The organism is Zooshikella sp. RANM57 (assembly GCF_050749885.1).
In the GTDB taxonomy this organism is placed as follows: Bacteria; Pseudomonadota; Gammaproteobacteria; order Pseudomonadales; family Zooshikellaceae; genus Zooshikella.
This window is the reverse complement of the sequence record NZ_JBOIUB010000006.1, coordinates 1-230,686: the sequence shown is the minus strand read 5'-3', so window position 1 is coordinate 230,686 and position 230,686 is coordinate 1. Positions and strand designations below refer to the sequence as shown.

Genomic DNA, 230,686 nt, shown 5'->3' with positions numbered 1-230,686 from the left:
TATAACGAGTTGGCGGATGCCATTGAGCAAGAAAAACGTTTTAAGCATGATAGAAGTAAGCGCCAGGAGCTTGGCTTTGAAGTCAACCCAATTGATGAGCACTTATTGTCCGCCCTTCAAGTTGGTTTGCCTGACTGTGCTGGAGTTGCACTTGGTGTAGATCGTTTATTGATGTTACTGGCGGGTACACATTCGATAGCGGATGTGCTTTCTTTCGATTTTGCCCATAGCTAAGAAAACAGAATAAACAAAGTAATATTTGAACTTGGCTAGCATGCTCTGCCATAACACTACTCAAGTTTTAGTGTTGTGGCAGAGCATGCTAGCCAAGTACTGTTCATGTAAGAGAAGGGGGCTATTAGCTGTCTGAATTCCCTTCTCGTATGGCAATCGTTTCACCCATCACTACAGGACAGCCTGCACTTAGCTCTGGTAACCAATGAGCTGCTTGCTCGGGTAATAGTACAATAGCGGTTGAACCTAGCTTAAAGCGTCCAAGCTCATCACCTTTTTCCAGTTGAATGGGCTGGTTGGCGGCCTGGGTGTAGTTTTTTCGTTGAAGTGTTCGTCTCGCTGGGGTTACCAGTCCAGCCCAGACAGTTTCTATACTAGCAACGATCATGGCACCAACTAACACGACAATCATGGGGCCAAAATCGGTTTTAAAGACACAAACTACGCGCTCATTTTTGGAAAATAAATTCGGTAATTCCTCTGTTGTTGCATCGTTAACAGAGAATAAATGCCCTGGAACATAAATCATTTGTTCCAGCTCTCCTGCATAAGGCATATGAACGCGGTGGTAATCCCGAGGAGAAAGATAAATAGTCGCAAAGTGCCCATTATTAAACTGCTGAGCGAGCTCATAGTCACCACCAATCAGCTCACAGAGACTAAAATGATGGCCTTTAGCCTGAAACACCTGACCATGTTCAATGTTGCCAAATTGACTGATTTTGCCATCAGCAGGTGAGACTAAGTGATTGGTATTTTCTGCAATGGGACGAGCCCCTTCCTTTAAAGCTCGGGTAAAAAAATCATTGAAGTGAACATAATCCTTAGGATCAGGATGTGCTGCTTCTGCCATATTGACGTCGTATTTTTTGATAAACCATTTTATAAAAGCCTGATTAAATCGTTGGGAAGGGCTTTCTGCTACCCAATAAGCAGCACGGGATAACAGGTGTTGTGGACATAAGCGTTGTAAAGCAACAAATAGTTTACTATTCACACGATCACTCTCAAAAAACAGTCTAAAACGAAAATAATCAGGATCTTTACCACGAGTGTGGGCTATTGTTCGATGGGGGTGTTTGGATCATTACCCCATTCAGACCAGGAGCCATCATAAGCTTTAAGCTGTTGATAACCTAGTACTTTGGCAACTAAATAGGTAAAACCTGACCGGTGATGTGATTGGCAGTGCGTGATTACATTTTTGTCACGTGTTATGCCCAAGTTGTTTAGGATTTTGCTGGCATCTTCCCGAATTCTTAGCTGCCTGTTTGGATCCATCAATGCGGTCCACTCTAAGTTAATGGCTCCAGGCATATGACCACTACGCAAAGCCAGCTGTTGTTCACCGCGAAATTCTGCGGGAGAACGAGCATCCCAAATCGCCGTATTCTGTTGTTCTAAGTGTGATAGCACATACGCTTTATCGGCACGTGGTTCTGAGTGAAGTGTTAATTGAGGTGCAGTTGGTTGAGGTTGTGAAGGCTCTGTTGATAGGGTTCTTCCTTCAGCTGTCCATGCGATACGGCCCCCATTGAGATAAGAGCTATGAACATGGCCTATACAGTCTAATGTCCAGATAAAACGACCTGCCCAGCCACCACCTTCATCATCATATGCAACGATGTGCTTGTCAGGTTGATAACCAATTTCTGCAAGAATAGCCTCAAGCTTTTTGATATCTGGTAACTTCCCTTTCGCAGGCTCTTCACCACTTTGCAGGGCTGATCCTGGTAAGTGGACTGCACCTGGAATATGCCCTTGTTGATAGTTTTCTGTTGAGGATAAGTCAACAATCAATAAATTAGGGGCTGAAAGCAGTGGCTCAAGCTCCTCTGGCTCAAGTAGTAAAGGGAGATGGCGAAGGGGATTTGTATCAGATAATTGGTTATTTTGTGTGTTACTCATTAGAGACCCATTCTCACACTGGCAAGGTACGTACGTGTTTAGGCTTATTTAGTCATTTTTAAATAGCAACCATGCCATGCAACCGTTGTGCTGGCAACTTTTGGTGACTTTTATATGCGTTTGATTTGGTTTTTTTAACGGGCTTGGCTTCGACCCCGGGTTAAATGTTTTAAAACTCTGGCTGCACCTTTGCAAACTGAGTTGAAATACTTCAGGTCGTTAGTGGTAAGTTCAGTTTGTGAAATACCCAAGTCTGCATAAATCATGGCAATAGGTCGTTTATTGGTGTGTAAAGTGGCCAGTAGAAACATCTGAGTATTGACATGTTGTTTTAACTTGCTTGGGAGTTTAAACCAAATATTGTTGGCTTCTTTTGCATTGACCCATAAAACCTGCTCTTTATTGAGTAGTTGGGTCATGGGGGATTCTGGGGGAAGCTCAAGTAAAAACTTAAGTGGAATATTGTTACTCATGGATATATGAGAAACCAATTTATCTCGCTGCTTATTGGGTAATGCAATAACCACACGCTCAAATCCTAAAGCAACATGTAATACATTAGCGGTTTCTTCCAATAACTGACCCAGGCTTTTATAGAGTTCAGGGTAGCGAGAGAAACGCCCTAGACTCACTTTTACGCTATCGAGATCAATTTTACGTTTAATTTGTGGTGGTTTAGTTGTTGGTGCTTGTTTTACAGACGTTGTGTTTTTTTCTGGCGTCTTACTTGTCTCTGTTGTCGACTGAGAAGCTGGTGGAGACTGCGGCGGTTTTTGGCGTTCACCATCGCTGTTTGGGCGCGCTTTGCCTTGTTGGCTTTTTGTTGTTTGGGTAGGAAGAATGGTTGATTTAGCATTAGCAGTTTGCTGTTTTTCTGTGGGTTGAGCGGTCTTACTCTTCCATAAACCAAATTCATCATCTGCAATTTGAGGTTGCTTGCCAGAAGTGATCTTGCCTTCCTGTTGTACTGATTGGGGGGCCTTTTTCTTAGGGGGAACAGTGGATTGTTTTACACTGTCGCTAGTCTTTGGCGAGGAATCATGCTCTTTTGTTTCGGGGTCAGTCGTTAATACCGAGGAAAAATCTGCTTCAGCAAAAAATATGGTAGCGAGAGGCGCTGGTTTCATCACAGGTAACAGCTGATTGGAAGCACTTAAGGCCTGTTGAAAAGCATCATGTTGTGCCTGAGGGAGAGGTTTATTGGCATAGAAAGCGAGTAGCCTAAGAATACGATTTGTATGTCGGCTTTGCCAAGAAAAGCTGGTTTCCCAACTCAGTTGGTTACAAAGTAATACAGGAAGAGCAGGGCTTGCAAAGGCAATTCTGAGCGAAGGGACATTTTCAAGTTCTTGCCGAAAAGCATCTGCCCGCTGCTGCATTTCGGGTGGCAGTTGCTTGACTCGGGCAAGTTTGGCCCAGAGTGTTGGAGAGGCAGCTAACAAGGGGGAGAGCTGAGACATGGGTAATACGGGTAGCTTCCACTCATTGCTCATGACTAGTTGCAAGATGTCGACAGTACAGCCGAGAACATCACGCTCAGCTTCCTGTCGTTGTTGGTGGTTGAGCCTTACTTGTCGTTCAATTGTGAGCATTATTTCAGGAGCCCACAGCCATAATCCCCAGTAGGTACTGTGAAAAAATAATGCTAACCAAAAAACTTCGTCTGTTTGCTTCTGTTGAACACGAAGCTGGTGCCAGTAACTTGCCTGAAAAGCAGCATGCATACTGCAGGTAATCATGCGGCAGTAAAAACGGTGGTTAACATGATTAGAGTTAAGTGTTAAGGCTGGCATGTTATTTATGAGCGCGGTGAGTTTCTTGACTCCCAGCAAACTCAAGGCTTGCTCAAGATGACGTACAGGGTCTGTTCCTTTTTTTATTTCCCGATTAACTTGTGTGAAAACATGCCAGCAGGCAATAGGACAGCGGCGAAAATGATGGGCGATATCATTGAGTGCAATGCTGGGCTGCTGAATGAACTCAAGTAAATTGGCTTTAATTTGAGCATCAACAGGAAATGGTTCTTTTGTCAGCAGGTTCTGCCAATGTTGAATCCCTTTTGTGGGAGAAGCACTATCCATAAGAAATTTGTCGAATATCAGTTGATGACCTTTACTAGAAAAGAGAACAAGTAATCCAGTTTGTGCCGACAGGTGTTCTCTCATCTGCAAGTATAGCCACAGGATATCGATATATGTTTACAGGCTGGACTTCATAATAATGAAGTTAATGCAAGGGAAGCTCTCGCCAACCAGGCAGGCGATACACAATGTTTAAAATACTAGGCTTTATCATTGTCTTGGGCAGTGTGCTTGGGGGGTATGTCTTATCCCATGGCGAGCTCATGGCATTGTGGCAGCCTTATGAGCTTCTCATTATTGCAGGTGCATCAATTGGTTCTTTCTTTATTGCTAACCCACCCTCCGTATTCACTGCTGTGCTTCGGTCATTTCCCAGCTTGTTATTTGGTAGTCGCTTTAACCAGGCTTACTTTATGGATCTTCTGGGCTTATTGTTTGAGCTGCTTAATAAAAGTCGGCGTGATGGCATGATGGCGATTGAGAGTGATTTAGATGATCCTGCTGGGAGTGCTATTTTTACACGTTACCCTGCTATTTTAAGAGAAGCACATTTAACTGAATTTATTGCAGATTATTTGCGCTTAATGTCTTCAGGCAATATGGCACCTCATGAGCTGGAAAGCCTCTTTGATATGGAGATTGAAACCCGTGCTGAAGAGCTGGGTCGTCCAGGGGTTGCCATGAATAAGGTTGCAGATGCATTGCCAGGTTTTGGTATTGTTGCTGCGGTAATGGGTATCGTGATCACTATGAAAGGGCTAGGTGGTCCTCCTGAAGTGTTGGGTATGCATGTTGCTGCTGCTCTAGTGGGTACGTTTCTGGGGATTTTATTGGCTTATGGTTTTGTTGGGCCTATGGCTCATGCGCTTGAGCATATCAGTCAGGAAGAGGTTAATGCCTACGAGTGTGTAAAAGCCTGTTTGGTTGCATCACTGGGTGGCATGCCGCCCGCACTAGCTGTTGAGTTTGGACGTAAAGCCCTTTATGCACATAGCCGGCCCAGCTTTATGGAACTGGAACAGCATGTTCGCTCCCGCTAAGCAATGTTAAAGGGAGGAATACAATTATGAAACGCGAAGAGTCCATTATCGTTAAGCGGGTTCGAGAGAGTCGTCATGCACATCATGGAGGCTCCTGGAAAATTGCTTTTGCTGACTTCGCAACCGCCATGATGGCTTTCTTCTTAGTGCTATGGTTGTTGGAAAACACAACGGAGGAGCAAAAGATTGAAATTGCGGGTTACTTTCAGGACCCTGTTGCCTGGAGTGAGCGCGCAAGTCCTTATGTGGTTGACTTGGGGGGATCGCCAACCATGGTAGTTGATCAGGGAATGGGCTCACCTATTCAAGACCAAGACCAAACAAGTCGCTTATCAGCAGAGCAAGTCACGACTTTAGCAGAAGAAATTGAAAAGCAGCGTCTGGAAGCGCTCCTTCAGGAGTTGCAGGCACGTGTTGAAGATAATGAAGTGTTAAGGCGTTTTAAAGATAATCTGATTATGGATATAACACCGGAAGGGTTACGTATTCAGGTTGTGGATGATGATAAAAGCTCCATGTTTGATAGTGGTTATTCGCAGCTTAAGTATTATTTTGAGGACGTACTTTTGGAGCTGGCACCGCTGATTAAATCTGTGCCTAACAAAATCAGTATTTCTGGTCATACGGATGCAACGCCTTACAGTAAAAAGGAAGATTTTGGCAACTGGGAACTATCGGCTGCACGAGCAAACAGTGCGCGAAGAACATTAGTTTATGGCGGTATTCCTGAGGAGCAGGTGGCTCAGATAGTAGGGCTTGGTGACTCTAACCTGTTTGACCCTGAGCATCCTTATAATCCTGTTAATCGGCGGATTGATATTTTGATTATGAGTAAGCAAACAGAAACAAAAGTAGAGCGGATGACACAAGCATCACCCAGCCCTCAAAAGCCGCTCTTTGATCAACGTGGAAAGTCAAATATAGATGATGTCCGCCAACGTGCGAGAGCAAACCAGCCAGATGCTGAATCACTCAAGCAGTAGGATGATGAGTTTTGTAGCTAATTAGTTTCCGAGAAGCTTTTAACGATGTGTTCAAAACTGGCGAGCCGGGTAGGACTGATTAAGCCATCAGCCTGGGCTTGTAAAAAAGCACAGCCAGGCTCTTGTTCATGTTGGCAGTCCCTAAATTTACAGTGACCAATCAAAGGTCTTAATTCTCGAAACCCTTCTGCTAGTTCCATTTTGGACATTGGCCATAAGGCAAACTCTCTAATACCGGGAGAATCAATCAGTTTTCCTCCCGTTGGAAAATGAAATAGCTTAGCTGAAGTGGTGGTGTGTGTGCCTTTTCCTGTTTGTTTGGAAAGCTCACCAACACGGGCATCAACATCTGGTAGTAAAGCATTGACTAAGGATGATTTACCTACGCCAGACTGGCCAACAAAGACACTGGTGTGTTGATCAAGTAGCGTTTGTAAGTCATCAAGGCCATGTTCCTGATGCGTTGAGGCCTGAAGGACTCGATAGCCTAACTGTTGATAAGTGGACAGTAACTGTGAAAACGACTCACTGTTCTTGTCATTAAGCAGGTCGGTTTTATTTAGCAGTAATACAGGCTCTATATCTTCTATCTCAGCTGCGACCAGATAACGGTCAATCAGATTAGCGTGAGGTTCAGGAATAGGTGCGATGACAATGACAATAAAGTCGATGTTGGCTGCGACGGGTTTTAGTTGCTGCCGGCTATCTGGGCGGGATAGTAAATTGTGTCGATCTAGACCTGCGACGACAACACCAGAGTTGTCAGCACCTGCTCGCCAAACAACAAAGTCACCAGTGACTAAGGCAGGTAAGTTGGCGCGAAGGTGGCAGCGATACTCATTACCAGGTTGATCAAGTGGTTCAACAGCCAACTGAGTTCCATAGTGGGCAATGATCAAGCCTTGCTGCTCTGGCCCAAGTTCGCCTGATGCTAAGTCTTGCTGGAACTTTTCTTGCTGCTGGTTTGCGCGCTTTGCACGCTCATCTTGAATTTTTTTAATGCGCCAGGATTGGCGGCGGTTAAGGCGACGTTTGGCCATAGGTGGACGGCTTTCTCTCCATAGGCGTTTGCTTTAGCTAATAGTTGCGCATTATCATGAACCGTGGAGTATAGTTCAACTTTATGGGCATTTATATTTAAGCCCAGTGCGATTTATACTGAAGAGAAGTGTTCTTGTTGAAAAAGCTGTAAGCAGACTGCTATGAACTCAGTCATCAGCATGATCAATGGTTATTAAGGTAGGTTAATGGCTAAAGCAGATAATCTCATTTGGATTGATATGGAAATGACGGGGCTGGACCCAGACCTGCATCGTGTCATTGAAATTGCAACGGTAGTGACTGATGACCAGTTAAACGTAATTGCAGAAGGTCCAGTGCTGGTCGTTCATCAACCAGATGATCATCTTAGCTTAATGGATGATTGGTGTGTTCAGCAGCATGGTAGTTCTGGGCTAACCGCAAAAGTTCGCAAGAGTTTGATAACAGAGAAGCAAGCAGAAGCTGAAACGATTGCATTTCTTTCTCAGTATGTAGAGCCTGGCCAATCACCGATGTGTGGTAATACCATTGGTCAGGATCGGCGCTTCCTGTACCGTTATATGCCTGACCTTGAGCGCTTCTTTCACTACCGAAGCATTGATGTAAGTACCTTAAAAGAGCTGGCTCGTCGCTGGAATCCTGCATTGCTTAGTGGTATCAATAAAACGGCCAGTCATCAGGCGTTGGCTGATATTTATGAGTCTATTGATGAGTTACGTTACTATCGAGAGCATTTCATTCAGCCGCCTTTATCAGCTTCACCTGCCAAAACGAAGAAAGCAAAAACAGAATAACATTGAGTCTAAGTTGAGCGTAGGGGGGCTATAGCAAGCCTTTAGATACAGTCTAGCGCTCTTCTTCTTTAGCTGCGTGCTGTTCAAGCGCCCAGGATATATGCTCTTGAACCATTTCATTGGGAAAGTCCAGCCTGCTTTTTAGGGCTGCTATAACCTTTGCTGTTGATGGGGCATTACCTAGGCCCACTGCTAGGTTACGAAGCCATCCTGCATATCCCGTACGTCGTATTGGTGATCCCTCGGTGTAGGTGAGGAACTGTTTCTCTGTCCATAAAAACAAGGTAATAAGTTCACTACAATCAAGCTTGTGCCGTGGTAGAAAGTCGGTTTCTTGCGTTGGTTTGGCAAACTTATTCCAAGGGCATACCAACTGGCAGTCATCACAGCCAAAAACACGGTTGCCAATTTTAGAGCGGAGGGCTTTGGGTATGGCTCCCTTCAACTCTATGGTCAAATACGAAATACATTTACGGGCATCTAACTGGTAAGGACTGACGAATGCATCAGTGGGGCAAATATCCAGGCAGGCCTGGCAGCTTCCACAGTGCTTGGTGGCTTGTGGAGGGTCGGAAGGCAGAGGGAGATTGGTATATAGCTCTCCTAAAAAGAACCACGAACCGGCTTTGCTGTTGAGGACCAATGTGTTTTTTCCAATCCAGCCTAATCCAGCATTTTCTGCAATTGCTTTTTCCAGTACTGGCGCTGAGTCAACAAATGCTCGATAGCCAAAGCTCCCAACTGCGTCTGTTATTTTATTCGCAAGTTTAGCTAGGCGTTTGCGAATGACTTTATGGTAGTCACGGCCTAGGGCATAGCGTGAAATATAAGCTTGAGAAGAATTTTGCAGAACTTTAACAGCTTGGGTATCTCCAGGTAAGTAATCCATTCTGACGGAAATGATGCTGATTGTGCCAGGTACTAATTCATCAGGGCGACTGCGTTTATTGCCGTGGTCTGCCAGGTAGCTCATTTCACCATGGAAGCCATTTGCTAGCCATTTTTTCAAGTAAACTTCATGCTCACTCAGGTCAATACCTGTAATTCCTACATCCTGAAAGCCAAGCTCTCTTGCCCACTGTTTAATCTGCCCAGCCAGCAAGACAAAGTCAGTTTGTTGGGAGGCTGTGTTTGTCATGCTTTCTCACTACTATGTTTTTAGAGGCTGTCGCAAAACTACTGTGCTCCTGACCTTTTGCAACAGCCTCTTTAGCGGGTATAGGGCTTCAGACTGGCAGAAGCGAGTAAATCCTGATTATGAATTTCTTGAGACTCGTAAGATAGGGTGGGACCTATGGCAAACGGCAGTATAACTATCCATTAATGACCACTTGTATAGTGAAAGTGAATATTTACTTATCTGGGGAACCCACATCTTAAGCGAGTGTCAACGTTTTAAGTGCTAGATAAAGACTACAGTCAACGTATAATTGAAACAGTGCTTTCTAGCTACGCTTGGGGGATGCAAACGTATGAACCATAGTTTACCACAGCCACTTTTTACCGCAGAACAGGTTAGAAAATTAGATCATGCGGCCATTACTGGGCAAGGCATTGCTGGCTTTGAGCTAATGATGCGTGCAGGTAAAGCAGCGTATCGCGCTATGATTGCACACTGGCACCTAAGGTCACAGCAGCAACGCTTAATCTCTCAACAACCAGCCTGCAAAATCCAGGTTTTTTGTGGGGGTGGAAATAATGGTGGTGATGGCTATATTGTCGCAGGGCTTGCAGCACAGGCAGGCTTTACTGCAGAAGTCGTCATGGTAGCTCCGAAGGCGAGCTTGAAAGGAGATGCACTTTTAGCCTATGAGTGGTGCCAACAGTTTGACGTTATTTTGACGCCATATGAAGTAGAAACCAAAGTCGATGGTGATATTTTGGTTGATGCGTTGCTTGGAACGGGGTTGTCTGGCGTTGTTCGAGATCCCTATTTAGCAATTATTGAGCATATTAATGCAGTAAACAGACCTGTTTTAGCGATAGATATTCCCTCTGGGTTATGTGCTGATACAGGTTCAGTGCTAGGTGCAGCCATAAAAGCGAGCCTAACAGTCAGTTTTATTGGTATGAAACGAGGGTTACTAACAGGAGTAGCCCCTGATTACTGTGGTGAGCTGATATATGCCAGCTTGAATGTACCTGATCCTGTGTTTGACTGCGTGCCTACGAAAGTTTGGCAGCTGAGTGATCAAACGATAGGTCCTGTGTTATTACCACGTTCTCGGTGTGCTCACAAAGGACTCTTTGGACACTTACTTATTATTGGTGGTGGAGCAGGAATGGCAGGTGCTGTCACCATGGCTGCTGAAGCTGCACTAAGTATGGGGGTTGGGCTGGTTACCGTTGCAACCTTGGCTCATCATGCTGCAGCTATTCAGGCAAGAACCCCTGAGGTAATGGTACATGCTATCGATGACCCTCTACACCTTGAAGCATTATTGGTAGATAAAACGGCGATCGTAATAGGCCCTGGTCTTGGTAAAGATGAGTGGGGCATGGCTGTGCTCAAAACTGCACTTCAAGTTAAGGAGCCCTTATTAGTTGATGCTGATGGCCTTAACCTAATGGCTCAACAGCGTGATACTTTATGCTGTAACAGTAAGCAGCTGCTACTAACACCTCATCCAGGTGAGGCCAGTAGGTTGCTGGGAGAAAGTACACAGTCTGTGCAGCAGGATCGTTTTGCCGCAATTGAGCGTCTTTGTAAGACCTTTCACGCCTCAGTTGTGCTAAAAGGGGCGGGTAGTTTAGTGAGTGATGGTGAGCAGGTATGGGTTTGTCCAGAGGGGAATCCAGGTATGGCCTCTGGTGGTATGGGGGATGTGCTCAGTGGTATGTTAGGTGCTTTTTTAGCTATGGGGCTACCACCTTGTGAAGCAGCAAAACTGGGTGTGTGGTTACATGCAACGGCTGCTGATGTGATTGCTGCTGAGTTTGGAGAGTGGGGGCTTAGAGCGACAGAGCTTATACCTGAAGCTCGCCATCTTTTGAATCAATTAGTCACGGGAAGTGAGGAGCAATGACTTCTGGGCAGACTATTCTGTTAGTAGATGAAGCCGCAACCGTTGCCTTTGGACAGCAGCTCGCCAAAGCAAGTGGTGGCAAGGGTGTTATTTATCTTTATGGGGATTTGGGGGCGGGTAAGACCACGTTATGTAGGGGTGTTTTACAGCAAATGGGGCATGATGGTGCGGTAAAAAGCCCAACATATACTTTAGTAGAACCATATAACTTGGTATCTGGACAGGTTGTTTATCATTTTGACCTTTATCGTTTGGGTGATCCTGAAGAGTTAGAGCTTTTAGGGGGGCGTGAATACTTTAACCAGTCCGCCTTATGCATGATTGAGTGGCCTGAACGCGGGGCTGGTTTTTTGCCCGCTGCAGACCTTAAGCTCACCTTACAGTATCAGCAAGGGGCTCGAACAGTTGAAGTTCTCCCTGCTAGTCAGCATGGTCAAGATATTGCTGCAAAGCTTGTTCATGATAGAAAAGTAAACCATTAGGGGTTCCTGTCATTATGATCAACAGGTTAGTCATGATGTTGGCCTGCGTGAGCTTGTGGCTGGTAAATGTTACTCAGGCCGCTGATATCAAAGGGGTTAGGCTGTGGCGTGCGCCTGATAATACGCGCTTGGTTTTTGATTTATCAGGTCCCATTGACCATAAGATTTTTCAGCTAGAAAACCCTGACCGTCTGGTTATTGACATTAAGCAGGCTGATTTAAAATCAGCATTCAGCGAATTGACGCTCAGCAACACACCCATTAATAAAGTTCGTCATGGCAAGCGTAATGGCCGTGATTTAAGGGTGGTATTGGATTTAAAAACGGCTGTCAGACCACGGAGCTTTGTACTTAAGCCTAATGAGACCTATGGTGATCGACTGGTTATTGATTTGTATGATCGTAATGTCAAACCAGTGGTTAAGTCAGCGCCTCAAGTAGCAATAACATCTTCTGGGCGAGTGGGACGCGACATCGTTATTGCGGTAGATGCAGGACATGGTGGTGATGATCCTGGCGCTATTGGTTATCGTGGTGTTCGTGAGAAAGATGTCGTTCTGCAGATCGCGCGGCGCTTACATCAACTTTTTAGTCGGGAGCCTGGGTTTAAATCATTTCTTATTCGAGAGGGTGATTACTATGTGGGATTACGGCAGCGCACGGTAATTGCTCGTCAACGGCGTGCTGATTTATTTGTGTCAATTCATGCGGATGCCTTTAAGAATCGACGGGCAAATGGTGCTTCTGTCTTTGCACTTTCACAGCGTGGTGCAACCTCTGAGACCGCTCGCTGGCTTGCCAGTCGGGAGAACAGTTCTGACTTAATTGGTGGTGTGGGTAATGTCAGTCTAAGTGATAAAGATGCAACTTTAGCGGGGGTTCTGTTGGACTTATCCATGACAGCAACCCTGACTTCCAGCTTAGAAGCAGGTGGGCAGGTTCTGCGTAACATGGGTCAGATCAGTCGTCTGCACAAACGGCATGTTGAGCAGGCTGGGTTTATGGTGTTGAAATCCCCTGATATTCCATCCATTTTGGTTGAGACGGGGTTCATTACCAACCCGACTGATGGTCAAAAACTGGCAACACGCTCTCATCAAGAAAATTTGGCTCAGGCAGTTTTTAAAGGACTTAAAAGTTATTTTTACCAAGTGCCTCCTGCAAATACCTATGTTGCTCAGCTTAAGCATCGTGGGCCTGTAAATGGTCCAACCCGTTATGTTATCAAGCGAGGCGATACACTATCTGAGATTGCCAGTCGGCATAATGTATCAGTGAGTAGCTTGCGTGCCAGAAATAACCTAAAAGCGGATAGGATTCGTGTAGGACAGATATTACAAATTCCTAACTAAAGCGAACTGGAATAATGTGATTTAAGGTGTTTCAGCGGGTAAAACTGGACAGAGTGCTTTTCACTTTGTCCATTACCCGTTAACCTAAGCGCCCTCCAAACTGAGCTTATACTCCAACTAATATAAAGATGACGCAATAATCATGAAGCGTATAAGTCTGCTAAGTCCACGCTTAGCGAACCAGATTGCTGCAGGTGAAGTCGTTGAGCGTCCTGCTTCGGTAGTTAAAGAACTGGTTGAAAACAGTATTGATGCGGGCGCTACTCGGGTTGATATCGATGTAGAGAGCGGTGGTGTCAAGCTTATCAAGATTCGTGATAATGGTGGGGGTATTTTAAAAGATGACCTTGCCTTAGCACTCAGCCGACATGCGACCAGTAAAATTACTGAACTCGAAGATTTAGAAGCGGTAGCCAGCTTAGGTTTTCGGGGGGAGGCGTTGGCCAGTATCAGCTCGGTGTCTCGATTATTGCTGACCTCTAATACGGAAGGGCAAGAAGAAGCATGGTGTGTGCGAGTTGAAGGGCGCGATATGGAACCCGTTTTATCGCCAGCATCTCATCCCACAGGTACAACGATTGAGGTGCGAGATTTATTTTATAACACACCTGCTCGCCGTAAATTTTTACGAACTGAAAAAACTGAGTTTGGCCATTTAGAAGAAGTGATTAAACGCATAGCGTTAAGTCATTTTGATATTAACTTTCAATTGCGTCATAACCAGCGAGTGATTCATCAACTTCGTGCTGCCCATAGTGCTTTGGAGAAGGACCGGCGGGTGGCTACGGTTTGTGGTCCAGCCTTTCTTGAACAGGCTGTGTGCATAGATGCCCAAGTAGGTGATATGCGTTTGTGGGGTTGGGTTGGGCTGCCAACATTTTCCCGAAGCCAGGCTGATCTTCAATATTTCTTTGTGAATGGCCGAGTCATTCGTGACAAGCTGGTTAGTCATGCCGTTCGCCAAGCTTACCGTGATGTGCTTTATAACGGTCGGCATCCTGCATTTGTACTTTATTTAGAGCTTGATCCTGCCGGGGTGGATGTCAATGTGCATCCAACTAAGCATGAAGTACGCTTTCGTGATAGTCGTGCTGTACATAACTTTCTGTTTAGTCAATTGCATCATGCCTTAGCTGAAGTGAGTCCTGAGCATCACTTAATATCGCAAAATTTAGCTGAAAAAAATCAACAAACTCAGGCCGTGGATAATAGTACTTCTGGTGTGTTTACGGGGCAGCAGGCGATAGACTGGTCTCAAAATCGCGAACACTCAAATGGGGCTGTATCAGATAAGACTGAAAAGCCTTCCATTTTCCACACTGAACATACTCCAGTGCAGTATGCTTCAACACCTACCAAGCACTCATCAGGTTTAGCTTCTAAGCGCTGGGAGCAAGATGCTTCACCTTCTACCCAGCAGGTTAGTGAGCAAATAGCAGGTTGGCAGCGCTTGGATAACAGTGCTGAGGAGGTTTGGCATGAGCTACAGAATAAAGAAGTAGCTCATGGAGAAATTCCACCACTAGGATTTGCCACTGCACAGCTGAAAGGCGTGTATATCCTGGCTGAAAATGAGCATGGTCTGGTATTGGTTGATATGCATGCAGCCCATGAGCGAATCACCTATGAGCGAATGAAGCAGGCGTACACGGGTGAAGGTATCAAGACCCAACCTTTACTGGTCCCTGAATCTATAGCTATCAGCCAGCGCGAGGCGGACTGTGCAGAAGAGCATAAAGCACTCTTTAACGCCCTGGGTTTTCAGGTGGCTAGAATGGGACCAGAAACACTCGTGATTCGGGAAATACCCGCTATTTTAGGTAAACAAAATGTAAAACCATTGGTTACAGCTGTGCTAAGTGACCTACTGGAGTATGGTACTAGTGACCGGATTCAAGCGCATACCAATGAAATACTTGCCACCATGGCTTGTCATGGTTCAGTGAGAGCTAATCGGAAACTGACCGTTGCAGAGATGAATGCATTACTTCGAGATATGGAGAGAACCGAACGGAGTGGGCAGTGTAATCATGGCCGTCCTACCTGGACACAGTTGACGATGGCAGAACTAGATAAGTTATTTCTACGAGGTCGTTAAATGAGTAGTAAGCAGCGACCACTGGCTATTTGCCTGACGGGACCTACCGCATCAGGTAAAACTGATTTAGCACTTTGTTTGGCTGAGCACTTCCCCTGTGAGTTGATCAGTGTGGATTCAGCAATGGTGTATCGCGGTATGGATATTGGTACTGCAAAGCCAGATTCCGTAACATTAGCAAAATATCCACACCACCTGGTTGATATTTTAGATCCTACTGAACCTTATTCTGCTGCAGACTTTGCAGAGGATGCATTACAGTTGATGGCAGAGGTAAGCAAAAATGGAAAAATACCACTCTTAGTGGGTGGAACTATGTTATATTACAAAGTTCTGTTTGAGGGTATTGCGACTGAATTGCCATCTGCGGATGAATCCATCCGAGCGCAAATTTTAAGTGATGCAGCAAAATTAGGTTGGCCTGCATTGCATCAGCGACTGGCTTCATTTGATCCTGAGTCAGCGCAGCGAATTCACCCAAATGACCCTCAGCGCATGCAACGTGCGCTTGAAGTGTATCTGCTGACGGGCAAAACACTCACTCAGTATCACCTTGAGCAACAAGAAGCTCACGACTTTCCTTATCGTACACTGAAGTTGGCCATTGCACCTGTTGAGCGTGCAGTGTTGCACCAGCGCATAGCTGATCGTTTTCAGCAGATGTTAACGCTAGGTTTTATTGATGAAGTGGCGGCATTAAAACAGCGCGCTGATTTATCAAAAAAGCTCCCAAGTATGCGTGCTGTTGGTTACAGGCAGGTATGGGATTACTTGGATGGGGAACTGAGTTACGAGGAAATGATCGAAAAGGGAGTGATTGCAACCCGACAACTGGCAAAACGTCAATTTACCTGGTTAAGGCGCTGGGAAAATTTGACCTGGTTGGACTCTTTGGCAACAGATGCGGAATATACGGCCTTGAAAATAGTAGAGCAGGAACTTATATAGGGTTTGGCTCACAAATTTCAGCTATCATGTGGCTGATTTTGGCTGTGCACACTATGGTTTTAATGGTACATGCTGGCTTTCAGTATGATCACCATTTTGCCGCTGTAGATTGATTACTGTGTTGACCTCATCTTACTGCTAATCAAACTGACTTGGCGGATTCTTTGTAGTAAGCACTTTTTTTATTTTTTTTTTTGAACGATAAAGGAGTACAACAATGTCAAAAGGGCACTCTTTACAAGACCCTTACTTAAACCTGCTTAGAAAAGAGCGTATCCCGGTTTCTATCTATTTAGTCAACGGTATCAAGCTACAGGGCCAAGTTGAGTCATTCGACCAATTTGTCATCCTATTGAAAAATACAGTTAGTCAAATGGTATATAAACACGCGATATCAACAGTAGTGCCCAGTCGTCCAGTGCGGATGCCTATGCAGAATACTGAGCAGGGTGAAGCTACAAGCTAGTTAATTAGCAGGAGATTCGCATTGTTTTTTGAACGCCATCAAGGTGGCGAACATGCCGTATTAGTTCATCCTGAGCTGATTGACGATAAAGAACGGGAAGATCCCCGCGAGTTTGAAGAACTGGTTGGTTCTGCGGGGGCTAACCCCGTCGCCTTTATCACCTCTACAAGCCCGCAACCTCATCCCAAGTTCTTTATCGGTAAAGGCAAAGTTGAAGAAGTTCGCCAAGCTGTCAAACAACTGAAAGCTGAAATTGTTATTTTCAATCATAGTCTGTCTCCAACACAAGAACGCAACCTCGAAAGAGAGCTCGAGTGCCGTGTGGTAGATCGGACGGGATTAATACTGGATATCTTTGCTCAACGCGCCCGCACCCATGAAGGTAAGCTGCAAGTTGAACTGGCCCAGTTACAGCACTTAAGTACTCGTCTGGTGCGTGGATGGACTCACTTGGAACGCCAGAAGGGGGGGATTGGTCTTCGAGGTCCTGGGGAAACGCAGCTGGAAACAGACCGGCGCTTGCTACGTGAACGGATCAAAACAATCCAAAAACGCTTGGAAAAAGTTCGCAAGCAGCGTGATCAGAGTCGTCGTTCCAGAAAGCGTGCTGATTTACCTCTAGTTTCTCTGGTGGGTTATACCAATGCAGGGAAGTCAACGTTATTCAATACACTGACTACAGCAGAAGTGTATGCGGCTGATCAGTTATTTGCTACGTTGGACCCAACACTGCGTCGTATTGAAGTGCAGGATATCGGTTCTATCATTGTTGCAGATACGGTAGGGTTTATAAGACACTTGCCTCATAAGCTGGTACAGGCATTTCGGGCAACCCTTGAAGAAACTGTGGCAGCGGATTTGCTTATTCACGTTGTAGACTGTTATGACAGTGAGCGTGATGGCAATATTGAGCAAGTCAATGATGTTTTACTAGAGATTGGGGCTGAAAAAGTACCCAGACTATTGGTGTATAACAAGATTGACCTTCTTACAGATCGAACGCCACAGATTGACTACGATGAAGAAGGTAAGCCTTGGCGGGTATGGGTTTCTGCACTTAGCGGTGAAGGTATTGCGCTTATTAAAAAAGCTATTTCTGAGCGGCTGGGCGAAAGCGTTGTGGAAACTACACTACAATTAAAACCTTCTCAAGGACGGTTAAGGGCTGAGCTATTTCGTCTTGGTGCTGTGCTTGAAGAAAGTAGTGAAGATCATGGGGGGTGGTTGATACGTGTGCGTATGCAGCAACATGATTTGCAACGCCTGGCCAAGCGTGAAGGTGAGTTGCAGACGTTGTAGAGACGAATAACCTTGGAAAGTAAAGTTGCACCTCTGCGCTAAGGTTCCTACAATTTCAAAACAAATCATTATTAAAGCGAGTTGTGTAATAACATTTGTTTGTTACACAGCGTTTTTACTGATTATCTAATCATCACGGGTGTAACGGAGAAGTCTATGGCCTGGAATGAACCGGGTGGAAATGACAAGCATCAAGACCCTTGGGGGGGTGGTAATAAGGGTAATAATCAGGGGCCTCCTGATCTTGATGAGGTGCTTCGCAAATTTCAGCAAAAGCTGAGTGGGCTATTTGGTGGAAAAGGGGGGGGCTCTACGTCTGGACGGCGGGGGTCTGGCTCCGGTGGCATGTTCTCTCTTATTGTTATCATTGCAGCTGTTCTTTATGTGTGGAATGCGGTGTATACCGTAGACGAAAAAGAACAAGCTGTCGTGCTTCGTCTGGGAAAATATCATGACACTGTAGGTCCAGGCTTACATATGTATTTTCCTCCTTTTGAGAAAAAGTTTCAGGAGCGAGTGACGGAGTTTCGTACCTATAACTTACGCCAACAAATGTTGACAGAGGATGAAAATATCGTCGAAGTAGCGATGTCTGTACAGTACAACGTAGGCAACCTTAAAGACTTCGTGCTGCAAGTTGAGGATCCTATCAGCAGTTTGGAGCATGCGACTCAAAGTGCTCTACGACATGTGGTGGGTGGTTCTGAAATGCATGCGGTGCTTACCGAAGGACGTGAAGCGCTGGCAGATGAAGTGAAAGATCGCTTACAGTCTTATATTAATCTGTATAAAGCGGGTATTCATATTGGGCGAATCAACGTTGAGGCAGCTCAGCCCCCACGAGAAGTGCAGGCCTCATTTGATGATGTTATTCGAGCTCGTGAAGATAAAGAGCGCGTGCAGAATAAAGCGCAAGCGTATAGTAATGCCATCATTCCAGAAGCACGAGGTGAGGCTCAGCGTAAGCTAGAAGAGGCAGGAGGTTATCGTCAGGAGGTGATAGCTAAAGCTGAAGGTGAGGCTGATCGTTTCTCCAGACTTTATGCTGAATATCAAAAAGCACCAGAAGTCACTCGTGAGCGTTTATACCTGGATGCATTGCAAGAAGTGCTGGCGACAACCAATAAAGTATTGGTTGACGTAAAAGGTGGAAATAATGTGATGTACTTGCCTTTAGAAAAACTCACGGGAAGTAGTACAAGTGCTAGTTCATCAGCGTCTTCAACAGGTTTAACACAGCAAGAGATGAATAGCATCGCTAATCGTGTAGCAGATGAGCTTCGTAAGCGAACTCCCACAAGCACTAGAACAGGGAGGACTGTACGATGACACCTAAATCATTATTAGGTTTGATTCTTACTTTTATTGTTGTCCTGGTCGGTTGGGATAGCTTTTATATCGTGACGCAAATTGAGCGGGCTGTGGTGTTACGCTTTGGACAGCTTGTGGCGCCAGATGTACAACCAGGGTTGCATATCAAGGCACCCATCATTGATAAGGTCATCAAATTTGATGGTCGTTTGTTGACACTGGATGCACCACCAGAGCGCTTTCTGACTCAAGAAAAAAAGGCACTTATCGTAGACTCATACGTTAAATGGCGTATTAAGGATGTGGGTAAATTCTACCGTTCTACTGCAGGAAGCGTATTACAGGCAAACCGTTTGCTATCTCAACGTGTTGAGTCTGGGTTACGGAACCGTGTGGGAAGACTCTCTCTACAAGAGGTTGTTTCCGGTAAGCGGGATGAGTTAATGGAAGAATTGACTAAAGTGCTTAACAAGTTTACTGAGGAAAACTACGGTATTCGTGTTAATGACTTACGCGTTAAACGGATTGATCTACCTCCCCAGGTAAGTGATTCAGTTTTTGAGCGGATGGCTACAGAGCGTGAGAAAGAAGCTCAGGAATTGCGCTCACAAGGTAATGAGCAAGCGGAAATTACTCGCGCTACAGCTGATCGTGAGCGTCGTGTATTGCTAGCAGAAGCCTATAGAGAAGCTGAGAAAATTCGAGGTGAAGGTGACGCCAAAGCCGCGGCAATATATGCCAATGCATATAATCAGGATCCAGAGTTTTATGCCTTTTACCGTAGCTTGCATGCTTACAAAGAAAGCTTTAAAGAAAATAATGGCATGATGATATTGGAGCCTGATAGTGACTTTTTCAAATACCTGAAAAACTCTGAAAGACAGTCTGATAAGCCAGTCAGTAGTAATGAATAAAGGAATCTATTAAACAACTTCTGTACTCCATAAAAATCGTGTTATGATTGTTCAAACCGGGTCCATTACCCGGTTTTTTGTTGCCTGATACTTGGAGATTTTTGTTTATCAATTAGCTTGGACGCAGCATCGATGGACTTTTGGCGTGAATTACTTGTTGCTTTTTGTTTAATGTTGGTGATTGAAGGCATTATTCCCTTTTTGTACCCCCATCGGTGGCGTGAGTTAGTGGCAATGTTGGCGCAGATTGATGATAAAACATTGCGCATTATTGGCTTGGTAAGCATGTTAACGGGTACAGCATTGCTTTATGTAATTCATTAGATTTGATCAATTAGCTGATTGCGAGTAAGACCATGACTGTTGCTGATCGTTGGCTACTACCGGATGGTATTGATGAGGTGCTGCCTCCTGATGCTATGCAGGTGGAAGGGCTACGCCGCCTTCTTTTGGACTTATACCATAGCTGGGGATATGACTTAGTTATTCCACCCCATATTGAGTATTTAGACTCGCTACTCACAGAAAGTAATCATGATCTTGAGTTGCAGATGTTTAAGATAATAGATCAGCTAACGGGACGCATGATGGCTTTGCGTGCTGATACGACACCCTCTGTGGCTAGGATTGACGCTCATAAGCTAGGAAAAGAAGGGCCTGTAAGGCTATGTTATTGTGGAAGTGTTTTTCATACTAAGCCATGTTCACTGGCAGCTTCACGTAGTCCTATTCAAGTAGGTGCCGAGTTATACGGACATGCGGGGATCGCCAGTGATCTTGAAGTGATAAACCTGATGCTGGCAACATTAGCACTGGTTGGCTTAGACGACGTTTGTGTTGGAATGGGACATGCTGGAATTTGGAAAGGTATTTTAGCCAATGCAAACCTTAGTAAAACAGACCAAGAAGAGTTGCATTTGTTAATGCAGCGAAAAGCACTTCCAGAATTACATGACTTTATCCAGCAGAAGATTTCAGATGTAACGTTAGCATCTATGCTGCAGATGTTACCGACACTTTGTGGTGACATTGATGTACTTCAGCAAGCAAAGTCCAGTCTGGCACCCGCTGGAGAGCAAGTTTTAAATGCACTGACACAACTTGAAGAGATTGCTTCGGGTATTCAACAGGTTAATCCTAAGGTGACACTGTACTTTGACCTGAGTGAACAGCGAGGCTTTGATTACCATACAGGGGTTCTTTTTGCAGCCTATACTCCTGGGCAAGGGCAAGCGGTTGCTCAAGGTGGTCGTTATGATGGTGTTGGTGCTTGCTATGGTCGTTCCCGGCCTGCAACCGGTTTTAGTACAGATTTAAAGGTTTTATTAAACCTGCTGACTGCAGAAGTGATTCAAACTGAAAAAAGTATATGGGCTCCTGTAGACGTTGACCGCGTAGTAGTCGATGAGCTTCGTCAACGAGGAGAGCGTGTTATTTGTGCACTACCTGATGCACAGACGTGTCCAGAGTCGTTGGGCTGTGATCGACAGTTGGTCCATACTGATGGGCAATGGCAGGTGTTACCGCTGTAAGGCAGTACAGCAGCACAAAGTTTTGTTTATTCCTAGAAACTTTAGAGAAATTGTCATGGGTAAAAATGTTGTTGTATTGGGCACCCAATGGGGTGATGAAGGTAAAGGTAAAATTGTAGATCTTTTGACTGAAGAGGTATCTGCAGTTGCCCGTTATCAAGGTGGACATAATGCTGGTCATACGCTGGTCATCGATGGACAAAAAACGGTATTGCACCTGATTCCTTCAGGTATTTTGCGTGATGGTGTGATGTGTTACATCGGTAATGGTGTTGTGTTATCACCAGAAGCATTGCTGAAAGAGTTGAAGGAACTTGAAGATAAAGGCGTTCCGGCCCGGGATAGGTTGCGGTTAAGTCCGTCTTGTCCACTCATTCTGCCATTCCATACTGCACTGGACCAGGCGCGTGAACAGGCCCGAGGCAACAACAAGATAGGCACAACTGGTCGTGGTATTGGTCCCGCATATGAAGATAAGGTTTCTCGTCGGGGACTGCGTTTGGGTGACCTGCTCAACCATAACCGTTTTGCCGATAAACTGCAGGAAGTGATGGAGTATCATAACTTTGTTTTGCAACATTACTACAAAGCTGATGCTTTAGACTTTCGTGAGGTGTTGGATGATACCTTGGCGATGGGTGATGCCATGCAGCCAATGATTGAAGACGTTACAGCAACTTTGCATCAGTATCGTCAGCAAGGTAAAAACATTCTGTTTGAAGGTGCACAAGGTGCGCTATTGGATATTGATCATGGCACATACCCATTTGTAACCTCTTCAAATACAACTGCTGGTGGGGTTGCCACAGGCAGTGGGTTTGGTCCTTTGTATCTGGATTATGTGTTAGGTATTACCAAAGCCTATACCACCCGAGTTGGTTCTGGACCATTCCCAACTGAGTTGAGCTGTGAAACAGGTCGTCACTTAGCCACTAAGGGTAATGAATTTGGTGCGACGACAGGGCGTCCTCGTCGTTGTGGGTGGTTTGATGCTGTGGCACTTCGTTATGCAGTTGATGTCAATAGTATTTCAGGACTATGCCTGACCAAGCTGGATGTGTTAGATGGTCTGGAAACCATTAAAATTTGTACGAGTTATCAAAGTGAACAGCAACAGATAAATGGCTGTCCGTTTGATGCAGATGTTTACGCATCTGTAGCGCCAGTTTATGAAGAGTTACCTGGCTGGCAAGAGTCAACAGTAGGTGCTAAGCGGTTGGAGGACTTACCTCAAAATGCACGTAATTACATCAAACGCTTAGAGGAAGTGGTAGGTGCTCCGATTGATATTATTTCAACAGGGCCAGATCGTAATGAAACGATTATTCTGCGTAGCCCTTTTGCCTAATATTAAACAAGTACTTTACTTATTTTGAATTAGGTTACTGAAAATCGCTATGCTGCTTCTTCCCTCCAAACTGCTCAGAGTAGTTAAACTCTGAAGCATCCTGAACCAAAGGTATTTTTTAATACCTTTGGTTTGGCTACCTGCAAAATGATTGACTCTTCCTTTTATACGACACACACTTCATCTGTGAGATGGAGAGATATGTTAACCATTAGCTGTGTAATATATACATGCATAAAAGAAAGGTAGTGTTTCATTTAGGAATACATCATTAATAACCTTTATTTTTGGGTATATCAGTTAATAAATAAGTAGAAATTCATTGAAAAGAAAAGAAAATTTGAAAAGAAATTCCAAAATGTCTGGTTGGTGGAAAAACGCTGATCCTCAGGCTGCCGAAGAGGCAAAAAAATACGAAAATCCTATTCCTAGCCGACAGCTGATTATGCAGTTACTAGAAGAGCGTGGTACTCCAGCCACGTTGTCGGCACTCTGTCGTGTACTTGAAATTGATAACGACGACAGTCGTGAAGCGCTTCGCCGCCGTTTGCGTGCAATGGAGCGTGATGGACAGTTATTGTCTACGCGTAAAGGTGCTTATGGCTTACTGTCTAAGATGGATTTAGTCAAAGGGCGGGTGATTGGGCATCGTGATGGCTATGGTTTTGTAGCCCCTGATGATGGTTCTGATGATCTCTATGTCTCTGGTACAGAAATGAGACAGCTCATGGATGGCGACATAGTGGTGGTCAGAGAGGCGGGTGTTGATCGTCGTGGCCGTCGTGAAGCTGCACTTGTAGAAATTCTGGAAAGAAAAAATCAACAATTAGTGGGGCGTTTTTACAAGAAGGGAAATACCCAGTTTGTTACCCCAGAGAATAAACGTATTGATAAAGATATTCAGGTTGAGCCAGGCCCCATTCAGCCTAGTCAAGGTCAGTATGTTGTTGTCGAAATCACTCAGCAGCCTACCCGACGTCTGTTGCCGCAGGGAATTATTAAAGAGGTGCTAGGTGATCATATGGCACCAGGCATGGAAGTAGATGTGGCAACTCGGGTTCATGAGCTACCTCATGAATGGCCTGAGGCCGTTACTGATGACGTTGCAGTTTATACAACGGAAGTTGAAGAAGCCGATAAGCTCAATCGAGTTGATTTGCGAACTCTGCCGTTTGTCACAATTGATGGTGAGGATGCTAAAGACTTTGATGATGCCGTTTTCTGTGCGCCGAAAAAAGGTGGGGGTTGGCGTTTATATGTTGCTATTGCTGATGTATCCCACTATGTGAAAAAAGACTCTGCGCTGGACAGGGAGGCGCTTAATCGGGGTAATTCTGTTTACTTCCCTGGTTATGTTATTCCGATGTTGCCTGAAATATTGTCCAATGGATTGTGTTCGCTGAACCCTCATGTTGATCGTTTAGCGATGGTTTGTGAGATGACAATCAGTGCTCAAGGCCGATTGAGTGGTTATACGTTTTTTGAGGGGATAATTCATTCTCATGCCAGGTTAACGTATACCCAGGTTGGTAAGCTGTTTGAGGGCTCGACAGAAAAAAATGAGCCTGTTGATAGTGTATTGAATGAAGTTTCCCCCCATTTGCAAAATCTGTATGCAATGTACTTAGCACTGAGAGCGGCTAGGGAAACGCGTGGGGCCATTGACTTTGAAACGACTGAAACGCAAATCGTTTTTGGTGAAGGTAGAAAGATTGAGCGAATTGTTCCTGTCGTTCGCAATGATGCTCATAAAGTCATTGAAGAGTGTATGCTTTGTGCCAATGTGGCAACAGCACGCTTTTTAGAAAAGCATGAACTGCCAGCACTTTATCGAATTCATGAGGGACCAAAGTCTGATAAATTATTGAATTTGCAGCAGTTCTTGGGTGAGCTTGGGCTGACGATACCCATGTCTGATAAGCTGAAACCTGCCAGCTTCCAAAAAGTACTAGCGCAAATCGAGGGACGACCTGATGCACACTTGATTCAAACCATGCTGTTACGTTCGATGAGTCAAGCTGTTTATTCACCAAACAATGTTGGGCACTTTGGGCTGGCCTATCTTGCTTATACGCATTTCACTTCACCCATTCGTCGTTATCCTGATTTGCTGGTTCATCGTGCCATTCGTGCTGTGATTCATAGCAATTTAGCTTCTAACAGTGTGAAGTGTGTTACTCAAGGTGAACCTACACAGATTTCAAGATCTTATCCATATGAAATCGGTGATATGCAGGTTCTGGGTGAGCACTGTTCCATGACAGAGCGCAGAGCTGATGATGCGACACGGGATGCTACAGACTGGCTGAAGTGTGAGTATATGCAAGCCCACCTTGGCCAAACCTTTTCGGGGGTTGTTAGTGCAGTTACCGCTTTCGGCTTGTTTGTTGAATTGAATGATATCTATATTGAGGGATTAGTTCATATCACCGCGTTGCCGGAAGACTATTACCACTATGATGTTGTGCACCAAGTGTTAGTGGGGGAGCGTACCGGACGACGTTTTAGGTTGGGGGATACGCTTGAGGTACAGGTAGTTAAGGTCAATTTAGATGAGAAGAAAATTGACTTTGAATTAACGTCTAGTCCTATCAATAGCAAGAAAGGACAGCGTACCAGTAGCAAGCAAAAAAAGAAGCCAAGCAACAACAGAAAAAAGCGTGGAAATAAGCAAGGTGATGCATCAGTAAAGCGTTTTGAGGATAGCGCGAGTAAAAAAAAGAAAAATAAACCCAAAAAGAATAAGAATAAAGGAAAACGCAAAACTAATGTGAGCTCATCAACCTCAAACGTTGTAACAGAAACATCAAAAGCACCGCGTAAGCGTCGTGTAAAAAAAACAAAGTGACAGATTTTAAATGAGTAATACTGACATAGTTTATGGGATTCATGCGGTACTCGCACAGCTTAATCAAAGACCGGATGATGTTATTGAAATTCTTCTTCAGCAAGGGAGAGAAGGGGAACAAATCAATAAAATACGCACTTTTGCTGAAAAACAGCATATCACGTGCTCAGTGGTTTCTAGAAAAGTCCTAGATCAGCACGCAAAAACGCATCAGGGCGTTGTTATTAAAGTAAGAGCTTCCCGAGGTAAGACAGAAGAAGAGCTAGTGCATTTATTGGATACACTTGAAGAGCCTCCTTTCGTGTTAGTGCTGGATAGCGTGACAGATCCTCATAACCTGGGTGCTTGTTTACGTTCTGCTGATGCCGCAGGAGTTCATGCGGTGATTGCCCCAAAAGATAAAGCAGTGGGTCTTACTCCTGTAGCGAGGAAGGTTGCCTCTGGTGCTGCGGAAAGCGTCGCGTTTTTTTCAGTGACCAATTTAGCGCGTACATTGCGGATGCTTCAGGATCGAGGTATTTGGATTACAGGTATGGCTGGTGAGGCGACACAAGACCTGTATACAACAGATTTAACAGGACCAACAGCATTGGTTTTAGGTGCGGAAGGTAAAGGGTTGCGCAGACTGACAAGAGAGCTATGTGACCAGCTCACAAAGATACCGATGGCTGGATTGGTCAGCAGTTTGAACGTGTCTGTCGCGACAGGTATTTGTCTTTTTGAAGCTGTTCGTCAAAGGAAAGTAAAAGGCTGTTAGTGTAATGAATAACAAAGGTATTATTTTGGATGCAAAAAGCCTTGGCAGTGATATTAATCTGTCGTCTTTTCAAGAAATAATGCCTTTTCAGATATTTGGTGCGACCCGTGGTGATCAAGTTGCAACACGGATTGAGTCGTGTAGTGTGGTTTTTACGAATAAAGTTGTTATTAATGAAGCGCTCATACAGAAAAATCCTCAGCTGCGTTACATTGGTATATTAGCGACAGGTACCAACAATGTTGATTTAATTGCAGCAAAAAAACAGGGAATTACGGTTACCCATATAACCCGTTATGGCACTGATAGTGTTGCGCAGCATACATGGGGGTTGATTCTCTCCTTGGTGACACAGCAATATCGTTATCAACAAGCAGTCAAACAAGGACGGTGGTCCGTAAGTCCATTTTTTTGTTTGCTCGACTTTCCTATTATCGAGCTGGCGTCTAAAAAGCTAGTTATTGTTGGTTATGGTGAGTTAGGTAAGCGAGTCGCTAAAATTGGTGAGTCTTTTGGAATGGAAGTCTTGCTTGCTCAGGTGCCTGGTTCGCCACAACAAGATAGCAAGAGCCGATTACCTTTAGCTGAAGCCTTTGCTCAAGCCGATATTGTGTCCTTACATTGTCCGTTGACAGAGCAAACTAAACACTTAATTAATGATGAAACCTTGAGCTGGTTATATCCTCATGCTTATTTAATTAATACGGCTCGTGGCGACTTAATTGATGAGGTTGCTCTGTTACAAGCCCTAATGAGCAATCGATTAGCGGGTGCTGGTCTTGATGTACTCTCAGTTGAGCCTCCTGCTGCTGATCATCCCTTGATTGTTGCTGAGTTACCTAATCTTTTGATAACCCCCCATTGTGCCTGGGGGAGCCAGCAAGCAAGACAACGATTAGTGGATCAGGCGAAAAAGCACTTGCTAAACTTTCTTGCAAATAAGCCTTCAGGCGTTGTGTGTTAATACAATAAACTGGCTGGCGAGGTTTAGTAGTTGGGTGGTAATTCTGGAGGCGTTATAACTTGAATCTCATCTCCCTCCTCTTCATTTTGCCAGCACAGTAATGGAATACTGATGTAGTCTATATAGTTTGTATATCGTTCTGCATTGTTTTTGTGCTCTTCGATTAAGATCGCATTACGCTCTCTTTTAGCAAAAATCCTGCATTTGGAACTATCAGGTTTTGCTGTTTTTTTACTATTTATTTTTTGTGAGAAAGCTTTCAAGGGTAGCTGCTCTGATGGTGTTTTTTCTTGAACCAGTGATTGCAGCTCAAAGTCATCCAGTTCTAGTAAATCTTTGGCAAATGGTTTTAAGCTGAAAAAGCAGCAAATGACAATTAAAATATGTGTTACAGATTTGCTGTATTTTTTTCGATTAGGTATTTGGGGTTTCATCTTTAGATAAAAAATTTAGCAATTGTTCATTATTGAGATTTCAAACGATTTATCCTTTGTCTATATAGTAAGTTGTTAACTGTCTCAATTAAATATCGTGTTACACTTATACAAAGCATGATGGTTAAGTGTTAACAACATGTGTCTATAAGCGACACTTTCCTTTCAATGTTTATCCCCTTTACTTATCTCTTCGTGTTCAGCTGTGCACATAGCACAGTGTCATTGGGACGTTAATGTTGATGTTAGGGTACACTCATTTTGGCATGCTGTGAGTGGAAAGCTCGTAGTGTGTATAAGCGTCTTATTACAAGGGCAGCGACCTCTGATCTACGGTTGTTGCAAGTTGTCATAGACTTAACTAGAATGCCCGGTTCCTTACAAAGGTCATTTTTTTTGACTCCTTGCTTTACTAGCACCTACATGGGTGGTGGAAGGCTACTAAACCGAAAGGAGAGTTTATGCGTCATTACGAAATCGTATTTCTCGTTCACCCTGACCAAAGTGAACAGGTTGGTGCGATGATTGAGCGTTATACCAGCTTGGTTACTGAAGGCAATGGTAAGGTCCATCGCCTGGAAGATTGGGGCCGCCGTCAACTGGCTTACCCTATCCAGAAAGTGCATAAAGCACACTACGTGTTAATGAATGTAGAGTGCAGCAATGAGATCTTAGACGAGCTGACTAACTCATTCCGTTTCAATGATGCTGTGATTCGTAACATGGTGATTCGTCGTAACGAAGTAGTTTCTGAGCCTTCAATCATGAAGTCAGAAGAAGGTCGTAACGAGCGCCGTGAAGACTCAGCGAAAAAAGAAACATCTGATCAAGATAATGTTGAGTCAGATGACGAAAGCTTAGCTGAAGAGTAATCACTAATTCATTGAAGGAGAATATCAATGGCACGTTTTTTTCGTCGTAGAAAATTCTGCCGCTTTACTGCTGAAGGCGTAAAAGAGATTGATTACAAAGATATCAATACGCTGAAAGCTTATGTTTCTGAAACAGGCAAGATTGTTCCTAGCCGCATTACCGGAACTAAAGCAAAATATCAACGTCAGTTAGCAACAGCTGTTAAGCGTGCTCGTTACATTGCTCTGTTGCCATACACTGATCGTCACTAATGTGATAGAGCGCTTGATAAAGGGAACATAATGCGTGCTTTAGCTGAATTCATTATGCGAGGGCCCAAGCAGGCAGCATTGTTTGCTACACTGACTGCGATTGCTCCGTTAACGTCCTGGCTAAGCGCGGCAACTTTGGGCTTGGTGGTATTACGCCAAGGGTTTACCAAAGCGATTCAGGTGATTATTTGGCCCCTGTTACCAGCATTGTATTTTGCTACTCAGGGGCAGCTAGATGTGATTACCACGTTGCTATGTACAGTAGCACTGGCTCATTTCCTCAGAAAGAGTGTTTCATGGGCTATGACTTTAGGTCTAAGTGTATTGTTGGGCGTCTTGGTTGTTTTTAGCATCAAGCTTATAACACCTAATTTATTGGCAACAATTGTTGAACAGTTCAATACTGTTTGGACTCAGTCAGCAATGTATAAGCAACTCAGTGATGATGCACTCAGTTTGCAAACTCAGATTAATGACTTGTTGCCACATATTGTGGTGGGGTTGTTAGCATTTGGCAGTATGATGCTGTGTATAGTGTCTTTGATTGTTGCGCGTTGGTGGCAATCGATACTATTCGTACCAGGTGGTTTTCGTGAAGAATTTCATGCTTTGCGTTTACCTAGCTGGTTAAGCAGTGGCTTAATGGCATTTATTATTTTTGGAATTGAAATTGATAAATCCTTAGCTGCGTTTGTGCTTTTAGCATCGCTCCCATTGTTTTTTGCTGGCATTGCGCTTGTGCATGGCAGTCTTGCTAAGAAGCAAATGAGTAAGCAGTGGCTTATTCTTTTTTACTTGGCGCAATTGTTGTTTTTACAGGTTATGTACCCTTTATTAGTCATCATGGCCTTTTTGGATAGCTTGCTGAACTTTCGAGGTAGGCTACAACAAAAGCCTCCTGTTTAGTGATATCCAAATTGTGTTAATGGGTAAGACAGTTAAAGGTAATTAAGCGATGGATGTTATTCTTTTAGAAAAAATTGCTAACCTGGGTAACCTGGGTGACAAAGTTGCAGTTAAATCTGGCTATGGGCGCAACTTCCTAATCCCATTCAATAAAGCCGTTCCTGCTACAAAAGATAATTTGGCTGAGTTTGAAGCGCGTCGTGCTGAGCTCGAAAAAGCAGCCCAAGATAAATTGAAAGTAGCTGAAGAGCGTGCTACTGCGATTGCTGATATCGAACTGACATTGACTGCAAAAGCGGGTGATGAAGGTAAGTTGTTTGGCTCTATCGGTACACGTGACCTGGCTGATGCACTGAGTGCTGCTGGGGTTGATATTGCTAAGAGCGAAATTCGCCTGCCATCAGGCCCAATTCGTCAAGTAGGTGAATACGATATTAGTCTTCAGCTACACACTGATGTAGTTACCACGTTGAAGGTTTACGTCGAAGCCGAATAAGCCTGTTATGACTGGTTGGAACAAGCCCGCGACCATTTTTATGCTCGCGGGTTTGTTTTATCTACCCAATTTTTAGGTAGACTATGCCTTAACTGAAGTGGATATATCCTTCACTCGAAGGGTAGTTTTTTTGACAATTATTCTGGTAATACAACGAGAGTCCTATGCAGAGCGAAGCGCCGATAGTAATGTCAGAGCAGGATATTATGGATTCGGTAAAAGCCCCACCCCACTCACTGGAGGCTGAGCAGTCTGTATTAGGTGCATTATTACTGGATAATACAACTTGGGATGTAGTAGCGGATAAAGTTGTTGCTGATGACTTTTATAACCCTGCCCATCGCTTAATTTATACCGCAATCGAACAGTTAGCCTCAGCGACAAAGCCTTTTGACCCACTCACCATTGCCGAAAAGCTTGATACGTGGGCAGAGCTGGAAGATGCTGGTGGGATAGCTTATTTAGCTGAGCTTGCCAAAAATACACCCAGTATAGCCAATGTGCGTGAGTATGCGGAGATTGTCTATGAGAGGTCCATTCTTAGAAAATTAATCTCAGTTAGTAATCGAATCGTTGATAGTGCCTTTAATCCTGAAGGACGAAGTTGTTCAGAGATTTTAGATGCGGCTGAGCGCGAAGTTTTCCAGATTGCTGAATCACGTCCTAAATCAGGTGGTCCTGTAGGGATGAAGGAGCTTCTCAATAAAGCGATTGACCGTATTGATGAGTTATTTAATGCGGGAGACACCATTACTGGAACTACGACGGGCTTTAAGGATTTAGATGAGATGACCTCAGGCTTACAGCCTTCAGATATGGTGATTGTGGCTGGTCGTCCATCAATGGGGAAAACCACCTTTGCCATGAACCTGGTTGAAAATGCCATGCTGAATACGGATAAGGCTATTCTAGTGTTCAGTTTGGAAATGCCTGGTGAGCAATTAATGATGCGGATGCTGTCTTCATTAGGTCGAATTGATCAGACAAAGGTAAGAACTGGTAAGCTCGATGAAGAAGACTGGCCGAAGTTGACTGCTGCTGTGAACATGATCAGTGATAAAAAGTTGTTTGTGGATGATACCGCAGGACTGAGTCCCACTGAGATGCGCTCACGGACACGGCGAATTGCCAGGGAGCATGGTGAGATCGGTTTAATCATGATTGACTATTTGCAGCTTATGCAAATTCCTGGTGGTGGGGAAAGTCGAACAAATGAAATTTCGGAAATTTCTCGTTCATTAAAAGCGCTGGCAAAAGAGTTTAATGTGCCTGTTGTGGCGTTATCACAGCTAAACCGGAGTCTTGAACAACGACCGAATAAGCGCCCTGTTAACTCTGACTTGCGGGAATCAGGAGCGATTGAGCAGGATGCTGACGTTATCATGTTTATTTATCGTGATGAAGTTTATAACCCTGATACTGAATTTAAAGGTGTTGCTGAGGTTATTATTGGTAAGCAGCGTAATGGTCCGATAGGTTCTGTTAAGTTGGCCTTTTTGGGTAAATTCACTCGTTTTGAAAACCTGGCACCTGAAGCCTATCAAGGTTATACGATGGAATAATTGAGTAAGGTGTATTGCCTTGATTAAGGTTCCATTTTGCTTTATACGATGTTGTCAGAACCCAAATTTAGTTTATAAAAAAAAGGTCTAATATAAGTTTGTTTTAACACTAAAGTTGTTCAACTCTTCAACTATAGTTGTAAGTATCAGTAGCCAGTGAATGAAGGTGTGATGTCTTATGGACGTCGTAGCCGTGACACCAAATAACGTTATTCATGCCACTTTGCAGGCAGAAGTTGCAGAGCAAAGATCGCCTGCAATTCGGGTGCAAGGCCCGTCTTCATCAGATATTGATGTCAATATCAGTCAGCAAGCAAGAGATGTGGCAGCAGGACGTTTTTCAGCGGCCGATCCTACAGCGTCAGCTAACACTTTTATCACACCTTCATCATTACAGACTGAATCTCGGGTTGCAGTCAGACCAGCAGTGCAAACTGATAGTGTTCGGAATAATGTAGCGCCTAGCGACAATGTGTCTCGTGAAAGTAACCCTGCTTCTGTGGGGCTAGAAACTACCGACGTTTCTGCGGACTCGACTGCAACCCGGATACCCTTAGTGCGTAATGTCAACCAGTTAAATGATAATCCACAAGTTGACCTGGCTACTGAGCTTAACAATCAACCTGTCGTGGTTAATGCACCAACACCAGAGACTGATGAGGCTGTTGATTTAGTTGCAGATAGAGCAGTCACTCAACCACCGTCAGATAACTTGAATAATATTCAACAGCAACCAACAGTTAGTAATGAAGTTAATACCAATCAGCCTGAAGATAACTTCAGTGAAGTGGACATTGCTCCAGCACAACCGAACGTTCAGCCTAATCAAAATATCCAGCCTACCGATGTTGTGACCGTAAATACAGCTGCGCTAGAAAGTAGCGAACCTGCAAATACTAATGCTGAAGGTGCTATACAGACGTATCGTCAAGTGGCGCTTACGCAGGACGAACGAGTTTCAATAGAGTCATTTTCTGTTTAGTGTTTAATGAGATCACGTGTTGATAGTGACGTTGAGTTAGTGTTCAGCTGTTGTATGAAGCCATGTTTGGATAATATCTTTTAAATCTTGTAATTCAATGGGCTTCATTAGCTGACCATTCATGCCTGCTTGCCGCAAACTTTGTTTTTGATCTGATAAGTTGTGTGCAGTGACGGCAATGACAGGCACAATACTGTGGCCATGTTTTTGCTCCCATTCACGAATACGTTCTGTTGCTTCAAAACCATCCATAATGGGCATTTCACAATCCATAAGAATCAGTTGATAGTCATGTCCCTTTGCGGCTTCAACTGCATCACTGCCGTTGTAGACAATATCTGGTTCGAATCCCAGTTTAGCAAGCATACCGCGAATAACTTTCGCACTTGTGGGGTTGTCTTCCGCAACCAGAATGCTGCCTTTTGCAACAGTGGGTTGTAGCGAATTGATTGACTGTAGAGAAGCAGGAGTAGGTTGATATTCGGCTTGTTTGCTTTGAAACCGGGTAAGCTCCTCTTTAAGGGTTGTTTTTAGTGTGTAATGAGTAACAGGCTTTGTCAAAATACGCTTAATACCTGCGTTACGTGCATCAACACTATTTGGGGCAAAACTCACTCCTGTCAGCATGATGATCAAAACATCGTCACTGATAGCGCTATCTTCTTTAATCTTTGCTGACAGCTGCATGCCATTCATGACAGGCATGTTTTGGTCCAAGATAACGAGATCAAAATGCTGGTTTAGATGGGCTTTAGTGCGAAGAATGGCGAGTGCTTCTTTACCATTTTGTGCACCCGTTACATCCATGCCTAGTGCAAGACACTGTTGAGTCAGTACCTTGCGGCAGGTTTCGTTATCATCAACGACTAATACGCGAATCCCCTGAAAGTCAAAATCTTCTTCTTCATCCTGGGTGCTAATGTCAGGTAATTTGAGGGGCAATGTAAACCAGAAAACACTGCCTTCTCCGACTTCACTCTCAATGCCAAATTGACCTCCCATCAATGTAAGTAAATGTCTGGAAAGTACTAACCCTAAGTCAATTGATGAGTTTCGTTGAGCATTTAGCACAATATTCTGGATATCTGCACTCAAAAGTAACTGGCATTCATCTTCTTCTATTCCTGCACTTGAGTCTTTGACTATAAAGCGTAACTGACTGCTGTGGTCTGTTTTTTCAATGGTTGCACTGAGCAAAACTTCTCCAGTATCCGTTCGTTTGAACGCATAACTTAGCAGTGAAAGAATAATCTGTTGAAGTCGTGAGGGGTCTCCTGTAAGTATGCGAGGCACTTCAGGGTGAAGATAGCTGATTAATTCGATCTGTCGTTGTTCTGCGGAAAGTTTGTACATTTCAAGGCAGGTTTCAACCAGTGCATTGATATCGAATGGAACCTCTTCCAGCTCTAACTGGTTTGACTCTAGTTTGCTGATATCTTGTATTTGATTCAGTAAATTGACCAAATCATTCCCTGCATGATGAATCGTTTGAATGTAGTCGCGTTGTTTAGGGGTTAGCGATGTATCAAGCAGCAGCTCACTCATGCCTAAAATGCCATTCATAGGACTGCGAAGTTGATGGCTGAGGTGTGCTAAGAACTCACGCTTGTGTAAAGGCTGTTCTTGAGTGGGTGTTGTTTTTTGTTGGCTCAACAGCAGTGCTCGTTGATGGTGAAACTGTTGGGCAACGGCATACGATATGCCAATCAAGCTCAGGCTGGCAATGGTAAGGAGTAGCCAGTTGGCTTGGTAAGGTTGTAAGTGGATAAAGTCGAGAGCGATTAGAAGACTAAGAAGAAGAGCAATAATGAGGGGACACAGACCAACTAAAAGTGTTTGAGCATAGCGAGTGCCTCGTCGGAAGAAAATAAGTGTACAGCTAAATACCGCAGTACCTATGAAAACTAAAATAACGTGTGTGGCTAATGGTGGAAATTGGTGGCCGACAATGAGTGCAAGAACAGCTGCAGTAGAGGCCATAAGAGCGCTAATAGCAAAAAAACGATGGAGGAGGTGAGAGTAGTTTTCTACGGCAAAATAACGTTTAACGAGTAAGCACATCATGGCCGTACCCGTGAGTAAAATAAATTGACCAAGTTGATCCTCAATATCGACCAATCCTGGTAGCAGCTTAATCAACTGACCTTGCCAAATAAGCTGATAGGTTAATGAGCAGAAAAGTAGAATAACTAAATAAAGGTAATTTCGCTCTCGCCAATGAAAAAAGGCAACCAAGTTATACAGGGCGATGCCGAAGAACAGCCCAAATAATGCTCCATTTACCCATTGAGTTAGGGTAACAGACTCTATCACTTGGTCGGCAGAAACCAAGTAGAGAGAAAAGTTCATGGCATCTTTAGAGCTGAGTTTTAAAAAGAACTGTTGTGGAGAGTCTTCATTAAGCTGAACAGGGAACAAAAAACTATCATGAGTAACAGGACGGCTACTTACAGGTCGGTCGGTACCCGTATAAACAGAAGAAATTTGTCCTTTATATACAGTAAAGAAATCAATCTGGCTAATATCACCAAAAAGCTGAAGATAGACTTGTTGGCTTTTTTGAGGAGCCTGGTCAACTTGAATTTTTAGCCAGTAAGTAGAAGGTGACTCTCCTAGCTGAAATACATCACTCCGTATGGGTGAAAAGCGGAGTTCATAACTATCTGAAAGTACTTCGTTAATAGTCAGAGTACGAGTCTTATCTTCCAGTACCTCAGTATGATTGGCTAAGTTAATGCGAAAACTTTGTACAGAAAGATTAACAGATGCTTGAGCGCTGGTATTAACTAACCAGAATAAGAGCGTTATGAGGCAGAGAACATGCCATTGAACTGGTGCACTGACTACTGACCTTTGCACAAGAGATATCCCTTCAACGTGAAGACATCATTATAACCAATTGTTATGCACTGTTAATAATGGGGACCTTGATCAGCGCACCTTTCTTGGTGATAGATTGTATTTATCCTAGCGTATCTTGACTACTTAAGCTGTAGTGTAATGTCTGCATTTATTAACAGTGAATTGCTTTATTCTTATTGTGTTAAGTAAAACTGTTTTAATTATCTTTACCAGCTTTAATGACCAGCACCAGCAACCCACTAGAGAATTAGCAGGGTGCTGGTTTTTATTAGGCTCGTTATTATAGTACTTTTTTCTAAGCACTACTTCTAATAACCAATTTTTCGAGCACTTTAGTGTTATTCCTTGTGATTAGTCGTTCTTTTCCCTTGAGATAGCACGATGTCCTATATCTGTTCGATAATAAATATCAGACCAGTGAATATGGTTAACAGCAATATAGGCTGCTGACTGTGCGGCAGTGACAGTATCACCTAAGGCTGTTACACATAGCACACGACCACCGTTAGTTACGACAGACTGGTTTTTTGTCTTGGTGCCAGCATGAAACACTTTTACATCCGTACTGGAGTGTAGCGCTGGTGTCTCTAACCCAGAAATGATATCGCCTTTACGGTATTCAAGAGGATAGCCTCCAGCGCTGAGCACGACACCTATTGCCGCGCGTGGGTCCCACTCAATACTACAGGTGTTGAGTTCACTACTGAGTGCTTTCAGACAAAGTTGTGCTAAATCAGACTGTAAACGCATCATAATAGGCTGAGTTTCTGGATCACCAAAACGGCAATTAAACTCAAGCACTTTTGGAGTACCATCAGCAGTTATCATAACTCCAGCATACAAGAAGCCTGTGTAGGGTATCCCCTCTGCTTTCATGCCTGCCACAGTGGGCAGCATGACTTCATCCATAATACGTTGATAGATAGAGGGGGTGACTACTGGTGCTGGAGAGTAGGCACCCATGCCGCCAGTATTAGGACCTTTATCACCATTATCACGGGCTTTATGATCCTGAGAGGTGGCCATAGGTAAAATATGTTCACCATCAACCATCACGATGAAGCTGGCTTCCTCTCCTGTTAAAAACTCTTCTATAACAACGCGATGACCTGCATCACCAAATACATTTCCTGCCAGCATATCTTCCACTGCAGCAATGGCTTCAGTTTCGGTTTCGGCTAAAACAACACCTTTCCCTGCAGCAAGGCCATCCGCTTTTACAACGATAGGTGCACCATGCTGCTTTATGTAGTTAATCGCAGGTGGAATGTCTGAAAAACTCTGGTAATGGGCGGTGGGGATTTTATGGCGTGCTAAAAAATCTTTCGCAAATGTTTTTGAACCTTCAAGCTGTGCTGCTGCTTGGACTGGACCAAAACACTTTAAACTAGCAGCCTGGAAAGCATCAACAATACCTGCGACTAAAGGCGCTTCTGGTCCAACAATGGTCAGGTCAATGGCTTCAGTTTCTGCAAACGATACCAAGCCATTTATATCTAAAGGATCAAGCGGGATATTCTTGGTTTTTGATTCTAAATGGGTTCCTGCATTGCCTGGAGCAACGAAAACCTGACTAATGTGGCTAGACTGTGCTACTTTCCAGGCCAAGGCGTGTTCGCGACCACCGTTTCCAACAATTAAAACTTTCATTAAACCGGCCCTTTTATGGTTCGTTGGTTACTCTATTTTGGTGTGCGTTAGTGTCAGTGACGAAAATGTCTGATACCTGTAAATACCATGGCAATACCTGCCTCATTGGCTGCAGCGATCACTTCTGCATCACGCATAGAACCTCCAGGTTGGATAACCGCTGTGATTCCAGCAGCAGCGGCTGCATCAATACCATCTCTAAATGGAAAGAATGCATCTGAAGCCATAACAGAGCCTGTTACTACAAGGTTTTCATCAGCCGCTTTGATGCCTGCAATTTTAGCACTGTAGACACGGCTCATTTGTCCTGCACCAATACCAATCGTTTGCTGGTCTTGAACATAAACGATGGCATTAGATTTCACATATTTCACCACTTGCCATGCAAAGAGCAGGTCTTGCATTTCTTGTGGGGTTGGTTGGCGGTCAGTTACGCAGGTTATGCTGGGTTGTGCTATCACACTAAGATCGGCATCTTGTACCAAAAGACCACCTTCAACACGCTGATAATGCAAGTAGGGAGAAGGGGTAGAGGACCACATACCACAACTGAGGGCACGAATATTTGGTTTTTTACTTAAAGCTTCTGTTGCTGTCTGGGTAAATGAAGGCGCAATAATAACTTCGACAAACTGTTGAGCCAGAATAGCATCAATGACATTCTGATCTACTTCGTGGTTGAAGGCGATGATGCCACCAAATGCAGAGGTTGGGTCAGTGGCATAAGCACGCTGATAAGCATTCAACAATGTATCCGCAATAGCCACCCCACAAGGATTAGCATGTTTGACAATGACGCATGCAGGCTCCTGAAAGCCTTTTACACAAGCGAGAGCGGCATCCGCATCTGCAATATTATTATAGGAAAGTGCCTTACCTTGAAGCTGTGAAGCTGTTGCCAGTGATGGTTCAGGTGTTGTACTACAGTTGCTTACTTCTTTATAAAAAGCGGCTTTTTGATGAGGGTTTTCTCCATAACGTAAGTCAAAGTTTTTTGAAAAAGTTATACTCAAACTGTCAGGAAATTTATCACTAATTTGTTGTGTTTTATTAGGCGTTGTTATGGCATCACTTAAATAGTTTGCTATAGCCTGGTCATAGGTCGATGTGTGTTGAAATGCGTGTAAAGCCAGCGTTTGGCGCATTGTATATGGAATGCCTTGCTGATCATCCAAGGCTTCAATAATAGATGAATAAGCCTCTGGGTTGACAACTACCGTGACATCTTGATGATTTTTGGCCGCTGCACGCACCATTGTTGGGCCACCAATATCAATGTTTTCAATGGCTGTTTGATAGTCACAATCTGGCTGGGCAATCGTTTTCTGGAAGGGATACAGGTTGACAACCACTAAGTCGATGGCGGTTATAGCATGTTGGTTCATGGTTTCATCATCAACACCACGGCGAGCGAGAATACCACCATGTATTTTGGGATGTAATGTTTTAACCCGGCCATTCATTATTTCTGGAAATCCAGTGTAATCAGCCACTTCCTGAACTTGAATCCCCTGTTCTTGCAACAAGCGAAAAGTGCCTCCTGTTGATAGGATGTGAACACCTCGCTGTTGAAGTTGTTGAGCAAACTCTACGATACCTGTTTTATCCGATACACTAATCAGTGCACACTGAACTGGCTTGGATTGGAGATTATTTGCCATAGCAAGCGCCCTAAATTGGTTTTCAATCAATGACCACAAATGAATTCATTCAGCAAGCTTAGGCTATTTATTAAACGCTGATGGACGTTAGATAAACCAAACTGTTGAATGAGGGTGCATAATACTGGCTGCTTCTTAATATTATTTACGGAAACAAAAAAGGCGGATTGTTATCCGCCTTTTGTCGTTAGCTGTTATCACAGCAGTCCATACTGTTTTAACTTTTTACGAAGTGTCCCTCGGTTTAGACCCAAAATAGCAGATGCTTTGGTTTGGTTACCTTTTACGTGGGCCATGACCACTTCCAGTAGCGGTGCTTCAACTTCTGATAACACCATCTGATATACATCAGTTACGTCCTGGCCGTCCAGATGGGAAAAATAATTAGCCAGGGATTTTTCCACGCTATCCCGCAGTGTCTGCGACTGTTGCTCAACCGGACTGGTTAAATGCTGGCGCAGAAGCGTGTTATCAGTCGCGGAATTGTGTTCTTTCATTATAATTTCAGATGCAGTCATGCCGCAATGTCCTCTCCATTAAGTAAACGTTCAAAGTACTCCTGAACGCTTGCGCGCTGAGCGGCTGTGGTTTCCAGCTGGTTAAAATGCTGGCGGAACTTATTGCCACTTGCATGCGCCCTCAGATACCAACCTACATGCTTGCGTGCAATACGTATGCCCATATAGTCGCCATAGAACGTATATAGGTGGTTCAGATGATTAAGCAATATTGCTGCAACGTCATGTAGACTCGGCGGTGCTAAGAGTGAGCCTGTTTGCAGGTAATGAGAAATTTCCTGGAAAATCCAGGGTCGTCCTTGAGCTGCACGACCAATCATTACTGCATCAGCTCCGGTATACTCTAGTACGGCTTTTGCTTTTTCCGGTGAGCAAATGTCACCGTTGGCAAACACAGGAATACTTACAGACTGTTTGATGGTCGCGATGGTATCGTATTCTGCTTCACCTTTGTAGCCACAAGCTTTTGTTCGACCATGAATGGCCAAAGCTTGAACTCCACAATCTTCAGCGATTTTGGCAATTGTTACCCCATTACGATGCTCTGGACTCCAGCCAGTTCGAATTTTTAATGTAACAGGCACATCAACTGACTTGACGACAGCAGTAAGAATATCGCGAACTAATACTTCATCCTTTAGTAATGCTGATCCGGCCGCTTTATTACAGACTTTTTTGGCTGGACACCCCATGTTGATATCAATGATTTGAGCACCGGTATCCTGATTAAGTCGGGCTGCGTTAGCCATCATTTCAGGATCACCTCCGGCAATTTGAACTGCTCGGGGTTCAGCTTCCCCTTGATGATCAAGTCGTAGCCTGGATTTTCGACTGTTCCATAGTTGTGTGTTAGCTGTCACCATTTCAGAGACGACAAGCCCTGCCCCTAATTGCTTGCATAATTGGCGAAAGGGTCGATCAGTTACTCCTGCCATTGGGGCAAGAATAACAGGTACGGATATTTTATAAGAACCAATTTGAAACACGGGCCTTACCAATCTCAACAATGGGTGAAACTGGTGAATACACTTCACATGGTCGAGAAACTAGATTTGGTTAAAGTTTCGACAACTACAGTTGCTGTTCAGGATACCACCGATAACGTGGGGGGTCGCTATCATACTCTGTTGTGTTTTTCTTATAAAGCAAAATTCACTAAAAAACTGGTTAAATTGAGAGCACTTGTGCAACAGCCTGGACTTATTGATATGGATTAATATCAAGAGAATTCAGGGTTATTTACGCTGTAAAAACGTCATATGGTAGTTAACAGCATTAGGACCTGGGTCCACAATTTCAAAAGATAAGTGAATAGGCACACGTGCGGGCATTTCTTTTGACCCAGCTAACTCTCCTGCAAGATAGTCTACAGGTTTAAACCCTCGAGATGCGATGACATTGTCATTAATATCAGAGAAGGTGAGCTTAATTGTGGGGAAAGGCTGGGCAAAGTTTGCCTGATTGAAAATGATAGCGTCAATTAATAATGCATTTGGGTAACGTGGGTGGCTTCTAACTAAAAGCTCGTTACCTTTAATTTTATTAATATCTATTCGAGTGGGTAGCTGACATCCCACATATTGGCAGGCTTTAGCATAATAAGGTCGGTAGCTTTCATCCTGTGCCAGCGTATCAAATTTAAACCAGCCATACTGCACGATAAGTCCTGCAACCAAAATTAAATTCGCAATGGTCCAGGCTGAGATCTTCCACCAGTTACGCTTTTCAGGCAGTACAAGTTCTAAAGGATCTGATGCTAGTTCATTCAGTAGAAAAGAGTTTTCTGCGTCTGTTTCTGTCGCTGTAGGTTGCTCAATATCCTCAATAACAGGCTCGTCTTCTTCCTCGGGCAATAATGTCTTTGGACGTTTTACTGGCTTGCCATGTTTAGGTTTTGCTGGTTGTTGTTCTGTAGAGTGTTCAGCTTTCTCTTTTGGCTCAGCAGTAGGTAATGATGTAATGGGTTGAGTGCTAGTGTACTCAGTATCATCAGGTTTGCTCTCAGCCTGGGGAGAGAGTGTTTTGCTGAAGGTGTTAACCCATTTAATCGTTGGAGCAGAAGCTGTTTGATCTTCAGGTTGAGTAGTACTGGCGTCTGAGTCAACCTGCTCCTGTTGCCTTGTATCAGGTACATTAAGTACTTCGGCTGAGTTTGGTTTGGGATTGGCTATATTTGCTGGAGCTTCACTCGTCGCTGTTGTTGTAGAAATTGTATCTGCTGAGATAGATGATATTTGAGGGTTGCTAGGCTCAGCCTCTGCTTGCTTTTGTCCTTCACTGGTTGATGATGCTGGTAAAGGCTTAACTGTTTCAGGCTTAGTTTCAGTTGTTAGTTCTGTGCTAGAGGCTAACACTGGCTTAGGCGATATTTTTTCGCTTTGATCTTCTTGCTGGGTTGGCTGAAAAGACGACTGAAATTTAGCTGTTGATGTAATAGCCGATGCTTGTGGTGAATCATTATTCGTCGCATCAGCGGGTTGTACTATTTGTTTAGGTGAGAACGAAGGGCGAGTATTATTTTTTTCTTGAGACTTTTTAACACGCGCTTCTTCTAGCTCTTCTTCTTGCTCCAATTCAGCTAATAAAGCAAGGGCCCAAGACTCATCTACTTCATGGAATGAGTCTTCACCTAAGGTTGGTGAAGTAGGGGTATCAGGAGGAGAAGCCTCTCCAGTTTGTTCAGTTGCAGGTTCTTCCAACTCTAATAAATCATCTTCAACATCAAAGGCGCGTTGTAAGCCCTGATCAAATCGAGTATTAGGAGCGGAAGACTTTTCTGAATACCCTGCAAGTGTCGTCTGATTGTCTGGAATAAGGTAGTTAGTGGCTAAAAATACATGCATGCAAGAGCCGCAGCGTACTGAGCCATTCGCAGCATTCAGTTGACTTTTTGTAAGGCGGAAAGAGGTTCCGCACTGGGGACAGCGGGTTACCCAAGTACTCACCATAGATGCATGTAGCCCTAACCACAGATCGTCGAAATTTAAAAAATGTCTTGCTTAAAGGAGTAAAAAAATATAATTCAGCCACGGTATACTTTAAGTTAGATGTTTTTAAAGCTCTGTGGAACCTGCTTATTTAACAGTCTAACAAGATTATACCTATTAACGTGTGGCAGCTTTTCGTCCAGCCAGACAAACCCAACCTTCCTGGGTTTTGAAATACTCCAGCGTAAACCAAGGCGCATAGGCTGCAATAACTTGATCCGCTTGTTCCATTAAAATACCAGATAACGCAATTAAACCATTGGTTTTGACAAGTGGTGCAAGTTTTGGTGCCAAATCAATTAATGGTTTTGCTAAAATATTAGCCACTAATACATCGGTTGTCGTATTAGGAAAGTCATTTGGAAGATAAATGTGTAGCTGCTCAGGGTTGATATTATTACGTTGAGCGTTATCTGCCGTGGCTTGCAATGCCTGTGGATCATTATCAACTGCAATGGCTTGCTTTGCTCCAAGCAATAATGATGCGATAGCTAAAATTCCGGAGCCACAGCCATAATCGATGACATCTAACTGGCTAAGGTTTTGTGAGTCTAACCAGGATAAGCACATTGCTGTTGTTGGGTGTGTCCCCGTACCAAATGCGAGACCTGGATCAAGCCGGAGATTGACGGCATCTGGTTGTGGAGGCTCTAGCCAACTGGGACAAATCCATAAACGCTGACCAAACTGCATGGGGTGATATTGTCCCATCCATTCTCTTTCCCAATCCTTATCTTCAACAATTTCTACTCGGTGTTGGGGCATGGGTTCAGGAGAAAAGAAATTTTCTAAACTAGCTGTTACGAGTTCCATTGGCGTATTTGCTGTAAAAAGACCAATAAGAACTGTTTTTTCCCATAAAGGCGTAGTGCCTAGTTCAGGCTCATACACAGGTTGGTCATGGGCATCTTCATAAGTGACTGAACAAGCACCAAGTGCCAGTAATTGGTCTTCAAGTTCGTCAACCATTTTCGGGTTAACTTCTAGCTTTATTTGAACCCAAGACATACGAGCAACCTTTAATTTGTGATTTTGCCGGGCAGGGTAAGGATAATTTTATGGTAAGTAAAGAGGAAGGAACAACAGGCTGATAGCCTGCCATTCCAGTTTTAACTATCTACCCTTTTCTTTGTGTTGAGGGGGTAGATTTATCCATTTAACGGGATAGCTTTTGCTCAAGGTAGTGAATATTGACACCACCAGCAGCAAAGTTGCTATCGCGCAATAGCTCCATATGTAAGGGGGTGTTGGTACGTATGCCATGAACCACCAGTTCATCTAATGCATTTCGCATTCTCTTGATGGCTTCTTCACGATCTCCACCATAAGCAATAAGCTTGGCAATCAGTGAGTCGTAATAAGGGGGTACCGTGTAACCAGTGTAAAGATGTGAATCAACCCGAATTCCATAGCCGCCAGGTGCATGAAAATGCTTCACGGGACCTGGTGAAGGCATAAATGTTTTTGGATCTTCAGCATTAATGCGACATTCAATAGCATGGCCACTAATGGTGATATCCTCCTGACGAAAGGATAGAGGCTCTCCACTGGCGATTTTGAGCTGTTCTTTAACAATATCAACGCCAGTGACAATCTCTGAAACGGGATGCTCTACCTGAACTCGCGTATTCATTTCAATAAAGTAGAAGCTTCCATCCTGGTAGAGAAACTCAAAGGTGCCTGCACCACGATAGCCAATATCAACACAGGCTTTTACACAGCGCATAGCAATATCGTTACGTAAATCGTCAGGAATACCTGGCGCTGGAGCTTCCTCAATTACTTTTTGATGGCGTCGCTGTAGTGAGCAGTCTCTATCTCCCAGATGTATAGCGTTGCCTTGGCCATCGGCTAATACCTGGATTTCAACATGGCGTGGTCTTTCTAAGTACTTTTCTAAGTACACCATGCCATTGCCAAAAGCAGCCAGTGCTTCAGACTGAGTCACACTGACAGCATTCAGTAAGTGGGCTTCACTGTGGACCACGCGCATACCACGGCCACCACCACCACCCGAGGCTTTAACAATAACAGGATAGCCAATTTCACGGGCGATCTGCACAGTACGTTCTTTGTCTTCTGTGAGTGGACCATTTGAGCCGGGAACAGTCGGTACACCGGCTTTTTGCATCGCTTGAATAGCTGATACTTTGTCACCCATTAAACGAATGACATCAGCCGTAGGGCCAATAAACTTAAAGCCACTCTTCTCAACTTGTTCGGCAAAATCTGCATTTTCTGCCAAAAATCCATAGCCAGGGTGAATGGCAACTGCATCAGTAACCTCTGCGGCACTGATGATAGCGGGGATGTTCAAGTAGCTATCGGTGGGGTTATTGGGGCCGATACATACTGTTTCATCAGCTAGTCGAACATGCATTAAGGATTCGTCGGCCTTTGAGTGAACTGCGACGGTTTTAATGCCGAGTTCTTTACAGGCGCGCAGAATCCGTAGTGCAATTTCACCACGGTTGGCAATCAGCACTTTTTCCAACATGATGTTGATCCTGCGTTGTTAGTTGTGTTGAAAGCATTAAGCGCTTAGACGATTGTCACCAGAGGTTGATCAAATTCAACAGGCTGGCCATTTTCAACCAAAATAGCTTCAACGGTACCAGTCTTATCGGCCTCTATTTGGTTCATCATTTTCATAGCTTCAACAATACACAACACATCACCTACTTTGACATGCTGACCAACCTCTACAAAAGCTGGGGAGCTTGGTGATGGTGCACGATAAAATGTACCAACCATGGGAGAGTGAACGGTATGGCCATTGAACACTGGTTTCTCAGGCTTGTCTTCAGCAGGTTTAGCTTCTGCTGCAGGCATAGCCCCAGTAGAGGCAGTTGTCATTGGCATTGTTGGCTGTAAGTGTGCTGCTGCATAAGCAGGTGCTACAGGTATTGGGTTAGAATGACGGCTAATCCGTACAGACTCTTCACCCTCTTTTATTTCCAGTTCGTCGATACCGGATTCTTCCAGCAACTCAATGAGTTTTTTGACTTTTCTAATATCCATAGTTTGTGCTCTCTTCAAGCTAGCAATTTAGTCTAGTGCAAGGTTTTCTATGTGGCGTATAGCAGCAAGCAACGCCAGCTCATAACCTTGTGCACCTAATCCACATATCACCCCTTTCGCAACGTCAGAAAAGTAAGACTGTTGTCGAAAATGCTCTCTTTGGTAAACATTGGATAGGTGAATTTCTATAAATGGAATACTGACCCCTAATAATGCATCGCGTAATGCCACACTCGTATGCGTAAATGCCGCAGGATTAATGATGATGAAATGAATACCTTCATTAGCGGCATCATGAATACGGTCAATCAACTCATACTCTGCATTACTTTGCATTGCCTGTAGGTGGTGGCCATGCTCCAAAGCAAGTGTTGTTAATGTCTGGTTTATATCGTCAAGTGTCGTTGACCCATAAATTGTGGGTTCTCTTTTACCCAGCAAATTAAGGTTAGGTCCATGGAGAACAAGAATGGTTGCCATAGAGAGAGCCCCCAAATTATCTTGGTTGTCCCCAGAAGAAGTAAACTGAGGGGTTTAGAATTTTTACTTTTGCGTGAGTGTGTAAGCCCTCGAAAGCAGACTAGTATCGTTAGCCAGCATTCTTGATCTATAGTTACACAAGAACGTGTCATTACATGTTTAGTGACAGTTGATGTTTAACTGTTCAGACTTACAACGAACGTGTTGACGATAATGATAAGGCGCAGATTCTGCCTGAAAGAAAAAGAACTGTCCAGTTATCGTCTGTTACTGCACGTTACCGCCATGATGAATGCCAGTTTATATATTTTCCTGCAAGATAGTTAATAAATAACTACACGTTAGCCGCTGTTGTTTACTTTCTGCAGAACTTAACCTGAATTGTCGTCAATTGAGCATTGAATTTAGACGATCTTCTAAAGATTGGGCTGTAATGTCACCTTGTAAGCGAAGAGCGGAGAGTTCATTACCCTGTTGATCAAAAAAAAGCAGGGCTGGAGGACCAAACAGACCGTATTGTTTTAATAGTGAGCTATGGTCTGCTGTGTTGTCAGTAATATCAGCTTTGACCAGCATAAATTGGTTTAGTAAAGCGTTTACTTCTGGTTTGGTTAACACATCTCGTTCAATAACTTTACAGGAAATACACCAGTCGGCGTAGATATCGACTAAAATCGGTTTCTTTTGGATGCTGGCCTGAGTAATGGCGTTAGTGAGCTGTTGGGTTGATGTTACGGTTGTAAAATTTGTGCGTTGATTAGCTAGCTTTTTGGATGCAGTTGCTAGAGGCCTTAGGGGATCATGGTTGCCTTGAGCTGCTCCAATAATCAGTGTTGATCCATAAATGAGTAAGATAATGCCTAATCCTTGGTATAAGGCACTCCACTGGGTTTTAGCTGTAAAGTTGAGGGCGCCAAGGTAAATAGCACAGCAGATTAATAAAGCTGCCCACAACATGAGTGTGAGTGGGCCAGGGATTAATCTTTCGATGAGCCATATGGCGACACCCAGCAATAGCACACCAAAAACAGACTTAACCGCATTCATCCAGTTACCTGCTTTGGGTAATAATTTGGCACCTCCTGCGCCAATAAGCAGTAGAGGGATACCCATGCCTATGCTTAAACTGAATAAGCTGATGGCGCCTAAAGTGGCATCACCCGTTTGTGAGATAAATAACAATATGCCTATGAGGGGCGCTGAGACGCAAGGGGATACCAGTAAGCTTGAGAATATCCCCATAACACCTGCGCTGAGATAGCTACCTCCCTGCTGTTTACTCATAACTCGATCAAGTCTATCTCTTACAATCTGAGGTAACTGGAGTTCATAAAAGCCAAACATAGCCAGTGCGAGGAAAACGAACAACAGGGCAAAAGGAATGAGTAGCCAGGGTGACTGAAACTGCGCTTGTAGGTTGTAGTCTGCACCCAGTGAACCCATAAGAGAGCCAACAACCGTGTAAGTCACGGCCATACCAAGTACAAAACATACACTTAGGGTAATGGATTTGCGTTGAGATAGCTGACCACGCTGATGTTCACCAACAATAATGCTTGAAAGTATAGGCATCATAGGAAAAACACAGGGGGTGAAGCTAAGACCCAAACCTGCGACAGCAAACATGAGGATAATCCACAACCAATTACCAGAACTTAATAGTTCAGTGTATTTCGATTCAAGAGTTGTACTGGTAACAATGGGAGTTGCAGAAGCAGGGATGATACGGGGGCTGGGTATCGTTTGGGAGGATGCTGTATTTGTTTGGGGCTGACCTGTTGAGGTAGAGACTGAGGGATTGCCCGTTGGCGGTTGAGGGGTTAGTGCCAAGTTTTCAGTATGGGGAGGGTAGCACAGTCCTTTTTGGGCGCATCCTTGAAATGTAGCAGCTAAAGAAAGTAAGTCTGTTTGCTGGTTCAAGGGAAGCTTGATAGTGACATCATGCTCAAAAATTTCTACTTCTTTTTGTTGGAAAGGGTCAAACTTAACCTTTCCTGTTGGCATAATCGGAGCCGTATAACTAATGTCTTCGTCTTGAATCGTAAAGCGAAATCTACCTTTGTAAAGGTAATGTTCTGGAGTGACCTTAAACGTTAAATAAGCTGTTTGGCCATCAACATAGCCCTGAATTTGAAACGCTTCCTCAACAGGAAGAAACTCACTGTCTTCGGTTGTATTAAATGAACTGCTAGAAGGTGAGCGGTCAAATAAGCCTTCACTGTGTGTTAGAGGACTCAAAAATCCTAATAAGAGTAGTAAAAAAGTAAGTTGCAGGAAGGGAGGGCTTTTTTTCATTGGTTATTGGGTTCCGTCACCATAAATGTTTGAGGTTTTGACTTTCGGCCTTTTGCTGAGTTCCTGATGCCATATAGATTAACATAAACGCGTATGTAAATGCTTTACAGTATTGGTGGGATGCTAATGAGTTAATGACTCGTTATTATGATTACAGACCGTGAGTCAGCCAAAAAACTTGCAGGCTACTATGAGGCTGAAGCCATAGGTTTGTTTGATGGTGATCCTTTCTCTTCAGGAGGTGTATACACACGGACACAATTTCGACCAGCATGTTTAGCGTCATAAAGTGCTTGGTCTGCTTGGGAGGATAGCATTTCACTATTATCTTCAGTGAGCATTGCGACACCACAGCTAAATGTAACTTGTAGGTCTTCAGGGTGGGCAGGTTGGCGTAGTTGAGCAAAGTGTGCGCGAATATCATCCAGCAGTGCTGTAGCATTTTCTTGTTGGGTATTGGGTAAAATCACAGCAAACTCTTCACCACCATAACGTCCTACCGTATCTGTTTTTCGCAAGCGTTGCTTAAGAAATAACGCTAAGCTTTTGATCACTCGGTCGCCCATGGGATGACCAAAGGTGTCATTCACACTCTTGAAGTGGTCAATGTCAATCATGGCAAAGGCCAGTGGTGTTTGGTTTTCTTCTGAGCGAAGAATTTCATTTTGTAACTGTTGCAATGTGTAAGTGTGATTATATAGGCCGGTTAAACTATCGCGTATCATTCTTGAAAGTAACGCCCTGGCTCGCTCTCCACGATTTCTAACAGTAGATATTAAGTGATGTGGCTTTATTGGTTTAGTTAAAAAGTCATCTCCACCTTCACTCATGGCAATAAGTTGTTTGTCTACATCCGCTTCTGCGGAAAGATAAATAATGGGAATGCTGACGTACTTTTCTTGCTGGCGGATGACTTTCGCTAACTCCATGCCATTACACTCAGGCATATACATATCAAGAATCATTAAGTCAGCATCAAACTTTTCTAAGGCATCAAGGACCTCAAGCGGTTTAGTGATGACCTCTGTGATAATGCCTGCCTTGTTCAATGTGTTTTGCGTGAAATAAGCTTGTGCTTTTGAATCATCAACAATAAGGACGCGATAGGGGTCTTGTACGACAACACGGGTTAATTGCTCAATACGGTCAATAATATGGCCTATTTCAAGTCCTCGGGTATAGAACTCACAACCAAAAGCACGAGTTGCTTCTAATCGCGTTCGAATGTCATCAATATCGTGACTGTAAAACAATACGGGAAAAGGGGTATCACGTTCAGCCTGAATCTTTTTAATCAAGTCAATACCTGCATGACGCTGACGGCCAAAGTCGACATCCATGACAATAACTGCTGGGTGCCGAGCATGATATGCGTTCAAAAAGTCTCTAGGAGCAAAAAAAGCTTTGGCTCGAATACCAAAGTAATCCATTTGCTTCAATAGTTTTCCTGCAAGACTAGGGTGGTTCAGACCAATATAAACAGGCTTTGTTGACGGGATTGATGTAGGTTTGGCGTTAGAGTCGCCTTTACGAAGGGCTGTATGACTTAATGTTGAGATTAGGTTATTGAGTTTACGAATTGTATCACTGTTGGGGATACTGTTACTGTCAAAATTTTGTAGAATGTCTGAGATCTGTTCTGCGATGTGAGCATGCTTCTCTTGATCAAATCGCTTGGCATACTTTAGAAGTTTTTCGTTTGCTCGATTAAATTCCTCTAACCACTGTTTAGTCCAGTGGTCGACATTTATCCGGTGCCAACATTCAATAACTTGGCGTGCTCTGTTGGTAACGCGTTGAGCAAAATGATCCTTTAGTCGAGCAGTAGACTTTTGTATTGATTCTTTAGAAATTTGCTCGGTCATGATACAACGGACAGCCCATATTAAATGACATCATTTGATCACCATGTGCGAGTTTAGCTTAACAAGCGAGTGAAGCTTTTTACTGCTTTGTCTTGATAGTTATAGGTTATAAGATGGATTGACTCAACTGGTCGCACATGCATTATGTTACTCTAACCTCAATTACTGCCCAAAAGCCACTGTTATGATAAAAGGCGTGTTAATGGAGAAAATTCATAAACATCGTTATGTGATCCATATTTTGGTGGGACTGTTTCTAGCTTGGGGTATAGCAGGTTGTCACCACCAGACACTTCCCGCTAATGATTCACAATCTGTTCAGGAAATGGTTCAGAATGATATTCAACACAAACGTATGCAGTCCCGTATAGCTTGGTTATTGCTGGAGGCTGAAGATGCTTTTAAAGAACGGAGACTGACAACCCCAAAAACAGACAATGCTTTAAATTACTACCAAGAGGTTCTTACACAGCAACCGGACAATATTGAAGCACAACTTGGAATAGAGCGCATTGTAAAACGTTACAAAAATATGATTCGTTATGCAGTAGAGAAAAAGAGGCTTGCGAAAGCACAAATTTTATTATTAAGGGCGCAGTCAGTTGATGAAAATCATAAATCACTGCAGAACCTTGAAAATGAAATTATGTCACTGCAGTCAAAAGAAAAATTGCAGTTTTTCCTGGATACTGATCTGCTACAGGCCCGCTCACCCGTTATTGTTCATCACTTGGAGTCTATAAGAAAATATCTTGCAAACAATGTACAAGAGGTACTTTTGGTAAGCCCCACTGATGCCGATAGTCAGTGGATTCTCAAGCAGTTAGCAATTAATGCAGATGAGCAGCAATTTATTGTACAACAGCAGGCGGGTAAACGATCTAAAGTTCAGATTAAACTGTCTTCCAGTGATGATTAGTAAAGTAAATTGAACGCAGTATAATTCTGAAAACCTATTACTAAATTAGAGAGTGATTATGGTACTTGACAGCATAAAGGATGCATTTTTCACTGCTTGTGAAAAGCTGAGGTTATTTGGCAAAGGACGCTTAGGTAAAATCGTTGCGATTATTGGTGTAGTGCTAGTCTTGCCTATTTTGATTTTGGGTTTTATCTGGAACTCTGAGCCAGATTTATTTGATGTTGATATTGCTGCAAAAAACTATGCAGAACAACAAGGTAATCAAGTTGTTACTGGGTATGTCACAACCTATACCCTTAAACATGTTATTGAAACCCTTTTAAATAAACCAGGAGGCTTTCTGTCAAATGACGTGATGCCTCCTAGTGTGATGATGGATAACATGCCAAGCTGGGAATTTGGTGTGTTAGTACAAGTTCGTGATTTATCTAGAGCTATGCGTAAATCATTCAGTCGTTCTCAATCGCAGTCTGTTGAAGACAAGGACCTGGCCATTGCTGAGCCTCAATTTTCATTTGATCATCGTAGCTTTATGCTGCCATCTTCAGAAAAGGAATATAAAAAAGGACTTAAAAAGCTTGATGCTTATCTTCAGCGGTTGGCAGATTCAAAAGACCAGAATGCACAGTTTTATGCGCGAGCAGATAACTTGAGAGACTGGTTAGCTGATGTGGAGACACGTTTAGGAAGCTTATCTCAAAGACTGAGTGCAAGTGTTGGTAAGGATAGACTGAATACTGACTTAGAAGGAGAGCCAGGAGCAAAGCAATCAACATACAAAAAAGAGCTGCTGGAGGTGAAAACACCTTGGCTTGAAATTGATAATGTATTTTTTGAAGCCAGAGGCACAGCTTGGGCTTTAATACACTTTTTACGTGCAATTGAAACAGATTTTGCAGATATTTTAGAAAAGAAAAAGGCTGTTATTAGCCTGAGGCAGATTATTCGTGAACTAGAAGCAACACAAGAAGTTATTTGGAGTCCTGTAATTTTAAATGGTAGTGGTTTTGGCTTTTTAGCCAATCACTCACTAGTGATGGCATCCTATATTTCCCGTGCGAATGCTGCTTTAATTCAGCTTAGTAGCTTGCTGCAAAAGGGCTAATATTTAGCTTCTTACTCCCCCAGGTTAGATGTAAATCACGCATCTAACCTCACTTTCTCTCTATTTATAGGTCTGATTTTAACTGATCAGGTCAGTTTATTTAAAGATTCATATACCCTTCACAAATAACCCTCGTACAAGTTTTGCTGCAGCTGACTTGCTCTGATGCTTCACCATTTAGCGGTTCTGATAATCTTTAAAAACAACTATCATTGCTACATCAGACTAGTCCCACTTAAAATCTTCGTTATGGGTATATTGAAACTTGTATATTAATGTGTTGTCTGTTTAAAACACAATACAGATTAGTTTCAGTACTTTAATATACATACTGAGCAACGATGATAACTAGTCATTGGAATACTTTTATACTTACTAAGTCTTGGTATTATTTTTTAACTTCTTTCAGGCTTGAAAACACATGCTTAAACACTACACATATACATGGCTTACAATAAGTTTGCTAGCAAGTTTTCCTGTAATTAATACAGTAGCTGAAGAAATCGAGCCTCCACCTATTATGAAATCATGCACTGGAAATAAATGGTGTAATATTGAGGTTAAGGCAAAAGATTGGCCTGTACGAGACAAAAAAATAGAACAAAACAATGAAGGTCCTGAAAAAATTGATATGGAGTTATTTTCGCTAAAAATTCCTAAAGATTATATTAAGAAACACTATGATAAGTCGCTTCAGCAGTTTGAGATTAAATATCCAGACTATACTTTACTGCTGATAAGGGAACAGGCCGGAGCATATAGTACAAAGCAATCATTGATACCTGATGATGTAATTAAACGTGGTTCCAAGTATCACCCAATCAGGCAGTATGAGATAGCTTTTACAGAAAAAGAACCTGATCAAGAACCAAATGATAAATATGAAAAACTTTTATATCGACTGGCTTTTTTTACAAAATCTCTGGGTTTGAAGGATGCTGTGATTTACAGAAGAGGAGATATTAATGCTTATCAACGGCGATATGATATGGATAGTCAACTTGATGAAATTAATGTCTACGTAACACGTGCCGATCGACCAAAAGAAAAGTTAGTTATTGCATTAATTAATGGGGACGAGAAAGGTCTTCAGAATATTTTAGCAACAATTGAAAAAAGTAATGATCAAGCAAAGGCAGAAAGTGAAAGTCAATAGGCTAACCTCTACTTTATACTGACTTATCCATAGTCACTTTGCTTGATACACTTCGAGGATGGGGTAACAATGATAATATAACCTGTCCTCAATCAGGAATAAGTAAATGTGATGGCGTTCAAGTTATTTTTTTGTATTTATATCCCTCAACACCGTTTTACTCGATGTAACGCTAATTGAGTTCATTTTTCCCTATAACAAATAGTTAAATTGTGAAGTATTGCCTCTTCAGTTGTCCGTTTTAAGGTAGTCTTACCGCTTATTTTGGTTATTTTAACATTACACTGACCTAGTTGAAGAAGGGTAGGCTTCTAATAAGTGGGAGCTGAATGGCAAATCTTATAGGGGTGTCGCTTCATCCTGAAGTGTTTACAGATGTTTATGTCTTCACAATGGATATGCGCGGTATTTGGTGAGGAACAAATTTTTAGGATATGAGCATCCAGCTGATGCATTGTCATGGTTTGGACGTTATTGAGCTTCTCATTTCAGGAAATCCTTGATCAAGATTCGTCAAGAAGACATTACATCAATGTAAAACGAAAAATGTAGTTGCTGTAGCTTTGGAAATAGTAGTTTTTAAGAACATCTACTAGGGGATAGAGAGTTTACTTTAGAACCACTAACTAACTTGGTTAGAACATCATTTTAATGGACTATTAGCAGGCAGTATGAGAATTTTTTCATGTTAAAGTTGACGATTAAAAAAGGCCATGCCATTTGTATTGGCGATGATATAAGGATTGAGTTTGAGCCTGAATACTATAAAAATAAGGTTCATGTGAAGACAAAAATTTTTGCTCCGGATGAGGTTCCAGTAAAACGGCTGGAAATTTATGAAGGGAAAGAAGAAATTGAAAAGGATATCAAGGATTATTTCCGTCGAGTTAAGTCCTACAAGCATAAAAAAGTAGAAGCTCCCCGTAATAACAATACTGCGCCAACAAGGCAAACAGTACGTCATCCTTATATGTTACATCAGCAGTCAAATTATAATAATTATTATGATAAAACTGAATATAACTATGATAAGGTTGAAAAAAATATCTCTCAACCAAGAATAATTGTAAAGAAGAAACGTATGCTAAATGCATCCGAAAATGATAATAATACATTATAACGCAGTATTGTTTTTATAAAGGTTTTGCGGTAAGTGAATAATAGATTTGATAGGGTATAAATAATATACGGATGTAATTTTTTATACCCTAAACTTCCTATATTTTAACTGTATTGACTTTAATATTTGATTAGTTTTATACAACTCTCCTCATCCAAATTCTTGGTTACTTTTAAATGAGTGTAATATTACTTATGACTCTACAGAAAGGTGAAGCATTGTTGTGATATTTTGCCAAGAATGCTGTTTACTCAGTGTTCTTAAGCTTACGGGTCTTTCAATTTGTGTGTTGACTTTTAAGATACCGGTTGTTTCAACAAAATTACTAAAAGCATCTAACCATTCTTGGGCTACAGTCTTAGAGAGCCCTTGTCTTTGTAGATCTTGTAACCACTGATTATTTTGAACTTCGTTAACCAGTGATGTAGGTTCAGTATCTGGAGTAGACTGCAAGGTAAGTTTATGCCATTCCTTAATACGAGATAACAAACCACGATCTTCGAATTGTAAATCAATATGCTGAACTCGTAGGCTACCTAATCGCTGGTTGGTTAAGTCATAAGGTAATGATGTATTTCCAGATAAAATTGATACCCCTATTTGCTGAAGTTCTTTTCTAGCGAGGCGAAGCCTGTCGAATGTTGTATCTGAGATTAATGAACCAAGGGAATCAATTTGTAATTGTGAATGAATTTCAACGCTATCAAGTTCAGGAGTGTATTCCCAGTCAATAGCTAAGTTCATGGGCTGATGTTGGTAACCCATTGCAATGAGTACTCTTAGTGTGGGGCGAGCAGGGTGATCGGGAGGAATTAAAAGGTTTAAATGATTAATGAAATCTACATTATAACCTTCAATTGTTAGTGTACCTGTATACCAGTCTTCTGGCTCTTGAATTGTCACTAATGTGGTTGAAACTGATTCAACATTAATCGTGAGAGGTTTCCCTTTAACCTCGTATGTAATTGTTGGGTTAAGAAGGGTCATTGATTGAGTAAGTGGATTGTAGAACGCATGATCATATTGAAAATCATCAAGTAATTGAAGTTTTTCAAGCTGAGCTATCAAGCGTTTCTCTGCACTAAGTTGAAGATAGAACCAGCCACCAATGATGAGGCTCAGGGTTACAATAGCAATAACTGTAACTTTTAAAAAGCGATTCATTACAGCTCCTATTACTGCCACTCGTCAATGTTATAGCGTTTTAAAACTAGCTGAGTCACGTCATTAAATTCGGCACATTTTTCCTGTTTACATGCAGCAACTTTTTTTACTTCTAGTTGTGGAATCAGAAAGTGGTTACTCGCTTTTATTTTTGAGTTGCCAGTAACTTGTGCCCATAATAAGTACCAGCCTGGTTTAGTTAGTGCTGGATGGTTAGTTATGTGCATTAAATAAGGCCAATCTGTAGTTGATTTATTAGTATCAGTGCTGTCGATATGAACTAGATTGAAGACAGGAATAGGTTTTTTCTCTAATAAAGATGTTGCGGCAGCCTCTAAGGGGTTACCTAATTGATCCGCTTTAGGAAATAGATAAGTGAGTTTGGTTGCAAAATCCGCATTGCGTAACATTTGAGTATCTTGTCGAATTAATGAAGAAATTGCACCTTCCTGCGGTGTAGGTAGTGGCTTACGTTCGGAGCTATCCGATGAGATCAGTTTTTCAGAAAAATTTTCTTCAAGCCAATTATCCCTATCTTTAGTTGCCGTCACTTGAAAGATAATGTGTTCATTATTTTCAAGTGGGAAGGTGAGCTTATTAACGGCCAGTAGGTTAAACGAAGTTACATTACTTGTTATTTTGCGGAGTAAGGCTTCAGCTACATTAAATAAGCCTTGGCGTTGGGTAGAACTCTCACCCATTTCTGGGCTGGATACAACAATAACTTTTCGTTGGTTGAAGTGCCATACTCCGTTATTCATAGTAAGTAAGCCAATAAAATGTGCTTTAAGTTTAGGCGCATTACCAAGGTAAAAGGAGAGATACTGTTGTTGTTGAAGCTGAAAGCGGTGTAAAAAAATGGAATGAGCTAGGTTGAGCTGGGGATCAATAGGAAATCCATGAGCAAATTTACCGTTTAACCGGTTTAAAATATAGCCATCAGTTTGATGAGTAGTTACTTTTCCCAATCCATAAACAAACCGTTTGCTGTCACAGCTTAAACCAGTGTATTCAATGTAAAGAAGTCTGGGGTCTTTCCCTGTGGGGATCTGTGGGATCCGAATTTTACAGCGTTGATCTTTAGTGCTTATTTCATAGTCTTTTACACCAAAGTAGGATAATGCTTCTTGGTATTTTGGCGGTTCCCATAGGCTGTTTTCTGAACTGGATTGTTCCGATGATGCCTGATCTACGACTTCGTGGCTTGGAGAAGTTTCTTGAATTGGCTGGGTATTCATTTCAAGTTGCCAATTCTTGCTACGTGAGGCTAATCCTGTAAAAGCTACAACACCATTGTGCTTTTTGGCTGTGATGATGACGGTATTCACTGCAGGACAAAATGTAGGGTCATTTTCTTCTTTTTTAGTATTTAGCAAAATACCTAAACGTTGAGATAGCTGCTGAACTTTAGTAGTGTTGGAAAAACTCTTAGCTGACTCGCCTTGTAGGAGAATATTAACTTGTTCACCGCACCATACTGCATTGTCTTCTGCAGTGGCATATATCCTGAGCTGCATTGTTTTTGAATGAGCGATTAGTTGTTTTTGATTTGCTAGCGCAGCACTAAAATTCAAACTAATGAGGCTGATAAGAGTTAGCTTTGCAAGAAGACCCATAAATGGATGACCTTTATCACATCTTTGATATGAGGGGTTTACTGTGATGGATATGTCCCGTTTGGGATAGCGTGTATTTCTATATGACCTCATTATGACATGCCAACTTTTTTGGGTTTCCACTTTGTACTTCATGCCAAATTATTTTAGGTTTAGATGTGACATTAGGATTCATGGGAGTTGACTTAATTATTCACGAACTTCATGTGGCATGTTAATGGAAATGAATCCTTAAACGCGATGAGGTTATTGTAGATAGAGTTATTTTAACTGTTCTAAAGCATAGTATGAAACTTGATGTATATAAATGTGAAGCTTTGCCCACCCCTTTGTCTCTAAGTTAGAGTCTTCAATATTATCGACAACTCTAATTGCTATAGATAAATCAACACACCAACGCTTAAAATGGTTTGCTATCAGTCAGTGTATATTAATAGCAATTAACTATTACTTAGAGTGGTTACTTCTTGTAAGTAAACAGCAACAAAATATAATACTGAATATGTATAACAATGAAAATTTTATTCTTTTTGGGTATATTTGTTCAATAAATGGATGAATGAGCTATCTTCTATCATCATTTCGGTTGCTTTAAGTAATAAGTTCGTCAACGTGATGTTATGTTTGCTAAATGCACAATGTAAAGAATATTCCTTATCTATCAGAGAAGAGAGTTTTAATCCTTCGGCATCACCTGTTCGAACTCGGTGATAAAAAGAGTATTCGTTGTCAATTAGGGTATAAACGCGTTGCATCTGTAGTAATTTGTATAGGCTAGATGTTTTTTGCTTATTAATTCTACTAGCAATACCTGTGTCAAATAGCTTTGTGAGCATCGGGCTATAATGATAACCTAAGTGAGTTCCAATAAATCTACTTTTAAGATCATCATAGCTTTTTAAATCAGGTGTATTATTTGAGATGATGAAGAACTCTTTACGTTTTAGTACTTCTGGTCCCCACAAAAGCTTATCAGGATGATATGACCATTTAGGATTATGAAAGCATAACATCTGGATACTGCCTTTAACTAACATTTCATCAGTACGTTTTGTTGGTAATTGAGTAAAGACTGGGACTAAACCTGCTTTTTGGGCAATATTTTTAGATATGTCAAATACAATACCACCAATTAACTTGCCTTTTTCTGCAAGATGAAAAGGTGGGCCATGAATAACATAGCCAATATTTACAATAGTACTTTTGGCTTGTGCAATATTAGCTAGTAAGAAAAAGCACAGAGTGACAGTTTTCATGAGATAGTATTAATTGTAGAAAAACTATGTCATAGCTTAGTTATCAATATAACCACGATACTACACTCAGTATATATCAATGGTAGTGGAGATAATTAAATATTCGATTATTTAATTATACATAACAATTAAAAGTAACCTTTTTTAAGCTTTTAGTTCGAGTGATTTTTTTACTTGTTCAGTGAGCTCGACTGTGTATCCAACTTTTTTCAGAACAAAATAAATTTTTTTGAAATCCATGATCATACCAATTTCAAGAAGTCTGGCGGGGTCTACCCAGATATATTTGTCGCTTTCATTTTGTTTTAAGGTGATTTTTTGTTGATCGTCCTTTAGTGTGCATTTAAAGTAATAATGGCCTTTTATATTAGCGATTAAATCGCGAATAGTAATATCTAGCCCAGTTTCTTCCTTGGTTTCTCTAATACATGCTTGCTCAGCTGTTTCGCTCGGTTTTATTCCTCCACCAGGAAAACACCATTGATGCGATCTTGAAGATTTAGATGATCTATGAATGAAAAGAAGTTGACTCTTTTTGTTGCTGATAATTGACCATGAAGGCATGTTGTTACCAAATGATGAATAAGCGACCCACAATATCTTAGAGAGTTAAGAGTATTGTGGTAAAGAAGAATTGAACAACACGGTTCAAAAGTTTAAAACGAATGTTTAATATTGGCCTTGTTTACTCTAGTTTAAGCATTTGCTTTTATGTTGCTAAGGGAGTGGTAAGTAAATATACCTATATTGGAAGATGGAGAAGAGCGTAGACAATAAACGCTAAGAAGGGGATAGGGGCAACCAGAATGGAACTGTTGCCCTATGTTTTTGTGCTTACTTGCTTGTAGTTACGTTTTGCGAGTTGTTGATATGGGGTAGTTTAGGAGCTAGACCCGGTTTTGAATAAGAAGTATCCAAGTCCTAATTCAATATAAGCAGAGAACCTCCAAATGATTTCTGGAAGTTGAATACCAATACTTTCTCCCCATACATCAAACCCAGAGTAACTACCCACTAAGTCCACCAATCCAAATAGAATCAGAATTATTCCAATAAATTTCATACTTCTTTTCCTTACTTCTTAAGTGAATAAAGACTTTTTGAATTAATAAATTGAAAGTCGCAGAGTATATAATGGTTATTAAATGTTATTTTGATGTAACTCATCATGTAGTACAAACAGGTAATTATGCCTATATTTTAATAGCCCCACAAAAATTTTGTAATAAAGTTATTCATTTTGCCAATAGTTGATCGGTTTTGTAGGTGTTTATACGTAACTTCCTTTTGATTTTTTACACTGTAAAGCATGATCCGTAAACGCCATTATCTGTTAAATAATCAAAAAGTCATTGCTTTTTTAGATGGGTTTTTATTAATAAAATTTAGAACTATTGAATTCAAATTTTTATTAATATACCTGTGCTGAAGGATGTATCATTATTTTTTTGAGTTTTGAAGATTGGTTAGATGGTTGGTTGTATTTTATACAAAAATATATAATTATTGATTGGTAATAATTATTAAAAAAGAATTTGATTTTAAATTGAAAAGTACTCTTTCGTATGTTGGTGATTTAGCACTGCTCAAGCTATTATTTGTTAAGATAATAGCTCAATTAAGTTTCAATAATTGTTTAGCTGTAAATGAATAAACCAAGTTTACCATTGATATTCCACTTAGGGTTAGCCTAGAAAGAACATTCAATTGATAGCTTGATTTAGTATATAAAGTGATTTTGCCATCCCATACAGAGGGCATTCGCGTTATAATAGTGTCATATAACATATGAAGACAGAGTTATTCATGAATACAGAACAAACATTATATGCACGTAGTGAATCTAAATGTGAGCTTTGTGGCGCTTCAGAGGATTTAGCTGTTTACGAAGTGCCACCGAACTCCACTCACAGTCCTGAAGACACGTTACTTGCGTGTCGTACTTGCACGGATCAGTTGGAAGACCCTGAAAAAATTAATGTGCATCACTGGCATTGCCTTAATGAGAGTATGTGGAGCCAAGTACCCGCTGTCCAGGTTGTGGCATGGAGAATGTTAACACGTTTAAGTGGCGAAGGTTGGCCTCAGGACTTATTGGATATGTTGTACCTGGATGATGAAACCCTGGCTTGGGCAAAGCAGACGGGAGAAGGCGCATTCTCAGAAGAGGCTGTGAAGCACATAGATAGTAATGGTGCACTATTAGAAGCGGGAGACAATGTTACCTTAGTGAAAGATTTGAATGTGAAAGGAGCTAATTTTACCGCTAAGCGTGGAACTGTTGTACGAGGAATTTCTTTGGTTGCAGATAACCCAGAACATATTGAAGGCCGAGTGAATGGGCAGCAAATAGTAATTCTGACAAAATTCGTTAAAAAATCTAATCCAAAATAATATATTGTTTAAACCATCTCTAAACTGAGATGGTTTACTATTTATACGTTTAGGCATTCAGTAAGTACAAATCTTGGAATTTTTGAAGCAAGTGAAATGCATCCTTGCCCATAATAAAATTTGAAACGCTTGGCATAAAAAATTTAAACTCTGTTTAGCTGACAGTTAATTTAGTTGATGCTTTTCTATAGAATAAATTAATTTGGCTATAATTTGAAAAGTGTAGCGACATATTGCGACAATAAAATGCTTTAAATAGTCTGTATATTTATTTATAGTGAGTTATAAGACATTCATAGTAAGTCATTAAATTGATAATTGCTATGTAAGTCAAGTTTTATGCAATAAATGCTTTATGACTGATATTGGATCCTAATACATAAAGCATACTGACGAATAGAGTTATTAGTAATACGTTGGTATCGATTTATTGAGTATTCTCAATTTCCTTGCTCGTAATTGTGGCCTATCTCCATCTTTTGGTTTTCCCCTGCAGGTGGAGATAGATTTTTTTATGCCATTCTTGAAGAATTAGGCATAGATTATCTTACCCATCTACCTAATTCAAATCCTAAACCTTGGCTTTACTTACATTAAGCTATATTCATAGACTTTAGTTTTATACTGAAAGTATCACCTGACTAATTAAATCTCAAAAAATGATTGCTATAAATTATAGTTATAAATATTATTTTTGGCGGCTGAATTCCTAATTAATATTTTTTATTATCGCTAACGCTAAAATAATGTCAAAACTTATGTTTAAAAATGTTTATCAGAATATACTGAAGAATTATGAGTGCATAATCAGTATTTAGCAGGATGAGATGAATAAGTAATTTAGTCCGTTAAAAAAGGTGAATATTTAGGAAAACGCAGTTTTAGATAATAAATTCATATTGTTACTAGGTCTCAGGGATAGATGTAGCATCTTCCCTACAGTTGATGCTTTATAAGTCATTGGTTGCATTATATACAATATCACCCATATTGAGTACTAATAATCGTTTTTAAAGATAATAAATCAATTTCATGGTATGTTAGTGCAAGATTTACTTAGTGCAACTCAACTATATTATTAAAATGATGAATGAAATGATGTTATTAACATATGCTAGCTTAGCTATGGCTTTAACCTTAGGCGTACTTGCCGCTGATACTCGTATACATATAGTGCGTGAGTTAGTATTAGGATTTTCTGTTTTATCAGTCCTCTTATTTACCTGCAGTGATCGGCTGTCATTAATTATATCAATACTGTTAATAGTGTTGTTAGTAACATGCTATTTGTTAAAATTCACCAAACAAAAATGGCTTTATTTATCTTTGTTTGTTATATGTTGTTTGTTTTCTTTTTTGTTAGCAATACATTCTATCCCTGGCATTGAAAATGTACAGTTGTATAACAATGTTACAGTATCTGAAGGGGCTCCAGCATTTAATCTAAATGCCAATTTTGATAAAGGCATTGCTGGTATTGTATTGTTACTCTTGATAACGTCACGTTCATCTGGACTTATTAAATATGTGAAAAACTGGTTGTTAATTCCTATTGTATGGCTTGTTCTTTTTTTTATTGCTTGGTTGACAGGATTGGGTTGGGAGCCAAAGTGGCCTGAATTTACCTTAGTGTTTTTTCTAGTAAATCTTTTCTTTACATGTATTGCTGAAGAAGCCTTCTTTCGAGGCTTCATTCAACAACGTTTGCAGCATGTAATGATTCACTTTAAGCATGGACAAGCATTAGCTTTATGTTTGACCAGTCTATTATTTGGACTCGTACATTTTTCTGGAGGTATTCCATTTGTAGTACTAGCTACATTAGCGGGGTTTGGTTATGGGGTGATTTATAATCAAACAGGAAAACTTTCTGCTGCAATTTTGGTTCATTTTGGTCTAAATGCACTGCACTTTACCTTGCTAACATATCCAGTACCATTATAAATATTAGGAGTCAGTCGTTAGATACTTATAGTTATTATCAGGATTAGTAGACATTTAATTAATTATTTTTTGTCCGCTAACCCATGTTCGGTTGATCATTGGGTGCTCTTCATGGGTAGGACCCCAATCGCTTTCTGGGTGATAGGCGATTACATCCATACTCTGATCGTTTGTTTTGAAGTTATGTAAAGCACCAGGGGGAATCATAAATATCATACCCTCATGTAATTTGATGGTATCATTTCCAGTACAGCATATACCATTTCCTCTTGCAATGATTCCTGCGCGCATGCTGGGGTGAGTATGTGGAGTCTGATTTATATGAGGGGGAAAATGCAAGAGATTTAGGCAAGGGTCACCTGCTAATGGAGGACAACAAAGTAATGTATCAGTGCAACCATCTATGTAACGGAGTCGGCCAGCGTGTTCAATAGGGCCTCCCATTATGTGTATTCCTTGATAGCCGAGACGCTGACATATGACAACGCTAGTAAATGGTTGTAGTATCAATTGACAACCTGTGGGTATGTGAAACCATTGTTCTCGCCTTACTTGCCAGTTTACCATGTTATCCTGAATGGATAACTGACCAGCATACACATATCCAAAACAAGCACCAGCATTATCAATGTGCACTATGGTAGGTTGGTTTTGATCAAAAGTTTGATAACCAAATAATCGAGTGGGAAAATTACTCTGACTATCATCAAACAATAATCCGGAATAGTTATTCCATATCATTAAATCTTCCATATTTTACCATTTATACTCTGTTTTGTCGGTTTCACTGTGAACTATCTTCAAATAAAAGTGATTGTATCCATTTTAAATAGAGTGTTTTTCAATGACTAATCTACGCCAAATCTCAAAAGTTAAAAGCATCCAAAGTTTAATGCCAAACCGACTATTATGTTCACCTGTATTGTAATTTATTAACTGTTTAAGTCGTTCATAATTGAATATGCCTGATTGAGTTACTTCCTTTTTAGAAAAAATATGTTTTATATAGCGCTTCATTTCACCTTGGCACCAAAACTGGACAGGTACACGCATACCACTTTTAGCTCGATTAATCACTATAGCGGGTAGTTGCGACTGATAGGCTTGCTTAATCACTAATTTTTCATCACCATGATTAATTTTTTGATTACCAGGTAATCTAAAGCTAAAACGTACAATACGTTCATCAAAGAGAGGAGATAGAGCATTTAATTTATGAGCTTGCAGCATCCGTTCAACTTTAGGCAAAATTAAATGTGCACCTTTTAAACGAATATTCATAGCCATTAGTTTATTAAGTAAAGTATCAGGCATTTGGGTATTGAAGAAAGGGGATAGTATGCCAACCAGGTCTGTATCATGAGAGAAAGAATGCTTTACATCTGGTGTTAAAAGTTTATCCAATTCATCATATGCGCGCTGAAAAGATTTTAGGTAATTTATTTCTCGCATTTGTTTATCTGGACCAGCAAAATCAGTTCCATACCAGTGACTTAGTAACATACCGTAATTTTTGGGGCCACCGAAACATGGGTCTCCGCCTTCGCCATTAAAAATCCATTGGCTGTAATTGCTAGCATATTGGGCCAATTCAAAATTGGGCACTGTTATTGGGTCACCAATCGGGTCGTCTAATAACCAGATAATATTGCTTAATCGTTGTAAAAAATGCTTAGGCTTAATATGTACTTCATGATGTTGGGTATTATGCTGTTTTGCTACAGCTCTGGCATAGTCTAATTCGTTTGGGTATTTTTTACCAAAGTGGATTGAAAATGTGTTCAGGTTTTTTGGTTTTAGACGTGCTAACTCCACTGTCACCACACTTGAGTCCAAGCCTCCAGATAAAAAGATACCTAAATCATTTGTGTTTGGCAGTCTATCCCCTACAGCAGATGTTAATAAACGTTTAAACTGAAGGGCTGATTTGTCTACAGTTTGTGACTGAAAAATAGGCTTGACTGACGCTTGTTCAAAAAGAAAGTAGCGTTTCAATGCATACTCATTATTTTTCCAGGTAAGATAGTGTCCAGCAGGTAATTCATATAATCCTTTCAGCATAGTATTGCAGCCCGGTACAAAACTGAAGCTAAGATACTGTGCTAATGCAGCGTAATTCAACTGTGGTGAAAAATGAGGTAATTGATGTATAGCTTTAGGCTCGACTGCAAAGAACAGGGTTTGTTCTACTTGGCCAAAATATAGTGTTTTTTGACCAGATCCATCTCTTATTAAATAGCCTGTATTTGACAACCTGTCATATAAAGCAATGGTGAATGCGCCTTCAAGGTTGCATAATGCGTTTATTCCATTTTGAACATAATTCACTATTATATCTTGCGGCTTTGTATTATATGTTTCACCAGTAAAAAAACCATTGATCACTAAAACTAAGTTGTCCTTACGCCATACACCGGCGTGATAGTTATGATTAGCCTGGTCAGGCACTGTAGCAACGATTGCTGTAAACTCACTTGTTGACACCTGCTGAGGACTGTTAGTAAATCGATATTCAAGCTGGTAAAGCATTTGCTGAATGATTTCGCCGGGTTGGCAACCAAAATAGCCAATAAGTCCGCTCATGTTTTTATTTTTTATCCAAAGTCATCTGCTAAAGAGAAGGATACATATGAAGAGGCTGCAGTGGCTGCACCCAGTAGCAGCATATCTTGTAAATGGGATTTATCTTTACTCATTAACTGTGTAGAAAGAGGGTAAGGTAGCATGTCTACTGCACACTTTGTTATTCTCATACGTCTATGTAACGGCTTAGCTTGCTTGATTTGTGCTTCGTAATAACCGATATCGAATACTTGTTTAGGGTTTAACTTAACGTTGAAGCTTTTTTCAATGGACAGAATCATTTTGACTTTGGTTTGACTCGTCGAATGTAATAAAAGAATAGGTATATTTTCTGTTTGCTCAAGTAATGTTTTAAACTGATTTTTTAAGTAGAGTGGATAACCATCTTTTGAAACAATTAAACCTTTGGATCGCATATGCTCATCATTTAATATTAAGCAATCGACAAATAAAGGATCATCAACAACAATGATACGATCAGCGCCATAGGCAAATATATCACTTTCCTGACATTTAGCTGGAGGGTTTTTAAGTTTAGGCTGACTAATTAAGTAGTCATTGTTTCTACCGGCATCCATCCACCGTTTGTAGTAATCTGAAAAATTATCTATACTCATCGGTTTGTTAGCATTCATTACCAGGATTATTACAATGCCAGTTACAATAAGCGCGATTATGAGTCCAAAAAATGATAAAGTACTAATTAAAATTGTTGAAAGAATAATGCAAAAAATGACAGCAATAATTAAAGGTGCGTATAATGATTTCGCAGAGGCTTTTAGAAATACACTGTAAAGCATGTTTTTAGTAAAGTAACGTGTGTTAAGTGCACTGGCCTTTAACTCTAGTTTTTTCATTTTATTATCATTAAAAGGCTCAGATTTAGCGTTGAATATAAATCTATAACCACATGAGCATTGAGTATTATAGCCCTTCAGAAAACCGTTACATGATGGACAGATCATTGTAATACATCCTTGCAGACCTTACTTAAAATAAAGTATTTACAGTTTAGCAGTAGTTAAGCTGTAAGCTACTTGGTATATATCACCATAAGTTTATCTTGCGCTGATTGGGGTGCCCATACTTCCCCTGGTCGCCCTAAGATTTGTCTCACCTGTCCATTTGGACTAGGAATAGTAATGCGAGCAAAGGTTTCTGTATTTGGGTCAAAACGTACAATAGCATTAGCCGCAAAATCGCTCAGCCATACAATATCCTGGTCATCTACATAAACGGCATAAGCCTTGGGATTATTTCCAGGGAGTGTCCATTCACGCCATTGTTTGGTTGTTGTGTCATAAACTCCAACTTTACCGGCAATCCATTCACTTACCCAAATCCGGTTTTTAGAATCAGACCATACTCGTCTGGCACCTTGTTTTGGCGTGGGTGGATCAATAGGCTTGGCAGTGCCTGATTCAATATTGATATGTGCAATATGATTACCTGCAAGCGAAGCATAATAGACTTCACCGGAAGGGGTAGTATGAATGCCATATGGACCGCTTCCTCTTGGCGCTGGAAAAACGTTTACGGCTTTTGTTGTAGGATTAACGTTGCCGTATACCCCGGATTGACCGGTAAACCATAAAATTCCCTCATTATCAAAGGTTGCAGTGTTTAAATTGGTGTAACCTGTATTTTTGGCTAAAGGGAAGTGTTTTATTGTTTTAGTTTTAGGATCAACCCGGATAATGGCATTAAGACCGCCATCAGTTACCCAAGGTGCTCCATCTGGGCCTACAATAACGCCATGGGGAGCAGAGCCTTTTCCTAAAGGAATATGCACTGTCTGTCCAGTATTCGGGTTAAGATAACCCAATGCACCTTTACGTTGAGCAGTATACCAAATGCCGCCATCTACAGCGGGAGCTACATCATGAGGGCGAGAGCCAGAAGGTACTGGGTACTCTTTTACGGTAAAATCTGCATACGATAAGGAAATGGATGTACAAATTATGAATTGTAAACAAAAGGTGACAAGTTTTAAGTTATTCCAAGAAATTATTCTTGCTGTTTGTTTTGAAAAAAGTAACAGTAACGTTTTAGTGTGCCCCTTCATGCCTTTATCTCCTTACCATCATATAAATTCTATTGTAGCGTTTGATGCTAACAATGCAGGGCAATAATTGAGATAATACAACGTTATCTATTTAAATATTCATAAAGCTTCAGCAGTATTTTATGTCGATTAAAAAAGAGTCACTGTTTAATCAATCTTATAAGATTTTTACTTAAGAATTAAATTTAAGGGTACCTTTAAAAATACACAAAATCACTATTTATAGAGGTACCCTTAAGGTTAGTTTATGAGGTTATTTCAGAAAATATACCATTGACAAGTTTTAATAGGTCATTAGGGTTTAATTCGATTTCTAAACCTCTTCGGCCTCCACTCACATAAATAGTAGAATGATCTTTTGCTGAAGAATCGATAATGGTTCTTAATCTTTTCTTTTGTCCAAGAGGACTCACACCACCTAAGATATAGCCTGTTGAGCGTTCTACATCAGCTTTTTCAGCCATAGAAGCTTTTTTTCCACCTGCAGCTTTTGCTATGAGTTTCATATTGAGCATTGAAGATACAGGGATAACACCGACAACAAGTTCTTTGCTATCAAGATTGACAACTAATGTTTTAAAAACTCTTTCAGCGGGTATACCCATTTTTTCGGCAGCTTCCATCCCATAGGATGTGCTTGATGTATCATGAATATACTCGTGCACTTTGTGAGGAACTTTTTTCTTAATTGCTAAGTTGATACCAGGTGTCATTTGAACTCCACATATTACTCATTGATGAAAACGACTTTTATTTCAGGGTATATAGTCTTTAAGCAAAATTAAGAGTTATTTTTTTCTCGTGCAATAATATTATTTTTTTCTTTCTTTTCTTGGCTTTTGATTATCACATTAGGATGCAACTCACTCAGTAAAATAGATTGCCCGGACTGAATAACAATACGTGCATGGTGACGGGTTAATTCTCTCGGCTCTTTTAACCCACAAGAATGGGCAATGATACCCACATAATGAACCATGTTATGTGCATAATTTTTAACACGTTCAGCTTTGTCAGGAACCACCAAGCCTTTTTGAAGCTTGGGGTCATGAGTAGTAATGCCCGTAGGGCAGGTGTTTTTATTGCAGCGCAGTGCTTGAATACAGCCTAGTGCAAACATAAATCCTCGGGCAGATGTAACAAAATCTGCACCAAGACAGATGGCCCAGGCGACATCTGCCGCATTAATTAATTTACCAGAGGCTATGACTTTAATTCGTTCTCGCAGGCCATATTTATTTAATTTATCAACCACTAAAGGCAAGCTTTCAGCAAGTGGCAGACCTACATAATCCATTAAACTCATGGGGGCCGCACCTGTGCCTCCTTCCGCACCATCAATGGTGATAAAGTCTGGTGCATACTCTTCCCCTCGGCGTTGGATAGCATGGAAGAGATCATCCAACCATTCACTGTCACCAATTACTGTTTTAAAGCCGACAGGTTTACCTGTGATGCGACGAACACGGTTTATCATATCAAGTAGATCTTGGACGGATCTAATTTCTGGGTGACCATTGGGGCTGATAGAGGCTTGCCCTTCTGGAATACCTCGGATCTTTGAGATTTCTGCTGTGACTTTTTCAGCCGGTAGAATACCTCCTTTACCGGGTTTTGCCCCTTGGCTGAGTTTTATTTCAAACATCTTTACTTGTGGATAATCAGCGATTATTTTTAACTTGCTGTCGTCCAATAAGCCGTCACTGTCTCGAACACCATATTTGGCTGTGCCTATTTGAAAGACCAGATCACATCCACCTTGCAAATGGTATTCTGATAAACCACCTTCTCCAGTATTCATCCAAATACCGGCTTTAGCCGCACCTGTGGATAATGCTTGTATTGCGGGTGTGGATAAAGCACCGTAGCTCATCCCTGATATATTAAATAATGAAGCGGTTGCATAAGGCTCATGACAATAAGGTCCAATGGTGATACGTCTTGGCTCCACCGCATCCTCAGTAAGCGTGGGGAAAACACAGTTCATGAACATCACAGTGCCAGGCACATTTAAAGGACGAGTGGAACCAAAAGCGACGGTTGAATCAACATTTTTTGCAGTGCGATAGACCCAGCTTCGTTGTGCGCGGTTAAATGGCAGTTCTTCACGGTCCATGGCAAAGAAGTACTGTCGAAAAAACTCTCCTAAATGTTCAAATGTGTAGCGAAATCGGCCAATAATGGGATAATTACGGCGAATAGCGTGTTTTGTTTGGGTAATATCAATACAATAAAGAAAGATAAGGTAGATCACAAACAATACAAGTGCGATGAGTATCAACCCAATGAAACTATCAGCCGCAATGACTAAAAAGCGAACAGCAAGATCCAGCTCCATTGTGATTATCCTTAATAGCGTCAAGTAAGAGGTTATAGGTTGTATGTCAAAACGTCGAAATACCAGTAATGGCTCTGATAATCGATCTGAAAACAGTCGTTTGGTTTATACCACAGATGGTGGACGAATTGATCCTGAGAAAAATAACAATGAGCCTGTATCAACGTACACAGATGGTGTAGTACGTGTGCGCAGAGAGGTCAAAGGTCGTGGTGGTAAAACCGTCACAACGGTCACAGGACTTCCACAAACCGGCAACGACTTAAAAGCCTATGCAAAACAGTTAAAGCAGTATTGTGGAACGGGCGGTGCGGTGAAGCAAGGAATTGTTGAGATTCAGGGCGACCACGTTGAAAAGCTGCTACAACGGTTGACTAAAGATGGCTATCAAGCAAAACAAGCAGGGGGCTAGCAATTAGTTAAGTTGGGTAAGTGCTACCAATAAGTTCTTCTAAAGCCTAGCCAACCCCACGAAACATGCCGTAAATCCATCCCTGTAAGCTTGACTGCCGCGTCTTGCGGCAGACAGTTCGATAGTGATGGCTGGCTTTGTTGGTTTGAGGCTGTTTTTGAAAAATTACCTAGAGGTAGCTCTTTATTGTTAATTAACGAAGATGATTAATTATTGAGCTAAAACAGGTAGTTCTTTCATCAGTACTATTGTTGTTATGCTACTATTACGTAAGGAGAAAAAATTTCATTCTTTCATAAAGTTGCTCGCATTTATTTTGGGAGTGCAACAAAAATGAAACTAAGGATTAGCCGAGTTAAACTCAAGAATTTTAAAGCATTTGAAGAAATAACAATTAAGAATAATCATGATTTTAATATTATTATTGGTGAAAATAGTGTAGGTAAATCAACTATTTTTGAAGCGCTTCATCTTTGGGAAAAGTGTTATCAGACGTACATTCAAACATCAAGAAAAGGATTTTATAAGACCTCTGGTAGTAGGTATGTAAACTATCAGGAGCTAGATTTTTTACGTATTACTGGGGATAATGATCTTTTTTTTAACCCTAAATCTGGAGCAGAAATAACTGTTTCTCTAACGAATCATGATGATGAAGTCACTTGGGATTTGGGTTTTAAAGTTTCTAAGCCTACTTCAATAGAAAATGCATTTTATAGAGTTCAAATTATTGATAATGATCAGTTTTTCTCATTTGCAAGCGAATTTTGTAAAAATAATGGTGAATTTCTCGATGAAGCTGTTTTTATATATCAAACAAGGCCTGTTTCTGGAGTTCATCAGTTTGAGCCATACTTTAACGAAGCTCAAATAAAAAAAAGAATTCAGAAAGGTCTCTCACATGAAGTGTTGCGAAATAAAATAATTTCTAAAAGGGATTCAATAGTTGAGTTGGCAAAAAGTATCTCTGAAATACTGGAAAAGAATGTCGAGTTCAGATTGCCTGAAAAGGGTAAAGAAAAAAAAGATGAATATATTAATCTGACAGTTTCAATTAACGGTTCAGGATTTTATGACTTGCACTTACAGGGCAGTGGTTTTTTACAAATAACAGAAATTTTAGCAACAATTGAGTTCATAGATGCCCCACTTAAGCTTTTACTTGTTGATGAACCTGACTCTCACATACACAGTAAGCTACAGCAAAACCTAATAACACACCTTAGAAATATTGAACATAATCAGTTTTTTGTTATTAGTCATAATGATCAGTTTGTGAGCTGTGCTGGTGAAAATGAGGTATTCTATTTATGTGATGAGTATAAAAGGACAAAGGAATTAAGCCCACTTCCATCAAAGAGTTTTGATGAGATTAAAAAAGCACTGGGAGGAGTGATTTTATCTTTAGAAAATCTAAATAAAGCTAAAAATATAGTGTTTGTTGAGGGTCATGATGATGCATGTTATCTAGAGCGCTTGGCAAAAAAGGTTGCTTATGTTAAAGGGGGAGAGAGAAATATTTCAGAATTTAAATTCTTTCCTCTTAGAGGTAAAGATAATATTCTTAATAAGATAGAGTATAACAAAAGAACACTGTCTGAACTTTTTTCGGGAAAAAGGTGGGTGGTAATATTTGATAGAGATTTTTCGACTGAAGCTGTAAATAGAGAGTTAAAAGAATGTATGGAAAGAAAAATGGGTGTGGATTCGCTTGCAATAAGTCATGATGGATACTGTATTGAGTCTGTTGTTTTCTCTAATATTGATATTTTACGTCGTATTTTAAATGGTTTTGTTTGTGATGAAGTTAAGGTAGATAGTTTTCTTTGTGAATTTGTTCAATCGATTGAGGAGGACTTGTCGAATGTATCATCAGATTTATATCAAAGCTTAAAGTTATCTTTTAATGGACAGAAAAGAAATAGGCCTGAAATTGGAGAGATTGATTTTGATGATTTTGTAAAAGATTGTCTCGTTGGTGGGATAAAAATTCAAAGACTTATGAATAAAGATCTTATCATGAAGTTTGTATTAGATCTTGAAGACTCCATTAAGCGTTCATTGTTTTTGAGGTCGAGTAATGATAAGGATGAAATTTGTTCGGTATTTTTGCTTAAATATATTGAAGCTATTAGTTGTAATGAAGATATTTTTCCAAGCTTTCTAGACCTTCTTTCTAGTACAAACTTAATTTTCAATAAAGGTTTTTCACCTAACGGTTATGAGTCTGAATTTTCTGGTGATATAAGTGAATCAAGGGCTTCAGTATGTCCCTTATAGATTTAAAATAATTTATAATAAATACAAAAAAGTATACAGTACTGAATTGTTTTGTAAATAAACAAATATGTCAAATTAGAGATGTAATGGTATTTGAATATTTTCGACTAAAATAATGGCTTAAACTATCACTAGTAAAATCAATAAAAACTTGAATTTTCCTCAGGGTAGGAAGAGATACTCCCAAATTTTTGATCAAAATCAACCTAGTGGGCTTACCTGATGCTTAAGTGATTAGTGTGCAAAAAAACTGCTAAAGGTAACAATTTCAGAATAATCCTCATGTTGCTCAGCTCTCTTTTCAAAAATCCTTCAATTGAATGATACTTATTGACTTGGCTCGTTGAGGGCTATTTATTCCATATCCTTCACAAGGCCTATACCTGGCCTGCAATGGGTACCGCACTTCATAAATAACCCTCGACTGTCTTATTTATCGCTGAGGCGTCATCCTATTTGTTTGACTTATTAATTAAATACAGTATATGGATAAGTATGAAGCTGGGTGCAAACGGTTTGATTCATGCAGAACCGTCTGCCGCAAGGAAGCGGCAGCTGAGCCCCCAGGGAAGGGTTTACGGCATGTTCGAAATGGATTAAGTCGTTTGGTATAAGAGTTGATTTAATCTTTTTAATAAGAAATAAAAAGTGTTTGAAGTAATACTATGATTAGTCAACAATATATGCACGATGGTTTCAATCTTAGCTTTCGCTGAATAAAAACCGTTTCAGCAAGCGAAGTAAAATTGTTTAAATAAACCAGATAGTTACCTGTGAGAAAATTCATCTGAAAAGAAAATTTTGCGGTTTTGTATTTACACTCAACTCAAGGTGTTAGCACGGTTATCGTTACTTTATCTACGTGACCTAAGATGTCGGTGACCGCAACCTGATATTCTCCAGGGCGGGGTAGGGTATACACCAAACTTTGACCTGGGTGACTGCTACCAATATTGCGTCCATTGAGATACCAGGCCAACTGACCATAGCCCCCTTGTGTTTGTAGGCTGACAATGTATTTACCTTCCGTTTTTGCCTGAGGTTTTATCAGCATTTCGTCTTGTAATGAGCTAATTCTTAACGCTTGATGACCCAAGTGTTGTGCTGGCAAACAGCCGGCAGCAAAAGGTGGAAGTAAATCTTGGCGCTGCCAACGTTTGGGTAACCAAGGTTCCAACACTTGAGGCCAAAGTGCTACATGATGTGTTTCTGTTGTCTCCTTGTTGCAGGATAAACTGACACGGAGACCATGCTTATTGATATGAATAGGTGCAGGGTTGACCAATTGCTGGCCCTGAACGGTCGGAAATAAGGTGGGTGGTGTATGTTGTTGGATTGTCCAGGCTGTATGTTGCTGGTGACAGTTACCCTGTTGGTTTTCCTGTCTTGATTTGGCTGTTCCTAATGGCCAACAAATGATTTGTTGTGCTACTCCTGGTGGTGGATTAGAAAACCCTGATTGTTTTGGTAAGGCACTGCTAATTGCACGTAATAACGGCCAGGCTGTCACTAAACCATATTCACCAGGAGAAGGCGTGCCATCCGGCCGGCCTACCCAGACACCAATGGTGTAATCAGGCATCACACCCACTGCCCAGGCATCCCGAAAACCATAGCTGGTGCCTGTTTTCCAGGCCAGTGGTACTGACTGGGTATGTGCTGCAAGTGCTTGGTTATCACTCCGGGTTAATATCTGTCGAATAATCCAAGCGGCTTGTGGAGATAATAAGTAGCGTTCTTTCAGTGGTGCATCAGGGCTGAATCGTAACTCACCTGCCAAACCATTACGGGCTAGACTGGTGTAAGCACTCACTAAGTCTTCAAGTCTTGTTCCTACACCACCTAGAATCATTGATAGGTTAGCTTTACCGCCATGAGGAAGCTGTAGCAGCATACCGGCATTACGTAATCGATCAGCAAAAGGTTTAGGGCCAACCGCTTTTAGCAGTTGAACCGCAGGTACATTCAGTGAGCGTTGCAGTGCCTCACTAGCAGATACTGGCCCATAAAAACCACCACTAAAATTGCTGGGCTGATAGTCACCCTCATGAAGCGGCGCATCACTTAACAACGATGCAGAATGAATTAAACCCTGCTCCAAAGCCATACCATAAAGAAAAGGTTTGAGGGTTGATCCTGGCGAGCGAGTCGCCGTTACCATATCGACATGACCAAAACGTTGTCGGTTACCAAAGTCAACGGTCCCCTGATAAGCCATAACCGCTAAATCTTTGTTGCGCACAACCAGAGCTGCAACGGATGCACCTTCTTGCAATCGGTGTTGGTAATGGCTAATCAGCGTTGAGACTTGTAACTGGGTTTGTGGATTAACTGTACTATGAATGGGTTCAAGCAAAGTATCTAACTGTGTTGATAATGATTGACTTGAAGGCGAGGGGGCTACATTCGGGGTTTGGTTTAAATGGCTTTGTTTGGGTAGGTTGAAACTTTTCTGACTTTGCTGGTGTAGCCTGCGTGCTAGAAGAGGCGCGTGTTGAGGTGCTTCTAGCCTTAGTGCTATCACATTTTCTTCTAAAGCTGCCTTAATTGTTTCTGTAGGCCAAACATTAAAGGCTGCCAACCGGTGGAGTACTTTATTCCGTGCGTTGGCTGCTTGTTCTGGGTGACGATCAGGGCGTAAACGGCTGGGGGCTTGAGGCAGTACGGCTAATAAGGCCGCTTCACTGTGACTTAAAAAGCGGGCTGATTTGCCTAAGTAAGTGAAACTTGCGGCTTGTACGCCTTCAATCGGTCCACCAAAAGGTGCCAGGTTGATATAAAGCGTCAGAATTTCGTGCTTACTGAAATGCCATTCAAGCTGCATTGCACGAAACATCTGCCTGAGTTTGCCTGATAAAGTTCGTGGGTGTGAGTCGAGCAGGTGTGCAACCTGCATGGTGATGGTTGAGCCACCAGAGACAATATGACCATAGCGAATGTTTTGCCAGGTAGCACGCAACAAAGCAATAGGGTTGATGCCAGGGTGCTTATAAAACCAGCGATCTTCATAGTTGAGTAAGGCATCGATATATAGCGGAGAAACTTGATCTAACTGAACAGGATAGCGCCATACCCCATTATGGTCAGCAAAGCTCCGTAAGGGGGTGCCATCATTGGCGACGACGGTGCTGGCAAATAGGGATGCATTGGGTAAAGGTAAAGGCCACTGTTTATCAGCAGCCCAAAATCCTAAGGGGATTGTGAAAAAAACTGCTACGCAGCAGCATAACAAGCGCCTGTAGCGTAGCAGGTACTTCTTTAGCCGCTTGCTCATCGTTAATAGCGGCTTCGTGTAGCAGGTATTGCCCAGTGTTTACTAGGGATTATCAGTATTAACATGAGACTTCACGGTAAGCTCATCAATGGTTTCACCAATACTGAAGTATTCTGGTTGATACATGGCTTCAGTAAATGCGGGGGGAACTTTATAAGTACCTGGTGTAACAGCTCTAGCCAAGAAAAACAGTTCATATTGGCTGTTGGTATAAGGCATGTTCAGTGCTGCAACATAGCGATCTCCTCGGTACTCCTGATGGCTTAGTTCGGTGTTACGTTGTAAGCGGCTGATGGGCGTGCCTTTAATCATGAGTTGCTCAGCACTGGCACTGGTTGCCAGGTTCTGATTTTCTAACTCAAGACCCGCAGGCAACAAGTTGACGACCAGCACATTACTTAGCGGTTTTTCAGTCTTCAATTGGAGGCGAACAATCACGATATCTCCTGTTTTTAATGAAGAGAGTGTCATTGGTTTGCCATCAAAGCTGTAAAACTGTCGTTGAATAGAAAGCAAGTTACTCACTGGTTTGGGTGGTTGTGAAGGGTAACCTGTGAGATCAAGGGTTGCAAAAAGGCCTCGCTCATCCTGGGTGGTGATGGTTAATCCCTCTTTGAGTTGCTCATAGCCGTAGGCTTGTTGCAGGTTGACGAGGTTTTTCAAAGGTGTGGTTTCTTGGTCCAAGGTGAGTTCTGCGGACCAGGTTTCACCGTGATTGCGTAAACTGACCCCAGCTAGGAATAAGGCATTACGCTCCTGGGTACTGAAGTATTGTTTGTTCTTCAAACTTTCATGCAGGAGCACCGCCAATTCACGGACCAGCGCAGAATATTGCTTGGTTGATTCTAACCAGTGTATGGCCAGGCTCAAATCACGGGTACGACTACCATAACTGTGATAGTAGTTTTCATCTAAACGCAGTTGTTGTACACCTTTATCTATTGCTTTTTTAGCCTGGTTGCTGTCACCCATTTTATCCAGTGCCAGCCCTAGCTGAATCCACGCTAGCCCAGCATCCGTGGTATCTTGATAGCGACGCGAGTATGTGCGCAGTGTACCCAGTGGTGCTTGTCTAAGCTGAGCCAGTACCCAGGCACTGTAAGCACGAGTAGCAAAGGTAGAAGCAGGGTAGTTATTGCCTGGCAGGTTTTGGGTTTGTACATAGTGCTTCAGTCGCTCAAGGGCATTGTCCAGGGCTTGCTTAGGCACTGCATAACCTGCTAGCTGAGCTTGCAGTAAAAAGTCAGTGACATAAGCGGTTAGCCAAGGCTCTTCAGGACTGGTATTGGACCACAGGCCAAAGCTGCCATCTCCTCGTTGCATACCCAGGACTCGATCAATTCCTTTTTGAATGGCCGTTTTACGCTCTTGCTGACTAGAGCCTTCAATACCCAGTTGCTGCAGAACTTTATCGCTGGCCTGAAACTGTGGATATACACCACTGGTCGTTTGCTCCAGGCAACCATATGGATAGGCTTTCAGGGCAGAAAAATGAGCAGCGACATTAATGGCGGGATAACTGCTCATAGAAAGTTGCGCCAACACAGTTGTTGGATACAAAGCTCGAACAGCAGCGCCATCAAACGTTAACGATTTGTTGGGTAACACTTGCTGCTGAATACGCTGCAGATGGGCAGGGTAAGCAGGACGTATTCCCAATTGCCAATTGCGTTGTAGTGTAATGGGCTCATCCTGATTGGCGACTTTGATGTTCGCTACATTCAGTTGAATGTCGGCTGTACCAAATAACGTGCCTGCTTTTACGGGGATACGTAAGGTTTGTTTTTCCCCTTTTACTAGGGATAGTGTTTCAGGAAGAGTGTCTTTAACGACTGACAAACCATTAGTAGTGGTCAGCTGAAGCGCCACTTCTTGGTTTTGCTCACTGAGGTTGTGAATATCCAATGCCAATGTTGATTCGTCATTGTTCGCCAGGAATCGGGGCATGGCTAATTGGGTGACGACTGGGGCAGCTACTGTTACGGGTTGCTCATTATGACCATACTGATGATCGTTAAAGGCAACGGCCATCAATCTGACCTGTCCATTAAACTCGGGGATAGCAAAATTAACTTCTGCTTCACCTTGTTCGTTCACCGTTACAGGGCCAGAAAACAGAGAAATAATTTGCACATCGCTGGCAGGCTGCTGTCCTCCTCGGGTGAGATCAGCATCGCCCCCAAACATGAGTTCAGCAATACCGCCACTCTCTGGCTGAATAATCTTCTGGTAGAGGTCGTATTGATTCACTTCATAACGACGTTGCCCAAAGAACCATTGGTTCGGATTGGGTGTTTCGTAACGGGTAATGTTCAATACGCCCACATCAACAGCCGCGACAGTAACCTGAGTAGGCTGGTCACTGTTAATGCCAGTGAGTTTCAATTTGGCTTTTAGCTCACTATTGGGAATGATCTTATCAGGGGCTTCAATTGCAATATCCAACTCACGCTGGCTGCGGTCTAATGGCAAGTGTTGAACACCCACTGCACGACGGATAAGTTGATGCTCTTTGCCTGGTTGGATAACCACTGCACTGACATACAGATTATGCTGTTTCCAATCTTCGCTGACGGGGATGGTAAATGTTTTACCTTCAGCAGGTACTTCAATGCTATCCCACCAAAGTGGCTGGTCGCCTTCAACCAGCAGATAGCCTTGACCCGCAAAGGGTGAGTTCACTGTGACTTGGATGTTATCCCCAGCCAGATAAGCTTTTTTGTCTAACGTTAATTGGATTTGGTCAGGACGGCTGTCACTGTCAGGTGTTTGTTGCCAGCCGGCATAAAAACGATAGCTGGAAACTTGTTGGTTGCTGGGGTCTGTCACTTCCAACCGGTAATAACCATATTTTACTGGCACTTGCAGTTTTGCTGGACCTTCTGCAGATAGCTGTAAAGGTTGCTCATAGGTAGCGTACTCAGTAACGGTATAGGAGCTATCCCAGCCTGATGACTCAGAATAGTGCCAGTTGTAATGGCGTTCTTCACGAATGAGTTTGGCCTGTACGCTGGGTGTTGTCTGGAGTTCACCTTGCTGATTGGTTTTGAGTACCTCAAAGCTGACTAAACTGTCGCTATCACTATTATCATCTTTGAATAAAGGACGAATACCGACCAGTGTTTTATGTGGAAACACATGATAAGTACGATTTCGAGTAACTGGACGACCGCCGCTTTCCAGCAAGCTGGCAGACACGGTTATTGCTAATGGGGATTTTGCTTCCTTCCATTCATTATTGATATCAATGTGTCCTTTGCCATCAGCGTCCAGCTTGAGAGAACTTAGTTCTTGCCGCTGGTTGAACGCATCATAGCCGGTAATGCCGAAGTGGTAATCAGACCACTGGCTGATAGGGTGATTGGTACTACGTACCCACAACTTTGGCTGTACTTCATTACCTGCGGCAGGTGCGCCATAGAGATAATCACCTTCAACAGGAACGGCAAGTACTTCTTCTGCCGTCAGTGGTGTGGGTTGCTGGCTGGGGGCACTTAAGTCCAGCTTCATTCGTTCAGGTAAAAAGTCCTCCACCAAAAAGTCGTACTGGAATACCACATCGTTGGGGGTGGTGACTTTTAACTGCCAGCGACCTGTGGGGGCATTGGCGGGAATAGCATAGGCATGTTGAAAGTAATTTTGCTGTTCAGCACGCCAGGTAAAGCTACTTAACACTTTACCGTCGGGGCGAATAATGTCTGCTTGTAGTGGAAAACCTTTAACCGCTTGTCCATCAGTTCCACGTAGTAATGCACTAAAATCAATTTGCTCGCCAGGCCGGTATAAGTCACGAGGGGTATAGATAAAAACTTCATGTTGCTGTTGCTGTCGTTTGCCTAATTTGAAGTTGGCTAAATCCAGTGCGGGGGTGAATAGGGGGACAACTGAAGTATGCTGCTCATGTTCAGCAATTAATAAATACGCATTTTTAATGGGTTTAGCAAAGCTGACATGGCCTTTGTCATCTGTTTTCTGCTGATCACTGATGCGAACACCCTGTTTGTTGAGCAGGTAAACATTGGCATTTGCCTTTGATTGGCTGGTTTGCAGGCTATTAACCCAAACATCTAAGCGGTCACTGTAGCTGCGTGCATGAACACCCAGATCGCTGATGGTGAAGTAGGTGGCTGGGTATTGATATTGATAGTCACCTTTAGCCCGCATAACGGCCAGGTAAATACCTGGTTGTGTTAAAGGCGACAGGTTTTGTACAGGAATATGACTAATGGCTCGGGTATTGTCTTTGGTTTTTAAGTCAAAGCGACCACTATGTGCTAATTCAAGAAAAGGCTTTAGCTTTTCCAGGTAATAAATTTCGATGCTGGCACGTTGTTTATATTGCTTAAAAAAATCAGCTAAGTGATCAGCTTTAACCCGGAAAAAATCAATATCCACTTCAGGGACATTCACTGACATAACCGGTAAGCCTTTTTTAACAGGGGCTGGTAGCAGTGAGCCACTACTGGCAAAACCAACAACTGGGACCATGGCGGGAGCTGTAATTTCATGCCGGCTGGTTTTATCCAGGGTTTTACCTGTAACAGATGTGAGTGTTTTATCGACAAACACAGAGTATTTCTGTTCAGGCTGTAACCCTAAAAACAACAGTGTGTTTGGGTTTTTATCAAGAATCCACTCACCTTTAACTTCGTTACCTTTACTGTCTTCAATCGTCAGGTGCTGACTGTTGTTTTCTTTGGGGTCCAATGGCTGGCTAAGAATAACCTTGGCCGCAAGTCCATCTTTATGAGTGATACTACTGACGTTGAGTACCTGAAAATATAAAGGAATATCTTGTGCTTGCTGGGGAGTAGTTTTATCCGTTGTTGTTTGTGCGGTAGCTGCGGCTTTTTCGGCAGAGGGTTTAGATGACTCATCATCAGAGCAGGAAATAAGAGTGAGGCAGCAGCAAACCAATAAGACAGGTCGTAACCAAGCCATAGTTCTTCCCTAGTGTTTGTCATTGGATGGGATAAATTGTATGCGCCTAGAAACGCTTAAGCTTTTAAAATTCAGCTTTCTAAATCTTATACCCATTACGGAGGATATAGGGTGCGAATCTGAACCAGAGCGCAATTTTTAGCACTTGTTTTCTGGTAGACCGAGTATAGTGCGGAAGTATATATTATTTTAAAAAGAGGGTTTGTTATTTTTATGTATACCCTTCAGTAAGGGTATACATAAACTATTCACAATCAGTATAAAAGGGCTGAGCTTATACTCAATGCGAAGGGTATGATTATTTTTTGTAAGCAGCAATTGAGTCAACAATAGCCTTTTTAGCCGCTTCACTACCTTCCCAGTTATCAATTTTCACCCATTTGCCTTCTTCCAGATCTTTGTAGTTTTCAAAGAAGTGCTCAATTTGCTTAATCAGCAGGGCTGGAAGGTCAGTGTATTCTTTAACGTGTTGATAAAGAGGGGTCAGCTTGTCATGAGGAACAGCAACCAGCTTAGCGTCTTCACCACTTTCGTCTTTCATGTTGAGTACACCAACGGGACGGCAGCGGATTACAGAACCAATAGTTACAGGATAAGGTGTAACCACTAAGACATCTAATGGGTCTCCGTCATCTGCCAATGTTTGTGGGATGTAACCGTAGTTGGCTGGATAGAACATGGGCGTTGCCATAAAACGATCGACAAATACCTGATTACTGTCTTTGTCGATTTCATACTTCACTGGCGCACTGCTGTTAGCGGGAATTTCAATGGCAACGTAGATGTCATTTGGTGTGTCTTTGCCAGGAGGAATAGTATCGTAACTCATATGTTGCTTCCTAAAGTAGACAGTAATTTAATGTTAGGCGGTGAGTACTCATGCTGCTTGGCTGAGCCTTAAGCCGCTTATTGCGGTTAAACCTGGGCGCAGATTATAGTGGCTCATGTTCTTAAGTGCCAATCTTTGCGTGGAATGTGTTTACAAGCGTGAGCAGTGAGAGGAAGCGACTTGCTATCCAGGATGTAGAAAAATCTTAGTGCGAGGAACTAGCCTGTAGATTGCAAGGCAGTATTGGAGAGAAATACGTGAAAAAACAGAGCGTTCTTATTGATTGCAGGAGCGCTGTAGCGCTTCCTGCATTATGCTGAGCAACTAGCCGTTTTGTTCTATGAGGTTACTTTCTGCATTGTTGGCAGCGATGGGAATTTGTTTTGCTTTCATCGCTTCTGGAATCTCTCGGACGAGTTCTACATGTAACAGTCCATTCTCTAATGAGGCATTGACGACCTGAATATGGTCTGCCAATTGGAAGCGACGTTCAAAGCTACGACCAGCAATACCCTGATGAAGAAATTGACGTTGCTCTTTTTCTTCAGCCTTTTTACCCGTGATCAGTAAGGTGTTTTGTTCGCTGACAATAGACAATTCTTGTTGCGTAAAACCCGCTACTGCCATAGTGATGCGATAACGATCTTCACCAAGCAGTTCAATATTATAAGGGGGATAGCTTGGCTGACCTTGCTCAACACGAGTGGCTGAGTCTAGTAAGTTAAAAATATGGTCAAAACCGATAGCTGAGCGATATAAAGGTGTGAAATCAAATTTATGCATGATACATATCCTTTTATTTAAGCAATATGATGTAACCTTTACTTGGGTAAATATTCCAAGAACAGGGCGTTCGGCTCATCTCATGATCAAGCCTGATTAAATAACTTTCATGACTTATTTCTGCTGTCACTGAAAGTACACGTAATTCTCTATGAGCAATTACGCTAATCTTAAAGTGGGGGTGATATATTCATTTTCAAGTTTACGATGAAAAAAAATGAGCATTTCTTTTAGACGGGTTGTTACTGACAGCTATGAATACACTAGGGCTATGGTGGATGAGGTCAAGGTTACTAAAGCTAATGAGCCTGAGTTTGATATTAAACACTAGTATGGTCTTTCAGGCTAAGGGAGAACAACAAAAAGGGCCATTAACGATAGGTACCTTGGAATACCCTCCTTATCATTATATGAATAGTGAGGGGAATATTGATGGTATTACTGTTAGCCTGGTTAACCATATTTTTAGCTCAATACAGCAACCTATCGTTATAAGAGTTATGCCTTGGTCTCGTATTTTAAAGTCGTTGAAGGAAGGTAAATTGGATGGTGCATTCCAAGTGCTTTATAAAGAAGAACGTACGGCTTATTTAGATTACTCACAAGAAGTGCTTATGCAGGAAGTCGTGACTTTATTTATTAGACAAGGCCACAAGATTAACTACAGTGGTGACTTATCTTCATTAGCAAATTATCGACTAGGGGTGCGGCAGGATTTTAGCTATGGTCCAGTATTTGATCATTTAGTTGCTGAAGGAGTATTTACTAAATTAATAAGTAAAACGAGACCGCGTGACTTAATACTCTTATTGGAGCGAGGCGGTATTGATGTCTTAGTAGGAGACTTATTTAGTACGCCTTACCTGTATCGAAAAATCTTAATTGAGTTCCCTCTACAGCCTATTGAGCGAATACAACCTGATGTGCAAGTTACACCAAGCTTTATGGTGTTTTCAAAAACAAGAAAATTGACAAAAATTCGTGATCAATTTGATATCACATTGCGAAAAATGAAAAAAGAAGGTCAGTACCAAGCATATATTGAAAAATGGGATACTCAAAAAATAAGTAATAATTAATTTCGGGGGCATGCTGTTGAGAGCCATTTTTGCCAGATAGCTTCATATTTATTAATCCACCGCTGTGCAGCCTGTTTATATGTGAGCTTATCTTTATCTGACCATTCTGTGAGTTCCTCAATCATCGGATTATTAAAGTTAAGTTGTTGAAGTATCTTAAAGGCACACTCACTTATGTTTGGCAGTCCAGCCCAAGCGGCTTTTTTAAGCCATCCCTGTAAAGGATAATCACAGTCATGGCTATAATAAGGGTTTATTCCCCATTTAGGATTTGTTGTACATTCTGGGGCATATTTAGGAAATGTTATAAATTCTCCTTTGTAGTATTTTGTTACCCAGTTGGGGGTCCAATTAATAATAACGACAGGACGTTTTTGTGCATAAAAACGTTCAAGTATACGCCAGAGCTCATCACTATGATATACCTTTAAGAGATTGAAATTAAGCCCCAAAGCTCTTATTCTGGATGCATCATCTCCCCAGGGACCACGAATAAAGGTTCCTTTTTCAGACACACTATCAACAGAAAAAATAGTTGAGCACTTTTTTAGTGCTTTCCAATCAGGTAAACCAGGACAAAGTGATTTTACATAGACTGGGTACCACCAGCCCTCGCGTGTAATAGCATCATGATTGCCAACATCGATTATCTTGCCTTGTTTTAGAAGTTTATTGAAATCATGCTCCATACTGCCTTGCCAGACTTCTACTTGAACATGTGTATTGCCTCTTGCAAGATGATACCACTGTGTGTCAGAAGGAACGTCGGTAAATGTATAAGGGATAGATTTTTTCTTTAGTAATTTGGCGTAAATATTAGAGATGATAATTTGACTGCTCCATTCATTCAACATAATTGATACAGATTTATTATTGGCATAAGCAGGACTCACTAACATAAAAGAGAGTAGGAGTGAGGTAACACAAGCTAAACTAGGATTAAGAGATTTCATGGCAGCCAGTGATCATGAGAGCTTGTTTTATTATAGAGCAGATTAAGCTACTAATTAGTTAATATAGGAAGATATATAGGTAATCGTAAAGCGATAAGGATATATATGATTTACGGTGGTTAATAATGGAAGTAGTGTTCTAGGGTTCAAATAGCGTATTGGCATTGATTAAAAGTGTTGTTAATGAATAGTAATAAAAAGTTATTGTATGGTTTGATTTTTCTCACAGTTAACCTATGTGCAAGTGAGGATAAAAGTAAAATTGGCCCTGTCAAAGTGATACTGAATGACTGGACCAGTCAGTTAGTACAATCATACATTACAGGTAAATTACTGTCTCAGTTTGGGTATACGGTAAAGTATATAAAACTACCGACTGCAGCCCAATGGTATAAAATAAGTCGAGGATTAGTTCATGTCCAGATGGAAGTATGGCAAGGGACTATGGAAAAGCAGTATCTCCATTTATTACAACATAATAAGATAATTGATGCTGGTAACCATGAGGCTAGTACAAGAGAAGATTGGTGGTATCCTGATTATGTCGAAAAATTGTGCCCTGGGCTTCCTGATTGGAAAGCACTAAAAAAATGTAGTCATATTTTTGCAAAAAGTGCAGATAGTTTACGGGGTATTTATCTTGGTGGACCTTGGGAAAAGCCTGATGCTGCAAGAATAAGAGCTTTGGGGCTTAACTTTGATATTATACGGGCAAAGCATGGTGATGAACTAGGTGATAAGCTTAAGCAGGCTTATGAAGAACGTAGGCCAATACTACTATTCAACTGGACGCCAAACTGGGTAGAAATAAAGTATAAAGGGAAATTTATTGAGTTTCCTGAACATCACCCTGAGTGCGAAAGTGATCCACTCTGGGGGGTTAACATGTACTTTACTTATGATTGTGGTAATCCAAAGAATGGATGGCTAAAAAAAATCGCTTGGAAAGGATTAAAGGCATATCCGTGTGCTTTAAATATGATTAAGAATATCTCGTTTAATAATACTGAAATAGCTACATTTAGTTATTGGGTCGATATTGATGGAATGCGCTATGAAGCTGCTGCAGATAAATGGTTAACAGAGAATAAGCAAATATGGAAGACTTGGATTGATAGGTCATGTTTTGATGAATAAAAAATTTTTTTTAATCATGTTGTTGGTAGTAAGTCTGTCAACGGTGCATGCAAATAATGACCCCATAAAAATCATTACGAATGATTGGACGACACAAATTGTATTATCCATAATAACTGGAGAATTATTAGAAAATCGGGGATATCAGGTTGAGTATGTTAATATGCCCACAAGTGCTCAGTGGTATAAGATTGGCAATGGGACTGTGCATGTCCAAATGGAAGTATGGCAAGGCACTATGGAGGAAGAATATTTATATTTAATGGAAAGTCATAGCATTCTTGATTTGGGTAATCATCAAGCAACAACGCGTGAAGACTGGTGGTATCCTGAGTATGTAGAAAAGTTTTGTCCAGGGCTTCCTGACTGGCACGCGTTAAAAAAATGTGCTCATATTTTTGCCAAAGGTAATGACGAGCAAAGAGGGCTTTATTTGGGGGGACCCTGGGAAAAACCGGACTCAGATAGAATTATAGCGTTGGGCTTAAATTTTAATCTTGTCAGAGTCAGCCATGGAGATGAATTATGGGTTGAATTGGAAAATGCCTATCAGAATGAAAAGCCTATAGTGTTATTTAATTGGACGCCAAACTGGGTAGAGTTAAAATATAAGGGAAAATTTGTTGAGTTTCCTGAATATGATACAAAGTGCGAAATAGATCCAGCCTGGGGAGTAAACCCCTATTCAACATATGACTGTGGAAATCCAAAAAATGGCTGGCTAAAAAAAATTGTTTGGGTTGGACTTAAAAATAAACTCCCTTGTGCAGTTCAATTGATTGAACGTATTGAGCTAACAGGGCAGCAGTTTTCAACACTTTCATATTGGGTTGATGTTGAAAAATTAACACACCAACAGGCCGCTGAACGTTGGTTTAAAGAAAACGAACCACTTTGGCGGGAGTGGTTAAGGTTTTCTTGTAAAGATTAAGCTAGTTAGGGCCTGTTAACACTATTTGAATCACCACTGCCGTAGACTATTTTTTCGCTTAGCAAGGCACAAGGAATGCCGTGTAGTCATTCTACATAAATGACGTGTAACACCGCTAGGAGGAAAAATAATCACGGCCCGAAGGGTGATGACGGTAAAAGCACTACTCGTTGTTGCTCATTGTTTATTTAGAACAACTAAACTTCACACTTCGCGCCTAGATTAGTGCTTTTACCGTCATAACAGTGATATTCAAATAGTGTTAACAGGCCCTAGTATTAATAAACATTTAGTCTTGTTTTATATGATGTATTCTGGCCCTCAGGTATATTTAGTGTATTGTGCGTTCTTTGCTCGTTATCTTCTAAATCAGAGAGTAACGCAGAAAAACGTTTTCGAATTAATATTGAGGGGCGATCCGATTCCATATGACATTGTTCGTGAATATTTAATGGAACATCAGGTGCTACGGTTTCTAAAATTTCCTGATCTTCATAGCTAATTGTCATTCCAAGTTGAATGACATCACTGGCTTTAACATTTTCTTCTGTATCATTGCGCATGACTAAATTAATCCACTGTAAGCTTGAGTCTGTCATGGGAGTAAATGATATCAGTGTTACATTTTTAAGATTATTAGGTAGCGTTAAAGTCATTTTTACCAGAAAAGGCATATACCAATGAAAGTCGCGTTTTAGTACCATTTCATCATCATCAATATTCCATGCTTTATATTGTAAATTATTACCATAATTATACATATCTGATTTAAAATGCATGCCGTAGGGAGTGCTCTCTAATAGAGTTGGTGATATAGGCACAGGGTTTACCTTATCACCCAAGCATTGGTGAACAAAATGGTGATGTGCGGTGTCAAAAATATTCTCTAAAGCAACCAATGCACTGCATTGCCACGTACGATTTTCTAAATGAATAACTCTGTACTCATCTGATTCAAACTCTGGTACCTCTGGAATAGGCATCAGAGGGTCTTCAAGTGCCACCCAAGCATAGTCATATCGTTGTTGGCATTTAAATGTTTTTAAACAATAGGTAGCAGGAATAGGTCTTTCAGGATGTTGAGGAATCTTAATGCATTGCCCAGTATTGGCAAAAGCCCAGCCATGATAGGGACAGTGAATAGCACCATCAATAACTTTACCTTTGGTTAACTTTGCCCAACGATGGCAACAACGATTTTCCGCCGCAGCAGGTTGATTGTTTTGATCTAACCAAAGTACGATAGACTGATTTAATAATGTAAATTCGACAGGTCCATCTTTTAGCTTGTTAATAGGACAGACAGGATAAAAAAAATGCCTAAGTGCAGGCTGTGATGCAACAAGCATGGATACCTCCTTGATTTATAATGGTCCTTGGATTGCCATACTTTTTTAAAGTAAATGAATATTGTAAGCTTTCCAAAATTTTCTTAATTTACGTATTGTCCCATTGTCTCTCATGTTATTAATTTCAGTATTAATGATATCAAGTAAGGTATTATTTTCTTGTGAGACTGCAAAACCTACTTTTTCCTGACACGGTTGAATGTCGATTATATCGAACTCAACATATTGACGAGCAATATAACCATTGCAAGGTTCTCCACGAGAAAAAGCATCAATTTCATGGTTGCGAAGCGCTCTTAAAACATCCTCAGCACGCTGATAAGGTATAATCTGTGAACTTTTAGAGGCATGTTCTCGTATATAAGTTTCACCCATCGTATTTCCAACCACACCAATTTTTTTATGGGCTAAATCTTGTAATGTATGAAAATAATGTGAGTCACTTGTACGAATAAGTAAGGACTGACCAAACTCAAAAATAGGGCGCGAAAACGCTGCGCCTTCTGCAGCACGTTCAGGAAGTATAGTAAGAACAGCCGATGCTATATCACATTCCCCTTGTTTGGGGCGTAACCAAATATGGTCAAATGGAAAAGTGATAAACTCTATTGCAAGCCTCATATGTTCGGCGATGAACCTAAGAATGTCTATTTCAAAACCTTTCCAGTTTCCCTCATTATCCTGATACGACATTGGTTTAACTTGTTCTAGTGTGCCTACTGTGAGCACACCTGGTGTTATCAGTTTCAATGATGAGTTCGTGGTTTGCATGGCATTCAATCCTTTTTTTTCCACACAGTCATTTCGGCTAACGTATGTTGATATTTACGCTTTGTCTCACGAATAACAAAAGGAATATCAATAGGTTTTTGTAGTAGCTCAAACTCAGGCGTTAAGTGGTCTTGTAAGCTATCTAATGTTGTATATGATTCTCCGGTATTAGCTTTAAAACCACCTAACCAATACTCACGCTTTGTAAACTCAGTAAGCCAGGTATAAGGTGATGTAATCACCAACAGCCCTCCTGGACAAATTCGGTCTTTAATCAACTTTAAGAATTTGGCGGGTTCATATAGCCGATCTATTAAGTTTCCAGCAAAAACAAGGTCATAATTGGTAAATTTAGCGTTGAGATTACAGGCATCACCTTGTAAAAAAGTCACTCGATCTTTGATGTTGTGATAGTTATACCCTTCAAGACGTATTTCTTTATAGGTAACGAGTTCGCCTTCTTCTTGAAGGGTATATCGTTGACATCCACGTTTTTGTAGATTGGTTGGTGCTTGTATTATTCGTGCTGAAAAATCAACAGCATCCACGTGGTTAAAGATTTTTGCCAGCTCAAAACTCGCACGACCGGCTGCACAACCAATATCTAGAGCGCGCCGGGTTGGCAAACCTTCCATAAGTTTATTGCAGTATTGTGCACAGGTGACAGGAAAATTTGGCACATTAAAATAGGACTCTCCATAATGGAATTCGATATATTGAGAAACGATTGTATCTGTTTCATAAACATTTAAACTAGGTTTTGGCATTGGGGCTGCCTCTACGTAACGGAGACCTGCATGCTGAAAAAAATGACGCCGAAATGCGTAACGCGAGTCTTTGATGGCATAATTACCCGTTGAAATCCAACAACCCCCTTTAAATATAAAATGCTTACCATCAAATGTTGGAGTGGAAAAATCGTCGTAAGCTGGATGTACCGTGAAACCCTCATAGCAATCAATGGGGGTTTCTGTCCATTGCCAGACATTACCAATTATGTCATAGAAACCATTAGCAAAGGCATGGCGGTTTACAGGACAAGCTGACATTTCATATTCTAAATTAATGTTGCCTGGTGCGTAATCCCAGTATGGCTGATCTGTATCTACTAGTTTTCGTAGGGTATACCATTCGGCTTCGGTGGGTAGACGTATATTTTTTTCTAAGACAGTAGATTTCCAGTTACAGAAGGCTTTTGCTTCATAATGATTCACATCAACAGGCCAATCCCAAGGCATGTCGATAATTTCGAGCATGGTCCGATACTTAAAGTAATTACCCACCTTAAGCCAGTAAGTGGGGAGTTTGTGTTCACGTGATTGAACCCATTGCCAACCTTCTTTATCCCAAAACTGTTCTTGGCTATATCCATTTTCATTAACAAAATCAAGAAACTCTTTATTTGAAACAAGGTACTTACTGGCGTTAAAGTCTTCTACTTGGGTAGTATATACCCCATACTCGTTATCCCAGCCATAGAGTGGATTATTTTTTGACTTACCCAAGGTGATAGGACCACCTTTAACAGGGAGTAACTCATTGGTCGGAGGAATATTACTGGTTAAACAGATGTTGCTCCATACAGGGTGAGGTTTTACACATTGGATAGGTAGCTCTCTAATAAGTACTGATGTTGTTTCTAAATGGATACGTTCATGTTCTATACCCATTAAGATAATCCACATAGGATCTTGCCAATTGATCGGTAACGAAAAATCTGTTGACCGAATAAATTGATCAACGAGTGTACGTGTTTTTTCTCTATAATCATGTACTTGGCTAGGCGTTGGCCAATCATAATGATCATCGTGAAGGTCATCCCACGACATTTCATCAACACCTATAGCCAACATTGACTCTAGCTTGGGATCAATTCGAGTTGAAACTAATCCTGCCACATTGAGTTTATTGATAAAGAATACTGCTGTATGCCCATAATAGAATATTAATGGGTGGCGAAGAGGGTTAGGCCGCATGTAGAATACATTTTCGTTTATTAAGCACTCAAAAATACTTTCATAAAGAGAAAATGTTTTATGGAAATAGTTTAATAATTCTTTTCTTTTTTCTGAAAGGTTTGTTCCATTTAGACTAATTGTTCTTGTGGCAATAAAAGTGTCTTGCACATCAGCCTTTTCTAAAATTTGTGTTGAAAGCATAACCTAGTCCCTTAGAGTATGGTTTCTCAGTTAGAGATAAGCATATTCAAATAATGCATATTTGAAAATTAATATGCTTCAAGATGTAGTCTATCTGTTAGTTAGGGTAAGCAGAATAATTAAATCTAGATAAAAAATAAAATGACGATTCAGTAAGGAAATATACAAGTTTTTATACTGAATTGGTAAACTATGTTTAGAATATTAATGAGTAATATAGATAGAAAAGGCGTGTAATCAACATATAATAAAGCTATAACTTTAGGAATTGATTAGCCCAAAGGATCTTGCATAAAGTTGATAAACAATAATGAAAAGTATACGTATAAAACTAACGTTCATATTGCTAAGTGTAGCACTTATTCCTCTAATGGTGTTATCGCTGGTATTAGGTTCAGAGAGTTATAAAACTGCACGAAAAACCATGGAAGAACAAGCCCGTGATCAACTTATTTCTGTAAGAACAATTAAAAAACAGCAAATAGAGAGCTATTTTAATACCATTCGGAATCAGGTTTTAAGTTTCTCAAATGATCGTATGATCATTAATGCAATGAGTGATTTTAACAAAGCGTTTAAGACTTATAGAAGTGAAGCTGAAATAATTGATGTAAATACTCTAAGAGAGTCCTTAAGCCACTATTATACAGGAGATTATAATAATGAGTATGGAAATAGAAATAATGGAGAAAAGGCAAATGTTAACCCGTTGTTGAATAATTTAGATGAGGACTCAATTGCCCTGCAACATGCATTTATTCAATCAAACCCTAATCCATTGGGTGAAAAAGATAAGTTGGTAGAGTTGGAAAATAATACCACATATGCAAAAATTCACGCAAAGTTTCATCCTCATATAAGAGATTTTTTACAACGATTCGAATATTATGACATATTTTTGGTCGACTATGAAACTGGGGACATTGTATATACCGTGTTTAAAGAGTTGGATTTTTCTACCTCTCTCAAAAGTGGACCTTATGCAAACTCAGGTATTGGTGAAGCGTTTAAGCAGGTCGTTAATGCAGCTCAAGGAACTGTCTATTTGACTGATTTTGCAAGTTATACACCTTCTTATGAAGATCCCGCCTCTTTTATTGCAACACCAATATTTGATGAAAACCAAAGAATTGGTGTTTTGATTTTTCAAATGCCGATTGATCGAATCAATACGATTATGACGTATAATCAGCAATGGGTAGAAGCCGGGTTAGGTACTTCTGGGGAAACGTATTTGGTAGGCCCTGATTATACCATGCGCAGTTTGAGTCGTTTTTTGCTTGAAGATCAATCGGGTTATGAAGCAGCATTGGCATCAGTTGGTATAAAACAATCGCTTATTAATACTATTTTATCGAAGAAGACGACGATTGGTTTACAACCTGTGAAAACCAAAGGAACTCATGCAGCGATTGCGGGCGAAACAGCATTTCAGGTTTTTCCAGATTATCGCAATGTTAACGTATTGTCAGCTTATGCTCCCCTGGATATAGCAGGATTGAATTGGGCCATAATGAGTGAAATTGACGAGGATGAAGCATTTGCTCCTGCTGATGAGTTGCGGTCATTTATTTTGAAAGTAAGCATTATATGCATGCTGGCTTTTGCCATACTGGCTTATTTATTCAGTATGTTTGTTTCAAAGTTATTTACTAAGCCAATAACAAAACTTGAAGAATCAATATTGACTATTCAGCAAAGCTCTGATCTTAGTAAAACTATTGAGCTTGATGTCCAGGATGAGGTGGGCAGAATAGCTAATGCTGTTAATGGTATGTTGGAGAAATTCAACCACACTGTACGGCAAATTATGGAGACAGTCGTTGAATTAAAAGACTCTGCAAAACAAATGGCACAGTTAAGTGCAAGTACAGCGGAAGGCGTAATGTTACAGCAAACCGAGTCTCAGCAAGTTGCAACAGCATCTACGGAAATGAATGCAACAGCTCAATCAGTGGCTCAAAATGCGGGTTCTGCAGCAGAGTCTACAGAACGTGCGAATAAGCTCTGTGGTGACGGTATTCAGGCCGCTCATGAGACATCACATTCATCTGAAGCGCTTGTTAAAGAAGTGGCGGAAACTGAACATACGATGAATAACGTTGCCACAGATAGTGAAAAGGTTGGCGCGGTATTAGACGTTATTCGTAGTATTGCTGAGCAAACGAACTTATTGGCATTAAATGCTGCGATAGAAGCAGCACGTGCTGGAGAGCAAGGAAGAGGTTTTGCAGTGGTTGCTGATGAGGTAAGAACCTTAGCTCAACGTACCCAGGATGCGACACTTGAAATTCAACAAATGATTCAAAGCCTACAGACTGGGTCTCAGGAAGCTGTCTCTTTAATGAAGCGTTCTGCTGAAAGAGTTGGTGGCAATAAAGAACAAGTTAATCGCCTAAATGATGCTCTTTCTCAAATAAGTGAAGCAGTATCAGAAATAAATGAAATGAATACACACATTGCAGCTGCAGCAGAACAACAGCAAATAGCGTCAGATAGTATAAATGGAAGCATTGTTAAAATTAGTGATATTTCGAAAAGTACCGCTGCTGAAGCTAATAAGAACTTAGAAACAGGAAAAAACGTTGAAAGTTTAGCTGATAAGTTGGAGCGGTTAGTAAAAGAATTTAAAGTATAGCTATAAGAACTTGCTAAAATAATTATTATAGATTGCAATGGACTACTGCTTGTCAAAAGAATACTCTTTGGCTTCTGTTAAACGTTAAGACCCAGTTTAGAATGCAGAATTTTAAGCATTCGAAGATTCCTAATATATAGTACTTCCGTATTGTGTGCGTGTTTAGTCATTAACGTTAGTATATACTCACGGGTATTGCGATGAATATCAATAACTATCCTAATGATAAAGGCCGTTTTTGATAAAAGTTTGTTTTTGGGGGCCCAGCCAGCAGGCTGTTTATACAGTGATTGAACTTGTCTTTTGAAAACTCGGTAAAGCAAAAAAGGAAATGGGAAATCTAGGAATATAATTGTATCAGCAGCTATAATTCGTGACTCAATGGTGCTGTCATAACCAACGCCTTCAATAATCCACTGCTCATTTGATATAAGCTTGTCATGTGTTTCTGTAAACTTCGTTTCAGATACAGCCTGCCAGTTAGAGGTCCATATATACTGATCCAAATGATATATTGGTAAGTCCAGTTTGGCTTTTAGTGAAAGTGCTAAAGTAGACTTTCCTGATCCTCCGTTGCCAATGATAACAATTTTTTTCATATCTTTTTATGCCTTTTTTGTATAATTTTTATACTGTTAAGTGCGTATTATTTTGCATTAGTATGTATCAGGAATGAAGTAATAATCAACATTTAGTACATTGGTAGTTACAAAATATGACTTCTTAATATTAAAATATCACTTCACTAATAAATAGTAATATATTTTCTATTGATGTGTAAAATGTTAAGCATCTCTTTATTAAAATACTTAATACTTTATTAAAGTGTAAATTTTTCTGCTTTTTAGTTAAATTGACTAGGTTAAATTTGTTGTGCAAGATAAATTCAGCTTTGAGTGATTAGTTTTAACTTGAAGTGTTATATTTATATAAAGAGTAATACAACATAATAGTCAAAAAGGATTTTAAATGTTAAAAAGAATGCTATTAATTTTTTTTATGAATATATTTGTTATATCAACTACTATGGCATCAAGTGAAGTTGATAATACTTCTGTGGATAAAACTTGCCAGGGAAACTGGAAGTTATCCTGCAGAACATTGAGTACTTGTAATTATACTACGAGCACTCAGGAAGGGTATGTATCAAAAAATAATTGTGAGGTTCACTATGGACAAAATTTATCAATAGGTTGTTCTGATCCAGGCTATAGAGCTGTAACTATTGGACGAGCAGGAATAGATCTTTATGTTGAGTGGTATTTTGGTGATACTGAATTAGGGCGTTGTCCAACAACAGCTATTTTTCATAGGCCAGGTCAAAAACCCATGGTGTATTCTGTAGGAATTGAATCACATTAACATGATAGATCCTTGATTATCTAATATCAATACAGTAGTCAACTTTGTGGCAGGCCTTAAATTGATAAGGCCTGTTACACTACAAATATTTTATTACTGTTAAAACGTTCTTAGTCTACAGTTCCAAAGTAACGATCCCCAAAATCACCAATTCCAGGTACCATAAAAGCATTTTCATTCAGTTTTTCTTCAATAGATGATGTAACGATTTTAATTTTTGGATATTTGCTGCAAACAGCATGTATACCTTCAGGAACAGTGATAAAATTTATAAAAATAATTTTATCTTCTTGTACGCCTTTATCTAGTAATAGCTGAATAGCTGCTTTTGCACTTCCTCCTGTTGCTAGCATTGGCTCAAGCATGAGAATGTGTCGTTTGTGAATATCTTCAGGTAAATTTGAATAATAATAATGTGGTAGCTTTGTTATCTTGTCCCGTTGTATAAGTATTTTACCAATGCGAATTGATGGACAAACTGCTCGTAGTTCAGCTTCCATGCTTTCGCCAGCTCTTATAATTGGAACACCACATAGTTTTGACGAAAAACGTAAGCCATTATAGGTGTTACCTACAGGTGTTTCTACATCAAGAGGCTCAAAAGGTAATAGGTTAAGTCCTGCCTCAATTAATAAACGAATAATCCGACTTGAGTAAAAAACAAAATCTTCACGTGCAACATGGCGATTTCTAATTATTGTATGCAATGCCCGTAACTGATTGGTCTGAGGCAGAATATACACATTTTTATTTATATAGCTCTCTATGTCATATGTTATTGAGTTTGACATTTTATATACCTAACTGCTTTTTATTCGGTAGGGGGCGTTTCAAAAGAAGGTGGAAGTTCTGGAGTTGTGGTAAATTGACCTGCTGCAGCACGATAAATAGACAGTCCTTCAGTTCTTTTCCACATTAATTGAAGAACATAAACAAGTTTAGGATTGTGTTCTTCTTCCTCTTCTACGGAACGTGCTATCGTTTGTTCCCAAACTTGTTTCAATGCTAAATTATCAACATCGTCTTTAATTTTATTGAATGTATGATGCAGGGATTCAAGTTTTGCTTGTTTTGGAAAGTCTGCACGGGAAAATAAAATACACAGTAATCCAACCCAATAGCACTTAATAACATCTTTGGTTTGGTTTGCAGGTAAATGCTGTGCAATTTTCTCCATCGCATGTAGTGAAGTGATAAGATGAAGTAAAACAAAATCACCAGGTTTTGCTAAGTATAAAAGAGAAACAGTGTAATACAGTTGATTCCATATCGCTGAAGAGTCTTCGCATTCAAGCCAGGCAGGAAGATCGTAAATTAATGGGTGGCCTACTTTAAGAAGTTTTGCAATACGATACTGAAGGCCTGATCTAATAAGTTCTGGATGTATACCTGCTACTTTGTCTGACTCTGTGTCTGAAACAAGTGTTTCTACCCAGTCAGACAGCTTTACATAATGATTATTCCAGTAATTTGTAATTCGGGATAAAGAATCGAACGGCATTTCGTTAATATATTGATCACGATTGATGGCAGCTCGCTGGGGGTTACATGAAACATAGGTGTATGCCATATAAGCTAAACCCTCAATAGCCATCCACCGACTCCCTATATCAAGTGCCCAGCCGAGATGAATAGTTGCATGAGTGAAAGCTCCAGCCCAACCAGGAAGAAGCTTCGGCATATAATTTTTAAGAACGGTGTCTAGACCTAACTTTTTTACTTGTTGATCAAAAAACTCGCAGTAAGCGGAAAAGCTCGTTCGTTGTCCTAGGAAATCTTCCCAGTTGTCTTCAGTTATCACATACGTTGATGGCCTGGCTGCTTCAAGACCAAAACCGTAGGTTGTCAATTTAGCATAATTTTCGTAATAATCTTTTATTTTTTGAGCAGGAATATTCATCCCTGCAAGGGCGACAACAGCATGTTTGACATGATTTGTAAGATGTCCATTAAATTCTATATGGTAAGCTTTGTCATTTAAAAGGGCGTTTATAATTGATCTATCGTCAGTCATTGATTACTTCCTTATTTTTAGGTGTGCTGGGTAATCTAGATATATAGATCCCTAATAACACAACGATGACACCTAAACAGCGTAATAAACTAGGTATGGAGCCAGTATTCTGCCAGTCAATAAATACTGCTGAAATCATTTGTCCGCTAATAACAAGGATTGCTGCATTCATTGCACCTAAACGAGGAAAAACATAGCTACTGACAGCTACAAACAAAGCACCAAAGAATCCCCCGAGATAAGCTGAAAAAGGAATTTCTGATGGATTATCTACTTGCCATTGTCCCATTATTAATAAAATGAGTGTAAGAAATAAGAAACCAATAATATGATTCCAAAGGGAGGCTTTAAATGGACCAATTTTAGCACTTAATTGACCATTAATGGCTCGGCTAGATCCAATTAGCATTCCGTTTAAAAGTGCTAAAAATATAAATAGAATCAATCTGTTTTACCTCCCAAAGATAATCATTGCACTTCCGGCAAGAACACATGTGACAACTAGAAAATCCTTTAAAACAATACGGCGTTTTAACACGAGAAAAAGCCCAAAATGGTCTGAAATCATACCGAAGATAACTTGACCAACAAGCATTAATGCAATAGCTTCTGATAATGAAAGACTACCATTGATAGCAATTGCAGCTAGAACTACAGTGAAGGCGCCAGGAATACCGCCTAAGTAAAACCAAAGAGGTAGCTTGGAAGTGTTTCTCACATTGCTTTTAATTTGCTTTCGGCTTAAAAGCATCATTGTTAGAAAAACAAGTGTGAGTGCAACAATTGCTCCCATACCATGTGCTACCCAAGAAGCAATATAAGGTGTAGTATGTTTTGCAAGGAGGCTATTATATTCAATCATCAGCGCAAGTAGAACGCCTCCAGCAATAGCTAATAACCAATCTTTTAAACGATCAATCACAGTATTACGGCCTCGATTTGTTTAAGTTGAAATGCCTCAGTAATGGCGTTAACGACATCTGCAAAAGAATCCGCTATCCAAGTAGGATTAGATGTTTTAAGTAGTGATAAATTGTGAATTCCGTATGTTACTGCTATAGACCTCATACCTGCAGAATTAGCCATTTGAAGATCATGTGTCGTGTCTCCTACCATAATGGAATTGTCTACAGGTGTATTGCCTAGTTTTTTTAAGGTTAAATAGCCAGATTCTGGATCTGGTTTGGGACGACTTACTTGGTCAGCTCCAACGACAACACTAAAGTAATCACGTAGTCCAGCTGCTTTCAATAATAAGTCAGCACTGGTATAGAACTTACTTGTTGCTATAGCCAGCGCTAGCCCCTGATCACTAAGAATATTTAAACCAGTTTCAACGCCAGGAAATACGAGTGTTTTAGCTTTAGGTAAGATAATTTCTCTAAAGAGAAGCTGGTATTGCTTTATACTCTGTATAACAAGCTCATTGTCCAGAGGTACATTTAGCAAATGACTAAAGGCTTTTTCTAAGGGTAATCCAATGGTTGCTCGAATATCCTCAGCTTTTTGAGCCGTTTGGCCCATAGTTAAAAAGGTTTGAGTAAATGTTTCAATAATAGCTCGAGGCGTATCAATTAGAGTACCATCTAAGTCAAAGATAACAGCATTTTTTATCATGGTATTTTATCGTAATATTGTCATTTATTATATTGTTTAGCTGGCTGTTTGTGCTGCAATATCTTGACGATGCAGACTATGAGCTGCAGCAAGACGTCCAGCAACACCGGCTGTATTAATAAGTGCAGCCATATTAGCTTTAGCAGACTTCCCACTAGTGACATTATCCACTGCATGCATAATATATTTTGTTAAAGCATTTCCACTAATACCGTCTTTTTCTGCGCTAAAGATGGCTTGATTGATAGCAGTATTAACTTCCTGACTATCAATGGCATCTTCCTTTTTCGTGGGACTGGTGACAAGTATTGAGCTGTGATTGCCAAGCGCCCAGTGTAGCTCAATTGCACGTGCAATATCTGTTTCATCATCTAAGCGATGTGGACTACGAATTCCACTTGTACGACAGTAGAATGCAGGAAAGTCATCGAATTGATAAGATATTATCGGCACGCAATGAGTTTCTAAAAACTCCATTGTTAGGTTGAGGTCTAGAATATTCTTAGCTCCAGCACAAATCACAGCAACTTTTGAACGAGTGAACTGTATTAAGTCTGAAGAAATATCCATCGTTTTTTCTGCGCCTCGATGTACGCCTCCTATGCCTGCAGATGCAAAAAAAGGTATTCCTGCAATTTCAGCTGCCACTAATGAGGATGCAACCGTAGTCGCACCCATTCCTTTTTGAGCTAAAATAATGGGTAGATCTCGACTACTCACTTTAGGAATTTTTGCTGTTGAGGCAAAACGCTCCATATTTGTATCAGTCATCCCTATAAGAATACGTCCGGCATCAATACCAATAGTTGCTGGTATTGATCCCCCAGTTCTTACCGCGGCTTCAACCTTTTTGGCAGTGGATATATTATCTGGATAGGCTAAACCATGGGTTATTACATTTGACTCCAATGCTACAACGGGTTTTTGCGTATTAAGTGCATCCGCTACTTCATCACTATAAACTAAAGTGATGCCTTTATAGTTCTTAATCATAGTAATTCCTAATATGAACAATTAATAATTTGGCTTTTTGCAAAGTAAATTTTTCTTTTGTTCAATCTCAGGAATATATACCTGTTCATTCCAAACTTCTTGCTGAGTAGGTTCTAGTGCTATTGAAATAACTCCAGCATCACAGTTAAATGTTTTTTGAATTGTATTTGAAATCTCTGCAACAAGTTCATCTATTTGAGATTGATTCAGTTGCGCTGGAAAATACTTAATATTTACATGTGGCATAGGATCCGCCTGTTTAGTTTTCGTTTATGGTTAATCTGTGCTTAATTGCACTTACTAATTCGTGAAGCTCTGGCTCTTTAAGTAAAGCATAATGATCTGCTTCAAGATTAACGATTGTTGGTGGTTTTAAAGAATAGTCATTACTATTCTCAATAAAGGAATAATCATCTCCACTTGCTTTAAAAATAGTTAATGGAGCTTTAATTTGACGTTCGATTAATTCATTAAATGTATACTTGAAATCATATGTTAGACGAACAATTTCAGTTATTCGTTTTATTAACTCTGGGTCAAGATGCTTATATTTCGAACTAATATAGGAAATAAAACTCTCCTCGTTGTTAGCAATTTTTAAGCATTCTTCTAACATAGGTCCACTAATGCTTTGTGAGAAAACAGAGAATAAAATAGTTACAAATGTTCTATTATTATATATTGAATGATCACGGATTATGGGCTGTTCATAATGAGCAGACTGAGCAGTTACATTGTCGGTGTTATGTGCTCGAATCTTTGGAGAACCAGGCGCAATTAGGAAAAGGTTTTCAACACACTCTCCACTTTTTTCTAATTGGTAGGCTACCTCAAAGGCAACACGTGAACCAAATGAATATCCCCAAAGTGTATATGGTCCAGATGGTTGTATTTGTCTAATTGACTTTATGTCTTCTGCAGCCATTTCTTTTATGGTAGAGAAAGGAATTTCTCCAGTGTTGATTCCATATGCCTGTACGCCATAAAAAGGACGTTTGATTTTTATTTGATTGGCTAAAGGTCTTAGACTCATGGGATACCCCCCTAGACCTGGCCAGCAGAATATTGGATTGTGCTCCCCTTCATTTGATAAACATGCAAAACGAGAAATCGGCTGCTTATTTTCGCATTGTATATGTTTAGCTAGCTTTTCTACGGTTGGTGCTTCAAATAAAATTTGCAGGGGAAGTGTGCAATTAAGCGCTTTGTTGATCTTATTTATTATTTGTACACCAATTAGTGAATTACCCCCAGATTCAAAAAAATCGTCTTCTATTGAAACGGTATCCCAGCGCAGCGCTTTTTTCCAAATAAGCGCAATGGCCTCTTCAGTCACTGTTCTTGGATGGATAACAGGACGTTCAAGTGATTCAATGTTAACCTGCTTGGATGCCTTAAGGGTCTTATAGTCGATTTTTCCATTAGCTGTTTGTGGAAGGGTATCCATGATGATGATTCTGTTTGGCATCATGTAATCAGGGAGGCATTTAGCTAAGTCATCTTTAAGTATTTCTGATGGTCCCATAGTATGAATAGCATCTTCTTTCATACCTTCGCTACTCCGCTGTTCAGTACTGATGCGTCCACCTAAAAAGAAATATGATGGCCCTGATTCTTCTCCAAAATTATTAAGAATTGTTGTTATACGTTTGGCTGCGGGTAAATCATTACCTGTTTTAGAGCTATAACCTGAAGACATAAAACCGAGGTATTGGTCGTTCATTTGAAGTTGCTGTAGTTTTCGTCCTAACTGGATATAACTTTTCCAGTCAGAATTTTCTCGACAAACTAGACAAATACCAAAGCTGGCTCTTTCATAGACTTGTTGATTTATAGCGATCACATGTTTTTTTTGAATTATATCATCAGTAATTTTTTCAAGATAAGCTTGTTCTAAATGATCTCGTTTATAATGGTAAAGCCCTGCAGATAGGCCTGTAACTTTATCTCCGTGAGCTTGAACAAAAATGTCTAACTTATCTGTTTGATATGTGTTTGTACTTGGAGTGATTTCAAATGATCCAAGGTAGTAATCTTCAGGAGCAGCCTCTAAGTTGTCTTTGACTGTGGGTGTATATGTACCATGATCCATTCTGAAATGATAGTTAGGGAGAATGGCATCGAATAAACCCAGCATATGACCTGTTTCCATTTCTAACACTTCTAAAATATTATTTTTATAAACAGGTTCAATAGCGTTTCTTTTTCCAATAAAGTGAACTTTAATATGAGAATTTATAGCGTTATTTACTTCTTTAATAAGTATTAACTGGTGATGTAGGGGATGATAATAGTAATAACCAGATTTCAATTTACCAATACAATGTAGTTCTAAGTACAATTGTGTTGCATATAATGCACCTGGAGAGGCATAAGCATATTTGGGTAATAGGCGCTCACTGCTATGATATTGTCCGAAATTTCTTAGTATTTCACCTAACTCATTAAATGTTAAAGAACTAATATTGCGTTTATAAGTTTCAAGCTCATCTGTAGATTTATCGAGCAGTTGCATTATATCTGTTTTACTTACACGTCCACCTTCAAAAAATCGGTATGTTTTTCTTGAAAATGCTAAATGACGCTGAGACTGTGTGGCATGCTTACCTGAGAGTTCTATAATTTCCTTATCTGTTAATTCTTGTTGAGTTTTACATCCTGGGTTAGAAAGTTGAGCTTTAACCTGTAGTTTGTTCTTTTTAGATAAATGGTGTACACCGTGATTGCCTTGATCCATTAATGCTGCTTCGCGAGCATTTAGCTCTATGCAAGCAATAAGGTTTTGAAAACCAGTCCGAGAATCGTTTTTTAAGAAAACGGCAGCATTTTGAACCCAGGAATGTGTTTCAATAGCAAGCTTAATTTCGTCAAGTTCAACTCGAAATCCTCTTAGTTTAACTTGATTATCAACACGGCCTACAAACTGAACAGAGCCATCAGTATTCCAATAGGCTAAATCTCCAGTTCGGTATAATGTACTATGATGGTCATTTTTACAAAATGGGTTGTCGATGAATTTTTCAGCAGTTAAGTCAGGACGATGGAGATATCCTCGTGCGAGTTGGTCACCACTAATAAATAACTCTCCTGTTTCTCCTTCTGTAACAGGTAACAGTTGGTTATTTAGAATATAAAATTCAGTATTATAAACAGGTTTTCCAATAGGAATGGCCTTCGAACCATCAAATTCTATGCTATCTCTTAATGATTCTGCGTTTACATTGTATGCAGAGGCATTAATTGTGCACTCGGTAGGGCCGTATAAGTTAATTAATCTACTGTGGGGCAGTATTTGACTACATTCCAATGCTAACTTTCTTGAAAGGGCTTCACCACCACTAAAAATTTGTTTGAGTGAATGGCATTCTTGGCAGTCATCACTATTTAACAATGCTTGAAGCAATGTTGGTACGCATTGTAGCGTTGTTACGTTATGCTGAATAATCAACCTGATGAGTTGTTCAGGATCGCGGTAGACGCCTGGATTGCCCATGACAACACGACTCCCGCAACATGGAGCTAAAATTTCCCATTGAGCTGCATCAAAACTCATGGGTGTTTTTTGAAGAACAATACTATTTTGATTAAGTGTATAAGTATGACGTATCCACAACATTTGGTTTACGATGCTGTGATGTTCAATCATTACCCCTTTGGGTTTACCAGTACTACCAGATGTATAAATAATGTATGCTAAATTATGTGGACGTAAATAGACACATCGGTTGTATATATTTGTTATTCGATATGCATCGGTAAATGTGATTGCATCTTCAAGGGTTACAATGTGTATGTCTGGTGGTGTTATTTTCAGTAAGCTATCTTTAAGCTTTTCTTGAGTGAAAATAACTTTAAGGCAAGCATCTTCTATCATGTACCGTAGACGGTCTACAGGGTACTCAGGCGATAGTGGTAAATAAGCACTACCGGAAAATAAAATACCCCATGCACCAATCATTAGATCGAATGAAGGTTCTACAAAAAGACCAATACATTCATCAACCATGACACCGGTATGTTGTAAATAAACCGCTAAATTGGAACTTTTTTCTGCTAGTTCTCGATAACTTAAACTTTTATCTTCACATACTACTGCTATGTCATCAGGGTATGCTAATACCTGTTCCATAAGGAGGTCAGGTAGACATTTTACATTTGTCTTAGAGGTAAAGGGTGAAAATTTGATATCCTTAAAGCTATTTTCTTTTTTTAAATTCATTTTGGTATAAGTATTAATAAGGTTAAATGTTGAGTGTTATATTCACACTTACTAAGTAGTTGTTTTGTAGTTAAACTCATATTAACGATTCCTTTCGTATTGTCCTTGTAAAAACAAGATGTCCTTATTGGTAAGATGCAAAATAAATACTACTAAAAAAATAAAAGCTTATTATTTGTATTAAGCTGTATTAGTGTGATTATCACATTTATATGGTTAACTTTGCGTGTATAAAATTAAATAACCGACAAACGGTAAAAAATAGCTTTATTTTCTGTTTAAAGCTGTAGCTAATAATATATTTGCTGACGTTACTAGCGTTGATAACTAATATTCTATTCCCAACATTGAAATTGTTTTATGAAATAGATATCAATATCTGAAGTATATGATAATAATGTATTTTTTCTAAACGTCATACTAATTAGACACTTCTTGTTTATAGAAAATACGTTAAGCTACTTTTTGGTGCTTATCGTTTCATTTCCGTCAAGTTACTTAATATCAGTCCTTGTTTATACTACAAATTAACGGTTATTAGAAACGTACTACGTGATGCTACAGTTTTACATTACTCTCTAGCGAAAGCTTAAATAATACTAGTGTGAAACCTTTTACGGTGCTTATCCTCAATGCAAATGATAGCGTTGATATATTAACTAAAAACCCTTGGTTACTTAGGTATTGTTGATTGCTAGTCTTCCTTACAAAACTGGCCAATAATACCCACTTAAGTATTTAATGTTTTAGTTGAATCTAATATTGATCCATTATAAAGGACTTTCTAGGAATTGATACCATACATTTTCGCGAATGTTCAAATGTGAAAGCCCTGAAGCACAGATTTTAAAAATAGTATCACAACAACTGTTTTATATGCAAGCAACAGAATTGAGTTGATTTAATTTTCTTTGTATATATAAATTTAGAAGATTTGATAAGTTTTTCGAATAGATAAGCTGAAAGCTGCTATTATCTCTGATAACTAATTTACTTATTTAATGCGCTATGCAAGTAATAAAAAGAGCCAGATAATCTATACATACAGGTATAGACTAAAGTCTAATTTACATTTTAGCTTTGATTGGGTATGGAGAATAATTTTATGATCTGAACTTTTTACTTTCTATTAATAAAATTCCATAGAAATAAAGTAAAAGAATCTTGTTAACTAACTGGCTGTGTACAAGCTGGTTTACTTATCGCTTATTAAATTATAATACACATAGAAGTTCATTGGCATAATATTAGCTGGAAAGTTAACCAAGCTTAGCGTCTTATTGATTGTTAATTTGAAATTCTAAATAATTGATTTTCATGTATTGGTTACAACAAATGCGAGTTATCAATAGCTATAAATGATGATGCCGCATTCATGAGAGAGCGAGCGGTAAGCTGTGGAACACCAAAGATTTCTACTGGGACATGGAAATCCTTTTTGACTTTGTTGACGAGCAAATCAAAATCCCCATCACCAGTAGCAAGTACTACAACATCAGACCTTGAAGCATACTCCATAACGTCAAGTGTGATGCCTACATCCCAATCTCCTTTTGCTGAACCATCACTTCTTTGAATAAAAGGCTTTAGCTTTACTTCAAAACCAATCGCTTTGAGAATGTTTTGAAACTGCTTTTGCTTCTCATCACCTCGATCAATGGCATAGGCGATTGCTTTGACTACTTGTCTATGTGCTGTTGCTGATGCCCAAAACTGGTTATAGTCAAAGTTTCTGTTATAGGCTTGCTTGGTTGTGTAGTATATATTTTGTACATCTACAAAGATTGAAACTTTTTCCATAAGTGTGGTGATTTTCCATACAACGGGTGAAATAAGTGGCTACATTTATTGTAGTTTTTTTTTATGAAAAAACAATGATATCCGTAATATGTTCAAATGAGTTTAGCAAGAGAAACATACGCCTTAGCGAATCATTTTTATACAGCTAGCCGCTCAAAGTGAGGGTTATCGATGTTTTTAGCCCCAGTCACTTATTAATATGCGCGCTTGGGGCATCATTACTTGATAGCTCTGTTAGCCATTTTAAGAGCTGATGTGGCTATAATATATACTCTTCGAAAGGATCTATATTTTTTTTACTGAGCTTGGTACTTAACAACTTGTCCATTAGCTAAAGTAGCCAACATTGATTGGGCTGGAAGATTAATTTTGTTGTGTGACCATGCTTTGTTGGCGAAGTTCACCCATACTTCACTGTTATCGTCGTATTGAATATAGTGAATGGTTCTTTCATTATTTAAAAAAGCAAACCGTTTAATAGCTTGAGTCGCCAACTGTTGGTGTAAAGGAGAGAAGATCTGATCAAACTTTTTGATAATAGGTAATCGCTTATTAAGTACCTCATAGTTAATGTGATAAAGTGGTGGGACTGCGTATAATAGTGAAAATAGCTCACGTTGTGGACGCAAAGAAGGAAACTTAAAATTATCATAGCACCAGTGATGAGAGGTGATGACTGCATCGTGAAAGACGGTCTGGTACAACGGCACTTTAAATTTTGGGTCAAAAACAGTGGTTCTATAGTTTGGTAATATATCTGCCGGTTTAAAGAAGAGGCTGGGTTCGTTATCAGGCCACCAGTTTCCTAAATAGTAGCTTGATTGTTTATCTTTAAACATGGATTGGTTTCCCCAACCAAAAACAGGCGTTTGTAATCCATGGGCAAAGATGATACCGCGCTGAGTGACAGCATTACCATCCTCGGAACCTAGCGGTAAACGAAAGTGATTACTGAACCATTGTAAACGGGCTTCTCTCGATAATGCCATTAGCTTTTCTGTCATGGTATGTTCTGGGTGATAATCTTCAAACACCATACCCGTAGCATCGACATCAAGAAAATAACTATTAAATTTTGCAAACTTAAGGATTTGCTTGACTCGTGTTTGGTAGTAGTCTGTTAAGCATGAAGGGTTTGTATAGCGACCTCTTTGTTTAAAGCCGGTTTTCCATTTATTATTAGCAAGCATGATGCCGCATTTCTTAAATATTTCATCGCCCATTTCTGATGACATCCAGCTACCATCAGATTCACTACCAGGAAGTGCTGTATTATATGAATCATACGCACCCACCAGATAACCGAGTTCTTTAGCTTTTTGTACAGCTTCTGGGTGGTAAAATCCTTCTCGCCAATCGTCAAGACCAAGCCAGGCTCTTTTTATGCCAGCCTTTTGAAGCTGAGTCAGTAGTCGAGAGGATAGACCATCACCCCAGTCTTTTTTATCATTCAAAAAAGGTCCAATTTTTTCATTTATTAGTGCGATAGTTGCATTAGCATGCCTAACCTGTGAGTTAATTTTATTGTCAGACTGTGGAGTGGAAGCTAGAAAGGCATTATTCAGTGTATGAATAAGCCATTTCTTTTCCCATAGAGGTAGGTTTTGTTTAGCGTTTTTTAATGCTGAACGTTGCTCTTTGGACTGTAGTGTGTTTATAAAAGCTTTACCTGCTCCACTTTTTAGCCAAGAAATCAATCCAGGCCAATTTTTAATATCATAATGGGAAAATAAAGGCATACCCCAAACATAAAAGTGACTGGCACCAATAATTTTATCACCATAATTAACATTTTTTAGTCGATGCGTTAGATTAACAAACTGCTTTTTTTTCTTCAGATATGAACGATAGAGTGTTGCACCTGAAATTATATTTTTTTGAGTATCCAAATTAATGGTGACATCAACAGGTTCGTGTAAATTTAACGCGGTGAACTTATGTGTTGCAGTTAAAGCAAGGTTCTTACCCTGGTGGCTGAATGTAATTTGATTGTTAAAGGGATTATTGAGTACCCAGTTCATCTGTAAATTATTGAATTGTTGACTCCATAATGGCAGCTTTAGGTCTTGAGTGGTGTTAACTGTTTGCAGTTCCTCAACTAGGTATTTTTGCCAGGTTGTATTATTAAGAGGGATATAGCTTCCTTCTCCTAGAGGCAGAATTAATGCATTCACATTAGTTTGAGGTTGTTGTAGCCAGGTTAATGATTGTGGTTGATCACTATGTACTGTGAATTGGAGATTGCTACCATTAAGCTGTGCCAGGAAGGTTAACTTTTGTTTTGGCCACCGCCATGCAAGTTGGTTAGTTGTTTGTTGTTTGATAGTCACCGATTGAGGTGAAATGGTTTTACTCTCGTTTAACGTTCCTCCATTGGAGAGTATGAGTGATTTCATATGGTAGGTTGCAACCATGGCAAGGGTAGAGGGTTCAATATCGACTTGCCATTGGGGGCTTTCCAAGGTTACTGCGTAACTGTTGCTACATGCTGATACCCATATTACATTAAATAAGATTTGCAGTTTTTTACGCATGTTATCTCCAGTAAAATACTTAGCTGGAGAATTAAAGCAAATCGGCTAGAGAGAATTGTCAAGATTGTGTCAAAATTACTAAGAATATTAACAATCGCCATACGTTTAAAGCATCTACTTGAAAAGGTTCGAGTTAACGTTCTTTCACTTCAGTTGCTGTTATCTTTTATTTTGTCCCTCATGTGTATTCTGGTAGGAGAGGCATTGAGTTTGCCAGTCAACGCATTTAATGATACAACTCAGCAACTGTATAGCGAGCTCAATACTAAAGTCCCATCCCATGTCGTTGCCATTGATATGTTGCAGCAATTTGATTATTCGCAACTTAACCCAGTTACAATGCATCCTCAAACGCATTTATATGAGTTGGTTGATTTACAGGCACTATATCGATTCTATCAATTGTGTGCTCAGCCACCTGAGCTGGCAATGGATAATCCTTTGGCTAAAACTAAATCGTTTATTACTGCAATGTGTTTGCAGCAGGGTCTACCGATAAGCTGGTTTGCTTCTGGTACGTTTATTCATCCAGGCGGTGGTAGTTTTGCGTTAAGATATGCAAAAGTACACCCTGAACAGTTTAACCAGTTAAAACCGTATATGCATATTCGAGAGCTCGACAATGACTACTTTACGAATGATCTTAATGATAACCAGCTTCAGGCTTTAACGCGCTCAGCACAGTGGATTCTGGGAAAACAGTTTTTATGGGTAAAATTTCCCAATGAGTATCGTCTTTACCAACATCCTCAATGGCAACCATTGGTTGATGCTCTAAATTTTGAAATACACTCAATTGAGCAACAAAAAAAGTGTAGTTTTATAGAAGGAAGTATCTGTTGGCTAGAAAAGCCACGAAATGGAATGTGGCTATATGGTGGGTTAACAATTTTAGGGTTATTGCTTTTAGGCTATATTGGTTTGGTTGTTATTACTCGGCACAAATACTATAAAGAACGACAATTTATTGTGCAGATGCTTGCTCATGAATTACGTACACCTATTACTCGTTTAGCAGGTACAGTAGAAATATTTCGAACACATTTTGATGAACTGCCAGATAATTTGCACCATGCTTTTATTCGACTCTGTAAAGACGCATTACATTTGCGTCACTTAGCTGATGCCAGTAAACAATACTTACAATTAGATTATGGCGCAAATTTACGGAAACAATATATTGAGTCATGGCATGAACTCATACAGAATGTTGTAAGTGAGTATGATGTTGATCTGGAACTGAAGGATGATAAACCAGTAAACATTAATATTTATTGGTTTACGTTAAGTCTTAAAAATTTGGTGAGTAATGCCGTTAAGCATGGTATAGGACAGGTATTAATTAAATCTTATTGTACAGAGAAAATATTAGTGGTTAAGGTGCAAGACCAAGGTAACTTAGACTCACGAAAATTGTCTCAGTTTATTAAACCATTCAATAGTCAACATGGCGTTGGGCTTGGGTTACATCTGGTTAATCAAGTTGCGCAAAAAACAGGTGGAAAATTACGTTTACAAGGACCACCAACAACATTTGTTTTAGAGGTATCCATTAATGAGTGAGACATTACTCATCGTTGAAGATGATATTGACTTGGCAAATGGTTTAATCACTTTTTTGCAGTCTCAAGGATACGCTTGTATATTTTGTAATTATCTTGATAAGGTAGATGAACTATGGAAAAAGGCTGACTTAGTTATTCTTGATCGTCAATTCTATGATATAGATACCATTAATCTATTAGCTGATTGGTTGGCGATTAAAGCAATTCCCGTGTTGATTCTAACAGCAAAAGTGGATATCAATGAGCGTGTTGCAGGGTTAGATGCCGGAGCAAGAGATTATATTACTAAGCCTTTTTCCTATAATGAATTGTTGGCACGCATCAGAGCAAACTTACGGCCTTTAAATCAGCTTGAGTGGTGTTACCAGTCTCTCAAGCTACTCCCTACACAACGTAAAGTATTCTGGAATGAAACACCACTCGTGTTGACTAAAACAGAGTTTGATTTGTTAGCCTTATTCGTGAGGGCTCCTGGAAGGGTTTATACTCGGGATGAGTTACTTAATGAAGTATGGGGTTATCAGCACTATCCCACTACGCGCACTGTAGATACACACATATTACAATTGCGAAAAAAAATTCCAGAGATAACCATTGAGTCTGTTAGAGGCGTAGGTTACCGGTTATGCACGTAAGATGTAAACGAGTTGGTATTGTTGGTTTACTTTTAAGTCATAGTGTAGTTGCTGGTTGGTTTAATCAACAGACCCCCCTTACCAAAGCTCACGAAAGTATTCTACAAGGTGATATGCCATCTTTTTGGCAAACAATGCATGATGTGTGGAACAATGAAACATTAGAGCAGTCTGAAAACTGGTTCAATTTACTGCCTGTAATGTATCAACGTCAATGTGGTCGAGATTTACCCAATAAACTACCTTTATGGCTTGAGTCTCTGGATATTCGTATTATTCAGCGAGATGAACCGTTACGGCGATATTATCGTTGGGAAATTGAAGGGTATACTAAGCAGTATATAAACTATGTAGAAATAAAAGGAAAAAATGTTCAGTTAAAGCTGGATAATCAAGTGAGACAACAGAAGCAAAGCTTTTATGGTGAATCAGAGGAGCAAGTAAAATCAATTGATGGCGGCGTTTATCAAATAACCGTTACTACAACAGCTAAAGCGCATTGGAAAGGAACTATCCTACTAGCACCATTACATAATATTCAATGGATTACTTGGCAAGGGAATAATTGGCAGTTAACTGAAGGTGTGAATAGCAATAAAGAATCTTTGATGTGTCCTCCACAGGAAATTAAAGCAGTGATGATGAAGCCTGCAAGTTATGAAGTTGTATGGCATCATCGTGCTAATGTAAACAAACGTTACTCCTTGCCTGAGTTACAGCCGGGACCTTATTGGTATTCAGTATCTCTTATTAATCATCGTTTTCAAGGTAATATTCATCTAGAAATACAACATCGAATACTGAAACGCTTCAATTAATTTTCGCAAATTTACTACTTTATAAAGAGAGTCAAAAAAACTGCCCCATTTATTTTAAACTGAGACAGTTATCTTTTTGTTTATTTGAGTAATTTAACGCATGATGGTTGACTAAGAGTCTTTGTAATGTAGTCTTGTAAATAGGTAAATTGTTTCAAATGTTCTGCTCCATGAGGTAAACGATGTAAGTAATCTAAGATAGGAGTAATAAGTGCGTCAACGATTGTAAAAATACGTTGTTCAAAGGTTTTACCGGTTTTTAGTTCATTGTTGAGTTTTGTGAGTGTATTAAGAAGTAAAGGTTCAGCAGCTTTGACTTTATCCATTCTTACCTGACCATTTTCTCCTTTTGGGAAGGCAAACTCTAAAAAATAGTTATGAATAAGAGGCAGGATAAATTCCCCTGCTAATAAACTACACCATTGATCATGCAATGCACGCTCATATGTATTCTCTGGTTGCATAGGTGGATGAGGAAAAACTTGATCAAGATATCGACAAATAGCAACTGTTTCACACAGCATAAAATCATTATGAAATAAAATAGGCACCTTACCTGCTGGATGTAGTTTTAAGTGTTGCTCACTTTTAAAGGGTACATCTTCACCCTTAATCGTTAGGCCAGCGGTATAATTGAGTCCTTTTTCTTCACACACTAATATAACGGTCTTAACAAATGGGCTAAAGAGTGGGCCGTAAATATGGAGTGACTCATTATTCATTGAAAAAGTACCTCTAGTCATTATTTCTTAGGATATGTTATTGACTGAATACTCTTTGCTAATCAAAATATGATCAAGAACATATTTTGATATTTTATGTTTTGCGGGTGTAATCAAAGATGGAAGTATAAGTATTAAGCATTTATTAGCAAAGTATGATTTAACTATTTAAATAGCAGAAAGGGAGTAGGCAATGGGTTGGAGCAAAGAACATAAACCACAGGTCCGCGATCAAATTCTAGAAAGTGCAGCTCAGCTTTTTATGAATCGCGGTTTTGATAATGTAAGTATTGATGAAGTAATGCAAAATGCAGGATTAACAAGAGGTGCATTTTATGCTCACTTTAAATCCAAATCTGAAGTTTATGCTGAGTCGATTCGAGATGCCGCATTAAAAAGTATTCATGCTCAGGAAGATGCGCCTCCTGTTAGCGAAAGAATAGTCAAATATTTAAGTTTGGAGCACAGGAAAGGAGAGTCAATGGCATGCCCTTTAGCATTTTTAGTTTCAGATGTAAGCCAGCAAAATAATACCGTAAGAGATGTTTATACTAAAGTGTTTAAAGGCTTTGTAAAAAAATTGACTGAGTCATCAAAAGAACATATATCCGATCAAGAGGCTTTGAAGTCTGCCGTGCTAATGGTGGGTGGAATGGCGGTTGCCCGTGCACTTAATGATGAGATCTTGGCTGAACAGCTATTAACTGCATGTAAACAGGCCATTGATTTATAAATAGCCCAAAATATGAAAAGTAATTTAGAGCAAGAGGTTAAAACAGCTGAGTGCTGCTGTGGTGCATGTACAGTAAGTGTTCAGGGAAATCCTGTTATGAAACAAAATGTGCTTGGCTAACACTACCAAGCAATTGGAAAACATCATTAGTTGAAGACAGGTAACGTAGGTTTAATCTACGAGTAAATGCTGTTCTAGCGTTTCAGATATTGGGTAGCTACGCTCCTCAGGTAGTTTGTGTTTGGCTTCTATTAGTTGATTCATACTGATTAACTGATGAATTTCAGTGGCAAGTTCGGTGACGTCTGTGATGGACTGAATCCATTCGTTAACATATAACTGCACAGCTTCCTTAGTTAAACCAATTTGAATGGCTCTATACGCTTGTGGCTGCAAATGCAGATCTCGTTCAGGGTCCCACTGAATTCGAACTGGGGTTGCATCTTTGAGCTTTAACCATTCGTTTTTATCTGCGTACTCTTTGGCTTGGTCACTTAACAGGCTGTGAGTAAGTGCCCATTCAAAACCTTCTCGTGTAATATCAATGGCAAGAATACGATTTTGCCCGCTATCTTTTTGACCCCATCCAGACCGATACATCATCCAAAGGAATGAAGGTTTAATCCAGGTCATTCGCTCCATTTTGAATGGAGGAGATACAAACGTACCGTGAGCAATTGCAGCATTGGCAATAGCATGGTTATAAGCCTGGTAAACCCGAATTGTTTTGTCATTATAAAGTGCCCGAATTTGTCGAGTTGGAATATCTGCCATTTATTCTCCAATATGTAGCTATTAATATTATTTGTGAAGGGTATAGTATTGACATTTAAATATATCTGCAATAGAGTTTGCGCTCCTTTAATCAATGCTTCTGGACATCGGCCCCCAGAAGGTTTACTGATTTGGCCGTTGTAAATGTTTATATGTCAACATTGTAAATCGCAAGTTTCTGCCAAAGAACCATCCTACCTGTTTACTTTTAAAACCAGAGATAAGCTTTATCCTGCCAGAGCTTTAGCCAATAAGTATCGGCAAGAACATAAAATACTGATGATCCTGGTGGTGTAGGCGTTGAAACTGCTGAAGAAAAACTGGTTTGTAAGCTGTGTTATCACGCATTAAAGCAGTTAGAATCATCTAATGGCCGCTGAGTGCTAAAAACAGCTAGACTTCTACCTGCTATTAGTTATCTTTGTAGTTAACAGTTTTCCGGCTATCTATTAGTTAAAATAAGGTAGGTAGCCAAGGTAATTGTATATAAAAATGATTAAATGACGCGTATATATGCTAGGGCCTGTTAACACTATTTGAATATCACTGTTATGAAGGTAAAAGCGCTAATCTAGGCGCGAAGCGTGAAGTTTAGTTGTTCTAAATGAACAATGAGCAACAACGAGTAGTGTTTTTATCATCATAACCCTTTGGGCCGTGATTATTTTTCCACCTAGCGGTGTTACAAGTCATTTATGTAGAATGACTACACGGCATTCCTTGTGCCTTGCTAGGCGAAAAAATAGTCTACGGCAGTGGTGATTCAAATAGTGTTAACAGACCCTAGAAAATAAATTATGAAAGTAGTTATTATTGGTAATAGTGGCAGCGGTAAAACTTGGCTTGCAAATGAGATAAGTCAAAGTTTGTCTATACCGAAAGTGTCGCTGGATGACTTGTTTTGGCAACAAGGTGGGTATGCTCAAAAGCGGGATGTTCAGGAAATAAATTACTTAATAAATGAAAGTAAAAAAGAGCCCGCATGGATTGTAGAAGGGGTTTTTGGGGAGCTTGCAAAAGAATATTTAAATATTGCTGATTGTCTGGTTTGGCTCGACTTTGGATGGCATATTTGTAAACAGCGTATTCTTAACAGGGTAGGAGAAAATACTAAAGAGCCTAACGGTAAGCAAACAAAACAATCATTAAATGCTTTATTACAATGGGCTGAACAGTATTATGAAAGGCAAGACTTACGTTCATATTATGGTCATAAAAAGACTTTTGAGTTCTTTAGTCGAAGTAAGACTCATATTCAGTCTGAAAATGAGATTTATAAGCTGATTGATAAGTTAGTGAAAAAATAACTATTTGAGATTGATTGAAGATAATTAGTAAGAACTGCTACTGTAAATATGTGCTTTATACTGCTTAATAGGTATATAATATTTTTGCAGAATAATGTGTCAAAATACTTTTCATTAATAATTCGATCTTAACTCATTAAACTGTTTTATTCAAAAAGTGCTCTTCGCTTCAGGCCTTTCCTATTTTGGCTTTTTTCTTGCCTTATACAGTGTGTTTTTAAATTAAAGGATTATGAATTTTTGTTTCAAGGAGGATTAGCCTTAATACACTGGAGATTAGCAATGACAAAAATATTAAGTGTAATAATCATAACTTTATTTGCAATAATCACGTCACAAAGCCAAGCGGGTTTAATCTATGGTATCCAACTAAATAATCCAAATTTGGTACTTGTGGATACAATGACGGGTTTTATTAGTAATGTAGGTCTATTACCTGCAGGAGCTAATGTCCTTGATCCTGTACAAGGCTTAACGGGCATGGCAAATGGTACGCTACTTTACACCGATGGTAATACATTACCCGGTGTGCATATGCTCAACCCAAGTAATGCAGGATTAATAATGACCTATGCGCTACCTGGTGTTGGGAATCGTGGTGGATTAACTTTTGATACACCAAGTAACTCGTTATTCTCGGTCAATAATGGTGGACCAATAGTTCAACAGTCTGGATTGGGAGGAGTGGTGAATACAGGATTTATACCTACAATTGGGCCATTTTTCCCTGGAGGAATGGGGGGCGATGATTTGGGAAGACATTTTGCGCAAGGACGTAATACAATCGTTGGAGGTAACTTTATTAATGAATTTAACCCTGTTACAGGCGCAGTGTTAAATACACTTCCACTTCCTAATAATGCTGATATATCAGGTATTGCTTTTGATGGTACTTTTTTGTATGTATCAGAGTTATCGACAAATATATTGTATACCTTGGATCCGAATACTGGCGTGGTATTTCACTTTGTACCTTATACAGGAGGAGTGTTAACTGCTTTAGCATTTACGACCGTTCCAGAGCCTTCATCCTTAGCGCTCTTTAGTTTAGTTTGCTTGGGACTGTTGATAATACGAAGAAAAAATCTTATATGAGAATCATGCAATGGCTAGCCTTGCTATTTTAGGCTAGCGCTAAGCGTGGCATTATTCGTTGACAGGATATGAGCTGATAAAAGTAAGATGGAATACACTATCGTCTATGGTGATATTTTTAATATTAGTAATATAGATCCTGAACAATTCTATCCTGTCCAGGATCAGTCTTAACAGGTTTATTCCATATAAGCCTTAATCGCTAAATAAATAGCGTTATCGATTTGTGCGAGGATTTGCTGTGAAGTTACATTTTCTGGTACATCCATAGGCGTATGAAAAAGGGGGCCTGTACCAACAAAAGACAGTAATGGGGCATTTGATTCTTTGGACCATATTCCAGCTTCTCCATTCCAAGCGGAAGGGTTGAGTACAGCTGGTAGGTCTGCAGTAGCAAGTGCAGGCTTCATAAGATCGAATTTATCTTCATTCATACGGACATACAAAGAACGACCAGAGTCTACTATTTCACTGGCATCATTCACACCAGGAGCCAATTTAAATTCACCACTTTTAGGATCCTTAACCCCTAAGGCAACATTTGCACCCAAGTGAATTATGATTTCTGGATCTATATCATTTTGTTTGGCAAACGCCTCTACGCCGATATAATTCAAGATTTCATGTCCTGGAGAGCCTACAACCATCACTGGATACTCTTTGCTTAAACGTTGTGCCAAGCTAAAGGCTACGGCAATCCCCGTAGCGCGCTCTGCAGCACAGTTAAACCAGCCACTCAAAGGTGTTGCAAGGAGAATTGGTTTTTGATTATGACCTTTTTTACCAAAATAGCCGACGATATTTTCACTGCTGCACGCATGCATTCTAGCATTATAATGAACTTTTAAAGTAGATCCTTGTGCAGCTTTCAGTGGCTGATAATACTCTTTTTGTACAAGTGCTACGGGTAAGCCACTCCCCAACTCTGGAGCCCGATTAGGGCTGGCGATTTGATTTACTTTATTATCTACGGCCACAATTAATAACTCACTTCCCACAGCCTTGGCTGATAGAATTGCATCTTCGAGTATAGGGTTAGTACTGTCGCCTTTTAGTACTGGGACTTGTACCACATGTGGGGTCTGTGTAGTAATTTCACCTATCGCTTCATAATATAACGGTAGGGAAGGAATCTCCTTTCCATTCAGCAATACCTTTGATTTACCCTCAAAGCGTTGAAATTCAAAAGTTTGTAACTCAGTTTCAGCTCCTAGCGCTTTAAGCTTTTCATCAAACCAATTTATGGTTTCTTTATCAACCTTAGTGCCAACGCGATGAATTCCCATATCACTGTAATTTTTTACAAGCTCATATAGTGTTTCTCTGATATCAACAGACGATTTTGTCATTCTTACTTTCCTGTAAACTTATTTCCTGATTATGTATTGATTTCGATAAAGCAACTGCAAGCTTGAGTTAACTAATTTAAAGCTAGAGTAAACTTTAACAGCCATATTTTATTTGATTGTAGGGTTTTGGCCTAGACCTAATTATATGCTACAGGTAGGATATAGTATATAAGCTTATAATGAAGGGTTTGCAGTGGAGCTAGTTTGATTTGTTAAGAATAGCGCGAATAAAAATAATTCGTGAAAGCTATAAAACAAAGTGAAATGTGATTCCGTTAATCAAAACGGTTGTAGTAGAATTGTCAATAATTCGTGTGAGTCGCCATAAAATTGTAGTATGGATATTTAGTCTGTAGTAACTTAATAGAAACTTTTATTTATTATTTGGAGAGCTTTACTTTAACATGCAAGTTTATGCACCAATTGACTACGAAGGGCGAGATTTACGAGTTGGAGACTGGGTGAGAGTTATTGCTGCTCCTCTTTCAATAAAAGGTATGCCTGCCGAATCACTAGAAGCGTTTTCAAAAGCTATAGGCCATACATTTCAAATAGAAGAGTTTGATGAGTCAGGGTGTTTATATCTTGATATGTACCCAAAAGTTAGTGGCGATTCAATCTTTATTGAACCTTACTGTGTGAGTAGGTTTAGACGTTACAAAAAACTCAGTAAATCCTTTCTAAAAAAACAAGCTGAATTAAATGCTACTCGAGAGCCATCCTTTGAAATGAAATTTGAGATTGTCGCTCACCATAATGTAGATTTGGAGACGCTAGGTCTTAAACTTATTAGTAGTGATGGTTTGACAGGAGGTTTTGCTGTTTGGCCTGAACAGCATCGAATAAGTGGATCTGTTAGTATTGAGAGTAAAAATAAAAATGCGGTAGCAATACTTGAAAAGATAAAGGTAGATATGAAAAACAATCACGAAATTGCGTCAATATTTGTTTCGGACATACAGCTAAATGATAAGTCTTAATTGGTGATATGAATTCCTTGTACCTCATAAGTCTTTCATGTGGATAAGTCTGTCTTTTAAGAGAAATTATTAATAAAAGGTATACTTAGAGGAGTCCTTAGAGCTTTAGTTGTACTTAATTACAATAATAGGGAGAAGAAATGACTGATATTGTCGTTAAACGAGGCTGGGATATTGTTCAAGCTAAAAAAATTGCAATGCTTTATGATGAGGCATTTGGTTTTAAATTCTCTGGAGCCACTGCAAATAAAGAATCACGTATTCGTATTTTGTCAAAAAGCTTTATTCCTGACTTTTCATATGTAGCGGTTATTGATCATGAAATTGTTGGCCTGGCTGGCTTTCAGACATACTATGGCGCTCTTACTGGAGGGATGAACTTAAATGTTTTAATTGATGAGCTTGGGTTGGCGAGAGGTGCTTGGGCTGCCATTGTACTCAGTTTATTTGAGCGAAAGCCAAAAGCACAAGAGCTTGTTATGGATGGCATTGTGGTCGATAGTCAGTTTCGCGGAAAAGGCATTGGGTCTATGCTATTGGATAAAATAGTTTATCATGCCCATCAAAACGGATATAACTCCGTGAGGTTAGATGTAATAGATAGTAATCCTAAAGCGAAGAACCTCTATGAGTCTAAAGGTTTTGTGTCTACTCACTCAGAACGTTTTCCTTATTTAGAGTGGCTGATAGGTTTTACTGGTGCAACGACAATGGTTAAAGAGGTGGCTTAGACATGCTTAGGCCAAGTAGTTTTTCAACTAGAAGTTCAGCGTGCGACTTATTGCCCAAGCGTTGTTTTTTCCTGTGTTGCTATCCAAAAAGTGAACAAAATGATTAAAGAGTATCTAAATATATGCATTTTCATAGTAGTTGTCTATCTACTGCTTGCTTTAGCGCTATTTTTGTTTCAACGAAATTTTCTCTACTACCCTGAAAGCTTTAAACCATCAGGAAAGTTATTAGCTGAGAATAATTTAAAATTCTGGCCATCTTCAAAAAACTATCGTGGTTTTATAGCAAAAGGGGGATCGGAAAATACAAAAGGTACAGTTATCGTCTTTCACGGGAATGCTGGAACAGCTTATCATCGTATTTTTTACATAAATGCTTTATCACAATACGGCTTTAGAGTTATTTTAGCTGAATATCCTGGATACGGTGGTCGTGAAGGTCAACCAAGTGAATCCGTTTTAGTGAATGATGCTTTAGAAACGATCAAACTGGCATACCAGACCTATGGTGAGCCTTTATATCTTTGGGGAGAGTCATTGGGTAGTGGTGTTGTTTCGGGAGCAATTGCTAAAGTTGATGTTCCGATTAATGGTTTAACACTGTTTACCCCTTGGGATTCACTACCTAATCTAGCTCAGACCCACTATTGGTATCTACCAGCTCGCTGGTTAGTGTTAGACCAGTTTAATAGTGTTGAAAATCTTCGACAATTTAAGGGTAAAGTTGCTGTTATTCTTGCTGAGAGGGATGAAGTTATCCCTGTAAAGCATGGGAAAGAATTATACAAATCCATCAATACACGTAAGAAAGTTTGGTCATTTGAAGATGCGGGACATAATTCAGTACCGATTGCAGCAAGAGAATTATGGTGGAAAGAAGTAAGCGATTTTCTTACTCAATAAGTTAACTTTTTTGTAGAAGCCTTCTTTCTTAGTTCAGCGTTGTTTATCAAGATAATTGTCGCCTATCTGACCTACACGACCACGAAGCATGTATTGTAAATGAGTGTGGTGTAATGTACTAATTTGTAATAAGAGCTATGAAATTAATGGAAAAAAATAATGATAAAGGATCTTCTGGGTTTGTATTCTGGATCAACTATTGACTTGTCTAATCGTATAAAAGTTTTTTTCTAGCTATTTAGAATGATATTTAGTAATTGCTAGTTTACCGGAGAAATTATGACAGATTGGAAGAAAAAGTTTATGGATGAAACAGTTGAAGAATTTGGGTATATGCCTGCCCCTTGGGTATATCAACCGAATTGTCACCCATATTCAATTGGCTGGCGAATGGGGAGAGGTGAGTCATATATGATGTATATTTTCGATTGGTTGTCATCACAGAGTTGGAGTACCAGAGAAACTGCAGAGTACTTTATAAAACAAAATCCTCCAGCAGCTTGGCTATTATGGATATATGAAGTTTTATTTCCTGTTGAAGAGAGCGATTACGATAAGCCAGAAGAAGATAGAATTGAATCTTATAGGCAAAAATTAGAAGATCTTGGGTTTAAAAATATTTCAAATTTTAGTGAAGATTTCAATAGCAATAAATGGCAGTGAAAACTAATCAGGTAAGAGCGAGCTAGTATCTAGTCAATAAGAGTGGCGTGCATTAACAGTTATGCGCAATAAGTAAAGGTAATGTATAGATATGCTAAGCACAAAATTATTTGACAGCCTAGAAGTAGACAAAAACAATAATCTTAAAGTGCTCTTTGACTCATTTGATGATTACTATGATCCTTATTTTATATTAATAAGTTATATTGAAAGTACTGATTTGGTTTTTAATTTATGTTCGTCGTGGATTCGAAAGAATGAAGATGATCTTTATGGTTGTGATTGGTTTGATGTTAAAGAAAATTTAATGTTTATTTGTATAAGTTGTGAAAGGGATAAGGTAAATGAATTTGTCTATGAATTAATAAATGGCATGAAATCAATCACTCATATTTCTGTTTTTCGGCATAATTGTATAGGCAAGCCAACAGAAACATTTAAGTGGACAACTCAGCTACTAGAGGAAACGGCTCAAGACTCTACCAATAAATCAGCTGTCGGAATTAATGATTTTACTGATCGTGAAAATTGGCCAGGTATTGAACGTTACTGTGAATAGAGCATAGCAAAGTATTCTGTGGGAAGTTTAGTCACTAATAAATATATAATCATCTGAGTAGAGAGCGAAGCCTTTGGTTCAGTGTAGGGGAAATGGCTCGGTTGATAACCTGGACCAAATTGGTCGGAGTCTGGAAAAAGGCATTGTTCAGGATGCGGCAGCAAAATTACTTAAGCCAATTCGGGAATGAGGAATATATTGCTATACACCAGATCATGCTAAAACGAAAACGTATAAGTCACGTGTGGCCGATCGACTGTCCGCTATGTTGGTGAAACAATTGGGCAATACATACCTTAAAAGTCGTATTCAGTGTATACGGCTAGTGACGTTGCGTATTATTGCCATTGAGGAACGGAAACAACAGCAATGGACCGATGAGTCTTATTCTGATGGCCAATTGTATGGCCCAATGCAGGAAGTGTTGAATGGGTATTGTGGCAGGACGTTGGGAAGTGTCTCTAGGTTACTGAATGTACCACTAACAAATTGGCGATAGGCTTCTCTAGTTTTGGATGGAAAAGCTTAGGTGAGACTGTGAACATACTAAAATTTTTAATCTTGTTAATTACAGGGCTAGGTCTGTTTATGAATGGCGTAGCCGCAGAAGAAGTTAAGATAGATGACAATCTCACAATATTTTACGAACAAGCAGGACGCGGTGATACAACGATTATTTTTATTCCAGGCTGGATGATGTCAACAGAGGTTTTCGAACATCAACTTGCCCACTTCAAAAATTCGACAAAGTATCGAGCGCTGACATATGACCCAAGGGGGCAGGGCAAATCATCAAAGCCAGTTGAGGGGCACAGCTATCAACAACATGCTCGGGATTTGGCCAAACTGATTGAAAAACTGGACTTAAACAATGTGATTCTAGCGGGTTGGTCATATGGGGTAACAGAACAGTTGGCGTATTTGAATCAGTTTGGCAGTGAAAAAATCAAAGCTATGATCATGATCGATACCGGGCCAGACATAACAGGGGCAACACGCGATGAGTGGGTATGGTACCTCAACGATGACGCTGACGGCTATTCACGATCGTTCACGGAAGGCGTCATTGAAGACCGCAATAATGTGATTACAGAATTTGCCAAATGGATGCTTGAAAATCCGACAGCGAAGAATGTTGCCTGGGTATCGAAAATCGCCAATCAAACGTCAAGCAGTGTCGCTGCAATTACAAATGCCACAGGGTTTTACCTCGATTACAGTGAGGACCTTATCGCATTAGAGGGTAAAATGCCTTTGTTGTATGTTGTGAGAAATGAAATGAAGGAGGTGGCAGATAAGTGGATTAAAGCTAACACGCCATCAGCTACTACTGTCTATATGGGCAAACACATGATGTTTTGGGAGAGACCTAAGGAATTTAATAAGGTCGTTGATGAATTCCTTGCAAGCGTTGAAGGTAAGTGACATTTCAAGAGCGTTTGCTCTTAAAAGTTGAATTTAGAGCAATTACCTAGTTGGGTAAGTGTTACCTAGCCCGCTTTTCACATCTGTTATGAGTAAAAAATCAAAAAAATGACCAATTTGTATTGTTTTTAATTAAAAGTGGTTACAACTGCCGTGTATTTATCGCCAGAATTTTCAGAGTGCTTATGGTCTGTTGTATGGGTTGATGTAGGAAGTGTGGAGTGGATATTGCGGTAGAGTGACTGGGCTGTTGGAAGAGTCAGCGGACAGCCTCATTGAAGTGACATGATATATTACGTCAGAATGACGTTCAGTAATAGTTAGTTAAGGGAAATTATGTCTTATCAACAGCTAGATATGATCGCTGATTCTTACATTCCTATTTTGCTTTTGATCTCCCTTATAGGGTTTATAAAGAGCTCTTTTTACAATGGATTCTTAAAAACAAGTTATGAAGCTTTACCATTTTTAATAGGAATCATATTTATTTACTCTTTAATGTTCGTTGATATTAAATTAGAAATATGGCCTATGCTTTCACTGGACTACAGCACTCACACAGCATTGGCTTTGGTATTTGTCTGTGGAATATCATTTTGGGGTAAAAGGCAGCTTATTGGTGTCGTTATCTCTATGGTTCTTTACTGCCTGCTTATGATGTATCAAAATTACCACACGCTATTAGACATACTTACTACAAGTGTCGCAGTATTGCCAGCACTAGTCTGGTTAAATGTGAAACTTAAGCGTACTACAATTAGCTAATCGGATAAGAGCTGGTATCTAGCCAGCTCTCCCCACACTACCCTGCATGCGGGTCTTTTAAAAATCCTATCTTGTAACAGATCGTAGCCTTGTGATGTCTATTCCTTAGCCCGTCATGGCTTTCGCCTACAATAGTGACCAGTTATTGATTGTAAGGCGAAGTCATGAAATTGGGTGCCAATCGCAGTGTATTTTTATTGGAGATCACCGGATGCCATGCAGAATTGCTGGTAACGGAGATCAATGGTGTTGAAGGGATCTCAGACCCGTACAGTATTGAGCTTAGCTTGGTCAGTCGTCATCCTGAGTTGGGTAATTTAAACCTTATTCGTAAGCCTGCTTGTATCACCATTCGGGGCGAAGATGAGGACCGGGTTATCCATGGGCTAGTGGCTTCTTTGGTTGAGGCAAGTCCAGGTAATCGTTATACCGAATATGCCGTTAAAATCGTGCCTAAGTTGTGGTTTTTGCAATACCGTGAAGAATGTCGCACTTATCAAAAGCTCACGGTGCCGGAAATCGTTGAGCAGGTGCTGGTTCGTGCTGAATTTCAAAAAGGCATCGACTTTGAGTTTCGCTTAACTGAAGACTATGAAAAAGAGACGTATATCGTCCAGTTTAATGAATCTGATCTCAACTTTATTTCCCGCCTACTGGAAAAAGAAGGTATTTTTTATTACTTCGAACATACCGCTGACAGTCATAAATTGATCTTTGTAGACCGTAATGAAAGCCTGGAACCCATTGTGGGTGACACGCTGGCCTTTCACATGAAAACCGGCATGGTACCTGATGAAGACTGTTTGGATTCGTTAAAACAGAGTGTGAGCCGTACCATTGGTAAGGTAGTCATGCGGGACTACAATTTTCACAAACCCAGTTTAAATCTGGAAGTGGAACATACCTTAGGTGACGTCAACGCTGTAGAGAATATTTACCCTGGTGGCTATAAAACTATTGAAGCCGGTCAGCGTTATGCGCGGATTCGGTGTGAAATGCATCAGGCTAAAAAGGAAATTACCATAGCTGGTGGTACTTACCGAACGATGATTCCTGGGTATACCGCTGCAATCACTGATCATCCTGTCAAAGTCATTAATAAAGCGTATATCATCACCCAAGTTATCCATGAAGGACGACAACCACAAGGTTCGGATGAATATGCTGTGGGCGAGGGGGCTTATTATCGTTCACGTGGCGTCTTCATCCCCAAAATCACCGTGTACCGTCCTCAGCAACGACATAAAGCACCTAAAATGCCGGGTAAACAAACTGCCGTTGTGACCGGGCCTGAAGGTGAAGAGATTTATACTGATGAATATGGTCGGGTAAAGGTTCAGTTTAAATGGGATCGCGAAGGGAAACTGGATGAAAACTCCTCGCGCTGGGTACGTGTCATGCAAACCTGGGCTGGGCCGCAATGGGGCAGTATGGTGATTCCGCGAATCGGGCAGGAAGTGACCATCGACTATTTAAATGGTGATGTGAACCACCCTGTGGTAACGGGTGTTGTTTATCATGGCAAACATCAAACGCCGTATAAATTACCTGATCATAAAACTCGCTCGGGTTTTAAAACAAATTCAACTCCAGGTGGTGGAGGTTTTAATGAATTTACGTTCGAGGATAAAAAAGACCAAGAAGTAATTATGGTCACGGCGGAAAAAGACCTGGATGTTCGCATCAAAAATGATCGGCGTGAGCATATTGTGGGCGATAATACGGTTACCATTTACCAACATGACTTCAAACATATAAAGCAAGACCAACACATTAAAGTTGATCAAAACCATGAGCGGGCAGTGAAAGGGGATTATCACGAAACCGTACTGGATACCCGTCATTTAAATGTTGATGGTGAGCACCGGATTGAAGCCAAAGATATGAACTTTAAATCCGGTGATAAAGTAGTCTTGGAATCGGATACGGAAATTACCTTTGTGGCCGGAGGTAGCTCTATTACGATTACTCAGGAAGGTGTGTTTATTGATGGCAAGACCATAAATGTACAAGGTCCATCAGGACAACCGCTACCTGTTAATATCATTACCCCTGAACGTCCTGGTCTGGCTGAAGAAGGCAGATGATGGGAATCCTTTGCGGAAGGAACCTTTAAGGAAAAAATCTAAAAGGCCAAAAGATTCAAGTTCTCCATCTCCTACTATTCCGGTTAACAGCTTCGCGGGGCAGAAGAATTTGTCAGAAAATGAGCCATTAGAGCTGACAAAAATAGATGTTAATTATGCAATTAAAATTCACTTAACTGCGCCAAAGGAAAGCTATCCTGATGAATTAAAAGAGAAAAAGCCAACTACAAGAAAATCACCTTATAGTAATCACTTGTTACAGGGTAAGGTTGTAGTTGAGTATCATCTGGACTTTGAAGGTAAAAAGAATTCAGATATAGACCGGCTTACTGCTGATGGTGCTTTTACATTTTGGAATGATAGCGAGATTACAATTCCGCTCACAAAAGAAAAATATGACACGCTTAAAAATGTATTTATTTGGGGCCAAGAGTATGCGGCAGCATCATTTAGAACAAATGATGTAGCGGTTGGAAGGCTTTCCATTCCTAGAAGCTCAATGCATGAGATGACTATCAACGACCGTGGTCGAAATTTTCTCATACTCGAGGCTGATGCCGAGTGTTTAGAGTCAGTTGTTGATTATATAGTAAGAGAGGTTGCGGCAAATAGAAATGATCCCGTAATTCAAGAAATAAGAGATGACTTAAGAAAAGGGAATGTGGGAGGTGCGCAGTACTCATGGGCAAGAAAAGTACATAAAGATGAAGGAGTTATCTTGCCTACTTACGAGTTATTTTTTTGGGGTGGTGGAGAGTGGGATCATAAACCTCGGATCAGAAATGTATGGGGAGCAACCAATCGTTTAGGAAACTCGAAAGATGTTTACTATTATGATATGTGGTCAAATTTCCACTATGGGTTTGTTGGCAAAATAGCTGGTTTTGATAGGGATATGCTGATTTCTGGTGGGCAGATTGCCCAGTTTTTTGATGGAGCTGATTTTGATGCAGTGGATGATGTATTAACTCAAGAAGGAGTGGATTTGCAATCATTCAGCAGAGATGATCTATTAGAAGTACTATCAAGAAATAAAAAACACTTTGTATATGAATTTAGAAAGAAAATATGGGAAAATCTAGATGAGCAAAAGAAGTATGTATTAAGCCAGTACCCAAAAAGGCGAATTAGTATTCCTAGCGAAGTTTTTGAAAAAAATAAGGGTAATTAGATAAAATGGTAAAAAAACTCTACATTTGGTTTGTTTTAGCGATGTTAGTACATTTATTAACCGCTATAGACTTTCTTGATGAATATAGATTAGAATTTTTGTGCATTGCTTTTTTCTTATTTTTAAGCCTTTTTTGTGTGGTATTGATTTGTCTCGTTCGTAATAGGAAAGAAAGAAATATAGTTTTAAAACTTTTACCATTGTTGTTTATTGTGCTTTTTGTTGTGGGTTCATTCATTTTCGCTGGAGCGGCAATGCTAGGGTTCATACCTTTGCATCACTAGTTTTTATGTGTAGCTCTATTAATACTGTATTCATTTATGCGAATTAATAAATGTGCTCTTTTGGTTCTTCTCTTAGTTGTCAGTTCTATATTGGGCTTTTTTAAGTGGGCTGAAAGAGGGCTATCTGATCCTCGCTATGAGTATGAAAGCCCTAATGGAAAATTTAAAGTTGTTGTATATCAGCTATCAACATTGACTGAACCATATGAGTTGTTTGGTAAGCTATATGAAAATGAAACAGGAAAGTTTATTGCGGAAAGTCAGTCTGTTCCCACTGAACGCTTGTATTGGGATATTGGTGGAGATGACGAGGTTCATATTGGGGTAGAGAAAATTTTTGACCTTAAGGATTATGATGTTGAACACAAGAGCTTTATTAAGTAACTACATGACTAATAACTTAAAAAACCATTCCCAACAAATTGATAAATAATATTGCTACCTTTATTGGCGGATTACAAGCTTTAACGGGTAGCTACAAAATTCATAAACAACCTTTCACAAAAGATACAAAAGTATTTGTTAGTGACATAAAGTTATATGATACTTTTGGAGCTGGTTTTAACGATGGTAGTGAGGTAGATAAGTCAAAATGGTCTGAAAGATTAGTATCAATGTTTATATTACAGCACTTTAGAAATGCAAATAATGTTTATTTATACCAACCTTATGTTGTGGTGGTTGAAGTTGAATAGAATACTTACATTTGTTCTAATAATTGCCATTATAATATCCATTACTATAAGTGTTATTCATTTTGGACTATCAGATCAGTTAAACTGTATAACGTTATCAGAGATATACAAAAAAAGAGAGTGCATTCCACAGTATGGATTTGATATGGAATTTATATTAGGTGGTTTAGGTTTTAATTTAGGCTTTCTATTTTGTTTGATAATATATGTTTTAAGTATTTTTAATAAAAAAATAGAATATAATATTGTTGTGAAAATGGTTGTAGTGGTTACATACTTTCCATTGTTCTTTTTGTCGCTTTACTATGGGGGGATTGTTGCTACAAATGCAGTGAATAAACTTGAAGGGGCTTTACATGGAATTCTACATTGGGATTTACATTATTATGCAGCTCTAAGTTACATATATGTCGTTATTCCAACAGTGCTGTTTTGCTTTGTAAACAATTTTTCAATTTTGAGAAATACACCTTTTAGGAAGCTTGCGAGTTAACTTATTTTGTATAAATATATAAAAAGTTTATTGGGTTTATATATATCTATTGGCTTAATAATAAGTATAATGTGGCTATATATCCTTGGAGTAGATCTTTGTCTTGAGGATAATGAGTGTGTTTCTGCCTATAGTTTAAAAGATGTAACAAATGATGGACTAGTTTTCTCTATGATATTAAACATCCCTTTTTTAATATCATTCATTTGTTATATTATTTTTCAGTATTACAGTAAGTTAATTAACAATATTTTTATAAAAATCATAATATTTCTTGCAACGGTTACTCTTTTGATTGCCGCAGATTTTGGTATCAAGATAGGAGTGCATGATGTTTTTTCAACGAGTCTGGCGGGAAGTAGTAGTTATTTTGAAGGTGATATGTATAAATACACTTCTCTTTGTTATATGTTTATTAGCGTGCCCAGTATCTTAGCTTGTTTAATGAGTAACATATATATAATTCTTCCTCCAAGTCTGAGAGAAAAAGTTAAAGTATGGTGAAGAAGCTTTATGTTTGGTTATTTAGTGCATTAATGGTACATTTATTGCCAATTATAGACGTGTTTAATAGATATATTATAGAGGTATTTATTGTTGCTTGCATTTTGTTTCTATGTCTCTTTTTTACAACAATTGCATGCATTTACCGTAATAGGGGAGAGTATGTCATAGCTTTAAAGCTTGTCCCATTATTACTGGTCACTATTTTTATGTTGTGTTGTTATCTTCTGGGAGTATTAATGGTATTTAGGTTAATACCCTTGCACCATTAGCAGCTAATTGTAAGTCTATAAGTGTTGTGACTTTTTATGCGAATTAATAAACGTACTCTTTTGATTCTTCTCTTAGTTGTCAGTTTTACTGTGGTCTTTTTTAAGTGGGCTGAGAGAGGGTTAGCATACTCTGAATACGAAAGAAAAAGTCCTAATGGAAAATTTATTGTTGCTATATATACTCCTTGGACAATAGTAGAGCCTAATGATATTTTTGCCAAACTGTATGATAATGAAACAGGAAAGCTAATAGCAGAAAGTAAAAGGGTGTTCCCTGAGCGCTTGTATTGGGATATTGGTGGAGATGATGAGGTTTATATTGGGGTAGAAAAAATTTTTGACCTTAAGGATTATGATACAGAATACAAAAGCTTTATTAAGTAGTTACTAGATCAGTAAATCATAGAACACAACCACGAGTCCCGCAAGAAGGAATTAGTAGAAATAATGGATAGAACAGAGAATTTTTTTAACATATGTGTTAAAAAAATCAATATCTTAATACCAGAACAGTTTAATGATGAGCGTGATAAAAAATGAATAGAATAGTAGTTTTGGTTTTTATGTATTTATTGCTGATAGTTTTTTTTGTTTTTCCAAATATACGAAGACTACAATCTTTGATGCAATATGAAGATGAGCTTTATTATGCTCAGGCAGGTCTGATTTTTATTCTTATGATTGTAAGTATTATTTATGCTAAAAAGAACTGGGGTGATAAAAAGCTTGTTTTATGTGTTTTTCCATTGGTGGTTTACTCTATATTTACTTCTTTTTCATTTGTTATATTTAATTTGGCTATTTTGGGTGTTATTCCGCTGAGGTGACAGTGGATTAGTCTTTATGGTAATTGTCAAGAAGATTAAAGCATTTATAAGAAACCCATTGTTTATTATTGTTGTGGTACTTTTTATATTTATACAATGGGCTGGAAAAGGTTTAGCCTTTCATCATTCTGTGGTGGTTAGTCCTAATCAAGTTTACATATTGGAGATATATTCTCCGTGGTTACCATTTCGGGGTTCTCAGGATGATACATATATTAAGCTTTATAATAATTTAACTAAAGAGTATATAGCAGACTCGAATATAATATACTTTTACCAAGGTCCTAGGGAATGGGATAAAGATTACATAAGCTCAAGATTTCCAAAAGGCTCTGGCTTTAATTTAAAATGCTATCGAATAATGCTGTTAGACCCTGAGGCAAACTGTTTTATAACAAATTATAAGTATAGTTATTTTTTTGATACGTTAGATTTGCGAGGGGATTCAATTGACGAAATACTTTTAAAACATGAATATAGAAAAACTGAAGGTGAAAATGAGTAAGTTAAAAGCCAATGTTCTATCTATAGTCATGTTAGTTATGGTTATTAGCTTTAGTGGCTGTGATTCATCTCCTGATATAGTGATATCTGAGTCTATTGCTAACATTAAGTTTAAAGATGAAAATTTTCAGAAGTGTATTGAAAAGTATCACTATAAAAGAACAGAGGAAGTAATAAAAATAACATGTTGGAAGCAAGGCATAACGCATGTTGATGAGTTAAAGAAGTTTTCATTGTTAGAAGAGCTGAAACTAACTGATAATGAAATTAAGCATGTAGATCTTTCAGGTAATGAGAAGCTCAAAATTTTTTGGGGTTCAGGTAATAAAATTGAATCTATTAATTTGAGTAAAAACACTGAGCTGGAACAGCTTTGGTTATCTAATAATAACCTGACAGAGATTGATATATCCAAGAATATTAATCTTAAGCAGCTATTACTCGATGGTAATAAGCTTGTATCTGTTGATATTCTTAATAATAAAAAAGTTTATTACATTGATGCGAGTGATAATAATATAAAAGATATTGAGGTGACTAATGAGCACTACTTTAAGTATTATGATATTTATCCTTATAAACAGAAGAGCAATGACGATATGAATGATGATGCTGAATATTTCCATGTAAAGAAAAAGTATTAGCTATATGGTAAAGAAATTATATGCTTGGTTTTTTGTTGCGTTAATGGTGCATTTATTGCCCGTTATAGGCTTTTTGGATAAGTATAGATTAGAATTTTTGTGTATTGCTTTTTTCTTATTTTTAAGCCTTTTTTGTGTAGTGTTGGTTTGTCTCGTTCGTAATAGGAAAGAGAAAAATATACTTTTAAAACTTTTACCTTTGTTGATTATGGTTATTTTTGTTTTGAGTGCATTTGTTTTCGTTGGAGCAGCAATACTAGGGTTTATACCTCTACACCATTAGCAGTGAATAGTGGTATACCCTTCGCTGTGGTTATTATAAACGTTAGGACTTTTATGCAAACTAATAAACGCAGGTTTTTAGCTTTTCTCTTTGTTGTTTGCTGTATCGCGATCTTTATCAAATGGGCTGAGAAAGGGTTTGCTTCTTATGGTTGGGAAGACGTTAGCCCAAATGAAAGGTTTAAAGTTGAGATTTATATAGTATCTGAGTATAGAGTCTATGCCAAGTTGTATGATAATCATACAGGTAAACTAATAGCAGAAAGTGATATTGTTGATGATGGAGCAACGGGGGGCGTTGATTGGTACTTTACTGAGGATGATGCTAAAGCGTATTTCAGTTTGCAACTTTTGTTTGATCTTAATGATTACGATACAAAATACAAGAGCTTTATTAAGTAGTCTCTAGCATCAGAAAACCATAAATCACTATGGTGGTTCACAGTAAAAGATATCACTGTTATGAACAAAAGACTTGACCCTATATTCACTCCATATTGTCCATTATACAATAGTGAAGCATAATCATTTTTGTTATAATAACGTTCATTATGAGTACTCACGGAGGAAAGTAGATGTCGAAAAAGACAGAAGTTCATTTTTGTCCGTCTTGTGGTGTCGAGAGGCACCACATCGTTGTGCTGGTTAGAAAACCAAGTGGTTTTGAGAACTCAAGCAATCGTAAATTTAAAGAGTTTGTTTCAGGTTTAATAAAAGGTTGGTTTGTGGGTCCATTTTCGGTTTCAATGGATGATTTATCTCGCCATCTTATTTGTGAAAAATGTGGAACTAAAATTATAGAAGATTAGTGTTTCATTGTAGTGTAGTAGCTTAGCTTTAAACTGATTACATACAGGAAGGCTTTGCTACTACTGTCATTCCCCAAAGCATAACCACCTAGCAGTACTTTTTCATAAGTCAAAGTGGCTACCGCAAGTCTTGCTGTAGCAAACTAGCCCCACTAAAGTAGAGTATTAGGATATTAAGAAAAAGTCAGTAGTGTATAGCTGAATAACAAGTGATGCTATCGTGCTAACTACCTTCTGTGTTTCAAAATTGCAACAAAGTGGGGTGTTAGTCATGTTTAGAGGTAAAACCAGTGGGTCAAAAATTAATATGTTTAAAAAAATTTCTGGTGGAGTGGTTCATAGTGTTCCAGAAGACTTAGAAAAAGTCCTGGCTGACGACAGAAATGCTTTGCTGGTATGGGAGGACATAACACCTATCGCTCGTAATGAGTGGATTTGCTGGATTGATGATGCTAAAAAACTTGATACAAGACAGCGACGAATAGAAAGAGCGAGAAGTGAATTAAAAGAAGGGAAGCGCCGACCTTGCTGCTGGCCTGGGTGTCCTCATCGAAAGAAAGATGGGATTAATAAATTTACCAAAAAGCAATACTGAAAAAATAAAGCTACCAAATAGTTTTACTGAAGAATACATCGTTTAAAGGGAATTTAAGGAAGAGAAAAACTATGACATGGAAAAGGTTTGGATATATATGCCGAAAAGCAAGTGTTGAATATAAAGATCAGGAGAAAATTTCGAGGTGCTTAAGCCGAATTGAAAGTGAAAAATCATGTGACTTATATGGTGGTAAAATAAGAATTGATAGTTGGCCTAGAAAGATATTGGATGATATTGGTAACATCCAAGATAAGCAAAAAGCTCAAGACACAATAGAAATTTATAAAGGCTTGAACTTTGCGAATCAGTTTGAATTGCCGATGAGATTTAAGCGAGTCACCGGCTATCTTGCTTTTGTGATATTCTTTTTTTGTATTTTGGTTGGAATCTATCAACTTAAAGTTGCTCCATCTTTTTTAGAAGTATTTGAGAACTTCAAAATATCAATTCCTAGCAATTTATTGTTTTATCAAGAGTACTGGAAACACGTTGTTTTTGCTGTTTCAGTAATGTTGGTTTTCTCATTTGTAATCGGTTTTAAAATGAAAAAACTGTTTATGTTTACTGTGGGGGTTGAAAATAGTTTTATAGTAAAATTTTTAGTGTTTCGAAGTGTAAGGGAATCTTATCAAAGGGTGATTGAAATAATACAGTTTCCAATTTTTTTCTTTAGTGGTGCAAAAAAACAGATTGATGATCCAGTTGTTTCTCATCTCCAGTCGATTAGTAGCTCAAAAATGTGTATTTCAAAAGAAATGCAAGAATTAATTGAAATAGAAATGCAATCTATTTTGGAAAGTTGTGAAAAGCAAATGAAATTAATGTCTGCCGTAGTGGCAATGGTAGTCGTGGTTGCGATATTCTTTTTCTTAGTCAGTGCCTATTCACCTTTATCTATTCTTGGAGATATACTATGAAATATACTACAGGGTTTACGTTAATAGAATTAATGATTGTTGTGTCAATAATTGGAATATTAGCATCAGTGGCTTTACCTGCATATCAAGTGTATGTTCAAAGAAGCGAGGTCGTAGAAGCTTTGAGTATGGCTGGTACGATAAGAGAAAATATAACCCGCTATTATGTTGAGCATCTGGAATTTCCCTTAAATAATGAAATGGCTGGGCTTCCCAGGCCAAACTATATAATTGGTAATCGAATTACTGGTGTGGTTGTAGAGTCTGGCGTTATACATGTAACGTTGGGTAATAAAGCATCAAAACCCCTTCAAGGAAAGGTTTTATCTTTTAGACCTGCAGTCGTTAAGGAAAGTCCAAAGAGTCCAATTGCTTGGCTATGTGGGTATGATGAAGCTGTAACTGGTATGGAAGCTATCGGGAACAATAAGACAGACTTAGCAAAAGAATTTTTGCCATCAGTATGTCGTGGTAAATATTAGAGTTTGGATAGGTAACTGCTCAGCCAAATTGCAGTTACCAAGTGTTGTTAAGACAGTGTATGAATTAATTTGTTCTTCCAGTAGTAAATGAATCTCCTTAATTTCTAATGTTCTCGGTGCTCCTTGCACTTGTGTTGCAGATAAAGTCTATTAGGTAAATAAGCGTTAAAGATTGCTTTTGAAAAAAGGTACAATTATATTCAATTGCCCTGATAAAGAGAGATGTGCATAAATTTTTATTAGTAAATTGACATGACCCGTTATTTGACCTTTATCTGTGAAGGGGTTCTTACTACTAGGGTTATACATAAAAGTCAGATGTTGAGTGAATATGAAAGAATATCTTGATTTGACTGAGCTTACTTTGAATGGTATTTCAATTGAAGCTGGTAGGCCGATTGATGGAAAAGTGTACCTTGATTCATTAGTAAATGCTAAAGAATTGGGGTGTCTTTTTGATGTTTATAGCAATAAAAAGCTCTTGGCATACGCAACACTTAAAGATCTTGGTGAAGGCAAATGGTTTGTTTTGATGTTTGTAATACATCCAAGATATAGACATAAAAGAGTATTTCTTGAACTTTTTTATAAAATAATTAAACATTTAATAAGTGTAAAAGCAAAGATTCTTGTTAGTAATGTTTTCAAAGTAAATAAGCTTTCGGTAGCTTTTCATAAAAAACTAGGTTTTAAAGTGACAAGAGAAGCTGATATTGGTTACGAGTATACGTTGGCTTTGGATGATCTAGATACAAGTAAATGGTGGTATTGGGCTCGTAAATTTTCCGCTAAAAAGCCTTAGCTTTGAGCATACAATTATTGTTTAGTAATGTCTTATTTATTATTTGGGTATTACCTTAATCATCTTTGCTTTTAAAGATTGCTGTTTTTCCTGTATTGCTTCTGGATTTAATTTTTGTTCACTACCCTAAATTAGGACATGTTACAGGGTTTGTTGTTGGTTGGGTAATAGCTTTCTATTATACTTATCGAAAAAAACATAAAGCCATTGTTTCCTTACAAAATAAGTTAAACCATAGCGAGTATTAGATATTACTCATTGAGGAGAGCAAATGTATACTATTATTGAAGAAGTTATTGATGTGGAAAACTTTCTTCGGTTGAGAGTAATAACAGGTTTAACGCCTAGAACAAAAGAAGCTGCCATAAAAGCATTACCAAATAGTATTTATGGTGTGCATATTCTGTGTGATGGAAATCCAATTGCTATGGGGCGTATTGTGGGGGATGGTGCTCTAAACCTCGAAATAGTGGATATTGCTGTTGATCCAGAACATCAAGGTAAAGGTTTAGGACGAAAAATAATGGAATATATTATGAACTACCTTGATAAATCAGTTCCAAAAGGGGCATATATCACGCTAATGGCAGATGTACCTGAGCTTTATGAAAAGTTTGGATTTAAATTTACCAGGCCTGAGAGTGAAGGCATGTTTATTCTCAACTAACTAACAATCACTATATTTAGAGGTGCCCTTATTTTTTACTATCCGAAAGTGCGATAGCTTATTTTGTCTGGATGTATTGGCTTTGAAAATTCGACTACTCGTATGAATGGTAGTCGAATTATTCGTGTGTAAAATTACGATGTATGACAGAGTGGTTTTGTATGCATGGATAAGAAAATATTATGCATCAGCTCCTCCTCCAAGTACTTTAAACAGTGTTACTCGATTGCTGTACTCTGTTAATTGCAATAAAATGAGTGACTTTTGAGCACTATACAATTCTCGTTGTGAATCTAAGGCATCAAGATAGCTATCTAAACCATTGCGATAACGTGAGCTAGATAAGCTAAAACTACTGGAGTTCGCTTTGACTAATGCTTTTTGGGCTTTCATTTGCGCATCTAATGAAGAGCGTATTGTTAATACATCTGCAACTTCTTTAAAGGCTGTTTGAATAGTTTGCTCATATTCTGCAACAGCAATATCGCGTTTAATTTTGGACTCTTTTAGAGAAGCTTTTAAACTACCCGCATTGAAAATGGGAAGACTAATACTGGGTGTGAAAGACCAAGTCCGATTATTGCTGTTGAATAAGTCATTTAATTGATTACTGCTTCGGCCCGTGGAGGCGGTAAGTGAAATACTTGGAAAAAAAGCGGCGCGTGCTGCGCCAATATTTGCATTAGCTGCTTTTAAACTATGCTCGGCGGCAAGCACATCAGGTCTTTTAAGTAGTACATTGGAGTTTAGGTTCGCAGGAATGGGCGCTAATGCAATAGGTTTATTCAGTTGAACTGAAGGTAGAAGGGTGTCTTTAACTCTATTACCCACTAATAATTCCAGTGCATTTCGGTCTTGGGCTACTTGAGATTGATAAGCTGCAACATCAACACGAGCACTTTCAACACTGGATTGTACTTGAGTTAAATCCAGTTTTGAGGCAACACCTTGGTTGTACATTTTCTGCGTCAATTTAAGTGTAGATAATTGACTGTTCAGTGTCTGTTGCGCCAGTGCTTGTAGCTGTAAATTGGTTGCTAGCGTTAGCCAACTGTTTGCCACCTCGGCAATTAAACTTATACGGGTACTGCGCTGAGTTTCCACGGTAGACAAAAATGACTGCAAAGCTTCATCTTCTAAGCTACGGATACGCCCAAACAGATCTAATTCATAACTGCTAAAGCCGACACCTACTTCATACTGATGACTGATTGTTGCACTGCCACTGTTATTAGAGGCAGGTGTGCGTGATGCCGTTTTGTTACCACTGATGGATATAGATGGCCATAAATCAGCTTGTTGAATGCCATATTGAGCGCGGGCCTGCTCAATATTGAGTAGTGCAATGCGAAGATCACGGTTATTTTCAAGCGCCAGGGAAATCACCTGGCGTAAATTGGGGTTTTGAAAATAAGTCTGCCATTGAATGGCAGCAACATTGTTGTGTTTAGTGGTGACACCAGATCCTTGCTGGGCAGCTTTAGTATCACGCCACTCGGCAGTAACAGGGGAGTCAGGTTGCTTATAGTCTGGAGCGAGGTTAATACACCCCGCTAGTGTTAAGGTCGGTAATAAGCTACAGACTTTATATAGAGGTCTCATACTTCAGCCTCCGCAGTATAAACGGCTTCATTCTTTGGCTTTTTGGCAAACAGAGAGCGAATAACCATGTAAAACAGGGGAACAAAGAAGATACCTAGTAGTGTGGAGAATAGTGTTCCGCCCAATACACCTGTGCCTAAGGCATGACGACCACCTGAGCCAGCGCCGGTGCTGATGACCATGGGCAGCACACCCAGCAGGAAGGCCAAAGAGGTCATGATAATAGGACGAAGTCGCTGATGAGCTGCTTGCAGGACAGCAGAGAGTAACGATTCACCTTTTTCCTCAAGGTCTTTAGCAAACTCAACAATCAAAATACCGTTTTTCGCGGCTAAGCCCATGGTGGCTAATAGCCCAACCTGAAAGTAAATATCGTTGGATAAATCACGTAACCATGTGGCCAGTAGTGCACCGACAATACCTACAGGTACGGCCATAATGACAGAAACAGGGATTGACCAGCTCTCGTATAGTGCCGCCAGACACAGGAATACGAATACCAAAGACACCGCATAGAGCAACCAGGTTTGTGAGCCAGCAGCTTGCTCCTGGTAAGACATATCAGACCAGGCATAACTTATGCCATCAGGCAGCTGGCTGACTAAGCTGGCAATCTCATTCATGGCTACACCAGAACTGATACCAGAGGCTGCACTTCCTGTTATTTCCATGGATTCGGTGCCATTGAAGCGGTTCAGAACTTGTGGCTTGTAGCTCCACGTCCCATTAGAGAAAACTGAAAAGGGCACCATTTCGCCTTTATTATTACGAACATACCAGCGCTTTATGTCTTGAGGCAGCATTCGTGCGGATGCATCACCCTGCACATATACCTTTTTCACCCGACTTTTATTGATGAAGTCATTGACGTATTGGCTGCCTAGTACGGTAGATAATGTGTCATTAATATCGGAGGATGACAGTCCAAGTGCACCCGCTTTCTGGTCATTAATATCGATTTGGTAAACAGGGGCATCATTCAATCCGCTATAACGTACGGATGTGAGCATGTTATTTTTAGCGGCTAACTGAAGGATCTGATTTTTGGCTGCCACCAGGGCTTCATGTCCATTACCACCAAGATCCTGTAGTTGTAGGGTGAAACCAGAGCTAGTACCTAGACCTGCAATAGCGGGCGGGGTAACGGCAAAGACCTGGGCATCTTTAATGGTTGCCATCATTGTTTGAGTAATACGGCCTGCAATTTCTTGCGCAGAAGCTTCCCGCTGACTCCAGTCTTTAAGCTTGATAAAGCCCATCCCCGCATTTTGGCTGCGACCTGCCATACTAAAACCTGCTACGTTGAATATCCCTTCCACTTCAGGTTGCTGAAGTACATACTCAGCGACTTTATCCATGCTTTGCTGTGTACGCTGCTGTGTAGCGCCAACAGGGGCATTGTACATAATCATCAACATACCCTGATCTTCTTCAGGGATAAATGAGGTAGGCAGTCGCATGAACAGCAGGCTCATAACGCCAATGATCGCCAAGTAGAACAGCATGCTGGTTTTAGGATGTTTTACCACATGCTTAACGCCATTGCGGTAACGGTTAGCGCTTCGGTTAAAGGTATTGTTGAACCAAGAAAAAAAGCGCCCCAGTGGTCCTTTAGACGACGTATGTCCACCTTTTGTAATAGGCTTTAATAGCGTGGCGCACAGGGCAGGGCTAAGGGTTAAGGCCACCACAACAGACAGCAACATAGATGCAGCAATAGTCACTGAAAACTGTCGATAGATCGCACCTGTTGACCCTTCAAAAAAGGCCATGGGGATAAATACCGCAGTTAATACCATGGCAATCCCGATTAAGGCTCCAGTGATCTGCCCCATGGATTTGCGGGTAGCATCACGGGGCGAAAGACCTTCTTCTGACATCACCCGCTCGACGTTTTCCACCACGACAATCGCGTCATCCACCAGCAGACCAATGGCGAGTACCATGCTGAACATGGTCAGGGTATTGATGGAGTAGCCGAGTAGCGCTAATACACCAAAAGTACCGAGAAGTACGACAGGTACCGCAATGGCTGGAATCAGTGTGGCCCGCCAATTCTGTAAAAACAGAAACATGATTAATATGACAAGGCCGATGGCTTCAAGCAGTGTTTGTACAACTTCTTCAATAGAAATTTTTACAAAAGGGGTGGTGTCATAAGCAACGGTATAACTCAGACTTTCGGGAAAGTAAGGTTCTAATGTTTTAAGCTTGGCTTGGACGGCTTCAGCAACATCCAGTGCATTGGCGCCAGTTGCTAACTCTAAGCCCATACCTGCTGCAGGCTTACCATTGAACTTGGCGGATGAACTATAGCTTTCAGCGCCTAGCTCAATATTGGCGACATCACGTAAATATACTGTGGCACCATTGGTTTCAGACTTAAGCACAATGGTTTCAAACTGATCTACCGTTTGTAGCTTACTTCGGGAGGTGACGGTGGCATTAAGTTGTTGACCACTCACATTGGGTAAATCGCCTAATGCACCAGAGCTAACATCGGTATTTTGTTCTGAAATAGCCTGAGTAACATCAGAAGGCATCAGCTCATATTTGCGCATTTTTTCTGGATCAAGCCAGATGCGCATCGCATATTCAGAGCCAAACACATTGACACTGCCTACGCCACTGACACGACTTATGGAGTCTTGCATGCTCGACATCATATAGTCAGCAATATCCGTATCACTCATACTGCCATCTTCAGAAGTGAATGCCAGCACCATAAACATGCTGCCACCACCGGATTTGGATACGGTTACCCCTGTATTTTTAACTGCGTCTGGTAGCATGGATTCCGCTTGGGATACTTTATTCTGTACCTGAACTTGCGCCGTATCGGCATCAGTACCTGCAGCAAACGTTAAGGTGATACTTGCACTACCTGATGAGCTGCTTGAAGATGACATATAAAGCAAGTTATCCAGTCCTGTCATCTGCTGTTCAAGGATTTGGGTAACCGAGTTTTGTACGGTTTCTGCTGAGGCCCCTGTGTAGGTTGCGCTGACAGATATCGTGGGCGGTGCAATATCAGGGTATTGCTTGAGCGGCAAACTAAAGATAGATAACAGGCCGCCTAGCATGATGGTAATCGCGATCACCCAGGCGAATATCGGTCGGTCAATGAAGAATCGAGCCATGAATACTACTCCTAATTCGCTAGCTGATCATCGTTTGCGGTTTTATCTGAGGAAGCACTTTTTGCAACCTCAAGATCATCTTGCTGAAAAGCCACAGTCTTAACGGTTTGGCCCACTCTAATTTTCTGTGTACCTTCGACAATGATACGCTCACCAGCGTTGAGCCCAGCGCTGATCAACCACTTGTCCTTAACAGCTTTACTTGTTGTGATAACGCGCTGGCTAACGGTGTTATCATCCGCCACTACCCACACGGTGGCTTCACCTTTTGAGTTGCGAGATACCGCTTGCTGGGGAATAAAAAGTGCTTGCTCATCAATACCCACATATAAAGTGGCATTGACATACATTCCAGGCAGTAACCGGTATTTGGGGTTATTAAAAATAGCGCGTAACTCTACAGTGCCTGTTGTTTCATCAACGGCATTACCTATAAATTCCAACGAGCCTTCTTCGCTGTAGCCAGAGCCATCTTCCAGCGTTAATTTAACTTTAACTTTGCCCTCTTGTTTTTTTAGTTTGCCGGAATCCAGCTGATGCTGAAGTTTAAGGCCATCGACACTGGCATAACTGAGATCGACATTGATGGGGTCTAATTGATTAATCGTAGTGAGTGCTGCTGTTTGGTCGGCTGTTACTAAGGCACCTGGAGTTGCAGACGACTTACCAATACGGCCTGAAATAGGTGCTTTAATTTGTGCATATTCCAGATTGATTTTGGCGCTTTGCAGTTTCGCCTCTGCAGCTATTACTGCCGCTTCGGCTTCTCTTAGTGTGGCAACCGCTTCATCTTTATCTTGTTTACTCACAGCGCCTTGTTTGACCAACCGTTGATAGCGCTCTGCTTTAGGTTGTGCGGCCTGTACCGCAGCTTTTGCCTGAGCCAGTTCTGCTTTGGCGTTATCATAGCTTGCCTGATAGGAGGCGGGGTCAATTTGATAAAGCACTTGGCCTGCCTCAACTTCTTGTCCTTCAGTAAACAGGCGTTTTTGCAAAATTCCACTGACTTGTGGGCGGACATCTGAAGTTTGATAAGCCTGAGTGCGTCCTGGCAATTCAACCGTGACAGGAAATGTTTCAGCTTTCAATGTAACCACACTGACTTCTGAAGTAGGCATTGCGCCAGGTCCAGCTCCAGGCCCTGCAGCAGGTGCTGAACCCTGTTCTGAACAGCCGCTTAAACTAAGCATCAACAGCGGTATAAGAAACAGTTGCCGGCGAATACCGGAGTAGGTACTGACATTAAGAGACATGGGCAAAATCTTCTCTGACTAGACTAAAACGCTGTCAGGCTGACTAATCTATGAGCTGATTAACCAACTTAGACATGACTAACATCGCAAGCCATTAGCCGAAATGCCATGGTCACGAGTTTACGTTAGCAATGTACAGAAGGGTGGGTTAATGGAAGGTTAACTGGTTGGATAAAAGTATGATGAGTTGATTAAGCTTGCTTGTTATCAGGAAAAACCAGTGTGACAAAATGGCCATTCGTTTGTTGTTCGTTTTGATATGACCAGTTCAGACGTTGGCATAAGCGTTCTGTTAACTGTAAGCCCAAGCCAAAACCTAAGTCTTCTTGCTCTGCATTAGCATGTTGTTGGTTGTTTATGTGTACGGTATTGTGTTGCTGAATGATGCTAACACTCCCTTCCCAAGTGTGTTGGAAAGCATTACGAATTAAATTTCCCAGGACAATGCGCGCTGCAGCTTCAGGTAAATAAAGACTATAGGGGTGTGTTTCGACATTAACCGATATGTGCTTTGAGGCCAACAGATAGCGCATATCATCTACCAGGTGTTGTATAACTTCATCGAGTTGACATGTGCTCATAGGCAGACTTTCTGCACGCTCATGATGTAGCCAGAGTAAGGTTTCCGTCAGATGTTTCATTGTCAGACTGGCACGATCAATACGCTCAATAGCCGCTTGATGGTGATGACGGTTTTGTTGTGAATCCAGTTTTTTTAACAGTTCTACATTGCTGCGAATGGTAGTAATGGGGGTGCGTAATTCATGACTGGTATGACGAAGAAAACGCTGCTCTCGTTCTGTGGTCTCTTGAACAGACTTCAGATTGCTGCGAATTAAATCGGCAAATGCGTTAAGTTCAGGGTAGTTAAAGTCTGGTGTGGGTTGATGAAGCTTGTCAGAGGCAAGGGTTCGGGCCCACTCTCCCAGGCGGGTAATCGGACGTCCTAAACGCCAACTTAGTAACAGAATGATGACGGCTAAAGACAAAGCACTCAGCATACTAATCATGATCAGGGTTCGGAAATCGCTGGAAATGTTTTGCAGTGTCAGAGCTGAGGTTGTACTGCGTGAGATGCTATAAGCAACGTAAACTTTTTGGTCTTGAATAATAGCGTGAAATAAAAATTTTACCTTTGGTGGGCTTTCCTCAGGTAAATGAGCTTTAAACAGTTTGTTAGGTATAATTTCAGACTGCTTAAAAAGGCTTTTTACCTCTTTTGGTAATGCTGACCACTGTGAGGTTACTACATAATTATAATATTGTTTTGGGCTTTTTGAGTTGTCATTAGCGGCTTGTTTTAGGTAATGATGAGCGACTTGCTCCATGTTACTGGTAACAATATTATCCATACCTTGGATTAAATAATGGGCGGTCAAAAAGGAATAGCCCACCACGAGAATTAACCCTTGCACCAAGAAGGCGATGACTACCAGCCATTTTAAGCTGAGCCCTTGCTTCATTCGTTTTCCTTATGGTCATTACTCGCTTTAATGGCAAAACCTTGTCGAGCAATGGTATGCAGTAATGGCGAATCGAAAGGCATATCAATGGCTTTGCGTAAATGAAATAAATGGACTTTTAAACTGTTACTGTCGGGTATTTCATCACCCCATAATGCCTGTTCCAGCTGTTTGCGTGAAACGACGGAGGGTGATGCGCGTAATAATGTTTCTAGTAAGGTCCAGCCAGTGGGCGAGAGTTTAATTGATTGTCCCTGACGAGTTAACGTCTTGTTGGTGAGATCCATACTTAAATCACCACACGTTAGCTTACGTACTTGTCCACTTCGACGTTTAGCGAGTGCGCGAACGCGAACCACAAGCTCCTGCATTTCAAAAGGCTTGACCAGATAATCGTCAGTACCGGCATCGAAGCCGAGCAGTTTGTCTTTGATTTGATCACGAGCGGTTAGCATGAGTATGGGCGTATCATCACCAGCCGTTCGTAACCGCTGGCAGACAGAAAGACCATCGAGTCGGGGAAGGTTCAAATCTAGTAATAAGGTGTCATAGTGATGTTGTGACATCAGCTCCAGACCTGCTACACCATTACTGGCGTAATCACAACTAATGTCTTCTAATGCTAAATATTGAATCAGGGTGTCGGCTAAATCCCGATCGTCTTCCACCAATAATACCGTTAACATGTGATTCTGGCTTTTCTCTTGAGTCGGCGTTACACAGGCTGAAGCTAATTGGATCTGTTCAACTCTCATTGATCAAGGGTATATGATCTTAAAACGTCGTACCATAACCTTTGAGAGGTTCACGATGATCGATAGTGTCTTCGCTGTATGTATTAGGGTAGTGAAGGTTCAACGTGCTGTTAATATGGAGTGCACTTTAAAGGGAGAATGGTTAACAAAAGGTTAATAAAAGCCTGGTTTTGGTCATTTCGTACTACGTTGTGTTTTAAAAATCTTTGATGCTTTATTTTATATAAAGCGGTAATGTTATTGCAGAATTAATTAAGCTTAAAAAATCACTCAACAATAAGGACCTGTTCAGCTAGCTCACCTTTTAAACAGCGTGGAATATTTACAGGATCATGACTCATGGCATGATAGTGATAAATTCCCCAAGGATAATGTAGGGTTGACGCAACATGACCACTGCATTGATCCAGGTTATCCGGGACTTTACCAAATAGGTCTAAGTGACCATAAATAGGAAATCCATCCATAGCATATGCAATGAGTTCATTATTGTATTTTTGATATATAGTTTCGCATTTTACTTCAATTATTTTGTTTTGCTTTAATTTTTCGTTAATGGTTTCAGGAAAAATGTGAGAATGATAAAAGCCTTCGTTTATATGACCTCCGCAAGGGTCAAGTGCAGGTAAACCAGAAGGCGCGTTTGGGAGACCATTAATTATGGATGGTGGTGTGCCGTTAATAGGAATGCCATTAAATGACAGACCTACAATATTAATTGCACCTTCCATTGAGTTTGGTTCGGCTGCAAAACGGGGCAGGGCAGGTATAAAATAATGAAGTTTTAAACTTATGTCTTTGATGGCTTCAATACAATAAGCATAATCTGACTTTAATGGTTTATCACGTGTATCTATCAGTCGATATCGAATATTGCCTTCATCATCAATAATATCGAAGCCATCTTTCTCCATATCATCAAATAAGGCTCGATTTAATAAACGTAATCCTGGATTTGTGGGGCCGTCATAGGGATAAATACCACCTATTTCATTAACTGTTTTTGGACAGTAGGGACCATCTTCTATGGGCGTACTTTTTACACTCAATTTAAAGCAAAGACTTTTCACTTTATTCTGTAGTGTACAGGGTATAAGTTTGATATCTGATAGAAAATGCTGACTATCATAAAATGCGGGATTCAATATGAATAAATTTGGCTGACTGTAAGCACATATATTGAATGAATAGCAGGACAGACAAAGCGTTATTGTAATAAATATACAAAATTTATTTGTTTGCATGAAGTCTGTCCTCTGCACTTGCCCCATTCTTTCAAAGAAGCCTAAAAGTCATTTATGACGGGGTTAAAATTAATTGGCTATTTGGAAAAGCTAGATTAAATTGACCTGACTACCCAGGGAAAAAATGTATTGTTGTTTCGTTAATTGTTTAAAATTGTGTCAGTGCGAGAAAGAATAAGAATAAACCCCCTATGCAAACAACACGTTTGTATAGGGGGAGTCTTTGTTATGAAGATAAACGCATGGCGAATGAGGATGAATTACCGTGTTACAAATCCACCATTAATTAACAAGGTTTGCCCCGTGACCCAGCGTGATTTTTCTGAGGCTAAAAACTCTATCATAGGAACAATATCTTCGACTTGACCCAGTCGGCCTGTGACACTGGCTGATTTTAAGTAGGCGACAGTTTGCTCATTTTCTTCCCCATGGAAAAACGGTGTGTTGATGGGGCCAGGTGCTACGGTATTGACGGTTATTCCACGGCTGCCAATTTCTTTAGCCAGCGCATGACTAAAATCTTCCAGAGGTGCTTTTGAACCCGCATAAACACTATAGAATCCTGTAAAGGCGGCTAATAGTGAAGTACCCATATTAATAATTCGGCCGCCATCTTGCAGGTGACGTGCAGCCTGCTGCATAACTAAAAAAGGCGCTTTGGTATTAATCGCAAAAGAATGGTCAAAGTCTTCTTCTGAGTAGTCTACTAATGGTTTTTTAATGATCATGCCTGCATTATTAATGACAATATCAATTCTGCCAAACGTCTGTAGAGTGTCTTTGAAAATGCCTTCAACGACTTGGGGGTTGGCAAGGTCTCCTTGCACTAAGAGTGCACGTTTTCCCTGTTCTTTGACGAGGCGTGCGGTTTCTTCTGCTTCTGCTGCAGCGCTATTTGAATGATAGTGGACAACAATATCAGCACCCTGTGTGGCTAATGCTGCCGCAAATGCTCTACCCATATTACGCGCGGCACCAGTGATTAATGCAACTTTACCTGAGAGTTCTTGTGAGTTGCTCATGCGCTGTTCCTTTCTTGAGTGGTTTTAATGGCAGTTTCATCTTAGTTGCTTGAAATAAACTCAGGTAGAGACCAAAATTGCATTTACTAATTGCGTAATTTGCAAGAAGTAAGAGTGATCAGTTGGTTGGATCAAATGAGGTGGGTGCATGGAGTCTCCTGAACAAATCTATTTACGTGTTGTTGAGGCAGGAAGCCTAAAAGCTGCAGCAGAACAGCTTGGCACTGATCCGTCATCAGTCAGTCGCAAAGTTGCGATGTTAGAAGCACGGCTTGGGGTAAAGCTATTGCTGCGATCCACCAGACGTTCATCTCCGACAGAGGCGGGTCAGATTTATTACGAAGGTATGCGTCGTCTTCGGGATGAGCAGGCTGCATTGGAGGCAATGGTTGCTGGGGAAACGGATACTCCAAAAGGATTGTTACGAGTTACTGCACCATTGGACTTTGGAGCGCGCTTTGTCGCACCTGTTTTAAAAGATATGTTGCAGACATTTCCTTCGCTAAAGGTTGAGTTGGTGTTGGGCAGTATTTTTGAAGATATCACTGCACAAAATATTGATGTGGCTATTCGAATAGGTCAGTTACCCGACTCTAGTTTAATCTGTCGGCGTTTAGGTGATGTGCCAAGAGTATTGGTTGCTTCGCGTGCTTATCTTGCAAAGTTTGGTACTCCTATAGCGCCCAAAGCATTGGTGGACCACGTGTTTGTGTTTTATTCACATCGCCAAATACAGCGTCCGATTGAGTTTTTAGGACCTAATGGCAGTGAATCAATTACTGTTTCTGGGAACTTTACCGTTAATAGCGTAACTGCAGTGAAAGCATTGGTGGAAGAAGGGGTTGGTATGCATGTTGGGCCTGTCTGGGCATTTAAAGAGGGTTTGCTCAATGGTGACTTAGTCAGCGTATTACCTGAATATAAACTAGCCTCTTTTCCACTTCATGCGCTTTATACATCGACAGCATTTGTGCCGGCAAAAGTACGTTATTTTATTGATGCAATGATTAAGAGTGAAATCAGTAAGAAATGTGCTTTATAGAAAATATATATCCATAGTTAAGGATTTTTATACCCCGAAGGGTATATGCTTTATTTTGAGGAAGAATATCACGCACAATGTATTTCCATATGTAACAACGGAAACGGTTTACCCATACCGTCTTTGTCTGAGCGTCCAATGACTTTAAAACCTAAGTGTTGATAGAAACCTACCGCTTGATCATTTTGTTCATTGACATCGACTTTTGTGGTGCCCAGCTGATTCAGTGCATAGGTGAGAAGTTTTTTACCTACCCCTTGACCACGATAGTCTGGGTCAATAAAGAGCATTTCAATATTCTTTTCGGCGGTTCCGATAAAGCCTAAAATTCGGTTATCAGTATTTTTTATACATTTGAGTGTGACCTGAGGGAAAAACTGGTCCGCTAACATAGGCTTATAAAATAAAATATCTTGCTCTGTTAAAAAGTCATGTGTTGCTCTTACTGATGATTCCCAAACGGATACTAACTCAGAATAATCTTTTTGACTGGGAGTCGTTATTTTCATTGTTTAGCCTACTTCTTGAGTAATGTATTTTTATCCTCGTTCATTGAGGATATTATCATTGATAACTACTTAATAAAGATATTTACTACCATTTATATAAGTATACTGACGTATAATTATAAATGTGTCGCTGGGAATAAAAAAGTAATAATGAAAAAGATATTAGATGGGAGGTAAAAAAGTCCTGCGGCTAAGCGCAGGACAAAGGTTGCAGTAGTTATCTTGGAAACACGGTTTGCAACAAAAGGTATAACTAGGCAACAGAAGGTGCTAAAGGTGCTTCAGACTCCTCTGGTTCAAGATGGCGATGTGGATGGAATAGCAAGGCAAGTACTAAACTAATTACACTGCAAATGGCGAGTAATAACCAGGCATTTGCAAAGCTTGTCATGACATCTCGTATAATGCCAGCAATCCATGGTGAAAATGCCGCAATAATATAGCCAATACCTTGGACAAAAGCAGCTAATTTACCGGCACTGACGGGGTTGCTGTGATGGTCCATAGTGACAATTAATGACATTGGAAAGATGCCACCAATTGCCAAGCCTAAGAATCCACTCCATAACCATAAGCCTTTTTCAGGCGCATAGGCTAATCCAGCAAAGCCGATCATCATCATGAAACATAGTGTCACAATGACGGGACGACGGTCTTTACTGCGAGCAGCAATTAGTGGACAGATTAAACCTGAAACAACTTCGAGTGTGGTTAAAAAGCTTAACAGCCAACCAGCATTTTTTTGTGTATAACCAAACTCGATGGCATAAGGGGATAGCCAAGCTAAAACACAAGTGTAAGCGGCTGTACCTAAGCCAAAAAATAAGGCCAGTGTCCATGCACGATGTTTAGTCCAATAATTAATGGGGGCGGGTTGTTTGCCCTTAGCATTATGGAAATGAAAGTGTTTGTGATTAATTATCCACAAGGCAAGGGCCACGATACCTAACACACTCCAGCAGGCAAGACCTAACCGCCAGTTGGTTGAAAAATTTTCAACATAAGGACTACCGGCTGCGGCAATCGCTGCTCCCCCCATAATGGCTGTAATATAAAAACCCATTAACACAGGCACTCGGGTAGGAAAGTTTGCTTTTATCAAAGCGGGCATTAGGGCTTGAATTAACGCGATACCTACCCCTGCTAAAAAGGCGGTGATGGTTAACATTAATGTTGAATCTACCCAGTAGCGTGCAGCTGTTGCTGCACTCAGCAGAATAATTGAATACGTCAATAGTCGTGCTTCGCCAAGACGTTTCGCTAAGCTAAAACCTGAAAAAATAGCCAGTCCCATAGTCAGTACAGGGAGCATAGTCAGTAGGGATGCGGCGCTAAACGATAACTGGATATCAGTCTGAATAGACCCTAGCAGAGGCCCGATTGAGGCTAGACTGGGTCTTAAATTTAGGCCAATGAGAATAATCGTCAGTAATATGATAAAGCCCGCTGACCTAGGGTTATCAAGTGATTGTTGTTTACTCATAAGGGTGCTCCGGAAAATAGCTTTTCCATTAGCTATCTATCTTAATATGATATATCTTTACATGAAGATAGTTTTACTATAAGGCATAATCAGCTTTTGGTAAAGTATCTTTATATAAAGATACTTGCACAGTTTATAAGGTTTTAATTAAGATCTTGTATTAGCAGTGAGTGACCTTGTAGAGGCAAATTGATGAAAAATAATAACTTACAAGCAGATGATATTGATCGGTTAGTTAGTCAGTGGCAACAGCAAGGGGTATCAGATGACTTACTGCCCATGGCGATTTATGGGCGGTTGACGCGAATTTATAAACAGCTTGAGCGTGCGGTACAACAATGTCATGGTGCTTGTGGTTTGAAGCCGGGGGAGTTTGATGTATTGGCGACTTTAAGACGTTCTGGTGAGCCATTTTCACTTTCGCCAACACAGTTATACCAGTCTATGTTGCTAAGCTCTGGCGCCATGACCAACCGACTCGATAAATTGGAGGAGAAGGGATTAATTGAACGAAGTCACTGCAGTGATGACCGACGTTCAGTCCTGGTTAAATTAACTCATGAAGGAAAGGCGTTAATAGATGATGCTTTTCAGTGTCACTTATCGTTGCAGCGAGATTTTATCGCAAAGCTTTCAATGAGTGATCAGGAAAACTTAAATTCGCTATTAAAGTGTTGGCTCGCAGAGCTAAGTGAGTGAAGAGCATAAATGTGAGCTGAAAGCTACTATGATGAGGTATGTTTTACTGTTTAAAAGAAAATAAAGACATAAAAAAACCTGCTAAACATAGCAGGTTTTTAGTTTAACCTTCCTAGCGGCTAGTCCTTTTAGCCAATCCTTTAACCTAAAGCTACTTAGGTTTCTTCGCTAGATATCCTGATTGCTTCCTTTCTCTAAGCTCCTGTGGCCTTCCTGACCCCTAGCGATTTGTTGAGTTCATGATGCTACAAATTAGGGTTAGAGCAAACAGCTAAATGTCAGTACGGCTTGTAGGAAATCTGCCATATTTTTGTAGGCAAATCTTCATGAAAGGAGGTGGTGGTCTTTTAGTTCCTGTTTGGCTTTAAACATTAATCTAAGCCAACAGTCTGATGGCTATCATTCATATCTATAGGCCAAGCCTTGAATTGTCATCAAACTTCTATATACCTTACATAGATGGTAAAACAACCAAATAAATATCATGGAGGATATGATGGGTTACAAGTTGGAAGGAAAGTTACTGGAAGTTTGCGACTGTAATATTTTGTGCCCGTGCTGGGTTGGTGAAGACCCTGATGGTGAAACCTGTAATACCATTATTGCCTGGCACATTGATCAGGGTTCAGTGAATGGGTTGGATGTATCAGGGTTGACTATTGCGGTTACAGCTCATATTCCAGGAAACATCATGGAAGGCAACTGGCGCGTTGTGATGTATGTTGATGACCAATCTTCAGAGCAGCAAGCGGATGCATTATTGAGTGTTTATAAGGGGGAGTTAGGTGGACCCGTCGCTGATCTTGTAAAACTGATTAGTGATGTGGTTGCTGTAGAACGAGCACCCATTGAATTTAAAGTGCATGATGGTAAAGGGACTATCCGCATTGGTAGCGACATTAGTGCAGAACTTCAACCTTTTGCAGGGCCAACAGGTACCTCTACATTATCTGATACGGTTTTTTCAACGGTACCGGGTGCGCCTGCATATGTTGGTAAGGCTTCTGATTATAAGATGAAACAGCCTTTACTAGGACTTGATATTGATATGCAGGGACATAATGCCATCCAGGGACAATTTTTATTTGAAGCTTAATATACCCTTCACGAATCAATTCTTCGCTATGGGTATAGCTTCAATTTTCTATGGATGATTGCGTTAAATTAACTAGATAACTGCACAACGTTATTTTTAGTCTCCTTTTGGTGTATACCCTAATATGTGAACAATCATTTGTAGGCATGAGGGTATACACAAATTCAAGTAAATCTCTCTTCACTGATAAGCTTAATAAAATGAAAGCAATCAAGTTTCAGCAGTCTTTATTTATTCCTACAACATTGTTATTAGTGGTTGTAGCATGGTTAGTCTTATTTTGGTGGGAGCAATCACCTTATAGTCACTATATTCTTCATGGGCCTGCAGCTCATGGGATGCATCATCAGGTTGTTTCCTCTGCGGTTGTACTTTATTTGTTAGGTTGGATGCTGATGTGTATCGCAATGATGCTGCCAACAACATTACCTTTAATACAAATTGTTTACCGAATTTCTTCTGATTACGATGACCGTTGGTTGCTAATAAGTTTATTAATTTCGGGTTATTTATTCATATGGTTGATTTTTGGGATTGTTGCTCACATTGGCCAGTGGTTAATCACTCAAAATGTATTTGGTTATGAATTTATGAGTAATAAAACCTGGTTACTCAGCTCGGGTTTGTTGATAATGGCTGGTGTATTTCAATTTAGTTCACTGAAGTATAAGTGCTTGGATAAATGCCGTACTCCATTGGGTTTTGTTATGGGATATTGGCAAGGACGACATCATTACCGACAGGCGTGGCTATTAGGTTTACATCACGGAATTTATTGTGTGGGGTGCTGTTGGGCATTAATGCTGCTTATGTTTGCTGTAGGCACGGGTAGTGTATTTTGGATGCTTATATTAGGCGCGATTATGGCTGTCGAAAAAAATGTAAGTTGGGGTAATAAAATAGCTAAACCTGTGGGTGTTATATTTTTGATTTGGGGGTGTGGTTTAGTGGTTAACAATTCATTTCTAGTTTAATTAACTCCCTTAAAAAACACCACACATTATTCTAATAAATAAGGAATTTTTAATGCCTATGCTTGAGCAAAGGACTGCTTATACACGAGTGATATCATCAAAGTGGACGTCGATAGGTATTTTAATTCTTTGTGAGGTTTTCGCTTTAACACTTTGGTTTTCGGCAACAGCTATTGTACCCATTTTACGTAGTGAATATCAGTTAGGTGATTGGCAAGCATCATTATTTAGTAGTGGTGTTGCCGTGGGGTTTGTGTTTGGTACTCTGTTGAGTGCTTTATTAGGACTGTCAGATCGATTTGATCCCAGGCGTTTTTTCTCTGTTTCAGCATTAGTGGCTGCAGCATGTAATGGCAGCATATTGCTTGTTGATCCTACCTCCTGGTGGGTGATTTTTTGTCGCTTTTCGACAGGCATATGTATGGCTGGATTATACCCAGTAGGGATGAGAATTGCTGCGAGTTGGGCTGAAAAAGATACGGGGTTATTAATAGGATTATTGGTTGGCGCATTAACACTGGGTTCAGCATCACCTCATTTATTTAACGCCATAGGAGGTATTGATTGGCAGCTGACTATCCAAATAGCTTCAATATGTGCACTCATTGCTGGTGGTTTAATTCATTTTGTTGGGTTAGGGCCTCAGCATAGTATCGCTTCCGTATTCCACTGGAAAATGGGCTTACGAGCTTGGCAGGATAAATCGCTTCGATTAGCCAATTTAGGTTACTTTGGTCATATGTGGGAACTGTATGCTATGTGGGCGTGGATAGGTGTTTTTTTTCATGCAAGTTTTAGTAAGCTACATTTGATTGAAGATATTGCTCGTTTCTATGCGAATACTGCTACATTTTTGGTCATTGCTGCAGGTGCTTTAGGTTGTTTATTGGGTGGGCTATTTGCTGATAAATTAGGCAGAACGACACTCACTATTTTAGCAATGCTCATCAGTGGTAGTTGTGCTTTGTTGGTTGGTTTTTTATTTGGCGGAAATCCCTGGTTGTTAACAGCACTTTGCATTGTGTGGGGTATTGCTATTGTCGCTGATTCTGCCCAGTTTTCTTCTTGCATTGTGGAATTATCAGAACCCGCTTATCGAGGAACAATGTTAACAGTTCAGACATCAGTTGGCTTTCTTTTAACATTGATTACCATCCATTTACTTCCCTTGTGGGTTGAATATACAAGCTGGCATTATGCTTTTGCATTTTTGGCGATAGGACCTTTTTTAGGTGTAATTGCTATGTGGCGTTTACGCTTGCATCCTGATGCCATTAAATTAGCGCATGGCAAGCGTTAGCTGTATATAAATTGATACATTATATTTTGCGCTATCCCTAGCGCTAACTAAATATATTGATTTTTTGTAATAATTTAATAAATTATGCTGCTAAAATCGGTGTTTTCTTTTTGCGTCTTAAGTAGTTTGTACAAAGAGCACTTAATAACAAAAGAGTGTAAGTTGATGGTTCTGGGATTGTAGTAGCCGTTGCTTCAAGTATATGGTCTCCAGTCCATGTGGGTGTTTCATTAGCGGGTATTATTAAGCTGTAAGAGAAAGAAAAATCGGCAGTGAGAGTGCTAACTCCTGTTAATGGATCACTTGAAACAAGGCTAAGAAAATTTGTTTCTAGCAATAAGTCATTTAAGCCTAAAATAGGATTAGTCACAATATCTAAAAGAGAAACACCAGGGGTCTTTGCATCAGTACTCCAGCTAAAACGCCATAATTCGCCTAAATCGTCAAGGTCTGTAGAAAAGTTGGCTTGAAGTGATGCACTTGCTTCGCCTCCTTCGTCATTAAATGCCGTAATGGATGTGCCCGCTTCCCAAGTTTCTGTAAACATAATAGACTCATCAACATCAATAGCCTCCCAAAACCAAGGGTCGGAAACTTCGGCTCTTGCTTTACCTGATTCATCGACATTTTTGGGAGTATTAACGAGGGTTACAGTAGCTGTTGAGCCTTTTGATGTCCAAATAGCATTGTTATATTGAATTTTAGCATCACTATCAGCTTTTAAGCGTTGCTCACTATCTGTGTTTGACAAATTGTCTGAATTAGAAGGGTTGGGTGTTCCTGGGGTTGGTGCAGGTACTGCAGTATAATTAGGGTTAATAGGACCTTGGTCTGGACTGTTTACTGGGGGGGTAACCTCTGCAATAGCTTTTAATCTATAGGTGCCTTGTTTAGGGTTGCGGTTATGATTTCCAAGAGAATTTTGAGTGATATTTCCATTAGATTTAGAAATAACATCGGCTTGAACTTGAGTTGATAGGAGTGAACCAGAAGGCAAGACAAAAAAAGCCAGTATACTATAAGCCAAATTATATCGTATTTTCTTCATTGGAATGCTCGCTAAAAAATAGAAAAATAAGTTTTATTAGATGATTTTTTCAATGGTGGGAAGAGCAAAATATATGCCTTGCTTTGGAAGTCTATAAATCTCGTTGTTTATTCTAATGTAAAAATATGAGTGTAAATTTTCTTTTTAGAGAAGAGGATAATAAAAGCGTAATTATTTTTTCTTTTTAAGCGATAGATGTTAGAGGATTTGATGGATTTATGGGGGTATTGTGTGTTGATTATTTTTCAAAAGGTATGTTAGATGTGTAAACCGGTGTGAATTAAGTGTAAAAATATTACATCGAAGTTTACAAAAATGTAATTAATTTATTTTATGGGAAGTATAAGACTATACTTTAGTTGAGGTTTGTTTGTAAGGCAGAGTAAGCTTTATAGTTAATAATTAGAAAGCACTTCATCTGATTTAAGAGATGAAGTGGCTTTTAATTGTGATTAAAACTTGAACAGGGTGGGGCTATAGCACGCTAGGTTTATTTTTCATCATCCTAAGACCTTCACGTTTAAGGCACTCAGTTAATGGGTTTTCAACCATATCGATACGCCATATAAATGATAATGTTCGTTCCATATTAAGCTCTGGAACATTGAGTGCAACCAGTTGGCCTCGTTCAATAAATTGCTCAACATCCAAATAAGGCAGGCAGGTAAGATAAGGCCCATTAGCAACCATGCTGCGCAATACAGGGACGTGTTCGTATTCCCGCCAGACATCAAGATCCGTTATTAAATGGTGAATAGAACTATCAAAAACTTTTCGAGTGCCAGAACCGTGCTCTCGTAATACCCATTTTGCTTGCTCCAGTTGGGCTAAGCTCACCTGTTTGCATTGGGCAAAAGGGTGATGAGAGGCGGCAACAACCGTTAAATGATCTCTGCACCAGACTTCTTGAGCTATACGGTTATCATCACAGCGGCCTTCTATAATGCCTAAATCGTACTGATAGTCGAGAATGCCATTAATGATGCTATCCGTGCTTTGAACACCCAAAGTGATTCGAATTTTTGGAAAGTCATTATCAATAATACTGATAAGGTCTGGTACAAGATGCTCTGCAGGCGTTTGACTGGCACCAAGCTTGATTTCACCGCTGAAGAGGTGCTGCCCATGAAAACCGTACTCAATTTGCTGCGCATCTTGTAAGAGCTTTTTGGCCTTAGGTCTCAACCACATACCCCAGTGTGTCAGCGTCATCATCTTTCCTTGACGTTCAAATAGAGGATGTCCCAGAATTTTCTCAAGCTGGGCAAGGGACATACTGGTAGCGGATTGGGTGAGTGACAACTTTTCGGCTGCTTGGCTGACACTACCTGAATCTGCAACAGCATCAAATACTGCTAATTGCTTTAATGAATAACGCACGTTCTTACCTTAAACGTAAATATATAGCTAGCCTTTTGCAAAGTGTATATTTTGAAAGGCTTTCAAATAAAAAATTACATTCTATTGTACACGCAATTTTTACTCTATCAATAATGTTTATGTAATGCCTCAGAATTATGAATTTTACCTGAGACTAATTCCTCCGTAACCTTAATTAAGGCCTAAAGATCTAGCAGCTGCTGACTTAGTACAATGTTGTAAAGGAGACATGTTATGTATAGACGGGCGAGGAGTATCTATGTCAGTACCTAGCTCATTATCTAAACAATATTATTCACCACCGGAAATGATGGGAGAAGCTGAAAAATATGCGTTAAGTAAAACAAGTAAAAGCACAACAATGTGCATTTGTCTGGCGATTATGGCTGGACTATTTATTGGCTTGGCCTTTCTCTTTTATATTACGGTAACAACCGGTAGTTCTGAGCAGGTAGGTTGGGGGTTAAGCCATCTTGCTGGTGGATTGGCATTTAGTTTAGGGCTAATTTTAATTGTTATTTGTGGTGGTGAACTTTTTACGAGTACGGTTTTGTCTAGTATTGCAGTAGCCAATAAACAAATTTCATTTAAAAAAATGCTTTCTATTTGGGGTAAGGTTTATTTTGGCAATTTTATTGGTGCATCTTTACTGTTGATTTTGGTAACGGCTGCATGTCTTTACCAAATGGATCATGGGCAGTGGGGTGTGAATGCATTAATGATTGCACAACATAAGTTGCATCATACACCTATTCAGGCTTTTGCATTAGGTGTGTTATGTAATCTCCTGGTATGTCTTGCTATATGGATGAGCTTTAGTGCTACAAATGCTTTGACGAAAGCTTTTATGGTGATTATGCCTGTTGCCATGTTTGTCAGTAGTGGTTTTGAGCACTGTGTAGCTAATATGTTTATGGTGCCATTGGGTATCAGTATTCAAAGTATAGCGCCTCCTGAGTTCTGGACTCAAGTGGGTTTAAGTCCAGAGCAATTTGCTGATTTAAATTGGATGCAATTTATTTCTGCTAACTTAATTCCTGTTACATTAGGCAATATTGTTGGCGGAGCAGTATTAGTCGGCTTGTCGAACTGGTTTATTTACCGGAAAACCCAATATAAAACTGTAACTGTATCTTCCAATGTTTCAGTAATAAAGACCCAATCTACGCAAAAATTGCCCGCAAAGGAGATCTCTGTGATGAGCACAAAACAAACCGTTAAATCAATACTACAACATTCTGTTTTTTCGCTTAAAGTAGATATGCCTACAGCTGTTGCGATAGATAAATTAGTGGAGTGCAATTTAGAAGGTGCACCTGTTATTGATAATGAAGGTCAACTAGTAGGCTTTTTTTCATTACATGATGTACTGGTTGATCTTTGGTGTCAGGGTTATATTCCAGTTGAAAACCAAAAAGTGGTCGACTTAATGAGCAGAAATATAATAGCGATTAATGCTAATGATTCATTAGTTGATTTAGTAGAGTTTATGTGTATTGATAAGGAAAAATTATTTCCTGTCACAGACAGTGGAATCGCTACACATTTATCTACATTATCGTTAGATGAGCGGGCAAAACAAATGAAAGTTGCTCGTCCACATATATTGCCTGTGGTTGAAGAGGGTAAACTAATTGGTTTGATCACTCGAACTGATGTTGCAAGAGCACTTCGTCCAGTTTATGGTGAAAGTGTAAAAGCGGTAAGTGAAAATGCCAGTCTGGAAATAGCTTAAATATAATCAACTGCCCTCGATGAGTTATTTTGATAGGGGGCAGTTGATCATATCTACTATGAAAAATTAAAAAAGAAACTATAGGCTAACCCTAGCCATTAAAAAAACATCTGCATACTCACCATTTTTATAAGCAAATGCTTTTGCAGTTCCTTCAATGTTAAACCCTAGTTTTTTATAGAGCTTAATGGCTGGTTCATTATTCGTGTACACTTCTAACTCAATACGTTTGATAGCTAACCATTTGGTTGAAAGCTCAATTGCTGCGTTTAAAAGTGCAGAACCTGCACCTTTATTTTGAAACTCTTCACTGACAGCCATACCTATGCTTGCCACATGTTTGCGTCGAGGAGATGGATTAACTGTTAGACCAAGCTGTCCAATGATTTTACCCTCAACTTCTGCGACCAGGCTATATACACCATTATCAAGTTGCGTTAAACGTTTTTCCCAAAGCTGTTCAGAAGGAAAAGGGAGCTGAAGTGTGCCGGTAAAACAAGAGAGTTGCTCATAAATTTTCTTAATGGCGTTAATATCATTAGCTTCACTGTGTCTTATTGTTATTTCCACGTTGATACTCCTTAATAAGGATGTCACTTACCCTCGATTTTTTATATCTAAAATATAGTCAAACTGTCAACTTCTGTTTAATAGAAATGTCACTGTCTTTTAGCCTTAAGTTTGGAGTTCGCACTATAGTTAGTATTTAGACTAAAGGGATTTTTTATGAAAAGAAGGGATTTTGTCAAAGCATCGACTATGGCTGCATTTTTGCCTAAAGCAGCATTATCTAATAATATTTTACAGTCTGACGCTTCATTTCCTGACTCAATTATGAAGGGTGACTTAAACGCCTTTTCTGGTCAAATGGATATTATTATGGGGGGCTTACCAGAAGATATTTATGGTCATGTATTCATAGCAGAAGGCATTCCATTAGAAAAAAATCATTTAACTCCTGGTGGGAAAGGTGCTTTGACCCGAGTTGATTTTAAACCTGACTCAGTTCATTTTGTTCGAAAAATGATTGAAACGCCTTCAGCGATTGTTCAGAAATATATTAACCCATCGTCACTACTTGATGCATTCTATCTGTTAGGGGGGGCTGTATATTTTAGCCCAAATCTGGGGTTTATGAATTATTGCAATACAGCGCCCAACTATTTGGGGGATAATCGATTTGCTTTGAGTTATGAAGGCGGTATTCCTTTTGAGTTTGATGGCCAATCTTTAGAGCTTGCCACGCCTATTGGTGAAATAGACGAGTGGCATACCAGTTTACCCCCGATAGCAAAGCATTTTGTCCCAGAAAAGTGGCTTTTTCCTCAGGTTAGAACGACAGGTCACCCATATTTTGATTTAAATAAGCAGGAGTGTATTACCATTAATTATGGCGGTAATATGGGGGATTCTGGTCTTAAAGATGGTTTTATACGAGTACTTAGATGGAACTTACAAGGAAAGTTTCAAGCATGGAACATTATTAGTCGATCAGGAAAAAATGCTTTTATTACGGCCACTTCTCATTCACTGAGTGTAACTCGGCATCATATATTGATTTTCGAAACTGCAGCCCGAGTTGAAAATACGCGCATTTTAGGTTCTAGAAAAGTTACACCACAACAACATCGTACCCCGGTATGGGTTATTAGAAAGAAAGATTTAAACCCTTCTAATAAAAATGTGGTTGCAGATTATATTACCCTCAATTTTGATACCTCCGATATTATGTGTAATTACGATGATCATGAGAATGAAATTACACTTTATGGACAGTACTTGGGGGCTATGGATAAGTCTGAGCCTCAATTTTACCTTGATAGGCGCTATTTTGGTGGGCATGTTAAATCTAATATAGCAGGCTATCCAGTATCGCCTGTGGATGTGGGTGGCTTAGTCAGGGTGAGACTACAGGTTTTATCAGGCTCAGTCAGAGAAATACATAACGACTTCAAAGTAATTCGTGATGAAACAGTGTGTTGGGATATGAATGATCCTGCGTATCGTGGTCATTTTCAGTTTCCTGAGACATTTGAACATATTTATTGGTCTGCTGTTGGCTACCGGCCTGAGCATCTGGTAACCAGAGTGGCAAAAGCTTATGCTGATTATCCTAATCGGTTGTTTCGTAATGATCAGTTACCTTCATATACTATTCCTTCCGCATTGATACATATGGATTGCAGTCAGATGCGTATCACGGATACCTATCAGTTTCCTGAAGACTGTGTTATGCGTACACCTCAGTTTATACCTAAAAAAAATTCTTATAAGCAAGATGATGGCTATCTATTTACGGCCGTTGTTCGTAAATATCCTTTTGACGGTCGCTCTAATGGTAAAGAATATTGGTTATTTGATAGCAAAAACCTAGCAAAAGGCCCCATATGCATGTTAGCAAGCAATAAACTAAATTTTGCTACGACAAACCATGCGTTATGGTCTGCTACAGCCCATGGTCGTCCCTCATCGGCTTATAAATCCAATTTAACTGACTTCTTAAATAAAAAGCTCCACGCTCATACATCGGAAGTTAGGAAAATTGTTAATCAATATATTATTCCTAAATTTTAAGTATGTATAAATGAGATCAAAGGGAATTGTTATGAAGACTAAGTGGGCGCTATTTTTAGCAATTTTGGGTGTTATCGCTATTTCTAAATATACAAATGCTTTGAAGACTAGTAATGAAGAGGAAGTGCTAAAAAATTACCAGGGTACTTATGTATGTCGACCAGATGTTATTTTTGATCCCATTACCATTGAAGAAGTTCAAGCCATTGTTCGTCAAGCAGTGCAAGACAATAGAAAAGTGATGACGGGAAATCGAAAATTTGCCAGTCAAATAGATGCAGCTTGTACTAAAGATGGTGAAATACAAATAACATTAAAAAATATGAATAAACTCCTTAGGTTCGATGCAGTGAAAAAAACTGTGACGGTACAAGGAGGGATGCGTTTTAATGTACTGAATGACTTTCTTCGTTCTCAGTCTTTAGCGGTTAATATGGTAACGGAATTGGGCATATTTACCATCGGTGGAATGCTAGGCAGTGGTACTCATGGCTCTACGCTCACCAAAAAAAGCAATATGATTGCAGATTATGTTACTGAATTAAAAATTGTCGATGGGCTTGGGGATATCAGAGTATTAACGGGCGATGCGTTGAATGCAGCGCGTGTTAATTTAGGGGTATTAGGTGTTGTGGTAGAAGTGACTTTACAATTGGAGGATGCTTTTAAAGTAGCCGCTTCGGTTAATGGCTACAAAAATGATACAGCCTTAGAAGATAAAGTATTACCAATAGCTCGTAATAATTATTCGGCAAATATCGCATGGTTTCCTGGAATTGGACGTTATACAGTGACGACTTATAACCCTGTCCCATTGTCAACACCAGGTAATGCTTATAATGCCCAGGCCGATATTTCTGATATTGAGGAATATTTTTTCGGATTATTATTTGATGCACTTCATGAGTTACCTGGTTCAGGCCTTCAATGTTTGGCTGCTAAAATTCGCTACAGTGGGCGTGCAAAATCCTACTATAGGAGTGTAGATACCGGAAAAGTTGAAAAAAATCCAATTGGATATTCTGATAGAATGCAATATTTTCAATGCAGAGACCCGAATAAGTGTGTTTGGGATCGGTTACCAATAGCGTTGCAGGAAGTGAGTATTCCTATTGAACAGTTGCCAAACTGGATTGCTGATGTTCGTCAAATTATTGCTAGCCACCCTCGTACATGTTTTCCTTTAAATGGTATTTATTTTAGATTTGGTAACGCATCACCAAGCTATTTGGGTATGAATGCTGGGAGAGATTCCGCATATATAGGGATTGAATACACACTTCGACAAAAAGGAAGCGAGGTTCCAAAAAATTATTTTGTTAATCTAGAAATGGAACAGTTATCTTTACGAAAATACAATGCGCGGCCACATTGGGGAAAAAACTCGGTCGCTATTTTTGAAAATATGCCCTCTCGTTATCCGAAATGGAATGATTTTCTATCATATAAACAGGCGTTTGATCCTTACAATACTTTTTCAAACCCTTTTTGGGAGCGTGTAAGTGGTGAAGATCCGTTAAGTAATTACTTAACGCCAGGTTGTAATGTAAGGGGGGAATGTTATTGTCTGCAAGATGAACATTGCCAAACAGGTGCACGCTGTGCGAATGGACGCTATTTTTCGGAAGCTACCATTTGTGTAAAGGACTGAGGTACTATCTCTGTGGTAATACTTAAAAACTGAATATACGAAAGGATTCGTTATGTTTAAAAAAATATATATTTTGAGCTGTTTGTATTTTTTTATAAATCTTGTGCAGGCTACTACGTTAGAAGATATAAAGCCACATACTACAAATAAAAAGCCTTGGAGCGAGCAATGGTTCTATTATCTAAATGACCCCGATGTAGGTTATTTTAAGGTCAGCTTGCAGACTTATATTTTGCCTGGTGCAACCAATATGAAAGAAAAGGGTTATGTGCATTTTGTTTTTGCACCTAAGCGCGGGGCAATACAAATTTTTGATTATTATTTTGATAACCTAAAGTTGTATGCAGAAGGAAATGGTTCGACTTTATTTCGCTATCATATTCCTGGTTATGTTGATGCAACTAATAAACAGGTTACCTTGACGCTTCCTGATTTTACTTTTTCTTTTTCATTTACGGGAAAACATAAACACTATTGGGGTGGACATAATCCTGGGCAAACACCATTTGGCTATATTATGGATTTACCTTTTGTTGAATCAAACTGGTTTATCTTTTCGATGGGAACATCGGCTGAATATCACTATAGTGATCAAGATACGAGTTATAGCAGTAATGGAACGGTGTATCTTGATAAAGGTTGGTACACAAAAGAAGGTTCAGATAGCTATTTTTATTTGTTGGGTATGAATGATCAGCGGCAACTTATGATTACAGGAGCTTCTATTGGGCGTTTAACGGCTGAATTGTGGGCTGGCCGTTATTTGTCAGATCGTTCAGATTTAATTTTGTACCCTGCCATATCGGGTTTAAGTATGAAAAGAACCATTAATGAGTGTAATGGAACACTGCAAGCTGAGTTTAAAAAGTTAACTCAAACAATCAAAGTGGCCGCGCAGGCAAATATAAGTGACTTTTACCATTCTGATATGCCTTCACTTAAAGTGTTTAAAGCTAAATATCCATATCGAAAGTCAATGATGGCGACTATCGATGTGAGTGTGTATCAATTTGGCAAGTTGAGAGAACATGTGGTTTTTCCACAAGGAGTATTAGAGTTTGCAGGGAAACCTATTTGTGAAGAGGGAGCCATTTTTGCAAATGATTAAAAAAACTATAAACTATGTGATTCGTAGACATAAAAAAACCTGCTATTTAAGCAGGTTTTTTAACGACCACCTTCCTGGTGGCTCGTCCTTGTAGCCGATCCTTCAACCCATCCTTTTGGGTTATACGCTGGAAATCCTATTGCGTCCTTTCGCTTAGTTTCCCTTGAGCTTTCCTAGCTGCCAGCGCTTCGATGGGTATATGATCCTATAGTAGACGTTTTTAGCCAACAGACAAATGCTATAAGTGTTTGTAGGATATTTGCCATAAGATTGTAGGCTGATTGCCTGTATCTTCTATTTCATTTCCTCATGACTGGGATAAAGATCGTAGTGATCGTCTTTCTTAGCTTTCTGGTGTGCTTTCAAACTCGGTCTTAATAAGTTTACCTACACAGTTCGTGAAAGGGATAACTTGTTGCATTTCTGCTTCCGTCTGCTTATTGGGATCGAGGTTTGAAATGCTAAAGTCACCCGTTGTCTTTGGTTTTGACTGGCCTTGTTGATGTTGAGTGTCAATGGTGGCTTCAAGGAACAGTTTATATTTCTCTCCGGCAGGGAGTAGTTGAGTACATTTTTCTAAAGGGGCTAAGTTCGCGTCGTTACTAGTACTAGGTTTTGAAGGATTGCTGAAACAGCCGCTTAATAAAGCCGCACATACTAAACCTAGTGTTAATTTGATCATATTCATTAAAATACCTTCTATTAACTTCTTTTGAGTTGCAGCTACTCCAGCAGAGTAACTGCAGGCATCACCTTACTTTTTGATGCACATTTTCGGCTGGGATTTGTTGGGTAATGCAGTGGATATTACCCCCGCCAAGCAGTATTTCTCTTGCTGGTATACCTACTATATGATGATCTGGAAAAATAGCCTGAAGTTGTTGCTGTATAAGGTCGTCCTGTTGTGGATCCAAGAACGGCATCACTACAAGCTGATTCGTAATCAGAAAATTAATGTAGGAGGCGGCGAGCCGATCACCAGCCTGTCTAGGCCAAGTTGACTCACAGGTGAGTAAATCTCGGGCTTCTGCATCGGTCATATACAGCGGACCTGGTTGAGGTATCTTGTGGATTATCAATGAACGACCTTGAGCATCTTTGCTGCTACTTAACACCTCAAAAGCTTTAATTGAACGAGCGTATTGAGGATCATTTTGATCATCTGTCCAGCTGAGTAGTACTTCTCCAGGTCGAGCAAAACAGCAAAGGTTATCGATATGGCCGCTGGTTTCATCGTTGTAAACACCTTCAGGCAGCCAGATAATATGCTTGATGCCAAGATAGTCCTTTAAGTATCCCTCTATTTCATTACGACTTAGGTCTGGGTTTCGATTTGGATTTAATAGGCATTCTTCCGTGGTGATTAGGGTACCTTCACCGTCGACATGAATAGCGCCACCTTCAAGTACAAAAGGAGCTTGGTAACAAGGAAAACCGTGTAGTGCTGAAATTTTGTGAGCAACGAGCTGGTCTTGGTCCCAAGGGAAGTAAAGGCCTGAATCTAAGCCCCCCCATGCATTAAAGTGCCAGCTCACAGCTCGACGCTCACCTTGGTCATTCACCACTATTGTGGGACCTGTATCTCGAAGCCAAGCATCATTCGTACTTAGCTCAACAACGCGAATTTTTTCTGACAGTATCTGTCGTGCAAAGGGGTAAGCCTTTGCTGATACTCCCACGTAAACTGTGGTGGTTTCTGCAATAGCCTGAGCAACAGCAGCAAAAGCACGTTGTGCAGGTTGCGCACCCAGTCGCCAGTTATCTGGTCGCTCTGGCCAAGCTAACCAAACAGCTTGTTGTGGAGTAAATTCGCCTGGCATATAGAAACCATCTTGGCGAGGTGTTGAGCATAAGGTTTTGTTCATGTCATTTGCACATAATGAATTAAAGCGAAAATCAAATAATATAGTGAAATAACAGGATAATAAAATTGTAAATTAAGCCACTTTACTTTTGGTTGTCGACATAATATGGGCAATGCTATCAACGGTCGTTTGCCGAACTAACTTTCTAAACCAAATGTGGTCAGCATCTTTGTCTAATCGTGGATGCCACATCAAACCATAATCCAGGGTTGCAGGAACTGGGCAGGAAAACATCTGCAGTTTGGGGTTTTGCAGTAGAATGAGGTGGCATAAAGGTGTGGGCAAAGTCAAAATTAAATCAGAGGTTTCAACCAACCCCAGTACGGCTGTTACCAGTGGTATTTCAAGTACAATATCACGTTGGTACCCTTGCTCTGCTAAAGCTTTATCAATTACCCGCCAATAGTTGGCATTTCCGGTATTAGCAATATGTTTATAGTGAAGGTAGTCATCGAGGCTAACGGAAGGAGACTGTTGGAGTATAGGGTGTTGACTGTGAACGATACAGGCAAGTTCTGTCGAACCAATTTTATCAAGAATAAGCCCACTTCGTTCATCTTCAAAAACGCATAGTGCAACATCGACTTTGCCTTGAACCAGACTCTCAGGGTTATATTCTTGCCAAGGGGTTAACGAAATAATGGCGTGAGGTGCATCTTTAAGAAATGCTTTCATAAGTTGAGGAAAGCCAAAAGTGACACTGACATCACTTGCAGCAAGCGTGAATCGGCGTTTGCAAAGCGTATTACCATGAACCCCAGAAGAGAAGACTTCTTGAGCATTTTGTACAATAAATGCGACTTTGTCTCGTATGGAATGCGAAAGAGGCGTTAGTTTAAGTGTGTTATCTTCTCGATAAAGTAAGTGGTCATGCATTAAGCGCCGAAGTTGCGAAAGGGACTTGCTCACATTGGATTGTGTCATATTCAATCGATGGGCGGCGCGTGTTACATTGCGTTCTTCATACAATGCGTGAAGGCATACCAGTAGATTTAAGTTGATTTCATGCAAAGGTTTTGTACTGTTGAACATTCTCGTTATCCTTGAACAGGCCAGACCCAACGACGGTACTGCAGTGGCGATAGTGTCATTTGGGTTTGTTTTTTCATCCATGCATTTAAGCGTTTAGTATCCTGTATGTTTTAAAAGCTAGGTATTCGTCATTTTTTTACCTGTTTATGTGTATAGCAAATCACTTTTATACTATTGCTATATCACTTTTTATAAAAATCTCTCATTACAGATAGATTGATACTATTTAGTATCATGTTATAAAGCGTTTGTGCAAAATCATTATTAGTAAGTTTTAAGTGCTTTTGTCACCTCAAAAATTTAGGTGTTGATGATTTTGTTGGCGATTTACCCTTCGTTATGGGTAGATGAGTATTATTGTTTAAAATTTGCCACCTAATAATAAATTTGATTGGATTCTGGGTTTTATAGGGTGATTATAATATACGAAACTTGATTTATATTTAATAAAACAGTGTCTTGATCATATTGGCTTAAGTGATTATTTGTTGTTGAATGCTAATCATGACAAAATGCTTTATTTAAGGACTCATTTGCAGGGTAATAGCTAGCGATTATTGTGCCATTACCTTTCACATTGATATATGAAATTTGACTGTGTCTAAAGAAAGCCAGTATACATATTACAATTTTTTAGCTTTGCTTTATGACGTGATGCTGAAACATATGATAATCCTTATCTTTAGAACTTAGCTATGAAGATGCTTTTGTGTAAAGCCTACGTAAACGCTAATTCTTACATGCTTTGTTAGTTTATCCGTCAAAATACTTAGGGAACTAAGTTATAAAAAAGGCGAATGATAACTGCAAAATGCAACGAGTTAAAGCAAATTAGAGCATCTTTTGTTTTAAACAAATAGGTCAGATGAGTTTCTCTATATTATGGGTTGCTAACAGGGGTGTAAAGCTTTCTGGTAAAATTGAGCAAGCACTGTATGGGATATAGGTTAATATCTCACAATGGTAGTAATACTGAATGGGTATGTAAGTATAAGCGTGAAAGGCTTTTGGTGCTAAAAGCACACCTTGTGTTTCACAAAAACCATAAAATACTTGTTGGTCATATTAGGTAAGTGAGGAAGTATTTGAATACTTTCTTTGAGTAAACGAAAGCATTAAATATTGTTTTAACGGCTTGCGTATTATAAAAAAATCGTCTTAGCTAATACATTGGAGTATGTTGAGGCGAAGTAAAAAATAATTACTGACTAAATGGTCAACAACCTCAGCTTACTCGTAACAATAATCAATAGAACTTAATTAAGTGTACTAAGATATTGTCTATTGGGGCTAGCGATGAAAACTGATACTACTGCCAATGAAAAAGCAAAACAGCGGGTAGAAATCCAGAGTCACATTGAGGAATATTTACAGGGAGGAGGGGTAATTACTGAGGTTCCTGCTCCCAGTTATGAGGAAATTCTAGATACTATACGTAATAAGTATCAGAACGCATGGGGGAGGGATCAACTGACTAACTATGATAAAGCCTGATTAGCTTGAATAGTTAGTAGAGTGAGCGCCAAGGAAGGCATTGCTTTGGTCGAACCGACGCCACGCTATTGAGCTACCCAGAGTAGATGTTCTTTTATGTGGTTTGATAGTATACATATTTCAATTTATAAAATTGATGCTATTCCCATTTTTCAATTCACCCAATAGTTAGACTGATACAGCGTCACAAACTGTATAATATTTGCTCAATTACAGGCTGGCCAGCCGTTAAGATGAGTTCTGACAAGCATATTTGATGTATTAAAAGTCAGCACTCATGAACAAGTTGAGCATTCCTTTCTCCAAGAATTCGCTACCCCATGTTGCACGTCAGTTTTTTTTAAGGACTGGATCACGCTGGTGGTTAGTCTTTCTGTGTGGTTTAGTTTCTATACTGATTGGTATTTGTTTTTTGTGGTCAAGTCATCACGGCTGGTTATTCAGTATGTACCCGCCATCGTTAAAAGAACTGCAAGATGATTACTTTATCGCGCATGTTTATTGGGTAAACTGCGAGGCAAAAGCCAGTATTGCTTTTGAAGAAAAGGGGCCAATGGCTGCAGAACAGATTACACAGCAGCCGAAGTGTATCATGGCCAGGCAAACTATTTTACAGCCTCAAGGGTAACAGTCGTTAAAACTTTATTTATTGGCTACAGCAACATCGATATTTAAAGTTGTAATTTGCTTGTTTGATATAACTGGTTAGCCCACTACTGTGATTCAATTGGAGAGCGACTTTTATCTACAGCAACGTCATCAGGTAATTGAACAAAAATATCTTTATAGCTGGTATAAATTGTGCAAAAAACAATCGGGGTAAATATTATATAAAGTGCAAAGACGGCAATGAGCCAATACCAGCTAGCAAAGAGTGGTAACAGGATAACAGTTGCAATAACGAGGAACACAAGACCATAAACCAAAAAAGGCAGCATATTACGTAGGCAACCCTGAAAGCTAAGCTTGACTGCGTCCCAAAATGGTTTTTGGTCAAGAATTATGAGCGTAGGTGCAAACCAGATTGCCATTAACAGGGGAATTGTGAGTGCCATGACAATGAGTAAAGCGATCATTGCGAGAAGAAGAAACCGATACTCAGACATTGTTGGAGCGCCTTGAGGCGACTGGATTGCGACAATAAAGTCCATTCCCACGGTAAACATTAGGAACATCCCTGCTATCGTGAAAATAAGCATTATTGCTGCAATATAAATAGCCGCGAGTAACAGGAGAGGGCCAGTTTGCTGGTTAAACCCCACAAAGAACTGATTAAATGAAAAATGCCCCTGTTTTTCCACATTGTCACAACAATACATAAAACCAGCCCATAAAAGGATGGTCAGTAATTGAGAGATAGCCCAACCTATCAAAGGTATAATTTGAGAAATAAGGGAAAGGAGTACAAAGATAAACCCAATAGCTAAGAACAATACCCACTCCTGACTAAAAAGCTTTACACCTGATGTACACCATGAAATGCCGTGACTACTGGGACGCTTAACAGCTTGTATATCACGGGCGTCAGGTAGCACGTGAGATGTTGGGGTATTGTATGGTGAAGGGGTAGACATGTGTTACTCCAGCTAAAAAAAGCATCATCTGTTGAATGTTGCGGTATTAGAACACTGGTCACAAATAAACAATGACAGTGAACTCACAAAGACTGTTTTTATCAATACTAGTGTTAATTGTATTGGGCTCAACATGATTTGCGACGAGCAAGTGCTATTTAATATTGTTACTGATGTTAGGCTCAGAAATTTACTTGGCGTTATAGGGGGAAATATAAAGCATGCGACATCTTTTTAAGTGGTTAGTTTCCAGTTGTCTTTTATTGGCTGTCAGTGTGCCTTCTTACGCTTTTCGCTGTAGTAATCGTTTAATTTCAGAGGGTGACTCGATTGGTAAGGTGATAAAACGTTGTGGGCAACCTACAGAGCAAGACTCATTTCAAGTAGAACTTATTTTAAAACAAGGCGATGTTTTGGCAGAAACACGCTTTCTTGATGTTACTTACCTTGTTTATGCCCAAAGTAGTAATCAGTTTGTACGTGTCTTACGTTTTGAAGATGATGACCTGGTGTCTGTTGAAAGTAAGGAGTACGGAGGCAAATCAAGTGATCCAGAGTTATGCAAAGATTTGTCGAGTGCGGTGAGTATAGGTGATGTAATGCCTTATATTCGCTATCGCTGTGGTCCTCCAAGCCGGGAAAAGCGTGTTGGTCGAAGAGTTAAGCGGGTGGCGGGTAGTAGTGAAGTCGGTCAGTTTAAAGATCAAGATGTGTTTGAGTGGTATTATTATTTTCCCCGAGATGATGAAAAGGTTGTTTTGCAGTTTGTAAATGGTCAATTGCGAAGGTTGTACCGTGAGGAAATTGAAGATGATGATTAGTTTAATGTAATTTACCTTTGCATGAAGTGGATTCTTACAGATATCCTTTTGCCCATTACACTCAATAGAACATTAGCAACATGGCTTTTAGTGGTGCCTTTTAAATTGATATAAACATATTGATTAGAGCCTATTACTAGAGTATTAGCCCTAAAAGTGCTTCGTTGAGGGTTAACCATTATACTTACACATTTTTTTATTCATGGCGGAAATCTCAATGGATGTTGCAACTTATATGCAAGATGTTGGAAAGCGTGCACGAAGCGCTTCCCGGTTAATGGCACAAGCAACAACAGAACAAAAAAATGCAGCATTAAATGCAATTGCTAATGTAATCAATGGTCAGCGAAAAATGATCATTGATGCAAACCATCAGGATTTGGAGCAAGGTCGAGCTAATGGGCTGGATTCAGCGCTTCTAGATAGATTGGCACTTACGTCGCCCCGCATTGATAGTATGGTGGAAGGTATTCACCATGTTGCAGCCTTAGACGACCCTATTGGTGCGGTTGATGATATGCGCTATCTGCCGAGTGGTATTCAGTTAGGTAAGATGAGAGTTCCACTTGGTGTTATTGGTATCATTTATGAGTCTCGCCCTAATGTCACAATTGATGCAGCAGCTCTGTGTTTGAAGTCAGGAAATGCCACTATTTTGCGAGGTGGTTCAGAGTCAATTCATTCTAATCAAGCAATAGCAAAGTGCATCCAGCAAGGTCTTAGTACGTCAGGTGTTTCTGCTGATGCCGTACAAGTGATTGCAACCACTGATAGAGCCGCCGTTGGACACTTGATTACGATGTCTGAACATGTGGATGTTATTGTACCTCGAGGGGGGAAAGGACTCATTGAGCGTATTAGTCGAGAGGCAAAGATACCTGTAATAAAACACTTGGATGGTATTTGTCATGTCTATATTGATGATGGCGCTGATTTAGATAAGGCATTCGCGATTGCTGTTAATGCAAAAACACACCGCTATGGAGTGTGTAATGCCATGGAGACGTTACTGGTTGCAGCGTCTGTAGCACCTGCTATTTTGCCTAGATTAGCCACTGCGTATGCTGAGCATGAAGTTGAGCTTCGGGGCTGTGCTAAAACGCAAGCCATTATCTCGAATGTTAAACCTGCAACGAATGAAGACTGGACAACAGAATATCTTGCGCCAATCTTAGCGATTAAAGTTGTAGCTGATGTCAGTGAGGCGATTGATCATATCAATAGCTTTGGGTCCCATCATACAGATGCGATTGTCACTGAAGATTATCAGCGCTCTCGCCAATTTTTAGCAGAAGTTGATTCAAGCTCCGTTATGGTGAATGCATCCACTCGGTTTGCAGATGGCTTTGAATATGGGCTGGGAGCAGAAATTGGCATTTCTACTGATAAAATCCATGCACGGGGTCCCGTCGGGCTTGAAGGGTTGACTTCACAGAAGTACATCGTCTTTGGCAACGGGCATATTCGAAAATAATCTGCAGTTATGCTGTCAGTCTTGGCTGGCTGACAGTATAATGTAGTTTAATATGATAAAAGAGAGGACTAAATAAGGCTTTATGCAATCAGATGAACTTAAGCAGGTAGTTATATCTGCACTTGAAGATCTGAAAGGTAACGACATCACTTGCCTTGATGTAAAAAATCTCACCAGCGTCACTGATCATATGATCATTGCCTCCGGAACATCCAACCGCCACGTAAAATCCCTTGCAGATAACGTGATTGAAAAAGCCAAAGCTAATGGCGTTCGTCCCATTGGGGTTGAAGGTGAAGATGGTGCCGAGTGGGTACTGGTAGATTTAGGGGATGTTGTCACACACATCATGTTGCCTTCAACTCGTCAGTTTTTTGATTTAGAGCGGTTGTGGGAAACATCATCATCTGGTCTTGAGCACCAACAGGCTTAGCCTTTTTTCTGTAGTAATTAAGGCTAGCTATGAAAATTCGCCTCATTGCGGTAGGTACCAAAATGCCTACATGGGTTGCTAGTGGCTATTCTGAATATGCCAAGCGTCTTCCTAATGAAGTGTCTCTGGAGTGCCGGGAAATTCCCCTTTCAAAACGAAGCAAATCTCTCGACGTTGAGCGTGCGGTTCAGCGAGAGGGTGAGGCTATGTTAGCGGCTGTTGGAAAAGGGGATAAAATCATTGCATTAGATGTCAATGGTAAGATGTGGGATACCCATCAGCTTGCACACCAGTTAGGAGATTGGCAGTTGTCTGGGCGAAATATCAGCTTGCTAATAGGAGGGCCTGAAGGGCTCTCCACTCAATGTCGCCAAGCGGCTGAACAGCGCTGGTCTCTTTCTCCATTAACTCTGCCCCATCCTTTGGTTCGAGTGCTGGTAGCCGAACAGCTCTATCGCGCCTGGACCATCCTGAATAATCACCCATATCATCGTTAATCTGGAGGTTGGAAAACCCAGGATGACAGCATGACAGATTCAGTGACCTTTAAAGATCACAGTAAAGAAAATCGTATTTTTAATAGCCGAATATTAAAAGCCGTCATCATTTTAGTGATATTAACCGGGATCTTGATATCTCGGATTTTTTATTTACAGGTTGTGTTGTATGACGAGTTATCAACAGAATCTGATGAAAACCGCATCCATCTTAAACCTATACCACCAATACGCGGTTTAATATACGACACTAATGGATTGCTTTTGGCTGATAATAAGCCAAGTTTTAACCTTTCACTTACTGTTGAGCGTATTCCTGACTTAGATAAAACACTTCAAGATATAAAACAAATTATTCCACTTCAGGATGAAGAAATTGCTCAATTTAAAAAGAGGCTTCGTAATAAGCCACGAAAGCCTTTTGAATCGGTACCCTTGAAATTCCGCTTAACAGAAGAGGAAATTGCACGCATTTCAGTGAATGAGCACCTTATGGCAGGTGTCGAAGTGGAAGCTGATTTGATTCGTTTTTATCCACAAGGCGATATATACACCCATACAATTGGGTATGTTCAGAATATTAATGATCAAGAGCAAAAAAAGCTTGATAACAAGAAGTATAAAGGCGTATCGATCATCGGCAAAATTGGCGTAGAGCGTTTTTATGAAGAGCAGTTGCTTGGCAAGGTTGGCTATCAAGAAGTTGAAGTTAATGCCCGAGGCAGAGTATTGCGTGTGCTTGATCAGCAAGAACCCATACCAGGTACAGACTTAACCCTTTACCTAGATACCGAGTTACAAAAAATCTCTATAGCGGCACTTGATGGCCAGCGTGGTGCTATTGTTGCAATGGACCCTAAAACGGGCGGCATTTTAGCAATGGTCAGTGAACCCTCTTATGACCCTAATCCCTTTGTTAGAGGTATTGGCTTTAAAGCCTATGCAGCTTTGCTCAATGACCCTGCTCGACCCCTGTATAACCGGGCAAGTTCTGGTGAGTATCCTCCTGCCTCAACCATTAAACCTTTTGTCGCTATTGCTGGTTTAGATACAGGAAGCGTAACACCCTCTAATCAAGTATTCGATCCTGGCTGGTATCGGCTACCGAATCAAAAACGGCTTTATCGTAATTGGAAGCGTGGAGGGCATGGTTGGGTAAATTTAGAGAGAGCTATTGTCGTCTCAAATGATACCTATTTTTACGATTTAGCATTAAAGCTGGGGATTGATAATCTGCATGATTATTTGCAACGTTTTGGCGTAGGGATTCGAACAGCATTAGATGTTGGTGAACAACGTCCAGGGTTAATGCCATCTCGTGAGTGGAAAATGGGTGTACGAAACTTGCCTTGGTTTCCTGGAGAAACGGTGATTACAGGCATAGGCCAGGGGTTCATGAAAGCAACCCCGCTGCAGCTAGCAACAGCAACAGCGGTGTTAGCTAATAAAGGAAAGTGGATTTACCCTCGGTTACTTAAATCATCAACAAATCCGATTGAACTAGCGCCTGACCATCCTATGAAGGATATTGTGGTCAGTAACCCTGAATACTGGAAGCTGGTTTATGAGGCTATGCGTAAAGTAGTTCATGACCGCTCAGGAACAGCTCACTACCGTATTGGTCGAAATATTCCTTATACCATGGCGGGTAAAACGGGTACTGCTCAAGTGGTCGGTATTAAACAGAATGAACGGTATGATGCGTCAAAGTTAGCCAAAATACATCATGATCATGGTTTATTTATTGGATTTGCACCTATTGATGATCCACAAATTGCTATTGCTGTTGTTGTTGAGAACGGTGGTGGGGGGAGCTCGGCTGCTGCACCAGTCGCTCGTAAAGTACTGGATGCCTATTTAATCCCGAGGCTGAAAAAGCAAGCAATAGAGCAAGCTAAAAAGCTTGAACGTAACAGTAACACACCGTCATCTGGGTAAGGGTAACGCAATTATGTCGTCAACTAAGGATGTTCTTCAACAAGAGCCTTCAATCTGGCAGCGCTTACATATCGATCCAGTATTACTGTTATTACTGTTATTATTAGCGGGTGGAGGATTATTTGTTCTCTATAGTGCCAGTGAGCGAAGTGTAGAAATCATGACGCGCCAAACCATTTATTTGGGTATTGGTTTTGTAGTGATGATTGTTTTTGGACAGATTCCTCCTCGAATGTATGCTCGTTGGTCACTACCTGTATTTTTATTCGGTGTATTGTTGCTAGTTGGGGTCTTGCTTTTTGGGGTCGGAGCCATGGGAGCGCAACGCTGGTTGGCAGTGCCGGGAATGTCGTCAGTGCGCTTTCAACCTTCTGAGCTCATGAAGCTGGTGATGCCTATGGTGATGGCTTGGTATATCAGTCGCTCAACGCTACCTCCAAAAATTAGACATGTCATGGTTGCCTTAGTGTTGATTGCAATACCTGTAGCCTTAATTGCCAAGCAGCCTGACTTGGGTACATCGTTATTAATTGGTGCATCTGGTGTATTTGTGTTGTTGCTTGGCGGTTTAAGCTGGCAGCTTATTACATCAGCTGTAGTGCTAGCGATCCCCTCAGGTTGGGTTATGTGGCACTTTGTGATGAGGGAATACCAAAAAAAGCGGGTATTAACCTTTTTAAACCCTGAAAGCGATCCACTGGGATCAGGGTGGAATATTATCCAGTCAAAAGTAGCCATAGGTTCAGGGGGAATTCATGGTAAAGGTTGGATGTTAGGTACACAGTCACATCTGGACTTTTTACCAGAAAGTCACACTGATTTTATCATTGCTGTATTGGCGGAAGAGTTTGGATTAACAGGGGTGATGTGTTTATTGCTTATTTATTTGGCAATCATTGTCCGTGGTTTATTCATTTCAGTTCAGGCGCAAACCATTTTTGGGCGTCTGTTGAGTGGTAGTATTATTTTAACATTCTTTGTCTACATCTTTGTAAATATTGGTATGGTGAGCGGTCTATTGCCAGTGGTAGGCGTCCCTTTGCCTTTGGTAAGTCGTGGTGGGACATCAATCGTAACCCTTATGGCGGGGTTCGGCATACTGATGTCGGTGTATACACACCGTAATCTGATTGGGCGGTAAATGATGGATAAATGAATCGTTGTTTTTTATAAGTTGCTATGAAAGTATTTAAGAGTGAATTGTCTGACACAACTGTGTGAACAAAATCAATTGTTATAGGAATGAAGTCATTTTGGCTCTCCTGTGGTCACACTTAAAAGCATTAGTTATTTTTCTATCAGACAAGCTCCTAGCCAACAGTTAGGTAGGGTGAAGCATGCGAAAGATGCCTTACAAATTCGTAAAAACATGTAAGCACATGAATTATGGTTTTCTTGTGTTTAACTTAACGCTTGCTGCAATGAGTAGCGCTAAGGTGTGGGCGGGTGATTATTCAAACCATCCTGAAGCTAAAGCGTTTATTCAACAAATGAAAAAGCAGCATAAAATGTCTGAGGAAAAACTGACTAAGCTTTTGACAAATGCTAAACGTCAGCAAAGCATTCTAGATGCTATTTCCAGACCAGCAGAAAAAACGAAAACATGGGGTGAATATCAAAAGATTTTTTTGACACCTCAGCGTGTTCAAGCTGCAGTTACGTTCTATAAGAACAACCGTAAAGCATTCAAACTGGCGGAACAACACTATGGTGTGCCTGCTGAGACTATTCTAGCGATTATTGGCGTAGAAACTTTTTATGGTAAAAATAAAGGCAGTTATCGTGTACTGGATGCGTTAGCAACACTTGGTTTTGACTACCCACCTAGAGCTACGTTTTTTAGGTCTGAGCTTAAGCATTACTTATTGATGACTGAAGAGCAGAAGGTTGATCCTTTAAGTCTGAAGGGTTCTTATGCTGGCGCTATAGGATTCCCACAGTTTATTCCGAGTAGCTTTCGCCAGTACGCTGTAGACTTCGACAATGATGGAAAGATTAATCTATGGAGTAATCCAACAGACGCAATTGGTAGTGTAGCAAACTACTTCCGTCGTCATGGTTGGCAGCCTGGAGAGGCAGTAGCTGTCCAAGTATCCGTTAAAGGTGATCAGTTTACGAAAGGAATAGGAAAAGATCTAAAGCCTGCATCAACTGTCTCGGAACTACAGCAGTTAGGCTGGCGTTACCAACATGCAAACTTGTCAGGTGAAAGCAAAGCACGTGGGGTTGAGCTACAAGGTGTAAATGGTAAAGAATACTGGTTAACCTTAAATAATTTCTACGTAATTACCCGCTATAATCACAGCACTCTTTATGCCATGGCTGTGCATCAACTGAGTGACAAAATTAAAGCCAAAATAAAACCTAAGCCAAAAGCCAAGTCTAAAGCGGCTTAGCAATAGTCTTTTTCAACAAGGTAGTCAATGTTGGCTATCCTTGTTGAAGGGTTTATAGCTAACGCTCAATGATAAATAGGTTTATTCAACGTGTTAAAATCTAAATATACAGCTGAAAATGGCTGGTGCTCCTCTTATTTTTTGTCTCACGCTATTAAATATTTAATGGTGTCTTTTTTATTATTAAGTGGTTGTACCATGCCTCTTAAAGATGCTAATGATGGTGCACCCAATGGTAGTTTTGATGCCAGCCAAATACCTGATGCTGTACCTCAAATACACAAAGGTCCAGTAAAAAACTCACCTTATACTGTATTGGGTAAAACGTACTACCCACTAAAAACCGCTGTGGGTTATCAAGCACAAGGTGTTGCATCATGGTATGGCACAAAATTTCATGGAAAAGCAACGGCTATTGGTGAAACATACAACATGTACAGTATGACGGCGGCACATAAGACATTGCCTATTCCTTCGTATGTACGTGTTACAAACCTTAAGAATGGTCGTTCAGCTATTGTTCGTGTAAATGATCGCGGGCCTTTTGCTAAAGGTCGAGAAATTGATTTGTCTTATGCGGCGGCATTAAAGCTCGGATTTCAAAAACAGGGTACAACAAGTGTAAGCGTGGAGGGCATTGATCCTCGCACGTACAAGGCTGGAACGCCAACATCGAATAAACCACTGACTAAGACGGCTGCACAGCACAGTACTGGTTCATCACATCTGTTAAGTTCATATCAGGCAAGTACTCAGTCAAAAGCAGGTATGTATGCTGGATCTGTTAGCAAACCACAGACAGCAGGTATGTCGTCTGCTCACTCTAAAAAGCTTTTTTTACAGGTTGCTGCATTGCAGGATCAGCAATCGGCTTTCAAATTAAGGTATCGCTTGCAACAGCTTACTGGAATGCCGGTAAAAGTGGTGGAGGGTACAGAAACACAGCGGCCTTTGCATAAAGTGCGTATTGGACCTCTGCCTTCTTCATCAGTAGTTAACAAAATACAACAACAACTAAATGAAGCACGCTTAGGTAAGCCGCATTTGGTGGTAGAGTAGTGTTGTGTATTGTTCAATGATTTAAAATACAAACAGCGATTTGCCAAACCTTATTAAGGGTTCTTGAGAACACCCCAGCGTTAACGTTATTATTTCTTAACAGATATGGGGCGCAATAAAGCTCTTAACTTTCATTTAAAGCACTACAGTTGCCATGAAAAAACATTTTGTGACACGTTATATTGGGTTAACTCTCATTCTTTTGGTTGGCGCTGTACAGGCTGCCACCATCATTCCTTCTCCACCACAACTGGCGGCTAAAAGTTATTTTTTATTTGATGCCGATACAGGCAAGATACTTGTTGAACATAATGCAAATAAGCGCCTCCCTCCTGCAAGTTTGACAAAGCTGATGACAGCCTATGTTGCTGATAATGAATTAAAAGAGGGGAATATTTCACTTGATGATCAAGTATTGGTGAGTGAAAAAGCCTGGCGCATGAAAGGCTCACTCATGTTCATTGAGGTGAATTCAAAAGTCACTGTGAGGGATTTGCTAAAAGGCATCATCATTGTATCGGGTAATGATGCGAGTGTTGCGCTTGCAGAGCATATTGCCGGTAGTGAAGAGTCATTTGCCAGCTTGATGAATGCTACGGCTCAAAAGTTGGATATGAAAGATTCGCACTTTGTTAACTCAACAGGCTGGCCAGCAGATAATCACTATACTACGGCCCATGATTTGGCGGTATTAGCTAAAGCGATTATTTATGAACATCCTAGTCGCTATGCTGTGTATAAAGAAAAATACTTCCAATATGGTATTGATAAAAAAACAGGTCAACCTTTAAGACGTCAAGCTAACCGAAACTCACTGCTATGGCGTGATGATGATGTTGATGGTTTAAAGACAGGGCATACCGATGAGGCTGGCTACTGTCTTGTATCATCAGCTAAAAAAGATGGTCGCCGGTTAATCGCTGTTGTTATGGGAACTAAAAGCCCTAAAGCGCGTGCGAGTGAATCTCAAAAGCTCCTCACTTATGGTTTTCGCTTTTTTGAAAATGTAGCCATTAGAAAAGGGGGTGTTCCTTTACAGCAAGCAGAAATCTGGAAAGGTACTACTGATAAAATTTCCGTTGGTATTACGGAAGATTTGATTATTACTGTACCCAGAGGAAAGACTGACAGTGTTAAGACGGATATCCAGCTAAATACATTGTTAGAAGCTCCAGTGGCTAAAGGACAAACCTTAGGTAGCATTGAGGTTAAACTGGATGACAAAATATTAGAGCAAGTACCTATCGTTGCGTTGGATGCAGTGGATGAAGCTGGATTTTTCAAAGTAATATGGGACGAGATTCGTTTGTTTTTTTATAAGTTATTTCTTTAATTTGATAGGTGCTCCAAACCGATGACACAGGTTTATCTCAATGGTCACTTTATAAATCAGCAGGATGCCATGGTTTCTGTTATGGATCGTGGCTTTATGTTTGCTGATGGTGCATATGAAGTTATTCCTGCATTTTATCGGGTACCTTTTCGAGTTGAGCAGCATTTAGCGCGATTGGATTTCAGTTTATCCAGTATACGTATCGAAAACCCTCTAAAACATGAGGAATGGCTGAGGGTTTTTGCCAAGCTGTTGGCTCAAAATTCCAGTGAACATCAGTCCATTTATTTACAGGTGACGCGTGGTGTGGCACCTGATCGAAATCATCTGTGGCCAAAAGGTTTGGAGCCAACTGTTTTTGTCATGACTTCACCATTGCAAATGAAGTTAGATGAGGATTTCTCGCATGTTCAAGGAATGACTGCTATTACCACTGAGGATCTACGTTGGAAACGCTGTGATATTAAGGCAATTGCATTACTGCCTAATGTGTTACATCGTCAGCGTGCCGAAGAAGCTGGCGCGGATGAAGCCATATTGATTAATGAACAGGGGCAGGTAACTGAAGGCTCATCAAGTAACGTTTTTATTGTAAAAGGTAATGAAATAGCGACTCCCCCGAAAGATATGCCAATTTTAGGGGGGATTACCCGTGATTTAATCATCGAGCTGCTGCAATCTGATGCAAAATCAAACTATACGTTGTCAGAACGGATGGTATCGCAAGATGAGCTACACGAAGCGGACGAAGTGTGGATTACCAGCTCTACAAAAGAAATATGCCCAATAACCCTGCTGGATAACCAACCTGTTGGTAAGGGTAAGATAGGTGCTGTTTGGTATGATATTGCGGGTCGCTATCAGCGTTATAAGTTGCAGTTGGCAACAGAGCATCGAGAAAACCTACCAACCTAAGGGTTCTTCCTTGGGGAGAATCATTTATAATCTACCTATACGTAAATCATTCTGTTGATTTCCCATTGGTCAGTTTAACTCAAGCTTAATTGTTGTTATGTCTCAATCTACGCCGCCAGAGCCACCTAAAATTGTTTTTCCCTGTGACTATCCTATCAAAATCATTGGTGATGCTGCGCCTGATTACAAGGACTTTGTTTGTCGAGTGATTCTCAAGCATGCTCCCGATTTTGATGGTAATGCGATAGTTAAAGATAGCCGTAATGGCAAGTATATGTCTGTTAATGTAACGATTCGAGCCACTGGAGAAGATCAATTAAAGGCCCTGTTTGAAGACTTTAAAGCCAGTGGTCGGGTGTCAATGGTACTCTAATGACATTACCATTGATCGTACGGCATTTAGGTGTGCAGTCCTATTTAGCAACATGGCAACGGATGCAGGCATTCACTGCTTCGCGTCACCCGGATGATGTCGATGAAATCTGGTTACTAGAGCATCCCCACGTTTTTACCCAAGGACAAGCAGGTAAGGCAGAACATGTACTTGCACCTGGTGATATTCCTGTGGTGAGCGTTGATCGGGGCGGGCAGGTTACTTACCATGGACCAGGCCAGTTAGTGGTTTACTTGCTGATCAATGTGAAGCGCAAACAGCTTGGTGTCAGGGCTTTAGTGACGGCTATGGAGAATGCAATTATTGATACTCTGAAAAGGTATTCGGTTAGTGCGGCAGCAAAACCTGATGCCCCAGGAGTTTATGTTGATCAGGCAAAAATTGCATCTTTAGGGCTAAGAATTCGCAAAGGTTGCTCTTACCACGGTTTAGCGCTGAATGTTAAAATGGATTTAGAACCTTTTAGTCGAATTAATCCTTGTGGCTATGCAGGTATGGCTATGACTCAGCTTGCGCGATGGTTACCAGAAATAACTATGGCGGAAGTAGAGGAGCAGTTGCAACAGCAACTGATAACACACTTGGATTACCAAGAAGTAATCTCAAAAAACGATTGGAATTAGCTGATGACTGATGCCTCTGTGAACAAACCTAAATCTCAACGTGCTACGCAGGGTGTTAAACTGCGTGGTGCTGAAAAGGTCGCTCGAATTCCAGTAAAGGTTATCCCCACTGAGAAGGAAGCGATGCCGAGAAAGCCGGATTGGGTTCGAGTCAGGTTATCGGCATCACCTGAAGTTGATCGTATTAAAAAATTACTACGAAAGCACTCATTACATACTGTGTGTGAAGAAGCATCTTGTCCTAACTTAGGAGAATGCTTTGGTGGTGGTACAGCTACGTTTATGATTATGGGGGATATTTGTACCCGTCGTTGCCCCTTCTGTGATGTTGCACATGGTCGACCTAATCCACTTGATGTGGATGAACCTAAGAATCTGGCGATAGCCATCGCAGATTTGCGGCTAAAGTATGTGGTTATCACCTCTGTTGACCGAGATGATTTACGTGATGGTGGAGCACAGCACTTTGCTGACTGTATTCGAGAGATCCGCCAGCGTTGCCCAAAAACTGAAATTGAGGTGTTAGTACCTGATTTTCGTGGTCGTATGGATGTTGCGCTTGAAATTTTGGGGGCAGAGCCACCCGATATATTTAATCACAACCTGGAGACTGTTCCATCACTTTATAAAAAATCACGTCCAGGTTCTGACTATGCGTGGTCGCTACAATTGTTAAAGCGTTATAAGCAACAAGTGCCACATATTCCTACTAAATCTGGCATTATGTTGGGGTTGGGTGAGACTAAGGAAGAAGTGATTGAACTGATGCATGACATGCGCGAACATGACATCGAAATGATTACCCTCGGTCAATATTTACAGCCCAGCCGACATCATCTTCCTGTAGATCGTTTTGTTCATCCTGATGAGTTTGCTGAATTGGCAGATATTGCAAAATCACTTGGCTTTAGTAAAGTCGCTAGTGGTGCTTTGGTGAGGTCATCTTATCATGCTGATGAGCAAGCTAAGGGCGATTTTATTGTATAGTTCATTTCTTATAGAGTGAGGGGGTATATAATCCCTCACTTTTGATACAGCCTTCCGCTCTTTTTTAACTACCTTCAGTGCCTTATTTTTAATTAGCTGCCCTTATGATTATTTCTTTAATATGCGGTGAATAACACTGTATGTAAAGGCAATACATGCAAATAAAATGGGAAAAATTACGAGTAAAAAGAGGCTGCCTATGAATACAATTATTTTAGCAAACTCTCCAGGGTGATCTGCAAGACAACCTGGATCGTCAGTTTTATTTGTCGTCACTAATGATTGCTCTCCATTGATGCAGTAAGGAACGTAAACTTCTCCTTTTGGTGGCGGGTGATGTGGTGTTTCTGTAAAGTGACTAATAGGTAGGTAGTGAAGGTAGATATTAAGTATTAATAATATTATGAATAATATCATCTCAGCTAATATAAGTTTTCTAATCATACAATTACAGTTCTTTTTTTAACATTGAGAGTAGCATTTACTGTAATTTTTTAACGTGCAAGTATTATGCTTTTAATGTAGATTTGTTAAGTGATTTATGTGCAAATTTTGTGCATCTGATTGATTTTTTCTAGATATTAGCTTTATTGTTTATCCTAATGTTGTTTTTCATTTTTTTAATAATCGTATTGCAGAAAGTAAAGTAGGAATGAAAGTCGTAGGTACTTTAGTTTTAACCGTGTGTGTTCCAGTTTTGGGGTGGGTTGTCTTTGAAGATTACTGGTATCGACAGTTCATTCCTAAAGAAATTGGACTAGCTTACCGATTATCAATAGGTTCTGATTCAGGGTTTCGTGAAGGGTGTGGTGTTGCGGTATTCAAATTAAGTGATGAAACTTACCAGCAAATTAGTCATGAAGGTATTAGTTTTTTTAAGAATATTCAGCAAGCAAGGGGGAGCTCAGACTATTCTCATAGTTATGGTGATTGGTCTGCTACACCAAGAAAAGACTGGACACGAGATGAAGATATTTATTGGGGGTTTTGTGGTGGAAATTTATCAGAAAGTTTGCAGTCATTAATTATACATAGAGGAAAGCAGGAAGGCTCATTTTATGCTTTTAGTCATGAAGCTTGGTTAATGATTATCCCCCAGGAAAAACTAGTTATTTATTCCCATAATGGATGAAATACAGTAGGCGTTTAACTAAATTTATTTTTGGAGAGTAAAGTATTTTAATGAACAAGATATAGTTTGTTAACATGGTTTAAAACGTGCTGTAAAATGACGTAAAATGGGAGGCTCATAAGTAAATGTTAAACCTCGAATATCCTTTGCTCTTTCTTTTATTTTAACTAAACAGTTTGCAACGTATTCCATATGACTATTGGTGTATACGCGTCTTGGAATGGCTAAACGAAGAAACTCAAAGGGTGATACTTTTTGCTGTTTTGTCTGTGGGTCTCGACCTAATAGCAAAGAGCCAATTTCAACACCTCTAACACCACCTTTTAAATACAATTCATTTGCAAGTGCCTGGGCGGGGAAGTGGTGACTTGGAATGTGAGGTAATAAAATTTTTGCATCAACAAATACGGCATGCCCACCTGTGGGAAACTGTATAGGAATACCTGCTTTGAGCAGTAAATTACCCAGGAATTGAACTTGGGCAATGCGATAATTCAAAAAATTTACATCCATCGCTTCATGTAAACCTATGGCTAGAGCTTCCATGTCCCTGCCAGCCAGTCCGCCGTAAGTGATAAAACCTTCTTGTGGAATACAACGAACCTGAACATTGCGAAAAAGAGTTTCATTATCTCGAATACAACATAAGCCGCCGATATTCACCAAAGGGTCTTTTTTGGCAGAAAGGGTTAGCATATCACCATACTGAAACATCTCTTTTATAATGTCTGCAATAGATTTATTTTGGTAACCTGATTCACGCTGCTTGATAAACCAAGCGTTCTCACAATAACGAGCAGCATCAATCACTACTGGTATGTCATAACGCCGGGCTAGGTGGTAAACAGCACGCATGTTCTCCATTGAAACAGGCTGTCCACCTGTACTATTACACGTTACTGTTGTAATGATGGCTGCAATACGATTAGCACCGTATTGTTTGATAGTGGCTTCTAGTTCGTCCAGATTAAAATTACCTTTCCAATCGTATGATGAGGTAGTATCAAATGCCCAAGGTGTAGGGGTATTAATTGCTTTTGCACCGGAAATTTCTATATGAGCAGCAGTGGTATCAAAATGATAATTTGAAATAAAAACAGGGTTTTGACAATTTCGGAGTTCTATAAGCGCAGGGAAAAGAATTTGTTCAGCTCCTCGGCCTTGATGTGTCGGTAAAATATAATGATAATTAAAAACTTCTTGTGCTTTTTTTTGTAAATGAAAAAAATTACGACTTCCAGCATAAGACTCATCCCCCATCATTAAACCTGCCCACTGTTTATCACTCATGGCGCCTGTGCCAGAATCAGTTAATAAGTCAATAAAAACTTCATCACTTTTAAGTAAAAAAACGTTATAACCTGCTTCTTCTAAAGCAATATGACGTTCTTTATCATTAATTAAGTTGATAGGTTCAACCATTTTAATACGAAAAGGTTCTGGGATGATATCCATATAATAAATCCTTATTTAAAAAATGGCGATGCGTATGCTGGAAAACACAGAGGTAGGTAGGATTTTATAGACTGCTTGGGGAAATGAATGTAAGTTATTTTCTAATAAAGTATTAGTCAAAAACTATTTTTGCTGGGGTATATTTTTTCGTTGTTTTTATATAGCTAAGCGCTATTGTGAGTCTATTGAAATAAGTAATAGGATGTATGTTGACGCACAGAATAATTTCTTAACATAAAATAAATTTTATTAGCTGTGATCGTTTATGACAGATATGCCAGTTAATTTTAATAATAGGATTTGGAGTGCAGACCATACATTATCATTAGATAAGCCTTTAATAGCTTCGTCAACTTGACCTGATGAGAGTAGTATTTGCTCAAGAGTTTGTTCTGAGTGTCGTTGTAATGCTTGGCGGATAAGCGGTTTTCGTTTTTCCCAAATACGTTGATTTTGCATAGCTTGTTCAAGTGAATGACTTTCGCGTTGTAATTGAATGAGTTGAAGTAAGTTACGGACTTCACGGGTAATGGCCCATAACATAACAGCTGGTTCAATACCTTCAGCTTTTAAGCCGTTGAAAATGCGTAGGGAGTGATTTACGGAGCCAGCAAGTGCATTCTCGATTAAGTCAAAAACAGAGTAACGCGCACTATCAGAAACACTGGTATTAATTGTTTCTTCTGTTACATGCTGGTTATCAGCATAAAGTGTTAATTTAGCGATTTCTTGCGAAGCGGCGAGTAAATTTCCTTCAACACGTTCAGTAAGAAGCTGTATTGCCTGTGGGGTGGCTGTTAACCCAGCTTGCTGCATTCGCTGTTTAATCCAGCGAGGCAGGTGTTGGGCATCTATTGGCCATATGGGAATAAAAATACCAGACTTTTCGAGAGCTTTAAACCATTTGCTGTGTTGAGTCGGATTTTCAAGCTTAGGTGTTATCAGTAATAACACATTATCGGATACTGGAGATTCTCCACATGCTTTGAGTACTTTAGCTGCTTTATCATTAAATTTATTGCTTTGACAGCGTATTTCAATAATTTTCTTATCACTAAATAATGATAGGCTATTAGTGTGTTCTAATACGGTGTCCCAGTCAAAGCTACCATCCGCTTGTAATAAGATACGCTCACTAAATCCATTGTCTCGTGCTTTTTGTCGGATTAAATCGCAGCACTCCTGTTGAATCAAAGGCTCATCACCACTCACAATATAGACGGGGGCTAATGTTTTTTGATTTAAATGCTGTTGAAGCTGGTCACTGCGAATTTTCATTAAAAAATAAAGTACGTTGCGGCTATAAGGTTGTTGGATAGGGGGCTTTATGGACGTTTATATTGGGAACACCAATTAAACATAAAAGTGAAACGTAAATATAAATCAAGGTAGCAGCACTATTTGGATAAGCTTTAAAACCTATAGCGAGCTACCTTGGTATTTTATGAAAAGAGCATTAAAGATTTGGTGGCGCTAGTTTTATGGCATTCCTTTTGGGCATAGCTTTTACATTTTTTTGCTCTTCTAGTTGTTTAGCTTTTTCCGCTTCAGCTTGTTTTTTACGGGCTTCAGCTTCAGCAACATCAATTTGCTCATTAGTCATAGCTTGTAAACGTTGGGTAATCTGGGTAATGATATCCCGCTCTAATTCTTCTCTAATTAAGCGTTCTTCAGAGTCTGAAGCGGTCTTGTTGCTTGAAGAATAAAGGTAAACACGTTCAGACATTGCTTCAAAAGGTCCGATCAGCAGTAAGCCTTCGCTATTTTCCAGTTGAAATTTAACTTGTTTGATTAAGCGATACTGTGCAGCCTGCGCATTACCTGTAAAGCTGGCAATTTTATTTTCATCCTGATTTTCAGTAATACGCAACACATAAGGTGCACTTGCAATGATTTTTATGTCATTACTTTCCAAAGTACGGTTTAGACGACGAGTGAATACCCCGTAGTTATCAGATGTTTGCACACTAAGCTGCTGTAAATGGCTGGCAACATCTACCATACCCCTGAGTTTGAATCCACAAGCAGTTAACAGCATAACCACGCTAAGGAGCGTGGCTAGCTTAATGATAGGTGACATAAACAGTCGTTTTGATAATGACCGCATACCTTACTCCTCTATGAGGCGACAATATTGATCAGTTTGTTAGGAACAACGATGACTTTGCGAACGGTTTTATCGATCAAAAACTTTTGTACATTTTCATTCGTCATCGCTATGGACTCAACGGTTTCTTTATCGGCATCAGCAGGAACTGTTAGCTTGGCTCGTACCTTGCCATTTACCTGAGCCACTATCAATACCGAGTCTGCTGCCAGTGCATCTTCGTCACATTCAGGCCAGGGGGCATCAATAATTTCAGTTGAGTTACCCATCTGTTGCCAAATATGATGACAGATATGAGGTGTAATAGGCGCTAACAGTTTTATACAGGTCATCAAGGCTTCATGCATAACCGCTAAACCTTGAGGTGAGCGATCAGCAAATTTACCCATCGCATTGACCAGTTCCATCACCCGGGCAATTGCTGTATTAAAGGTCAGGCGGTTGCCGAAGTCATTAGTGACATTCTTGATGGTACTGTGAGTAATTCTTCTTAGATCTTTCTGGCTATCATTCAACTGACGAACATCTAATGCAGGAATTTCAGCTTGCTGGCTATGTTCTTGTGCCAGGCGCCAGAAACGACGCAAGAAGCGATGGGCACCTTCTACACCACTGGTTGACCACTCCAAATCCTGATCGGGTGGTGCTGCAAACATGGTGAATAGGCGAACGGTATCCGCTCCATATTGTTCAATCGTACTTTGAGGGTCGACACCATTATTTTTGGACTTCGACATTTTGCCCATGCCAGCATAGTGAACGGGTTGACCATCCTCTTTGTGGTGAGCAGCAATGATTTGTCCTTTTTCATCGCGTTCGATGGTGACTTCCCCTGGAGCAATCCACACTTTGCCCCCTTTGTCATCTTCACGATAATAGGTTTCAGCCAGTACCATGCCTTGGCAAAGCAGTTGTTTAAAGGGTTCATCGCTGTTAACCAGCCCTTCATCCCGCAGTAGTTTGTGGAAAAAGCGGGAATACAACAGGTGCATTACTGCATGTTCGATACCGCCAATGTATTGATCAACAGGTAGCCAGTAATTAGCCTGTTCTGGGTTTAACATACCATCTTGATAGTTTGCACAGCAGTAACGTGCGTAATACCAGGAAGACTCCATAAAGGTGTCAAATGTATCCGTTTCCCGTTGTGCAGGTGTACCATCAATGGGGCTTACGGTAGAAGACCAGGAAGCGTCAGTTTTTAAAGGTGATGTGGTGCCATCCAGCGTAACATCAGTAGGCAAGGTAATGGGTAGATCTTCAGCGGGGGCGCCAATCGTTTCACCATTTTCCAGGTTAATCATGGGAATAGGTGTTCCCCAATAGCGTTGACGGGATACTCCCCAATCACGCAACCGATAATTAACCTTACGCTGACCTTTACCAGCTTTAATTAGATGTTCAGCAATAGCATCAAAGGCTTCTTTTGAGGTTAAGCCATCAAAGGACCTGGAATTAACCAGTACTCCATATTCAGTAAAGGCTTCTTGGGAAAGGTCTGCTTTGATGTTTTCTTCTTGGCTTTCAATAACTTGTTTTATAGATAGACCATATTTGGTTGCAAACTCCCAGTCACGTTGGTCGTGCCCAGGGACCGCCATTACTGCACCAGAGCCATATTCCATAAGTACGAAGTTTGCAATCCAAACAGGAACTTCCTCTCCAGTAACAGGATGGTTTGCATGGAAGCCAGTAGCCATACCTTTCTTGTCCATGGTGGCCATTTCAGCTTCAGCGACAGCATTGTGTTTGCATTCTTCAATAAAGGCTGCAATATCAGGATTATTTTTTGCTGCCGCTAAGGCAATGGGGTGTTCAGCCGCGATCCCAACATAGGTTACACCCATTAAGGTATCAGGACGGGTGGTATAGATGGTAAATGAATCTTCAACTCCGGGAATAGATTCCGCCAGAGTAAACGTCATTTCTATACCTTCAGAGCGACCAATCCAATTGCGTTGCATGGTTTTGACCTGCTCTGGCCAATGTTCCAGTTGATCTAAGCTTTCCAGCAACTGATCGGCATAAGCGGTAATTTTGATGAACCATTGAGGAATTTCTTTACGTTCGACCAGCGCACCTGAACGCCAGCCGCGCCCATCAACTACTTGTTCGTTGGCTAGCACGGTTTGATCTACAGGATCCCAGTTAACCGTCGCCATTTTTTTATACACCAAGCCTTTTTCATACAGCTTGGTAAAAAACCATTGTTCCCAGCGGTAATAATCTGGATGGCAGGTGGTGACTTCTCGATTCCAGTCATAGGCAAAGCCCAGGCTTTTTAACTGCTCCCGCATATAGTCAATATTTTCATAGGTCCACTTAGCAGGCGCAACACCATGCTTGATGGCTGCATTCTCTGCAGGCAAACCAAAAGCATCCCAGCCCATAGGCTGTAAGACATTTTTACCCAGCATTCGCTGGTAACGTGAGATCACATCTCCAATCGTGTAATTTCTCACATGCCCCATATGAAGTCGTCCACTGGGGTAGGGGAACATCGAGAGACAGTAGAATTTTTCTTTGTCAGGCGTTTCACTTACGGCAAAGGACTGATTGTCTTGCCAGTGTTGCTGAGTTTCACGCTCAATTTGCTGGTGTTGGTAATGTTCTTCCATCGTCTCTCTTTTTCTAAAGTAATCTAAAAAAAGCGCAGGGTTTAATAGTGATAAAGTCTAAGCAGCTTAGGATACATGACTCCATTTGTTACGGGTAGTCTTTATGAATAGTCTACGCTTATATTGAGTAGGTTGTACGAACCTTCAATAAAATATCTCGGCTTTGCCCTAAACCTTCAATGATGTTGTATAAACATGTGATTATAGATGGTTAAGTAAGGCCTTCGCTTGTAGTGGTGTCATGCTAATGGAAAAAAAACATGCAAGGAACTGCTTAAGTGAACAAGGACATGAGTCCAAAATAGATGTGTTGGATCAACAACATCCCACTCTATTTCTTTATGATCAATTGCTTCAACAAATTCAAATAGCGGTTAAAAGCTTTGAGCAACAACTTTGGCATGAGCTAATGCACGAATTGAAGCCCTCTACCGCAACAGTAAATGTTGAGCTTCAAGGTTTAACGCGCCAACAGCATCATTTGTTAAAAGCTTATTTACGCAAAGATGCTGCAGAAATCTGCAAGCTCTTAAATATTTCATCGAGATAACGCTATTCAGACTTTTATACCGCATTGTTAAGGGTATACATACCACTCTCATATTTTTGGGGTAAATTCTCTTATTCCTGTAAATTTCAGCAAGTCAGTTTAGCTCAGTAATGAGTTATTCTTTTTTACTCTCCAATTTTTTATTTAGAGGAAGGCATGTTACTTATTAGCTTTGCTAAATATTTTTTATTACCACCTGTATTTAATATTGTTCTTATTGTTTTGGCACTTATTTCTAGAGCTTTTATACAACGTGTTTGGTGGCGTTACATGACAATGATAATAATTTGGTTATCACTTATTAGCTTGTATTTATTGTGTACTCCTGTTGTTTCTTCTTATCTTATGTCGCTATTGGAGTCAGAGTACACTGTTTATACTCCAGGAGGAGATAAGCCTGAAGCAATGGTGATTTTGGGGGCGGGAAGACATCGTAAAGCACAAGAATTTGATGGAAAAGATATTCCAAGTGCTTTTGAATTGGAAAGGATGACCTATGCTGCTTACTTAAATAAACAATTGAGCTTGCCTATTTTAGTCACGGGTGGAAAGTTATTAGGTAGTGATCAGCCACCAGAGGCAAAAATCATGACTGATTTTTTACAAGATAATTATGGGATTAAGGTGCGATGGCAGGAAGGACAAAGTCGAAACACCTGGGAAAATGCGTTTTATACCCAACAAATGCTTACGAAAGAGAACATTCACACTATTGTGCTGGTCACTCATGCTTGGCATATGCGTAGGGCGGTTGCGTCTTTCAAAAAGGTTGGGTTGAACGTCTTACCTGCACCAACCCGTTTTATTTCTGGCCGAAGTAAAGATGTGATGTGGTATCACTGGTTGCCTACCCCTAAGTCATTTACTCATGCCACATACGCCTTGCATGAAATCGTTGGGCTACTCTGGTATCGCTGGAAATATTTTTAGAGCTGCCCTTAATAGTTTTTAATGTTGTATTTGTGGCAAATGCCTTATTTAGAGAGAAGAGGCTTGTTCCATAGCGATGGACTGCTTTTGCCGGGCAGTCCAGCTAAAAACACCCAGTATAAGCGCAATAATGAAAAGTAACGGATAGGATTGCCACATCATATAAGGTGTATTGCCTTGTTTACTTTTAACTTTGCCAGTAAGCACGCTAGCTTGAAATTGAGGGAGTTGCGTTAGCACATCACCCTGATCATTGATAATGGCACTTATGCCATCATTAGTTGCACGAATAAGATACCGACCTGTCTCAAGTGCACGCATACGTGCCATTTGAAAATGTTGGTGTGGACCAATAGATGCGCCAAACCAGGAGTCATTACTAATGGTAATGAGTAGATTAGAGTGTTGGGCTTGCTGTGCAACGAAATCACCATAAACGATTTCATAACAAATAAAAGCAGCAATTTTTGTTTTATCTGCCACTAAATGGGGCTGATTACTGTTACCTGATGAAAAGGAAGACATTGGCAGATTAAAAAACTGGATGAGTCCTCGCAATAAATCTTCTAAAGGAACATACTCACCAAAAGGAACAAGTTTTTGCTTGTAATAACTGCCACTGCCATTACCAGCAGCGATGATGCCATTATAGAAAGTGCGATAGGATTGCCCATCAATGACTTTTTGACTCATGAAGGGTAAGCCTGTGATTAATGTGCTTTGATATTTATTGGCTTCCTCTGCGAACATATCAACAAAAGACTTCGCTTGTAGTGGATAAACTATTGGTATAGCGTTTTCTGGCCAAATAATGAGATCACTTTGCCAGTGGTCTTTACTCAGCATGCGATAAGTGGCTAATGTCGTATGGATATACTCTTTATTCCACTTTAACTGTTGTGGGATGTTAGCTTGAATTGCACTGACTGTTAGCGGTTTAGATTGGGCATTATCAGTCCACTGGTGGTGAGTGAGCATTGCACCTGCAACCCATAGTAGCGTTGTACAAGCAAGTACACTTTGCCATTGTTTTGAATTCCACTGTCTTCTTTGGCTGACCAGCCATGCTAAGCCCAACCAGCTTATTAACGCGAATGCTGATATACCTAAGCTACCAATTATGGGGCTCCAGCTGGCAAGGGGGGTGTCTATGTATGCATATCCCAGTAACAACCAGGGGAAGCCTGTCAGTAACCAGGTTTTTAGCCACTCAAACACAAGCCAAAGCAAACCAAAAAGAACAAGTTTTGAACCTAACGTAGAGGCTTTAAACCGTTGGGTTAACCAGGCATAGCTCCAGCCAAGAGGTGCAAAAAATAAAAATGATAGAAAAATAACAAATAAGCCTGTTAAACAACCTGCCAGCACTACGGGGGCGGAGCCATATTGGTGGATACTTACATAAACCCATGACACGCCTACACCATAGAAACCCAGGCCATACCACCAGGCTCGCCAAAGTGCCTGGCGACGTGTTAAAGATGATTGTAAAGAGAAAAAGAAGCCCAGCAGTGATAAGCCTGTTAGTGGCCAGATATTGAAAGGGGCAAATCCAAACGCCCAAATGAGTCCAACGGCAAGAGCCAGGAAATGGCCTGGCCAACCAGCGAATTTTTTGGTCATGGGATTTTTATCATGATGTTTAAACAGGGGTGACTCGAAGTAAGCGAATGCGTCGGTTATCGGCATTTAGCACTTGGAACTCAAATCCCTCAATGGTAACGGACTCGCTTCGTTTGGGTAAGTGTCCAAAGTTTTGCATGACGATGCCACCAATGGTGTCATACTCTTTGTCACTAAACTGACTGTGAAAGTGCTCGTTAAAGTCTTCAATAGGCGTCAATGCTTTTACAATGAAGTTGTTCTCGTTGAGCTGCTTAATGTAGTAATCTTCTTCTACATCATGCTCATCTTCAATATCTCCAACAATTTGTTCAAGTACATCTTCGATAGTGACAAGACCAGAAACACCACCATACTCATCCACTACAATCGCCATATGATTACGATTGGTTCGAAATTCATTAAGCAAGACAATGAGGCGCTTACTTTCAGGCACAAACCTTGCTGGGCGGAGAATGTCTTTCAGGCAAAATTGGTCTTTAGTATCTTGAGGATCCTTAAGTGCTAACGATAATAAATCCTTAGCAAGCAAAATACCGATCACCTCATCTTTGTTTTCCCCGATAACTGGATATCGGGAGTGAGCTGACTTAATGATTTGAGGGATAAACTCTTCAGGTGTTTGAGATAGCTCCACACACTCCATTTGGGCGCGAGGAATCATTATTTCTCGGACCTGCATTTCAGAAACTTGCATTGCGCCTTCAATAATGCTCAGTGATTCTGGGTCTAATACCTGATTAGACTGAGCCTCACGAAGCTGGTCCAGCAGTTCTGTTCGATTCTTGGGATCCCCTGAAAAAGCCTGAGTTAGTTTATCAAGCCATGTTTTGGCAGAGGTCGTTCCGTTCACACTCGATCGATCATCACTCATTGTTGTTAGTCTCTCGTGGTACACTCGTCAGCAATGGTCCATGCATAGGGGTCGCTAAAGCCTAACTTTTTAAGGAGTTGAACTTCCAGCGACTCCATCAAAGTAGCATCATCATCATTAATATGGTCATACCCGAGCAGATGCAAGACACCATGTATAACCATATGAGCCCAATGTGCGGGTAATGGTTTGCCCTGATCTGCTGCTTCATTAACTACGACATCGGCACAAATAATAAGATCACCGAGCAGAGGTAGGTCTAGTTCTTCAGGTAAGTCTGCAGGAAAAGAAAGTACGTTGGTGGCATAGTGTTTTTGGCGATAGGTGCCATTCAACTCGGCGCTTTCTGTCGTATTCACAATCCGAATACTGAGTTCTGCATCGTTAATAGACTCATTGACTAAGACGGTTTGTACCCAGTGCTCAAAGTCCTCTTGGCTGGGTAGTTGTGCTGTTTCGTTACATGCTACTTGCAAATCAACGGTAAGCACTTCAAGCATCCTTTTGTTTTTTAGAGGCTTGTTTGGTATCAAATCTATCATAGGCCTCAACAATACGTTGTACTAAAGGATGACGCACAACATCTTTAGCACTGAAATAAGTAAAACCAATTCCTTTGACTTGCTTAAGTACTTCTGCACTGTGAGCTAAGCCAGATTTAGTGCCTCGGGGGAGGTCAACCTGAGTGGTATCACCAGTAATCACTGCCGTAGAACCAAAGCCAATACGGGTGAGGAACATTTTCATTTGTTCCATCGTGGTGTTCTGACTCTCATCTAAAATAATAAATGAATTATTGAGTGTTCGCCCACGCATGTATGCCAGCGGGGCCACTTCTATAACGTTTTTTTCAATAAGCTTTTCTACACGCTCAAAGCCCAGCATTTCATAAAGTGCATCGTAAAGTGGCCTTAGATACGGGTCAATTTTTTGAGCCAAGTCTCCAGGCAAAAAGCCCAACTTTTCGCCGGCTTCTACAGCTGGCCGAACGAGTAGAATACGACGAATTTGATCATTTTCCAGTGCTGCGACAGCACAGGCTACAGCCAGATAAGTCTTACCAGTACCAGCAGGTCCAATACCAAAATTGATATCATGCTCTAGAATACGTTTGACATATTCCTGTTGATTTGGGCCTCTGGGCTTGATTACACAGCGCTTGGTTTTAATAACAACACTTTCAGTTTTACCACACTGGGGATTTTCAATATCAGATTCTTGTAAATAAAGATGTACGATATCAGGTGATATCTCACCACCATTTTCAAGTTCTTTGGAAAGAGTTTTGAGTATGCGCTCTGCTGCATGAACATTGGCTTGCGAGCCAGTTAACTCGAAGTGATTGCCGCGGTTATTAATACGAATTTCTAAGCGCTGTTCGATTTGCTTCAAGTGCTCATTGAATTGGCCGCAAAGCTGCGCAAAATGTTGAGCATCTTCGACGTTGAGAGTGAACTTGTGGGGGGGTAATTCTGTATTCAAAGCCTTATTCATTAGCCGGACGCGGCACCCTACTTATTTTTTAGAATATACCTTCTCTATGGTGAAGGAAAGCACCTTTTTTCCTAAGGAGCGAACTGAGTTGCTTGGAATATACAGCTTTAAACTCAAGAAATAGATTAAGTTTTAATTTGCTCAACTGTATATATTGCTTGTCTTTAAGAAGCTCAACTCGCTACTTAGTAACGTTATACACTTTACCGAAACAGCCTTGTTTGAATAAAGTTTCAAGCAAGGCTGAAGGAATAACACGCTCTATAAAGTGTATTAACGCGAATATAACTAAATGTTGTTATTGCGAATTAATATAGTTCGTCGCTTATCATATCACCTCGGAGCGAGTTGGGTAATGCTTCTGTAATAACGACATCGACAAGTTTGCCAATGATTCTTGGATTGGTTGCAGCGAAGTTCACAACACGATTATTCTCTGTCCGGCCCTGAAGTTGTCCAGGGTCTTTCTTAGAGAAGCCTGTCACAAGAATTCGTTGTGTGGTACCAACCATTCTTCGGCTTATTTCCTGGGCCTGTTGGTTTATTCGATGTTGAAGTATTTGTAAACGCTGTTTTTTAACTTCTTCAGGCGTATCATCTGGCAAGTCTGCAGCAGGTGTTCCTGGACGAGGGCTATAGACAAAACTAAATGAAGTATCAAAACCTATATCTTGAATAAGGTTCATAGTGTTTTCAAAGTCTTTATCTGTCTCACCGGGGAAGCCTACAATAAAGTCCGAAGAAAACGAGATATCTGGGCGTAACTTGCGAATCCGACGTAGTTTAGATTTGTACTCAAGCACGGTATGGCCACGCTTCATGGCTGCAAGGACTCGGTCAGAACCACTTTGAACAGGTAGATGCAGGTGACTGACAAGCTCAGGCACATGCGCATAAACATCAATCAAGCTTTCAGTAAACTCAACAGGGTGTGATGTAGTAAAGCGAATCCGAGCAATACCATCAATCGCTGCAATAATGGTAATAAGCTCAGCTAAGTCAGCAGTTTCATCATCAGCGTCTGATTTTTTACCACGATAAGCATTAACATTTTGGCCCAGTAAGTTGATTTCTCTGACGCCTTGCTCAGCCAAGTGCACACACTCAGCGATAACATCATCAAAAGGACGGCTGACTTCTTCACCCCGAGTATAAGGAACAACACAGAAGGTACAGTACTTGCTGCAGCCTTCCATGACAGAAACAAATGCTGTTGGTCCTTCCACGCTGGGTTCTGGCAGGTGATCAAACTTTTCAATTTCTGGAAAGCTTACATCCACGACGGCTTGCTTACCTGTTGCAGATGCATCAATCATTTCAGGTAGACGGTGGAGTGTTTGTGGGCCAAAAACCATATCCACGTAAGGAGCTCTGTCTCGTATCGCTTTACCTTCCTGACTGGCAACACAACCTCCCACACCAATAATCAGGTTGGGATTCTGGTCTTTTAGGGAACGCCAACGACCTAGTTGGTGAAAAACTTTCTCTTGAGCTTTTTCCCGAATAGAGCAGGTATTTAACAGCAATACATCAGCTTCTTCTGGATTGTCAGTTATTTCAAGCTGATGGCTTTCATTGAGTAAATCTGCCATGCGTGATGAATCATAATCATTCATCTGACAACCATGGGTTTTAATAAAGAGCTTCTTAGCCATCGAAATCTACCTACACACGTTTTTCACACAGTCAGGGGGTATCAAAATAAGCGCAGCATTATATCTGGGTCTGTAGCGAAAGCCCAGTGCTGCACTGATGTATGGTTTGTAGTGTCTTCCTTCCTTTATTGACACCTTGAGCACATCACCTCTCTTGAAATTTTAATAGTAGACAGTGTGGAGAAACACTCTTAGATAACGATCGTTGGGCAATGGATTAGAGTAGAAAGGAACAACGTGGCGTTTGCCTTGAACTGCAGCTCTGGTATTCTAGCGCTCTTTTAGCTTGAGGCGGCTCTAAACACTGGGGTGAGATGGATTAACATGGCTAAACCAATTTTTCGAGTGACATTCTTGAATCAAGGCAAAGTTTATGAGGTATATGTCAAACAAATTTTTCAAAGTGATTTGTATGGCTTTATTGAAATAGAAGAGTTTATATTTGGCGAGAGAAGCCAACTTGTAGTTGATCCAGGAGAAGAGAAGCTAAAGTCCGAATTTGCTGAAGTAAAGCGTAGTTTTATTCCAATTACTTCTGTTATTCGGATTGATGAAGTAGAAAAAGAAGGCGTAGGTAAAATCTGTGATATTAAAGGTGATAAGGTCACGCCTTTTCCATTTCCACCAGGCACACCACCAAAGAAAGATTCATAAGTTTGGCCACTCTTTGGGGCAAATTAAGTTAGAAAAGCAAAGACGATAGTAAATTTCGCACAAGTAAATGCTTGAACTTCTAATATTGTTGTACCTCATTGCGAACTAGACTTTACATAAGGAAATAAGCGGCCAAAGGGAGCGTGGCACTGATGTTAGCGAATATCCCCATTAATAATGACTTATCTGAGTTTAAAGAAGCTCAAGAGATAGGTACAAACAGTGCAGTTTTACAAACCATTAAAGCCAGTGAAGACTGGTCAGACCAAAAGTTGAAGCTTAAAAGCAAGTTAGCCACTGAAATCTATCAGATCGAAGAGCGAATTGAGAATGTTAAGCGATCTGCTGGGCACTCGAAAATAGCTATGCTGAAAACACTGCGTGAAATGCTAATCACGCGAAAACGGTTACTAAGCTTACTTGTTGGTTAAACCAGAATGTGTGAGGTTAAGTGAATTTTGCCTTAATCTTGCGGTTTGGCTTCAATGATAGTGTTATGACTGCTTCCTTGAGGTTTGGGTTTTAAATCCAAGCGTGAGGGGGCTGACTGCTTTAAATGTTGAGCATAATCTTGAAATATTTTGCTTAAAGTATAAAACGCCAAGGCTCGTTGGTCCCTGTCCATTAAACTGCCAATTTCATCACTGACATCAATGGCGTCAGTATAACCATTGACTGCGGCCATTTTCATCATGATATAGGCCTGTGTATAGTCTTGTTTCATCCCCTCACCACGGTAATACATGAAAGCCAGTTGATATTGGGCTTTGGCATGGCCATTTGTTGATGCTTGTTCAAACCAATGCTTTGCTTTGTCGTAGTCTTGTGGAATAACCTGGCCGATAAGGTAGAGCTCACCAAGTAAAAACTGAGCTTCAGAATTGCCTTGATTTGCAGCTTCCTCACAAGCAACTAAGGCAGCTGCGAGGTTAGGTTCTTCAGGAAGAATTTTACAGCGGTCAGAGGCTGGAATAAGAAGTTCATTAAGGCCATACTGAAAACCATTAATTTCAGTCGCCTTTATATGCTGAGTGACACAAAGTGTTAGTATTAAGCCAGTCCACAGTAGTAGGAATCGCATATAACGTGCCTGTAGGCAAAATGGGCAAGTTGTAGAAATCAGTCTATGTTTTGCGTAATGTATACTATACCCAGTCTGATGAAAGCATTTTTGCGCAGAGTTAACGCTTTTCTACTTCGCAACCTATTTCATCAGTATTGTCATTTTATCATGTGATCGTTTAGGGCGTATTTTTTAATTAGATTAAAATTAAATGCCACTGAGTTTTATAAATTAAACCAGCACACATTATTTTCAGTCATGTGGATATAAGTAAGCAATTAGCCTGATACTCTAATGAAATCATAAGATTGATACAAACGATAAAATGATTCTGTGAGCTGGTTGTCAAATTAGCGGAAAGCATGATGTGACCAGCTACACTCAACATACTTTATGTCTTGTACGACTGTTCTTTATTTTTATAAGGACAACATTTGACCAACGTTATTTTTCACATTATTCCCTGTATAGAAAACTAATTATATTGACAGGTGGTGTGATTTTCGTTGCTTTCGTATGAAAAGAAAATAGCCTGTGCCAAGACTCAGCGATCCAAGTGCTAATAAATAATGAAATAAGTCTAACCGTAAAAAACCAGCAAGATAACCATGGGTGCCGACCACCAGACCTGCAATAGAAAAGCTTGCTGAGCCAACTAAAATGTAAACAAAAAAGGTTGGTTTTTGGCGGATAAACTTGATTCCGACTAATAAAATAACAAATAAGCTAATAATGCCTATTACTGTATAAGTCGCTTCGATCGCTTGAAATCGGCGTGCAATTTCAAAGCAAATCATCATCGCGATAATAAGCCTTCCCCACATGGGTTTGTGCCAGTTGAGTGGCCAGGCTAAATGAGCATAAGCACCTGCAATGAGTGGTAGGGCTAAAAAAGTGGCAGCATGTGTAAATAGACGATGGATATCTTCCCAGATAGGCGAAAAACCATAGTAAAGTGTGCCAAAAAAAGACGCAAGTGACATGAGTATAAAACCAACTAACGCTGCAGTAGCGGGTAGTATTTTATCACTGGCAAAGGTTTTTTGCTGTAGCAATAAAAATGCAGAATAACTACAGCTACAGCAAAGTATTGCATCAGAAACAGCAAGAGAGGTCATGTTTTCCTCAAGTTAAACTTCTTAAACTGGCTTCAGCGGCTGCCAGTGTTTTTTCTATTTCTTCATTGCCATGAGCTTGAGAGATAAATCCTGCTTCATAAGCAGAAGGGGCTAAGTAAATACCTTGTTGCAGCATGTGTTGGAAAAATTGATTAAAGTGCTCCAGATTACAAGCCATAACCTCATCAAAGCGAGAAGGTGCTTCATTCTCAGTGAAGAAAAAGCCAAACATACCGCCTACACGTGAGGTTGCGAGTGGAACACCTACCTTATTGGCGACAACTTCTAGCCCATCTGTCAGTTTTTGGACTTTTGCAGACAGTAGCGTATAAAAACCAGGCTGGCTGATTTTATTGAGAGTTGCCAGCCCCGCTGCCATTGCTACAGGATTTCCTGATAAAGTACCTGCTTGATACACAGGCCCTGTAGGGGCAATGGTTTGCATGATATCGCGTTTACCACCAAAGGCACCGACGGGCATACCACCACCAATGATTTTACCCAGTGTTGTTAGGTCTGGAGTTATATTATAAAGCGATTGTGCTCCACCTAATGCCACACGGAAACCCGTCATAACCTCATCAAATATCAGTAAGCTACCGTACTGATCACAAATACGGCGTAAGCCTTCCAGAAAGCCAGGAGCTGGAGGGATACAGTTCATATTGCCAGCGACAGGTTCGATAATAATACAGGCGATTTGTTCGCCTACTTCTGCAAAAACGGACTCAACTTCACTTAAGTCGTTATAGGTCAATGTTAGCGTTTGCTCCGCTAAAGCAGCAGGAACACCAGGTGAGGTAGGGACACCTAAGGTAAGCGCGCCAGAACCCGCTTTAACGAGCAGGGAGTCGGCATGTCCATGATAACAGCCTGCAAACTTAACGATTTTATCACGACCGGTATAACCGCGTGCCAGTCGAATAGCACTCATGGTTGCTTCAGTACCAGAGTTAACCATGCGGACTTGCTCAATACTGGGAACTAAACTACATACTTTTTCTGCGATGGTTACTTCAAGTGCTGTGGGTGCACCAAAACTTAATCCTTGCTTTAGTTGCTGTTCTATAGCGGCTATCACATCAGCATCATTGTGACCTAGTATCATAGGTCCCCATGAACCAATGTAATCAATATAGGATTTACCATCTTCATCGTATAAATAAGCACCTTGTGCTTTTTGAAAAAAGACAGGGTTACCACCAACACTTTTGAATGCTCGAACAGGCGAGTTAACACCACCAGGGATAAACTGTTGTGCTTTATCGAATAATTCAGTTGATCGAGACATAACAAACTCTTTGTATTAGTGGCTTTAAAATAACGACTTAAAGTGAGCTGCCTGGGCAAATACATCGTCTGCTGCAAACAGATCATGAATGACTGCAACCATGGAAACACCTTGGGCAATTAGCTGTGAGGCATTGTCTACGGTAATACCACCGATGGCTACACTAGGTGTATCAAGTGTGTGTATATTAGCCAAAATATTGAATGATGCGGTGGGTGCTTCAGGCTTAGTCTTTGACGCAAAAAAACGACCAAAAGCCACATAATCAGCACCTTGTGAAACAGCCTGCTCTGCCAGTTCCATGGACGCATGACAAGTGGCGCCAATTATAGCCTGATTACCAAGGGTATGGCGAGCTTGAGCAATGGATATATCGCTTTGACCTAGATGAACGCCATCTGCGCCCACTGCTTCTGCAAGCGCTACATCATCGTTAATGATCAGAGGGACCTGATAGTGATGGCATAACCTTTTTAGCTCAGATGCCTGCTGTAAGCGTAAGTCTGAGTTCCCTAGCTTGTTACGATACTGAAGCACTCGGGTACCCCCTGCTAATGCAGCATCAACTAGTGGTATTAACTGATCCTGTGATAGAAGACGCTCATCAGTGATGGCATATAATCCTTTTAAAACGAATGCGCTTTTCATGTCGTGTAATATATTGGCAGTTCAGATTGTATTACAAAAATCGAGTGCAAAAATAAATACGACTTCTGTTATGTTTTTGAGAAGGGGCATCTGTTAGATGGCCTCTAAGGCTTCAGCAAGTTTACTAATACCTACCACTTCCATTCCTTCAATGGGCTTTTTGGGGGCATTAGCTTTTGGCACTATCGCTTTTTTAAAGCCATGTTTAGCCGCTTCATAGATCCGCTCTTGTCCATAAGCCACAGGCCGAATTTCACCGGATAAGCCTACTTCACCAAAGGCAATAATGTGCTGGTCGATTACGCTGTCTCGTAAGCTTGAGACGATAGCTAAAATGGAGGCTAAATCGGCACTGGTTTCTGATACTCTGACACCACCAACGACATTAACAAAGACATCCTGGTCGCTGGTAAAAATACCACCATGTCGGGTTAATACTGCAAGGAGCATCGCAAGACGGTTTTGCTCCAAGCCTACCGTGACACGCCTTGGATTACCTAGCTGAGACTCAACGACCAGCGCTTGAATTTCTACCAAAAGTGGACGGGTACCTTCCCAAAGTACATTAATAATGCTACCAGGAGTTGGGTGTTCTGTCCGTGAGAGAAAGATTGCTGATGGGTTGAGGACTTCACGAAGTCCTTTTTCGGTCATCGCAAATAATCCAAGCTCGTTGATTTGGCCAAATCGGTTTTTGGTGGCTCGCATAATACGAAAACGAGAGTCATCGGTATTACTCAGCATCAGTTGTGTATCAATAATATGAGAGAGCGTCATGGGTCCAGCCAAAGAGTTATCTTTGGTAACATGGCCCACAATGAGTAATACAGTATTGGTTTGTTTGGCAAAGCGGGTTAAGTGGGCAGCACTTTCACGAACTTGAGCAACGCCACCAGGTGCAGCTTCAGCAGTATCGGTATACATCACCTGTATTGAGTCAATGACAATCACACCGGGTTTTTCCTGTTGAGCAATGGCAATAACCTGTTCAACAGATGTTTCGGCCAGCATTTTGAGTTGGCCAGTGGGTAAACCCAAACGATGTGCTCGTGCGGCAATTTGCTGTAAAGATTCTTCGCCAGAAACATATAAAGCGGGCATGTTTTGTGCCGTATGACAGAGCGTTTGTAATAGTAGAGTGCTTTTTCCTGCACCAGGGTTGCCGCCAATTAATACCGCACTGCCGGGCACAAAACCACCACCAAGAACCCGGTCAAACTCACTGATACCACTTGAAAACCTGGGGGTATTACTGATATCAACATCTTCCAGCAGGGTGACACTGGAAAGGCTCCCAGCAAAACCCGCTCGTTGGGCTGTAGCTGCTTGTCGTGAACTACCTAAACTAAACTCTTTGAAGCTGTTCCAGGCTTTGCAGTCAGGACATTGGCCCTGCCACTTGGCAGACTCACTGCCGCACTCACTACAAACAAAGACTTTTTTTGCTTTAGCCATAAAGAAGTATGTTGGTCATTGCGTTAAATTCGAAAGATATGGGGAGCTACTATACTGTATTTTTAACCAGTAAAAAAGATGCTGGTTCATAGCTTTAGTGATAGTTTCATTTCAATGATAGGCAACAACAAGTAATTTGAGAGGGAGGATAAAAAAATATCAAATATCACGGCTTAACGCAGATAATTCTCTTTGAAGTAATTGCGAATCGCCCAAATTAAGCTCAGTTAACCGCTTTAATAATGAAATACTATCAATATCAATTGATATGCACTCAAATCCGGCGTGATCTTCTTCTTGATGAGCAAAACGAACCTTCATGGTGATGATTTTTTCATCATCAAGATGGATAAATGCAGTGAAGGGGGAGTGTGGATCAATTTGCCAATCTTTGGGAGGAATGACCAGTATTCCTCGTAGTGAAATATCATGAAGTTCTACAGGCCAGGTTTTATCTCCTTGGCGAAGCTCGGTACGCGCATCAAAATTAATCCGCGTAAATTTGCGTCGTTCTGTACTGGCTGTGCTCATACGTTTCGCTTATAGGTGGAATAAAAATGATATGTTCCTTAACAGCGAACAGTGCGATATTTACACCTTTAGTGTGTATGAGTAACTATAGTGGGTTTTAAGGGGTAAGCAAGGATTGCCTACCCCGTAACAAAGGCCAAAAAACGCTTGGTTTATTAAGCTAGTTTTTTGTATTTAATACGATGAGGTTGATCTGCGGCGACACCTAGGCGAGCTTTACGATCACCTTCGTATTCACTGTAGTTTCCTTCAAAAAAGACGACTTGGCTGTCACCCTCATAAGCCATAATATGTGTAGCAATACGATCCAGGAACCAACGATCGTGAGAAATAACCATCGCACAACCAGGGAAAGCAAGCAAAGCTTCTTCTAGGGCACGTAATGTTTCAACATCAAGGTCGTTACTAGGTTCGTCAAGTAATAGGACGTTAGCCCCTTGCTTAAGTAACTTAGCTAAATGCAAGCGATTCCGCTCACCACCTGATAAGTCTTTGACGTATTTTTGCTGGTCGCTGCCTTTGAAGTTAAACCGGCCAATATAGGCACGAGAAGGAATTTCATAGCTACCAATGCGGAGGATATCCTGACCATCAGAGACTTCTTCCCATACCGTTTTACTACCATCCAAGCTGTCTCTGCTTTGGTCAACATAAGCCAGCTCTACGGTGTCTCCAATACGAATAGTTCCACCATCGGGTTGTTCTTTACCCGCAATCATCTTAAAGAGAGTGGATTTACCCGCACCGTTTCCACCAATGATGCCTACGATACTACCTTTAGGTACATTGAAGCTTAAGTCTTCAATCAGTACTTCATCGTTAAAGCCTTTGTTGACATGGCTAAACTCAATGACCAGGTCACCTAAGCGAGGGCCAGGTGGAATATAGATTTCGTTGGTTTCATTACGCCTTTGTACTTCTTGTGAACTCAACTCTTCAAAGCGAGCAAGACGTGCTTTGCTTTTTGCTTGGCGGCCTTTAGCGTTAGAACGCACCCACTCAAGCTCGTGTTTAATGGTTTTTTCACGGGCTTGTTGTTGCTTTTCTTCAATGGCTAAACGTTTTTCTTTGTTTTCGAGCCAAGCGGTGTAGTTACCTTCAAAAGGAATACCATGTCCGCGGTCTAGTTCTAATATCCAGCCAGCAGCATTATCCAGAAAGTAACGGTCGTGCGTAACAGCAACGACGGTACCGTTATAGTCATGGAGAAAGCGCTCAAGCCAGGCCACACTCTCTGCATCCAAGTGGTTAGTGGGCTCGTCAAGCAGCAACATATCAGGGTTAGAAAGTAGTAGTCGACATAGCGCCACGCGACGCTTTTCTCCTCCTGATAGATGCTCAATTTTGGCATCCCAAGGAGGAAGACGCAGTGCATCTGCGGCCACTTCAAGTTTTCTTTCTAAGTTATGTGCATCAGCAGCTTGGATAATATTTTCCAATTTGCCTTGTTCTGCGGCTAAAGCATCAAAGTCTGCATCAGGTTCGGCATAGGCTGCGTAGACTTCATCCAGGCGCTTCAGGGCATCTTTGATTTCCTGAACACTTTCTTCAACAATTTCACGTACTGTTTTTTGGTTGTCCAGTACGGGTTCTTGTGGAAGAAAACCGACATTGATACCTGGTTGAGGGCGTGCCTCGCCATCGATTTCTTTATCAACGCCAGCCATGATGCGCAGTAAACTGGATTTACCTGCACCATTAAGACCTAAAACACCGATTTTGGCACCTGGGAAGAAAGACAAAGAGATATCTTTAAGAATTTCCCGCTTGGGTGGCACCACTTTGCTCACCCGATTCATGGTATAGACGTACTGAGCCATATCCTCTACATGTGATTCTGTTGGAAGTGAATGAAAATTGCCGTCAAATTACCGGAAGCCTGTTATGAAGGCAAACAAATCGCTGTGTATTTCATAAAAAAATCATAACGATATCCTGTGTTTAAGGGAGGAAATGTTATGAAGAGAGGATTCTACCTTACTGATAGCGACAGAGTGACGACAACATGAATAAGTTATTTGCTGACCTTTATCGTAATAATAACGTCTACCTTACATAAGGCGCTATGCTGTGCATAGCACAATAAGGAACTTATGTTTCGTTATGAGTCAAATCACTGTTTATAATGTCGTTTATTCAAGTGCGCTGAGACTAGCCTTAGGGTACAATCAGCCTGCTTATACAACTTGAGTCAGTTGTCAATTTATGTTTCATGAGCCCTTTAACCATGGCTTATGAAGTGTATGCCTGAGCCAGTTAGGATTGAAAGAGGACCTGCATGTTTACCTCCAATATGACCATTGCTGCCTACGACCCTGAGTTGCAATCTGCCATTGAAAGTGAAGCTCAGCGTCAGGAAGAACATATCGAACTTATAGCCTCAGAAAATTATGCTAGCCCGCGCGTTATGGAAGCTCAGGGCTCTGTGTTAACCAACAAGTACGCAGAGGGCTATCCTGGTAAGCGCTACTATGGTGGTTGTGAATACGTTGATGATGTTGAGCGTATTGCTCAGGAGCGTGCCAAGCAGTTGTTTGGCGCTACCTACGCTAATGTTCAGCCTCATTCAGGCTCACAGGCAAATGCAGCAGTTTACATGGCACTGGTTAAACCTGGTGATACTATTCTTGGTATGAGCCTAGCGCATGGTGGGCATTTAACACACGGTGCTAAAGTAAGCTTCTCTGGTCGTATTTATCATTCTGTTCAATATGGAATTAATCCTGAGACAGGTGAAGTAGATTATGATGAAGTCGAAGCATTGGCCTTAGAGCATAAGCCTAAAATGATTGTTGCTGGTTTCTCTGCTTATTCTCGTGTGATGGATTGGCAGCGCTTTAGAGCAATCGCGGATAAAGTAGGTGCATTTCTTTTGGTGGATATGGCTCATGTGGCAGGCTTAATTGCAGCGGATGTTTATCCTAGCCCACTGCCTCATGCTCATGTGGTCACCACTACAACTCACAAAACGCTGGGTGGCCCTCGTGGTGGTCTAATTTTGTCTAGCCAGGCTGATGAAGATCTACAGAAAAAACTCAATTTTGCGGTCTTTCCTGAAAGCCAGGGTGGACCTCTTATGCACGTTATTGCTGCTAAAGCAATTTGCTTTAAAGAGGCGATGGAGCCTGAGTTTAAAGCATATCAACAGCAAGTGGTTCAAAATGCACAAGCCATGTGTAGTGTATTCCAATCAAGGGGCATCAAAATTGTTTCAAAAGGGACTGATGATCACCTGTTCTTAATGGATTTAATTGGCAAAGAATATACCGGTAAGGATGCAGATGAAGCGTTAGGTCGCGCTAATATTACAGTAAACAAAAATGCTGTGCCTAATGATCCTCGATCTCCATTTGTCACAAGTGGTCTACGGATTGGTACTCCAGCAATCACTCGTCGTGGTTTCCAAGAAGCTGAGAGTAAAGAACTCGCAGGTTGGATTTGTGATGTGTTGGAAAACATTAATGATGAGCAAGTTATCGCGAGTGTGCGTGAAAAAGTAAAAGCTATTTGTGCTCGTTTTCCTGTTTATGGTAAATAATGAGCGCATAACGAGTTATATTTGTATAAAAAACCCAGCATTTGCTGGGTTTTTTTATGGAGTTTTAATGGGAGGAGAGTAAGTTCTTTGTATATATTTAGAAGGGCTTTCTCCCAATTGGCGTTTAAACATTGTGGAAAAAGCAGATGAAGACTCATACCCCAGGCTTAATGCAACGTCTGTGATTGATTTGCCTAGGTCTAATAATTCAAGCCCATGTAAAATAATTAGGCGCTGTCGCCATTGATTGAACCCCATTCCTGTATGTAGTAGAAATAAGCGTCGCAATGTTCGAGCTGATGCGCCGACTTTGTTTTCCCAATATTCAAGTGGTGTTCTGCGAGTAGGGTCTGAAAGTAAATCCTTAATAATGGGTTGTAATCGGCGATCAGCAGGTATCGGGATATCGTAAGGAATAATCATTGCAGCACTTAATTGGTCTACAAGGACTTGCCAGATACGCTCTAAAAAAATATCAGGAGAATCGGAGCTAGGAAAGTTCATCACATACAATATGAGCTCTTTCACTAAAGGGGAAATTTCAATTACACTTGTTGGTTTATTGATTTGTTGAGTCCAGATTATATCGACATAAATGCTTCGGTATTGAACTTCTGTCAGTGTAGTGACCTGATGATCAACATGAGGTGGTATCCAAACAGCTCTATTGGGAGGAGAAATAAAACGCCCTTCTGAGGTATCAACCTGTAGCACACCTCTTACCGCATATTGCAGTTGTCCCCATTCATGTTGATGTCGAGGACCAAGGTTGCCCATGGGAACATCCTTCGTTCGGGGCATAATACGTTGTAACAACTGCTGAGGTATGCTCATGGAAATTGACCATTTTGCAAAGGTAGTTGGCCATTCATAAAGCGTTCTAAGAGCCAAACTCACGTATTATATTGTTTAAGTATGTTGTTCAATATTACCAACACTTTTTTCGATAATGTAATCATAAACGTACTTAGAACGCTTAACAACATGCTTTAAGACATTGTTAGAAAGCACGAGATAGGATAAATCAATGACTAATGAAAGTGCTTTAAGCTGGCCAAATGAACCTTTAAAACCAAATGAAATTATAATAATAGTACTCCAGTATAAATAAAATGAATCGAATCTTAAAAAAGATCTTTATGAGTAGGTAATTAAATGAAGTTAATAAAACAGCATCACCAGCCGTATTTATTTCTTGTTTTATTGGCTGTTGCAATGCCATTTACATTTTCAGTATGGAATGTGCAGTTAAATAATGCAGTTGTAGAGCTTGCCAATTTTACGGGTAAGGAAATTGGTATGCTACAAAGTATTCGAGAAATTCCGGGTTTATTAGCGATATCCGCAATTTTATTTTTACTGTTTATTTTAGAGCAACGCTTTGCTGTTTTAGCACTCGTGTTACTGAGTACTGGGGTTGCGTTAACTGGACAGTTTACAACTGTATGGGGATTTTACTTAACCACGTTATTAATGAGTTTTGGGTTTCATTATTTAGAAACCACAAGAGATTCGTTAGCACTACAATGGCTTCCCAAAAAGACGGCACCCACACAATTGGGAAAGTTGCTGGCAGTAACATCATATAGCTCTTTAGCCGCTTATGGTATGGTTTGGTTACTACAACAGCTAGCATTGAGTTATGAAGTGATTTATCTAACTGCAGGTGCTATTGGACTATGCTTATCGAGTTATTTGTGGTTTAAGTTTCCTATTTTCGTGCAATCCGCACAACAGCATAAAAAATTAATCTTTAGGAAAAAGTACTGGTTATTTTACTTGTTGACATTTATGAGTGGGGCTCGGCGACAAATTTTTATTGTATTTGCTGCATTTATGATGGTTGAGAAATTTCACTATAGTGTGAGTGAAATTACCTTATTATTTATCATCAATCATATCGTCAGTATTTGGTTGGCACCTAAGATAGGTAAAATGGTACAGCGATTTGGAGAACGTCTTACGCTTTCTCTAGAGTATATGGGGTTAATAATTGTTTTTACGGGCTACGCCTGGGTTGAATCCAGTGAAATTGCCGCTATGTTATATGTGGTTGATCATATCTTTTTTGCTATGGCCATTGCATTAAAAACGTATATGCAGAAAGTGGTCGATGAACAGGATATTGCCGCAACAGCTGCAATGAACTTTACAATAAATCATATTGCTGCGGTCTTTTTGCCAGTCACTTTAGGGGTAGTGTGGTTAACATCACCTGACTTGGTGTTTTACATTGGTGTATTGCTTGCAATACTTTCATTTATGCTTGTCCAACTGATTCCCTATACTCTACGACAAATCTCGCCCGTTGGTCAGCTGGTCATTAACGCTGAAGGTTGATTTATCCTAGGATAGGAATTAACGCAGAAAGGCTGATTTTTCAGCCTTTTGACCTTACCTTCTTTAACAAAACATCAGGGAGTATTTCACTGTAGCCTTTAACTGTGCGAGAATTAATTATAAAAATAATACACTGGAGTGTGACATGTTAAAGGATTCGTTTTATCCTCCGCAGCGAACCCTGATGGGGCCAGGCCCTTCAGATATCCATCCTCGGGTGTTACAAGCATTAAGCCGTCCTACTATTGGTCATCTTGATCCCTGTTTTATTGGGATGATGGATGAAGTCAAACAGCTGCTGAAATATGCTTTCGTCACTGAAAACGAAGTAACGCTTGCTGTATCAGCTCCAGGTTCTGCGGGTATGGAAGCTTGTTTTGTCAATCTAATTGAACCAGGTGAAAAGGTCATTGTGTGCGTTAATGGTGTTTTTGGTCAGCGAATGGCTGAAAATGTAAAACGTTGTGGAGGCCAACTCATTACAGTAGAAGATGAGTGGTGCCAGCCAATTTCTATAGAAAAGTTACAATTAACCCTGGAACAGCATCCTGATACGATAGCGGTTGCATGTGTTCATGCAGAAACGTCTACAGGTGTAAGGTCTGATATTGAAACTGTTTGTCAGATTGCTCAACAGCATGGCTGTTTAACAATAGTTGATACCGTCACAGCACTGGGTGGTATCCCACTTTATGTTGATCAGTGGGGAATTGATGCAGTTTATTCAGGCTCACAAAAATGTTTATCTTGTGTACCCGGACTGTCTCCTATCAGTTTTAGTCCAAGCGCTGTTGATAAAATTAAATCACGTAAAACAAAAGTTCAAAGCTGGTTTTTAGATCAAACGTTGGTGATGGAGTACTGGGGAAGTAAAACAGCAAGAACCTACCATCATACAGCGCCTGTGAACTCGCTTTATGCTTTACATGAAGCGTTATTAATGCTTAAAAAAGAGGGTTTAGAGCAGGCGTGGCAAAGACATGCAGTGATGCATAATCATCTTTATCAAGGGCTGACAGAATTAGGTATCAAGTTTTTAGTTGATGAGCGCTATCGTTTGCCTCAATTAAATTTAATTGCCATACCCGAAGGGATTGACGATGCAGCTTTTCGTAGTCATTTGTTGAGGCATTACAATTTAGAAATTGGTGCAGCAATCGGTGGATTAGCAGGAAAAGCGTGGCGGATCGGTTTGATGGGTTATGCTGCGAAAGCCGAAAATGTGGCTTTATGTCTAAAGGCATTTGAGGAAACACTGAAGATGATGCGGCAGTAATTAGTTTTCATCCCCATCATTATTTCATGGTGGGGTAATAAGCAAGCATCGCGATGGAGATAATTAGAAAACTGGTTACAATTTAATTTTCTGGAAAGCTATAGTGTGGAGAGTAAAACTCCACACACTTTGTGGGACATTTAAGCAGGAAATATTTCTTCGAGTTTGTGGGCAACGCCATGATTATCGCTGCTTAATGTGTTTTCATAGTGAGACAATGAATGACGTAAACGATCATGTGCATTCGCCATAACTACTGGCATGCCAACTTGAGATAACATTTCATAATCATTCATGCCGTCACCAAATGCTACTGTCTGCTCTAGAGAAAACCCTTTTTCTTTAAGGACCTGCTGCAGAGCTTGTCCTTTATTAACATCCTTAGCCATGACTTCTAAACAGTTTGGAAGACTAAATGCTGCACTTACTAAATCACCAAACTGTTCATTAATTTTCTTTTCTAACTCAATAAGAGGTTCAGGTTTACCCGCAAAAAAGACTTTGGCTACATTTTCATGATTTATGCTAAACAAATCAGCAAGTGAGTAATTGAAACCAGAGCTTTTATTAAAGTCGAGTAATGCCTTATTGGGTTTAGATACTAGCCATTGATCTTCTTTATAAATATTAAGCAAAGTTTCTTTTGGTGCCATTTCCAATAAAGGCTGGACAATCTGTTGCGGGATATCTTGTCTAAAAATTGCCTGGCCCTGTTTATTATGGATGCGTGCTCCGTTGCAGGTAATCAAGAAAAGATCGAGTCCAAGGTTTTGGGCGATATGTTTAACGTCGTGATAATGACGGCCTGTAGCAATAATGAAGCGGATACCTTCATTAACAATACGATGTACAGTGCTGATGGTTTGTTGACTAAGGGTGTGGTTTGAGTCAAGCAAAGTGCCATCTAGGTCTGAAACAACAACCTTATACATAAATTACCCCTATTCATTGAGGCGCAAATAGTAGCATAAGATAATAATATTTGTCTAAATAAGGGACTATGCATAAATATAGGTAATCTATAAAATTGGTAAGTTTATCGATGAAAATGCCTAGCATTTAGGTGGTTTTATCTGGAGCATAAAAAAAGCCCCTTATGGGGCTTTAAATGGAGAACTGGATATTTTCGTTGTAATTAAAAGGATAATGGAGGACGAGCCGTGCTAGCCTGATCAACAACAGTAGGCATATGATTATGCTCAACATGTTGTTGTGAACCAGGTTCAGCAGGTATTTGGTCGCCCATTGCATATGGATGTGATTGTTTCCAGTCATCTACTAATTGGCTTAGCCACTGCTGATATTCATTAGCGTAGTTACTTGCTAATGTCTGTATGTGGCTGTTGTAAGCATCAATTTGATTATTTCTTAAGTATTCAGCAAGCTTTAAGTGTTCTGCTGAGTGTTTTTCCTGTAAGAAACGATGCAAAGTATAGGACCAGTGATAAACCATGGAGGTACCCGATGAGTAATCCATGTTCACAATTTGCTGGAGTGATGGACGAGCAGCAGGACTGACACTGCTTACGTCATTCATACCGCGAGGAAAGTCAGAACGCCATGCGATGAACTCTGCTAGCCCTTCTGTCCACCATGTGGTTTTGTTTAATGGATAGTAAGCAAAACGTCCATACAAGTCGAAACGGCCATCAAGATAGTGAACATATTCATGGTTTAGATTCCATATATCCCACTCTTTACCATTGGGACGTTCATAGACAAATAAACGAGCTTGGTTTTCGGCTTTATTGGGTTCACCTTCAATGTAGATACCACCATTATTTGTAGATATCTTGTAAAGTAATGCACCAAACTTTTTATACAGTGATGATTCATCAAATATAACAAGCTCTAAATCAGTATTGTTATCTTCGTTAACTGGCGTCCAGTTTGTGGCCATAAGTGAATGGAAATCATACTCTTGGCGTTTTAGTCGTTGGCAGACTTCAGTCACTTGATTGGAGTCTAGTTGCTGATAACGTAAACGAAGCGTATTGCTACACTGATGGGAGTATGGTAATACTTCACTTATCGTGTACTGGTAACAGAAATTAGCAAACTCTGTTGAACAGCTATTTTCTGGATTATTTTTCCGTGTTTTAGCTACATAGTAACTATAAAAGTTAGCTTTTAACTCTTTTTGATCACTATAATCGTTATGATTTTTAATTAATTTAACTGCAGCAGTATCTAAGCGTTTATTCCAGCTTTTCTCATTACTGATAAATAAATTACCTAACGCTTCAATGGCATTCATGAGAATAAATGGGTCTTTGCGTCCATAACGATCAACCCAAATACCTAACGCTGAATGTTTACCGAGGTTACCAAGATCTTCAGGCAGGTTGGTCGCTAATAATGCTGACTTAAGTGCACTATCAGACTGATTAGGTTGTGTAACCTGGAACCCTAAAATATCGATAGTGGTTGTTAATTCGAAGATCGCCGTGCTGTAACCTGCTGTACCATTAACGGACGCTGCATTTTTTACTAAGTGATCGACAAGTTGATTTAGTATGGCAACATGTTTAGCAAAAAATGAATCAGTTCCTGGAATACGTATGTATCCATTTAGCGCAACAACATAACCTTCCATTGCCACAGCAGCATCAGGTTTTACCTGATAAAAGTCGCTCATTTGAGTAACCTTTAAGAGCGCTTGATCCGCTATTTTCGCAACGGATGGCTTTATATTTTTGACTTCTCGAGAGTAGTTCCAGCCTCTTAAATAAGTGAAAAGCTGTTGTAAGTCTTTATCTGAAATATCATTCTGCTCAGCGAGGAATGCCAGTGCTTGGAAAATTTGGCTTAGCCCATCAGTAGATACATGATTAAAGTCATCATTATAAAATAATCGTGTATCAGTAGTATTCAGGACATTTTTTACTACGGCAGGAAAGTCATTTCTACTTGTCCAAGACGAAGGATAAACAGATTGTGTAGGGTTGGTTGTTTTTGGCTGTTCTGGATTAGTAGGCTTTGTTGGTTTATTTGTTGTAGTTGGTGTTGTCGGTTTAGAGGGGGTAGTGGGCTTTGATGTTGTTGTTGGTTTAGTAGGCTTAGTAGGAGTTGTTGGCTTGTTTGTTGTGGTATTGCCATTAAACAGTAAATGAACTTGTGAAACATTAGAGTCTGCTTGACCATCATTCACACGAAAACTGAAGATATCCTTAGTGACGTTTTGGTTAGAAAAATAAGTGAAGTCACCTGTTTTAGCATCAAGCTTCAATTGTCCATATTTCGGCCATGAAACAACTGTGTACGTTAGTTTATCTTTGTTGGCATCTTCACCCCAGGCATGGCTTTTTAGCAGCTGACCAACGGTAACATAGTTGCTTTGGCCTAAAGTTTTTGGTGGAGTATTGTTTTTGGATACCGTTTTAGAAGGTTCAATGATTAGCTGAACGACAGAGACATTAGAGTACTGTTTTCCATCTGAAACACGGAATTTAAATTCATCGTAATTAGCACTCGGTGAAGTCACTGTATAAGTGAAGGTGCCCTTATAATTATTAAAATTAAGTTTTCCGTGGGCGGTCGTTGTCACTAATTCATAGTAGAGTTTTTGTCCCTCTGGATCATTTCCCCATACCCATGCATTAAGCGGGTCTCCCGCTTTAACTTGGTTGCTTTGACTCATGGTAATAGGTGCTTGATTAGCAAGTGCTGCATCACTGAAGCTGACACTGGCGAGGGCACTAAGACATAAGGATATTGATATATTAAGCGATTTCTTGCGGAAAACTGCCATTTTCTTAACCCTGAGTAATAATTATGTGTTTAGCGTGGCGAATTATGAATTGTTTAAAAAGAATGGTATTGAAATGGTTCACATTTTAAACGTGCGTTTGTCGGTTTAATATATTGCTTTGTTAGACAAACTGATTGTGATGTTATTTGTTGTACTAAAGTACTTTAAAATAATAGCTATAGAAACACTGTTTTTAATAACAAATTAACACATTAAGTTTGAGAATTATTAACAGAAACGTCTTTAAGTTCCACATTTCAGTGATTTTTCTGATTATTAGGATGTACAGGAGTGTCTTGAACAGTTGCCTGTGGAGTTAGTTAACATGGTAGGGGGCATTGGCTTGGGTTTTGCCCAAGAGTGAGTTGCTAAATAGTGATGGGGTCAGCACTCATGAGTTGAAACACTTCGTTTGTGTGAGGACTCTAAGAAGATAGAATAGCCTGCCTTTAACCCTGAAAGAGCAGGTTACGATATCAACAATGAACTGGCTAGTTAGAAATGTATTAATGTTGGATACTACAGATATCAGTCTTTTGAAGATTATAGGTATTGCAACCTTAATGTTATTAGCAACTCAAATAAGTATTAGTTTATTTTACTTACTTTTTTTATAAGAGTGCGTTTAAATAATTTCATTTTTTAACAATAAAGACTTTTTTCCTACCTTTAGAATAGTCCTGCTTTTACTCATAACCAGCCTTGCCTTCCTGTAAAGTCTGATATAATTAAATTACATGTATTCAATTAAAAAAATTATTTTTTAGCCCAGTTTTAAAAAATTATGGAAAAATGACTTCAATGAAAATTCAACTATTCAGTGATTTACACTTGGAGTTTGGTTCTTATCAGCTACCTAAAAGTGAAGCTGATGTAGTCATTTTAGCAGGAGATATTAATTTAGGGGCTAAAGGACTTGAGTGGGCACTTGATAGTTTTCCACAACAACAGATTATCTATGTATTAGGTAACCATGAATATTATCGCCATAGTTATCCTGGATTGTTAATTGAGCTAAGTAAGCATTGCCAGGATACAAATATTCATCTACTAGAAAACGCATCCATTCAGCTAGGCCATGTTATTTTTTACGGTGCTACACTGTGGACCGATTTTAAACTGTTGGGTAATGCAGGTGATGTTGCGAAACTGTGTCAGCAGAGGATGAATGACTATAACTATATTTATCACTCAACAGAACAAACAGTGTTATCAGTTAATCATACTGCACGTGTACATCAGTATTCTATTAGTTGGCTTGAGAAACAAATGACACATGATCGGCATGAGAGAACATTAACTGAAAATAACGTTACCAAACCTTTGGTACAAATTGTCGTATCTCATCATGCACCAAGTATTCACTCAATTCCTAGACATCAAAGGCAAGACTATATCAATGCTGCTTATGCATCGAACCTTGATTGGCTGATAAAGAAAAGGCAACCAAATTACTGGTTTCATGGTCATATTCATAGATCGCAAGATTATATGATCGGCAATTGCAGAGTGATGTCTAACCCTAGAGGTTATCCGATTTCGGTTAACCCTGAATTTAACGAGCAATGGGTAATTAGTGTTTAATAATATGAGTAAAATAAAAAGCCAGTTTTTTCTAGTAAATATAGTAACAGTGCTGGTGTTAGGTTACTGTCAAACAGGCGCAGCAAGTCAAACACAAAAGTTAGTTAATGCAGCTATTGAGCGAACAAGTCAAAAGGTAACCTACGATGGTCGTTATATAAACATTCCTTATCCAAATGGTGATGTACCCAATAATATAGGTGTATGTACTGATGTAGTTATTAGATCATATCGAAAGCTGGGTATTGATTTACAAAGACTTGTCCATGAAGATATGAAGCGGGCATTCGATACCTACCCGAAATTATGGGGGTTAACCAAAACAGATACTAATATTGATCACCGTAGAGTGCCTAATTTACAAACCTTTTTTAAAAGACATGGTACTGTTCTAGAGATTAGTGAGAATGTGAGTGATTATCGGCCAGGTGATATAGTAACTTGGTTATTACCTGGAAATTTAACTCATATCGGTATAATAATTGATAAGAAAAATATTTTTAGGAACAGACCTTTGGTTGTGCATAATATTGGTCATGGAACCGTTGCTGAAGATATGTTATTTGATTATAAAATAACAGGACACTATCGATATAAAACTCATAATTAAAAGCATCTCTTCGCAAGGCATGCAGGCATCAAAATATTTTTAACATCTATGCGTGTCTGCCAAGATGACACGATTAATACAGTTCAATGGGTTTTGGGTTATGCCTGAGCTGTTAAAAAATAGCCGACAAGCAGGCTTATCGGCTATATTGATGGAGGTGGTGTTCTAGAATATGACTTGTTATATGCAAACTCTTGCTTGAGTTAGATATTAAAGAATATGCCCATAATTCCAGGTTTCAATGGTATTTCCTCCATAAACACCACATACACCAAGTCCGTAAGCAGTAACAAGTGAGCCACTGGCTTTTGCAGCTAAAACCATGCTTAGGACAGCTTTCCCACCATCAGTTCCGGCATCAACTCCCAATGCGTTCTTATATGCACTATGCACACACGTTGCAGGAGTTCCTGTTATAGGTTTATTGAAATAAACCATAGCTTTTCCATCTCCATCTACTCGTATTTGAGTAACTTTTGCATTGCTGACGTGACCAATTGAATACACATTAGATGCTGCCAGTATAGAGAATAATGTAACGATATATTTCATCATAATTCTAACTTAAAACTACGCAGTATTATCCCATTAATTTAATAATATTAAATTAATGGCTGGAATTAATGCTGGAGTCCAGCGTCCTTCTTGATAAGGTGTAGACAGCTGCCAGGTATATGACCCGGAGGATTTCAAACAGGTTCCCTGAGCTGTACCTCTGCTGGCGATAAAGGTCCATCCTTCAACACAACCACACTTGCCTTCTTTCATTATTGCAGGTTCGAGCAACCTAAAAGGCTTACCTTGGTAAAGCCAACAGTAGCCGGCTGTTGCTCCATTAGGCAAATCAGCAAATGTTTGAGGAAGTGCCCCTTTAGGGCCTTTTTCACCTTTAATACCGGGTAAACCCGTTTCACCTTTAGTGCCTTTTGGGCCAGGGTCACCTGGAGGTCCTTGTTTACCTTTAATACCTGCAGATGAATCACTGCCATTAGACCCATCAATACCAGTTATTCCATCGGGACCTTTATCGCCATTCTCTCCTTGTTCTCCTGCATCGCCTTGTGGTCCATCTTCACCTTGAGGTCCCTGCTCGCCTTTTTCTCCAGGTTCCCCTGGGTTGCCCTGATCACCCTGTTCTCCAGGCTCCCCGATAATACCTGGGGCACCAGGTAATGCTTCAGTGACACAGGTATTTGCGTAATTAAATGAAAAGTATAAACATAGTGTTTCAGCATAAATCAGTGGTCTGGCATAAATGCGCACTTCATCTATTTCACCACTAAAAGGTGCTAATAATCCTTGAGCATCACCACCTACTGTAAATGGGCCTGCATGATGACTTTGTTTAAACGTCATCATATTGAATTCACCTTCATCAGTTAAAGGCACAATAGCACCATTTAATGACAGTGACACAGGCTTTTGGGTTTTAGCGTCAATATTGACTGTTAGTAGTTGCCAGTCTGATTGTGTATTTACTTTCGAAAGCGAAGTGGCTACATAATCAGAGCGATAATTACCTTCTGCTTGTATTTTGACTTTAATGATGCCTGATGAAGTTAAGATAACCTGAATTTGTCGTGAGCTTTCTTCGTACTCATAGTATTCACTAAAAAGAACTTCATCTGATGTGTTACTACTAATCAGTTTAAACCAGACAGATAAACCTAAACCATCTCTTAGTAACCAATCATTTCGCTTAGGCAGCAAAAGAGGATCACTGTTAAGCACAAATGAGGCGCCAGATTGTCCTACCGCATTAAAGTGACTATCAGAAAGATTATTAACGGTAGCCTGCCATGGATTAAATGCTTGGCTATTTAATACTTGATCATTTGAGTAATTATCAAAGGACCAATAACCTTGTAAATTCGCAGCAAAACTCATGGGAGATGATGCTAAAGCACTTAATACTAAAGGGTAGATTATTTTTTGTTTTTTCATCACTATCTCATTTTGCATCATTTGTGGCCGCCGTGATGCCTGATTGGATTTTGTCCTGTATCACTTGCTCTCCATCCTGATACAGGACCATACAGCGTAATGTCTGCATTTCCTGACTGGTGAACGCAGTGATAGAACGATATACTGCTTTGTCCTTCTGGTTTAAAGTTTGTTATTTTTCTGTAGTAATTTCTATGGTCAAACCAGTGTATGTTTATTTCATAGGCACTGGCTTCTGGGTTAAACCCACTTAGAGTCCAAGTACGGCAGTTATAACCATGGCCTCCTCCCATACTCAATGACTTAGACTGTGGCCATATTTTTAAGTACCCACTATCACCTGAATCTTGAACAGGCCATCCATCATAAGGTCCATGCAGGGTAAGGCTTGAATAACCTCCTTTTTGGGGGCAGTGATTAAATGTAACGCTAGTTTGTCCTTCTGATTTAGTATTTTTGATTGTGCGCTGGTGATTACCTTTACGTGACTGCCAATTGACATTTAGTGTATAACTGGAGGCTTCGGTAGGAAGGTCCGAAAACGTCCAATTTTGGCAATTATTTAACGTAGTGCCAGGCATGGTTTGTGATGCTGTATAATAAGGCAATGGGTTAGCATTTTTCAGGCATGTAAAATGGCTTATGCCTGACCCTCCGAATAATCCTGATAGTGGTACCGCTTCCCATCCAGCTTCGCAAGAGCAGATACTTTTGCCACCTTGTTGAAGAGCAATTGCTGGTGATTGTACTGAGACAACTTGATTATTATTTATTGTGCAGGAGCCAACTAGTGTATTTTCTGGAATATCATAGAAACTCAGCCCTACTAATCCTGCTTCACCACGATCACCTTTTTCACCCTTTGGACCTTTATCTCCAGGGTCTCCTTGTTGACCTCTAGCGCCTTGTGGGCCAGGATCACCTTCAGGACCAGGTTTGCCATTTTGGCCTGGTTGACCTTGTTTACCTGATGGACCCTGTTCACCTTGCAGACCTGTTTTACCTTGAGGACCAGCATTTCCTACAGGGCCTTGATTACCTTTAGTGCCATCTTCTCCTAGCTCTCCTTTTTTTCCTTCTTCACCTTTATTGCCTGGAATACCACGAGTGCCTTTAGGGCCTTCAGCGAATTGCCAACAGTCATCGCCTTGATTAAAAAGACATTGATTTTCGAAAAATGAAAGCGAGCGATCATAAATACTTAGTTGATCTATTAAGCCAGTAAAGTTTTTAATTGCGCTATCTGTTGATAAACCTATTTCAATAGCACTATCGTTTTTCAGTTGGGTACCGCTGAACAGGCTTGAATCAATCGTTTTATTGAATAAAACAGGACGACCATTAATAGCTATATGCAAAGGTTGTGGTTGCTCTTTATCAAAAGAAAGAGTGAAATGCTGCCAGTGTTGTAAATCTGTTAAAGTGGTACTTTGTACTTTAACTGTTACTCCTTGGCTCGATTTAAGCACTAACTCAAGTCTATTGTTTGTAACCTGGAGTTGATAGCCCGCTTGAGTTTCATGATTCATTTTACGAATCAATGAAAAAGTATTCAGTGCTGCATCAGGCTTAAACCAAAAGCTCACTGCATGTGAGTTTTCACCTAACCAGCTGTTTGGAATAACAAGCGAAGTTAATTCTTGGTTGAATCTAAGGGATTTACTGTTCTTTCCTTCCTCTGCAAGCGAAGCATTTTCAGGCAGCTGTAAATTATAAGCATTATTGCTTTGGTCTATAATTTGTTGCGCTTCTATTTTATCGAAGTCCCATAGACCAACAGGTTTTTGCTGAGCAGTAGCGGGGAAAACTGCTGTGGTACAACTTATAAATAAAAGTGTACTAAGTGTATTTTTTCGTATCATTTAAAAACTCATTCACTGTTTTTTTGTGCTGAAACATATTTATTTAAAGCATTTTTTATAGGCTGATAATTAATTTTTAATACACCATGAGGCATTAACATCTCCCACTCGAGTCCAGCCCGATGCACAGCTGCAGGCATTTAAGTACTGGCTATTATGACGATAAGTGTAGGTTGATGCTGCAGTGCCATAATGTAGCGTAATTGTTTGGTTAGCTTTATTTATTTGGCAAAAGCCTGATAGCGTACCTTTAGGTAAATCCTGGTAGGAATCTGCAATAGGACCTGCATCACCTCTTGGCCCTGGCTCACCTTGTGGACCTCTCACACCAGGTAAACCTTGCTGGCCATCTGGTCCTTTGGTGCCTGTTTTACCCACGCCGGGTTGGCCTTCTAATCCTGGCAATCCTGATTTACCTTGTGGTCCTTGAGGGCCAGTCTCGCCTTGTGGGCCTTGAGGACCTTGCTCTCCTTGATCTCCAGGTTCACCTTGTTTTCCTTGTGGGCCTTGTTCACCTTTAGGACCTTGTGGGCCTTTTATTCCTTTTTCACCCTGTGGGCCTTGTTGAATAGGAATAAGGCAGTTTAAACCCAGCTGGCTTAGGCAGTATGACTCTACAGGATTAATGATATTTTGAAATAAATAGACTTCGTCAATTTTTCCTTGAAAATTTTCAGGCCTATTCACCCCAGGTTTTAAAATGTATAGTCTAGGGCTTGTATAACCAATATTAAATGTTGACTTTGAGTCATGAGTTGGTGACGTAAACAGGGAGCTTTTAATTTTTTTCAGGCCTGCTTCAAAACCATTAAGAGTAATTAGAGTCGAATTGAGTTTAAGTCCCGTATTGTAGCTTATGGTGACATGTTGCCATTTTTTGGGTTCTATTTTTTGCTCAGTCTTTAAGTGTAAAATACCTTTAGTAACATCTACGATAATCACGTTTATAAATAGGTTTTTATCAATAAATACAGTTACCCCTGATCTATTTTTTGCAGTACGAGAAAAAATACTTTGATTTGTACTAGTTTCAGAAGCAAATAACCAAGCAGAAAATGCAAAGGGTTCTCTCAATGTCCAATTATCACCTACATTAAACTCCATAGATGAGCTGCTGTCGTTAAACTGTGCAGCATAACCTTGAATGCCTTCCGCAAAAGAAATATCGCCATTTAATATTGATGAATGATTGAACTCACTGTGGTCTCGCATATCTTTATAGTCAAATGACCAGTAACCCACTTGTTTTTTTGGCCAGTTGCCTACATTGGATGGATCGAAAGGATCATTGGCTGATGTTATTGAAGCGCTACATAGTAAAGTGCTATAGCTTATTAACTTGCTTAATTTGCGTAAAAGACGCATACACAAAACCCTGGTAGTTGCAAAAGTTTTAACAGTTATAAGGCGCTTTGTATTCTTCATATCCATAGATTTACTGATACATGTTATGAAGGAAAACACCTAAACATAGTGAAATCATAAAACAATGAAGTGTTCAAAGGACATTGATCTAGTGTGTATTCAAGGTTTATGTGCAAATGAGAATTACACATCTTACACGCTAATGAGAGTTTAAGTGTTGATCTAACAACGGTGTGATTATTTTTCAGTGAGTGGCAGGTTTGTATGATACCTGATTCTAAATTTGTTGCAATTCTATACAACGCTATACAACAAGAAGTGCCTGTGGAACTAAAGTTGCTGAGGATATTTTTTACCAGTTATCTTCTTATATACTCCGTTTATCCTATGATTTTATTAAACTATTTAGTTAATAAGTGTCAGTAAGATTATGATTAATAAAGATATTATTTTTATACTTGAACCTGTTGCGTAAAAAATAAACAAAAATAGCACTGAACAAAATTCTATAAACAATGGATATATAAAATAAGTAAGTGAAGTTTTTGTAAGACATGATACGACTGTGCTAGCTGATTACAGTTTAACAACGGTATTGTGTTTTTATTTGACAGTGTTTGGTATTAATTAAGATGGCAAATATTTTTATCGATTAGGCTAATACCCTTCATAATTGTTTCTTCATTTTGATGCTCTACCCATCTTTAATTAAAAAATGTGCTTATCAGGTATTGATAAGTAAACAGCATACGTTGCTGTCACCAATTACCTTTATGAGAAAAGACTTTTATGGTTGCTTTAGTATCTGGATCTAATCTTGGGTTATTTAATCATTTAGTACTAGGAAATGGGGCTGGTAGTAAAGTAGGTCAGGGTAATAACCAAGTCTTTCTTAATGCAGCAACTGGTAACCTGATTTTACAACAACATTCGGATGAACTTTCTGCATTAGGACTGGATACACAACTAACACAAACTTATAACAGTCAGGGGCAGCATAACGATGCACGCAATCAATCCTGGTTGCTGAATCAGCACCGCTATTTAACAGACCTCCCAGAAAAAGTCGCTGAGGGAAGTAAGTTACGTCGAGCAAATGGTGATGGCAGCTTTAGTGAGTATCACTTTGATAGTGAAAAGCAAGCTTATATTTCCACTGATGGTAGTGGTGCTCATGATCAGATTAGGTTTGATCAAGATAAAAAGCTATGGATTTGGCAAGAAGGTACTTCAGGTGTTGTAGAGCACTATAACTCAGACGGTCAGTTGGTTAGTCGAAAAGATAGAGATGGACACCTACTGAATTTTAGTTATGAAAATAATCTGTTAAGCCGTATTACGGATGCATCAGGTCAGCAGACAATACTCAGTTATATTCAAATATCAGGGAAAACACTGCTGAACCAAATTGCAACAAGTTATGTTAATGACCAGGGTAAAACACAAGAAACCATTAACCAACGATTTGAATATGATCAGCAAGGAAGATTATCTGCGGTTATTATCGATCTTACACCGGAAGATAATACAATTGCTGATGGCAATATCTTTCGCTCAGACTATCAATATGACGGCAATAGTTTACGTATTAAACAAATTACGCAAAGTGATGGTGTCGTTCAGCGATTTACCTATAAAAAAATAGATGAACAATATCGTGTTACTCGTATTGAAGACGGTACGGGTGTTGGAGTTACCCTTGATTATAACGCTACTCAACGACTGACAACGGTTAGTAATGATAAAGGTGAAACATCCTTTTACCGGTTTGATGAGAAGGATAGATTAACGTCAATCACTCAACCGGCAGTTAATCATCAGCGACCCGTATTGTCTTATACTTATGATGACGCAGGTAATATTACCTCTGTAACGGATGCTAAAGGTCAAGTTACACAACGTCAGTATGATGATGCAGGCAATTTACTGACAGAAATTATTAGTGATCAGGTTAATTATTTTCGCTATAACGCGAGTAATCAAATAATTGCTAAGGCAAACTATGCGTTAGCAAAACCCGGTATTATTGATGATATAGGGCATTTAGCAGACCTTCCTGAAAATGCGGCTATAACGAGAATGGTTTATGATCAACGAGGTCACTTACGTTATACAATCAGTGCTGAGAGGCGTATTCAAGCTTGGGATTATAATGCTCAGGGCTTAATGGTTGAGCACAGAGTCTACTCAAACGTAAAGTTTTCACTGGCTGATTACACGGCTGAAAAAAATGTTTCACTATCAGCTATTGATACTTTTTTAAATGCACAGCCACAAGCACAGTATCAAAGAACAACCCATGATTATGACGCCCGCGGTATGGTGGCACGTATTATTCAATGGTCTGGTAATCAAGCTCAGCAAAAAACACACTATATTTATAGCGCTTTTGGCCAGTTAATTAAAACCATCAATGATAAAGGTGTGGTAGAGCAATTTACCTATGACGGACTGGGGCGTGTACTGAGCAAAGAAAAAGCAGGCCAGCGTTTAAGTACAGTACAATATAACAATGCGCAGCAGGCAATTGTCACCACAACGGCAAGTGGTTTATCGACAACGCAAGTATTTGATTCTGCCGGACGCTTAGTAACAGAGTCAACCGTCGCGACGGATGAAACGGTAACTGGAAAACAACGACTGTTTTATGATGAAGCAGGTCGTTTAGTGGCAAAAGAAGCTGCAGATGGTGCGCGTAGCTACCTGTTTTATAATGAGGCAGGACGAAAAGCAGGCACCATTGATGAAACGGGTAAAGCAACTCGTTTTAGTTATGATGCTAATGGGTTACTCGTTGCGACAAAAGAATACAGTACTCACGTTGATACTTCTGCATTAGTTGCAGAGGACGGGGAAATTAATTCAAAGCTGATGAAGCTTACCGCATGGCTACCTGCTGAAACAGCTGCTGACCGTACCTCATATGCTATTTATGATGCACAAGGACGAGAACAGTATGCGATTGATGCTGAAGGATTTGTCACTGAGACGATTTATAATGCTCAAGGTAAACAGGTAGCTAAACATCGTTATGAACAGTCATTATCTAGTGCGCAGTTAACGAATGCAGCCAATTATTCTGCTAGTGATATAAATCGTCTTATTGGTGGTTATAGCTATGTGCTCATGGATAATACTACCTGGACGACAGATCGGCAGCCTGATCAGCCTTATACTTATACATCAAGTGCATTACTGCAGCATAGAGAACTACATGCTTATGAAGACGTATTGAAACTGTCTGGAGAGCGTGTAAATCGAAATCCAGTTCAGCCTTACCCTGTACTGACAGGTTATGACTATACACTAAGATCAGTGCAAAAAGCTGGCGCACAAACCCTGCAATTAGTGGGTGCTCGTGCTACAGAACAGCCTATGGTCAAGGTGGAAGGGCAAGCTCAAGCCGTTACTTCCCCTGAAATATCTCTTGCATTAACCCGTGAAGGTGCTTTAGCAAAATTAACATCACTGTCTGAAGCATTTAGCGCGAATAAAAGTAATGCAGCAGACTATTGGCAAGGTGACCAGCGTTTTATAAAGCCTACAGATCACGGCTTTGATATTACACAGCCAGGTATAGAAAACTCTGCTAGTGACGTTAGTCTTAGTAGTTCAAGAAAATACCTTACTGCTGCAGGGTATCACTTAAAAGTGGACGTAACACTCTCTGATGTATCAAGCGACTTTTCTCTGGCTATTAGTGGAGGTAATGATAAGCAGCACATAGTATCCCTTGCAGTGGGACAAGTTATATCATTTTCTGGTGAAGGTATAGGTGAAGACGAACTTAAAAGAGAGTTTTATCCATATCAAATAAATAAAACTTATACTATTGAGTTTGAGGTCAATGAGAATAGTACAACTGCTTATTTCTACCCTAAAGATAAGACACGTGCAGAAGGGGTTAGTCAACGGATAGAAAATCATGGTTTTAAGTCAGTTAACGTTGAGTTGAATGCAAATGAGTCAATGACTGATGATGACCAACATATTACCTTGACCAATTTTCAGGAAAAAGGCCAGTTGGCTTTAGATAACTATCAGTTACGCTATCGCGCAACAGGAACAGAAAGTTTCACGCCAGTAACTCTTAATGAAAAACAGGAATTTGTCTGGAATAACTGGCCTGAAGGGCAAGCTTACGAGCTGGAGTTAACAGATAAAGAAACGGGTAAGGTATTATACCTTGCGCAAACTTCTGGTGCTGCAGAAACACTGCAGTTTAAACCTGTGCAGGACAATACAGCACCTGCAACATCGGGTGTGTTTATCAATAATATGGTGTCCAAAGAACAATGGACGCATTATCAGCAAATTACTACTAAAGTGTTTAATGCTGAAGGTCAGCTAGTGAGTGAAGGGACTATTTCACCCGCTGATTTTGCCGAATACCAAGGCCAAATAAAAATTGGGGATCAGCTTTTATCCGCAGGGCAATATCAGCTTGAAATTATTTTTACGGATAACAGTGGTACGCAATTAGCACCACTCAGTATGGGTTACCAAGTTGGTAACACAGATGCTGCTTTCCAGCAGTCTTTACAGTGGCTATCACCAAAACAAGCAGGCGAGCTTGATGCGTTACGTGTACGTAAAGCAGGAAGTGATGATTGGCAAACATTGACTATTACCCAAGATGCCCAAGGTAAAAATAAGGCTGATTTAACATCATTGGTGCCCGGCCAATATGAATATCAAATTAATTATTTAAATGATGATGGTCAGATTAGTTATCAATTAACAGGTACTATTGATACGACTCGCTCTAGTGATACAACACATTCTGGTATTACAAGTGTAGAAGCTGAAGCAGAAAGCATAACGTACCAACAAGTCCATAATAAATATGATGTATTACAGGGTGTTATATCAGCAGAAGAACAACAAAATCTGGAAAAAATCGACTGCACTACTTATCGGGATGATGGTCGCTTTCCGCTTGCCGAAAATACAATTACTATCGATGATTGGGTGAACTTTAAAGGTGACGTCACTTTACTTCCCCATCATGCCAATAATCGTCCTTTACTTAAGAACGGTGAAGGCTATCGCGTTGAAATTAATCTCCACTATAAAGATGGTACTGTTGTTACCAAGGCGCCGATTGAGTTTGAGTTTGGGGATGATTTTTATACCGTCAATCAAACCTTACGCTGGCCTGTTATTGAATCATATATTCCTTTTACCGAGCATCATGAGTTTAGCTATCGAGTGAATGATGGTTCGAAGGGGGAGTTTATTTCTGTACCTGTGGTACGAGAAGGCAATGAGTTCGTTGTTCAGCTGACAGGATTGATTCCCGATGAAGGCTATGAATATCGCATTAAGCACCTGGATGACCAGTTAAAACATTCAGGTGTGGGTGAGTATAATGTTAAGTTATGGGGAATTTTTAGCCCTAAGCTGGGGCAGTCAACCAAAAATATTCATGTTAGTTATGATCGCGTTATTTCTGAACCTGATGATAGTGGTGCATTAACCGGCGTTATTTCATCAGAAGAAGCAACGTTGATTGACTCTGTGGGTGTAAGTGTTCGTCAAGAGCGGTCTGATGGCAGTGAACAGACTTTGAGCCGTGCTAAAACTTACATCAGTAGTTATGAAAATTATCAGGGTGAAGTTAATTTAGGCATGCCTGGCGGGTTAAAACCCGGAAAATATAACATTATCGTACAAAAGTTTTATCGAAATGGTGAGGTGAAATATCAGGATTTTACCTATGAAATAGGTGCTCAACCTCAGCTAAATAAAACACATCGGCTACGCATTCCTGTGGCTAACTTGCCCGTTGATATTAATCAGCCAAATGTACAACTCAGCTATCGCTTAAAACAATTAGGTGAGGCGTTTACTGCAATTGATGTAAATAGTATTCGCTCTGCAGATGGACAGTATCTTGAATTAAATTTAGACCAGTCTCGAGAAGCCGCTTATGATTTTGATTTAAAAATTGTCAGTGATCAGGGGGAATTTCAAGGCCGGGCCACGGTGATATTGGATGCTAATACGGATGGTAATTATTTACTGAAGTTTGGTGATAAGTTAGGGAATGATATTGCTGGGCGTTTTACTCATCGCTTGTACAGCCAAGATGGTTTATTGGTCGGTGAGTTGGATGCTGAAGGCTTTTTAGTTGAGCATCGTTATGGTGCTGCAGGGCAAAAAATTAGCACGACACGTTATGCCAATGCTACAGGTTACCCGAGTAAACAGCAGTTATTTTTAGATATTAATGAGCTGAGGCCAGAGGTCAGTGTTAATGATCAAACTACACATTTTATTTATGATGATTTAGGCCAGCATGTTGCTACTGTTGATGCTGAAGGTTATTTGACGGAAACCGTTTACGATAGTTTAGGGCAAGTCGTACAAATTATTGGTTATCGACAACGGATTAATTATCAACAACAAACCCTGACTGAATTACGTGTATTAGCGACAGGTAGTGAACCTAACCGTGTTGAACACCACGAATATGATGAGCGTGGACGTCTGATAAAACAGACAGCGGCAAACGGTTTGGTAACCCATAATGAATATGATGTGATGGGTAACTTAATCACCGTTACTCAAGGCCAGGCAACTGATCATAGCCAGATACGTTATCAAACCAAACGTTATGATCAATTAGGTCGTGTCACGGCAGAATTAACAGCAACAGGTGCCAAACAGCTCGCGGCGGCCACCACGGATGCCGAACGTGAAATCATTTGGCAAAAACAAGCCATTTTATTTTCGTATAATGAGCGTGGTTGGTTAATCAGTAAAACTTACCCAGAAGTTAATGCACTCGAAAGTGGACAAAATAAAAGTCACCCTCAACATTTAACACAATGGTTTTTTTATAATAAAGGTGGTCAGCTTCGTTTTAGTATCGATAGCCAAGGTGCAGTGAATGAGCTGCGTTATAATACGCTTGGTGAAAAAATAGCGAGCATTGACTATGCCACCGCGTTACCTGTTAATAACGCATTAACGGGGGGATTAGAAAGCACAGAATTACGTGAAAAAATAAAAGGCATTGCAAACCCTGAGCAAGATCAAGTTACCCATTTTGAATACAACAAACGTGGCCTATTAGCTAAGTCAACAACGGCCGGTGGTAGTGTCAGCCAATATCAATACAACAGTTTTGGTGAAGTCAGCAGGCTGGCAAAAAGTATTCAAGCTGCAAACAACCAATTTCAAATTGCATCATTTGAATATGATTTACGTGGGTTAGCCATCACTAAAACCCTGTCTGTTGAGGGTTTAACACAAAGTGATCTAACGCAAACAGAAACGATAACCTATGATGCCTTTCAGCGAAAAACCAAAGTGCAACAAGGCGAATTTATTCGTCAACAATTTAGTTATAACCGCTTAAACCAACTTGTCAGTGAACTTAATGCAGCTGGTGATGCAACGCAGGTTGCGTATGATGCGTTTGGCCGTAAAGTATCGGTTACGGATCGCCAAGGCAATACCACCACCTATCACTATGATGATCAGCAACATCAGTTGAAAGTGGTGTCTGCTACAGGTGAGCAGCTCATTACACAATACGACCAGTTTGGTGAAAAAGCGGTTTTAATTGATGCTGTTGGGACACGCACTGAGTACCACTATGATGAAGCAGGACGCGTTCAGCAGATTACTCAACACAGTGCAGACGGCGAACTGTTAAAAACCGTTGAGCAGCATGAATACAATACACTGGGTTGGCAGCAGAAAACGGTAGCGGCTAATGGACTTGTTACGACCTATCAATATGATGTTGCTGGAAAGCTGCTGCGACAAACGGTTGACCCTGAGGGTAAAGCACAAGTCACTTCTCATGAAGTGGATGTGCGTGGCCGAGTGATTAAAACCACCACGCCAGATGGTGTGCAAACGTTAACTGCGTATGATGCTGAAGGTCGGGTGAGTCAGATCATGCGACAGGCTGGAGAGCAGCAACGTATCACTCGTTATCGCTATGATGAGCAAGGCAATAAAGTGGCTGAGCAAACATATTCAGCATCACTTGTTAATGGTCATCAGAGCGAACTTAAGCTCTGGCGGGAAACCCACTACCAATATGATGGTTTGGGTAGATTACAGACTAAGATTGTTGACCCTAGTGGTTTAGCGCAAACCACCCGTTACCAGTATGACGAGCAAAATAATCTTATTGCTGAAACCAATAGCTTAGGGCAGACCACTTACCATGCCTATAACACAGATAATCAGCGTATTTACTCGGTTGATGCCCAAGGTGGGGTAACGCTTGTTAAATACACCAAAACCGGTCAAATCTGGCTAACCGAACAACTGGCTAAACCCATCAGTACCGAAGGACTTGAGCTTGCTCTTAAGCAGGCCAGAGAGCCAAGAGTCGTTATTGAGCAGCGTATTACTGATCGTAGCTCGCCACAGCAGACTGAGCATAATCATCGCAGTTATACCCTCTATGATGCTGATGGCCGTAAAGCCATGACCATCGATAACCTTGGGGGGGTTACTGAGTTTGTCTATAACAGTCGAGGTACATTGGCTCAAACCGTACGCTATACACAGCGCCTATCTGATATTCAGCAGTTGGCAGAAGCTCAGGATTTGGCTGCCGCTAAAGCTCAAGTCCGTGCCACGACTACAGTTGAAAAGCCTGCGTATACCCAAACTACGTTGTTCGATCAGTTGGGACAAGCACGGTTTATCGTTGATGCCAATGGTAGCTTGACTGAAAAACACTACGATATCAGTGGGCAGGTGGTGCGTGAGCTGAAGTATGATCTCGCAGCGGTCGAAGAACTGAAGCTGGATAAGGCTAATCTGCTTGAACTTACTGACCAGCAACTGGAGGCTAAACTGCAAGCCTGGCTGGCTGCAAGTGAAACGACTGAAAGCGGAGAAACAGTTCAGCACCAGCTTAACTATCAGCAGACGGACTATGTCTACAACCAGTTGGGCCAAACGTGCTTCACCATTGATGCTGCCGGATATATAAACCGTTTGAGTTATGATCAAGCCGGCCAGGTGGTTGCCAGCTATCGTTATCAGCAACCACTCAGCAATGAATTACGGCAGGGAGGACGTTTAGGCCAACCATTAGCTTTGGCTCAGCTTACCGAGTATGTTGCAGAACACAATGCGACCGTTGAGGCCAAACAGTATGTTTATGATGCGGCAGGGCGTAAACAATTTGAAATCGACAGTATGGGTTATGTGACGGTCTTCAGCTACGATGCCTTGGATCAGCTGCTCAGTACTACTCGTTATACACAGCCTATCAGTTATGACCCTTCACCCACTGAAGCATCAGTTAATCAGGCTACTCTAAAACTGCATGGTGTATCTACCTGCCAACACTATGATGCACTTGGCCGCACCCAGCTGGAAATCGACGCCCTGGGCCATGTGACCGCCCATGAGTACGATGCCTTAGGTCAGTTACGCCGTACCGTGCGTTATGCTCAGGCATTGGATGAAGGGCTACGTAATGGCTCAACCTCGGAGATTGCCGCGCGCTTGTCAGGCCTGAGTCATGCGCAGGACCAAGCGACGGTGTATCGCTATGATGCCGCCGGCCATAAAACCGCATTGATTACTGGGGCGGCCAGCGTGGTCACCTTAGGCTTGAGTGAGGAGCAGCTGCAGGCGGGGTTAGCGTCAGGTCAGCTGCGCGCCGAGCGCTATGAATATGATGCCCTGGGCCAACGGACCGTGTTGCGCCAAGCCACGGTGGACGGTGATTTCCGTACCCTGTTCTATTACGACAGCAAAGGTCAGTTGACCCGCGAGTTGAAGCAGGTGGATGCCGAGCACGGTTACCTGACCGTGTTTGACTATGATGCTTTTGGTAATAAAATCTTCGAGAACCGCTACAGTGGCTTGCTCCCCATGGCCCTGGGCGCTAACCAGTCTCGTTCCTTGGTCTATGCCGACCGCATTGTCCGTTTCCGTTACGATGCGTTGAATCGTCTGGTGGCGGAAACCGTGCCCAGTGCTGACGGTAATGGCCATGAGACCCGTTATCAGTACGATGCTTTTGGCAACCTCACCTTAAAAACCGAAGCAGCGGGTATGCAGGCGGAGCGCCGCACCGCCTATCGCTATGACGAGCGTAACCAAAAAGTCGCTGAGATTAGCGCGCTGGGTACTGAGGCGGCCGCAGAGACCCAATACCGGTATGATGCATTGGGCCGGGTCAGTGCCATTGTCGATGCTCGGGGTGTGGCCCTTATTCAAGAAGACAGTGACTGGGCACTGGCCGAG

At 40.3% G+C, this 230,686-nt stretch carries 197 protein-coding genes (1 of these 197 cut by a window edge); 106 read left to right on the top strand and 91 right to left on the bottom strand.

Annotation, left to right across the window (positions count from 1 at the left end):
* A protein-coding gene (gene epmA, locus ACQ96U_RS14470) for an elongation factor P--(R)-beta-lysine ligase (protein ID WP_431721981.1) crosses the window boundary here: on the top strand, positions 1–234 show its 3' portion. It extends 759 nt beyond the left edge of the window; the window shows 234 of its 993 coding nt (coding positions 760–993); its start codon lies beyond the left edge, outside the window; the stop codon is at positions 232–234.
* Positions 235–358: 124 nt separating this feature from the next.
* On the opposite strand, the gene asd is transcribed toward epmA, so the two are convergent.
* The 3 genes from asd to ACQ96U_RS14455 form a co-directional block, all read right to left on the bottom strand.
* The gene (gene asd / locus ACQ96U_RS14465) at positions 359–1,231 is read right to left on the bottom strand and encodes an archaetidylserine decarboxylase (protein WP_431721980.1); all 873 of its coding nucleotides are present in this window, start codon (positions 1,229–1,231) and stop codon (positions 359–361) included.
* A 62-nt stretch (positions 1,232–1,293) separates the two neighbouring features.
* Positions 1,294–2,142 (bottom strand): sulfurtransferase, encoded by an 849-nt coding sequence (locus ACQ96U_RS14460; protein ID WP_431721979.1) that lies wholly within the window; start codon positions 2,140–2,142, stop codon positions 1,294–1,296.
* Positions 2,143–2,276: 134 nt separating this feature from the next.
* Positions 2,277–4,307, bottom strand: coding sequence for an HDOD domain-containing protein (locus tag ACQ96U_RS14455; protein WP_431721978.1), 2,031 nt, complete (start codon positions 4,305–4,307; stop codon positions 2,277–2,279).
* Between the two features lie 104 nt (positions 4,308–4,411).
* Between ACQ96U_RS14455 and motA the strand changes: the two genes are divergently transcribed.
* Both motA and motB read left to right on the top strand, forming a co-directional pair.
* Positions 4,412–5,263 carry a flagellar motor stator protein MotA gene (gene motA / locus ACQ96U_RS14450; RefSeq protein ID WP_431721977.1) on the top strand — a complete coding sequence of 284 codons (852 nt, stop codon included), beginning with the start codon at positions 4,412–4,414 and terminating at the stop codon, positions 5,261–5,263.
* A gap of 26 nt (positions 5,264–5,289) precedes the next feature.
* Entirely contained in the window at positions 5,290–6,246 is a 957-nt protein-coding gene (motB, locus tag ACQ96U_RS14445; protein WP_431721976.1) for a flagellar motor protein MotB, read from the top strand.
* A gap of 17 nt (positions 6,247–6,263) precedes the next feature.
* Here the strand turns inward: motB and rsgA are convergent, their stop codons facing one another.
* Positions 6,264–7,286, bottom strand: coding sequence for a small ribosomal subunit biogenesis GTPase RsgA (gene rsgA / locus ACQ96U_RS14440; protein WP_431721975.1), 1,023 nt, complete (start codon positions 7,284–7,286; stop codon positions 6,264–6,266).
* A gap of 207 nt (positions 7,287–7,493) precedes the next feature.
* Between rsgA and orn the strand changes: the two genes are divergently transcribed.
* Positions 7,494–8,081 carry an oligoribonuclease gene (gene orn, locus ACQ96U_RS14435; RefSeq protein WP_431721974.1) on the top strand — a complete coding sequence of 196 codons (588 nt, stop codon included), beginning with the start codon at positions 7,494–7,496 and terminating at the stop codon, positions 8,079–8,081.
* A gap of 52 nt (positions 8,082–8,133) precedes the next feature.
* Here the strand turns inward: orn and queG are convergent, their stop codons facing one another.
* Positions 8,134–9,219, bottom strand: a complete 1,086-nt coding sequence (queG, locus tag ACQ96U_RS14430) for a tRNA epoxyqueuosine(34) reductase QueG (RefSeq protein ID WP_431721973.1) — start codon at positions 9,217–9,219, stop codon at positions 8,134–8,136.
* 334 nt (positions 9,220–9,553) lie between these two features.
* Here queG and ACQ96U_RS14425 point away from each other — a divergent pair, with 334 nt between their 5' ends.
* The 15 genes from ACQ96U_RS14425 to ACQ96U_RS14355 all read left to right on the top strand — a co-directional run bounded on the left by ACQ96U_RS14425 (position 9,554) and on the right by ACQ96U_RS14355 (position 27,426).
* On the top strand, positions 9,554–11,107 hold the full coding sequence (locus ACQ96U_RS14425; protein WP_431721972.1) for an NAD(P)H-hydrate dehydratase: 1,554 nt from the start codon (positions 9,554–9,556) through the stop codon (positions 11,105–11,107).
* Complete coding sequence (gene tsaE / locus ACQ96U_RS14420) at positions 11,104–11,589, top strand: tRNA (adenosine(37)-N6)-threonylcarbamoyltransferase complex ATPase subunit type 1 TsaE (RefSeq protein ID WP_431721971.1); 486 nt, start codon at positions 11,104–11,106, stop codon at positions 11,587–11,589. The genes ACQ96U_RS14425 and tsaE overlap by 4 nt, the downstream gene beginning before the upstream one ends.
* A 14-nt stretch (positions 11,590–11,603) precedes the next feature.
* Positions 11,604–12,941: an N-acetylmuramoyl-L-alanine amidase gene (locus tag ACQ96U_RS14415; protein WP_431721970.1), complete on the top strand. Its 1,338-nt coding sequence runs from the start codon at positions 11,604–11,606 to the stop codon at positions 12,939–12,941.
* Between the two features lie 142 nt (positions 12,942–13,083).
* Positions 13,084–15,039, top strand: coding sequence for a DNA mismatch repair endonuclease MutL (gene mutL, locus ACQ96U_RS14410; RefSeq protein ID WP_431721969.1), 1,956 nt, complete (start codon positions 13,084–13,086; stop codon positions 15,037–15,039).
* A complete protein-coding gene (gene miaA, locus ACQ96U_RS14405) occupies positions 15,040–15,987 on the top strand; it encodes a tRNA (adenosine(37)-N6)-dimethylallyltransferase MiaA (RefSeq protein WP_431721968.1) in 948 nt (315 codons plus the stop codon).
* A gap of 217 nt (positions 15,988–16,204) precedes the next feature.
* Positions 16,205–16,453, top strand: a complete 249-nt coding sequence (gene hfq, locus ACQ96U_RS14400) for an RNA chaperone Hfq (protein ID WP_431721967.1) — start codon at positions 16,205–16,207, stop codon at positions 16,451–16,453.
* Positions 16,454–16,474: 21 nt separating this feature from the next.
* Positions 16,475–17,752, top strand: a complete 1,278-nt coding sequence (gene hflX / locus ACQ96U_RS14395) for a ribosome rescue GTPase HflX (RefSeq protein WP_431721966.1) — start codon at positions 16,475–16,477, stop codon at positions 17,750–17,752.
* A gap of 156 nt (positions 17,753–17,908) precedes the next feature.
* Positions 17,909–19,081 carry an FtsH protease activity modulator HflK gene (hflK, locus tag ACQ96U_RS14390; protein WP_431721965.1) on the top strand — a complete coding sequence of 391 codons (1,173 nt, stop codon included), beginning with the start codon at positions 17,909–17,911 and terminating at the stop codon, positions 19,079–19,081.
* The gene (gene hflC, locus ACQ96U_RS14385) at positions 19,078–19,977 is read left to right on the top strand and encodes a protease modulator HflC (RefSeq protein WP_431721964.1); all 900 of its coding nucleotides are present in this window, start codon (positions 19,078–19,080) and stop codon (positions 19,975–19,977) included. The genes hflK and hflC overlap by 4 nt, the downstream gene beginning before the upstream one ends.
* A 132-nt stretch (positions 19,978–20,109) precedes the next feature.
* Positions 20,110–20,301, top strand: coding sequence for a DUF2065 domain-containing protein (locus tag ACQ96U_RS14380; protein ID WP_431721963.1), 192 nt, complete (start codon positions 20,110–20,112; stop codon positions 20,299–20,301).
* 32 nt (positions 20,302–20,333) lie between these two features.
* Positions 20,334–21,509, top strand: coding sequence for an ATP phosphoribosyltransferase regulatory subunit (locus tag ACQ96U_RS14375; protein WP_431721962.1), 1,176 nt, complete (start codon positions 20,334–20,336; stop codon positions 21,507–21,509).
* 55 nt (positions 21,510–21,564) lie between these two features.
* Positions 21,565–22,857, top strand: a complete 1,293-nt coding sequence (locus ACQ96U_RS14370) for an adenylosuccinate synthase (protein WP_431721961.1) — start codon at positions 21,565–21,567, stop codon at positions 22,855–22,857.
* Between the two features lie 358 nt (positions 22,858–23,215).
* Entirely contained in the window at positions 23,216–25,705 is a 2,490-nt protein-coding gene (gene rnr, locus ACQ96U_RS14365; RefSeq protein ID WP_431721960.1) for a ribonuclease R, read from the top strand.
* A gap of 10 nt (positions 25,706–25,715) precedes the next feature.
* Positions 25,716–26,462: a 23S rRNA (guanosine(2251)-2'-O)-methyltransferase RlmB gene (gene rlmB, locus ACQ96U_RS14360; RefSeq protein WP_431721959.1), complete on the top strand. Its 747-nt coding sequence runs from the start codon at positions 25,716–25,718 to the stop codon at positions 26,460–26,462.
* 4 nt (positions 26,463–26,466) lie between these two features.
* Positions 26,467–27,426 (top strand): D-2-hydroxyacid dehydrogenase, encoded by a 960-nt coding sequence (locus tag ACQ96U_RS14355; protein ID WP_431721958.1) that lies wholly within the window; start codon positions 26,467–26,469, stop codon positions 27,424–27,426.
* 23 nt (positions 27,427–27,449) lie between these two features.
* Here ACQ96U_RS14355 and ACQ96U_RS14350 read toward each other — a convergent pair whose 3' ends face one another.
* Positions 27,450–27,860, bottom strand: coding sequence for a hypothetical protein (locus ACQ96U_RS14350; protein WP_431721957.1), 411 nt, complete (start codon positions 27,858–27,860; stop codon positions 27,450–27,452).
* A gap of 461 nt (positions 27,861–28,321) precedes the next feature.
* Between ACQ96U_RS14350 and rpsF the strand changes: the two genes are divergently transcribed.
* The 6 genes from rpsF to ACQ96U_RS14320 all read left to right on the top strand — a co-directional run bounded on the left by rpsF (position 28,322) and on the right by ACQ96U_RS14320 (position 32,930).
* Positions 28,322–28,732, top strand: coding sequence for a 30S ribosomal protein S6 (gene rpsF, locus ACQ96U_RS14345; protein ID WP_431721956.1), 411 nt, complete (start codon positions 28,322–28,324; stop codon positions 28,730–28,732).
* A gap of 27 nt (positions 28,733–28,759) precedes the next feature.
* Positions 28,760–28,984, top strand: coding sequence for a 30S ribosomal protein S18 (gene rpsR, locus ACQ96U_RS14340; protein WP_027706909.1), 225 nt, complete (start codon positions 28,760–28,762; stop codon positions 28,982–28,984).
* A gap of 30 nt (positions 28,985–29,014) precedes the next feature.
* Positions 29,015–29,890: a hypothetical protein gene (locus ACQ96U_RS14335; protein WP_431721955.1), complete on the top strand. Its 876-nt coding sequence runs from the start codon at positions 29,015–29,017 to the stop codon at positions 29,888–29,890.
* A gap of 49 nt (positions 29,891–29,939) precedes the next feature.
* On the top strand, positions 29,940–30,386 hold the full coding sequence (rplI, locus tag ACQ96U_RS14330) for a 50S ribosomal protein L9 (protein WP_431721954.1): 447 nt from the start codon (positions 29,940–29,942) through the stop codon (positions 30,384–30,386).
* Positions 30,387–30,550: 164 nt separating this feature from the next.
* Positions 30,551–31,948: a replicative DNA helicase gene (gene dnaB, locus ACQ96U_RS14325; RefSeq protein WP_431721953.1), complete on the top strand. Its 1,398-nt coding sequence runs from the start codon at positions 30,551–30,553 to the stop codon at positions 31,946–31,948.
* 178 nt (positions 31,949–32,126) lie between these two features.
* Positions 32,127–32,930, top strand: a complete 804-nt coding sequence (locus tag ACQ96U_RS14320; RefSeq protein WP_431721952.1) for a hypothetical protein — start codon at positions 32,127–32,129, stop codon at positions 32,928–32,930.
* Between the two features lie 36 nt (positions 32,931–32,966).
* Here the strand turns inward: ACQ96U_RS14320 and ACQ96U_RS14315 are convergent, their stop codons facing one another.
* The 5 genes from ACQ96U_RS14315 to dusB all read right to left on the bottom strand — a co-directional run bounded on the left by ACQ96U_RS14315 (position 32,967) and on the right by dusB (position 40,607).
* On the bottom strand, positions 32,967–35,789 hold the full coding sequence (locus ACQ96U_RS14315) for a response regulator (RefSeq protein WP_431721951.1): 2,823 nt from the start codon (positions 35,787–35,789) through the stop codon (positions 32,967–32,969).
* A 354-nt stretch (positions 35,790–36,143) separates the two neighbouring features.
* Positions 36,144–37,442, bottom strand: a complete 1,299-nt coding sequence (gene purD, locus ACQ96U_RS14310) for a phosphoribosylamine--glycine ligase (RefSeq protein WP_431721950.1) — start codon at positions 37,440–37,442, stop codon at positions 36,144–36,146.
* 53 nt (positions 37,443–37,495) lie between these two features.
* On the bottom strand, positions 37,496–39,103 hold the full coding sequence (gene purH / locus ACQ96U_RS14305) for a bifunctional phosphoribosylaminoimidazolecarboxamide formyltransferase/IMP cyclohydrolase (protein ID WP_431721949.1): 1,608 nt from the start codon (positions 39,101–39,103) through the stop codon (positions 37,496–37,498).
* Between the two features lie 197 nt (positions 39,104–39,300).
* On the bottom strand, positions 39,301–39,621 hold the full coding sequence (gene fis, locus ACQ96U_RS14300) for a DNA-binding transcriptional regulator Fis (protein WP_431721948.1): 321 nt from the start codon (positions 39,619–39,621) through the stop codon (positions 39,301–39,303).
* Complete coding sequence (dusB, locus tag ACQ96U_RS14295) at positions 39,618–40,607, bottom strand: tRNA dihydrouridine synthase DusB (protein ID WP_431721947.1); 990 nt, start codon at positions 40,605–40,607, stop codon at positions 39,618–39,620. Before dusB ends, fis begins: the two co-directional genes overlap by 4 nt.
* Positions 40,608–40,640: 33 nt before the next feature.
* Between dusB and ACQ96U_RS14290 the strand changes: the two genes are divergently transcribed.
* A complete protein-coding gene (locus tag ACQ96U_RS14290) occupies positions 40,641–40,838 on the top strand; it encodes a hypothetical protein (RefSeq protein ID WP_431721946.1) in 198 nt (65 codons plus the stop codon).
* Between the two features lie 18 nt (positions 40,839–40,856).
* On the opposite strand, the gene ACQ96U_RS14285 is transcribed toward ACQ96U_RS14290, so the two are convergent.
* The 7 genes from ACQ96U_RS14285 to ACQ96U_RS14255 all read right to left on the bottom strand — a co-directional run bounded on the left by ACQ96U_RS14285 (position 40,857) and on the right by ACQ96U_RS14255 (position 50,269).
* Positions 40,857–42,569 carry a DUF3426 domain-containing protein gene (locus ACQ96U_RS14285; protein ID WP_431721945.1) on the bottom strand — a complete coding sequence of 571 codons (1,713 nt, stop codon included), beginning with the start codon at positions 42,567–42,569 and terminating at the stop codon, positions 40,857–40,859.
* A gap of 156 nt (positions 42,570–42,725) precedes the next feature.
* Positions 42,726–43,616, bottom strand: a complete 891-nt coding sequence (prmA, locus tag ACQ96U_RS14280) for a 50S ribosomal protein L11 methyltransferase (RefSeq protein ID WP_431721944.1) — start codon at positions 43,614–43,616, stop codon at positions 42,726–42,728.
* A 148-nt stretch (positions 43,617–43,764) separates the two neighbouring features.
* On the bottom strand, positions 43,765–45,105 hold the full coding sequence (accC, locus tag ACQ96U_RS14275; RefSeq protein ID WP_431721943.1) for an acetyl-CoA carboxylase biotin carboxylase subunit: 1,341 nt from the start codon (positions 45,103–45,105) through the stop codon (positions 43,765–43,767).
* Positions 45,106–45,149: 44 nt separating this feature from the next.
* Positions 45,150–45,629 (bottom strand): acetyl-CoA carboxylase biotin carboxyl carrier protein, encoded by a 480-nt coding sequence (gene accB, locus ACQ96U_RS14270; protein ID WP_431721942.1) that lies wholly within the window; start codon positions 45,627–45,629, stop codon positions 45,150–45,152.
* 27 nt (positions 45,630–45,656) lie between these two features.
* Positions 45,657–46,109, bottom strand: coding sequence for a type II 3-dehydroquinate dehydratase (gene aroQ, locus ACQ96U_RS14265; RefSeq protein ID WP_431721941.1), 453 nt, complete (start codon positions 46,107–46,109; stop codon positions 45,657–45,659).
* Positions 46,110–46,496: 387 nt separating this feature from the next.
* Positions 46,497–48,404: a protein-disulfide reductase DsbD gene (dsbD, locus tag ACQ96U_RS14260; RefSeq protein ID WP_431721940.1), complete on the bottom strand. Its 1,908-nt coding sequence runs from the start codon at positions 48,402–48,404 to the stop codon at positions 46,497–46,499.
* A 188-nt stretch (positions 48,405–48,592) separates the two neighbouring features.
* Positions 48,593–50,269, bottom strand: a complete 1,677-nt coding sequence (locus ACQ96U_RS14255) for a diguanylate cyclase (RefSeq protein WP_431721939.1) — start codon at positions 50,267–50,269, stop codon at positions 48,593–48,595.
* Between the two features lie 202 nt (positions 50,270–50,471).
* Here ACQ96U_RS14255 and ACQ96U_RS14250 point away from each other — a divergent pair, with 202 nt between their 5' ends.
* The 4 genes from ACQ96U_RS14250 (at position 50,472) to ACQ96U_RS14235 (ending at position 54,572) form a co-directional block, all read left to right on the top strand.
* The gene (locus tag ACQ96U_RS14250; RefSeq protein WP_431721938.1) at positions 50,472–51,188 is read left to right on the top strand and encodes a hypothetical protein; all 717 of its coding nucleotides are present in this window, start codon (positions 50,472–50,474) and stop codon (positions 51,186–51,188) included.
* A gap of 58 nt (positions 51,189–51,246) precedes the next feature.
* Positions 51,247–52,296 (top strand): DUF2333 family protein, encoded by a 1,050-nt coding sequence (locus ACQ96U_RS14245; protein WP_431721937.1) that lies wholly within the window; start codon positions 51,247–51,249, stop codon positions 52,294–52,296.
* A 421-nt stretch (positions 52,297–52,717) separates the two neighbouring features.
* Complete coding sequence (locus ACQ96U_RS14240; RefSeq protein ID WP_431721936.1) at positions 52,718–53,452, top strand: hypothetical protein; 735 nt, start codon at positions 52,718–52,720, stop codon at positions 53,450–53,452.
* 685 nt (positions 53,453–54,137) lie between these two features.
* Positions 54,138–54,572, top strand: coding sequence for a carbon storage regulator (locus ACQ96U_RS14235; RefSeq protein ID WP_431721935.1), 435 nt, complete (start codon positions 54,138–54,140; stop codon positions 54,570–54,572).
* A 192-nt stretch (positions 54,573–54,764) separates the two neighbouring features.
* Here ACQ96U_RS14235 and ACQ96U_RS14230 read toward each other — a convergent pair whose 3' ends face one another.
* The 5 genes from ACQ96U_RS14230 to ACQ96U_RS14210 form a co-directional block, all read right to left on the bottom strand.
* The gene (locus ACQ96U_RS14230) at positions 54,765–55,736 is read right to left on the bottom strand and encodes a hypothetical protein (protein ID WP_431721934.1); all 972 of its coding nucleotides are present in this window, start codon (positions 55,734–55,736) and stop codon (positions 54,765–54,767) included.
* Between the two features lie 11 nt (positions 55,737–55,747).
* Positions 55,748–57,352, bottom strand: coding sequence for a hypothetical protein (locus ACQ96U_RS14225; RefSeq protein WP_431721933.1), 1,605 nt, complete (start codon positions 57,350–57,352; stop codon positions 55,748–55,750).
* A 521-nt stretch (positions 57,353–57,873) separates the two neighbouring features.
* Positions 57,874–58,608 (bottom strand): substrate-binding periplasmic protein, encoded by a 735-nt coding sequence (locus tag ACQ96U_RS14220; protein WP_431721932.1) that lies wholly within the window; start codon positions 58,606–58,608, stop codon positions 57,874–57,876.
* 144 nt (positions 58,609–58,752) lie between these two features.
* A complete protein-coding gene (locus ACQ96U_RS14215; protein ID WP_431721931.1) occupies positions 58,753–59,172 on the bottom strand; it encodes an NUDIX hydrolase in 420 nt (139 codons plus the stop codon).
* 316 nt (positions 59,173–59,488) lie between these two features.
* Positions 59,489–59,671, bottom strand: a complete 183-nt coding sequence (locus ACQ96U_RS14210; RefSeq protein ID WP_431721930.1) for a hypothetical protein — start codon at positions 59,669–59,671, stop codon at positions 59,489–59,491.
* Positions 59,672–60,414: 743 nt separating this feature from the next.
* Between ACQ96U_RS14210 and ACQ96U_RS14205 the strand changes: the two genes are divergently transcribed.
* Positions 60,415–61,002, top strand: a complete 588-nt coding sequence (locus ACQ96U_RS14205; protein ID WP_431721929.1) for a PhnA domain-containing protein — start codon at positions 60,415–60,417, stop codon at positions 61,000–61,002.
* Positions 61,003–62,097: 1,095 nt separating this feature from the next.
* Complete coding sequence (locus ACQ96U_RS14200; RefSeq protein ID WP_431721928.1) at positions 62,098–62,946, top strand: CPBP family intramembrane glutamic endopeptidase; 849 nt, start codon at positions 62,098–62,100, stop codon at positions 62,944–62,946.
* A 54-nt stretch (positions 62,947–63,000) separates the two neighbouring features.
* On the opposite strand, the gene ACQ96U_RS14195 is transcribed toward ACQ96U_RS14200, so the two are convergent.
* From ACQ96U_RS14195 to ACQ96U_RS14170, 6 genes are all read right to left on the bottom strand, one after another.
* A complete protein-coding gene (locus ACQ96U_RS14195; protein WP_431721927.1) occupies positions 63,001–63,687 on the bottom strand; it encodes a cupin domain-containing protein in 687 nt (228 codons plus the stop codon).
* A gap of 84 nt (positions 63,688–63,771) precedes the next feature.
* Positions 63,772–65,529 carry an asparagine synthetase B family protein gene (locus tag ACQ96U_RS14190; RefSeq protein ID WP_431721926.1) on the bottom strand — a complete coding sequence of 586 codons (1,758 nt, stop codon included), beginning with the start codon at positions 65,527–65,529 and terminating at the stop codon, positions 63,772–63,774.
* Positions 65,530–65,540: 11 nt separating this feature from the next.
* Positions 65,541–66,386, bottom strand: a complete 846-nt coding sequence (locus ACQ96U_RS14185; protein WP_431721925.1) for a hypothetical protein — start codon at positions 66,384–66,386, stop codon at positions 65,541–65,543.
* A 176-nt stretch (positions 66,387–66,562) separates the two neighbouring features.
* Positions 66,563–67,594, bottom strand: coding sequence for a Vgb family protein (locus ACQ96U_RS14180; RefSeq protein ID WP_431721924.1), 1,032 nt, complete (start codon positions 67,592–67,594; stop codon positions 66,563–66,565).
* A 245-nt stretch (positions 67,595–67,839) separates the two neighbouring features.
* Positions 67,840–68,307 carry a Cys-tRNA(Pro) deacylase gene (gene ybaK / locus ACQ96U_RS14175; protein ID WP_431721923.1) on the bottom strand — a complete coding sequence of 156 codons (468 nt, stop codon included), beginning with the start codon at positions 68,305–68,307 and terminating at the stop codon, positions 67,840–67,842.
* 68 nt (positions 68,308–68,375) lie between these two features.
* Positions 68,376–69,932 (bottom strand): FMN-binding glutamate synthase family protein, encoded by a 1,557-nt coding sequence (locus ACQ96U_RS14170; protein ID WP_431721922.1) that lies wholly within the window; start codon positions 69,930–69,932, stop codon positions 68,376–68,378.
* 43 nt (positions 69,933–69,975) lie between these two features.
* On the opposite strand from ACQ96U_RS14170, the gene ACQ96U_RS14165 reads away from it, so the two are divergent.
* On the top strand, positions 69,976–70,344 hold the full coding sequence (locus ACQ96U_RS14165; protein ID WP_431721921.1) for a translation initiation factor: 369 nt from the start codon (positions 69,976–69,978) through the stop codon (positions 70,342–70,344).
* Positions 70,345–70,677: 333 nt separating this feature from the next.
* Positions 70,678–72,624, top strand: coding sequence for an ATP-dependent nuclease (locus ACQ96U_RS14160; protein ID WP_431721920.1), 1,947 nt, complete (start codon positions 70,678–70,680; stop codon positions 72,622–72,624).
* Between the two features lie 826 nt (positions 72,625–73,450).
* Here ACQ96U_RS14160 and pbpC read toward each other — a convergent pair.
* The 4 genes from pbpC to ACQ96U_RS14140 form a co-directional block, all read right to left on the bottom strand.
* Positions 73,451–75,898 carry a penicillin-binding protein 1C gene (gene pbpC / locus ACQ96U_RS14155; protein ID WP_431721919.1) on the bottom strand — a complete coding sequence of 816 codons (2,448 nt, stop codon included), beginning with the start codon at positions 75,896–75,898 and terminating at the stop codon, positions 73,451–73,453.
* Positions 75,899–75,940: 42 nt separating this feature from the next.
* Complete coding sequence (locus tag ACQ96U_RS14150) at positions 75,941–80,839, bottom strand: alpha-2-macroglobulin family protein (protein ID WP_431721918.1); 4,899 nt, start codon at positions 80,837–80,839, stop codon at positions 75,941–75,943.
* Positions 80,840–81,137: 298 nt separating this feature from the next.
* Entirely contained in the window at positions 81,138–81,668 is a 531-nt protein-coding gene (gene ppa, locus ACQ96U_RS14145) for an inorganic diphosphatase (RefSeq protein ID WP_431721917.1), read from the bottom strand.
* 324 nt (positions 81,669–81,992) lie between these two features.
* On the bottom strand, positions 81,993–82,451 hold the full coding sequence (locus tag ACQ96U_RS14140) for an Hsp20 family protein (protein ID WP_431721916.1): 459 nt from the start codon (positions 82,449–82,451) through the stop codon (positions 81,993–81,995).
* Positions 82,452–82,753: 302 nt separating this feature from the next.
* Here ACQ96U_RS14140 and ACQ96U_RS14135 point away from each other — a divergent pair, with 302 nt between their 5' ends.
* Complete coding sequence (locus ACQ96U_RS14135; RefSeq protein ID WP_431721915.1) at positions 82,754–83,530, top strand: substrate-binding periplasmic protein; 777 nt, start codon at positions 82,754–82,756, stop codon at positions 83,528–83,530.
* Here the strand turns inward: ACQ96U_RS14135 and ACQ96U_RS14130 are convergent.
* Positions 83,527–84,483 (bottom strand): ABC transporter substrate-binding protein, encoded by a 957-nt coding sequence (locus ACQ96U_RS14130; protein ID WP_431721914.1) that lies wholly within the window; start codon positions 84,481–84,483, stop codon positions 83,527–83,529. The genes ACQ96U_RS14135 and ACQ96U_RS14130 overlap by 4 nt on opposite strands.
* A 183-nt stretch (positions 84,484–84,666) precedes the next feature.
* Between ACQ96U_RS14130 and ACQ96U_RS14125 the strand changes: the two genes are divergently transcribed.
* Entirely contained in the window at positions 84,667–85,620 is a 954-nt protein-coding gene (locus ACQ96U_RS14125) for an ABC transporter substrate-binding protein (RefSeq protein WP_431721913.1), read from the top strand.
* Complete coding sequence (locus ACQ96U_RS14120; RefSeq protein ID WP_431721912.1) at positions 85,613–86,551, top strand: ABC transporter substrate-binding protein; 939 nt, start codon at positions 85,613–85,615, stop codon at positions 86,549–86,551. Before ACQ96U_RS14125 ends, ACQ96U_RS14120 begins: the two co-directional genes overlap by 8 nt.
* Positions 86,552–86,829: 278 nt before the next feature.
* On the opposite strand, the gene ACQ96U_RS14115 is transcribed toward ACQ96U_RS14120, so the two are convergent.
* From ACQ96U_RS14115 to ovoA, 3 genes are read right to left on the bottom strand one after another with little or no spacing between them, the layout of a single operon-like run.
* Entirely contained in the window at positions 86,830–87,900 is a 1,071-nt protein-coding gene (locus ACQ96U_RS14115) for a Rieske 2Fe-2S domain-containing protein (protein ID WP_431721911.1), read from the bottom strand.
* Positions 87,901–87,945: 45 nt separating this feature from the next.
* Positions 87,946–88,671 (bottom strand): ABC transporter substrate-binding protein, encoded by a 726-nt coding sequence (locus tag ACQ96U_RS14110; RefSeq protein WP_431721910.1) that lies wholly within the window; start codon positions 88,669–88,671, stop codon positions 87,946–87,948.
* A gap of 5 nt (positions 88,672–88,676) precedes the next feature.
* Positions 88,677–90,830 carry a 5-histidylcysteine sulfoxide synthase gene (gene ovoA, locus ACQ96U_RS14105; protein WP_431721909.1) on the bottom strand — a complete coding sequence of 718 codons (2,154 nt, stop codon included), beginning with the start codon at positions 90,828–90,830 and terminating at the stop codon, positions 88,677–88,679.
* A 310-nt stretch (positions 90,831–91,140) separates the two neighbouring features.
* On the opposite strand from ovoA, the gene ACQ96U_RS14100 reads away from it, so the two are divergent.
* Positions 91,141–93,468, top strand: coding sequence for a methyl-accepting chemotaxis protein (locus ACQ96U_RS14100; protein ID WP_431721908.1), 2,328 nt, complete (start codon positions 91,141–91,143; stop codon positions 93,466–93,468).
* A 77-nt stretch (positions 93,469–93,545) separates the two neighbouring features.
* Here the strand turns inward: ACQ96U_RS14100 and ACQ96U_RS14095 are convergent, their stop codons facing one another.
* Positions 93,546–94,067 carry a hypothetical protein gene (locus tag ACQ96U_RS14095; RefSeq protein ID WP_431721907.1) on the bottom strand — a complete coding sequence of 174 codons (522 nt, stop codon included), beginning with the start codon at positions 94,065–94,067 and terminating at the stop codon, positions 93,546–93,548.
* Positions 94,068–94,437: 370 nt separating this feature from the next.
* Between ACQ96U_RS14095 and ACQ96U_RS14090 the strand changes: the two genes are divergently transcribed.
* Positions 94,438–94,830 carry a hypothetical protein gene (locus tag ACQ96U_RS14090; RefSeq protein ID WP_431721906.1) on the top strand — a complete coding sequence of 131 codons (393 nt, stop codon included), beginning with the start codon at positions 94,438–94,440 and terminating at the stop codon, positions 94,828–94,830.
* 110 nt (positions 94,831–94,940) lie between these two features.
* Here the strand turns inward: ACQ96U_RS14090 and upp are convergent, their stop codons facing one another.
* From upp to ACQ96U_RS14040, 10 genes are all read right to left on the bottom strand, one after another.
* A complete protein-coding gene (gene upp, locus ACQ96U_RS14085; RefSeq protein ID WP_431721905.1) occupies positions 94,941–95,621 on the bottom strand; it encodes a uracil phosphoribosyltransferase in 681 nt (226 codons plus the stop codon).
* A 20-nt stretch (positions 95,622–95,641) separates the two neighbouring features.
* A complete protein-coding gene (locus tag ACQ96U_RS14080; protein WP_431721904.1) occupies positions 95,642–96,844 on the bottom strand; it encodes a questin oxidase family protein in 1,203 nt (400 codons plus the stop codon).
* Complete coding sequence (locus ACQ96U_RS14075; protein ID WP_431721903.1) at positions 96,837–97,289, bottom strand: DMT family transporter; 453 nt, start codon at positions 97,287–97,289, stop codon at positions 96,837–96,839. Before ACQ96U_RS14075 ends, ACQ96U_RS14080 begins: the two co-directional genes overlap by 8 nt.
* Before the next feature lie 6 nt (positions 97,290–97,295).
* On the bottom strand, positions 97,296–97,766 hold the full coding sequence (locus ACQ96U_RS14070; protein WP_431721902.1) for a DMT family transporter: 471 nt from the start codon (positions 97,764–97,766) through the stop codon (positions 97,296–97,298).
* The gene (locus tag ACQ96U_RS14065) at positions 97,763–98,461 is read right to left on the bottom strand and encodes an HAD family hydrolase (RefSeq protein ID WP_431721901.1); all 699 of its coding nucleotides are present in this window, start codon (positions 98,459–98,461) and stop codon (positions 97,763–97,765) included. Before ACQ96U_RS14065 ends, ACQ96U_RS14070 begins: the two co-directional genes overlap by 4 nt.
* A 36-nt stretch (positions 98,462–98,497) precedes the next feature.
* On the bottom strand, positions 98,498–99,454 hold the full coding sequence (locus ACQ96U_RS14060; protein WP_431721900.1) for a pseudouridine-5'-phosphate glycosidase: 957 nt from the start codon (positions 99,452–99,454) through the stop codon (positions 98,498–98,500).
* 21 nt (positions 99,455–99,475) lie between these two features.
* Entirely contained in the window at positions 99,476–99,700 is a 225-nt protein-coding gene (locus ACQ96U_RS14055; protein WP_431721899.1) for a hypothetical protein, read from the bottom strand.
* A gap of 13 nt (positions 99,701–99,713) precedes the next feature.
* Positions 99,714–103,673, bottom strand: coding sequence for an amino acid adenylation domain-containing protein (locus ACQ96U_RS14050; protein ID WP_431721898.1), 3,960 nt, complete (start codon positions 103,671–103,673; stop codon positions 99,714–99,716).
* A gap of 1,326 nt (positions 103,674–104,999) precedes the next feature.
* Positions 105,000–105,473 (bottom strand): NYN domain-containing protein, encoded by a 474-nt coding sequence (locus tag ACQ96U_RS14045; RefSeq protein ID WP_431721897.1) that lies wholly within the window; start codon positions 105,471–105,473, stop codon positions 105,000–105,002.
* 296 nt (positions 105,474–105,769) lie between these two features.
* Positions 105,770–108,007: a glycoside hydrolase gene (locus ACQ96U_RS14040; protein WP_431721896.1), complete on the bottom strand. Its 2,238-nt coding sequence runs from the start codon at positions 108,005–108,007 to the stop codon at positions 105,770–105,772.
* A gap of 204 nt (positions 108,008–108,211) precedes the next feature.
* Between ACQ96U_RS14040 and ACQ96U_RS14035 the strand changes: the two genes are divergently transcribed.
* From ACQ96U_RS14035 to ACQ96U_RS14025, 3 genes are read left to right on the top strand one after another with little or no spacing between them, the layout of a single operon-like run.
* Positions 108,212–109,570 carry a DUF3404 domain-containing protein gene (locus ACQ96U_RS14035; RefSeq protein WP_431721895.1) on the top strand — a complete coding sequence of 453 codons (1,359 nt, stop codon included), beginning with the start codon at positions 108,212–108,214 and terminating at the stop codon, positions 109,568–109,570.
* The gene (locus ACQ96U_RS14030) at positions 109,563–110,207 is read left to right on the top strand and encodes a response regulator transcription factor (RefSeq protein ID WP_431721894.1); all 645 of its coding nucleotides are present in this window, start codon (positions 109,563–109,565) and stop codon (positions 110,205–110,207) included. Before ACQ96U_RS14035 ends, ACQ96U_RS14030 begins: the two co-directional genes overlap by 8 nt.
* Positions 110,198–111,025: a DUF2861 family protein gene (locus ACQ96U_RS14025; protein ID WP_431721893.1), complete on the top strand. Its 828-nt coding sequence runs from the start codon at positions 110,198–110,200 to the stop codon at positions 111,023–111,025. Before ACQ96U_RS14030 ends, ACQ96U_RS14025 begins: the two co-directional genes overlap by 10 nt.
* A gap of 80 nt (positions 111,026–111,105) precedes the next feature.
* Here the strand turns inward: ACQ96U_RS14025 and ACQ96U_RS14020 are convergent, their stop codons facing one another.
* Positions 111,106–111,747: a glutathione S-transferase family protein gene (locus ACQ96U_RS14020; protein WP_431721892.1), complete on the bottom strand. Its 642-nt coding sequence runs from the start codon at positions 111,745–111,747 to the stop codon at positions 111,106–111,108.
* A gap of 193 nt (positions 111,748–111,940) precedes the next feature.
* Between ACQ96U_RS14020 and ACQ96U_RS14015 the strand changes: the two genes are divergently transcribed.
* The gene (locus ACQ96U_RS14015; RefSeq protein WP_431721891.1) at positions 111,941–112,480 is read left to right on the top strand and encodes a TetR/AcrR family transcriptional regulator; all 540 of its coding nucleotides are present in this window, start codon (positions 111,941–111,943) and stop codon (positions 112,478–112,480) included.
* Positions 112,481–112,651: 171 nt separating this feature from the next.
* On the opposite strand, the gene ACQ96U_RS14010 is transcribed toward ACQ96U_RS14015, so the two are convergent.
* Positions 112,652–113,254, bottom strand: coding sequence for a DUF4291 domain-containing protein (locus ACQ96U_RS14010; RefSeq protein ID WP_431721890.1), 603 nt, complete (start codon positions 113,252–113,254; stop codon positions 112,652–112,654).
* 797 nt (positions 113,255–114,051) lie between these two features.
* On the opposite strand from ACQ96U_RS14010, the gene ACQ96U_RS14005 reads away from it, so the two are divergent.
* Positions 114,052–114,561, top strand: coding sequence for a hypothetical protein (locus ACQ96U_RS14005; protein ID WP_431721889.1), 510 nt, complete (start codon positions 114,052–114,054; stop codon positions 114,559–114,561).
* Positions 114,562–114,843: 282 nt separating this feature from the next.
* Complete coding sequence (locus ACQ96U_RS14000; protein ID WP_431721888.1) at positions 114,844–115,656, top strand: PEP-CTERM sorting domain-containing protein; 813 nt, start codon at positions 114,844–114,846, stop codon at positions 115,654–115,656.
* A 179-nt stretch (positions 115,657–115,835) separates the two neighbouring features.
* Here the strand turns inward: ACQ96U_RS14000 and ACQ96U_RS13995 are convergent, their stop codons facing one another.
* A complete protein-coding gene (locus ACQ96U_RS13995; RefSeq protein WP_431721887.1) occupies positions 115,836–117,005 on the bottom strand; it encodes a hypothetical protein in 1,170 nt (389 codons plus the stop codon).
* Positions 117,006–117,409: 404 nt separating this feature from the next.
* Between ACQ96U_RS13995 and ACQ96U_RS13990 the strand changes: the two genes are divergently transcribed.
* The 26 genes from ACQ96U_RS13990 to ACQ96U_RS13865 all read left to right on the top strand — a co-directional run bounded on the left by ACQ96U_RS13990 (position 117,410) and on the right by ACQ96U_RS13865 (position 135,069).
* Positions 117,410–117,985 (top strand): hypothetical protein, encoded by a 576-nt coding sequence (locus tag ACQ96U_RS13990; RefSeq protein WP_431721886.1) that lies wholly within the window; start codon positions 117,410–117,412, stop codon positions 117,983–117,985.
* 140 nt (positions 117,986–118,125) lie between these two features.
* Positions 118,126–118,716: a GNAT family N-acetyltransferase gene (locus ACQ96U_RS13985; RefSeq protein WP_431721885.1), complete on the top strand. Its 591-nt coding sequence runs from the start codon at positions 118,126–118,128 to the stop codon at positions 118,714–118,716.
* A gap of 99 nt (positions 118,717–118,815) precedes the next feature.
* Complete coding sequence (locus tag ACQ96U_RS13980) at positions 118,816–119,619, top strand: alpha/beta hydrolase (protein WP_431721884.1); 804 nt, start codon at positions 118,816–118,818, stop codon at positions 119,617–119,619.
* A gap of 279 nt (positions 119,620–119,898) precedes the next feature.
* Complete coding sequence (locus ACQ96U_RS13975) at positions 119,899–120,282, top strand: hypothetical protein (protein ID WP_431721883.1); 384 nt, start codon at positions 119,899–119,901, stop codon at positions 120,280–120,282.
* A gap of 91 nt (positions 120,283–120,373) precedes the next feature.
* Entirely contained in the window at positions 120,374–120,841 is a 468-nt protein-coding gene (locus tag ACQ96U_RS13970; RefSeq protein ID WP_431721882.1) for a hypothetical protein, read from the top strand.
* 244 nt (positions 120,842–121,085) lie between these two features.
* Complete coding sequence (locus tag ACQ96U_RS13965) at positions 121,086–121,340, top strand: hypothetical protein (protein ID WP_431721881.1); 255 nt, start codon at positions 121,086–121,088, stop codon at positions 121,338–121,340.
* 38 nt (positions 121,341–121,378) lie between these two features.
* Positions 121,379–122,266, top strand: a complete 888-nt coding sequence (locus tag ACQ96U_RS13960; protein ID WP_431721880.1) for an alpha/beta fold hydrolase — start codon at positions 121,379–121,381, stop codon at positions 122,264–122,266.
* 336 nt (positions 122,267–122,602) lie between these two features.
* The gene (locus tag ACQ96U_RS13955) at positions 122,603–123,031 is read left to right on the top strand and encodes a hypothetical protein (RefSeq protein ID WP_431721879.1); all 429 of its coding nucleotides are present in this window, start codon (positions 122,603–122,605) and stop codon (positions 123,029–123,031) included.
* Between the two features lie 164 nt (positions 123,032–123,195).
* Positions 123,196–125,118, top strand: coding sequence for a type VI secretion system Vgr family protein (locus tag ACQ96U_RS13950; RefSeq protein ID WP_431721878.1), 1,923 nt, complete (start codon positions 123,196–123,198; stop codon positions 125,116–125,118).
* Positions 125,119–125,227: 109 nt separating this feature from the next.
* Positions 125,228–126,289 (top strand): polymorphic toxin type 44 domain-containing protein, encoded by a 1,062-nt coding sequence (locus ACQ96U_RS13945; RefSeq protein WP_431721877.1) that lies wholly within the window; start codon positions 125,228–125,230, stop codon positions 126,287–126,289.
* Between the two features lie 5 nt (positions 126,290–126,294).
* On the top strand, positions 126,295–126,573 hold the full coding sequence (locus ACQ96U_RS13940) for a hypothetical protein (protein WP_431721876.1): 279 nt from the start codon (positions 126,295–126,297) through the stop codon (positions 126,571–126,573).
* 36 nt (positions 126,574–126,609) lie between these two features.
* The gene (locus ACQ96U_RS13935; protein ID WP_431721875.1) at positions 126,610–126,957 is read left to right on the top strand and encodes a hypothetical protein; all 348 of its coding nucleotides are present in this window, start codon (positions 126,610–126,612) and stop codon (positions 126,955–126,957) included.
* A 38-nt stretch (positions 126,958–126,995) separates the two neighbouring features.
* Complete coding sequence (locus tag ACQ96U_RS13930) at positions 126,996–127,268, top strand: hypothetical protein (RefSeq protein ID WP_431721874.1); 273 nt, start codon at positions 126,996–126,998, stop codon at positions 127,266–127,268.
* A 145-nt stretch (positions 127,269–127,413) separates the two neighbouring features.
* On the top strand, positions 127,414–127,761 hold the full coding sequence (locus tag ACQ96U_RS13925; protein WP_431721873.1) for a hypothetical protein: 348 nt from the start codon (positions 127,414–127,416) through the stop codon (positions 127,759–127,761).
* A gap of 812 nt (positions 127,762–128,573) precedes the next feature.
* Entirely contained in the window at positions 128,574–128,921 is a 348-nt protein-coding gene (locus ACQ96U_RS13920; RefSeq protein ID WP_431721872.1) for a hypothetical protein, read from the top strand.
* Positions 128,922–129,073: 152 nt separating this feature from the next.
* Positions 129,074–129,364 carry a hypothetical protein gene (locus tag ACQ96U_RS13915; RefSeq protein WP_431721871.1) on the top strand — a complete coding sequence of 97 codons (291 nt, stop codon included), beginning with the start codon at positions 129,074–129,076 and terminating at the stop codon, positions 129,362–129,364.
* Between the two features lie 16 nt (positions 129,365–129,380).
* Positions 129,381–129,869, top strand: coding sequence for a hypothetical protein (locus ACQ96U_RS13910; protein WP_431721870.1), 489 nt, complete (start codon positions 129,381–129,383; stop codon positions 129,867–129,869).
* A complete protein-coding gene (locus ACQ96U_RS13905; protein ID WP_431721869.1) occupies positions 129,862–130,512 on the top strand; it encodes a leucine-rich repeat domain-containing protein in 651 nt (216 codons plus the stop codon). Before ACQ96U_RS13910 ends, ACQ96U_RS13905 begins: the two co-directional genes overlap by 8 nt.
* Before the next feature lie 4 nt (positions 130,513–130,516).
* A complete protein-coding gene (locus ACQ96U_RS13900; protein ID WP_431721868.1) occupies positions 130,517–130,795 on the top strand; it encodes a hypothetical protein in 279 nt (92 codons plus the stop codon).
* 53 nt (positions 130,796–130,848) lie between these two features.
* The gene (locus ACQ96U_RS13895; RefSeq protein ID WP_431721867.1) at positions 130,849–131,196 is read left to right on the top strand and encodes a hypothetical protein; all 348 of its coding nucleotides are present in this window, start codon (positions 130,849–130,851) and stop codon (positions 131,194–131,196) included.
* A gap of 173 nt (positions 131,197–131,369) precedes the next feature.
* Positions 131,370–131,603 (top strand): hypothetical protein, encoded by a 234-nt coding sequence (locus ACQ96U_RS13890; RefSeq protein ID WP_431721866.1) that lies wholly within the window; start codon positions 131,370–131,372, stop codon positions 131,601–131,603.
* Between the two features lie 271 nt (positions 131,604–131,874).
* Positions 131,875–132,198 carry a YdeI/OmpD-associated family protein gene (locus tag ACQ96U_RS13885; protein WP_431721865.1) on the top strand — a complete coding sequence of 108 codons (324 nt, stop codon included), beginning with the start codon at positions 131,875–131,877 and terminating at the stop codon, positions 132,196–132,198.
* A 71-nt stretch (positions 132,199–132,269) separates the two neighbouring features.
* The gene (locus ACQ96U_RS13880; RefSeq protein WP_431721864.1) at positions 132,270–133,118 is read left to right on the top strand and encodes a hypothetical protein; all 849 of its coding nucleotides are present in this window, start codon (positions 132,270–132,272) and stop codon (positions 133,116–133,118) included.
* Positions 133,115–133,600, top strand: a complete 486-nt coding sequence (locus ACQ96U_RS13875) for a pilin (RefSeq protein ID WP_431721863.1) — start codon at positions 133,115–133,117, stop codon at positions 133,598–133,600. Before ACQ96U_RS13880 ends, ACQ96U_RS13875 begins: the two co-directional genes overlap by 4 nt.
* A 331-nt stretch (positions 133,601–133,931) precedes the next feature.
* On the top strand, positions 133,932–134,402 hold the full coding sequence (locus ACQ96U_RS13870) for a GNAT family N-acetyltransferase (protein ID WP_431721862.1): 471 nt from the start codon (positions 133,932–133,934) through the stop codon (positions 134,400–134,402).
* A gap of 271 nt (positions 134,403–134,673) precedes the next feature.
* Positions 134,674–135,069 (top strand): GNAT family N-acetyltransferase, encoded by a 396-nt coding sequence (locus ACQ96U_RS13865; RefSeq protein WP_431721861.1) that lies wholly within the window; start codon positions 134,674–134,676, stop codon positions 135,067–135,069.
* A 180-nt stretch (positions 135,070–135,249) separates the two neighbouring features.
* Here ACQ96U_RS13865 and ACQ96U_RS13860 read toward each other — a convergent pair whose 3' ends face one another.
* From ACQ96U_RS13860 to ACQ96U_RS13830, 7 genes are all read right to left on the bottom strand, one after another.
* Positions 135,250–136,671 (bottom strand): efflux transporter outer membrane subunit, encoded by a 1,422-nt coding sequence (locus tag ACQ96U_RS13860; RefSeq protein ID WP_431721860.1) that lies wholly within the window; start codon positions 136,669–136,671, stop codon positions 135,250–135,252.
* Positions 136,668–139,811 carry an efflux RND transporter permease subunit gene (locus ACQ96U_RS13855; protein ID WP_431721859.1) on the bottom strand — a complete coding sequence of 1,048 codons (3,144 nt, stop codon included), beginning with the start codon at positions 139,809–139,811 and terminating at the stop codon, positions 136,668–136,670. Before ACQ96U_RS13855 ends, ACQ96U_RS13860 begins: the two co-directional genes overlap by 4 nt.
* A gap of 11 nt (positions 139,812–139,822) precedes the next feature.
* A complete protein-coding gene (locus tag ACQ96U_RS13850) occupies positions 139,823–141,064 on the bottom strand; it encodes an efflux RND transporter periplasmic adaptor subunit (RefSeq protein WP_431721858.1) in 1,242 nt (413 codons plus the stop codon).
* 191 nt (positions 141,065–141,255) lie between these two features.
* On the bottom strand, positions 141,256–142,527 hold the full coding sequence (locus ACQ96U_RS13845; protein ID WP_431721857.1) for a sensor histidine kinase: 1,272 nt from the start codon (positions 142,525–142,527) through the stop codon (positions 141,256–141,258).
* On the bottom strand, positions 142,524–143,213 hold the full coding sequence (locus ACQ96U_RS13840) for a response regulator transcription factor (protein WP_431721856.1): 690 nt from the start codon (positions 143,211–143,213) through the stop codon (positions 142,524–142,526). Before ACQ96U_RS13840 ends, ACQ96U_RS13845 begins: the two co-directional genes overlap by 4 nt.
* Positions 143,214–143,548: 335 nt before the next feature.
* Entirely contained in the window at positions 143,549–144,526 is a 978-nt protein-coding gene (locus ACQ96U_RS13835) for a YHYH protein (protein ID WP_431721855.1), read from the bottom strand.
* A 260-nt stretch (positions 144,527–144,786) separates the two neighbouring features.
* Positions 144,787–145,548: an SDR family oxidoreductase gene (locus tag ACQ96U_RS13830; RefSeq protein ID WP_431721854.1), complete on the bottom strand. Its 762-nt coding sequence runs from the start codon at positions 145,546–145,548 to the stop codon at positions 144,787–144,789.
* 148 nt (positions 145,549–145,696) lie between these two features.
* On the opposite strand from ACQ96U_RS13830, the gene ACQ96U_RS13825 reads away from it, so the two are divergent.
* Entirely contained in the window at positions 145,697–146,590 is an 894-nt protein-coding gene (locus ACQ96U_RS13825; RefSeq protein WP_431721853.1) for a LysR family transcriptional regulator, read from the top strand.
* A 68-nt stretch (positions 146,591–146,658) separates the two neighbouring features.
* Here the strand turns inward: ACQ96U_RS13825 and ACQ96U_RS13820 are convergent, their stop codons facing one another.
* Together ACQ96U_RS13820 and ACQ96U_RS13815 are read right to left on the bottom strand one after the other, a co-directional pair.
* Positions 146,659–147,099: an acetyltransferase gene (locus tag ACQ96U_RS13820; protein WP_431721852.1), complete on the bottom strand. Its 441-nt coding sequence runs from the start codon at positions 147,097–147,099 to the stop codon at positions 146,659–146,661.
* A gap of 253 nt (positions 147,100–147,352) precedes the next feature.
* Positions 147,353–148,582 (bottom strand): cyanate transporter, encoded by a 1,230-nt coding sequence (locus ACQ96U_RS13815; RefSeq protein WP_431721851.1) that lies wholly within the window; start codon positions 148,580–148,582, stop codon positions 147,353–147,355.
* Between the two features lie 192 nt (positions 148,583–148,774).
* Here ACQ96U_RS13815 and ACQ96U_RS13810 point away from each other — a divergent pair, with 192 nt between their 5' ends.
* The 4 genes from ACQ96U_RS13810 to ACQ96U_RS13795 all read left to right on the top strand — a co-directional run bounded on the left by ACQ96U_RS13810 (position 148,775) and on the right by ACQ96U_RS13795 (position 152,651).
* Complete coding sequence (locus ACQ96U_RS13810) at positions 148,775–149,281, top strand: MarR family winged helix-turn-helix transcriptional regulator (RefSeq protein WP_431721850.1); 507 nt, start codon at positions 148,775–148,777, stop codon at positions 149,279–149,281.
* A gap of 493 nt (positions 149,282–149,774) precedes the next feature.
* Positions 149,775–150,377, top strand: coding sequence for a DUF1326 domain-containing protein (locus tag ACQ96U_RS13805; RefSeq protein ID WP_431721849.1), 603 nt, complete (start codon positions 149,775–149,777; stop codon positions 150,375–150,377).
* 200 nt (positions 150,378–150,577) lie between these two features.
* Positions 150,578–151,351 carry a DUF2182 domain-containing protein gene (locus ACQ96U_RS13800; RefSeq protein WP_431721848.1) on the top strand — a complete coding sequence of 258 codons (774 nt, stop codon included), beginning with the start codon at positions 150,578–150,580 and terminating at the stop codon, positions 151,349–151,351.
* A gap of 52 nt (positions 151,352–151,403) precedes the next feature.
* Entirely contained in the window at positions 151,404–152,651 is a 1,248-nt protein-coding gene (locus ACQ96U_RS13795; protein ID WP_431721847.1) for an MFS transporter, read from the top strand.
* Between the two features lie 82 nt (positions 152,652–152,733).
* On the opposite strand, the gene ACQ96U_RS13790 is transcribed toward ACQ96U_RS13795, so the two are convergent.
* Both ACQ96U_RS13790 and ACQ96U_RS13785 read right to left on the bottom strand, forming a co-directional pair.
* Positions 152,734–153,699: a PEP-CTERM sorting domain-containing protein gene (locus ACQ96U_RS13790; protein WP_431721846.1), complete on the bottom strand. Its 966-nt coding sequence runs from the start codon at positions 153,697–153,699 to the stop codon at positions 152,734–152,736.
* 474 nt (positions 153,700–154,173) lie between these two features.
* Entirely contained in the window at positions 154,174–155,079 is a 906-nt protein-coding gene (locus tag ACQ96U_RS13785; protein ID WP_431721845.1) for a LysR substrate-binding domain-containing protein, read from the bottom strand.
* 259 nt (positions 155,080–155,338) lie between these two features.
* Between ACQ96U_RS13785 and focA the strand changes: the two genes are divergently transcribed.
* Complete coding sequence (gene focA, locus ACQ96U_RS13780) at positions 155,339–156,814, top strand: formate transporter FocA (RefSeq protein ID WP_431721844.1); 1,476 nt, start codon at positions 155,339–155,341, stop codon at positions 156,812–156,814.
* Between the two features lie 78 nt (positions 156,815–156,892).
* On the opposite strand, the gene ACQ96U_RS13775 is transcribed toward focA, so the two are convergent.
* Positions 156,893–157,384 (bottom strand): GNAT family N-acetyltransferase, encoded by a 492-nt coding sequence (locus ACQ96U_RS13775; RefSeq protein WP_431721843.1) that lies wholly within the window; start codon positions 157,382–157,384, stop codon positions 156,893–156,895.
* A gap of 156 nt (positions 157,385–157,540) precedes the next feature.
* Here ACQ96U_RS13775 and ACQ96U_RS13770 point away from each other — a divergent pair, with 156 nt between their 5' ends.
* Genes ACQ96U_RS13770 through ACQ96U_RS13760 form a run of 3 tightly spaced genes read left to right on the top strand, consistent with a single transcriptional unit; the run spans position 157,541 to position 162,147 of the window.
* Entirely contained in the window at positions 157,541–159,388 is a 1,848-nt protein-coding gene (locus tag ACQ96U_RS13770; RefSeq protein ID WP_431721842.1) for a carotenoid oxygenase family protein, read from the top strand.
* A gap of 31 nt (positions 159,389–159,419) precedes the next feature.
* Positions 159,420–161,039 (top strand): D-arabinono-1,4-lactone oxidase, encoded by a 1,620-nt coding sequence (locus ACQ96U_RS13765; protein ID WP_431721841.1) that lies wholly within the window; start codon positions 159,420–159,422, stop codon positions 161,037–161,039.
* Positions 161,040–161,091: 52 nt separating this feature from the next.
* Positions 161,092–162,147, top strand: a complete 1,056-nt coding sequence (locus tag ACQ96U_RS13760) for a hypothetical protein (RefSeq protein ID WP_431721840.1) — start codon at positions 161,092–161,094, stop codon at positions 162,145–162,147.
* A 343-nt stretch (positions 162,148–162,490) separates the two neighbouring features.
* On the opposite strand, the gene ACQ96U_RS13755 is transcribed toward ACQ96U_RS13760, so the two are convergent.
* From ACQ96U_RS13755 to ACQ96U_RS13745, 3 genes are all read right to left on the bottom strand, one after another.
* On the bottom strand, positions 162,491–162,835 hold the full coding sequence (locus ACQ96U_RS13755; RefSeq protein ID WP_431721839.1) for a hypothetical protein: 345 nt from the start codon (positions 162,833–162,835) through the stop codon (positions 162,491–162,493).
* A 61-nt stretch (positions 162,836–162,896) separates the two neighbouring features.
* Positions 162,897–164,012, bottom strand: a complete 1,116-nt coding sequence (gene aguA, locus ACQ96U_RS13750) for an agmatine deiminase (RefSeq protein WP_431721838.1) — start codon at positions 164,010–164,012, stop codon at positions 162,897–162,899.
* A gap of 72 nt (positions 164,013–164,084) precedes the next feature.
* A complete protein-coding gene (locus ACQ96U_RS13745) occupies positions 164,085–165,044 on the bottom strand; it encodes a LysR family transcriptional regulator (protein ID WP_431721837.1) in 960 nt (319 codons plus the stop codon).
* 1,296 nt (positions 165,045–166,340) lie between these two features.
* Between ACQ96U_RS13745 and ACQ96U_RS13740 the strand changes: the two genes are divergently transcribed.
* Both ACQ96U_RS13740 and ACQ96U_RS13735 read left to right on the top strand, forming a co-directional pair.
* Complete coding sequence (locus tag ACQ96U_RS13740; RefSeq protein ID WP_431721836.1) at positions 166,341–166,538, top strand: hypothetical protein; 198 nt, start codon at positions 166,341–166,343, stop codon at positions 166,536–166,538.
* A gap of 277 nt (positions 166,539–166,815) precedes the next feature.
* On the top strand, positions 166,816–167,166 hold the full coding sequence (locus ACQ96U_RS13735; protein ID WP_431721835.1) for a hypothetical protein: 351 nt from the start codon (positions 166,816–166,818) through the stop codon (positions 167,164–167,166).
* 85 nt (positions 167,167–167,251) lie between these two features.
* Here ACQ96U_RS13735 and ACQ96U_RS13730 read toward each other — a convergent pair whose 3' ends face one another.
* Complete coding sequence (locus tag ACQ96U_RS13730; protein ID WP_431721834.1) at positions 167,252–168,112, bottom strand: BPSS1780 family membrane protein; 861 nt, start codon at positions 168,110–168,112, stop codon at positions 167,252–167,254.
* Between the two features lie 221 nt (positions 168,113–168,333).
* Between ACQ96U_RS13730 and ACQ96U_RS13725 the strand changes: the two genes are divergently transcribed.
* The 13 genes from ACQ96U_RS13725 to lipA all read left to right on the top strand — a co-directional run bounded on the left by ACQ96U_RS13725 (position 168,334) and on the right by lipA (position 180,982).
* Complete coding sequence (locus ACQ96U_RS13725) at positions 168,334–168,933, top strand: DUF2845 domain-containing protein (RefSeq protein WP_431721833.1); 600 nt, start codon at positions 168,334–168,336, stop codon at positions 168,931–168,933.
* 217 nt (positions 168,934–169,150) lie between these two features.
* Positions 169,151–170,407, top strand: coding sequence for a glutamate-5-semialdehyde dehydrogenase (locus ACQ96U_RS13720; RefSeq protein ID WP_431721832.1), 1,257 nt, complete (start codon positions 169,151–169,153; stop codon positions 170,405–170,407).
* Positions 170,408–170,489: 82 nt separating this feature from the next.
* Positions 170,490–170,840, top strand: a complete 351-nt coding sequence (gene rsfS, locus ACQ96U_RS13715; RefSeq protein ID WP_431721831.1) for a ribosome silencing factor — start codon at positions 170,490–170,492, stop codon at positions 170,838–170,840.
* A 29-nt stretch (positions 170,841–170,869) separates the two neighbouring features.
* Positions 170,870–171,337, top strand: a complete 468-nt coding sequence (gene rlmH / locus ACQ96U_RS13710; RefSeq protein ID WP_431721830.1) for a 23S rRNA (pseudouridine(1915)-N(3))-methyltransferase RlmH — start codon at positions 170,870–170,872, stop codon at positions 171,335–171,337.
* 30 nt (positions 171,338–171,367) lie between these two features.
* Positions 171,368–173,275 carry a penicillin-binding protein 2 gene (gene mrdA / locus ACQ96U_RS13705; protein ID WP_431721829.1) on the top strand — a complete coding sequence of 636 codons (1,908 nt, stop codon included), beginning with the start codon at positions 171,368–171,370 and terminating at the stop codon, positions 173,273–173,275.
* 13 nt (positions 173,276–173,288) lie between these two features.
* Positions 173,289–174,416, top strand: a complete 1,128-nt coding sequence (gene rodA, locus ACQ96U_RS13700) for a rod shape-determining protein RodA (protein WP_431721828.1) — start codon at positions 173,289–173,291, stop codon at positions 174,414–174,416.
* Positions 174,417–174,654: 238 nt separating this feature from the next.
* On the top strand, positions 174,655–175,671 hold the full coding sequence (gene mltB / locus ACQ96U_RS13695) for a lytic murein transglycosylase B (protein ID WP_431721827.1): 1,017 nt from the start codon (positions 174,655–174,657) through the stop codon (positions 175,669–175,671).
* Between the two features lie 198 nt (positions 175,672–175,869).
* Positions 175,870–176,730, top strand: a complete 861-nt coding sequence (locus ACQ96U_RS13690) for a septal ring lytic transglycosylase RlpA family protein (RefSeq protein WP_431721826.1) — start codon at positions 175,870–175,872, stop codon at positions 176,728–176,730.
* A gap of 154 nt (positions 176,731–176,884) precedes the next feature.
* Positions 176,885–178,063, top strand: coding sequence for a D-alanyl-D-alanine carboxypeptidase family protein (locus ACQ96U_RS13685; protein WP_431721825.1), 1,179 nt, complete (start codon positions 176,885–176,887; stop codon positions 178,061–178,063).
* 21 nt (positions 178,064–178,084) lie between these two features.
* A complete protein-coding gene (locus tag ACQ96U_RS13680; RefSeq protein WP_431721824.1) occupies positions 178,085–178,978 on the top strand; it encodes a D-amino acid aminotransferase in 894 nt (297 codons plus the stop codon).
* Positions 178,979–179,075: 97 nt separating this feature from the next.
* Positions 179,076–179,351, top strand: a complete 276-nt coding sequence (locus ACQ96U_RS13675) for an HP0495 family protein (protein ID WP_431721823.1) — start codon at positions 179,076–179,078, stop codon at positions 179,349–179,351.
* Positions 179,351–179,995: a lipoyl(octanoyl) transferase LipB gene (gene lipB, locus ACQ96U_RS13670; protein WP_431721822.1), complete on the top strand. Its 645-nt coding sequence runs from the start codon at positions 179,351–179,353 to the stop codon at positions 179,993–179,995. The genes ACQ96U_RS13675 and lipB overlap by 1 nt, the downstream gene beginning before the upstream one ends.
* 3 nt (positions 179,996–179,998) lie before the next feature.
* The gene (lipA, locus tag ACQ96U_RS13665) at positions 179,999–180,982 is read left to right on the top strand and encodes a lipoyl synthase (RefSeq protein ID WP_431721821.1); all 984 of its coding nucleotides are present in this window, start codon (positions 179,999–180,001) and stop codon (positions 180,980–180,982) included.
* A gap of 108 nt (positions 180,983–181,090) precedes the next feature.
* On the opposite strand, the gene ACQ96U_RS13660 is transcribed toward lipA, so the two are convergent.
* Entirely contained in the window at positions 181,091–181,426 is a 336-nt protein-coding gene (locus ACQ96U_RS13660) for a hypothetical protein (protein ID WP_431721820.1), read from the bottom strand.
* A 208-nt stretch (positions 181,427–181,634) separates the two neighbouring features.
* Here ACQ96U_RS13660 and ACQ96U_RS13655 point away from each other — a divergent pair, with 208 nt between their 5' ends.
* Positions 181,635–182,114: a hypothetical protein gene (locus ACQ96U_RS13655; RefSeq protein ID WP_431721819.1), complete on the top strand. Its 480-nt coding sequence runs from the start codon at positions 181,635–181,637 to the stop codon at positions 182,112–182,114.
* A gap of 69 nt (positions 182,115–182,183) precedes the next feature.
* Here the strand turns inward: ACQ96U_RS13655 and ACQ96U_RS13650 are convergent, their stop codons facing one another.
* From ACQ96U_RS13650 to leuS, 4 genes are all read right to left on the bottom strand, one after another.
* Positions 182,184–183,569 (bottom strand): tryptophanase, encoded by a 1,386-nt coding sequence (locus tag ACQ96U_RS13650; RefSeq protein ID WP_431721818.1) that lies wholly within the window; start codon positions 183,567–183,569, stop codon positions 182,184–182,186.
* A gap of 249 nt (positions 183,570–183,818) precedes the next feature.
* Positions 183,819–184,847 carry a DNA polymerase III subunit delta gene (gene holA, locus ACQ96U_RS13645; protein ID WP_431721817.1) on the bottom strand — a complete coding sequence of 343 codons (1,029 nt, stop codon included), beginning with the start codon at positions 184,845–184,847 and terminating at the stop codon, positions 183,819–183,821.
* Between the two features lie 178 nt (positions 184,848–185,025).
* Positions 185,026–185,676, bottom strand: coding sequence for an LPS assembly lipoprotein LptE (gene lptE, locus ACQ96U_RS13640; protein WP_431721816.1), 651 nt, complete (start codon positions 185,674–185,676; stop codon positions 185,026–185,028).
* Between the two features lie 11 nt (positions 185,677–185,687).
* Entirely contained in the window at positions 185,688–188,294 is a 2,607-nt protein-coding gene (leuS, locus tag ACQ96U_RS13635; RefSeq protein ID WP_431721815.1) for a leucine--tRNA ligase, read from the bottom strand.
* Between the two features lie 247 nt (positions 188,295–188,541).
* On the opposite strand from leuS, the gene ACQ96U_RS13630 reads away from it, so the two are divergent.
* Positions 188,542–188,844 (top strand): hypothetical protein, encoded by a 303-nt coding sequence (locus ACQ96U_RS13630; RefSeq protein WP_431721814.1) that lies wholly within the window; start codon positions 188,542–188,544, stop codon positions 188,842–188,844.
* Positions 188,845–189,114: 270 nt separating this feature from the next.
* On the top strand, positions 189,115–189,774 hold the full coding sequence (locus ACQ96U_RS13625; protein WP_431721813.1) for a YdcF family protein: 660 nt from the start codon (positions 189,115–189,117) through the stop codon (positions 189,772–189,774).
* Between the two features lie 48 nt (positions 189,775–189,822).
* Here ACQ96U_RS13625 and lnt read toward each other — a convergent pair whose 3' ends face one another.
* From lnt to miaB, 5 genes are all read right to left on the bottom strand, one after another.
* Entirely contained in the window at positions 189,823–191,397 is a 1,575-nt protein-coding gene (gene lnt, locus ACQ96U_RS13620; protein WP_431721812.1) for an apolipoprotein N-acyltransferase, read from the bottom strand.
* A gap of 19 nt (positions 191,398–191,416) precedes the next feature.
* Positions 191,417–192,271, bottom strand: coding sequence for an HlyC/CorC family transporter (locus ACQ96U_RS13615; RefSeq protein ID WP_431721811.1), 855 nt, complete (start codon positions 192,269–192,271; stop codon positions 191,417–191,419).
* 5 nt (positions 192,272–192,276) lie between these two features.
* Positions 192,277–192,771, bottom strand: a complete 495-nt coding sequence (gene ybeY / locus ACQ96U_RS13610) for an rRNA maturation RNase YbeY (RefSeq protein WP_431721810.1) — start codon at positions 192,769–192,771, stop codon at positions 192,277–192,279.
* Positions 192,764–193,765, bottom strand: coding sequence for a PhoH family protein (locus tag ACQ96U_RS13605; RefSeq protein WP_431721809.1), 1,002 nt, complete (start codon positions 193,763–193,765; stop codon positions 192,764–192,766). The genes ybeY and ACQ96U_RS13605 overlap by 8 nt, the downstream gene beginning before the upstream one ends.
* Before the next feature lie 308 nt (positions 193,766–194,073).
* A complete protein-coding gene (miaB, locus tag ACQ96U_RS13600; protein WP_431721808.1) occupies positions 194,074–195,420 on the bottom strand; it encodes a tRNA (N6-isopentenyl adenosine(37)-C2)-methylthiotransferase MiaB in 1,347 nt (448 codons plus the stop codon).
* Between the two features lie 324 nt (positions 195,421–195,744).
* On the opposite strand from miaB, the gene ACQ96U_RS13595 reads away from it, so the two are divergent.
* On the top strand, positions 195,745–196,074 hold the full coding sequence (locus ACQ96U_RS13595; protein ID WP_431721807.1) for a DUF1820 family protein: 330 nt from the start codon (positions 195,745–195,747) through the stop codon (positions 196,072–196,074).
* A gap of 152 nt (positions 196,075–196,226) precedes the next feature.
* Positions 196,227–196,505 (top strand): hypothetical protein, encoded by a 279-nt coding sequence (locus ACQ96U_RS13590; RefSeq protein WP_431721806.1) that lies wholly within the window; start codon positions 196,227–196,229, stop codon positions 196,503–196,505.
* 32 nt (positions 196,506–196,537) lie between these two features.
* Here ACQ96U_RS13590 and ACQ96U_RS13585 read toward each other — a convergent pair whose 3' ends face one another.
* The 7 genes from ACQ96U_RS13585 to ettA all read right to left on the bottom strand — a co-directional run bounded on the left by ACQ96U_RS13585 (position 196,538) and on the right by ettA (position 204,000).
* Positions 196,538–197,155: a tetratricopeptide repeat protein gene (locus tag ACQ96U_RS13585; RefSeq protein WP_431721805.1), complete on the bottom strand. Its 618-nt coding sequence runs from the start codon at positions 197,153–197,155 to the stop codon at positions 196,538–196,540.
* A gap of 461 nt (positions 197,156–197,616) precedes the next feature.
* A complete protein-coding gene (locus ACQ96U_RS13580) occupies positions 197,617–198,255 on the bottom strand; it encodes a DUF6962 family protein (RefSeq protein ID WP_431721804.1) in 639 nt (212 codons plus the stop codon).
* A gap of 7 nt (positions 198,256–198,262) precedes the next feature.
* Positions 198,263–199,546, bottom strand: a complete 1,284-nt coding sequence (gene hemL / locus ACQ96U_RS13575) for a glutamate-1-semialdehyde 2,1-aminomutase (protein ID WP_431721803.1) — start codon at positions 199,544–199,546, stop codon at positions 198,263–198,265.
* A gap of 24 nt (positions 199,547–199,570) precedes the next feature.
* The gene (gene thiE, locus ACQ96U_RS13570) at positions 199,571–200,194 is read right to left on the bottom strand and encodes a thiamine phosphate synthase (RefSeq protein ID WP_431721802.1); all 624 of its coding nucleotides are present in this window, start codon (positions 200,192–200,194) and stop codon (positions 199,571–199,573) included.
* A 93-nt stretch (positions 200,195–200,287) separates the two neighbouring features.
* On the bottom strand, positions 200,288–201,649 hold the full coding sequence (radA, locus tag ACQ96U_RS13565) for a DNA repair protein RadA (protein ID WP_431721801.1): 1,362 nt from the start codon (positions 201,647–201,649) through the stop codon (positions 200,288–200,290).
* Between the two features lie 159 nt (positions 201,650–201,808).
* Positions 201,809–202,180, bottom strand: coding sequence for a PilZ domain-containing protein (locus tag ACQ96U_RS13560; protein WP_431721800.1), 372 nt, complete (start codon positions 202,178–202,180; stop codon positions 201,809–201,811).
* A 155-nt stretch (positions 202,181–202,335) separates the two neighbouring features.
* A complete protein-coding gene (gene ettA / locus ACQ96U_RS13555; protein WP_431721799.1) occupies positions 202,336–204,000 on the bottom strand; it encodes an energy-dependent translational throttle protein EttA in 1,665 nt (554 codons plus the stop codon).
* A gap of 458 nt (positions 204,001–204,458) precedes the next feature.
* On the opposite strand from ettA, the gene glyA reads away from it, so the two are divergent.
* Complete coding sequence (gene glyA / locus ACQ96U_RS13550) at positions 204,459–205,718, top strand: serine hydroxymethyltransferase (RefSeq protein ID WP_431721798.1); 1,260 nt, start codon at positions 204,459–204,461, stop codon at positions 205,716–205,718.
* A 54-nt stretch (positions 205,719–205,772) separates the two neighbouring features.
* Here glyA and ACQ96U_RS13545 read toward each other — a convergent pair whose 3' ends face one another.
* Complete coding sequence (locus ACQ96U_RS13545) at positions 205,773–206,552, bottom strand: AraC family transcriptional regulator (RefSeq protein WP_431721797.1); 780 nt, start codon at positions 206,550–206,552, stop codon at positions 205,773–205,775.
* Positions 206,553–206,873: 321 nt separating this feature from the next.
* Here ACQ96U_RS13545 and ACQ96U_RS13540 point away from each other — a divergent pair, with 321 nt between their 5' ends.
* Positions 206,874–208,058 (top strand): MFS transporter, encoded by a 1,185-nt coding sequence (locus ACQ96U_RS13540; protein ID WP_431721796.1) that lies wholly within the window; start codon positions 206,874–206,876, stop codon positions 208,056–208,058.
* A 145-nt stretch (positions 208,059–208,203) separates the two neighbouring features.
* The gene (locus ACQ96U_RS13535; RefSeq protein ID WP_431721795.1) at positions 208,204–209,334 is read left to right on the top strand and encodes a pyridoxal-phosphate-dependent aminotransferase family protein; all 1,131 of its coding nucleotides are present in this window, start codon (positions 208,204–208,206) and stop codon (positions 209,332–209,334) included.
* Between the two features lie 140 nt (positions 209,335–209,474).
* Here the strand turns inward: ACQ96U_RS13535 and ACQ96U_RS13530 are convergent, their stop codons facing one another.
* Together ACQ96U_RS13530 and ACQ96U_RS13525 are read right to left on the bottom strand one after the other, a co-directional pair.
* Positions 209,475–210,266: a Cof-type HAD-IIB family hydrolase gene (locus ACQ96U_RS13530; RefSeq protein WP_431721794.1), complete on the bottom strand. Its 792-nt coding sequence runs from the start codon at positions 210,264–210,266 to the stop codon at positions 209,475–209,477.
* A gap of 203 nt (positions 210,267–210,469) precedes the next feature.
* The gene (locus tag ACQ96U_RS13525; protein WP_431721793.1) at positions 210,470–213,085 is read right to left on the bottom strand and encodes a collagenase; all 2,616 of its coding nucleotides are present in this window, start codon (positions 213,083–213,085) and stop codon (positions 210,470–210,472) included.
* A gap of 801 nt (positions 213,086–213,886) precedes the next feature.
* Between ACQ96U_RS13525 and ACQ96U_RS13520 the strand changes: the two genes are divergently transcribed.
* Both ACQ96U_RS13520 and ACQ96U_RS13515 read left to right on the top strand, forming a co-directional pair.
* Positions 213,887–214,669: a metallophosphoesterase gene (locus ACQ96U_RS13520; protein ID WP_431721792.1), complete on the top strand. Its 783-nt coding sequence runs from the start codon at positions 213,887–213,889 to the stop codon at positions 214,667–214,669.
* A 4-nt stretch (positions 214,670–214,673) separates the two neighbouring features.
* Positions 214,674–215,279: a DUF1287 domain-containing protein gene (locus tag ACQ96U_RS13515; protein WP_431721791.1), complete on the top strand. Its 606-nt coding sequence runs from the start codon at positions 214,674–214,676 to the stop codon at positions 215,277–215,279.
* A 210-nt stretch (positions 215,280–215,489) separates the two neighbouring features.
* On the opposite strand, the gene ACQ96U_RS13510 is transcribed toward ACQ96U_RS13515, so the two are convergent.
* The 4 genes from ACQ96U_RS13510 to ACQ96U_RS13495 form a co-directional block, all read right to left on the bottom strand.
* Entirely contained in the window at positions 215,490–215,834 is a 345-nt protein-coding gene (locus tag ACQ96U_RS13510) for a hypothetical protein (protein ID WP_431721790.1), read from the bottom strand.
* A 33-nt stretch (positions 215,835–215,867) separates the two neighbouring features.
* A complete protein-coding gene (locus tag ACQ96U_RS13505) occupies positions 215,868–217,223 on the bottom strand; it encodes a LamG-like jellyroll fold domain-containing protein (RefSeq protein WP_431721789.1) in 1,356 nt (451 codons plus the stop codon).
* Between the two features lie 17 nt (positions 217,224–217,240).
* Positions 217,241–219,085, bottom strand: a complete 1,845-nt coding sequence (locus ACQ96U_RS13500) for a LamG-like jellyroll fold domain-containing protein (protein WP_431721788.1) — start codon at positions 219,083–219,085, stop codon at positions 217,241–217,243.
* A gap of 69 nt (positions 219,086–219,154) precedes the next feature.
* Entirely contained in the window at positions 219,155–220,450 is a 1,296-nt protein-coding gene (locus tag ACQ96U_RS13495) for a LamG-like jellyroll fold domain-containing protein (RefSeq protein ID WP_431721787.1), read from the bottom strand.
* 789 nt (positions 220,451–221,239) lie between these two features.
* On the opposite strand from ACQ96U_RS13495, the gene ACQ96U_RS13490 reads away from it, so the two are divergent.
* Positions 221,240–230,686 (top strand): hypothetical protein (locus tag ACQ96U_RS13490; protein WP_431721786.1); only part of this gene is annotated, 9,447 nt, incomplete at its 3' end.

Coding starts and splice junctions, on each gene's coding strand:
- rsgA (WP_431721975.1), bottom strand. CDS start 7,286: ATGGCCAAACGTCGCCTTAACCGCCGCCAATCCTGGCGCATTAAAAAA.
- ACQ96U_RS14415 (WP_431721970.1), top strand. CDS start 11,604: ATGATCAACAGGTTAGTCATGATGTTGGCCTGCGTGAGCTTGTGGCTG.
- ACQ96U_RS14120 (WP_431721912.1), top strand. CDS start 85,613: ATGAATAAAAAATTTTTTTTAATCATGTTGTTGGTAGTAAGTCTGTCA.
- ACQ96U_RS13935 (WP_431721875.1), top strand. CDS start 126,610: ATGCGAATTAATAAATGTGCTCTTTTGGTTCTTCTCTTAGTTGTCAGT.
- orn (WP_431721974.1), top strand. CDS start 7,494: ATGGCTAAAGCAGATAATCTCATTTGGATTGATATGGAAATGACGGGG.
- ovoA (WP_431721909.1), bottom strand. CDS start 90,830: ATGCTTTCAACACAAATTTTAGAAAAGGCTGATGTGCAAGACACTTTT.
- ACQ96U_RS13760 (WP_431721840.1), top strand. CDS start 161,092: ATGTTTAAAAAAATATATATTTTGAGCTGTTTGTATTTTTTTATAAAT.
- ACQ96U_RS13520 (WP_431721792.1), top strand. CDS start 213,887: ATGAAAATTCAACTATTCAGTGATTTACACTTGGAGTTTGGTTCTTAT.
- ACQ96U_RS13625 (WP_431721813.1), top strand. CDS start 189,115: ATGACAATGATAATAATTTGGTTATCACTTATTAGCTTGTATTTATTG.
- ACQ96U_RS13985 (WP_431721885.1), top strand. CDS start 118,126: ATGACTGATATTGTCGTTAAACGAGGCTGGGATATTGTTCAAGCTAAA.
- ACQ96U_RS14150 (WP_431721918.1), bottom strand. CDS start 80,839: ATGGCTTGGTTACGACCTGTCTTATTGGTTTGCTGCTGCCTCACTCTT.
- ACQ96U_RS14020 (WP_431721892.1), bottom strand. CDS start 111,747: ATGAATAATGAGTCACTCCATATTTACGGCCCACTCTTTAGCCCATTT.
- rplI (WP_431721954.1), top strand. CDS start 29,940: ATGGATGTTATTCTTTTAGAAAAAATTGCTAACCTGGGTAACCTGGGT.
- ACQ96U_RS13680 (WP_431721824.1), top strand. CDS start 178,085: ATGACACAGGTTTATCTCAATGGTCACTTTATAAATCAGCAGGATGCC.
- rlmB (WP_431721959.1), top strand. CDS start 25,716: ATGAGTAATACTGACATAGTTTATGGGATTCATGCGGTACTCGCACAG.
- ACQ96U_RS13950 (WP_431721878.1), top strand. CDS start 123,196: ATGAAATTGGGTGCCAATCGCAGTGTATTTTTATTGGAGATCACCGGA.
- queG (WP_431721973.1), bottom strand. CDS start 9,219: ATGACAAACACAGCCTCCCAACAAACTGACTTTGTCTTGCTGGCTGGG.
- upp (WP_431721905.1), bottom strand. CDS start 95,621: ATGTCAAACTCAATAACATATGACATAGAGAGCTATATAAATAAAAAT.
- ACQ96U_RS13905 (WP_431721869.1), top strand. CDS start 129,862: ATGAGTAAGTTAAAAGCCAATGTTCTATCTATAGTCATGTTAGTTATG.
- ACQ96U_RS14130 (WP_431721914.1), bottom strand. CDS start 84,483: ATGAAATCTCTTAATCCTAGTTTAGCTTGTGTTACCTCACTCCTACTC.
- ACQ96U_RS13685 (WP_431721825.1), top strand. CDS start 176,885: ATGAAAAAACATTTTGTGACACGTTATATTGGGTTAACTCTCATTCTT.
- ACQ96U_RS14380 (WP_431721963.1), top strand. CDS start 20,110: ATGGACTTTTGGCGTGAATTACTTGTTGCTTTTTGTTTAATGTTGGTG.
- holA (WP_431721817.1), bottom strand. CDS start 184,847: ATGAAAATTCGCAGTGACCAGCTTCAACAGCATTTAAATCAAAAAACA.
- ACQ96U_RS13815 (WP_431721851.1), bottom strand. CDS start 148,582: ATGAGTAAACAACAATCACTTGATAACCCTAGGTCAGCGGGCTTTATC.
- ACQ96U_RS13525 (WP_431721793.1), bottom strand. CDS start 213,085: ATGGCAGTTTTCCGCAAGAAATCGCTTAATATATCAATATCCTTATGT.
- ACQ96U_RS13860 (WP_431721860.1), bottom strand. CDS start 136,671: ATGAGACCTCTATATAAAGTCTGTAGCTTATTACCGACCTTAACACTA.
- ACQ96U_RS14220 (WP_431721932.1), bottom strand. CDS start 58,608: ATGAAAACTGTCACTCTGTGCTTTTTCTTACTAGCTAATATTGCACAA.
- ACQ96U_RS13655 (WP_431721819.1), top strand. CDS start 181,635: ATGAAAGTCGTAGGTACTTTAGTTTTAACCGTGTGTGTTCCAGTTTTG.
- ACQ96U_RS13530 (WP_431721794.1), bottom strand. CDS start 210,266: ATGTATAAGGTTGTTGTTTCAGACCTAGATGGCACTTTGCTTGACTCA.
- ACQ96U_RS13825 (WP_431721853.1), top strand. CDS start 145,697: ATGGAGTCTCCTGAACAAATCTATTTACGTGTTGTTGAGGCAGGAAGC.
- radA (WP_431721801.1), bottom strand. CDS start 201,649: ATGGCTAAAGCAAAAAAAGTCTTTGTTTGTAGTGAGTGCGGCAGTGAG.
- rlmH (WP_431721830.1), top strand. CDS start 170,870: ATGAAAATTCGCCTCATTGCGGTAGGTACCAAAATGCCTACATGGGTT.
- ACQ96U_RS14140 (WP_431721916.1), bottom strand. CDS start 82,451: ATGCATAAATTTGATTTCACACCTTTATATCGCTCAGCTATCGGTTTT.
- mutL (WP_431721969.1), top strand. CDS start 13,084: ATGAAGCGTATAAGTCTGCTAAGTCCACGCTTAGCGAACCAGATTGCT.
- ACQ96U_RS14235 (WP_431721935.1), top strand. CDS start 54,138: ATGTTAAAGTTGACGATTAAAAAAGGCCATGCCATTTGTATTGGCGAT.
- leuS (WP_431721815.1), bottom strand. CDS start 188,294: ATGGAAGAACATTACCAACACCAGCAAATTGAGCGTGAAACTCAGCAA.
- hemL (WP_431721803.1), bottom strand. CDS start 199,546: ATGTCTCGATCAACTGAATTATTCGATAAAGCACAACAGTTTATCCCT.
- ACQ96U_RS14160 (WP_431721920.1), top strand. CDS start 70,678: ATGAAACTAAGGATTAGCCGAGTTAAACTCAAGAATTTTAAAGCATTT.
- ACQ96U_RS14110 (WP_431721910.1), bottom strand. CDS start 88,671: ATGCAAACCACGAACTCATCATTGAAACTGATAACACCAGGTGTGCTC.
- ACQ96U_RS13765 (WP_431721841.1), top strand. CDS start 159,420: ATGAAGACTAAGTGGGCGCTATTTTTAGCAATTTTGGGTGTTATCGCT.
- mltB (WP_431721827.1), top strand. CDS start 174,655: ATGAATTATGGTTTTCTTGTGTTTAACTTAACGCTTGCTGCAATGAGT.
- ACQ96U_RS14375 (WP_431721962.1), top strand. CDS start 20,334: ATGACTGTTGCTGATCGTTGGCTACTACCGGATGGTATTGATGAGGTG.
- ACQ96U_RS13990 (WP_431721886.1), top strand. CDS start 117,410: ATGCAAGTTTATGCACCAATTGACTACGAAGGGCGAGATTTACGAGTT.
- rodA (WP_431721828.1), top strand. CDS start 173,289: ATGTCGTCAACTAAGGATGTTCTTCAACAAGAGCCTTCAATCTGGCAG.
- accB (WP_431721942.1), bottom strand. CDS start 45,629: ATGGATATTAGAAAAGTCAAAAAACTCATTGAGTTGCTGGAAGAATCC.
- ACQ96U_RS13840 (WP_431721856.1), bottom strand. CDS start 143,213: ATGTTAACGGTATTATTGGTGGAAGACGATCGGGATTTAGCCGACACC.
- ACQ96U_RS13580 (WP_431721804.1), bottom strand. CDS start 198,255: ATGACCTCTCTTGCTGTTTCTGATGCAATACTTTGCTGTAGCTGTAGT.
- ACQ96U_RS13875 (WP_431721863.1), top strand. CDS start 133,115: ATGAAATATACTACAGGGTTTACGTTAATAGAATTAATGATTGTTGTG.
- purD (WP_431721950.1), bottom strand. CDS start 37,442: ATGAAAGTTTTAATTGTTGGAAACGGTGGTCGCGAACACGCCTTGGCC.
- glyA (WP_431721798.1), top strand. CDS start 204,459: ATGTTTACCTCCAATATGACCATTGCTGCCTACGACCCTGAGTTGCAA.
- ACQ96U_RS14425 (WP_431721972.1), top strand. CDS start 9,554: ATGAACCATAGTTTACCACAGCCACTTTTTACCGCAGAACAGGTTAGA.
- ACQ96U_RS14100 (WP_431721908.1), top strand. CDS start 91,141: ATGAAAAGTATACGTATAAAACTAACGTTCATATTGCTAAGTGTAGCA.
- ACQ96U_RS14355 (WP_431721958.1), top strand. CDS start 26,467: ATGAATAACAAAGGTATTATTTTGGATGCAAAAAGCCTTGGCAGTGAT.
- ACQ96U_RS14180 (WP_431721924.1), bottom strand. CDS start 67,594: ATGAAGGGGCACACTAAAACGTTACTGTTACTTTTTTCAAAACAAACA.
- hflK (WP_431721965.1), top strand. CDS start 17,909: ATGGCCTGGAATGAACCGGGTGGAAATGACAAGCATCAAGACCCTTGG.
- lnt (WP_431721812.1), bottom strand. CDS start 191,397: ATGACCAAAAAATTCGCTGGTTGGCCAGGCCATTTCCTGGCTCTTGCC.
- tsaE (WP_431721971.1), top strand. CDS start 11,104: ATGACTTCTGGGCAGACTATTCTGTTAGTAGATGAAGCCGCAACCGTT.
- motA (WP_431721977.1), top strand. CDS start 4,412: ATGTTTAAAATACTAGGCTTTATCATTGTCTTGGGCAGTGTGCTTGGG.
- dsbD (WP_431721940.1), bottom strand. CDS start 48,404: ATGAAAAAAAGCCCTCCCTTCCTGCAACTTACTTTTTTACTACTCTTA.
- ACQ96U_RS13505 (WP_431721789.1), bottom strand. CDS start 217,223: ATGAAAAAACAAAAAATAATCTACCCTTTAGTATTAAGTGCTTTAGCA.
- ACQ96U_RS14230 (WP_431721934.1), bottom strand. CDS start 55,736: ATGAATCGCTTTTTAAAAGTTACAGTTATTGCTATTGTAACCCTGAGC.
- ACQ96U_RS13735 (WP_431721835.1), top strand. CDS start 166,816: ATGAACAAGTTGAGCATTCCTTTCTCCAAGAATTCGCTACCCCATGTT.
- ACQ96U_RS13790 (WP_431721846.1), bottom strand. CDS start 153,699: ATGAAGAAAATACGATATAATTTGGCTTATAGTATACTGGCTTTTTTT.
- ACQ96U_RS13845 (WP_431721857.1), bottom strand. CDS start 142,527: ATGAAGCAAGGGCTCAGCTTAAAATGGCTGGTAGTCATCGCCTTCTTG.
- ACQ96U_RS14285 (WP_431721945.1), bottom strand. CDS start 42,569: ATGGTGAGTACTTGGGTAACCCGCTGTCCCCAGTGCGGAACCTCTTTC.
- ACQ96U_RS14125 (WP_431721913.1), top strand. CDS start 84,667: ATGAATAGTAATAAAAAGTTATTGTATGGTTTGATTTTTCTCACAGTT.
- ACQ96U_RS14255 (WP_431721939.1), bottom strand. CDS start 50,269: ATGACCGAGCAAATTTCTAAAGAATCAATACAAAAGTCTACTGCTCGA.
- aroQ (WP_431721941.1), bottom strand. CDS start 46,109: ATGGCAACCATTCTTGTTCTCCATGGACCTAACCTTAATTTGCTGGGT.
- ybeY (WP_431721810.1), bottom strand. CDS start 192,771: ATGCTTGAAGTGCTTACCGTTGATTTGCAAGTAGCATGTAACGAAACA.
- ACQ96U_RS13540 (WP_431721796.1), top strand. CDS start 206,874: ATGAAGTTAATAAAACAGCATCACCAGCCGTATTTATTTCTTGTTTTA.
- ACQ96U_RS13830 (WP_431721854.1), bottom strand. CDS start 145,548: ATGAGCAACTCACAAGAACTCTCAGGTAAAGTTGCATTAATCACTGGT.
- ACQ96U_RS13915 (WP_431721871.1), top strand. CDS start 129,074: ATGAATAGAATAGTAGTTTTGGTTTTTATGTATTTATTGCTGATAGTT.
- ACQ96U_RS13835 (WP_431721855.1), bottom strand. CDS start 144,526: ATGCAAACAAATAAATTTTGTATATTTATTACAATAACGCTTTGTCTG.
- pbpC (WP_431721919.1), bottom strand. CDS start 75,898: ATGAGCAAGCGGCTAAAGAAGTACCTGCTACGCTACAGGCGCTTGTTA.
- ACQ96U_RS13795 (WP_431721847.1), top strand. CDS start 151,404: ATGCCTATGCTTGAGCAAAGGACTGCTTATACACGAGTGATATCATCA.
- focA (WP_431721844.1), top strand. CDS start 155,339: ATGTCAGTACCTAGCTCATTATCTAAACAATATTATTCACCACCGGAA.
- ACQ96U_RS14015 (WP_431721891.1), top strand. CDS start 111,941: ATGGGTTGGAGCAAAGAACATAAACCACAGGTCCGCGATCAAATTCTA.
- ACQ96U_RS14190 (WP_431721926.1), bottom strand. CDS start 65,529: ATGAGCGGACTTATTGGCTATTTTGGTTGCCAACCCGGCGAAATCATT.
- lipA (WP_431721821.1), top strand. CDS start 179,999: ATGACTGATGCCTCTGTGAACAAACCTAAATCTCAACGTGCTACGCAG.
- ACQ96U_RS14240 (WP_431721936.1), top strand. CDS start 52,718: ATGCTTAAACACTACACATATACATGGCTTACAATAAGTTTGCTAGCA.
- ACQ96U_RS14225 (WP_431721933.1), bottom strand. CDS start 57,352: ATGGGTCTTCTTGCAAAGCTAACTCTTATCAGCCTCATTAGTTTGAAT.
- ACQ96U_RS13650 (WP_431721818.1), bottom strand. CDS start 183,569: ATGGATATCATCCCAGAACCTTTTCGTATTAAAATGGTTGAACCTATC.
- ACQ96U_RS13880 (WP_431721864.1), top strand. CDS start 132,270: ATGACATGGAAAAGGTTTGGATATATATGCCGAAAAGCAAGTGTTGAA.
- accC (WP_431721943.1), bottom strand. CDS start 45,105: ATGTTGGAAAAAGTGCTGATTGCCAACCGTGGTGAAATTGCACTACGG.
- ACQ96U_RS14170 (WP_431721922.1), bottom strand. CDS start 69,932: ATGGAGCTGGATCTTGCTGTTCGCTTTTTAGTCATTGCGGCTGATAGT.
- ACQ96U_RS14455 (WP_431721978.1), bottom strand. CDS start 4,307: ATGAGAGAACACCTGTCGGCACAAACTGGATTACTTGTTCTCTTTTCT.
- ACQ96U_RS14055 (WP_431721899.1), bottom strand. CDS start 99,700: ATGCCACATGTAAATATTAAGTATTTTCCAGCGCAACTGAATCAATCT.
- ACQ96U_RS13895 (WP_431721867.1), top strand. CDS start 130,849: ATGCAAACTAATAAACGCAGGTTTTTAGCTTTTCTCTTTGTTGTTTGC.
- lipB (WP_431721822.1), top strand. CDS start 179,351: ATGACATTACCATTGATCGTACGGCATTTAGGTGTGCAGTCCTATTTA.
- ACQ96U_RS14370 (WP_431721961.1), top strand. CDS start 21,565: ATGGGTAAAAATGTTGTTGTATTGGGCACCCAATGGGGTGATGAAGGT.
- ACQ96U_RS13495 (WP_431721787.1), bottom strand. CDS start 220,450: ATGCGTCTTTTACGCAAATTAAGCAAGTTAATAAGCTATAGCACTTTA.
- ACQ96U_RS13675 (WP_431721823.1), top strand. CDS start 179,076: ATGTCTCAATCTACGCCGCCAGAGCCACCTAAAATTGTTTTTCCCTGT.
- ACQ96U_RS14095 (WP_431721907.1), bottom strand. CDS start 94,067: ATGAAAAAAATTGTTATCATTGGCAACGGAGGATCAGGAAAGTCTACT.
- ACQ96U_RS13560 (WP_431721800.1), bottom strand. CDS start 202,180: ATGAGCACAGCCAGTACAGAACGACGCAAATTTACGCGGATTAATTTT.
- ACQ96U_RS14065 (WP_431721901.1), bottom strand. CDS start 98,461: ATGATAAAAAATGCTGTTATCTTTGACTTAGATGGTACTCTAATTGAT.
- hfq (WP_431721967.1), top strand. CDS start 16,205: ATGTCAAAAGGGCACTCTTTACAAGACCCTTACTTAAACCTGCTTAGA.
- ACQ96U_RS14185 (WP_431721925.1), bottom strand. CDS start 66,386: ATGAAAAAACTAGAGTTAAAGGCCAGTGCACTTAACACACGTTACTTT.
- ACQ96U_RS14040 (WP_431721896.1), bottom strand. CDS start 108,007: ATGCGTAAAAAACTGCAAATCTTATTTAATGTAATATGGGTATCAGCA.
- ACQ96U_RS13995 (WP_431721887.1), bottom strand. CDS start 117,005: ATGACAAAATCGTCTGTTGATATCAGAGAAACACTATATGAGCTTGTA.
- ACQ96U_RS13720 (WP_431721832.1), top strand. CDS start 169,151: ATGGATGTTGCAACTTATATGCAAGATGTTGGAAAGCGTGCACGAAGC.
- ACQ96U_RS13630 (WP_431721814.1), top strand. CDS start 188,542: ATGGAAAAAAAACATGCAAGGAACTGCTTAAGTGAACAAGGACATGAG.
- ACQ96U_RS13515 (WP_431721791.1), top strand. CDS start 214,674: ATGAGTAAAATAAAAAGCCAGTTTTTTCTAGTAAATATAGTAACAGTG.
- prmA (WP_431721944.1), bottom strand. CDS start 43,616: ATGTCTTGGGTTCAAATAAAGCTAGAAGTTAACCCGAAAATGGTTGAC.
- ACQ96U_RS14210 (WP_431721930.1), bottom strand. CDS start 59,671: ATGAAATTTATTGGAATAATTCTGATTCTATTTGGATTGGTGGACTTA.
- ACQ96U_RS13510 (WP_431721790.1), bottom strand. CDS start 215,834: ATGATGAAATATATCGTTACATTATTCTCTATACTGGCAGCATCTAAT.
- ACQ96U_RS14195 (WP_431721927.1), bottom strand. CDS start 63,687: ATGATATGGAATAACTATTCCGGATTATTGTTTGATGATAGTCAGAGT.
- ACQ96U_RS13975 (WP_431721883.1), top strand. CDS start 119,899: ATGACAGATTGGAAGAAAAAGTTTATGGATGAAACAGTTGAAGAATTT.
- ACQ96U_RS13800 (WP_431721848.1), top strand. CDS start 150,578: ATGAAAGCAATCAAGTTTCAGCAGTCTTTATTTATTCCTACAACATTG.
- ACQ96U_RS14030 (WP_431721894.1), top strand. CDS start 109,563: ATGAGTGAGACATTACTCATCGTTGAAGATGATATTGACTTGGCAAAT.
- ACQ96U_RS13725 (WP_431721833.1), top strand. CDS start 168,334: ATGCGACATCTTTTTAAGTGGTTAGTTTCCAGTTGTCTTTTATTGGCT.
- ettA (WP_431721799.1), bottom strand. CDS start 204,000: ATGGCTCAGTACGTCTATACCATGAATCGGGTGAGCAAAGTGGTGCCA.
- motB (WP_431721976.1), top strand. CDS start 5,290: ATGAAACGCGAAGAGTCCATTATCGTTAAGCGGGTTCGAGAGAGTCGT.
- rnr (WP_431721960.1), top strand. CDS start 23,216: ATGTCTGGTTGGTGGAAAAACGCTGATCCTCAGGCTGCCGAAGAGGCA.
- ACQ96U_RS14250 (WP_431721938.1), top strand. CDS start 50,472: ATGGAGAAAATTCATAAACATCGTTATGTGATCCATATTTTGGTGGGA.
- hflC (WP_431721964.1), top strand. CDS start 19,078: ATGACACCTAAATCATTATTAGGTTTGATTCTTACTTTTATTGTTGTC.
- miaB (WP_431721808.1), bottom strand. CDS start 195,420: ATGGCTAAGAAGCTCTTTATTAAAACCCATGGTTGTCAGATGAATGAT.
- ACQ96U_RS13870 (WP_431721862.1), top strand. CDS start 133,932: ATGAAAGAATATCTTGATTTGACTGAGCTTACTTTGAATGGTATTTCA.
- ACQ96U_RS14205 (WP_431721929.1), top strand. CDS start 60,415: ATGAATACAGAACAAACATTATATGCACGTAGTGAATCTAAATGTGAG.
- ACQ96U_RS13745 (WP_431721837.1), bottom strand. CDS start 165,044: ATGTTCAACAGTACAAAACCTTTGCATGAAATCAACTTAAATCTACTG.
- ACQ96U_RS14080 (WP_431721904.1), bottom strand. CDS start 96,844: ATGACTGACGATAGATCAATTATAAACGCCCTTTTAAATGACAAAGCT.
- ACQ96U_RS14335 (WP_431721955.1), top strand. CDS start 29,015: ATGCGTGCTTTAGCTGAATTCATTATGCGAGGGCCCAAGCAGGCAGCA.
- ACQ96U_RS13660 (WP_431721820.1), bottom strand. CDS start 181,426: ATGATTAGAAAACTTATATTAGCTGAGATGATATTATTCATAATATTA.
- ACQ96U_RS14245 (WP_431721937.1), top strand. CDS start 51,247: ATGGTACTTGACAGCATAAAGGATGCATTTTTCACTGCTTGTGAAAAG.
- ACQ96U_RS14060 (WP_431721900.1), bottom strand. CDS start 99,454: ATGATTAAGAACTATAAAGGCATCACTTTAGTTTATAGTGATGAAGTA.
- ACQ96U_RS13955 (WP_431721879.1), top strand. CDS start 122,603: ATGTCTTATCAACAGCTAGATATGATCGCTGATTCTTACATTCCTATT.
- purH (WP_431721949.1), bottom strand. CDS start 39,103: ATGGCAAATAATCTCCAATCCAAGCCAGTTCAGTGTGCACTGATTAGT.
- lptE (WP_431721816.1), bottom strand. CDS start 185,676: ATGCGGTCATTATCAAAACGACTGTTTATGTCACCTATCATTAAGCTA.
- ACQ96U_RS13755 (WP_431721839.1), bottom strand. CDS start 162,835: ATGAATATGATCAAATTAACACTAGGTTTAGTATGTGCGGCTTTATTA.
- ACQ96U_RS13615 (WP_431721811.1), bottom strand. CDS start 192,271: ATGAGTGATGATCGATCGAGTGTGAACGGAACGACCTCTGCCAAAACA.
- ACQ96U_RS13690 (WP_431721826.1), top strand. CDS start 175,870: ATGCCTCTTAAAGATGCTAATGATGGTGCACCCAATGGTAGTTTTGAT.
- aguA (WP_431721838.1), bottom strand. CDS start 164,012: ATGAACAAAACCTTATGCTCAACACCTCGCCAAGATGGTTTCTATATG.
- fis (WP_431721948.1), bottom strand. CDS start 39,621: ATGACTGCATCTGAAATTATAATGAAAGAACACAATTCCGCGACTGAT.
- ACQ96U_RS13920 (WP_431721872.1), top strand. CDS start 128,574: ATGCGAATTAATAAACGTACTCTTTTGATTCTTCTCTTAGTTGTCAGT.
- ACQ96U_RS13535 (WP_431721795.1), top strand. CDS start 208,204: ATGTTAAAGGATTCGTTTTATCCTCCGCAGCGAACCCTGATGGGGCCA.
- ACQ96U_RS14005 (WP_431721889.1), top strand. CDS start 114,052: ATGAAAGTAGTTATTATTGGTAATAGTGGCAGCGGTAAAACTTGGCTT.
- ACQ96U_RS13805 (WP_431721849.1), top strand. CDS start 149,775: ATGATGGGTTACAAGTTGGAAGGAAAGTTACTGGAAGTTTGCGACTGT.
- ACQ96U_RS13910 (WP_431721870.1), top strand. CDS start 129,381: ATGGTAATTGTCAAGAAGATTAAAGCATTTATAAGAAACCCATTGTTT.
- ACQ96U_RS13585 (WP_431721805.1), bottom strand. CDS start 197,155: ATGCGATTCCTACTACTGTGGACTGGCTTAATACTAACACTTTGTGTC.
- ACQ96U_RS13925 (WP_431721873.1), top strand. CDS start 127,414: ATGGAATTTATATTAGGTGGTTTAGGTTTTAATTTAGGCTTTCTATTT.
- ACQ96U_RS13980 (WP_431721884.1), top strand. CDS start 118,816: ATGATTAAAGAGTATCTAAATATATGCATTTTCATAGTAGTTGTCTAT.
- ACQ96U_RS13890 (WP_431721866.1), top strand. CDS start 131,370: ATGTCGAAAAAGACAGAAGTTCATTTTTGTCCGTCTTGTGGTGTCGAG.
- ACQ96U_RS13545 (WP_431721797.1), bottom strand. CDS start 206,552: ATGAGCATACCTCAGCAGTTGTTACAACGTATTATGCCCCGAACGAAG.
- ACQ96U_RS14000 (WP_431721888.1), top strand. CDS start 114,844: ATGACAAAAATATTAAGTGTAATAATCATAACTTTATTTGCAATAATC.
- miaA (WP_431721968.1), top strand. CDS start 15,040: ATGAGTAGTAAGCAGCGACCACTGGCTATTTGCCTGACGGGACCTACC.
- ACQ96U_RS14460 (WP_431721979.1), bottom strand. CDS start 2,142: ATGAGTAACACACAAAATAACCAATTATCTGATACAAATCCCCTTCGC.
- ACQ96U_RS13590 (WP_431721806.1), top strand. CDS start 196,227: ATGTTAGCGAATATCCCCATTAATAATGACTTATCTGAGTTTAAAGAA.
- ACQ96U_RS14045 (WP_431721897.1), bottom strand. CDS start 105,473: ATGGAAAAAGTTTCAATCTTTGTAGATGTACAAAATATATACTACACA.
- rpsF (WP_431721956.1), top strand. CDS start 28,322: ATGCGTCATTACGAAATCGTATTTCTCGTTCACCCTGACCAAAGTGAA.
- ACQ96U_RS13500 (WP_431721788.1), bottom strand. CDS start 219,085: ATGATACGAAAAAATACACTTAGTACACTTTTATTTATAAGTTGTACC.
- ACQ96U_RS13730 (WP_431721834.1), bottom strand. CDS start 168,112: ATGTCTACCCCTTCACCATACAATACCCCAACATCTCACGTGCTACCT.
- ACQ96U_RS13810 (WP_431721850.1), top strand. CDS start 148,775: ATGAAAAATAATAACTTACAAGCAGATGATATTGATCGGTTAGTTAGT.
- ACQ96U_RS14025 (WP_431721893.1), top strand. CDS start 110,198: ATGCACGTAAGATGTAAACGAGTTGGTATTGTTGGTTTACTTTTAAGT.
- ACQ96U_RS13940 (WP_431721876.1), top strand. CDS start 126,295: ATGGTAAAAAAACTCTACATTTGGTTTGTTTTAGCGATGTTAGTACAT.
- ACQ96U_RS13900 (WP_431721868.1), top strand. CDS start 130,517: ATGGTAAAGAAATTATATGCTTGGTTTTTTGTTGCGTTAATGGTGCAT.
- ACQ96U_RS13820 (WP_431721852.1), bottom strand. CDS start 147,099: ATGAAAATAACGACTCCCAGTCAAAAAGATTATTCTGAGTTAGTATCC.
- ybaK (WP_431721923.1), bottom strand. CDS start 68,307: ATGACACCTGGTATCAACTTAGCAATTAAGAAAAAAGTTCCTCACAAA.
- ACQ96U_RS14165 (WP_431721921.1), top strand. CDS start 69,976: ATGTCAAAACGTCGAAATACCAGTAATGGCTCTGATAATCGATCTGAA.
- ACQ96U_RS13850 (WP_431721858.1), bottom strand. CDS start 141,064: ATGTCTCTTAATGTCAGTACCTACTCCGGTATTCGCCGGCAACTGTTT.
- ACQ96U_RS13855 (WP_431721859.1), bottom strand. CDS start 139,811: ATGGCTCGATTCTTCATTGACCGACCGATATTCGCCTGGGTGATCGCG.
- ACQ96U_RS14135 (WP_431721915.1), top strand. CDS start 82,754: ATGAGCCTGAGTTTGATATTAAACACTAGTATGGTCTTTCAGGCTAAG.
- ACQ96U_RS14010 (WP_431721890.1), bottom strand. CDS start 113,254: ATGGCAGATATTCCAACTCGACAAATTCGGGCACTTTATAATGACAAA.
- ACQ96U_RS13605 (WP_431721809.1), bottom strand. CDS start 193,765: ATGAATAAGGCTTTGAATACAGAATTACCCCCCCACAAGTTCACTCTC.
- ACQ96U_RS13885 (WP_431721865.1), top strand. CDS start 131,875: ATGTTTAGAGGTAAAACCAGTGGGTCAAAAATTAATATGTTTAAAAAA.
- mrdA (WP_431721829.1), top strand. CDS start 171,368: ATGACAGATTCAGTGACCTTTAAAGATCACAGTAAAGAAAATCGTATT.
- ACQ96U_RS13740 (WP_431721836.1), top strand. CDS start 166,341: ATGAAAACTGATACTACTGCCAATGAAAAAGCAAAACAGCGGGTAGAA.
- ACQ96U_RS13595 (WP_431721807.1), top strand. CDS start 195,745: ATGGCTAAACCAATTTTTCGAGTGACATTCTTGAATCAAGGCAAAGTT.
- ACQ96U_RS14115 (WP_431721911.1), bottom strand. CDS start 87,900: ATGCTTGTTGCATCACAGCCTGCACTTAGGCATTTTTTTTATCCTGTC.
- rsfS (WP_431721831.1), top strand. CDS start 170,490: ATGCAATCAGATGAACTTAAGCAGGTAGTTATATCTGCACTTGAAGAT.
- thiE (WP_431721802.1), bottom strand. CDS start 200,194: ATGAAAAGCGCATTCGTTTTAAAAGGATTATATGCCATCACTGATGAG.
- ppa (WP_431721917.1), bottom strand. CDS start 81,668: ATGAGTTACGATACTATTCCTCCTGGCAAAGACACACCAAATGACATC.
- ACQ96U_RS14050 (WP_431721898.1), bottom strand. CDS start 103,673: ATGAATTTAAAAAAAGAAAATAGCTTTAAGGATATCAAATTTTCACCC.
- ACQ96U_RS14320 (WP_431721952.1), top strand. CDS start 32,127: ATGGACGTCGTAGCCGTGACACCAAATAACGTTATTCATGCCACTTTG.
- ACQ96U_RS14200 (WP_431721928.1), top strand. CDS start 62,098: ATGATGTTATTAACATATGCTAGCTTAGCTATGGCTTTAACCTTAGGC.
- ACQ96U_RS13970 (WP_431721882.1), top strand. CDS start 120,374: ATGCTAAGCACAAAATTATTTGACAGCCTAGAAGTAGACAAAAACAAT.
- ACQ96U_RS14350 (WP_431721957.1), bottom strand. CDS start 27,860: ATGAAACCCCAAATACCTAATCGAAAAAAATACAGCAAATCTGTAACA.
- rpsR (WP_027706909.1), top strand. CDS start 28,760: ATGGCACGTTTTTTTCGTCGTAGAAAATTCTGCCGCTTTACTGCTGAA.
- ACQ96U_RS14215 (WP_431721931.1), bottom strand. CDS start 59,172: ATGCCTTCATGGTCAATTATCAGCAACAAAAAGAGTCAACTTCTTTTC.
- ACQ96U_RS13865 (WP_431721861.1), top strand. CDS start 134,674: ATGTATACTATTATTGAAGAAGTTATTGATGTGGAAAACTTTCTTCGG.
- ACQ96U_RS14090 (WP_431721906.1), top strand. CDS start 94,438: ATGTTAAAAAGAATGCTATTAATTTTTTTTATGAATATATTTGTTATA.
- ACQ96U_RS13770 (WP_431721842.1), top strand. CDS start 157,541: ATGAAAAGAAGGGATTTTGTCAAAGCATCGACTATGGCTGCATTTTTG.
- dnaB (WP_431721953.1), top strand. CDS start 30,551: ATGCAGAGCGAAGCGCCGATAGTAATGTCAGAGCAGGATATTATGGAT.